Genomic DNA, 205031 nt, shown 5'->3' with positions numbered 1-205031 from the left:
CGCTCGACTTGCATGTATTAGGCACGCCGCCAGCGTTCGTCCTGAGCCAGGATCAAACTCTCCGATAAAGTTGTGCCAGCCCTAAGGCCAGCGGTTTATCTCAAGCTGATTAAGCTCAATCATTCGTTGCTGACGAGAATTTCTTCTCATTAATGTCTCAATTACTTGAGACGCTTCAATCACTCGTTGTTCAGTTTTCAAAGGACAATCTTGTGTATGTTACTTGTTTGTATCGACCAGTTTCTCTCGGCCGGAATTCCATAATAACATATCCGTTTTTTGAAGTCAACCTTTTTTTTGAAGATTAATTTCTCAGCTTCGCTTCCGGCCTTGTTTTTCAAGGGCTCGTCCGTGTCAGCTAAATTAATGTACCATGTCAGCAATAGCTTTGCAACAGGTTTTTTATTCCAGTTGCTATGCATGCACAGAACAATGCTATCAGCATATCCTTGCAGCGTTTTTTCTATACGTATGTAAACCATCCTTTTCGAGAAGTAAGTGCGCATATTCTCCGGACAGCAAACCAAAGCTAACTTTATCTATTTAATGATGTAGAGAGGAGGCAACCCCATGGAAAACAAAACGCACAGCGGAAACTACAAGGGAACAACACACATGAATGCAGAGAATCAGGACATGGAGTTTGCGAATGACACCCTGGAGCTGGCTGAAGATAAGCGCGCCATCCGAAATAAGGACAAGCTGAACACACAAGCACCGCATGCAAAAACGCGGGATTAAACGGTAAAAACAAAAGGCTCCTAAGGGAGCCCTTTTTAAATTGTGCGGGAAGGCCCGCTTCTTTCAATCATAGGAGTAAGACGAAGATCCGCATCTCTATACGCAAACTTCCGCCACTGTGAAGGGAGTTGTTTGATTTTACCCCACCGGTTGGACCAGTTCCTGATAAAAAATCTTTTCATCCTCGCTTCCCGCTTACAGGGGAAGAAGCGCCGTACGCTCCGATTCACGGAGACGCGAGATCATTTCCTGCCAAGTCGGCGGTTTATTTTCAAGCACGGAGTAGTATCGGGTCAGAAAATCGGCGATAAGGGAAGACGGCACGTATTCCGCATCCTCATCCGAAGGCATAAAGCACAGATCCAGTTCGCTTACGGCTTCTCCGTCGTTCTGCCAGGAAGGATGAACGTAAGGAAAGTCCAGACGGCGGTAGCCTAAATGAGACAGAACTTCGCGGCGGACGAAAGGATCCATCGGCTTAACGCCGCCAAAAGAATGATCTTCTACCCGGTAAGGATCGTAGATCTCGGCAAACATGCCGATCATGGGTTTCCCGCTTTGAGCGGCCAGATCCGCCAGGTCATGCTGACGTTTGCGGCTTAGGAATCTGCCGATGCCAAGGCCAGGCCGGCCGATAATGGTAAAGTCGGTCATCGCGATTCCCAGATTGGTGTAATAGCGGTACTCGGTCGCTCCTACAACTTCCCCTTCGTGAACGGCGACGAACACCCGGATGCCCGGATCTTCGAGCGGTTCTTTCCACAGGTCAAAATCAAGCACCTCTTCAGCGGGAAAAACGGTTTGCATGAGCTGGTGCATTTTCGCAAATAAAGGGTCGTTGATATCGGTAATACGTATGTATTCCATGGGCCTCATCCTCTCAAAGTGTTGTTGCTTAGACTGCCGGGCTATTCCCCGGAAAAAGGAACCGCCTTTTAGAGAAAGGGATTCCTCCACTCCATCAGCAGAGCGTGATTCAGGGACTCTTCGTCTTTCAGGTAATCCGGAAGCACGGCGACCGGCATTCGTCCGCACCGGAGCAGGAAGTTCAGCACCGGGTCGTGAAGCACTCCCGCTACAACCGCATCGACGTATTGATCGGCGGTCATTTTGCCGGCCTGGGCCCCGTAACCGGGCATTCTCCCCCCGCCCAAAAGACGGCGAAGCCCCAGATGGACGACCGTCTCGTACATGGAGAACATGAGCCACTTGCCCAGCCCCAGCTTTCTGTACGCCGGCATCACGCAAACATCCACAACATAGAGAGAATCCCCCTCGGGATCGTGGTTGCGGATATACCCTCCGTCCGTGATTTCTTCCCAGGTATGCTCCGGATGGAGGGGATCGAACCGGATGCGGAGCGCCGTCATGGAGCCGACGATTTTGCCTCCGACCTCCACGCAGAGAGCCCCCTCGGGAAATAACCGGACATGGCTGCTGAGCTGCTCTTCGTTCCACCACAGTTCCTCGGGAAACGGAGGCGGGAAGCTTAGGCGCTGCACGTCGATCAGAGCTTCGAAATCCGCTTCCGAGTAGCTTCTGATCAGGGCGGGAACCGGTTTCTCCCCGTCGAAAACGTACATTTTCTTCATATATTTGAGCGGTTCGGATTCTGGTGTCGTATTCATCTCGTTTCTGGCCCCGCTTCCGTTAAAATTGTAGGTACCGCTTCGACAATCCGCTGCCGGATTCAAACCATCCGTCTTTATGACCAATCGGTGTACAAATCGGTTCTGCGGTCGCGCCACGTGGTAACGGAGCCTTTCTCCCGGACTTCTTCCAACAGAGCCAAATCCAGATCGGCGGTAATGATCATGTCGTCGTTGATTTCTCCTTCGGCCAGTATGCCGCGCGGAGGAAAGGGCACGTCGTTAGGCGTAAGCACGGCGGCTTGTCCGAAGTTCCCTCTCATAAAGTCAACGGTTGGAAGCGATCCTATCGTTCCGGTCACGACCACATAGATCTGATTCTCGATGGTACGGGCATGGCAGGAGTAGCGTACGCGGTGGAAGCCGTGACGATCGTCTGTGCAGGAAGGGCAGAAAATAACGTCTGCGCCACGGGCTTTGGCCATACGGACGATTTCGGGGAACTCCATGTCGTAGCAGACGAGAATAGCAATGCGGCCCTTATCCGTATCGAATACTTGAAGAGCGTCGCCGGCTCCCATGTTCCACTCTTTCACTTCCGTCGGGGTGATATGCAGCTTCCTTTGCTCCCCTACCCTGCCATCGGGATAAAATAAAAACGCGGAGTTGTACAAGCGCCCGCCGTCTTCAATGATGTGAGTGCCTCCGATAAGATGCATGCCGGTGGACTTGGCGAGTCCCTTAAACAGCTCCATATATGAGTCGGTAAAGGAGGGCAGATCGTTGATCATCAGCGCTCCCTCCCCAGGATTGCGAATGGACAACAGTTGGGTGGTAAAAAGCTCCGGAAAGAGCACGAAGTCGGAATCGAATTCCTGCGCCGTTTTGACGTAATGCTCGACTTGATCCGCAAACTCCCGAAAGCTCGAGATGGTATGCAGATGATGCTGGACTGCGGAAACTCTGAATTTCAAAACGAACTCCTCCTTAGGCGGAAAAACTTAGCCGCAAACCCGTATGAACCGGATGGATTTGCCGATGATTTCATTATATGATGAATGATTATGGAACAAAAGTAGGAATCCCCCGTTCTAAAACAATTTAGCGGATACAATCAGACATAGCGCACGTTCGGATACCGCACCGCTATAAATCAGAACCGTCACAACAAAGAGTGTGGCGGTTTTTTAGCTGTTTCGCAAAGCGCGCCGATTTGGTTAGAAGAGCCGGAAAACGATATACTTATAGAGAAAAGTTAATGGACACGAACCCCGGTTATTCAGAGGCCGGGTCCAGAAAGTTCAACAAAATTTTTCAACTAAGGGGATAAAGTTAACGTTGACGTTAACGTTAAACAGGAGTAATCTTGATATTAGCGACTGGGAGTGGTAAACATGACACGGTTAAAAATTGATGATGTCGCCAAGGAGACGGGATTGACCAAACGTACGATCCGATATTATGAAGAGATCGGCCTTCTCGAGGCGCCTACGCGCAGCGAGGGAGGCGTAAGGCTGTACACCCAGGAAAACGTGGATCGTCTGAAGAAAGTGCTGCTGGCTCGCGAAGTGCTAGGCTTTTCTTTGCAGGAGCTGCAGCACTTCCTGGCAATCGATACGCTGCTGGCTTCCTACCGCGAAGGTTCCGACGGCTATGCCGTCGAGCTGAAGAAGCAGGAGGAACTCAAGCGAGTAGCGGGCGGACTCGCCGAACAGGTGGATATGCTTGATCTCAAGATTCATAAAATGGAGGCGTTCCGAAAAGATATGGAAGAGCTGCTCTCCAAGGTACGTGAAGCGATCGGCCAGCCTCAAACGGCGGCGTCCTCCGGCAAGACCCCGTCTTCCGGACAATAGCCGTGCTCGCGATACCCATTTCCCGGCCAGACTTGTGCGAGGGGTGCATTTTGGTATGGATCAGGGAATAAAAAAGCAAACACGCGCACGTTACGTCACGGTGTTTGCCACTTTTCTTGCTTTTATGGGAATCGGGGTCGTCGATCCGATTCTTCCGATTATAGCCGAGAAAATCGGCGCGAATCCCGCGCAGATCGAGCTGCTTTTTACCGCCTACATCCTCACCATGGCGATTATGATGATTCCGTCCGGGCTTGCGGCGACCCGCTTCGGCGACAAAAAAATGATGGTTGCCGGACTCGCCGTCGTGACCGTCTTCGCCTTTCTGTGCGGCGCATCCGGCGGCATTACCGAGCTAGCCTTGTTCCGGGCGGGCTGGGGCTTCGGGAATTCGATGTTCTTCGCCACGGCCATGACCCTGCTTATTGCCTTGACGCCCTCGGCCAATACGGCCGTCGGCATGTATGAAGCGGCGATCGGCCTCGGAATGGCGGGCGGACCGCTTGTCGGCGGACTGCTCGGCGGCATTTCTTGGCGGCTGCCGTTTATCGCCACGGGCTGTTTTGTGCTTATCGCGTTCCTGCTGGTACTGTTCATGATTCAGGAGCCGGAGAAAAAATCGGTCCGCAAAGCGGCCGGGCTCAAGGAGCTTCTGCACCTGGCGACCCACAAGCCGTTCCTGCGTGTCGCAGGGTCTTCGATGTTCTATTATTACGGCTTCTTCGTCGTGTTGGCTTATTCGCCGCTGATGCTTCATATGTCGGCCATCCAGCTCGGGCTTGTTTTCTTCGGCTGGGGCCTCATGCTGGCCTACGGTTCCGCGAAGCTGGCTCACAACCTGGAGGAGCGCTATAAACCTTCGCAAATCATTCCGTGGAGCTTGGGGGCGTTCTGCCTCATTCTGCTGCTGTTGTTCCTTGTTCACACCTTGTGGCTGCAAATTCTGCTGATTATCGTCATCGGCTTGTTCTGCGGATTGAACAATGCTTTGTTCACAAGCCACGTGATGGAGGTTTCTCCGTTCGAACGGAGCGTAACGTCCGGCGCCTACAATTTCGTACGCTGGTTGGGTGCGGCTATCGCTCCGGTATTGTCGGGCTACATCGCCCACCATCTGTCGGCCCAGCTGCCTTTCGCCGTCGCGGCCGGCCTGGCGCTCATCGCGGTCATCGCGATGTCCGTCTGGCGCAGCCGTCCGGCCAAGGCAGGCGCAGCCGGGCCGCAGGCCGGATAGACGCCCGCGGCGTACCGGCTCGGCCGGCGTATAAAAAAGCCTTTCGTTCTCCCCGCTGCGGGAGGACGAAAGGCTTTTTTGGCCTATTCGGCGGGCACGAAGCCGAGGCTGCCCAAGAAGCGGCCGAATGCCGTCTGACCGGCATCGGTCCGCTTGAATACGCCGGCATCTTCAAGCACCTGCTTGAATTTGCCGCCGATTTCCCTCTGCAGGAGTTCGTGCGCCTCCTGCAGAGAAAGGGCCGTGCCGCCGGCGGCGACAAGCTCGCCGATCCAGGCGGCATGTTTCTCCAGCGGATGGCCCGCTTCCAGGCCGTCCGCGCCGTTCCACGCGGAATCTCCGGTAAGGAACCCGGCGATTCCGCTGATCTCTTCCTGGAGACGGCCAGGAAGGACGGCCAGACCCATCACCTCGATCAAGCCGATGTTCTCCTTCTTGATGTGGTGAAGGTTGCGGTGCGGATGGAAGATGCCATCCGGGTGTTCTTCGTTCGTGCGGTTGTTGCGGAGCACGAGATCCAGTTCGTACTGCCCGGACGCGTTGAACCGGGCGATCGGCGTGACGGTGTTGTGAGGAACCCGTACACCGTCCGCTGTTTGCGTGAACGCCGCGATGTCCGCGGTCGGATCGCTGTAGGCACGCCATGAGGCGAGCAGCATATCCGCGGCGCGGAGGACGTCCTCGCGGCCGCTTCCTTCGAGCCGCAGGACCGACATCGGCCACCGGACGATGCCGACCGTGACGCCGGGGTGCGTGCCCGAGACGAACTTCCGCTCAACGGGAGCGAGCTCCATCGGGAATTTATGATTCCCGCCCTGAAAATGGTCGTGGCTCAAAATCGACCCTCCGACGATCGGCAGGTCCGCATTCGAGCCCACAAAATAATGTGGAATCTGTTCGATGAAATCAAACAGCCTGCGGAAAGTCCGCTCCGATATTTTCATCGGGACATGCTTTTCGTTCAAGACGATGCAGTGTTCGTTATAGTAGACGTATGGGGAATATTGAAAAAACCAGGCTTCCCCGTCAATCGTAAGCGGAAGTACGCGCAGGTTCTGCCTGGCCGGATGATCCAGCCTGCCCGCATAGCCGACATTGTCCACACACAGGAGACACTGGGGATATCCGCTTTGTTTGAGCGTCCGCAGAAGAGCGATCTCCTTCGGATCTTTCTCCGGTTTAGACAGATTGACGGTAATTTCGAGATTCCCGTATTCCGTCGGGGCCAGCCAATACCCGTTTTTGCGTATCCGGTCCATACGAATGTAATTGCTGTTTATGCAAAGCTCGTAAAACCAGTCCGCGGCCTTCCGCACTCCGTGTTCCCTTGTGATTTCCCCGAACTGCCGGGCGACCTCAGACGGTCTCGGCATCAGCAGTCCCATCAAACGGGCATCAAAAAGATCCCGGTAAGTGGTCGTATCTTCTTCAAGGCGTCCGCGGAAATAAGCGAAGTCCAGTAAAACTTCGAGCATTTCTCCAGGCTCCGCGGCCACCGTTTCGTCTACAGCGTTTCCGTCCGCGCCTTGATACGGCTCAGACAGACCCAGCGCATCCAAAAGCGCGTTCCTCGCCGCACATACATCCAAGGACTCGATCATTCCTTTCGCAAGGGCAAACGACACCAGGCGTTCAACGGCAAGCACCGCCTGATCAGCCTGATTCCGTGCTTGATCCCGTTCCAAGTCCATATTCATCTCTACGCTCACTCCTTACGCCCGGCAGGCAGGTAATCTCCAGATGTTATTTCTTGTCCGCATATCCCTCCGGATGCGCTTGGTGCCATGCCCAGGCACTGGCGATAATCGCTTGGAGATTGTCCCGTTTAGGCTTCCAGCCCAAATCTTGACGGGCTCGATCGGAAGAGGCGATAAGAACCGCGGGGTCTCCGGAACGGCGTGCTTCCAAAACGGCCGGAATCGGATGACCCGTCACCTCGCGGGCGATATCGATCACTTCTTTTACGGAGAATCCGTTGCCGCTTCCGAGATTGTACACGCCGCTCTCCCCGCCTTGGCGGAGCTTCTCTACGGCAAGCACGTGAGCGTCGGCCAGGTCGCTGACATGGATATAATCGCGGATACAAGTCCCGTCCGGTGTCGCATAGTCTTCTCCGAAGACGGAGATATGGCTTCGTTGTCCGAGCGCCACTTGAAGGATGAGCGGAACCAGATGCGTTTCGGGCTGGTGGTCTTCGCCGATCCGGCCGCTTTCATGGGCTCCCGCCGCGTTGAAATAGCGCAGCGAAACGGATTTGATCCCGTGAGCGCGATCGAACCATTTGATCATTTTCTCCATGGACAATTTCGTTTCCCCGTAGGCGTTCGTTGGCTCGGTCCGGTCGCTTTCCAGAATCGGCGTGTTTTCGGGCTCGCCGTATGTTGCCGCCGTCGAAGAGAACACGATTCGTTTCACGTCGAATTTTTTCATTTTTTCCAGCAGACAGAGAGTCCCGTACACGTTATTGTGGTAATATTTCGCCGGGTCCGTCATACTTTCTCCGACTAGCGAGTTTGCTGCGAAATGGATAACCGCATCGATCTCATTTTCCCGGAATACCGTGTCCAGAAACGCTTCGTCCCGCAGATCGCCTTCGTAAAACTTGCCGCCCAATACCGCATCGCGATGACCTTGCTGGAGATTGTCTACGATCACAACCTCTTCTCCTCTATCCAGCAGCTCCGCTACGGCGTGAGAACCGATGTATCCGGCCCCGCCTGTCACCATAATCGCCATTTTTTCCGCCTCCCGATAATTGTTTTCCGTTTCTATATGAAGATTTTATTCGTTGACTCAAAGGCCCGACAAATGCCTAGTCTTGTACTCTGTTCACGCCGTCTCCGATGCTGCAAACGTAGAAATCCGCTGTGAGTCCCGTTTGTTCTTTGTAGATTGACCCGACCTTCTCACGGAATGCCTCAATGCTGTCCTCATGCACGAGAGAGACGGTGCAGCCGCCGAATCCGGCTCCCGTCATCCGTGATCCGAGGACGCCCGGCACAGACAATGCGGCTTCTACCATCACATCGAGTTCCCGGCACGTAACTTCGTAAAGATCGCGCAAAGATTCGTGAGATCCTGTCATCAGCCGTCCGAAGGCTTCCAAGTCATTGGCCTTCAGCACATCTATGGATTTCAGCACGCGGTCGATTTCCTCCACGACATGCTGCGCTCTCCGCCGGACGGTGTCGTCCTTGATGACATCTTTGTTCGCCTCGAACTGCTCCAGACTGATTTGACCAAGAAGCGTCAAGTCCGGGAAGCGGGTCTGCAAGTCGCGAACAGCCTGCTCGCACTGGCTTCTGCGTTCGTTGTAGGCCGAATCTACGAGTCCGCGGCGCTTGTTCGTATTGCCGATCACAAGCTTGTAGCTTCCGCTCTGAAAAGGTACGAGTTCGTACGCCAGGGTATCGCACATGAGCAGAATCGCGTGATCCTTGCGTCCGTTCGCAACGGCAAACTGGTCCATAATGCCGCAGTTTACGCCCATGAACTCGTTTTCCGCTTTTTGAGCAAGCAGCGCCAGCTCCACCCGGTCTGCCGGATATCCCTCCGCTTCCAGTAATCCGTACCCCGTGACCACTTCAATAGAAGCCGAGGACGAAAGCCCCGCCCCGTTCGGAATTTCACCGTGATACAGCATATCGTAGCCGGACCGGGGGCCCTGGCCTCTCTGCTGAAGCTTGGCGACTACACCCTTCGGGTAGTTCATCCAGTCGTCTTCTTCCCGGTAAACGATATCGTCCAGGGAACAAGACCCTTTATGGACGAAATTAGTGGAAGCCATGCGAAGCAGGCCTTCCTTATTTTTGCGCAAAAGAAGGGTAGTGCCGAAAGTCAGGGCAGCCGGAAAGACATAGCCCCCGTTGTAATCGGTATGTTCGCCGATCAAATTAACACGGCCGGGAGCATGGAAAACTGTGATATCCTTCTCAGACCCTCCGTACAGTTCGATAAATTGTGTTTTAAGGAGATTAAGATCGGCCATCTCGGCACCGCCTTTAAGTAGAGTCATATTGTCCTTGAATTGTTAACGGTTTCTTGTTTCGTTCTTCTACCTCCAGTATAAGCGTGAACCACTTGAAGTCCTATGGAATGATGTAAGGACCCTATGGAAAAATGTGATGTCAGAAGCATATAGGAGATGGTAGGATGAAGGAAAAGCGAAAACTGTGCAGATTCCGGCGCAGGCAAGCTCCTTGTCAGTAGGAGTATAGGAAAAGAACTGCTTGTCCGGCGCCGTTTTTTCTTAACTCATTATCGCAAACAGGAGGAGGTAAAGTCCAATGAAGCGAGAACCCACTTACTATGTCGTGTCCAACCCGGAGCCGCCGGAAGATGCGGCTCTTCATGTACTCTTCTCCGGGGAAAGCCAGACCAACCCGCTCCACCGCCTGGGGCCTAAGGTGTACGATTATTTCCTCATCCATACGGTTATCTCCGGAAGAGGGCGGTTCACCGCAGCGGGCCGGGAGCTTCTCCTGGGCCCCGGCGACAGCTTCTGCATCGCGCCGGAGCAGCTCGTCGGCTATGAAGCCGACGAAGCCGATCCCTGGCGCTACTGCTGGCTCGCCGTCACCGGTGCGGAAGCGGCGGCCCACATGCGCAAGGCCGGCTTCACACCGGAGCAGCCGGTTATTCACACGGCGCATGCGGGCCGCCGTGTCCCGGCGCTTTTCCGGCGCCTACAGCGCGCGCTGAGGCACAAGAGCGGCACGGCTTCGCTTCGCGCGCTCGGCTATCTTCATCTGCTGCTGGCCGAATACGCCGACGCGGCACGGCCGCCCTTACCCGAACCGGGTAAGGCGCACTCCCGTTCCCGGACGGAGGTGACGGTGCAGCAGATGCTGCATTATTTGTCCGCGCAGTATGCCGAGGACATCTCGATCGAGTCTATGGCGGAAGCGCTCGGCTACAACCGGGCTTACCTGTCCCGGCTGTTCAGGGAGCATACCGGCCAGACGCCGGTGTCTTTCTTGTCCAAGCTCCGGGTCGATAAAGCCCGGCAGCTTCTGCGGGAACGGCTGGAGCTGACGATCGAGCAGATCGCTTTTTCCGTGGGATTCCGCGATCCGCTTTATTTCTCCAAGCAGTTTCGGAGATGGTACGGCCTGTCTCCAACGGACTACCGCAGCGATATGAAACGTATGTAGCGGCGCGAAATTGGGGTTGTTGCGGAAATTCCGTATTGGCCCCCGCTAGGTTCGGCTCTCCATCCGATCCCCTGTCTTAATTTTCTTGTGGTATAATTTACCTTAACTTTATCGGGGAGGAACCCATGACTTTTCCAGTGTATATTGACCTCGGCTTTATCCGGCTGCATCCTCATCTTGTTTTTGAAGCGCTTGCCTATTTTATCGGATTCCGTCTTTATCTCTATACCCGGAGCAAGGAAAAACTCCAAGCAAGTCAGGCTCTCTGGGTCCTCGTCGGTGCCACACTGGGGGCGGCTGCAGGATCGAAGATGCTTTACTGGCTGGAAGACCCCGCCATGACCCTGCAGCGCTGGAACGACATGACCTACCTAATGGAGGGTAAAACGATCGTCGGAGGGCTCCTCGGAGGACTGATCGGCGTGGAATGGACCAAGAAGAGAATCGGGCACACCCGTTCCACAGGCGATGATATGGCGCTGCCGCTTCTTACGGGGATGATGATCGGACGAATCGGCTGCTTTCTGACCGGTCTGGATGATCATACTTACGGAACCCCGACAGGCTGGGTAACCGGGGTCGACTTTGGCGATGGAATTCTCCGTCATCCGACTCAGCTTTACGAGATCGCATTCCTGCTTCTTCTCGGCATCGCGATCTTGGTGATGAAAAACCGTGCCAGGCTCGGATCGGTTCACCTGCCGGACGGCATGTCGTTCATTACATTCATGGGAGGCTATCTTCTTTTCCGCCTGCTGATCGACTTTATCAAACCGACTCCCCACCCGTATGCCGGACTGAACAACATTCAGCTCGCCTGCATAGCGGGCCTGATCTATTACGTCCTGCTTTTGCGGCGTAAGTTTTCTGCGAAACCTACCTTAATCGGGAAAGGAACCTGACCTCCATGCCTACCAAAAACCGTCCTTATTTGTTCTACGAACTCACCAACAGCATATGCTCCCAATGTCTCCGTAAAGTGGAGGCGAAGGTCATTATCGAGGATGAGAACGTTTATCTGCTTAAATACTGCGGCCGGCACGGCCGGGAAAAGGTTCTGATCTCCGATGATGCGGAGTATTACAAACGGTGCCGCGAATTTTTGAAGCCCGCTGAAATGCCCCAGCACTGGAACACGCCGATCAAGTACGGCTGCCCGTACGATTGCGGGCTGTGCCCGGACCATGAGCAGCACAGCTGCCTGACGCTCCTGGAAATTACGGACAAATGCAATCTCCAGTGTCCGATCTGCTATGCCGAATCTTCTCCGAAGCGGGAGACTTGGCGTTCTTTGGAGCAGATCGAAACCATGCTTAACGCTATCGTACGCAACGAAGAAGAACCGGATATCGTACAGATCAGCGGCGGGGAGCCGACGATCCATCCCCAATTTTTCGAGATTCTCGATCTGGCTAAAACCAAGCCCATTAAGCACCTTATGGTGAACACCAACGGGCTGAGAATCGCCCAGGACCGGGAGTTCGTGCGGAAGCTGTCCCGGTATATGCCGGGATTCGAGCTGTATCTCCAGTTTGACAGCTTTGAAGAAGAGGCCCTCCGCGAGCTGCGCGGGGCAGACTTGCGTGATGTGCGCCGGCGTGCGATCGAACATCTCAATGAATTTAATATCTCGACCACTCTCGTAGTTACTCTAAAAAAGGGACTCAACGACTCCGAGGTCGGCGAAATTATCCGTTACGGGCTGCAGCAGCGCGCGGTCCGGGGCGTAACGTTCCAGCCGGTACAAGTTGCCGGTCGTACCGAAGCGTTCGATCCGGCCAAAGACCGGCTGACACTCAGCGAAGTGCGCCGGATGATTATCGAGCAATCCGGTATTTTTCAGCCGGAAGATATCATACCGGTTCCCTGTCATCCAGACTGCCTCGCCATGGGATATGCTTTGAAGCTGGGAGGACAGGCGATACCGCTAACCGGGATGATCGACCCTCAAATTTTGCTGGAAGGCGGCCGCAATACGATCGTATTCGAGCAGGATCAGACGTTAAAGGATCAAGTCTTCGACCTATTCTCGACCGCTCATTCTCCCGAATCGTCGGCGCTTTCGTTGAAAAATCTGCTTTGCTGCCTGCCGTCCGTCGCCGTACCGGAGCATATCGGGTATGACAATGTGTTCCGCGTACTGATTATGCAGTTCCTGGACCCTTACAATTTCGATGTCCGTTCCGTAAAAAAATCATGTGTGCATATCGCTCATCCCGACGGAAGAATCATTCCCTTCGATACGTACAATTTATTTTACCGTGACGGCCGAGAAGCACTATTGGAAGAGCTGCGCGCGGAGACAGGGGGGCTCGCATGAGTGATTATAAAAACGATCAGACTGAGAACGGTACGCAGCCGGAGGCGGAAACTTCATCCGAAACCGGGAAGGAAAAAGGATCGGAACCAGCCTGGAATTCCGAACCTGTGGATCACGCAACGGAGACTGGTTCCGAACCAACCTCCCCTCCACCCTCTCATGAACATGGCGGGTCCGGCCGGTCCCGTCGTCCGTGGAAAGGGCTCGATGTCTGGAAAGGAATCGGCTGGGTGGCGCTTGGCCATCTCCTATGGCTCTTTGCCCTTCCGATGTACTTTGGGATCGGCATCGTACAGATGCTCTACGTTTTGCCGCTTCTCCTTATTTTCAGTAAACGGGCGGCCGTCGTTCAAGGGATTCTTATAGGAGCGGGAATCACGTTCCTTTTGAATGCCGCCTGTTTCGGCTATGTCATGTTTAGTTTGGGCTGATCTTCTGTCGGAAGCAAGGGATAGAGAAGCCGCCGGAATGGAGGCCGTTCGTTGAAAAAAAGTCCGTTGATTGCAGTCTTTCTTCTGGCTTTGGTCAGTTGGATCGGAAACCTGTGGGTTTATGAAAAAAATCAGCTGCCGGAGCCTATTTTTCTATCGCATTTTATTGATCTCCCTCTTAAAGAGGGGGCCAGCTTTAAACTCTCCTATCTGGAGAATCACAGAGGCCTTCACATTGTAAATGTGGAGGTTCCGGGGCTGCCCTATGCTTCCGTCAATTTTCTAAATAAAAACCGGTATACCTATCAAAATTATCAATCGGTTTTAATCTCTCTAGAACAGCAGATCCAGGAAACAGACACTTTGCATATTAAGCAGGTTCGCGCCTGGCTCAGTGACGGAAGTTCCCGTATGCTGGATATCGGTGACGTTACCCTCACACCACAGGCTAAAAATACCACCGATCGCTCCTTGTTCGAATTTTCAAGCGGCGGCACTTCCAATCAGAATGTCGGGTACGCTCTTGTGACGACCAAAGAAGACCTGATCCTGACAGGGGTTGAATCCCCCTACCCGAATGACAGTTCCCCCCGCATGAACTTGTATCTCGATGCGCTCTCTTTGGAACAGGAGCCCGGTTATCGTACCTCTCTTCAATCCGGAGATAGGATGGAGGCGGAAGGTCTTCCCGTCGAAGAGATTTCATTCCCAGTAGCCGTAAAAAAGGGAAACTACGTGCGTTTATCTTACCGATTCGAAGATACAGGTACAGATACACCCGAGCATAAAGCAGCCGAAAAATATAATCGGATCGAAGAAGCCGTTCGGGTCAAAGCCCAATCTTCCGACGGCTTTAAAGACGACATGGCCGGATCTATAAGGTATGAGTCCGATCTGAGCGCTTTAAACATCCGAAAGATCGTGCAAACCAGAAGGGAGCTGCCTTAATTGAGCCGCCTTTATTTTCGGATCTCTTGGGGATTGACCCTCGTTTTCCTCCATTTTCGTATTCAGTCCGTGGATCTGCTTCCCGATTTCATCGGATTTTGGATGGCCGCTTCCGCACTCGGCGAGCTTGGAAAGCAGGAGCAAGCATTCCGCGTTGCGCGCCGGTTCGCTATCGTGCTTATTTTTTCATCGCTGCCGAATGAAATCAACCTAGGAGGAGCCTTGGTCACAAGCCAGGAATTTTCTTTCCTCTGGTTCTCGCTTGGACTGGTCAACTCAGCGTTTTTGCTAGCCTTCATCTATTATCTTTGCACCGGTGTTATTTCCGCCGCTGTCCGCAGCAACCTTCCCGAACTGGCACAAAGCGCCCATATCCGAAGATCCGTTTTTTTAGCGGTTACAGGCGCCACACTTGTACTAAGTCCTCTGGCATTAAATATGCCGGAAGCTTGGCAATTTCTCCTGATTGTTCTAGGTATAGTCGGATTTTTGTCGGGGATCTCCATTATTCTGCTGCTGCGCAGGGCAGGCCAACTGTTGGGACCGCTGGAACCGGCCCCTGATAAACGAGAAAGTATAATTAGCGGCGAAGACAAAGATATGTAAACCGGGGACCTTCCCCATTAGCCCGCCAAGTTAACTGAACACAACTGCTCCTGCTGCTCTTATGCCACGGAAACTAAAAAAAGAGGCTGTCCCTTGGTCACTTTCGTGACTTTTGGGACAGCCTCTTTTGCTTCGTTGCTCCCGTTCAGCTTAACGCTTGCCCGGATCGTAGGGTTCGCCGAGGGCGGCAGGCGGATAAGCACGGCCGACCGCACCTGCAAGAACCAGAATGGTCAAGACATACGGGAGCATAAAGATGAACTCCTGCGGAATGCTTTGAGACCATTCGAACAACTGCACATAGTTCCGGATCGCTTGGGAAAGACCGAAGAAGACGGCTGCTCCAAGCGCTCCTACCGGATGCCATTTACCGAAGATCATGGCAGCCAAGGCGATATAACCCTGTCCGGAGATGGTGTTATGCGAGAAGTTGCTTGTCGTTGTCAGGGCGATCGTCGCTCCGCCCAGTCCGGCGAAAGCGCCGCTCAGCATAACGCCGATATACCGCATGCGGCGTACGTTGACACCAACGGTGTCAGCCGCGCTCGGATGTTCCCCGACGGAACGGAGACGCAGACCGAACGGCGTTTTGAACAGCACATAATACGATACGGCCACAAGAATCAGCGCGATATAGGTGGTCGGGTAGGCTGTGAAAATACCGTAACCGAGTACCGGGATTTGCGAGAGACCCGGAATCGCCCATTTGCTGAATACTTCCGTCAGCGTTTCCGTTTGTCCGGCACCCTCGAAGAGAAGCTTGACGAGGTAGACTGTTACGCCCGCCGCCAGGAAGTTGATGACCACACCGCTGATGACCTGGTCCGATTTGAACGTGATGGTCGCAACGGCATGAATAAGCGAGAACAAAACCCCGAATACGAGAGCCGCCAGAAGTCCGATCCATGGGGACATGCTTCCCATGCCGGCTTCCTGTGCGTAAAACGTACTGACCGCCGCGGCGAACGCGCCGGATACCATCAGACCTTCCAGTCCGATGTTGGTGACCCCGGAACGCTCCGAGAAAATACCGCCAAGGGCCGCAAAAATGAGCGCCGTGGAAAATACCAGCGTTGTATTGATCAGCTGACCCAAAATATCCAAACTCATCTAGACCACCTTCTCTTTCTTGCGCTTGAAATAGAGAGGGGCAATTACCCAGCGCACGATGCCTTGTGCGGCTACGAAGAAAATGATCGAACCGATAACGATCCGGATCAACTCCGGCGGCACATCGGCGCCAAAGCTCATTCCCGCGGATCCGTAAGTCAAGATACCGAACAGAGAAGCGGCAAGAAGTACGCCGAACGGATTCGTCAGCCCCAGCAGGGCAACCGCGATTCCGTCGAAACCGTAACCCGGCGACGCCGGCATAACGGTCTGGTAGTGGAACACGCCCAGCACCTCGAACACGCCGGCCAGACCGGCAAACATTCCGCTGATAAACATGGCTTTGATGATGTTCTTGTTCACATTCATCCCCGCATATTCAGCGGCATTCGTGTTGTGGCCTACGGCACGGAGCTCGTACCCCTGCTTCGTCTTCCACAAGAAGAAGTAGAAGAACACGGCGGCAAGGATGGCAAAAAGCGTTCCCCAGTGCAGACGGGCGTTATCAAACATAGCGGACAGCCAGCCTAAGCTGACCGAAGCCGTCGGCTCAATGTCAACGGAACGCTGCTGCCCTTTCAGGAGCAGGAAATGATTGACCGTGTAGTTCGCCAAATAAAGAGCGATCCAGTTGAGCATGATCGTGGTGATAACTTCGTTTACGCCCCGCTTTGCTTTCAGATAGCCCGCAATAGCTGCCCAAAGGCCGCCGAGAAGGGCGCCTACGATAATGGCAAGCGGTGCATGAATGATCGCCGGCAGTCCGCCCAGCTTAATGCCGACGAAGGAAGCGCCTGTCATCCCGACGATAAACTGGCCCTCTCCGCCGATGTTAAACAGACCCGCGCGGAAAGCGAAAGCGACCGCAAGACCCGTCAAAATGAGCGGGGTAATCTCGCGGATTGTCTCGCCGAAATCGTACATGTTTCCGAATACCCTGGAAAACAGTGAAGAATAAGCGGTAATGGGATTATATCCGCCTACCAGCATAACGATGGCCCCGAATACCAAGCCGAGCACGATCGCAGCAAGAGGAATGACAGCGGAATCCCGCATAAAAAACTTCATTACTTTATTCATGGGTCACACCTTCCCGCTTCATACTGCCGGCCATCATCAGGCCAAGTTCCTGATCGTTCGTTTCTTCCGGCAGAACCTCCCCGACTATTTCCCCTTCGTAAATGACCGCAATCCGGTCCGATACGTTCAAAATCTCATCCAGCTCGAAGGAGATAAGCAGTACCGCTTTACCTTGGTCGCGCTGGGCGATGAGCTGCTTATGCACAAATTCGATCGCACCTACATCGAGTCCGCGGGTCGGCTGCGCCGCGATAAGCAGATCCGGATTCCGATCGATCTCCCGGGCGATAATCGCTTTCTGCTGGTTCCCTCCGGAGAGAGAACGCGCTTTCGTGTGAATGCTCGGCGTACGAACGTCGAATGCTTCGATGAGCCGTTCCGCCTGTTTATCAATCGCTTCGTAGTTCAGGAAACCGCCGCGGTTGAAAGCGGGACGGTGGTACGTCTGGAGCACCATGTTCTCACTCATGGAAAAGTCAAGAACTAGTCCGTGTTTATGCCGGTCTTCGGGAATATGAGACACGCCCGCTTCCGAAATATGACGCGGTGACCGGTTGACGATTTCTTTGTCCAGCAGCTTGATCGAACCGCTGTCCACTTTGCGCAGTCCGGTTAGGGCTTCGATCAGCTCGCTCTGTCCGTTGCCGTCTACGCCGGCGATTCCGAGGATTTCCCCGGCTTTCACGTCGAAGGACAATCCGTTCAGAACCGGCAGCCCGTCGTGCGACTTCGCCTTAATGTCGCGCACCTGCAGAACAGGTCCTTTCGGCTGCGCCGGCTTCTTGTCGACTTTGAAGGAGACGCTGCGTCCTACCATTTTCTCGGCCAGTTCGCGGGTCGTTGTCTCGGACGTTTTGACGGTATCGATCACTTTGCCTCTGCGGATGATCGTAACCGTATCGGAAATTTGCATAATTTCCTTGAGCTTATGCGTAATGAGGATGATGGACTTGCCTTCGGCAACGAGACGTTTCATGATATCCATCAGCTCAGTGATTTCCTGGGGAGTCAGAACCGCTGTCGGTTCATCGAAAATAAGGATGTCAGCACCACGATAAAGCGTCTTCACGATTTCGACACGCTGCTGCATGCCGACGGAAATATCCTGTATTTTAGCATGGGGGTTTACTTGAAGGCCGTACTGCTCGGATAGCTTTTTGACCTGCTCGGCAGCGGATTTGTAATCAATGTTCATGCCTTTCTTCGGTTCCATCCCCAAGATGATGTTCTCGGTGACGGTAAACGGCTGAACCAGTTTAAAATGCTGATGCACCATCCCGATTCCCAGCTCGATCGCCTTATTGGGGCTGTCGATCAGAACCGGCTGGCCATTGACTTCGATACCGCCTTCATCCGGCTGGTACAAGCCGAAAACAATATTCATCAAGGTCGATTTACCCGCACCGTTCTCTCCAAGGAGGGCGTGAATCTCCCCTTTTTGCAGCTTAAGAGAGATGGAATCGTTTGCGACAATTCCGGGAAAACGCTTTGTGATTTGCTTCAACTCAACGACAGGGGTCGCTGCACTCATGAAATCACCCTTACTAAGGTTATTGGTAGAAGGTCTGGAAAGTAAGAACAAGGCCAGTTATGCAACCAGCCTTGTTGTATGCTTCATCATAAAAACGTACATAAACATGCGTCATGGTACATGGTGAAAAGGGTGCAGCCTAAACGAAATCTTATTGCTCAGGTACTTTGATTTCGCCTTTGATGATTTTCTCTTTATATTCGTCAGCAAGCTTCAGCACATCCGCAGGAACGTTCTTGCTCGAAGTCGAGGCAAGACCTACGCCGTTGTCTTTCAGACCAAGCGTTACAGGAGCGCCCGGCTTGAAGGAGCCGTCAACAACCATTTTGGAGTACTTCGTTACCGCTTCTTCAACGCCTTTAACCATGGAAGTCAGAGTCACTTGATCGCCGAACTCCAGGGATTGGTCTTTGTCTACGCCGATAACCCATACTTTTTTGCCTTGCTTGATGCGGTCGTTCGCTTCGTTGAAAACACCGTTTCCTGTTGCTCCGGAGGAGTGGAAAATGATGTCCGCGCCGTCGTTGTACATAGTGGCTGCTGCCGCTTTGCCAAGGTCAGGCTTATCGAATGCGCCCGTGTAGTTGATCAGGACTTTAGCGTCCGGATTTACAGCCGCAACACCCGCTTTGAATCCTGCTTCGAAACGTTTGATAACCGGAATGTCCATACCGCCGACAAAACCGATTTTGTTGGTTTTCGTCATTTTCGCCGCTACTACGCCGACCAGGAAGGAACCTTCGTTTTCGGCAAAAGTGATGGATTGAACGTTCGGAGCTTCCACCACGTTATCGATGATAGCGAAGTTAGCCGTAGGGTTTTGCTGAGCTACGGTTTTCATAGCGTCCGCGATAACGAAGCCGATACCCCAAGTCAGGTTGTATTTACCTTGTACAAACTGGTTCAGGTTCGGAACATAGTCGGAATCCGCTTTACTTTGCAGATATTTCGTGGAGATGCCTGTATCTTTCTTCAGCTTCTCCAGCGCTTCCCATGCGGATTGGTTAAAGGACTTGTCGTTTACGCCGCCAACGTCTGTTACCATGCCGATTTTCACATCGGACTTCTTCTCGCCGCCGGATGCATTGCCGCTAGGTGCTGCGCCTCCGTTGTCGGCTTTCTTGCCGCAGCCTGCGAGTACAAGCGTGAATGCCAGCATCATGACCAGCGACAGCTTGAAAAACTTCTTCATAAAAGTAAAACCCCCTGTTTGGTTTTTGTAAGCCTAATCCCTGCATCATAGTATTGGATACGAATTGTAAAAATATGTCGAGAGGACTAGGTTAATTATACCGCGTAACCGATTATACATCTTGGGTAATCCAAAATCCACAACTAAATATACTGCGGTTAATTAATTTTTTCTGTCACTGCGAAAACGCTGCCAAGCCAGGCGGCAAAAGAGTCCCGCACCCCATGGGGTACGGCTCTTTTATTGTTTAAATGAGCAAATTAAACAGGGTAGGATTGTTATTAATTTCGACATAATTAATATCTTTTTTGGATAATCTCGAGATGAGGCCTTCGTAATCGTCTTTGTTTTTCAGCTCGATGCCGACCAGGGCGGGCGCATTTTCCCGGTTCGTTTTTTTCATATACTCAAAACGCGTGATGTCGTCGGTCGGTCCCAGCACTTCTTCCAGAAACTCACGGAGCGCTCCGGCCCTTTGGGGAAAGTTGACCAGGAAGTAATGCTTGAGGCCTTCATAAATGAGAGACCTCTCCTTGATCTCCTGCATCCGGTCGATATCGTTGTTGCCTCCGCTGATCACACATACTACGTTTTTACCCACAATTTGGCTGCGGTAAGCATCCAGCGCCGCTACCGGGAGGGCTCCGGCCGGTTCGATGACAATGGCATTATTGTTGTACAGATCCAAAATCGTCGTGCATTCCTTGCCCTCCGGCACCAGCACGATGTCATCCAGCACGCGCTGGCAGATTTCGAACGTCATTTCGCCGACCTGTTTGACCGCCGCTCCGTCGACGAACTTATCCACCGTCTCCAGAGTCACGACCCGGCCCGCCTCCATAGAGCGCTGCATCCCTGCGGCTCCTTCCGGCTCCACGCCGATCACGGCGGTCTCCGGGGATACGGCCTTGACGTAAGCGCCGACTCCTGCCGCAAGTCCTCCGCCTCCGATGGAGGTGAAGATAAAATCAGGCGACACCGGCATTTGATTCAGCACTTCAAGGCCGACTGTCCCCTGACCGGCAATCGTCCGCACATCGTCGAACGGATGGATGAAGACTTTATTCTCCCGCTCGCAATAAATCCGGGCTTGAGTGGACGAATCGTCGAAGGTATCGCCGATCAGGACCACTTCCACGTAGGGACCTCCGAACATTTTGACCTGAGAGATTTTCTGGCGCGGAGTAGTGGTCGGCATAAAGATCTTGCCCTCGATCCCCAGGTGATTGCAGGAATAGGCGACTCCCTGGGCATGATTGCCTGCGCTGGCGCATACGACGCCCCGGCTCCGTTCCTCCTCCGTCAAACTTTGAATGACGTTGTAGGCACCCCGTATTTTAAAAGAACGGACGACCTGAAGGTCTTCCCTTTTCAAATAAATATTGCAGTCGTACTGCCTGGACAGAAGCTCGCTGCGCTGTAGCGGCGAAGGCTCAATAACCCGGCTTAGCGCATGGTTGGCGCGTATGATTTCTTCAACTGTGACAGTGCTCGGATTGCTCACGACAGGACTTCCTTTCCGATGTGGTAATGGTATTCCGATTATTGTAGCACAAGTCGGGCTTTTAGCGCTTGTCTCGGCCGAAAAATAAAGAAACCCGTTCCCCCGCTTAACAGGCCGGGAACAGGGTTTCTTTTTGCGGAAGGTGATGACTGACTGTGGAAGCGTAAGCCTGAGCGTCTGAGCAGCGTTAGTCCTCCAGTTCGGAAGCCGGGCGTCTGCGCCGGAATTTAGCCAGGAATTCGTACACAACAGGTACGATGATGAGCGTCAGCAGCGTCGAAGAGATCAGACCGCCGATCACGGTAACGGCTAGTCCCTTGGAGATCAGACCGCCGCTTTCGAATCCGAAAGCCAGCGGCAGAAGGGCGCCGACGGTAGCGAGAGCCGTCATCAGAATAGGCCGCAGCCGGGTAGCGGCCGCCTCGAGGAGCGCCTCGCGCGTTCTCATGCCGGCCTTTTCGTTATGAATCACCCTGTCCAGCAGGACAATGGCATTGGTGACAACAATGCCGATAAGCATGAGCGCCCCCATCATGGCCGACACGCTCAAGGTCTCCCCTGTCACAAGAAGGGCCACAATGGCGCCGATGATCGTGAAAGGCAGCGAAAACAGGATCGCAAACGGAGTCAGCGCTCCTCCGAAGAACATAACGAGCACCAGATACACAATCGCGACGGCTGCGATCATGGCGAGACCGAGCTGAGAGAAAGTCTCGTTGATCTGTTCCGTTACACCTCCGAAATCGACGCGTACGGACGAAGGGAGGCCGAGCTTGTCAATCTCGCTCTTCAGTCCTGTGGAGGCCGCGCCCACATCCTTGGACGTAATATCTGCCGACACCTCGGCGTACAGCTTCGTATCCCGGTGGGTAACCGCATTGGGCGACAGGCCCTCCTCTACTTTGGCCACGTTTTTAAGAGGGACCTCCACACCAAGCGGGGACGTGATCGTGCTGTTTTCGATCGCGGAAAGATCCGCGTACGTTTTTGGGTCGGCTTGCACGTAAACCTCGACCTCTTTGCCCTCGACCCCAACTTTGGCCAGAACGGGGCGCTCGCGATCCCGGCTGAAAGCCGCCGCAATCTGACCGGCCGTCAAACCGAGCTTGCTCAGCTTGGCCGGATCCGCGACAATCGTGTACTGGCCGTACGATTCAGACAGGCTGGAGGCTACCTTATCGAATTCCGGCCGATTCTTCATCAGAGCCTGAATTTTGTCCGCAGCGGTTCGAATCTCGTCGAGCTTCTCTCCGTACACGTAGAGACTCAGCTTGCTGCCCCCTACGCCGCCGCCCATATCCATCGGTTTCCAGTTTCCATGAACGGTGTCCGTCAATCCTTGGACCAGCCTCTTCTTCTCGGCCGTGAAATCGGCAAATTCGGGATCGTATTCCACATAAAAAAGCGCGGACTTGGACGGCCCGGGCGACATCGGATTCTGTCCGCCTACCGAGTACTGCAGATTACGGACACCGCTTCGCCCAAGCACATATTTCTCCGCTTCCAGCGCCTTCCGCTTCACATCGTCCAGCGTTTCGCCCGGGGAAGGCGTGTAGGTCACCATGGCGTATTTCTGCTCTTCTTCCGGAAGAAAACTGACGCCGACCCGCGTAGCCAGCAGCAAGCTTCCCGCCAGCAGGAGAATAGCCGTGCCGAAAGCGATGAGTTTATGATTCAACGTTGTATCCAGGACCTGTCTGTAAAAACGCCCCAGACGGCCGGTTTCGTCATGGCCGCGCCGGTTTTGGCCTTTATCCCGGGCGCGGCGTAACCGGACCGATTGGGCCGGGTCCATGCCAAGCGGAAGGGCACCGGACGCGCCGCCTTCCGCAAAGGCCGGAACCGGTGCCGGGCCCATACGTTCCAGCCTGCGGCGGAACATGGAATGCCCCAGCATCGGCACGATGGTGATCGCGACAAGCAGCGAGGCAAGCAGCGCGAATACCATCGTCAGGGCGAAGGGCAGGAACAACTGCCCGACGGGACCGCTCACGAAGCCAAGCGGGAGAAAGACCGCAATCGTCACGAGGGTCGATGAGAAGATAGGCATAAACATCTCCCGCGTCGCTTCGCGGATAAGGGCTTTGCCCCGCAGAGGCTCGGACGGGCTGGACATCCGCCGGTAGATGTTCTCGATGACGACTATCGAGTCGTCCACCACCCGGCCGATGGCGACCGTCATTGCTCCCAGCGTCATGATGTTCAGCGTGATGTCCATCTGCTGCAGCAGCAGGATGCCGATGAGCAGCGAAAGCGGAATCGAGACGATGGAAATCAGCGTCGTTCGCCAGTTGCGCAGGAACAGCATGATGATCAATACGGCGAATAAAGCGCCGAATACGGCTTTGCTCAGCATCGTGTTGACCGAATCCTCGATCGGCTTGCCCTGGTCGAGCATGATCACGGTCTCCACGCCGCTGTTCGCCTGCCGGAATTTGTCGGCCTCCTCCTTGACGGCGTTTACGACATCCACCGTGTTCGCGTCCGGCGCCTTCACGACCTGGATGCCGATGGACTCCTTGCCGTTCGTGCGGGAGATCGAGTCGGCCCGGTCGGCCAGCTCGATTGCCGCCAGCTCGGCAAGCTTCACGGTCGGCAGACCGGCCGCCCCCGCAGGCGCCGACACTGCGCCGCCCGCCCTGCCGGCGCCTGCGGCACTGCCCGGGGCCGCTGCCGTACCCGCACCGAGTGCTGCGCCCGCCCCCGCTCCGCCGCGGGCACCGGGTGCTCCTCCTGCGCCCCCGGCTGCCGGGCCTGCTGCGCCCGCCGCACCGGCTCCGCCGGGAACGAGCGGAATCTCCAGATTCCGCAGATCGTCCAGACTCTTCACGTTGCCGTCGACGACGAGGGTTTTCTCGGTCCGCCCGACTTCGTAGAGGCCCAGGGGGACTTGGACGGCCGATCCCTGAACGATCCCTTTGACCGTATCCTCGCTCAGCCCGTAAGTCTTGAGCTTGTCCCGGTCAAAGGTCAGACGGACTTCCTGCTGGTGCTGGCCCGAGATCTCCACGCTTGCCGCGCCCGGAACCCCTTCGAGCGCAGGAAGCAGATCACTTTCGATCTGCCGGGTCAGCTCGTCAAGCGATTGCTTGTCCCCCGCCACGCTCAGCGATACGACAGGAAATGCGTTTATATTGATTTTGGACACTTTCGTTTCCTGGGCTCCGCTGGGAAGCGCAAAATCGGCGACGGCTTCCTTCACTTCGGAAACGGCCTTGTCCATGTCCTTCTTGTACGAATATTCCATCACGATGGAAGATACGTTTTCCATGGATGTCGAGCTTACAACGTCTACACCGTCCAGGCTCCGGACCTTCTGCTCGAGAGGACCCGTGATCCGGTCGGCCACTTCTTCCGGCGCGGCGCCGGGATATACCGTTGTAACGGTAAGGACAGGCACTTCCAGATTCGGAAGCGTCTCCTGCTTCATGCTGAGACCGGCGTAAATGCCCGCGGCCGTAACAAGAATCGTAAGCAGCCAGATAACCAGCTTATTGTTCAGAGAATACCGGATAATCCCTCTCACTATTTTCACTCCTGTCTGTTCGTCTGAATGTATGCTGTAAAAACAGTGACTCCTCAAATAAGGGAATCTCCCTGAGCAACCGGCGCCCGATTCAATTCCGATCCGTTACGGAGGTCTCCTGCCTATTCTCCTTTTTTCCCAAAAAAAAGACTGCCGAACCCGGCAGTCTCTTAATTTTTTATGGAGTTGTGTGCAGCGGAATGGAAGTTAACGCTTCTGCAAATACCGGTAGAAGGCTGTTGCCGCCTGGGCGCGTGTCACTTCAAGTTTCGGACTGAACTTGCCCCCGTCCGCACTCATGATGCCCATTCCGGTCACAATGGCTGCGTTTCCGATGTTCTTAAGTTCGGAAGCGTCCGTAAAATTACGGTTAAAGACGTTATCGAACTCCGTCAGTTTCTTATAGTTCAGCGCACGGACGATCAGCGAAGCCATTTCCTCGCGGGTAATCGGCTGCTCCGGATTGAACTCGTCGGACGTCCGGTCGATCCATTTGCGGTCCAGAGCCGTTTCCACGTAAGAGAAATACGCGTTGCTTTTCTCCACGTCTTTGAACGAGTTTTTGCGGCCATCCATCGCTCCCGCCGGGTAATATCCGCCTCCGCTGTCTGCGATGACGAGCATCTTGATAAGCTCCCCGCGCTTGATGGACTGATTCGGATTGACCTTGCCGTCCTTCACTTCAAGGGCTTGATAATCGAGCATCAGTTGAAGCTCGTTTTGCGCCCAGTGGCCGGCGATATCGTCAACCTTCACCGGCTCCAGAGAGATCACCTCGCCGTTGTCTCTGCTGCGCCATTTACCGCTCTCCGCATCAAGGAAATAAGCGACGTTTTCGTATTTGTTCTCCAGCGTGTAAACCAGCTGGGCTTTTTGATTTTGGTTGTCCGTCGGATATTTACCGGAAGCTGCGAGAACATTGTAGCGCTCCATAGGGATTCCCGGAGGAATTTGACCTTCTAAGCCGACGCTCTGGTAAACCAGGCGAAGCTGGTATTGGGAAAGCAGCAGCTCTTTCGCTTTATCTTTATCAAGCACGGCCGGTTTCTTAGCCGGGAAAGCCAGCTTGCTTATATTCACGTAGCTGTTCTGGACATCGCCCGTACGTTTATCCACGCTTACATGAATATTGTCGTTCTCTACCCGGACCCCGTCAATGAACCGGGAGAACAGGAAGGTATACGTGTAATCCTGGTCGATCCCGACGAGTTTGCTGTCCGTTTTGGGGGCTTCCGTCGTTTCCAGCACTAGCTGATGCGTATAGGAAGGATTCGTTTTCTTTAAGAAGTCAACCGCCTTCCCTTTCGCTTCTTCGAAGGAAACTTTAACTTCCTCCGGCTTGATCGTACGGTTAGAGCTATAGTCATATTGGGAGAAGTTCGTCAGTTCACCGGTTTTGGCGTCGATAGCCAGAGATACGTACCCTCTGTTATCCTTCGCTCCGTCTTTACCCGGAAGCGCCCATTGGAAATTCCAGTTAGCGTCCGTCTGTTTCGTGGATTCGTTCTCGTATTCACTGTAGTTCGCTTCTTCAAGCTTGGCATCCGCCGGGATTTTCACCAGCTGCTGAGCCCGTTTAAGCGCCGATTCCTTCGTAGTCACCGCCGTTGCCGTACCGCTCTGAGGTTGTTCGGTCAGTGCCTTGACAGCGGCGGGAGCTTTACTCTCATACAGCGGTTTGCCAGTTTTGGCATCAATCTGAAGCGCCGCCATAGTGTATGAAATCGCCGGTTTGAGCTCCTTCGACTGGTAAGGAATGAGGTATTGAAGCACCGGTTCCGCTTGATTGCGGAACGCTTTGTCAGCCTGCTCCGGAGTGATGACGCCTTCCTTTTTATCGAAAGCCGCATCCTTATCCCAATACACGCGGTAATCGGAAAGACGGCCTTCGCTGTCTATGGCCACCGTGATATTGTTTTGAGGGAAAGGAACTCCGTCCACGACCCTTTCAAAAGTAAACCGATAGTCTTCGTATACATTCAGCGGGGTTTTGCGGGAAGCTTCGTGCAGGTCGTTGTATTTCACCTGCTTTTGCAGCTCCGGACTTAATTTTGCTATGTAATCGGATGCAATGGTTTTAGCTTGATCCAAGCTGGTTTTCGGCGGGTAAACGGGCTTGCTGTCGGGATTTTTGCTGCTGAAATTGTACCCGAGCAAAGCACCGGAATCCGCGTCCAGACTATAAGACAGATAAGAATAGTAGTCTTTCTTTTCTTTGTGGCTAAAATTCAGGTTCCAGGTTTTTGCAGGCTTGCCCCCGAATCCACGGGACATGCTTAAATTAGCCCCCTGCAAAGAGAAGCCTTCCGGCAGGGCAACGTATTTTTTAGCCAGCTCGACGGCCTGCTCTTTCGTTACCTTTACCTCTTCCTGGGAAATGTCGACCTGCTCTTTCCCTTGATCCGAAACCGGATTCGCAATAGTTGCGGACGCCCCCGTAACCGCCTTGCTCGCCATAACCGGCGTAACCGTGCCGAACAGCAGTGCGGAAGTGACCACTGCCGTACCTGCTTTCAGAATAATTTTCAAACGGACCTGCCTCCTTCGAATAGGTGGAATGGAACATACTGGATTCCATTTCTCACCATCTGAGACGGACAAATCCGGGCAAAGGTTGCGGAAAAATTCCCCATCTCTTAACCTGTTACTTTTTTGTCATTTCTATAAGGTTTAGAGGCGTTCAAAAGGATCCCTTCCACCCTCGTCACATTGATAGAATGCCGCCGTCCAAGCGCCTTATCCCCCTTACGGAAGAAAGATCCTCGGCGAGCTTAAGGCATGCGTAATCTTTCCGCTTGGCCTCCACCATCACATCGAGCCGGTCCAGCCCTTCCTCCTTGCATGCTTTCAAAAAAACAAGCAGCGGTCCCGCTTCCACATACTCGGCATGAGAGCGGAAGTCTTTGTCGTTCTTCGGCGAGGAAACATGAACTTTCATCGGACGGTCCTTCCATGTCTCCGCTATTTGCGGGAGCAGCTCGATACCCGGGCGAGAAGAGGGGTTGCACCAGTCGTGGTGAAGATCGAGCATCACGGGAACCCCGCTGCGCCGACATACGGACAGCGTTTCTTCGGCCGTATAGGTTTTATCGTCATTTTCAAAAGTCAGACGCTTCAAAATGGATTCCGGCACCCGCGGCAGGTTCGAGAGGAGACGTTCGGCCGAAGCATGCTTGTCCCCGTAGGCTCCGCCCACATGGATATTAATGATGCAATCGCTGCCCATCCCCATGCCGCCGAGAATGTCCGCATGATAGTCCAGGTCGCGTATCGCGGCATCCACCACCGCATCCGAACCGTTGAGCAGCGTAAATTGGTTGGGATGCATCGACAGTCGGATATCGTGGAGGCGGGCAAAAGCACCCAGCTCGGCAAGCTCCTCCCTGTACACCTCTTTAACCCCGATATGGACATCGGGATGGGTGGCGAGCGGGATCAGCGAAGAACTGAGCCGGTACAGGCGGATTCCGTGCGCCGCATTATAATAAAGAATTCTGCGCGTAGCTTCCAGATTGCGGCGCCCCACCTCGATCGCCTTTGCCAGCGATTCTTCATAAGGCCCTTCTTTGAACCGTTTATACGTAAACGTCGAGCTCGGTGTGTTGTGATAAATAGCCAGCGCCTGCGCTACATAGCCGATGCGAACTTCCAAGCTTGTCACCTCTTCTTCAGGTTTCCCGTGCCAGATTTTTTTACCCCAGGGCCTCCGGGTTGTATCTCTGAATGAAGAGGTTGTGCGAATTTGGCAGGCATACCCCTTCCGGCGGCGGCAGATATTATCCCCGTATGGTTGTCAGCCGGAATCTTTCCGGAACAGGACGCCTCAATAAACCACAAATCTACCGCACATTCTCAGGAGGGTTCTTTCATGTCCACGCTTCTCTATATTACGGCACATCCGCATGACGACCGGGCTTCTTACAGCATGGCCGTCGGCAAAGCGTTTCTCGATGCTTACCGCGAAAATCACCCCGGAGACCATATCGTGACACTGGACCTGTACAAAGCGTACATTCCGCAAATCGATACGGACGTCTTTAGCGGCTGGGGCAAGCTGCGCTCCGGCAGTTCGTTTGACCAGCTATCGGAAGAAGAAAAGAAAAAAGTGACCCGTTTCGGCGAGCTGACGGATCAGTTTGTGGCGGGCGACAAATATGTTTTCGTCACTCCGATGTGGAATTTCTCCTTCCCGCCCCTCATGAAAGCCTATATCGATACGATCTGCACGGCGGGTAAAACGTTCAAGTACACGGAAAACGGCCCGGTCGGCCTGCTTACCGGCAAAAAAGCGCTGCACGTCTACGCATGCGGCGGCGTTTATTCCCAAGGCCCCGGAGCCGGGTCGGACTTCGGAAGTCCGTATCTGAAAACGATCATGTCCTTCTTCGGAATATCGTCCTTTGAAACGCTTTATGTGGAAGGGATGGCCCAGTTCCCCGACCGCGCCGAGCAGATTAAACAAGACGCCATTAAACACGCACAGGAAAAAGCCCGGACGTTTTAGTCCGAAACGACTACGACTTGAAAAGCATGAGGGACATAAACCCTCTCCCTTCACACAGAAAAACCCCGTAAATCCTAAGATTTACGGGGTTTCTTCCGTGCATAACGCCACAGCGTTCGACAGGGACCGGGCTTAGTATTGGTCGCGTCTGATCAGGGAGATGTTATACGCGGACACCAGCAGACCGACGATTCTCGTGACATAACCGACGAGCGGAATGTAGCTGAGGAAGGCCAGCACGATGTTGACGACGGCCGGAAGCAGCGTCCGGTTGCTGTTGATCAGGCCGATGACGGCACTCACGAATACGAGAGGCACTACCCAGCCGCCGGACCATAGGAATCCGAACGGGATAAGGCCGACTACGTAGCCGATGATAATTCCGATTTCCACAATAAGTTGAATCACATTCAAAACGCGTTTCGTTTCCGAACTCACGATAAATCCCTCTTTTCGCAGGACGGCGGCGCGTGAATGAAAACGCCCCGTCTTATTTAATTTTACACATCGCAGGGTGTAACGCTCGACCCGGAAGACCTTCCGTAGACGCGGGAGCAGTCCGCGAATCTTACAAATCGTTTCAACCGGATTTTCCATACCCTTGTTTAATTTACGTACCGAGGCGTCTTCGCGTTTCATACGTCCGCCTTCTTTCTTCCTAATTATACCTTAAAATTTTTATAAAAAAAGACCCGGACTTCTCCGGGCTCAATAGAAAGTATAAAAAACGAAGGGAAACCCTCTACCAAAAGACCCATGGTAAGCCCCGCGGAGTCTCGAACAGTGCCGCGGCACCGTTCATACTCGTGAACCAAATAGCAGACCGGGTTTCCTCCAAGGCTTAGCGGCTTTTACGTAGAAGCCGCGATACCGGTTGCGACCCCGCCCGGCGCAACGCCCGCAGCGGAGCCTCCCTGCTGCAGACGGTACATCTGGGAGTACCGGCCGCCCAGCTCCAGCAGCTCCTCGTGATTCCCCCGCTCCACAATCTCGCCGCGGTGCAGGACCAGAATCAGATCCGCGCTGCGGATCGTAGACAGCCGGTGCGCGATGATGAAAGTGGTCCGGCCTTTCTTGACGACATCGAGCGCGGCCTGAATCACAGCTTCCGTCTCCGTATCGATGTTGGCGGTCGCTTCGTCTAGGATAAGAATCGCCGGATCGAAAGCAAGCGCACGCGCGAACGAGATCAGCTGCCTCTGGCCCGCGGAGAGCGTGCTTCCTTTTTCGAGCACGGGCTCGTCGAAGCCTCCCGGCAGGTTGGCGAATATGCGCTCGCCGCCGACATCCCGCAGCGCCGCATCCACCTTCTCCCGCGGAATCGTGCCGTCCCCGAGGCTGACGTTGCTGGCAATCGTTCCCGTGAAGAGGAACGGATCCTGCAGCACGATGCCCATATGCTGACGCAGAAGCTGCTTGGGCATGGCCGTGATATCCTGGCCGTCCACCCGAATCGTTCCTTTCTGCGGATCATAGAACCGGAACAATAGGTTCATAATGGAGCTTTTGCCTGAACCGGTATGGCCCACGAGCGCCACAGTCTGCCCCTGCTTCGCCTCGAAGGAAATGTTCTTGAGCACATAATCTTCCTTGTAAGCGAAGGACACCCGCTCGAAGCTGACATCGCCTTTGTACCGGGGCAGCCGGCCTTCGGCAACGTCTTCGCCCCGTTCATCCATCAGCTCGAACACGCGTCCCGCCGAAATGATCGATTGATCGAGCGTCGCAAGCTGATTCACCATCCCGGTGATCGGCTGGAAGAGCCGGTTCAAGTAGTCGATGAAGGCGTACAGCACCCCGAAGGAGATCACGGATTCGGCTCCCGTTCCCATCGAAGCGCCTCCGAAATGCCAGAGCAGCAGCGCGAAAGAGATGTTCCGCAGCACTCCGACCAGATTGTGGGAGGTGAGGGCGTTCAAGCTTTGCAGCTTCTGCTGGTGCTTGAGGTAATCCTCGTTGAGCGTTTCGAACTCCTCCATCGTTTCTTTCTGACGGCGAAACGCACGGATGATCGTCATCCCCTGGATGGCTTCATTGATCATCCCGTTAATGTCGCTTAAGCGCGAACGGATGATTTTGTTGTACCGCGAAGCGTACTTCCGGTAAATGATGACCCAGACGACCAGCAGCGGGACGATCAGAAGACAGATCGCGCCGAGCTTCACATCCAGAAGGAACAGGGCGATAAAAATCCCCGTGATATACACGAAGCCCGTGAAAAAGTTCGCCAGCACCGTCACGAATAAGTCGCGGACGGCCTCGGTGTCATTGGTCACCCTGGATACGACCTTTCCGGCCGGAAGATTGTCGAAATAATGGATGGGCAGCCGCTGAATTTGCCTATACACATCCAGCCGCAGCTTCTGAATAACACGGTTTGCGGAAACCTGTAGCATGTACCGCTCTCCGAAGGTGAAGACAGCCGCTACGGCCAGCAGCCCGAGATAAAGCAGGGCCAGCCGGATTAATTTGGTCAACTCCGGCCGATAGAACACGTAGAGCTCGCCTTTGGTCAGCGACTTCGCTTCGTATACGGCGCTCTCTCCGCCTCTCGTGACCGTCAGCTTGCCGTCCTGCCAGGACCGCTGGCCGTCAAAGGCGATCGGCCCGTTCACGAAGACGAATCGCGTGCCGACCTGAAGCAGCCTGGCCTCGTCACCGCGCGTTTCGCCTTCCGCGAAACGGTCTCCGCGTTTGTAAAGCTCGCCCCCGTAGGATACCGTGTCCCCGTTGTCCACGGTATTCCCGGCGCTGCCGGTTTCCCGCGGGACTTTGTACCAAGGCTGCTCGATCCCGAGGATATGCGTATCGATCATCCGCTTGGCGATAAAAGGACCGGACAGCTCTGCCGCTACCGCGACCGTAAGCATAAGTAGTGCAAGAATAAATAATTTTTTATGATGAAGTGCGTACTGCACCAAACGTTTGCCTGTGTGCAAGGCCGATCACCCCGCTTCCGTCAAATTGGATTCGACCTGCTGGCGCTCGTACTGTTCTTTGTACCAACCGCCCAGCGCCAGCAGCTCTTCATGGGTTCCCGCTTCGACAATCCGGCCCTCGTCGAGGACGAGAATTCGGTCCGCGTGCTCGATGGCGGACAGCCGATGCGTGGAGATGAGCGTCGTTTTGCCGGCACGCTCCCGCCGAATGTTCTCGATAATTCTCGCTTCGGTCCGCGCATCCACCGCTGACATCGCATCGTCGAGCAGCAGAATTTCGGGGTCTGCGATCAAGGCCCTCGCCAGCGAGACACGCTGCTTCTGTCCCCCGGACAAAGCTACGCCCTTCTCGCCGACAAGGGTGTCGAGCCCGTCTGCCAGCGTACCGATGTCCTGCGTGAAGGCGGCACGTTCGATCGCCTGCAGCACATCGTCCTCGCTTGCGTCGGACTTGCCGAACTTGATGTTCTCCCTTACGGTCTTGGAGAACAGAATCTGCTCCTGCGGCACATAGCCGATCCACGACTGCAGCTGCTCCAGCGGAATCTGCTGGATAGGCACGCCGTCGATGGTGATCGAGCCGCTGCCGGTCGGATACTGCCGCAGCAGCTGCTTCAGCAGCGTGGATTTCCCGCTGCCGGTCCGGCCGACCACGCCGAGGGTCTCGCCCTGACGCAGCGTGAAACTAATGTCCTCCAGATTGGGAGTACCCGAGGAGGGGTACTTGAACGCGGCTTCCCGGAAGCCGATGGTACCCGGCTTCGCATTCGCCGCCGGATGCGGGACGTCCTGCACATCGGGTCGGTACCCCAGCGTTTCGTTGACCCGGTCCAGAGAAGCGTTGCCCCGCTGCATGATGTTGATCAGCTCGCCGATCGCGAACATCGGCCAGATCAGCATCCCGAGATAGATGTTGAAGGACAGGAGCTGTCCAAGCGTAAGTTCGGTTTGAAACACGAGATACGCGCCGTAGCCCAGACCGATCAGATAACTCGCCCCGACAAGCAGCTTGATCGTCGGATCGAACAAGGCGTCGATTTTGGCAACCGCAATGTTCTTGTTGTACACATCCTCCGTCAGTTCGCGGAAGCGCTCCTGTTCGTTGGCTTCCTGAACATACGCCCGTAGAACCCGGACACCCGCCGTCGCTTCCAGCACCTGATCGTTCATCTGGCCGAACGCATCCTGGGCCGTCGTGTACCGTTCATGAATCGTTTTGCCGTAAAATTTCATGGCAAGCGCGATGAACGGAAGCGGCAGTAGGGCCGCAAACGTAAGCTTCCAGGAGATCGTGATACCCATCGTAAAAAGAATCACGAGCATAAACGCACTGGAATCCACCAGCGTCAAAATACCGAAGCCCGCCGTAGCGGAAACGGACCGAAGATCATTAGTGGCGCGGGCCATCAGATCGCCCGTGCGGTACTTTTCGAAAAAGGTCGGAGTCATCTTCAGCAGATGCCTCATAAATCTGGAACGCAGCACGCGTTCCACCAGAAAAGCGCCTCCGAACAACTGATACATCCAAACATAGGTCATCAAATAAATAATGGCCGTAATCCCCAGCGTCCATGAGATCATGGCGATCAGCCCGCCCGCCGTAATCGAACCCATATGGATCTCGTCAACCGCGTAACCGAGAATCTTCGGAGGAATAATCTCCACGATACCGGCGACGATCAGAAGCGTAATCGCTACCGTGTAGCGGATCCAGTGCTTTTTAAAAAACCAGCCGAGCTTCTGTAAAATACTGAACAAACAGGTCACCTTCTTTCTTGTTTCCGTATTCGTGTCTCTCTAGAAAAATGAGGGCGGTCTCCATGCGGGACCATGAAAAAAGGACGCACCGTTCGACTAACAAACGGTACGTCCTCAAAAGCGCGGCAAAGCCTGCGCCCATTAAACCGGCTGCGGGCAGCCATGATTACGGAAATGCGGGCGTCTGAACGCCGCTATCCCGATGTGCGGTTTAACGGGTGTACCGAATATTCAGCTGTTCCCTTGTTCACTGCATACGGATGTATTCCATGGACAGGCAACATTCTAAACATCGATACCACCCTTTCTTCTCCGGTCATTTTTCTGCGCTTTCGCGTCAACTTGGTGTGATTGTATCACCCGTTGGAAAGGAATGTCAACCCGAACAAGCCGGAGAAAATAGTTATAACCAAAATGGAGCAGTGCCGCCTCAACGACCTTTTTGCTCCGCTTATTCTTTTTGCAGATAGCGCTTATCTTTGAGAAATAGCCTCCAAAACAAATAAAACACGGGAACCAGAATCGCCGAACTCACGATATATCCGATGAAAAGCGAACGGAACATCGTCGGGTTCGTAATCCCTTCGTCGAACGTCAAGTGAGGATAAACCATGTAAGGCATGTGCGCGGAAAAATACGCATAACTCGCCAGCCCGTACTGGATGATGACCGTAATAATCGAAGCCCGCGGGTAGCCGCGGCGGCCGTCCGGCCTTCTTTTTAGCAGCAAAATATAAGCGGCGATGAAGGCTGCTACGGAAAGGCCGAACCAGAAGGCATACCGCTTAAACCCCTCCACGATCCACGGCGCATGCTCGGAAAAGGTGCTGACGGTGAGCATGGCCATCAGCAGGTTGATGGGCCCCCAGATAATCGCAAGCCTGCGGTAATCGCGGTACGTCTCCTCGTCCCCCGCCTCGCGGGAGTAGTCCGCCAGGAAGAGCGCGGACATGAACAACTCGGTCGACAGCCCGAAGCCGAGATGCGCGTACTCCGTCAAACTGGTGAACAGTTCGCCGAGGTGAAGGACCGGCACTCCGTTTTCAACGGTGACGAAGCCTCCCAGCGTGATCGGCAGCACGCTGACCAGAAGTCCCGGGATAAGGAGACCCGTAATCCCGGAAACGACCCGCAGCAGGCGGCCGTGCTTCGACACGGAGTAAGCGTAAACCATGAACGTGCTGCGAACGAGCAGCAGCAGGAGAACGAGCGAGACCGGCACGAGCAGGGCCGCGCCGAGCATATGGGTCGCCTTCGGGAAGAAACCCGCAAGAGCCACGACGAACAGGACGAGAAACACGTTCGTCACTTCCCAGGTCGGCGACAAATACCGGTTCGCGAGGGCTCCCGCCTTCGTATGGTGCTGACCGCTGAAGTACATCGACCAGAAACCGGCGCCGAAGTCGATGGAGCCGAGGATCGAGTACGTGAACAGGAATACCCAGAGTACGCTGACTGCCAAAGTTACGTCGCTCATGTACTCGCCCCCTCGGCTGCCTGGGCCTGGTCTCCGTTAGCGGCGGCAAGTCCGAGCGCTTCCGAGACAGGATGCCGCTTGAAGTAGACGTGCATGACGATCGACGTCACGACAAGCAGAAACACGTAGACCGACACGAACATGACGAACAGGGTCCCGATGCCCTGAGACTGCAGGGCGGCTTCGCTGGTCCGCTGCACGTGGTAAACCGTCCAGGGCTGCCGGCCCGTGCAGCTGAAGATCCAGCCGATCTCGATGCCCAGCATGGAGAGAGGCCCCGAAGCGACAAGGACGGCCAGTAGCCAGCTCGGGTAAGGCTTTTTGAACCAGATGCGGATGAGCAGGCCCAGAAAAGCCATGGCGAGCAGGAACATACCGATGAACACCATCAGGTTAAAGAGGGTGTGAATGTACAGCGGCGGCCAGTTCTCCCGCGGGAATCCGTTCAGGCCCCGGACGACGGTGTCGAAACGGTTGCCTGCAAGCAAGCTGAGAAAGCCCGGCAGCTCGATCGCTCCCTTGATGGACTGCGTCGCTTCGTCGACTTTGCCGAAAATGGCAAGCGGGGCGTGGGACTGCGTCTCGAACAACCCTTCGGCGGCGGCAAGCTTTTCGGGGATGTGATGATGCAGCATCTGGGCCGTCGCATGTCCGTTGACGGCCGTGAAAGCCGTCATGATGCCGCCGAAGATGAGCGCGAGAAACAGACCCTTGCGGTGGTAATCCGCTTCGCGTGGGGCTTTGCGTGCCTTGAGCAGCTTGTAAGCCGCCACGGACGCGACGGCGAAGGCGCCTGTCATATAGGCCGTGGACAGGACGTGCAGCGACGTCGACCAGAGGCTCGGGTTGAACACGGCCTCCCACGGGCGGATGTCGACGAAGTCTCCGTTGGCGTTGATGGAAAACCCTCTCGGCGTGTTCATAAACGCGTGTGCGTCCGTGATCATCACGGCCGAAGCGCTCGCCCCGATCGCGACGAAGATCACGCTGATGATCCGTACGACCGGAGGCAGCCGGTCGGCCGCGTACAAGTAGATCGACATAAAGAGGGCCTCGAAAAAAAAGGCCCACATTTCGATCTGAAACGGCAGCGCGATCACCTGCCCGACGATCCGCATGAAGCCCGGCCAGAGCAAAGAGAGCATCACGCCGACGATCGTTCCCGACGGAATCGCGACGCCCAGCAGAATGCCGGAAGCTTTCGTCCACCTTCTGGCTAGCACCACGTAGTCGCGGTCTTTTTTGACATGATACATGATTTCCGCAAACACGATCATCATCGGAAGCCCGACCCCGAGCGTCGCAAAAATAATATGAAACGCCATTGACGTGCCGAACAAGGCCCGCGCCATCACGACGGTATCCATAGATCCACACTCCTTTGTAGCCACCCGGCCCAATTCTTTCCTGTAATATGGGTCAAAAAGGAAGAAAGTATGCGTTTGCGGCACCTCGGAGTACGTCAGTTCCTGACTTAGCCTTTTGGATGGAGCAGTTATAACGGGAAAGAACTGTCCGAAAGCAGATGAAATCTACCTTTAGACAGCTCTTTTAATAGGGACACTATTTATTTTTGTTCATTCGGAAATGTGTAGAAATCTCCTGTTCTGCCGCTTTATCGACCATTGTTTTTAAAAGTCGGGCATCTTCTTTATGGTCGGTTTTCCATTGCTGTACATTAAAGGCTTATTGCTTCCGGATGAATCGACTTAAGAAGAGTCATCAAGTTGTCTGACAGCTCGCTGTAGCGCATCTCATCGAAAGGATAAACATACAGTTGTGAAGCCCGTATGGCGCTCAGGTTTTGCCACTCTTCACGCTCTTTAGGAGGAACATATTCAGGGGAACGGAAGTAATTTTGGTATAGAATCAGATCCGGATCAGCCTTGCGCAGCTGCTCTAGTTCAACGGGGATGCTATCCGGGTTTTGGTTTTCTATCCACGGTAAAATATTTTCTCCTCCGGCCAAGGAAAGCATATCGTCTTCCAACGTATTTTTTCCTACGCCTACACTGGTCACTTGATTATTCTTGAAAAAAGAGCGGTTGTACCCCCGTTCCCAGTAGACCTTTTTCAACGGCAGTCCCTGCCGGGCTTCCTTCACTTGCGCGATAGCTTTCCCCAGCTTGTCCGATGCTTGTTCCGCAGGCTCTCGCCTGTTCAGAATGATCCCCACTGTGAGCATATCCGAAGCAATCTGGTCGATCTCGGAATGCCCTGTTACCCAGATAGGAAATCCCAACGTCCGAAAGCTTTGTATGTTCATGCACATCTCTGAACCTGGATAAACTAGAACGGATGGGGCTGGATAGAGGAAAAAATCCGGTTTCGATTTTGCGATAATCCGTTCCCTTGCTCCCCACAAACTGCTTGCCGAATCTTCCGTTACTTCGACGATTTTGTCGCTTGCCCCAATGACTTTCATAAAGTCGTTAAGTTCAGCATTGTCTACGGCAACCCGTTGTGGTTCACTTGGGATGGTGATCTCTGCCCCGCAAGCATCCTTCAAAACCAGAGGATAAACTGTTTGCTTATCGGCAGCAGGCTTCGAAGCTATTGGATTGGGAGCGGTACTAAGCTGCGGATTAATGGATTGCTCAGGGGAACATCCGGTAGCCATCATTATACTTGACAGCGCAACCAAATTAGTCAGGAAACACCAGCACTTCTTGTTTGTTGTTTGAATAAGCACGGCCTCCTTCCTAATTCATAATAATTGCCCAGTAAAGACCTCCAAACTATCTCGATATAAAAATATAACTTTTTTCCATATACGTAAGTCTGAATAACTAAAATTACATAAAACCAAATGTATTAAGTTTTCTTCATCTTGACAATTTATCACCCAGTAAGCCGGGTATTTTTTCTTTGCCTAAAGCTACTATGTAGTTGTCTAAATTAACAACTATTTTTGTATCCTTTGCCTTATAGTAAGTCTTATTGATTTCTAAATAACCGGTGCTGGTGTATTTTAGATCATTTTCTAACCCCAATGAAAAGTTTTGCCCAACAGAATCAGGAATTTCTATGCGTTCATAATTAATGGATTGGATCTCACCTAGAACTTTTTCAATTGTTACTTTATCCGAAATGGTTAATTGGTTACCGTCCCCAAATATAACGTTAATCTCCTTAGGCATCTTGATCGACTCCGAAATATTTGCGTTTAACGGTTTTCCGTCACATCCCAATACTGCTATTAATAAAAATAACAACATTGATGATACCATTAAGGTTTTAATTGAAATCCCTCCTTGATATCTAGACAACATTTAAACCCAGCTCATTCTACCGGCCTCTCTTGGTACAAGAATTGTACCAGTAAGAGGATGTCATCGTGCAGCGTACTAGGGGAACCGAAGGAAGGCGGCAGCGATAAAATTCGATTTTCTCTGACGGCTTTTATATCTCTCCAACGATCCCTTGCAGTAACTGGTATGTAGTTCCTATTATTAAGTGCTTCATAACCGTATATCAGAATATAATGAGGATCGGCAGATTGAATAAAATCATCATTGATTCGGACCTGACCAGGTATAAATGGCTCCTCATTCACTGCGATATTGCTCCCGCCTGCTTCTGTCAGTAAACTCTGCTCTAGACTTTGAGGAACGATTGTTGAATACTTCGGAGCCCCATCGTCTCCTTCATTAACTTGGATCTCCCAAAATACCGTTTTAGGTCCGCTGGCGTTTAAAGTGTCCCGCGTTTTTTGTAAGGCTTGGGTGAGCCGGTTCGAGGCATTGTCCGCCATTTGACTTTGGTTCAGCATCTTGCCGATTTGTTTCATTTCTTGAATAACTTTAGGGATTGCGGTTTGATCGGCAGCGTATACTGGAACTCCATTACGTGCCAATTTACCCGTGATAGTGCATGATATTTCTGCATCGATTTCTCTTCTCCAATCGATTAAAACCAAATCCGTCTTTTCAGCCTTTATTTCGTTTAACATGGCTTCGATTGAAGGTCCGATTCCCCCCATAAAAGGTTTACTCTTATGACCTGCCCCGATGGTCTCCATAAAGTCGTTTTCCCAAGAATCAAGTACAGTCACCGTTTGGGGTTCGTGCGGAATAACAACATCGCGTCCACAGCTATCCGTAAGCTTTAATGGATAAAAGGTCTTGGACGTTGTTGTGCCCGGCAATGGGGATGAAAATGAACAACCGGAAACCAGCATCAGAGCCGAAACGATTACAAGCATGCTTAACCATCGTTCATATTTAATGGCCATTCTCCTTCCTGCATACCTTTTAAGAGCACAAGAAAAGAATACCGCAGCAGAAAAACAATACAATAATTTTCCTTTTATGTAAATGTATTTTCGTGCATAGAAAAAGCCCCATTCCCCTCAGTCTGGACTGAAGGGAAAGGAGCTGCCTGAACCTGGCGGGGCAAGAAAGCTTCAGGAACGCGTGCCGTTGTGCAGGTCTTCGATCTCCTGCCGCAGGCCGTTTTCTACTTCCTCGAATGCGGGCTGGTTAAAGCTCAGCGAAGCATTCTCCACAGCGCGCTCGGCACGCTGGATAGCCCGTTCCGCTTGCTCTTCAAGCTGGGCTGTCGGATGGGACAGCGCTTGGGAGACGGCGTTGTGGACCTTTTCCAGCGAATTTTGCGCCTGAGAAATCGGGTTTTGCGACTGCAGACTGGAATCGCGCTCGGTCATGATGGAAGCCTCCTTCATCTCGATAGGAATTTCAGACTTCTATAGGATGAGGCAACCCGGCCGTGTTTATGCTAACAGGCTGTTTGCGGACTAAGAAATGATTCCAACCGAGTACAAGAAAATAAGAACGATCAGCGGCGGAATCACGATGCGGAGCAGGAATACCCATACCCGCAGCAGTGTACCTTTGAGTCCGGCTTCTTCCATGGCGCGTTTGGAGGCGTACGCGATAAAGAGCGTAACGACCAGGCCGCCGATAGGAAGCAGAATGTTGGAGGTGACAAAGTCCAAGGAATCGAACACCGTTTTGCCGCCGATTTTAAAATCGCTCAGAACACCGCCGACCGACAAGGCCGAAGGCACCCCGACGATAAAACAAACCGCGGTCGTCCAGGACGTCGCCTTAAGCCGCGACCATTTCCAACGGTCCATCGCAAACGCGACCGGCACTTCCAGCAGCGACAGAATCGACGTGAAAGCGGCGATGGCCAGCAGGATGAAGAACAGGCCCCCGAAGGCCGCGCCCAGAGGCATCGAAGAGAACGCCGCAGGCAGCACGACGAAGACAAGTCCGGGCCCTTGAGCCGGCTCCAGGCCAAACGAGAACGTAGTCGGGAATACGATGAGGCCCGCGATAAGGGCATACAGCAGATTGCCGCCCGTAACCGCAACGGTCGCTTTGCCCAGAGACTGCTCTTTCTGCACATAGGAGCCGTACGTAATCATGACGCCCATCCCGATCGACATCGAGAAGAAAGCCTGTCCCAGGGCAACGAGCGTGGACTCGCCCGTCAGCTTGCTGAAATCCGGCTTCAGGAAAAATTCGATGCCTGCTCCGGCTCCCGGAAGCGTCAAGGCACGCGCCATCAGAATGAGCAGCACGACCGCAAGCGCGGGAATAAGCACCTTGTTGAATTTTTCGATACCGCCGGATACCCCTCTCGCAATTACCCAGCCGGAAATTCCCAGAATAAGAAACTGCCAGGCTATCGGGCTGTACCCGGAGGTAAAGGTTTGAAACTGAGCGGCGTAATCCGTTCCTTTGTACAAAGCCCCGGTAAAGGAGCTAAGCGCATAATGCAGCGTCCAGCCCGCAATAACGGAATAAAAAGACGTGATCATAAAGGAACCGAACACTCCGAGAAAACCGAAGAAGCTCCATCGCTTGGAACCTGACAAATTAAGAAAAGAGGTGGAGGCGTTCCCCCGTCCCGCGCGTCCTATCGCCATCTCGGCCAGTAAAACCGGCATGCCGACGATAACGAGACAGATAATGAACAGCAGCACAAAAGCCGCTCCTCCGTATATCCCCGTTATATAAGGAAATTTCCAAAGGTTGCCGAGACCGATCGCACTCCCGATCGCCGACATGATGAAACCGAGGGAAGAGAAGCGTTCCCCGCTATTTTCACCGGCTGCCGGGCCTGAAGCCCCCCCGCTTAAATTTTGTTTGCTCATGCTTTCACCTGCTTGTATAGTCTAGGTTCTTAACGGTCTGTATTTAAACAGAGGTTTATTCTATCGGAAAGGAGAGTGTGTGTCCAGTTATTATTGACCTATGTTCAATAAATCACTATAAGTTCTCTAGGACTACAGCGGCGCAACAAAAAACGGCCGCCCTCAAGGGGCCGCCGCGTTACGATCGATTCAATTAAACCGGCAAAGGCGTCGGTTCGGATACCGGGGAATCCGGAGACGAGGCCGATTTGGCGTTAACGAAGTTCACCATCTCCTCGCAGCCCGGCAGTCTCCGTCCTTTACCGAAAGGCACGCACGTAGGCGTTCCGAAAATAGGATCGCGGACGAGGCGGCAGTTCAGCCCGAACACGTGGCGCACCAGTTCCTCCGTTACGATTTCCTCCGGCTTGCCCGCGGCGTAGACCTTCTTGTCGCAAATAGCGACGATGTGGTGCGCATAACGGCAGGCCAGGTTGAGGTCGTGTAGAACCATGACGATCGTCGTATTCTCCTTCTCGTTGAGCTCCCACAGGAGATCGAGAATTTCGATCTGATGCGTCATGTCGAGATAGGTCGTCGGCTCATCGAGCAGGATCGTGTTGGTTCCCTGCGCGAGAGTCATGGCGATCCAGGCCCGCTGTCTCTGTCCGCCCGACAAAGAATCCACCTGACGTTCGGCCAGCGGAGCCATCCCCGTCGCTTCCAGCGCCTTGGTTACCGCTTCCTCGTCTTCCCGGGTCCACTGCTTCAGCCAGTTCTGATGCGGATAGCGTCCCTGCTTCACGAGTTCAAAGACGGTCATCCCTTCAGGAGCGGTAGGACCCTGCGGCAGAATCGCCATCTGACGGGCCACTTCCTTGGTGGACTGCTTCGCGATTTCCTGCCCGTTCAGCAGCACGGCACCGTTCTTGGGCTTCATCAGCCGGGCCATGGAGCGCAGCAGCGTCGATTTACCGCAGCCGTTGCAGCCGATCAACACGGTAATCTGACCTTTCGGAATCTCCAGATCGAGATCCTCGATAATATCCGTTTGATTGTAAGAAAGCGTCAGCGACTTGGTTTCGATCCCATACATACGCTCAATCTCCTTTGCCAAGAAAAAGTGGTGTTCATCCAGATGACGAGAGGCGGCTAATCGTTCCGGGCGGCGGGCGGCGCTGCATATCCTCCCGTGTGATAGGACTGTCCGCCACCATGGCAGATGACGGCAACCTTCTCTGGGCGCAGCACCTTACTATATATACCGGATCGCTCATTTACGTGTTCCGGGATTTGTACAACAGATAAATAAAATACGGGGCACCGACGCAGGCCGTAAAAATTCCGGCCGGATAATCGTGCGGCGGAAACGCCGTGCGGCCGATATAATCGGACACCAGCACGACCAGGGCGCCGAACAGCCCCGACGCCGGCAGCAAAGCGCCGTACGCGCTTCCGACAAGCCGCCGCGCCATATGCGGCGCGATCAGCCCGACGAAGGTGATGCCTCCGCCGAAGGCTACGGCCGAACCGGCTAAGGCGGTGCTGAGCAGAATCAGCACGACGCGCTGGCGGTTCACCCGGCTGCCCACGCTGGTGGCGACCGAATCGCCCAGCGCCTGCACGTTGAGGCTGCGAGCCATGTACGCGAGAATCGGAATCAGCACCGCCAGCCATAAGGCCAGCGCTCCGACATGGCTCCAATTCGAGCCGTACACGCTCCCCACCTTCCAGGTGACGGCCTGGGTAGTCAGTACCGGCGGGGCGAGCAGGATCAGCATCGTGTTCACCGCGGACAAAGAAGCCGCGATTCCGATGCCGATCAGCACGAGCCTGACCGGCGGCAGCCCGTTCTTCCAGGCCAGAGCCATGATGATCAGCGCCGTCAGCGAGGCGCCGACGAAGGCCGCAAGCGGCAGCCACTGGGCCTGGGAAAGGAACGTGCTGCTCGTGCCGGTCGTCATCACGATGAAGGCGACGACGAACACGCCTGCACCGTCGGTGATGCCGATGATGTCCGGGGACGCCAGCGGATTGCGGCTGACGCCCTGCAGGATCGCTCCGGCCATAGCCAGCGCCGCTCCTACCATGACCGCCACGAGGACCCGCGGCAGCCGGAACGTGTGAATGACGAGCGCATCCTGCGGCGTGCCCATTCCCAGCAGCGTGCGGAGCACCTGCAGCGGGCTGATTTTGATCTCTCCCGTGCCCGTCGAGACGAGCATGAGGAGACAGAGCAGAACCGCGAGAATCGCGGTGACGAGCAAGGCCCGTTTATCCAGTACGAATGAAATGGACGGCCATTTTAGACGAATATGTTTGTAGCGGCTCATGAGGAAGTCTTAAACCCCCTCCGCGCGATATAGACGAAAAACGGCGTTCCGATAAAGGCCGTCATCACACCGACGGGAACTTCCTGCGGCATGATGATAAAACGCGAAAGCGTGTCGGCGGCCACCAGCAGCAGCGCACCGCAGATTCCCGCGTACGGGATGACCCAGCGGTGATCGAAGCCGACGAGCGACCGGACGAGATGCGGCACGATAATGCCGACGAATCCGATCGGGCCCGCCACGGCGACGGAGCCTCCCGCCAGGAAGACAACGACGACGGCCGCGAGCAGCTTGATGTAGACCGTGCGCTGTCCCAGCCCGACGGCCACGTCCTCACCCATCATCAGGACGTTGATCTGGCTGGACAGCAGCAGGGCGACGAGCCAGGCTGCGCCCAGATAAGGCAGCACCGGGAGCAGAATGTCCAGCTTGCGTCCCTCGACCGATCCGGCCAGCCAGTACAGGACGTCCTGGATGCGCGTCTCGTTGGAGAGCAGCACGCCCTGCGTGAGCGAGTTGGCCAAGGCGGCAACCGCCGCGCCGGCAAGCGTCAGCTTCATGGGCGTGAGCCCTTCCCGGCCGACGGAGCCGAGCATGTACACGACCGCCGAAGCGATGGCCGCGCCCAGAAAGGCGATCCACGCCAGCGTGGACAGCGAGCTGACCGACAGCAGGGACATCGCGATCACGATGAGCAGGCCCGCTCCCGCATTAATGCCGAGAAGCCCCGGCGAAGCGAGCGGATTCTTCGTAAGCGCCTGCATGAGCACGCCCGCAATAGCGAGGCTCGAACCGACGGCGGCCGCGATCAGCGCCCTCGGCATCCGCGCTTCGCGGATGATCAGATGCTCGTTGGAGCCGTTGAAAGCACGGTAGGCATCCCAGGCGGTATGCCAGCTGGTGCCCGTATATCCGTAAACGATGCTGCATCCCATAGCGAGTATAAGCAGAGCGGCACCGGTCAGAAGTCCTATGGTTTTGAAAGTGTTCGTTCTTAGAGGCAAATCGGCAAACCCCTTTTGCGAGTACCGGGCATACCGGACAAACCCTATACGCCCTATCCCTAGTCTTCCTTTAGTGTAAGATACACCCGGCCCATTGTCAATGAAGTTGATAATCATTATCACAGACAAACGTGACAAAATACGGGACGTTTATACTTATTCTTATCTAAGAAAAAATACCCATCCTCCCGGGTTCGGGAGAATGGGTATGGCCTTGACGGAACCGCTATCGGATTTCCGATCCGAGCGCGCGGGCGGCCAGCGCCAGAGCGCCGCAGATTCCGGCGTTGTCGCCGAGCTGCGGGTATACGACGTAGTCGGCGATCCCCGCCATAACTTCCTCTTTCTGAACGTAGCCGTTCAGAAGCTCTTGAAGGCGGACGTGGATCAGCGGAAACAGCTGCTGCTGTTTCATCACGCCTCCGCCCATGATGATCTTCTCCGGCGACAGGATCAGAATGTAGCTCATGAGTGCCTGGGCCAGGTAATCGGCTTCGAGTTCCCAGGCTTTGTGGTCCGTGCCCAGCTCGGTTCCCTTCACTCCCCAGCGCGCCTCGATGGCGGGGCCTGCCGCCAGTCCTTCCAGGCAGTCTTTATGGTAAGGACATTTTCCCACATACGTGTCCTCGGCATTGCGCCGTACGAAAATGTGACCCATTTCCGGATGCGTGAGCCCGTGAACGAGCTTGCCGCCTACGACCGCTCCGGCACCGATGCCGGTTCCCACCGTGATATAAAGGCAGCTCTCCAGCCCTTTGGCCGCGCCCCAGGTCGCTTCCCCGAGCGCCGCCCCGTTCACGTCCGTATCGAACTCCATCGGTACGTCGAAATGCTTTTTCAATTCACCCAAAATGTTATAGTTGCCCCAATGAGGCTTGGGGGTCGTTGTAATATAGCCGTAAGTCGGGCTCTTCTTATTCGGATCTACCGGTCCGAACGAACCCACGCCGAGCGCTTCGATCCCTTTGCCCTCGAAGAAGGCGCGGACGCTGCCCATCGTTTCCTCCGGCGTGGTTGTCGGGAAGCTTGCCCGCTCCAACACCGTTCCGTCTTCATTGCCTATCGCACAGACAAATTTAGTTCCGCCTGCTTCAATTGCTCCTAATGTACGCATCTGCTGTGTCCTCTCCTCTTCCGGTTACGAAAACAGACGGGCAGGAGAACGCGTCTCCCGGCCGTCTGTCCTGTTAAGCCCATTGTAAGAGATGCTGAATGGACATGCAATCGTTCCAGTCACACAAATCCGACTATTTTCCGAAAACCATCGACCGGACGGCCTTGTTCAACCGCTCGGCATTCGCTTCGGTATGCACCGCGTCGTTCAGCCTTGTCGTAATCACGTAGACTTTCCCGTTTCTGGAAAGCACATACTCCGTTTCCTCGTAGCCGACTTTTTTCACCGAGTAATGAACGGTAAATTTGCGGGCTGTCGTACCCAGCAGGCTGACGTCCTCCGCTTTGACCTTGTAATCCGTATCGGCCTCGGCGCTTTTCTCGTGACCGTCGTTCAATTCCGCGGCTTTCTCCTGCCAATCGGTTCCTTCCTCCGCGTCTACGGCAAAGTATCCGCCGGTGAAGGTATAGAAGGAAGCGCCGCCTTTTTCGAACTGGGAATCGTCGTAATCTTCCGCATAGTCGCGAGTCCACGTTTCCGGTATTTTCACCGTATATCCGTAGTCCTCATCGACATAGCGGATTGTCCGGTTTTTGTCCAGAATCTCTTGTTCGTCCTGAATGAAGCCTACGCCGGCGTCCATTTTTTTCACATCCAGCCGGATGGAGGAAATAACGGTTCCGAGCAGCTTGTCGGTCTCGTCGGCCTTCAGTTCTTTCGGATAATGGATCGAAAACTTGTATTTGTAGCCTTCTTTCACCAGGTAAACCCGGTGGATACTTTCCCATTTATCGCCCATCGTAGCTGAGAACGTAACTTCCCGGGACTCCATACCGTCCAGCGTTCCTTGCTTGACTTCCGAAGTTTCCCTGTAAGATGGCGCGAAGGTTTCTTCAAAATCCGTTTTGTCCCGTTTCACCCAAGCATCGAGCGTATCCCCTGTCGTTTGGGAAGTCACTTCGATGGAGATTCCCTGGCTCATGGTATCGTTCGAATATTGGACATCTGTCCGGTAAGGCGACTCATTCCATTTATCGGGCAGGGCAAAGGTAAGCCCGTATTCGTTCGATACCTCGTCCCCGCCGCCGCTTTTCGTCTTGGCAATGTCCTTGAGCTTGGCATCCTGCCGGTCGAAAACGGTCCGGAAGCTGTCCAGCAGATCGCCGTAGCTGTTCGGCCCGGCTTTCGTGCCGTTCTCTTTGTCCTGGCTGTAGGTCAAAGCCAGCGTGTACAGCTTGTCATGGTCCTGATAAAGCCGGATTTGGTAGATCATGCCTCCCAGCTTACCGGTTACTTTGGCGTACGGCTGCGCGCCGCTCTTTACGTACTGCTTTTCCAGAATGGTGCCCATCTTTAGCTCCCCAGCCGTCTTGAGCAGCAGGGCCGGAGAAAGCTCGTCGCCCTGATCTTCGACGGAGACGGACAGCGTAAAGTCGCCTTTGGCGTCGGCAAACCGCACCACCGTGCCGTCCGCGCTCTGGAACTGCTTGATCAGCCCGCTCGGATATTTCATCGACCAGCTTTGGCTGCTGTCTCCGATTTTCGTCTTGCCCCGGTCCGTATTCAGTCCCGTATTGTCGGTGTTGTCTGTCTGACGGGCATCCTCGGACTTCTCTTCTCCCAGCGCGACCTCGCGGGTTACCGTCTTTCCTCCCGTCTGCACGGTCAGCTTTACGCTCTGTCCGGGCAAATACTGCTTTAATACCTCGTTGTACTGGACGGTCGTGTCCACCGCCTTGCCGCCGATAGACACCAGGGTATCCCCCTCTTCGATGCCTGCCTTCTCGGCCGGCGATCCCGGTTCCACGTGCGAAACCGTCAGGCCGTCATCGGAAGGAAGGCCGACGGCCGCTTCCCAGCTTTCTTCCAGTTTCAGCCCCAGAAACGGGCGCTTCACTTTGCCGTAAGCTTCAAAATGCTTAAGCACGTAATCCACGGTATCCACGGGAATGGCAAACCCGAGATTGTCGACTCCGTACTCCGAGTATTTGAGCGTATTGATGCCGACGACTTCGCCCTTCATGTTCACGAGAGCGCCCCCGCTGTTGCCCGGGTTGATGGCGGCATCCGTCTGGATGAGCCGGTATTGATCGTTCACCGAGCGATCGATGCCGCTCACGATCCCCACGGTAACGGAGTTCCGCAGCGCGAAGGAAACCGGCGTACCGATGGCGACGACGGTCTCGCCCACGCGGAGGCTTCTCGGATCGGCGAACGATGCCGTCTGAAGGCCGGTCGCTTCAATTTTGACCAGAGCCAGGTCGCTCTGTTCGTCGAGATTGGTCACCTTGCCGGTGTGGGACTTCCCGTCCGATGTCACGATGACCAGGTTGCTCATGCTTTTCACCACATGCGCGTTGGTCACGATGACCCCGTTCGATTTAATGATCACTCCCGTACCGTGCGCCAGATCATAGCGGTCTTTATCTGTGCCTTTATCGGCTTTGCCGCCGGTCGGCTTGCCGATGATGGCGACCACGGACGGCGATGTGCGCGCGATAATCTGAGGCAGCTCGTCCGAATCGGCCGCGGCCCGCACAGGCGTGCCGAATCCGAAGCCGGAAGCGGCTGCCAGCACAATTGCCAGCACAAATCCGAACAGCCGGAAGGTATTGCGGTTTAGCATTGGTTGACCCCATTCCCCATGAAAATTTTGGTAACCTATATATTCCGCTTCAAATCTAGCACATTCCTCCCAAGGTCGGCAATGGAATTTTTTCATGTCAAAGCATCTCGCACCGGGCGCTTGCCGGGCACCAACCGCCCAGCCGGCACATACAATACGCCAGCGACTATCCGAACTCCGTTTATGGGAGGAACCTTTATGAATACTTATGTCGTGCAGCCCGGCGACACGCTTTATCTGATCGCAAACCGCCACAACACAACGGTGGAAGCTCTGCTCCGCGCCAACAACTTGTCCGCCCCTTATGTCTATGTGGGGCAGACGCTCTATATTCCCGCGTAAACCGACTGGAACACGAATTCAACAAGCCGAACCGGGAACTGGGCTGATTCACCCGGGAAGTCAACCGGCTCGATCAACAGCTCGACCGCCTGGAACAGCGGGTTACCAGGCAGGAACGGTAGTCCCGCTGTTGCTACAGAAAACAAAAAAGGACCTTGGAGCGTATTCCTCTCCAAAGTCCTTTTTGCTATTACGGGGTGTGATGACCCATAAATTGATAACTTCCTTTGGGATACACATTCCATTCTCCGTACCTGGAGAACTGCTGCGATCCGGTAGAAACGCCGGATTTTCTGACCAGCGTTCCGCCGTCAGGCAGGAACTGCGCCGTCGAAGAAGGATCTCCAAGCACATCGACGACCTGGCCGTCTTTTTTCAGCACCAGGGCAACCGTGTTCAATTCCAGCGGATTGTAGAACCTGATCCCGTCATCGTTAAAATAGGTAGCCATCGTTTTATCAAAGAATGTGTAAAAAGTAGAATCAATAAAAATATACGGATTAATGAGAGGTTTACCCGGTCCTTGATCGAAAAGCGCATTGCTGAACACGTTCATTTTTCCGGTTTTCTTCATATATTGATGAACTTCGAGAGAATAACCGGTAGGCTTCTTGCTCGGGTCCATATCTCCGCTGTAAAAGAGTTCGATTGCGACCTCCCCGTTCCCCGCGTCCAAATATTCCGAGAAGAAAATTTGCGGAGCGCCCTGGGCTTCGGCAACGACCCGGAATACGGCCGCTTTGCCTTGAGCACCGATTACCCATAAGTAAGACGTTTCGTTAGCCAGCGCAACCGCTTTTCCGTTCAATACGGTAGGACCGCTGATGATAGCATCCGGCGTGCCTTTGTACAAGCGAAACGAGGTTTCACCGGGAAACAACTCGGCCAAATCGTAAGTGAGCGGGTCTTTTATGCCCTGTTTGGTTCGCACCGTAACGATCTCGTTATTGATGAGCTGAGCCGTGCGCACGTTAATCCGGAACTCGGCGGTCCCGCCCTTACCGTCGTCTGCCGTAACCGTCACCTGTCCGTCCGCACTTCCCGTGCCCGGGTTCAGCGTTAAGATACTGCCCGATACGGCAGCCGAAACGACGGCCGGAGAAAAGCCCGACACTGTGTACGACAGAGCATCTCCGTCCGCATCCGCGAAGTACGAAGCAAGATCGAACGTCCGCACATTCGTAACGCCCGGTGTAAGGAGCTGATCGGGGATGTTTTTCACCACCGTCGGCGCGCTGTTCAGATGCTGAACGACACGGATGGCGAATTGCGTGCTCTGATCCCCTTCGACCGGATGATAGACGCTTAGGGTAACCGTAGCCGTTCCTTCGCTTACCGGCGTCATGGTCAGTTTTCTGTCCGACAATAGAACCGTCGCAACAGAAGTGTCGTACGTATCGGCCGTTACCGTGGCAGCCGCATCAAAGCCCGCCAGAAGGGCGGTCAGATCCAGCAGTTTAGGCGCTCCGAGCTCCACCGTCTGATCCGGAATCGTACCCAGCGTATTCGGCATACGCACGTTGACGGTAAAGGTCACGGCAGCCTCGCCGCCCCGTCCGTCTTTGGCGGTAACCCGGAAAGCGGAGGTGCCGACCTGGAGGGCGTGCAGTTTCAGCTTCTGTCCGGCTACCTCCCAGGACGCCGTACCCGGAACCGATGACTGGACTTCATAGGTCAGAGGGTCCTGATCTCCATCCGCAAAAAACTGCGAGAGATCCAGTTCGCCGTCTGCTCTGCCCGCAACGAGATAAACATCGTCCGGATTCCGGACAGCCTCCGGCGCACGGTTAACAGTTACGGTGAAGGAGGCGCTCACCTCTCCGCCTTTGCCGTCCTTGGCCGTCAGTTTAATCACCGCCTGCCCGCCTTGGAGCGCCGTCAGCAGCAGGGAGTCACCCTGCCGGACCGCCGCAACGACGGAAGGATCGGATACGGTATATTCGTAAACAAGCGTATCCTGATCCGGATCGGCAAATACTTGCGCCAGGTCCAGAGCGGTATCCGTCTGGCCTACGGCAAGCAGTCTATCCGCAGGCTGCAGGCTCACAACGGGAGACTGGTTGAAAGAACCGACGTGAACGGTCAGATCCGCACTGCCTACTCCGCCTTTGCCGTCCTTCGCCCGCAGCTTGATCACGGCCGTTCCAGGCTGGTTGGCCTGGATCGTCAACAGGCCGGACTGGACGCTCCCGGTCGCAACCGACGGATCACCGGACTCGGCTTCGTAAATGAGCGTGTCCCCATCCCCATCCGTGAACAGCTGCGAGAGATCGAGAGGCGAATTCACGGCTCCCGGAGCCAGATGTACATCAGCCGGATTTTGCGATGCCGCCGGAGGCGTATTTACCGTGAGCTTAAATGTGACCGACGTCTCACCGCGAGATCCGTCATGCGCCACGATATCGTTCTGGGCCGTCACCGTTACGGACGTGTGCCCGGAGCGCAGAGGAGTCAGACTCAGCTCATCCCCGTTTACTGACACATCCGCGACGGACGTGTCTGACGAGGAAACGGAATAAGTCAAATTCCGCAGCGCCTTGTCGCTGAAATAATCACTCAGCTTCACAACGCCGGCCGCTCCGTTCAACTGGACAAGCTGATCGGGAACGGTCTGGGCGACAGGCAGCGCATACACGGTCACCTTGATAGAAGCGCTGATTTTATTGCCGTGCTGGTCGTCAATGGACACTTTAATCGTCGCGGTTCCGCTGGCGGCCGGTGTCAAAGTTGCCTTATAGCCGCTCATTGACACGCCCGCGACCCTGTTGCTGCTGGAAATGGCGGACATTTTCAGCGTGTCTCCATCGGGATCTGTAAAGAATGCCGCCAGGTCGATCGAGGCAGGCGTTCCCCTTTCCATAAAGATATAATCGGGGAAAGGAACAGTCTGAACCGGCGCACCATTGGATGAACCCGAAGAGGAGGAGCCGCCGGCGCCTCCCACAGGGGCGGAGCTCGTCGTAACGGCCGAAGGAGATACCCCCTGCCCGAGGGAAACCGACGTCACTTGCGCCGACGGCCCGATCGCCACTTGGGAAGCCGCATTAGAGACCTGCAGCTGTTCAATCGTTCCCGTGCCTTCAATGCTGACCGACCCGGAACCCGTCACGTTCAGCTGCCGGATCGAAGCGCTTCCTGTAATCTGCGCGTGCTGCGAACTCTGTACCGTAACTTGCCCAAGCGATCCGTGCAGGTCCACCTTGGCGGAACCGTCCGAAAGGGTAAGCTCCGGCACCCGGGCTTCCACGCCGACTTCCACTTGGGCCGAAGACCGGATATCCATCTGCTGGACGACGGTTTTACCTGAGGCCACGATCCGCACATTTTCTTTAAGAACAGTCACGCCGTTCAGCTCGGAATTTTCAAAAACGACCGTATTGTCGTCGCCTCCGGCTACTCTCGTCTGCCCTTTAACTTTGATACCTTCTGCATAAAAGTCGTTTTCCAGCCCCTTCGCAACGGTCAAATCGCCGTTGATTTGCAGACCGGTCACGGACAAATAATCATTGGACACGATCAGATCCCCGGGCAGGACAGCCCCGTTCCCATCCAGTACCAGATTGCGGGAAAACTCCTCTTCCCCGTCCCCGGCCGGACTTCCGGATGCGCGCAGTTCAAGTGAACGGATCGCGTCGATCTTGCGGCCGTTCGCATGAAATTTCAGCTTGGCTTTGGAAAGAACCGGCTTGTTCTTCTCCGTAAAAAGGGCCGCCGTCTCTTCTGACAGCTCATATACGACGCCGTTCAGTTTGATGTGGCGGGAATCTCTGATTTCCTGGAGAATCATGTCATGTTCGACGGAGAAAAAGGTAGCCAGCAACATTTCAGCCGCTTCGCCGCGGGAGACGGTGCCTGCCGGGAGAAAAGAGCCCCCGGCCAGCTTCATGGAACCTTGTTCCAGGCTGGCCCGGACGTAAGATTGCGCCCACGGAGCGGTCCGATCCCAGTCTCCGGGCAGAACTGACTCGCTGCCGCTTTCGGGAGAAAGTTCGGCGGCGCGCATCAGCATGGCCGCCATTTCCTGGCGGGTTACGGGAGCTTGAGGGCGGTAGTTCCCCTCTCCGTCGCCTTGGACGATACCCGCCTTGCGGATCGCCTCGATATACGGACTCCCCCAGCCGCTTGCGGAAACATCCTTAAAGGATGAAGACGATGCGCCAAGCGGAAGCTCGAGTGCATGTGTAAGGAGAACCGCCATCTCCACCCTAGTCAGCGGATCTTTCGGACGGAAAGCGTCCGCGGCTCCATCGAAAAGCCCCAATTCGACCGCACGTTGAATACTTTCCAGCGGGTTTCCGGTTATGCCCGAAAGATCGGCAAAGCCGGCTTTCTGGGTTGCGGGAGCGGCGCTTACGGCCGAACCTCCCGCCGTTCCGGCGGAAGCTGCCAAAGCGCCTGCCATCAAAACGGATAAAACCTGTGGAATCTTACGTTTCTTTCTCATCTTTCATCTCCGCTTCGGCTGAATTTTTACTAGTCGAACGTTCCGGTTCGGATAAAAACCGCTTTAAAATGATCGGCCTATTAAAGCGATAACGTTACGTGAGCTTGTCCGCCCCTTCCGAATGTCAAGAGTCACATTCTTTGCCGTGTTCTCGGATTCCTCCATTAAACGACAAAAAAAGCCAATTGTCTTTAAAATTCGACATGGCTTTTTCGTATAGACCGTAAATCAGAATAAATCCAGCTGCCTCGGGGCGAGTCCCTGCTCGTCCTCGATGCCGAGCAGTTCCATCATCTCTTTGGCGTTGGCGGCCGCGTCCCCGCCGGAGTTATTGTTGAAAATAACCGCGACTTCGCGGCTGCTCCGTTCCAGCACCTTGAGACGCTCCTTCCACTCCAGGAGCTCGGCCCGGCTGTAGCGGTACAGGTACCGCACGTCGCGCCAGCTCTTGCCCGGAGGCGCGCCGACCCAGCCGCCGTCGTTGCGGCCGTGGAACCGGACCAGCGTCAAGTCCGGATTGGCCGCGCGGAGCACGATCGGCACCGATCCGCTGCCGACCTGGGGCTCGTCGCAGACCGTGTGAATCCAGCCCTCCTGTTCCAGGAAGCCGAGCGTGCGTTCCCGCACTTCCGGGGCATACCAGCTGCGGTGCCGGAACTCCACCGCGAGCGGCAGCCCGTCCAGGAGGCTCTTCGCTTCACGGAGCGCGTCCACATTTTCGCGGATACAGTCAAACCAGGGCGGATACTGCATCAGCACCGCCGTCAGTTTGCCCGCCTCACGCATCGGCTCGATGGACTCCGCGAAAGCCCGGAACATCTGCTCCGTGCTTTCGAAAGGATTTTTCCCGCGTAGGTGTCCCGTCATACCCTGGTACGCCTTGACGACGAACCCGAAACCGGGCGGCGTTTCCTTCACCCACTTCATGGTATTGCGCAGGGGCTGGACGGCGTAAAAGGAGCTGTCCAGCTCCACAACCGGAAAATGCGAGGAATACACTTTCAGCTTATCTTTCTTGTCCGCAGGAGTTGTATAGAGATCGTCATGATCTCCCCAGCCTGCCAATCCGATTCGTATCATGCCAATCCCTCCTCTGACAGCTTCCTTTATGCGGCTGTAATCGACCGCTTTTTTCCATCTTAACACATATGTACGATTACCCGAATTCCAGCCGTTTGTCCCATCCGGCTCAGGGATTCCGACCCATTAATCCCCATAACGAGACTGCACAAAAAGCGCCGGAGAACAATTCCCCGGCGCTTTAGCATCAGTTGGACCGTTAACGAATCGGAGAAGGGCAGAATTCGTCTCTCACCGTACAGCAGTAAACGTGTTTAGGCACGGGCACACAGTGATGACGGTTGACGATTTCGATCGGATGAACGATTTCTACGATCTGCGGGTGATAAAAATCTCTGTATACTCTCGTAGGCGGATCGAACACCTGCTTCTCCGGACAAAGACAGTGATTATGGTGGTGGTGATGATGATGACTCATATTGAACCTCTCCTCTCGAATATATCTAATTCAGCATACGGAGGGAGAGACATTTATGCCTGTTCACTTGCCTATCGCGCGGAGACTTTTTTCCGCTCTTGTCCCAGGGGCGTGCCCGCAGGAACCGGAGGCCCTTATCGGTCAGATGACACGGCCCTCTATCGCGCAGCAAGCACGCGGCAGTACGCGCCCGAAGCTGCGTGAAGACTGCTTCCGGGGCAGGCGGCGTTATTGTCCGAAGAGCATACGCACCCCTTCGAGGGCAAGTCCGATAATAAATCCGCAGACGGCGCCGTTGACCCGAATCCACTGAAGGTCTTTGCCGACCTTGTTCTCGATGAACTCGATCAAGGTGGCATTGTCCATCTTGTCGATATTCTCGCGGACAAGCGCGCCGATTTTGGAATGGTTGCGCTCCACAAACTCGGTGATCTGCGCCTTCAGCCATTCCTCCAGCTTGCGCACGGTATCCTCATCGCCGCGCAGACGGCGGACGCCTTCTTCAAGCAGCGGCATGACGGTCTCGTCCAACAGCGGGCCTTCCTGCAGCTGCTCCAGGAGCCGGTCGCGCCAGCTTTCGATCAGAGCGGTAAGCCGCTCCTCCAGCCGGAGCCGGTCCGGCAGCTGCCGCGCCAGGTTACCGACGGCTTCGTGCAGCCGCTCGTTGTCTTTGAGGCCGGCCAGCTCCCGGCGGACGATGTCGAGCAGCCCTACGCGGTTGCGGTGGCCGGGAAGCCGCAGGGCGGCCAGGTTATCGAGCAGCGCATGCTGAAGCATGCCGCCAAGCTTGTCCCCGGACATAAATCCGAGGATTGCGTTCTTGGCGAAGGCCATCAGCCCGTTCATCTCGATTCCCTGGATAACCCCCTCGGCGATCTCCCCGAGGAGGCGGCGTGTCTCGGCCCGCACGGCCCAGCGCTCGGCACGGTCGATCAGGAAATCAATTGCCGGCTCTTCGTAGCCGTGCGACAGCACCTGATCGACCGCCAGCCCGACGGCCGCCGCCGGGTCCATTTTACCCGCCGCCTGCCGGATTTGCTGCGAGGCAAAAGCGGCGATCTGCTCGGCGGGCAGACGCTCCAGCGCGTAGCGGCAGGCGCTGCGCACCGCCTCGCGCGCACCTTCCGAGCGGAGCGCTTCCTCCGCTTTGGCGAGCATCGTCTCGACGAGGCGCATCTGGCCGATCCGCAGCGCGATGCTTTCCTTGCCCAGCAAGTTGTCTTCCACCGCGGAAACGACCGCCTTCGTCATCTGGGCGCGGTTGTTCGGCAGCAGGGCCGTGTGCGGGATCTTGATCCCCAGAGGGTGCCGGAAAAGAGCCGTGACCGCAAACCAGTCCGCGAGCCCCCCGACAAGGCCCGCTTCGAAGCCGCTCTGCAGAAAGGCTCCCGCGGTATGCGGAGCGAAAGGAAGCGTGGCCAGGAAGCCCGCTCCCATCACACCGAGCGAAACCGTCGCGATGTGTTTGGTCTCTTTAGGTTTTTTCTCTCTCGATTGAAGTTCCTGCATAGATGAATCCCTCCGACAGGGCATAACCGGCTGTGCAACGGGTGCTGCCGGTTTCCTGGTTTTTATCGTTAACAGCATTATCGCCGATTTTTCCTATGAACTCCAGAGGGTGCGTAATCCGCCAACCGGGATACCGAAACAGGGCTGCCTTTGTACGTATGTACGCAGACAGCCCCCTTTGTGGTTCCCTTATCGCTGCCCCGGCAGGCCCTAGACGTCCAAGGTCTCGCCCGGAGCGAGCCGGACGCCTTCCTGATACGCCTGCTTCAGCTTTTGAATCCATTCGCTTGCGTCCTGCTTGATCACGTCGAACGTGTTGTAATGGGTCGGAATGTACTTTTTGGCGCGCAGCCATGTGGCCGCAAGCACGGCTTCATCCGGTCCCATCGTAAAAACATCCCCGATCGGCAACGCCGCCACATCGATGTTGTACATTTCTCCGTACAGCTTCATATCTCCGAAAAGGGCCGTGTCGCCCGCGTGATAGAACGTTTTGCCGCCCATGGTCAGAAGAATGCCCGCGGGTTGTCCGCCGTCCACGAATTTGCCAGGCTCCACCTCAATACTGGAGGAATGGAAAGCCAGCGTAAATTTGACGGTGCCCCATTCGAATTTGGCGCTGCCGCCGATGTTCATGGCAAAGGTTTTGATTCCCTTGGATGCGAAATAAGAAGCAATTTCAAAATTCGCGATAATGACGCAGTCATTTTTGCGGGCAATTTCCTCGGCATCCGCGATGTGGTCACTATGGCCGTGTGTAAGCAGGATGGCGTTCACTTGAATTTCTCCCGGATCGGCTACAGCCAGTGCATTTCCGCTTAGAAAAGGGTCCAAGAGTACCCGGTATCCTTCGTTTTCTACCAAAAAACACGAGTGTCCGTGATAAGTAATTTGCATATGAGCGCCTCCTTCAAGTTTCAACTCGTTCATTACCCGGTTGGCGGGCTTCCGAAACATCCATTATTACCGGTAGGTGTATGTATAAAATGCGGCCTGCAAACAGACCTTTCAATGGAAGTGTGCCCAGCGGAACGCCGGTTCAAACAGGATCTTTCGGTTCCCTGTCTCTATTAAACCCCAAACTGGAAGGCGATTACAACTTTTGGGGTACGCAAAAAGCCCACTTGCACGGACAGACGGCGGTAATCGCTAAGCATCTGTCCGCTTCAAAGGGCTTCATCTAAATTGCGGGTTCATAGTCTATTGCCGATCTCTCAGCCAAGCAGACGCAGGACATAAACCTCCGCGATGCCGAGCAGCGAGAGCAGCACCGAGCCCAGCAGCACGGCTGCGGAAGCGCGGAGGCCGTGACGCCGGAACACGGCCAGGTTCACGTTCAAGCCGAGCCCGGCCATCGCCATCGCGATAAGCAGGTAGGCGCCTTGAACGGCGGCTGCCGCGGCGGGCTGCGGTACGATCCCCATCGTGTTCAGAGCGGCTGCCGCCAGGAAGCCCACGATGAACCACGGGACCGGCACGCCCGCCTTGCGGGGAGCGGCGTTCCCGGCCGCGCCGGAAGCCGCGGAGCCGGGGGCGCCTTCGTCTGCGCCCCGGCGTTCCCGCCGGGCCGCCCAGACGCCGAGCGCCAGAGCAACCGGCGCAAGAAGGGCTACGCGCGTAAGCTTCGCCAAGAGCGCGCTGTCTACCGCGGCGCTGCCCCCCGGCGCGGCGGCCGCGATCACGTGGGCGATCTCGTGCAGCGTCGCGCCCGAGAAGAAGCCGTACTCGGCGGACGAGAAGCCGAGCAGCGGGTACACCAGCGTGTAGGCCACGGTGAACAGCGTGCCGAGCAGCGCGATAACCGTGACGCCGACGGCCGTTTCGTCGTCGTCCGCCTTGATTTGCGGAGAGATGCCGGCGATAGCCGCCGCCCCGCAAATCCCGGTGCCGCAGGCGCTCAGCATCGCGAGGCGCGGGCCTACGTTCATCCGCCGGGCGATGGCGTATACGACAACGGTCGCGAAGAGGATGTTGCCCGCCGACGCGGCGAATACGGCCGGCCCCGCATGGACCACATCCAGCAGACTGAGGCGCATGCCGAGCAGGATGATGCCCGCGCGGAGCAGCTTCTTGCTGGCGAAAGCCAGCCCGGCCGGGGCGGATGCCGGGACGGGAGCGGCGGCCCGCCAGGCGATGCCGAGCAGCAGGGCGAGCACGAGCTGCCCGACGACATTCAGGCCCGGAATGAGGGCGAGCGCTTTGGCCGCGAGGGCCAGCGCAAGCGTCATTCCGAGGCCTGTGGCGAGGCGGGCGGGGCCGCTGCCGGGCCCGGTCCCCGGCTTTGCCGCTGCTGAGGCAGCGGCCGCGGGCCCCGCTGCGAAATCCGAGGCGGCAAACGTATCGGCACTCGGGCGCCTTCCCTCCGCTTGTGCCTCTTCCGGCGGTGTTTCTTCTTTCATAACAGGGAATCCTGTTCTATCTTGAGAAACGGTTCTTAACCGTTCGTTTATTGGAGAGCGGCTTTCATTCGATTCCGTCTTTTCTTTTCCCGTTTCATGTAAAGCCGGGGTTCCTAACCGCTGCGTATAACCTTTCATCTGTCGACCCCTCCAGTTCGTTTCCGGCTCGTGTTCACACGGCTGTCGAACGCGTTCTTTATTTTTACTATAAAAGGACGTGCAGGGGAACGGAAATACGAATACGCGATGCCAATCATTACAAAAACTTATGATACAATGAAGGCGACGGCCGGACGTTCTTTTTGGTTTTACAAAAGAGGCTTTTGAAGCGCCGAGCTTTTAGACACATGCAGCCGCTATCCGGCTGTCTGGCTGTCTTCTCACACTCAAACGTTGCGGAGGGATTTACGATGATCGTCGATCATTTGCGCGTGTTTGCCGCCGTGGCGGAGCAGCGCCACTTTTCCCGGGCCGCCGAGGCCCTGAATATTTCCCAGCCCGGCGTCAGCCAGCATATCCGGAATCTGGAGCAGGAGTTCGGCGCCAAGCTGATGATCCGCTCTCCCAAACAGGTCAAACTGACGGAAGCCGGGGACCTTCTTTATGCGAGAGCCAAAAGAATTCTGCGCCTCTACGAAGAAGCCCGTCAGGAAATCGACGCTTTGCAGCACGTCGTGACGGGATCGCTTAAAATCGGCGCCAGCTTTACGATAGGCGAATATATCCTTCCCCGCCTGCTGGCCGATTACGCCAAGCATTACCCGAAGGTGGATATCCAGTCCACGATCGCGAACACCGTCGAAGTGGTTCAAGGCGTGCGCCGCGATCATTTTCACATCGGGCTGATCGAGGGGATCGCAGACGCCCCGGACGTAGAGATCGAACCTTTCATGGAAGATGAAATGATTCTCATTGCTCCCCGCGATCATCCTCTGACCCGGGAACCGTTCAAGCTCCAGGCCTTGCAGAACCAGACGTGGGTCTGGCGGGAGCCCGGTTCGGGAACCCGCGCTTACAGCGATAGGCTGATCGCCGAATGGCAGTTGAACGTGAAGCGCTCCTTTATGTTCAGCAGCTCCCAGAGCGTGAAAGAAGCGGTGTCCGCCGGGCTCGGGATCGCTCTTTTGTCGAGATGGATCGTGCGCAAGGAGCTGGAATCGGGAGAAATCGTCCATCTGGGAGCCGGCGGCCGCCGTCTGACCCGGACGCTGACGATGGTGCGCAGGACCGCGGGTGAAAACTCCAAAGCACTGGAAGTATTCGTCCAGAAAGTTCGCGGAGCTCATGAGGCGATGCAGGTTCCGGGTCCCACCGCAACCTGACCGGTCACTGTTCCTTTTCTTTGCGCGGCACGACTGCGGACGGCTTCGGTCCCGTTCTTCTTCCCGTTCCAAAACTCCCCTGCTTCACATGCCTCTTCCCGGCGTTAAATAGTCGGTAGCCTGTAACAACCTGCCCCTAACCATACGGGAGTCTATAGACTTCCCGCACCGGCGGACAGACAGGCTCCGTTACGTCCATTACAAGTACGGGGAGAATGCGCATGGAGCCCTTAAAACAAACCGAACGAAAACCTTCACCCCCGGTCCGCACCTCGGGAAATACACGGAAGCCTACCCAAAAAAGCTGGCTCTCCTCTTATTGGCTGAAGGGCGGTATCCTGCTTCTCGTCTTTTTCATCTGGGCGGGCATCGTGGCCGCCGTTCATACGCACAAAGCTTTGCCTCCGGGCCTGTCGTTCGAAGGAAAAGCCTACCGGACGGAGAACGTGGACTTTCTATATGATCTTTCATATAAAAAAGACGGCGGCTATCATCAGGAACAGATGATTTTCGACCGGGTTAACCAAGCTATCGCGGAAGCGAAGGAATTTATCGTGGTCGACATGTTCCTGTACAGCGGGTACTACGACAACGACCAGTCCTTCCCGCCTCTGAGCGGACAACTGACGGAAAATCTCCTGGACGCCAAGCGGAGACATCCTGCCATGCCGATCACGATCGTTTCCGATGAGGTGAACACGACCTACGGCTCGCACCCGTCCCCGGAGCTTGAGCGGCTCAAGGCGGCCGGTATCGGGGTCGTACTCACGGATACGGATCCGTTAAGAGACTCCGTCCCGCTATACTCCGCCGTCTGGCGGATGGGGTTCCAGTGGTTCGGACAGTCGGGCAAAGGCTGGCTGCCCAATCCTCTGGCGGATTCCGCCCCCAAAGTGACGCTGCGCTCTTATTTGAAGCTTTTCAATGTCAAAGCGAATCATCGCAAAGTCGTCGCCACCGAAAATACGGCGCTGGTGCTGTCCGCCAACCCGCATGACGCCAGCTTCAACAACTCGAATATCGGGTTTCAGATAACCGGCAGCAAGGACTTCATCTCCGAAGTCGTCGGAACGGAGCAGGCCGCTTCCGTTATGTCCGGCGGACCCGCGCAACTTCAGCCGAAGGCGGCCGATACGCAGAAGGAACCCGCGCGTCCGGAAGCGGCGTCCGGAAACGGGACGCAAGAACCGGCGGCGCCCTCCCGGGATGCCGTGACCGTACGCCTGCTTACGGAAGGGAAAATTTATTCCCGCCTGCTTGACGGTATCTCGGCAGCGCCCAAGGGCAGCGAGATCCGCATGGGTATGTTCTATCTCGCCGACCGTAAGGTCATCGACGCTCTGCTGGATGCTTCCGCCCGGGGCGTATCCATCCAACTGCTGCTCGATCCGAACCAGAATGCGTTCGGGCACAGCAAGACCGGGATTCCGAACCGTCCGGTCGCCGCGGAGCTGAGGAAGAAGACGGATGGTAAAATCGCCGTTAAATGGTACAACACCGCACAGGAGCAGTTTCATACGAAGCTGATCGACATCCGTCATCCCGACGGCAGCGCCGTCATTAACGGAGGCTCCGCCAATTTCACACCCCGTAACCTGGATGATCTCAATCTGGAAACGAACGTGGAAATAACGGCCCCGGCAGGCAGCAAAATTACACAGGACCTTGACCGTTACTGGGACCGCCTGTGGAATAACCGGGATGCCGAGTACTCCCTGGAGTATCCGGCCTACGAGGATAAGCTGGTCGGCTTCAAGCGAATCGTCTATCATCTGCAGGACATGCTGGGATTTACGACTTATTGATTATTTAAAAATTGCTCTAACTCTCGAATGTTATTTTGTAATTATTCTCTTGTTAATGGTATAATTTTCTAATATGTTCCAAATGATTTGGGACATATTACGCACCTGGTGCAAGACATTATGAAGAAAACAGATACCGAGTTGGAGTGAATGAGTTGCTCAAAAAAAATAGCATAGCGATTTCCGTTGTTGTTCTCCTTCTGCTCATCGCCGCATCCGTATTTTATAGCGAGCATACTAATAAAAACCTGGGCTTGGAAAGCATTGTCGGCCATTCACTATCGGTCGTCCTCAACAATTACGATGAGGTAGCTTCGAGCAAAATCGAGAATTTTTCTCCCGATAACATAGCCGGCATAAAAATGAAACTAGTAAGTATCGAAGCCTACTCCGCTATAATAGATCAGGCGGTCGAATACGAGGCTTTAAAGCCGATAGCTGCAAATATGCTGTCACTAACTGAAAACATGGAAAAAAGCTATAAAGCGAATGACGGAAAACTTACTGACAGAAATAAAGAAGACTATAAAGTATTGGAAACGGAAATACGAAATTTAATCCCCCTTATCCGCAGCACTTATTACCAGCCTGGAACAGAAGGTAAGGCCTCTTTGAAAGTTACTGAACAGGGCATTGCTCCAATTAAAGACAGACTTAGTAAATATGCGGCAAGTGCATTAGAGTAAAAAAGGTTGAACAGGATTACATGCCCAACTTTCGATAGGTCATCTATCATTCTCCGAAGATTTCTGACAGAAGAACGCCATTCTTTTTCCACGGTGACTATGGTATAGTTGCAAGTGGATTTAGAAAGGTGGGACATCACGTGAATACATCTCCAATTCCGGTTTCCACCAAAAGCAGACCGCGCACTGCTTACTGGAAACCTTTTTTATTTATCGCCATTCTCATAGGCGGGTTGTTTTACGTCAAGTGGGAGCCGTACTTCCACAAAGCGCTTACCGCGGCGGCCAAGCACGACATCGGGAAGTCGATTCTCGCAGGCTCCGCCGAGCCTTCGCTGGCCGCGGCTTGGGACTATTCCGTGGTCTATTTCAAAGCCGTCTGGAAAGCCGCGATTCTCGGCATCGTCCTCGGCTCTCTGCTTCAGGTGCTGATCCCACAAGATTGGCTGAAGCGGGTGTTCGGCAAGCGCACTTTCGGCAGCACAGTAGCCGGCGGACTTAGCGCCATGCCCGGCATGATGTGCTCCTGCTGCGCTGCTCCGGTAGCGGTAGGCATGCGCAAGCAGTCAGGCTCCATCGGCTCCGCTCTCGCTTTCTGGATCGGCAACCCGGTACTGAACCCGGCGACGATCATTTTCATGGGCTTCGTGCTTGGCTGGAAATTCGCCGTTCTAAGAATCGCCGCTGGGATTGTGCTCGTGTTCGGCGTCTCGTACTGGGCGGAACGCCTCGTCACGAAAGACGATACAGCGACCGGCGAGTTTCCGCAGATGCCGGCTGCGCAGCACCATTCCGGGCCGGTCGTCGTCCGCTGGCTGAAAGCGCTCTGGACGATGTTCTGGACCGTGGTTCCCGTCTACTTCATCGCCGTGTTCATTCTCGGCGCCGCACGCGCCTGGCTGTTCCCGGCCCTCGATCCCGCGATCGGAAACAGCCTCGTCGCTTTGATCGGACTCGCTTTGGCCGGAACCCTGTTCGTCATCCCGACTGCCGCGGAAATTCCGATCGCCAAAACGATGATGGCCCTGGGCCTGGGCACGGGACCGGCTGCCGCGCTTATCATGACGCTGCCTGCCGTCAGCCTGCCGTCCCTCATTATGGTGCGCAAGGCGTTTCCTGCGCGGGTGCTCTGGTTCACAGCCAGTATGGTTGTCCTGACAGGAATCGTAACCGGCGTGGTCGGCATTTTCATCCTATAAAATCAAGTTCAGCGAGAGGGCCGATACCCCTCTCGTTTTTTTCGCAAATAAAAGACAGCGGTTACAAAGATCAGGGTGTGAGAGATTCCAAAACCGCTTCCGGCAGCGTTTCAGCCTTGAAATTCAGGCCTTTTCCGCAATTGACAAGGTTTGGGACATCCTGTAGTATTATCACGAAAAACTGCATATTTGTGGAAACAGGTATTTTAGAGCCACTCTAAAATTTAAAAGGGAAGAACGGTGAAATGCCGTCGCGGTCCCGCCACTGTAAGGGGAAACACTCTCAATCACATCCGGCACGAAGCCACTGGAACTAAGACGTTCCGGGAAGGCGCCGGTATGGACGCCCCGAGCCAGGAGACCTGCCTGTTTGGACAGCACTGATACGACCTACGAGGAATAGGGAGGTGTTTGAGATCGCAAACTTTTTTTGTTGCGTGCATAAGACATCGTGTTCCCGTGCGAAGGGAAAGATGTCTTTTTTTGTGTGCGGAGAAGAGGTCCAAAGCCGGGAATTACCGCATCGGAGTCATCGGATAGAGCTTGCGGAGCTGGCAGCCGGGCATCGGGTATAACGAATCACCGTCCGAAAGTACAGCAGGGGCATGCCCCCGTTCTGCCGCACTGGCCGCCGCTTACGGCGGACCACATTCATGAAGGAGGATTACCGATGAACATCCGTAAAACCCTGGCGTCTTTTCTGCTTATAGCCGGAATCGTCTGCTTCTTTCTGGTAAACGAGCCGGAGTCGGCTTACGCCATGCATATCATGGAGGGCTTTTTGCCGCCCTTCTGGGCCTTATTCTGGTGGGTGGTCTTCCTGCCATTCTTCATCCTGGGCGTCCGCGCTCTGATCCGAATTACTAAAGAAACGCCGGAGCTCAAGCTCATGCTCGGTCTGGCCGGGGCCTTTACATTCGTCCTGTCCGCCCTGAAAATACCCTCGGTTACGGGAAGCAGCTCCCACCCGACGGGTACCGGACTGGGAGCCATCCTGTTCGGACCGCTTCCCATGAGCGTCCTCGGCTCCGTCGTTCTTCTCTTTCAGGCCCTCCTCCTCGCCCACGGCGGGCTTACGACACTGGGTGCCAACGCATTCTCGATGGCCGTTGCGGGACCGTTTGTCGGCTATGCCGTGTACAAACTCATGATCAAATCGACGGGCAGGCAGAAGCTCTCCGTCTTTACGGGCGCCGCGCTCGCCGATCTGACCACCTATCTGGTCACCTCCGTGCAGTTGGCGGTGGCATTTCCCGCAGCCGACGGGGGTATGCTCGCCTCTTTTGCCAAATTTGCGGGCATTTTCGCCGTCACGCAGATTCCGCTTGCGATCAGCGAAGGACTGCTGACCGTGCTGGTTCTGGGCTGGCTGCAAGCCTATACGCCGCATGAAATTTCCGCTCTGCAGCGCAATCTGAAGGGAGCTGACCGTTCATGAAAACGTGGAAGAAGAATGTATGGATCCTGGTCGCGGTCGTCCTGCTTGCCGTGCTGCCGCTCATTTTCGTTAAAGGAGAGTTCGGAGGAGCGGACGGAGCCGCGGAGGAAGCGATTCAGGAAATCGCTCCGACTTACGAGCCTTGGTTCGCGTCGCTGATGGAGCCTCCCGCTGAAACCGAAAGCATGCTTTTCGCGCTGCAAGCCGCGCTTGGAGCCGGTTTTATCGGGTATGTGATCGGCTTGTATAAGGGAAAGGCCTCCAAACCGAAGCCTAAAGCATGATGCTCAAGCGGATTGACACCATTTCCTATGCCAATGCTTTCCGGGGACTGTCCCCCGTCTGGAAATGCGGATTTGCCGGCTGTCTCTTTATCCTGTCCTATGCCAGTGCTCCGCCCGTTCAATTGGCCGTTTTCGGATGGATAACGCTTTGGACCCTGCTTTACGCACGCGTCCCGGGGAAGCTTTACTGGCTCGTATACGGCGGCTCGCTGCTGTTTTTCGCGGCCAGCCTGCCTGCTCTCCTGCTGGAATTTGGAAGAAATGCGGGGACCGGGGTTCCCCTTTCTTCGGGGTGGATCATCGGAACGGCCGGTCCATGGACCGTTTATGTCACGGGTGAATCTTTGTCCCGCACAGCGGGGCTGTTTATGCGGGTCTCCGCCTGTCTCGCTTGTCTGCAGTTTGTGTTGTTCACGACGCCCTTGCTGGAAATTCTTCAGGTGATGAAAAAAATCCGCATGCCTCAGATCGTGATTGAGCTGACCCTGATTATGTACCGCTATATTTTTTTGCTCGCCGATACGGCTCACGCCATGCGGACCGCCCAGCGCTGCCGGGGCGGGCAGAACGGATTCGCAGGCGGACTGCGCGATACCGCTCTGCTGATCGTTCATCTGTTCGGCCGGACGATGCAGCGTTACCGTGGTCTGACCTACGGGCTGACCTCCCGCGGCTTCACGGAACGGATCGAACTTGCCCCCTATGAGGCGGCCCCTGTCCCGCCGCGCTACAAAGCCGAAGGCATGACCGGGATCTTTATGCTGACGGCAGCTCAGATTTGGCTGAAATGGAGGGGATTCGCATGAATCCGATCATGGAACTGGCGGACGTCGTCTACAGCTATCCCGGTACCGAAAAAAAGGCCCTGGCCGGACTCAGCCTCACGATTCCGGCGGGCCGGAAAATCGCGCTTTGCGGGCATAACGGCTCCGGCAAATCGACGTTTTTCCTGCATGCCGTCGGCATTCACCGGCCGCAATCGGGGACCGTGCGCTGGAAGGGCGCTCCTGTGTCCTACAAGCGCCAGGATCTGCAGGAGCTGCGCAGGCAGGTAGGACTCGTGTTCCAGGACCCCGAGCAGCAGCTCATTCTCGGTACGCCGTACGAGGACATCTCTTACGGCTTGCGGAACGCCGGCGTTTCCGAGCCCGAAATCCGCGTCCGGACCGGAGCGGTACTGGAGAGTATGGACCTGGAGCAGCTCGCCCATACCCCTATCCATCACCTGAGCCTCGGGCAGAAGAAGCGCGTCACCCTGGCCGGCGTTCTTGTGCTGGAGCCAAGCCTGCTGCTGCTCGACGAGCCGACGGCGTATCTCGATCGCGCGTCGGAGCGGCTTCTGCTGGATGAGCTGGCGGACATCGGGCAGAGCGGCGTCACCGTGGTCATGGCGACCCACGACATGGACCTGGCCTACACGTGGGCGGATGAAGTCCTGGTCATGGACCAGGGTGCCTGTCTGCTGCAAGGGACGCCCGATCGGGTTTTCGCGGAGACGGACACCGTCGAACGCATCGGTCTGGAGCTGCCCATGCTCCTCCGGCTGTGGCGCTCCCTCCCCCGCGCGCTGCGGGAAGGCATCGACCCTCCGAGGAGCGCCGATGCCTTCGGAGAGCTTCTCGCGGCCCGGCTTCAAGCTGCGGCTGCGCAGAGCTAGACGCTTGAATCCCATACAAAAAAAGCAGGTCAGGAATTTCTCCTGCACCTGCTTTTTGTATTTGTCCGCAAACCGGAAGCCGCGAGATGCGGCGTGTAAGGCCGACGCGGTCTTACGCGGGCCGCTTTTTTTACCGATCCGGATGTGCTTAAGCCTGCTTGATATCGAAAGAGCTTTTCAGCGATACGGTCAGATTGAAGACCAGATGATCTTTCGTGGACGCTTTAGGGTCCACATTGAAGTAACCGTGGCGGAAGAATTGGAACTTGTCGTTACCCTCGGCATCCTTCATGTTCTCCTCCACAAATCCGCTCAGGACCTCCAGAGAATTCGGATTGATCCGGTCGAGGAACGTGCTTCCTTCTTCCTTCTCTTCCTGCTCCGGCAGAACCAGCGGCTCGTAGAGCCGGAACTCGGCCGGTACGGCGCGGGTCGCTTCTACCCAGTGGATCGTTCCCTTCACTTTGCGGCCGGTAAACCCGCTTCCGCTCTTCGTCTCCGGATCGTAGGTGCAGCGCAGCTCGATCACATGGCCCGCCCCGTCCTTGACCACTTCTTCACACTTGATGAAGTAGGCGTGCTTCAAACGCACTTCATTGCCTGGAAATAAGCGGAAATATTTGCTCGGCGGATTTTCCATGAAATCGTCCTGCTCGATATAAATCTCCCGTGAAAACGGAATTTGGCGGACGCCCATCTCCGGGTTCTCCGAGTTGATTTCCGCATCCAGCATCTCCACCTGGCCTTCGGGATAATTCGTAATGACCACCTTGAGCGGTTTTAGAATCCCCATCGTCCGAGGGGCCTTCAATTTCAAATCTTCCCGGATAAAATGATCCAGGTATTTCACGTCGACTGTGCTGTCGCTCTTCGTCACGCCGATTTCGCGGCAGAAATTGCGGATCGATTCCGGCGTAAAGCCTCTGCGGCGCAGACCCGAAACCGTCGGCATGCGCGGATCGTCCCAGCCGTCCACAACCCCTTCGTCCACCATCTGCTTCAGGTAGCGTTTGCCCATGATCGTATCCGTCAGCTTCAGCTTGGCGAATTCGTATTGATGCGGCACATGTTCCGTTTCGCTTTCCTGGATGACCCAGTCGTACAACGGACGCTGATCCTCGAACTCCAGGGTACAGATGGAGTGGGTAACCGCTTCGTGGGCATCCTCCAGCGGATGCGCGAAAGCATACATCGGATAGATGCACCAGGCATCTCCCGTGCGGTGGTGGTGCGCGTGCGAAATGCGGTAAATGACCGGATCGCGCAGGTTAATGTTCGGCGAAGCCATGTTGATTTTCGCGCGGAGGACCATTTCCCCGTCCTTAAACTCGCCTTTGCGCATGCGCTCGAACAAATCCAGGCTTTCTTCCGCCGGACGGTCGCGGTACGGGCTCTCCTTGCCCGGTTCCGTAAGCGTTCCGCGGCCTTCGCGGATTTGTTCCGCGTTAAGCTGGCACACGTACGCTTTTCCTTTGCGGATCAGAAGCTGCGCTTTTTCATACATATAGTCGAAATAATCGGAAGCGAAAAAGAGGCCGTCCCATTCGAAGCCCAGCCACTGCACGTCTTCCTTGATCGCTCTGACGAATTCCTCGTCTTCCTTCGCCGGATTCGTATCGTCGAAACGCAGGTTCGTCTTGCCTTTAAATTCGTCCGCGAGCTCGAAATTCAAGCAGATCGACTTGGCGTGCCCGATGTGCAGATACCCGTTCGGTTCGGGCGGAAAACGCGTGACGACCGTATCTACACGGCCCTCGTTAAGATCTTCGATCACGATGTTTTTAATGAAATTGGTGTTGGTTGTATTTGTTGTGGCGCTTTTGTTCTCCATCCGGATCAACCTTTCTTTCTTATCGGAAATCGCTGCCGCAGTCCAATTCGGTATTTGTATTCCATCATACCCATAACAAACGGAGAGTTCAACCTGCAAAAGACGATCGGCGCCCCGAAAAGTCCCCAGCCTTTTCCTGTCCTTCGCCTGACCATATCTTAAATATCGTTTCCCCTTTAAAAATGCCGCCGGTGCCGCTCCGGCTTCCATAGTGTCCAAGAACCAAAAAACCGCCGCGGGCCAAAGCCCGGGACGGTTTTGAATCGAAGCTACAAGAGGAAATCGACAGCACATTCGGCATTCAGCGTTCAGCACGTGAAAATTCAGTACTCGCGCGCGCTCAGCTTGTAAATCACGCTTGCGGATTCCGCCCTCGTGGCGCCGTTCAACGGCTTGAAGGTGCCGTCTTCATAGCCGTCGATCAGACCGAGCCCGGCGGCCTTCCGCATAAACGGCACCGCCCAGGACCCCGCCGTACCTTCATCGGCGAAAGAAGCCGCCCTCGGCACGGGAAGCTCGTCCGGCGCTATGCCGCTGCCGTAAGCGAAGGCGCGAACCAGCATGGCTGCCATCTGCTCCCGCGTGATGGGATCGTCCGGCATGAAGCGGTCGTCCGTGACGCCGGAGACAAGCCCCGCGCTGTAAGAGCGGGCGATGACATCGGCGTACCAAGTGCCCTTCGCGACGTCACGGAACTGCTGCTTGCCGTCCGGAGCCGCCGGAAGCTGCAGCAGGCGGGCCAGCATCGCCGCGAACTGAGCCCGTGTCACGCCCGCCTGCGGAACGAAGCGGTTCGCTTCCATGCCGTCCACGATCTGCCGGGCGGCGAGAACTTCCACGGGCCGTTTCGCCCAGTGGGTGCTCATATCGGCGAACGTGCGGTCGACCGCGAAGACAGCCGCGTACGAGGAGCCCTCGACGGCAAACGTCATGCTGCCCTCGTTTTGGGCCCCCTTCACATACTCCCACTCAGAATCATCCTCGGAGTAAACGAAGGCGCCCATTTTCTCCGGATCGACCCCCAAATCAGATGCCGCAGCATGACTGAGAGTCACGGTTGCGGGTCTTTGGAGATTTCCGATCATCCGGCTTCCGGCCGTTATTTTAATCTCCAGGATGGAAGACATAGGCAACGCGCCTTCAGGATAAGCCGCCGTCAGACTCTCGGTGGCATGCGTCCGGCGGAGAGAAACAACCACTTCCTCGCTGCCGTCCACTTGAAGAGAACCCGCTTCCATCCTTAAGATTCCTTCACTCGTCGTAATGAGCAGCCCTTTGGACTGGCCGCTGCCGAAGAAGGATGCCGGAAGATGAACTTTCGCTCCGGCGGTGTTATTTTTCCCGGAAGAAACGGCCTGCACCCCGATCAGGGCCACATCCGGATTTTTAAGCAGCGGCTGCAAATTCTCGTCGGTAACCTTTACATCCAGCATGGCGTAGCCTTTCTCCTGGATTACGGTTGAGTCCGCTTTAACGTCGGCAACAGTTTCTTCCGATGGCTTTCCGGTGCCGTCCCCGCCTCCGGTATTCCCGCTGCTTGTCGCGATTTCATAGCGGTAAGTCTGGACGTCGCTGACGGCTCCGCCTGCGGCCGAGATAACTCTCAGAGTTTGTGTCCGGGAGATCTCGATAGGGCCGGTATAAGCGGCAGACTGTACGGTCGGCGCCGCTCCGGTCAACGTGTAGTACATTTTGGCGCCAGGGTCGGATGCGGTCAGCGTGACTTTCTGTGTACCCGTGTAGCTTCCGCTCCGGAGACTGGCCTGAGGAGCTTGCGGCTTCATCTGGAACGTAAGCTCGCCGCTTACCCAAAGCGGACTTTTCTCATCGTTGTAAGCAACCAATATGTATTTACCGGCTTTATCCGGCTTGTATGTAAGAGAAGCTTTTCCCTGACTGGCTTGAAACGTTAACGTTTTAACGAACTGAGGCTCCGTGCCGTTCGACGTGTAAGCGAACAAATCCGCCTTGCCGGCACCGCCCGCGTCCGCTGCGAGGGAGCCGTCTTTGTTAAGGAGACGGATGTCCGCCCGAAGTTCGCCCGTTCCGGTCAAATTCGTGCTGCCGTTAGCCGCTTGAATACTTATACGCGGTGTTTCCATGGCTTTCTTGACATCAATCAGCCCCGACCCGAATTCATCGTCAAAACCGGAAGGCCCCAGGTCCTTGGCGGTTTCGGAAATGATGCGGCCTACACGGTCCACCCTTTCGGAAGTGGTGAGATCATCCAGACCGGCATCCCCCGCGAGAATTAGAGCGGCAAGGCCGGACACCATCGGGGCCGCCATCGAAGTGCCGTTGCGTCCCGTGTAACCGTTGCCTTTGTTCGTGCTGTAGATATCCACGCCCGGTGCGACTACGCTCAGGCTGCTGCCGGAATTGGAGAAATCCGCAACGATAAATTCCGTTTGGGGATACCAGTCGACGGCGCCTACCGCAAGCACTCCCGGCAGCTTGGCCGGAAAGGCCACATCCTTCACGAACCGATGGGCCAACGGATCTTCGCTCCCTTTTACCTGATCCAGTTCGCCCGTATCGTTGCCCGTCCAGTGGTTACTATCGTTGCCTGCGGCGGAAACAACGATCACGCCTCTTTGCAGAGCATATTGCACCGCTTCTTCCATAACCCGGGAGGAGCTCGCCGACGTCAGGCTGAGATTTACCACATCCGCTCCGTGATCTACGGCCCAATAGATGCCTTCGGTTATCACGTCCGTTCTTCCGTAGCCTTCGCTGTCGAGAACCTTAACGGGCATAATTTTGGCTCCGCTGGCCACTCCGGCGATACCGACTCCGTTGTCTTTCAGTGCCGCCGCAATGCCCGCCACATTCGTACCGTGGCCGTTATCGTCCCGGGTGTCCGGCGTGTTACTGACGAAATTGTACCCTTCCACGAGACTCCCTTTCAGATCGTCATGGGAAGAGTCCACGCCCGTATCGACAACGGCGATTACAACACCGGGCAGTTTGGCGTCTACCGTACTCGTATCCGCGAGATCGGACTGGATCGCCCGGTACCACCACTGCTGCTCCACATAAGGATCGTTCGGCAAGGAAGCCGCTTTAGCGGGCGAATCCGCCGCACTTGCGGAGCCGGTCGTAGTCCGTACCGCCGATCCCTGCCCGGCGCCGCCATTCCTTACGGCAGCCTTCGTCTCGGCGGCCCATACGGGATAAACGGGTTCGACGAAATCCACGTCGGGGTCGTTTTCCAGTTCCTCAAGCACATCCGAAACCGGCTCGGACTTGGGAAATTCCATTGTGACCAGACCCTTCGATCCTACACGCTGCTTGTATTTCGAACTCGGTGGATCGGGAAGTTCCGCTTTCTTCTCGGGACCCATCAGTCCCTGCATAACCATCGTATCCGCTTTTTCTTTGTATTTGACGATAACCTGTCCGGGCAGCGCGTCTTTCACAGCCTGCGGCCTTTCATATCGGGGAGTCGAAACGCTTTTTTTCAAAGAAAGCGGGGACTCCGCTCCGAACGCCGGGACAGACAGACTCAAGACCAATAGGACGGCCAGCACCAGCAGACTTATTTTTCGCATACAAAAAAACCTCCAAACCTCACATCGCGATCCTTATTAGGCATTCGCTTCCGGCTCCCGAATTCCTGCCACATACCCACTTTTGTAAATAAACGGAATATTTAAAAAAAGGAAAATTTCCTTAAACTAGCTCAAAGTCATGGAATCTCTCTCCAGAAAGGTCATTGGGAAATATTCTCCCGAAGTTACATCCTTACCTGCACAAAAAGTTCTTCCGCCTCGTCCTCTGTCTTTGATAAACGGCAGGCACGTACCGTCCATCGTCATACGACGCCGCACCGCGCGCCGACAGCCCGCGAAGTGCGGATAACCGGTATGCCTCGTGTCTCGGTCGTCTCATCCGGACCTCGGGACGACGAACCGCAGCTAAGTTTCTGCAAGCTTCGGGTAATGGTTAAAAGCAGTTGTCGCCTGGCTTCGGCGGTTTCCCTTCCGCGCCTCCCTCATCTCCGTAAATATGCCGGAATGCCGACGGGATGCTTTCGATTACGTCGCTGGCCAGAACATCCGCAAGGGAGTGGTGTTCCTCCGTCAGCAGACTTGCAGCCAGGCCATGAATGTAAACGGCGTTGCTGACAGCCTGCAGAACGTCCTCGTGCTGCAGGAGAAACGCCGCCGCGATGCCTGTTAGCACGTCGCCGGAGCCGCCTTTGGCCAATGCGGCGCTGCCCGTCGTGTTGACGTGCTGCGTGCCATCGGGGGCCGCAACGATCGTATGCGGGCCCTTCAGGACGACATAGGCGCCCGTCTCGGCCGCAAAGCGGGCGGACACGCCGAACCTGTCGTCCTCTACCGCCGCGGCAGTGCTGCCCGTAAGCCGGGCCATTTCGCCCGGATGCGGCGTCAGCACCGTCGGCTTGCGGCGCTTCCGCAGCAGCGGCAGGAGCTCTGCGGCGTGGAACAAGGCGTCCGCATCAAGCAGGACGGGCACGTCCTGGCGCAGCACCTGTTCCACGACAGCCCGGCTGCCCGGCGTGCGTCCCAAGCCGGGCCCTGCGGCAATCGCGCCGAAGGCGGCGTCGCCCAGAGGCAGCTCGCCCCGGAAGTGACCGGCCTCCGACGGCGAAGGCAGGTACATCGCCTCCGGGTAATGGCCTGCCGCAATCGCGTGGATGCAGTCCGGCACCGCCGCCGTCACGAGCCCGGCTCCGCTTCGGAGCGCGGCGCGGGATGCGAGGACGACAGCTCCGGGCATCCGCAAGGACCCGCCGGCCACCAGCAGCCTGCCGTGCGTCCCCTTATGCGAGGACGCTTTCCGGCGCGGCAGTGTCCGCCGGACATCCGCCGGCGTCCACAGGGCGCGGCGGGGCAACCCTGCGGCTGCGGCCGGCGGGATGCCGATGTCGGCGACGAGCAGCTCGCCGCAGTAAGAAGCGGCCGGGTGCGTGAACGCCCCGAGCTTCGGATACTGGATCGTCACGGTGACATCCGCCCGGACGGCCGCTTCCACGGGGCCCCCGTTCGCGGGAACCCCGCTCGGAAGATCGATCGCGTAAACGGCCGCACGCTGCTCGTTGATCTTCCCGATCAAGCTCCGGTAGGGCTCGCGGAGAGTGCCGTTCACCCCGATGCCGAGAAGCGCATCGACAATCGCGTCCGCCCGCTCAAGCCGGCGTTCCAGCTCAGCCTCCGAACCTATGTAATCGCTGGCGGCATAGCCCGATTTTTCATAGACGGACAAAGCGGCCGCGGCGGTTCCCCTGATTTTGTCCCGCGGCGGAATCAGCCACAGAGACACCTGCCTTCCGTGCGCCTTCAGGACTCTGGCGATCACGATTCCGTCTCCGCCGTTGCTGCCCGCGCCGGAAAGCACAACAACCTTCGCCTCCGGCGGAATCCGCTCCAGCAGAAGAGATGCGGCCGCCCGCCCCGCGCTTTCCATCAGCGTGTCGGCACTTATTCCGATGAGGTTCACGGTTTGACGGTCGATTTCGTACATGTCTTCGCCTGATACGATTCGCATCGTTTGGACCTCCTTAAACGGTGGGTTCTGTCCGGATAAAAATCCGCTCCTACTCTCTTATTCTATTTAACCTTCTACTAACCAGTATAAAAGGCTGACGGGCAGAATTAAACTTTTGGGGAGAGTAACGAAATTCCGGCAAAAAAAAAGGGGTTACCTTCCCGTTACGGAAAGGTTTAAGCTAGAAAGAGAAAAATGAAATTCCGGCGTGCAGCCGGTTGAAATACGGGGGAGGAAGGCCGTTATGCACATTAAAGAAGCAGCCAAACGGCTGGGAATATCCGCCCGGGCTATCCGCTTTTACGAAGAAAAAGGGCTGATCGCACCGGGTAAGGAACTCTCCAGCGGATACCGTTCTTTTACCGAACAAGAAATCTGGAGGCTGCGGACGATCGTCGCCCTGCGCGAATCCGGCATGTCCGTCAGCGGTATTCAGGTCGCCCTTGAGCAAGTGGAACGTGGCGAGCACGATGAACTGCTCCATTATCTGGAGCTGCAGCGCTCTGTCCTGTACGCCCGTATGCTGGAGACCAGGCAGACGCTTCAAACGACCGACCACATGATCGGGCTTTTGCAGGGGAGCCGCGGGCTTCCCTTGGAGGACTTTTACCGGCTTGCGCAGGATTCCAGAGAGGTCCGGGAGCTCCGCAACTGGGAGGACCGCTGGAACTTCGACGAGCTGGCTTCTTCTCACGACGAGCGGGTATGGAGCGGCGATTCGGCCTATCCCGGTTACCGTGAAGCGCTTGAACGGACCGTGGAGGAGATAAATCCGGCACCCGGAGAAACGGGACTTGATCTGGGCACCGGGACCGGCAATCTCGCCGGTTTGTTTATGGAACGCGGAGCGGTTATGAACGGAGTCGATCAGTCCAAGGAGATGCTCCGTATCTGCCGGTCCAAATTTCCGGGCATGACGACCAAAATCGGCAACTTCCTGGCCGTTCCCTATACGGACGGGCAGTTCGATTTCGTGGTGACCAGCTTTGCGTTTCACCATTTGTCCGGTCGGCAGCAGAAATTGGCGCTGAACGAAATGGCACGGGTGCTAAAACCTCAGGGCCGCATCGCGATCACGGGTTTTATAAACCGGAATGCCGATGGAGGAGCCCCGGCTGATAAGCATCGTACGGATTCACTGGCTGGAGTGTTGGATTTTTTGGACTGGTTTGGTCCAAACGGGTTTGAAAGCAAGTGCCTTAAGCTTTCGCCCGAGCTTTATCTGGCTGCCGCCCGGCGCGGGTTTCCCTGACATAAGAGCTTCACCATGAAACGCTGTACGGTCCGGCATCCCGGCTTGTACCGGGCGAGATACCGATATCCTGTATCCGCATACTTGCCATGGCAATAAGCGGCCTTCGGTTTGTCGAAGCGGAAAAGGCACGGACCGTTTTTGCGGAACGGCCGAGAACGCATGATTTGCACCGCGGACCGGGCAGGACTGCTCGCATGAGAACGCCTGACGCCCGATGGATTTTCCCCGGATCAGGAACTCAAAATTCGCTTGACCTTGCCGCTGCGTTAACGCTTAGGGTGTGGAGGGAGAACCGATTTCACATTCTAATTCCCAAAACGGAGGTACTGACCGCATGCCCGACCATACCGATATTTACCGCAATCAGACTCATCTGTACGACCGGATGATCTCCAGACAACCCGATCTGGCGGAAAGGATTGACCGCATCCGCCCCCATGAAGGGCTTGACATCGTGGACCTCGGAGCGGGGACGGGCCGCCTGACGGCCGTTTTGGCGCCGAAGGCCGCATCGGTCACCGCCCTGGACGCCTCTTCAAGCATGCTGGAGGTCACCGCTTCCAAGCTCCGGCGGTCAGGGCTGACGAACTGGCGCTGCACGGCCGCCGACCACCGCAGCCTCCCTCTGGCGGACGACTCCGCCGACCTTCTCGTCTGCGGCTGGAGCCTCTGCTACCTCGCCGGCTCGGACGTCCCGGACTGGGAAGCTAATGTGGCTCAAGCCCTTGCCGAGATGAGACGGGTTCTGCGTCCCGGCGGAACTCTCATCCTGCTGGAAACGATGGGCACCGGCACGGAGGTTCCGGACCCTCCCGCGTTCCTGAAGCCATACTACGCGCTGTTAACGCAAAAATACGGCTTCGCCCACGAGACGTTCCGCCTGGATTACACCTTCGCATCGCTGAAGGAAGCCGAGGAAACGGCACGCTTCTTCTTCGGAGAAGATCTGGCGGCGAAGACAACGCTGAACAACTGGGTCACCTTGCCGGAATGCGCCGGGGTCTGGTGGCTGCATATGCCGGCGGGGGCATAACGGGAGCGTAAACCGGCGCGGCGTTCCGCATTTGAAGTGGCCTCCTTCCGTTTATTCCCCGAGAACCGGCGGTTGTCGGCGGTGCGCCCAGCGTGAGCGGCGTTGCCGGCGGCAGCCATCCCTGACCGATAACCCGGCAGCGGACGCACCAAAAAGCCCTGCAGACGATATTCCGTCTGCAGGGCTTGCTTCATTCACAGAAAACTAGCCAACTTAGAAAACGTACAAGCCTAGATCAGCCCTGAATCGTGCGATTCGTGCCCTAAAGCCGCAGCAGTTTATCCGAGCACGATGCTTTCCGGTTGAAGCGGCCCTATTACGGCCAACCGGGCCAACTCGGCCAGCTCAGCAGCTTCGGCCCGCATAAGCCCGGCTAGCTCTGAGCCCGTTCCGCCACCGCGCGGGCGATCCAGACGCCCGCCGCCCCCGCCTGGGCCAGTCCACGCGTTACGCCGGCGCCGTCCCCGCCGCAGTACAGGCCTGCGATTTCGGTTTCGAGCTGCTCGGTGAGCTTCGGACGGGCAGAGTAGAACTTCGCTTCCACGCCGTAAAATAGCGTATGCTCGGACGCGATGCCCGGCGTTACTTTTTCCAGCGCCTCCACCATCTCCACCAGGCTCTTCATCGTGTTGTAAGGGAGAACGAGCCCCAGATCGCCGGGAACGGCTTCCTTTAATGTAGGCTCAAGAAATCCCTCCTTGATCCGGCCTTCCGTAGAGCGGCGGCCGCGGATGATGTCGCCGTATTTCTGAACGATGACGCCGCCGTTTGAGAGATCGTTGGCACGTTTGCAAATCTCGCGGGCGTATTCGTTCGGTTTATCGAACGGCTCCGTAAACTGGTGCGAGACGAGCAGGGCGAAGTTCGTGTTCTGCGAACCGAGCGCCGGGTCTTTGTACGCATGACCGTTAGCCGCCATGACGCCGCTGTGATTTTCCACGACAACATGTCCCGAAGGATTGCTGCAGAAGGTGCGGACGCGTGTGCCGACCGACGTGTTGAAAATAAACTTGCCTTCGTACAGATGCTTGTTGATTTCCTGCATCACGACATCGGATGTTTCCACACGGACGCCGACGTCGACCTGATTGTTGTACATTTTCAGGCGGCGTTTGCGCAGAACGCTCGTCAGCCAAGCGGAACCGTCGCGGCCGGGCGCCACGATTACGGAATCGGCTTCGATCTCTTCCCCGCTGCTCAGCACAATCCCTCGGATCTTATGGCCGTCGGCCGTTTTGCTCGTCAGCAGGTCGGCTACTTCCGTTTTGAACCGCATGTCCACTTTCGTCTTCAGGTAGGTATTGATCGAACGGAGAATTTCAAGATTCTGCTCCGTCCCCAGATGGCGGACCTGCGCCCTTAAGAGCTTGAGTCCCGCCGCGTAAGCGCGGTTTTCAATGGAGGACACGACGTCCGTAAGCGGATCGGTCAGCGTCTGCTGGGCACCGTGCTTCAAGTTGATGTCATCTACATACCGGATGAGATCCAGCACGCGCGAAGGCGGCAGATAGTCCGTCAGCCAGCCTCCGAATTCCGTCGTGATGTTGAACTTGCCGTCGCTGTAAGCTCCGGCGCCGCCGAAACCGGCGGTAATTGAGCAGGCGGGCAGGCAGCCCGCAAATTCCTTGCGTCCCGCGGCAGGCGGACACAGCTTGATTTTCTCCTCCAGAATCGGACAACGGCGGCTGCCGATGTCATGCCCTTTATCTACAAGCAGCACTTTAAGGTGCGGCGATTTTAACGAAAATTCATAGGCAGCGAATATCCCGGCCGGTCCGGCCCCCACAATAATGACATCGTAACGGTTGCTCATGATCGTATCCCCCAGTCAGTTATGAAAGGTATCAGGCTTGAGCCGGGCACGCAAAAAAATCCCGGCCTTTGAATGGTACGGTAAAACCGTCCATTCGTAGCCAGGAATTTCCGGTTCCTTGTAGAGACCTCTGGCCCGTATTGCCAAAGATATACGAATAGGTAAAACATAAATTTAGTTGTTAACGGAGACGTTTGCCCCTTAAACAGGTTAACGAAAATCATGTTCGAAGTCAACCCGAATTCCATTAAATATTCGGTTTATTTTTTGTAAAAAAGGATTTTTCACAAAAACCGAGCAATTTAACCACCAAAACACGAACATTAAAAAGAAAGAGCGATATAACCCGCCGACAGCCACATCACAATCGCCGACACCTTGCCCAGAACCGCCGTAAACCGGGCGGACCCGCTTATCCGGCCCGTCAGCCAGCCCAGCGCGGCCAAACCGAAGAACCAAAGCCAGGAAACAAGGATACACGCCAGGGCGAACACCCATTTATGCGTCCCGCTGTACTGCAAGGAGCTCGTCCCGATGACACCAACCGTATCCAGGATGGCATGAGGATTCAGCAGGGAAACTGAAGCGGCGAATGCGATCTGTTTGCGTGCGGGATAGCGTGTTTCATCACCCGTTGCGGGTTGATCCGCGTCCTTGCGTGAAGCGCTCTTCCACGTTGTCCAGCCCATATAGGCCAAAAAAATGACGCCCGCACTCATGAGCACGGTTTTGATCCACCAGATTTTCAGAACGAGAACGGAGACGCCGAAAACCGCCAAACCGATCAGAAGCGTGTCGCAAAACGAAGCCGTCAGAACGGCCGGAAGCGCCCGGATATATTTTTTGTGCAAAGCTCCCTGATTGAAAATAAATACGTTCTGCACCCCGAGAGGCAAAATAAGCCCCATAGCCAGAATTAGTCCGTGCAGGGCGGCCGCAGCCGTTAACATCATGCCGGTTCCTCCATCTCTCTACTGTTAATCTCACTTGTCTTACTTCCTCATGATATAGAAAGATAACCGTTTGTCTCCATCCATTTGGATGGATCTCCGGCCAACCAAACGTTATACTGGAACAAGCGAGCCAGGATCGGCTAAATTCAGAGGACCGTTCAGAAAGCCGGACATCCTCCCAGAAAGCAGGAACCCTTCATGCAGGACAGCAGCTGGAAACCCGACAAGACATCCTCCATTCCCTTATCCGTTCAAATCAAACAGTATATTATAGGCAAAATCGAAAACGGCGAGTGGCCCGTAGGCACGAAAATCCCTCCCCAGCGGGCTATGGCGTCCGTCTTCGAGGTCAACCGCAGCACCGTCGTAGCCGCCGTTGACGAGCTGATCGCCGACGGAATCCTGGAGGGCCGCAGCGGAAGCGGCACACGGGTCGTCAACAATTCGTGGACGCTGCTCACGCCGCCGGCCGTTCCGGACTGGACCTCTTACGTGCAGTCGGGCGGCCATCGGCCCAACCGGACGATGATCCGGGAGATCAACCGGGCGGAATTCGCTCCAGGCATGATCAGGCTGGGAACGGGAGAGCTTTCTACCGTTCTTCATCCCCATGAAATGACGAGAAAAGTGCTCGAGAGGCTGCCGGATCGCATGACTTCGCTCGGCTACGAGGAGCCGAAGGGGCTGCTCCCTCTCCGGGAGAGGATTAGCGCTTATCTGAGCACAAGCGGCATCCATGCCTCACCTTCGTCCATTCTGATCGTCTCGGGAGCGCTGCAGGCGCTCCAGCTCATTTCCCTCGGCCTGGCGCAGCCCGGCTCCACTCTGCTGCTGGAGAAGCCGTCTTACTTGTTCTCGCTCCATATGTTCCAATCCGCCGGGGTCCGCCTATGCGGCCTTCCGATGGATGAGCGCGGAATCATGGCGGACCGCATCCCGGAGCTGGCCAAGCGCGCCAAGGGAGCCATGCTCTACACCATCCCGTCTTTTCATAACCCGACCGGCATCCTGATGCCGAAGGAGCGGAGAAAAGAGCTGCTGGAGGTGTGCGAGACAGCGCAGCTTCCCGTCATCGAGGATGACGTGTACCGCGAGCTGTGGCTCGACGAGCCCCCGCCTCCCCCGCTGAAAGCGATGGACAAGAACGGGCTTGTCCTGCACCTCGGAAGCCTCTCCAAGACATGGAGCCCCGGCCTGCGCATCGGCTGGGTGGTCGGACCCGAAGCCGTCATCGACCGGCTGGCCGACCTCAAGATGCAGACGGACTACGGCTCCAGCTCGCTGTCGCAGTGGGTGGCCGCCGAACTTCTCTCCGGCGGGTTATATCCGCGGCATCTGGAGACGGTCCGTACGGAGATGCGGAAACGCCGCGACCGGACCCTGGAGCTGCTGGACAGCGGGTTCAAGGATATCGCCTCCTGGAAAGTCCCGTCCGGCGGCTTTTACATCTGGCTGAAGCTTACCCGTTCTCTCTCCATGAAGGAATTGTTTGAGAAAGGGCTCCAGGCAGGTATCCTTCTGAATCCCGGAAGCCTGTACGATCCTCTCTCCGGGCCTTATCTCAGACTTTCGTATTCCTACGCTTCTCTCGAAGATCTGGAAAAGGGGCTGCTGAGGCTCTCCGCTCTGATCCGCAGACTTGCCCGCTGACCCCATGCCGGGATGCCGGACTTTGGAGCCGGTTTGCCGGACCGGACGTCTAAAAACCTTTTTCCCGCAATAGGTTAAGCAGGAGAAGACATCCGGAAAGGAAGAAGAGCATGGCCTCCTTATTTCAACTTCCCGTGCAGGTGGAAACCGAAACCGTCACATATCCGGGGGTGACGATTTATACGCCGAAACTTTCGGGCCTCCGGAGCCCTGCGGTTCAGAAAAAGCTAAACGCGGCATTCTCCGGCCTTACGGCTTTGCTCATTGACGAACAGAAGAAATACCAGACCGGCACTCTCCGGGAGATGGCGGGGCATTATGAGGTGAAGACGAACGAGAGAGGACTGCTCAGCCTGATTGCTACCAACTATGCCTATTCAGCCCCCATGGCCCACGGGTTTACCGTTGCGGAATCTCTTACATGCGATGTGAATTCCGGAAATTTTTTCACCCTTTCACAGCTTTTCAAACCCGGAAGCGGCTACGTGGAACTGCTTTCGCAGCACGTAAAGGTACAGCTTCAACGGCGGAAACTGCCCCTGCTGAACCCTCCGTTCAAATCCGTCTGGCCCGATCAAAACTTCTATCTGGCGGACAAAGCGTTGGTGCTGTATTTCGATCTTCTTGAAATCACTCCTTATTACGTCGGATTTCCCATGTTTCCGATCTCGGTATACGATCTGCTTCCCATTGCGGCAGAAGGAGGTCCCCTGGACATCCTTGCGGTAGACGTCAGCTGACAAGCCTCCCGCCGGTTATCGGACGAAGCGGCAGCCTCTCAAATAGAGCGCTGCTTTTTTGCGTTCCGGATTGCACTTAGAAAAAATCGCGGATCGTCCGGCGTGTACGACGGTCAGGAATTTTTTGAGATTTTAGCGTTCGGAAGGGTAATATAAAGAGCAGGACCCCCATACTTAGGAGGCAGATAAACAATGGAAACCAGCTTATACGAAAAACTGGGCGGAAAAGAAGCAATCGGAAAAGTCGTAGAGGAGTTTTACAAACGTATCATGGCGGATGAATCGGTCAATCATTTCTTCCGGGATACGGATATGGCGAAACAACTGCGTCATCAGACGGCTTTCATCAGCTATGCGCTCGGCGGTGCCCCTTACACGGGCAAATCGATGGCTGCGGCCCATACGGGACTTAATCTGCAACCGGAGCATTTCGACAGCATTGTCAATCATCTGCAGGCCTCTTTGCGGCACTTCGGAGTTACGGAGGACGATATCCGTCAAATCACGGAGAAAGTGGGAGCCCTGAAGGGAGATATCCTCTATAAATAAAACGGATACGAGCCGGGCATCTTCCCCGGAACTCCCGTCGATAACTCCCTTTTCCCCGCCTGCTGCGGTCTGGACGAAAGTTCCCTGAATCTTTGTCCTCTTTTCCCGCAGAGGCCGGATGTGCTACAATTTGCAAAACGTCTTCACGTGTTAGGATTACTCACATATAGAGAAGGCAGAAGGGGGGAAACGGATGGATATGCGCAAGTACCGTTTGGATGAACCCGCACTGGGTACATTCAGCGAGGAAAGGGACGAATACGAACGCGATTACGCCCGTCTTATTCAGTCTCCGGTGTTCCGCCGGCTGCAGGGTAAATCGCAGGTATTCGGTGCGGGGACGGGGGATTATTACCGGACGCGGCTTACCCATTCCATAGAGGTTTCGCAGATTGCCCGCGAGGTTGCCCGGCGTATGAGAAAACAATACGCGTTTTGCATCGGCGGGGAGCATCCCGGCTTGATGATTGACCCGGCCGTCGTGGAATGCGCATCGCTCGCGCACGATTTGGGACATCCTCCGTTCGGCCACAAAGGCGAGGAAGTGCTCAATCATCTTCTCGGGGAAGAGCACGGCCTTTCCTACGAAGGAAACGCGCAGAATTTCAGGATTCTGACGTTTCTGGAGAAGCGCGCCGGCAGTGACAGCGGCCTGGATTTGACGGCCGCCGTGCTTCTTGCCATCAACAAATACCCATACAGCCTGGAAGAGCCGGGACGGCTCAAAGGCGTGTACGGGATGGAGTGGGAGGGCATCCGGCAGCTCCGGGACATGTGGAACATGCCGGAAGGCTGTCCGACGCTGGAAGCCCAGCTCATGGATTTATGCGATGACATTGCGTACTCCACGCACGACATCGAGGACGGCATCCGCGCCGGCAAAATCCAGATGAACCGCTCCTTCTTCGAAGACGACCGGCTGATCGGACACCTCGTTCAGGAAATCGTGAACGATCAGGGCAACCTCGAGGTCGGCTGGGAGCAGGTGGACATCACCGCAATGGTGAAGCAGGTGCTTGCCTCTTACCTCGAGCAGTGGGAGCTCATCTACGCCCAGTGCGACCGGGAAGCCTCGCGCACGCGCAGAGAGATGAAAGCCCGCTGGGTCAGCTCTTTCGCCGGCAAAGTCGGCATCATCGACGACCCGGATAAAGGCTGGAAGCGCGTCACGTTCGTGCGCGAAGGCCGCCAGGACCTTGATCTTCTCCGCACGATGGAGATTATCAAGAAGCTCGCCTGGGTCACGCTCGTCAAGGACTTCCGCGTCCAGCGGCTTCAAAAGCGCAGCGAAATCATCATCCGCCGGCTGTGGGACAGCTTTAAAGTACCGGACCACGGCCAGCTCATTATTCCGCCCGACTGGATCGAGAACTACGAGCGGCATCGCTCCGTATGGTCTTGGCCCCGGCTGGTCGCCGATTATATCTCCGGCATGACCGACGCGTACGCGGAGAAAGTCGCCGCCGAGCTTTACGCGAGCAAGTCCGGCTCGATCTACGAGATGGACTAAGGCGGGATGCCCGTTTTTTTAGAAGAAAGCCTGTATATTTATGCGGTCCAAGACGGCAGAACTCTAAGCGGCTGCGGCTCCGGCTTGCCGAAGTAGTAGCCCTGAAACCATTCATAACCGAGATCCCGGAGACATTCCAGATCGTCGCGGTCTTCGATTCCTTCCGCGAGCGCTCGGGAATTGAGCTCCTGGGTCATTCTTGCCACAGCGCGTGCCACGCGCTGTTTTCCTTTATCCTTGCTGACGCCCCGGCAAAATTCAAGTGCCAGTTTCACGACGTCGGGCTCCAGCTCGGAAAGGACCTGCAAGCTGTTAAAACCCGTTCCGACATCATCCAGTGCATAGCGGAAGCCATGTTTTTTGTAAAAAGCCAAGATGCTTCTCAGGTGGTCCATATTGTTGATTTCTTCGCTCTCCACCACTTCGAAAATAATCGATTCGGGGTTTACGCCCGTTCTCTCCACCATCTCAACCGTCGATTGAAGACAATGAACGGGATTATAGATGGACGTCGGGAGGAAGTTGATGAAAATCAGTCCGTCATCCAGACCCCCGGCGTTCCGGACAGCTTCCAAGCGGCATGTGCGGTCCAGCGCGAACAGGCGGTCTCTCGCTTTAGCGGCCTGAAACAGCTGAACCGGCGGAATCAGACCGCCGTCCCGCCCGGTTCCCCGCGACAGCAGCTCGTACCCGATAATGGAGCTTTCCACGCCGTCAAAAGAAACGATCGGCTGGTAAAACGTCCGGATAGAGCGGTTCGTAATGACTTCGTCAATCCAATTGGCATCTCGTTCTTCCTTGAAAAATTGAACGGGCTTGAGCTTGTCCAGCCACTGCAAGGGATCATGCTTGTCCGCCCGCACGGCCCGGATATTGGCATATTCCAGATGCGCGGTCACATAATCGAGCATGGCGTTGAACAGAGATTCGTGCATCCAGTACAGCCGTGAATCGATTTTATCCCACTGATCCGCCGGGTATTCCGGCAAATAGGCATCCAGAAACGCGGAAGTTTCGCTCCCGCCAAAGTAGACCGTGTAGCCGCGCTCCCCAACGAAGCATTTCGAACAAAAGTTTTGCATGAAAAGCGCTCCCTATGTCACATAATGGATGGATTTACGTCTATCTTACTTAATAAAGGTTCTAATTTACAACCTTTAAGGATAAAATTTCATTTTAACGGGGAATCGGGGCTTGAAAACGGTTTTTACTTCCTAATTCCCCTGAAATCTCCTTAAACTATTTTCGCCGAATTCCCACTCCGGCGTTTTCAGACCGCCTCCTTCTTTAAGCGTGTACCACGGGCTTTGTGCGGGGTTTGCGGGATTGACCAAAATTTGCGTCTCCTGGGCGGGCGTGTAGCTTTGCGCCAGCATAAATAAGGTCTCCCCCGTCGACTTATTCACCGCTGTATCCACGACAATGACCGCATGTCCCGGAGACCCTCCGATAATGAACACATCTCCCGGCTTCACTTCGCTTTTTTTGACCGGTATCAGCTCTTTTTCCAACGATAACGTTCCCGCATAGGCGAAAACCACATCCATAAATTTGCGGAAACCCTCCTGGCTGTTATCGGGCCCACCGTTTTTTACCCACGATGCCTCATTTCCATTCATCTTAATTCGATATCCGTTCATCCATTTTGAATAGTCGGCTTTAAACCCGTTCACAAAGTTAAAATGAATCTCCCCGTACTGCTTCCGGTCGAATAAGTATTGGGCCCGCAGCAGCATGACCGCATCGGCGCACTGATGAAGATCGCGGCTGCCGATCAGGATATCGACCACAGCCTCGTAGACACCGGGCTTGTTTTTCTCGCGCCCGTCGAAAAGATGAACGACCGAGCCGTCCGGCTTCAGCTTCAGTCCGCGTAAAAACGCCGCAAAGCTTCCCGGCTCGGCCGGCGTGCGTTCGAATCCCTTCGGCGCTTTGAACCGCTCCTGTAAAGTAACGCCTTCCGGCGTCACAATGGCGGCGTTCTTTGCGGCAGTCCGTCCGGCTGCGGATTTCTCGCTCCCAGCCTCTTTCCCCGCCTGCTTGGCAGTCGGCTCGGAGGAACCGGCCGACTCGCACGCGGACAGCCCCAAGGACAGAACCAGCAGGCTCATCAGCGTACTTTGCTTCCATTTATCGCTATATAAGAAGGACATGTTCGCGGTCTCCTTTGAACTTTTTCTACATTATAATGCATTCTAGAATTTATTTACAAAAAATGAAATCTAGGGTATTCACAATAAGTTGAAAGAGATTGCTCAGGCATACCGGATTTGACTCTCCACTTTGACGCCGGGACGACTTAAGCCGTCCTTTGTATCCTGCTCACACGTCACCGGTCCGCTTCTTTACGGGATACCTCAACCTCTGCCCGAAGCTCTCCCGCAAAATATTTTCCTCCTCCCGCCGCTCTGTGTTCTCTTCTATTCCGCTGAACCTTTACATAAGATTTGAAAAATAACTTGAAAATTGACGCTTGACGTTTTGAAGCTCCGGTAGTACGATACATATCATTAATCCCGACTAAACTTATGAGCATTAAGGGGGAACAGGCTTCATGAATAACAACTTGATCAAAGCTTTCGAGACCAACTGGATTTCCCTGGTTGTTTCTCTCGTTATTATCGGCTTTCTTTATTTCTTGGCCAAAAAACGCGTCAGCTTCGGCTACCGCGTCCTGATCGGTCTTGGTATCGGTCTTATCGTAGGGTTCATCTTCAACACCTACAAACTCGACGCGAAAAGCGTCAGCACGATCGGTACGATCTACGTCAATCTCATCAAAATGATGGTCATTCCGCTCGTAGTCGTGCTCGTCATCAACAGCATCGCCGGTCTTTCCAACCTTGGGCAGCTCCGCAAAATCGGACTGAAAACGATCGCGCTGTTCCTGACGACCACCGGTATCGCAGCCTTGATCGGACTGCTCGTCGCGCTCGTGTTCAATCCGGGCTCCGGCATTCCGCAAGGCACGCTTAAAGATTTCAAACCGAAAGAAATCCCGACGTTCTCCCAGGTTATCCTGGATCTCGTTCCGTCGAATCCTTTCAATGAAATGGCGACCGGCAAAGTCGTTCCGGTTCTGATCTTCGCGATCTTCGTGGCTGTCGCCATCGTTCATATCGGCTCCAAGAAACCTGAAGCCGTCAAGCCCGTGAAGGAACTGATCGCTTCGCTGGCTCAAGTGCTTCACCAGGTGATCAAGTACGTCATCCGCCTGACTCCATACGGCGTATATGCGCTGATCGCGGCTATGGCCGCCAAGTACGGCGTGGATACCCTGAAGCCGCTGATCATGCTTATTCTGGCCACGTACACGGCGCTTCTGCTTCACTTCATCATTACGTTCGGCGGTCTGGTTACGTTCGTAGCCAAGGTCAACCCGTTCAAGTTCTTCCGCAAGGCTTACCCGACGATCGCCGTTGCTTTCACGACCCGCAGCAGCTACGCGACACTCCCGGTTAACCTGGAAGTCCTGACGAAAAAACTGCGCGTATCTCCGCGTATCGCCAGCTTCGTGGCTCCGCTCGGCGCAACGATCAACATGAACGGCTGCGGCGGCGTATGGCCCGCTGTCGTTGCGATCTTCGTCGCAGGCGTCTATCACATTCCGCTGAGCGTGTCCGATTACATTCTGATCGTGCTCGTCAGCATGATCTCCTCCGTCGGCGTTGCCGGCGTGCCCGGACCGGCCGCTATCTCGACTACGGTCGTCCTGACCGCTCTCGGTCTGCCGCTTGAAGGTCTCGGCCTGACTCTCGCGATCGACGCGATCGTCGACATGGGCCGTACGGCTATCAACGCGACGGGTACTACGGTGTCCACGCTGATCGTGGCCAACTCCGAAGGCGAATTCGACCGCGCGTCTTTTGACCGCGACGAAGAGGATGAGTTGGAATTGAACCCGGCTTAAGCGGGACGTTAATAAAGGGCAGACTCCGGTCTGCTCTTTTTTTATTTGGCCCTATCGCATGAAATCGAGAGAGGACGGAGGACCGCCCCTACCCGGTTCTTTTCCCCCTGTGTTCTTTTTCGCTGACTGCAAAACCGGTACGGTGTTGTTAACATCGTGATTCCCTGTTTAAATATACAAAAGAGAGGGCCTCAGGCCGATAATGGGTATGTCTGGGAGGCAGCTAAGCAATACTAACATCAACTCTGTATGGAGACAGGAGACACAGATACGCTTATGAGAAAAATTGGGTCCATTTACGCCCGTGACATCCGAAACATCGCGACCAATTGGGTGGCCGCCGTCATCATTTTGGGACTTGTATTTCTGCCCTCGCTTTACGCGTGGTTTAATATCGAAGCTTCCTGGGATCCCTACGGTCAGACCGGGGGCATTGCCATCGCGGTCGCCAATAACGACGAGGGAGCCACGCTGCGCGGCAAACAGCTGAATCTGGGGAACGAAATCGTGGCCTCGCTCAAAAAGAACGAAAAGATCGGCTGGACCTTCGTCGACGAGAAAGAAGCGATGAAAGGCGTCAACCACGGGGAGTATTACGCCAGTATTATTATTCCCGCCGATTTTTCAGCCAAAATCGCTACCGTGCTGACCGATGATCCGCAAAAAGCGGACATTCTCTACTACGTGAACGAGAAAATCAACGCCGTCTCGCCGAAAATCACGTCCAAAGGGGCCACGGGCGTCATTGACGAGGTCAGCCGCAACTTTATCAAAGTGGCAAACGGAACGATTTTTCAGATCTTCAATGAGATCGGTGTCGAGCTCGAAAACGAACTGCCGACGATCGAGAAAGTGAAAACGCTCGTTTTCAAGCTGGAAACGGTATTCCCCGAGCTTAATCAGGCTGTCGGCGTCGCACTGGACGATGTGCATAAGTCGAATGACATTGTAAAAAAAGCGCAGGATAACCTGCCGATCGTTACCCAGCTTGCCAAAGACGGAGAGGCATTCACCAACAAGCTGGGCGACTTCCTCGGCAAAGGCTCGGAGGCCGTCGAAGCGCTCGGTCCGAACATCAAGCAGGACCTCCTGCTGCTTCAGCAGACGGCGACGGCCACGCAGGAGCTGACCGGCATCCTGAAGGACGCCAACTTCGACCCCGCCGTCGCCAAGGCCGCGATCGACCGGGTCTCGCAGCGTCTCACGGTTGCGGTTGATGTGACGGACCGGATGATCGGCTTGTTCGAACAGTTGAACAAGTACACGGGCGGCAAAGTGATGCCGTTTGTGATCGACCGGTTGAAATCCGTGAAGGATCGATTCCAGCAGCAGCTGACCACGGTCGGCAAGATCAGGGACGCGATCGACAAAGGCGAGAAACCCGCCCAGGAGCTGGTCGATAACCTGAACCGCCTCTCGAAGGAAACGGCCGGCTTCATCGGCGACATTCTGGGCCGGTACGACAGCGAAATTCAGCCTCAGATTCTCCAAGGGATCGCCAAGGCGAAGAAGACGGCCCAGAACGCTCACACCGTACTGAGCGAAGCGGTCAAAAGCATCCCCGATCTGCAGAAAATTCTCGGGGATGCGGCGAAGGGTCTTGCCGTCGGGGACAAGGAGCTCAAAGAGATCCAGGCCCGTTTGCCAGAGGTAGAGACGAGAATTAAGGATCTGGCCGATAAAATCCGCGCCTTCGAGAAGGAAGGCAACCTGACGGAACTGATCGACCTTCTGAAAAACAACTTCGAGAAGGAAAGCGAGTTCTTCTCGGAGCCGGTACAGCTCAAAGAAAACAAGCTGTTCCCGATTCCGAATTACGGTTCGGCCATGTCGCCTTTCTTCACGACGCTTTCCCTGTGGGTAGGCGCTCTGCTTCTCGTCTCGCTGCTGACGGTAGAAGTGCATGAGCCGGGCTATAAGAGCTACCAGGTGTTTTTCGGCCGCTATTTGACGTTCGGCACGCTGGCCGTTATGCAGTCGCTGATGGTCACGCTGGGCGACATGTTCATCCTGAAAACCTATGTCGTCGACAAACTGTGGTTTGTCCTGTTCGGAATGGTGCTCAGCGCGGTCTTTATGCTCATTGTGTACACGCTCGTCTCCGTATTCGGCAATGTCGGCAAAGCGATGGCCATCGTGCTTCTCGTGCTGCAGCTGGCAGGTTCCGGAGGTACGTTCCCGATTCAGGTGACCCCTCCGTTCTTCCAGGCGATCCATCCGTATCTGCCGTTCACGTACGGGATCAGCATGATGCGGGAAGCCGTCGGCGGCATCCTGTGGGACATTATCATGGAAGACTTGATCATGATGGCGGTTTACATCGGGATTACCCTGGTGATCGGATTGGCGCTTAAAAAAGTCATCAACAAATCCAGCGCCAAATTCATAAGCCGCGCCAAAGAAAGCAAGCTTATTCATTAGAAGCGGGACCTGCCTTCGGGCAGGTCTTTTTTCTGTGAAATTTAGAATGGGGACAGTTGATTTCCAAGGATTCTGTCCATTGACCCTTTCTGCAAATAGCCGTACACTAATCATTAGTCGACTAACTAATAAAGGAAGGAACAGAAGCCATCATGGATATTTACCAATCGGATTCCGTCCTGCAGATCTTGTCTCGGGTATTCAAGCTTCATCGCCGTCACCTGCACGAGCTGCTGCAGAATTACGAGGTTTACCCGGGGCAGCCGCCTCTGCTCATCCGCTTGTCCGAGAGAGACGGCCAAAGCCAGCACGAACTTGCCGCTCAAATGCGCGTAAAGCCCGCCACGCTTACCGTCATGATTACCCGGATGGAGAAAACCGGACTTCTCCGGCGCGGAGCCGACAGCAAGGACCAGCGGGTATCACGTGTGTATCTGACCGATAAAGGGCATCAGGCAACGACCGCCGTGAAACAAGCCCTCCGCGAAATCGAGGAAACGTGCCTGAAGGGGTTTCTGACGGAAGAGAAGCTTCTTTTCCGCCGTCTTTTGCTCCAAATGTATGAAAACTTGAAAGATATCGAGGAACAAACCGATTAGCCAGCAAATTAAAAGGAGGTGACCGCTCTGTTAGCTTTGAGCCGATATTTAAAACCTTACTGGAAAGCGGCCGTTCTCGCTCCGCTTCTGATGCTTCTTGAAGTATATATGGACCTGCTTCAGCCCAAGCTGATGGCCGACATCGTAAATCAAGGCGTAGCGGCCGGGGATCTCGCCACGATAAGAAACACGGGGCTGCTTATGCTCGGCGTGGCGCTGATCGGACTGATCGGCGGGGCCGGATGCACCGTATACTCCAGCATCGCTTCGCAAAATTTCGGCGCCGATCTGCGGGACGATCTTTTCCGGAAAACCCAGACATTCTCTTTCCGGAATCTGGACAAGTTCAAATCGGGGTCGCTCATTACGCGGCTGACCGGAGACATCGTGCAGGTCCAGACCCTCGTTCAAATGACCTTGCGTGTCCTCGTCAGAGCGCCTTTTCTCGCCATAGGCGGCGTCATTATGTCGTTTATGCTGAATCCGCGGCTTGCTTTAATTCTGGCTGCGGCCATTCCCGTTCTTTTTCTCGTGCTGTACTTGCTCATCCGCGTGTCCCAGCCCCTCTTCTTGAAGGTTCAGGAGAAGCTCGACCGGGTGAATACGGTCCTTCAGGAAAACCTGAGCGGAATCCGTGTGGTGAAAGCTTTCGTACGTTCCGATTTCGAGCGCAAACGCTTCGGCGAAGCAAACCGGGATTTCACGGATATCGCCCTGAAGGCGGCGCGGACGATCGCTTTGAACGCCCCTATCATGACGTTCATCATGAACGTCAGTTTGGTAGCCGTACTCTGGTATGGCGGCGCCCAGACTTGGAATCTTTCTTTTCCCGTGGGAGACCTGATCGCTTTTCTTAACTATGTAACCCAGGTTCTCACTTCCCTGCTTACCGTAGGCATGATGATGATGTTTGTTACAAGAGCGAGAGCTTCCGCCGGGCGCATTAATGAAGTTCTCGAAGCAGAGCCGGAGATCGCGGACAAGCCGGGCGCTTCCGCCGATGCCATCCGGGCGGGTCGTGTCGTCTTCGACCGCGTCTCTTTCGCTTACGACGAAGACGGCCGGGACCTGGCCCTTAGGGACATCAGCTTCACGGTCGAACCCGGTCAAACGCTGGCCATTCTGGGAGCGACGGGTTCCGGCAAGACTTCCCTCGTCCATCTCATTCCGCGGTTGTACGATCCCGCGGCCGGACGTGTCCTTATTGACGGAACGGACGTGAAGGACATCGCTCTGGCGCATCTGCGCAGCCGCGTAGGAATGGTCCTCCAGCAGGCCATCCTGTTCAGCGGCACCATCCGCGAGAACATTTCCTACGGCAGGCCGGACGCCACGCAGGAGGAAATCGAAGCGGCAGCCCGCGCGGCCGAGATTCATGCGTTTATCGCCGGTCTGCCGGAAGGCTACGACACCCTGCTCGGCCAGAGAGGCGTCAATCTCTCCGGGGGCCAGAAGCAGCGCATCTCGATCGCCCGCGCCCTGCTGGTCCGGCCGGCGGTCCTCATCCTCGACGATTCCACGAGCGCGGTGGACCTGGCGACCGAAGCCCGCATCCAGCAGGCGTTGAAAGAGCGGATGGCGAGCAGCACGTGCCTGCTTATCGCACAGCGCATCTCGTCGGTCGTCCACGCCGATCAGATTCTCGTGCTGGAAGACGGCCGGATCGCCGCTAGGGGCACACACGCCGAGCTGCTGGCCGCCAGTCCCGTTTACCGGGATATTTACAAATCCCAACAGGGAAGGGAGGAAGTCATCCATGGCGCATAAACCTCAAGACAACGGTTCCTCCGCGCCGGAGCCCCCGATGGGCCTAGGCGTAGGCGGTCCTGCCGGCCGGGGTCCGGTTCCCGGGGGCCCGCGCATGACGCAGAAAGTACGCGCCAAGAACACGGGCGCCACGCTCGGCAGACTGAGCCGGTATCTCGGACGCCAGCGCAAGGGACTGGCCGCGGTCGTCCTGCTGACCGTGCTCAGTGCCGGCGCCGGGCTGATCGCCCCTTATCTGCTCGGACGGGCCGTCGATGACTACATTATGCCGCGGGATTACGGCGGCCTTCTGAAAGTCTGCCTTCTTCTGCTCGGCATTTATCTGTTCAGCTCCTTAATGACCTGGTTTCAGACGTACGTTATGGCCGCCGTCTCTCAGCGCACGGTGCAGAACCTGCGCCATGACATCTTCGCTCATCTGCAGAAGCTGCCGCTGAATTTCTTCGACAGCCGGACGCACGGAGAGCTGATGAGCCGCACGACCAACGATATCGAGAACGTTTCGAACACGTTAAATCAAAGTGTCATTCAGCTCATGACCAGCGTGATTACGATTGTAGGCTCGCTTGTGCTTATGCTGTCCATGAACATCTGGCTCACGCTGGTCACGCTTCTTTCCGTGCCGGTGACCATTTATTTAACCGGGCAGATCTCCCGCCGGACCCGCACTCATTTCAAGGGCCAGCAGAAAAGCCTGGGCGAGCTGAACGGATTTATCCAGGAAACGATATCGGGCCAGAAAGTGGTTCAAGTGCTGCGCCGGGAACGCCAGACAGCCGCCCGTTTCAAAGAGATCAACGCCGAGCTGCGGGAAGCCGGAACGAAGGCGCAGATCTATTCGGGCATGGTAGGCCCCTTCAACAACGTGGTCAACAACTTCAGCTTCGCTCTTATCGCCGCAATCGGCGGATGGCTCGTAATCAGCGGCTGGACGACTCTCGGGGTCATTGTCAGCTTCTTGAATTATTCCAAGCAGTTCACGCGCCCGATCAACGATCTGGCGAATCAGTACAATCTGATCCAGTCCGGGATTGCCGGCGCCGAGCGGGTATTTGAAGTGCTCGATGCAAAGACGGAGTACCCGGACGCCCCGCAACAGGCAAAGGGCAGCTCCGCTGACGGCCGTCCTTGGAATGTGACCGGTGAAGTTGTTTTCGAAGATGTCTCCTTCTCTTACAAGCCGGGTTCCCCGATTCTTTCGGATATCTCCTTTACCGCGAAGCCGGGGGATACCATCGCTCTTGTCGGACCGACCGGAGCCGGCAAAACGACCATCGTCAACCTCCTCACCCGGTTCTATGAGATTGACGAAGGGGAGATCCGGATCGACGGAACCGATATCCGGGAGCTCGACAAGGACAGCCTCCGCGGCCAGCTCGGCATCGTTCTCCAGGACGCCTATCTGTTCTCGGACACGCTCCGCGAGAACATCCGGTACGGGCGGCTGGACGCCACCGACGAGGAAGTGGAGGCTGCGGCCAGACTGGCGAACGCCGACGGCTTCATCCGTAAGCTTCCTCAAGGCTACGGCACGCTGATGTCTTCCGAAGGCGGCAATCTCAGCCACGGCCAGCGGCAGTTGATCACGATTGCCCGCGCCATTCTCGCCGATCCGGCCGTCCTCGTTCTGGACGAAGCTACCAGCAACGTCGATACCCGGACGGAGATGCATATCCAGGAGGCGATGAGCCTGCTGATGAAAGGGCGGACCAGCTTCGTCATTGCGCACCGTCTCAGTACGATACGCGACGCCGATCTTATCCTCGTCCTTAACGGAGGAAAAATTCTAGAACGCGGTACGCACGAAGAGCTTTTGGCCGCCGGAGGGTTCTATTACGAGCTGTACAGCAGCCAGTTCCGTGACACGGTGTAAGTGCAGGGCACGACAAGAAACCTCCGGCCTCACTTATGAAAGTGGGGCCGGAGGTTTTTTCATAGAGCCAAGTCAACAAAAAAAGCCCCCACAGCCGCGATCATCCTCGTCCCCTCGGGGAGTACCGGAATGATGCGGCCGTAGAGGCCGGTCTATACTTTCGTGCAGCAATCGAACTCTTTACGCAAGTCCTTAATCGGCACCCGGATGCTTTCAGTCATTTATCGGTCACGGTCTGACGTGCCGTTAATCGTCTATACGCATCACTTCGAGCTTCAGGTACCGGTTCTTCTCCCGCTCCAGCACCGTAAATTTCACGTTGTCAAAGGTTAGGGATTCTCCTTCGGAGAGATCGTCGCGATGACCGTACAGCCATCCGCCGATGGTATCCCATCTTTCGGTTTCAAGCTCCACCAGCAGTCGGTCGTTTACGATAGGAACGGACACTTTACCGTCCAATACGAGGTGCCCTTCGCCTTTGACCAGAATCTCCGGCTCTTCCTTCATATCGAATTCGTCACGGATTTCACCGACGATTTCTTCCAGAATGTCCTCGATGGTAACCATACCCGAAGTGCCGCCGTACTCATCGATAAGAATCGCGATATGCGTGCCTTCCTTCTGCATCCTTTTCAGGAGCGCATTGACGGGAATGACCTCGGAAACCGCCATGACCGGCTGAATCAGCGTGGTGACGTCAAGCTCCTCGTCATCCTCATAAGCCAGGAAGAATTTCTTCGTGTTCACAATCCCGATCACGTTATCCTTGCTCTCTTCGACCACGGGAAAACGGGTATACTGCTGTTCTTTGATAATCGCCAGGTTCTCTTCCCGGCTCTTATTCGCGTACAGACAGATCATATCGGTGCGGGGCACCATAATATCTTTGGCGAGCATATTGTCAAAAGCAAAGATCCGGCTGACATAGCCGTACTCGGCCTGGTTAATTTTACCGCTTTCAAAACTTTCGTTAATAATAATCTGAAGCTCTTCTTCCGAGTGCGCTTCTTCATGTTCCGTTGCCGGCTTAATGCCGAATAGCTTGACAAGCTGGTTGGCGGAACCGTTCAGCACCCAGATAAAAGGATACATGACTTTGTTAAACCAGATGATCGGACGTGCGGTAAGCAACGCCACAGCCTCTGTTTTGCGGATAGCGATCGTTTTCGGAGCCAATTCGCCGATTACGACGTGAAGGAAGGTGATAATAATGAATGCGATAAGAAACGAAAGCAGTCCGGTTAACGATTCGTGCAAGTGTAAGGATTCGAAAACGGGATGCAAAATTTTCTCGACCGTCGGTTCACCCAACCAGCCTAAACCCAGAGACGTAATGGTAATGCCGAGCTGACACGCGGACAAGTATCCGTCCAGATTGGCAAGCACCTGCTTCACGGCCCTCGCGTTGCTTTTGCCTTCGGCGATCAATTGATCCACCCGGCTGCCCCGGAGCCGTACGACGGCGAATTCCACTGCCACGAAAAACGCGGAGAGTCCAATCAATAAGGCAATCATAAAAAGGTTTAACAGATAACTGTCACTTTCCATTTCGGTAATCTACTCCCTTAAACTAAAGATAACCATTCCTTACGTGGACTCTAGCCTTATGGTTTCATTTCTCGGTTCTAAAAAAACAACTTTTTTTGCGCCAATATATTGAAGACCGGAAACTGGACAAGACCTTCTGGAAAGTTATAGGATGAATAGGAATGACTTCAAAATAGAACGTTATTTCGAATAAAGGATTGGTTTAAAGATGAAAAAACAAGTTCTTATGCTCACTTCTACGCTCCTTCTGCTCGCGGGCTGCAATAGTGTGGGCGCGGGAGAGAAAATTGAAACCGCGGGAACTCCGGTTTCTACGGCCGTAACGCCCTCGTCCGGGACGGGCAAAACGTCTGCAACCGTTACGCCTTCATCAGGTACGGCAGGTACGACTGCCCCCGTCTCAACGCCCCTGGAGCTTCCATCCGTCACCCCGGTGTCTTCCATTCCGGCGAAGCCTCCGACTCAAGAGGAAAAGGGCAAGTCCGGAACACTTGCGGACGCAAGCGGGTCTATTGGCGGTGACGGTATGACGGCCTTCAATTTTAATGCCGGGGACGGTTTTCAGTTTTATCTGGAGAACAAAGGCACCCAACGCCTGTTTTATCGCGTCAACTATCCAAACGGACAAAAACAGGTAGAGAAGACGATTCTTCAACCCGGAGAGTCCCATTCGTTTGCTTATCAAAAAAGCAGTCCGGACCTGCCGGTACACGGGGTCTATACGGTGTACATGTACAACGATGACGGATCAATCATTGACTACGCGCTGGTCGTACGTATCTTAAATCTATAAAAAGAACCTCCAAACCGCTTGAATAAAGCGAATTCGGAGGTTCTTTACTATTTCTATATATTTAATGCAGGCTGCTCGAAGCCGAGTCGGCGCTGTAAGAAGCGCCTTCTCCTCGCTCTTTGCGGCCCATAAACGTTGAGATCCGCCGCTGCATCCATTTTTACAGTAACCAGCGATTTCGCACCTAGTCCCGCGTCATTTATACCCCTGCAAATGCTTGCTGAAGATATCAATCAGCTCCGGCGTTTCATCCAGTTTATATTTGCGGGCCGGCTGCTTATCTTGATCGAAATCCATATGGCTCCACCAAATCGCTGCTTTTATCTTGGGGTACTTCCCTATTTCCTCGAACATCCGTTTCACCCAGTCCGCTTTATCACCGCCGACCGAGCTTGAAGCAAATTCGGTAATCATCAGCGGCTGGTCGAACCACTGGCTGTATTGGTCGTATAAAGGCGCATATAATTCGTTGAAAGTGCTCCACTGTTCCCCCTCGTAGAACGTGCCCGTATTGTAAGCGGTAAGACCGACAACGTCTACGTAGGCATCTCCCGGATAATAAAGCAAGGGATGATTCCACTGGAAGCCTGGCTTTGACAAGTTGTTGGGGTTCCATATCCACAGCACATTGTCCACGCTGTTTTTCTCGAAGATGTCGTGCAGGTATCTCCAAACTGCAGTATAAATTTCAGGGTCCTTGGAATTATGGTAAGCGGAATAAGGAACCCAGTCCCCGTTCATTTCATTATTCAACCGGAACAGCAGTGGATGGCCGAACGCTTTGATATCCTGTGCGTATTTCGTAAAGTAATCGTCATACTTGCCGTTCAAAATGTCGTACATCACGCTGCGATTATCTTGGCCGTATTCCAACGTTTGAAGCGTCAACTCTACCAGGCGATTATCATCTCGCGCATTCTGCATAGCGTCTGCCGGAAACCCGGTAGACAGCGATTTGTATAGGGTCAACAAACTGAACGTATAATCCAGCTTCTGCTCCAGCGAATGAAGCTTGTCCATTGTTGCCGGAGCAGTCGGCTCAAAAATACCCCATTTCAACTTGTCACCCGTAAACAATTGACGATAAGCTTCTGCAGTCTCCTTATTCGTTTTTAATGCCTCTTTTTTTGTCACTTTGCCGATTTCCAGCAATCCCTTAGGTTGAATGAGGCGGAATGATTCTACGATATCCATGTCATTATCGATTGGTTGCGAAGATTTGATGAGAATGGTGTAGACTTCCTTGTCGTTTTTGACAATTTCCGCACTGGCATAGTAAGGCTTATCGTTTTCCACATGCTTCAGCTTATCGCGGTCCCATTTCAGCAAATGGACGGATAAACCGGAAATCGTCTTTGTTTCATTTTTTGTAACACGATGATCCTTGGTATTCTCGATAAACCGGTTGCCATACCCTATATACGTTTCCGCATTAGAAACGGTATCGTTGAAGTTATCGTAATACACATCGATCTGGGTGTTCTCATCGAAAAAGCGTGTCCTGACGGCAGCCAAAGCACGATCGATTTTCATCTGCTTCGGGTATTTTATTTCAAATCCGTAAGGCGAATGGGTATAAACAGCCATATGATCGGGTACGGTAACAAACCGAATAATAAGGAAACCGATCCACATAACAAAAAGAACTTTTAAAATAACGATCGTTTTTTTAAACTTCATAATTGTTTCACCGCTCCCAGAAACGAATTCCAGTCCTTCTTTTCGACTCGGCACCTCGAAAAATAGTGTTTGATTATAGAATGACTAATCAGAATACGTCTGGCGGCTCTGCCTCCTTGTGCCCTTCGCTCTGCCCCTTCAATTGACGCAGCTGTTCTTCGTACAGCGACAAGGTTTGCGCAAGCGTAATTGTCCGATCCGTTAATGCCGAAACGACCAGCGTAACATGCAGTAAGATGGACATGATGGCCAAAATAGCCAGCACATAAAGAAGAGAAGGCGCGTAAGACACCTGCAATATTCCGGCAATCCGGTCCAAGCCCTTCGGAAACAGAGAGACGAGCATCATCAAGCCGCTTAATCCAAGCCACAGAAGCGAATATTGCTCTCTCAGCCTCTTTTTACGAATCAGACCGAGAATGACAAGAGAAAAAGCCAGACTCAGCGCAAAACAAATATAAAATATCGATGCGGTCATGCCGGTCCCTCCGCTCTCGACCCGCGGGATTGCAGCAGCAAAATGGCTAGCGTGACCTTGATCATGTAGTACACCGATTTCAGCGCCGTTATGCTCGATTGCCCACACAACCGGGGACGCATGCTGACCGGGCATTCAACGAAGCGGAGCCCGTGCTTGTGCAGCAGAATGATTGCCTCCACCTCGGGATAATCTGTCGGATAATGATCTGCGAACAATGCGATCGCCCGGCGGCCGCAAAGGCGGAAACCTGATGTTGTATCGGTTGCCTTACGGCCGGTAAGCCGCGAAACGAGTATGGAGAGGAAACGAATACCGATCAGTCTCGTCCGCGTGGACTGGTAACCCTGCTTATCGAGAAAGCGGGAGCCTACGGCCATATCCGCTCCGCTTTTCGATAAAGCTTGCATCAGCTTGTACAACTCTGCCGGATCGTGCTGGCCGTCCCCGTCAATTTGCACGGCCATATTATAGCCGCCGCTTAGCGCATAACGGTATCCCGTTTGTACAGCCCCTCCGATACCAAGGTTATACGGCAAATTCAACACGGCGACGCCGGTTTGCCGAGCCCGCTCCAGCGTATCGTCCTTGGAGCCGTCGTTGACTACGACGATGTCCGCATGCGGGACGTGTGTCCGGATATTATTGATGACTTGTACGATTTGTCCGGCTTCGTTGTAAGCCGGCACGATAATCAGCATATTATTGTCAGACTGGGAATGCTGCATCGTTATCCCCCCTTGTTTTTCCTGTAAAGCGCCTGCGCCATTTGTCATAGCTCCAACACACAACGTTGATGACGACAATACAATCGACGATTATGATGAGCGGCATTGACATCACGTTGTAGCGGTATTCCGGCACGAAAGCCAGCCGGATCAGCGTCATCGTGACAACGATGACGACGAGCAGAGTCGCCGTCTGCTTCCTGCGGCAGGCTAGTGCCAGCGCAGCTGCCAATCCGAAGAAGACCAACCAGCGGTGAAAGTCATTGGGATTAACCGCGCTCGGCAGTATATTATCGTAGGGATGATGGCCACCGCCCAAATACGCACTGCCATATATGTGCTCTAGCTTACCGATCGTATACCACTTGATATAGACTTCGGGTTGCGTCGAGAAGCCCTTCTTCAATCGTTCGACAGCTACCTCCATCTCCGTTTTGCCGCTCGGATCGACTAGGTTGTCGTCATAATTTTTATCCGGATATGTGCCCGCCTTGAACGGGTTGGCTTGAGTCGCGGTAACGACCAGCTCATTAAGCGTGACGACATTACGGACCCACCACGGCATAAGGACAAGCGCAAGCCCTGCCGCCGAACAGGCAAATAGCTTTAACAAACGTTTCGTATCCCGCTTCCACAACCAGTAGAACAAATAGTTCGCAAGAAGCAATGGCATAAATTCCGGCCGGACGAGAACGGTCAGTCCCAGCAGCAGCCCAGTAACGAAGGCAAGTCGCCTAGACGGCGCCCGGAACATCCGTATTTGCGCATATATGAAGGCAAGCATAAAGAAAATGCCGAGCACTTCCGTCAACACCGCTCCGTTCGCCCAAACGAGAGGCGGATATACCGCTGCGATGAATGCGGCCAGTAGTCCCGCGATGTCATTCGACAGCTCTTTCGTCATTCGGAAAATAAGCCAAAGCGAAGCCAAACTGAATAGCATCTGTACGTAACGGACCCAAGGCAGCGGGTCATGAACTTGGTAATCGACAAGCTTGTAAACCGCCGCCAAAAAAAGCGGGTAGCCCGGCGCTATTTTCGCATTCGGCTTGGTATCGCCATACGCATAAATCCCGTCCTCCAGCAATTGTCTCGTCATCGTATCGTAATTGACCGCATCGGGGGACATTCCATGCTCGACGGACCGCAGAAAATCGACCCGCAGCCACCCCCCCACGATCAAAATAACAAGCAGCGCCACTCCGGCCACTATTTTTCGCCGCATTTCTTCATCACCCTCCGATTCATTCTTGCAGTATACAAGAGCGAAATTAACAACCGATAAGGAGCCACTTGCGAACCGCTTAAACTATTCTTAATAAAATTTAAGAGCTTTCCCCGCCCATTCGACCCCCTAAAGAAGCGCAAAAAAAAAGCCCGTCAGTAACGGCCTTTGTCTTCTATATGATCTATTTCGTTGGCAGCTATAAGGGCAACCCTGCTTCGAACACCGCTTGCCCGCGACTCTCCGTCTGTAAAAAAAAACCGGACCGCTCGAATAAAGCGATCCGGAGGTATTTTGCACTCCTTGGGTTAATGCAGGCTGCTCGAAGCCGAGTCGGCGCCGTAAGAAGAGTCTTCTCCGCGTTCTTTGCGGCCCATAAACGGCCACCAGTTGGCCGGTCCGAACATCCGCACCATGACCGGGATAAACAGCGGCAGCATGATAAGCGCGTACAGGAACAGTCCGCACAGTACAATCGTGGCGATCTGCAGCAGGGACATGACGCCCGAAGGCAGCATGGCCGCAAAGGTTCCGCCCAGGATGAGGGCGGCGGACATAATGACCGTCCCCATGTTTTTCATCGCTTCCAGAATCGCCTGCTGCGGAGACAGATGACGGTATTCTTTGAACCGGTCCATGAGGAAAATGCTGTAGTCGATTCCGAGCGCCATCAGCATCACGAAACCGAAGAACGGAACGGCCCAGGAAATCCCGGAGTATCCGAGCATCCGCACGAAAATCACTTCCGTAATCGCCATGGACGTGTAGTACGTCAGCAGGAGCGAAAGAATCAGATAGATCGGAATGACAATCGAACGGAACAGGACGATCAAGATAAGCGCGATCCCGATCAGCATGAGCATCGCGGTACGCGAGTAGTCCGCTGCGGAGATGTTTTTCAAGTCGTTGTTCATGCTTGTCACACCGTCTACGGCATAAGCCGCATTCTGGAGCGGAGTTCCTTTAACGGCGCGTTCCACTGCCGCCGTAAGCTCTCCGGACTGCTCCAGCGTCTTGACTTCGTACGGGTTGCCTTCGAAGATGACTTCGAACTTCGCGATCTTGCGGTCCTTGGACATGTACGCATCAAGCGAAGGCTGGAACTCCGCTCCGGAGATGACGTCCTGCGGCATAAACCAGCCGCTGATCTGCTTGTTCGGCGCGGCCGACAGCTCCTTCAGGTAGTCCTGAGCGGATTTCAGGCCGCCGGATACTTGCGACAAGCCGTTTACGCTCTTGTCGAGGCCGCCCGTCAGCTCGCCGAGCTGGCCGTTCAGTTGGGCGAAGCCCTGCTGAAGCTCTTTCTGCCCGCTGTTCAGCTTGTCGAAGCCCTTGGTCAGCTCGGGCAGCTTCGCGACGATCTGGCCTTGGCCGTCGGCCGCCTGATCAATGCCCGCCTGCAGCTTGGCGATGCCGTCGGAGAGCTGAGCCAGCCCCTGCGCGAGTGCAGCCTGCCCGGCTGCGGCCTTCTCGAAGCCCGCGTTGGCCTGCTGAAGGCCCTGGTTGGCACCGGCAAGCTGCTGGTTCAGCTGCTTCAGCCCTTCGCCGAGCTGCGCCGCGCCCGTCTGAAGCTGGGTCACCACGCCCTGCGTCTTGAGGAAGTCGGGGTCCGACTTCAGCTCGGGGTACTTCTGCGCGAGGCCACCCAGCCCCTTGCCGACATCGCCGAGCCCTTGGGCCAGGCCGGAGGCCTGCGAGGCGACGTCGCCGTAAGCTTGGGTCAGCTGGCCGAGGCCGCCGCCGACCTGCTTGTAGCCGGCAAGCAGGTCATTGCTCGCCGCGGCGAGCTGATCCGCGCTTGCCTTGGCCTGCGCGAGGCCCGAGCGGAGCTCTCCCGCACCGGCGGAACCGCTGCGCAGGCCCGCCTCCAGGCGCTCCAGCCCGTCGCCGAGCTGCACGACGCCCGTCTTGAGGGCGTTCGTGCCGTCCACGAGCTGCTTCGCGCCGTTAGCGGCCTCGTTGAGCTTAGGCGCATTGGCGCTCAGCGCACCGCTCGCTTCGGAGAGGCCTTTGCCGATCTCTCCGAGGCCGTCGCCGCTTTTGCCGATGCCGCCCTCAAGCTTGTCGACCTGGTTCGATACCTGCAGATCGTCAAGCGGCTCTCCCGTCGGACGGGTTACGCTGCGGACGTTCTTCACGCCGTCGACCTTCGCCAGCTCGCGCGTGATCTGCTCGACCGCCGCCAGCCCTTCCGAGTTATTGAGCGGCTTGTCGGTTTTCACGACGACGGTCGAAGGAAGCGTATCTCCGGGGCCGAAGCTGGAGGAGATCAGGTTAAACGCTTTGACCGAATCGTATTTCTCCCCGATTTCATCCAGGGAGTTAAACGAGGTCGACCCCTTGTACGCCACCAGGAAAGGAACGATAATGACCGCGAGGATCACTAGGGACCACAGCGGTTTTTTTAACGAAAAAGAACCTACGGCGCCCCACAGGCGGCTCGGTTTATGCTCCAGGGAGCCTCTGGCCGGCCAGAAAATCACTTTGCCCAGAACAGCCATAAAGAACGGCACGAGCGTGACCAGCGCAAGCAGCATCACGGCTACGCCGACCGCAACCGCAACCGCCGACCGGTAAAGGACGAAGGTCGAGAGACCGATGGAAGCGAATCCGACCAGAACCGCGAGACCCGAGAAAAATACGGTCCGTCCCGCTGTCCGGTACGTGGCGAGAATCGCCTCCGTTTTATCTCCGGAATGGGCAAGCTCTTCCTTGAAGCGGGAAATGAGCAGAATGCAGTAATCGGTCCCGATCCCGAATAAAACGGCGACGAGGAATATCTGCGTAAAGTTCGACAGCGGGAAATCCGCATATTTCACGAGAAAAGCCACAACGGATTGCGAGACCAGATAGCTGAAGCCCACCGTCAAAAGCGGAATAAACGGCGCTACGGCCGAGCGGAATACGATGAAGAGAATGGCCAGGATGAAAATAACGGTGATATACTCCGTTTTCTTCAGCCCCTCCTGGGAGCTTGCCATTACGTCTTCCTGGATCAGCCAGTTTCCGGTGTAATAGTGCTCCACCTTAACGTCGGAAACCGTTCCGTACAGCGCGTCGCGGACTTCTTTGGCTTCCCGGCCGTCTTTGGCCGTGTTCACCAGCACGAGTACGGTTTTGCCGTCCTCGGACACCATCTGCTTTTCCAGTTCCTTGTTGTCAAAATGCGTCATCACGCTGCTGACGCCCGCGGAATCCTTGGCGTTCTTGAGCTTGTCGACCCCGCGCTTGATCTCGTCAAGCTGGGCCTGCGTCAGTTTCTCGGTTCCGTGAAAAACGAGAACCGAGGACCGTTCTCCCTCCGCCTCCGGAGAGCCTTTCTTCATTTCCTCGATCAGTTTGGCCGCCTTCGTGGAGGAATACCCTTCCGGTACGGTAATCTGCCCTTTCTCCCGGACCAGCGATTCCATGTTCGGCGCCGTCAGCATCAGACCCGCCGCTACGGCGATCCACAGCACCAATACGAGCCATCTGAGCTTTAATACGGTTCTCATCCCTTGTGTCTGCTCCCCTCATCCGGCTGCTGGACCAAAACGTCCGCCAGTTTCTCAAAGGTCTCTATAAACGTTATTGCTTCCTGCCCGTCAAAATGTTTAATCACGCCGGCCAATAATTCCTGAATGCGAAGCCGCATGTCGTTCACGGCCGCGGTTCCCTTGTCCGTCAGCGCCAAATAAGTCACTCTGCGATCCTTGTCGTCCGGCAGCCGGGCAATAAGTTCCTTGTCGACAAGACGGGTGATAATCGCCGTAATGGAGCTCTTTCCGACGCAAAAAATTTCCGCCAGCTCAGAAGAGGTACATTGGCCCCGGCGCTGCAAATAACGGAGGGTGGCGTACTGCTCCTGCGTCAGCTCTTCCGGCATCCGGTCCTTAATCATGGCGTTGAGCCGCCGGTTCACCGTAAAAATCGTGCTTTCGTAACGGTCGATAATCTGTGACAATAAGTTTTCGTCCATAATAACCCCTTTCGATGTTCCAGCTGTGCCTTCTATATAGTTCTATTATCATATAGTTCTACTATACAATTATTCAATGAGAGAACTATAACAAATATTGCCTGGGCCGTCAACAAAGCCCGGTGAAGGAATACTGCGGTTATCTTCATTGGGGCAGCCAAATACCAAAAAGACTCCTCGTCCCGGAAGACCGCTGTCTGTCCGACAGGCTCTTCCGGCAAGGAGTCTCTTGCCTACCTTATTTCATCCTTCAATCTCGTCTGCCGTTATCAGCGGACAAGCTCGGGAGTTTTTTCGTCAATCGGCACAGTCGCGTCATGCAGATCCCGCTCCAGCTCTGCGGTATAAGCGGCGCGCTGCTCTTCCGTCCAGTTGAACCGGGATGCCATGTAATGGATCACCGGATCTTTCCAGGCTCTCACCCACTTGATGTTGAAGAACACCGCGCCCGTCCGGCGGACGAAGAAATCCGAAGGCTTCACGGTCATTTCCTGCTCGATGGAATACACGAGCGCACCGAACAGCGCGGCCGGCATCCGGAACGTCTCCGCTTCCGCCCGCTTCGTATCGATCAGACGATACACTTTGTCGATGTTGGAGCCGTAGCGCTGGGCAAGCAGACGGGCTTCCATCACCGTCAGCCCGATCTTCTGCCCTTCCGCGACCTTCTGCTCCACGAACTGCGGGTAGCGGACGGACCCGCCTACGTCGCCGCCCGCAATGGGAAGCGTTCTCGTCCGGCATTCCGACACCTGAATGCCGCCCTCTTCCTGAAGCTGGCGGACGACCAGGTCCACGACCGTCTCGGCCATTTTCCGGTACCCGGTCAATTTGCCCCCCGCAATGGAGATCAAGCCGGAGTCCGAAACGAAGATTTCGTCCTTGCGCGAGATCTCCGAAGGGTCCTTGCCCTCCTGGTGAATGAGCGGACGGAGACCGGCCCAGCTGGACTCGACGTCCCCCTCGGTCAGCCGGAGGCTCGGGAACATCTCGTTGGCCGCACGGATGATATACGTCCGGTCTTCCGTGGTCATGACCGGATGAGCGATATCCTCCTTATAGTTCGTATCGGTCGTGCCGATGTAGGTTTTGCCGTCTCTCGGAATGGCGAACAGCATTCGGCCGTCCGGCGTATCGAAGTAAATCGCCTGCCGCAGCGGGAACCGCTCCCCGTCGAAGACAAGGTGGACGCCTTTCGTCAGACGAAGCGTCTTTCCTTTCTTCGAGCCGTCGCGCTCGCGGAGAGTGTCCACCCACGGTCCGGCCGCATTGACGATCCGCTTCGCCCGGATCAAGTGCGTTTCACCGGACAACTGGTCGGCCACGCGGACGCCGGTCACCCGGCCGTTCTCGTACTCGAAAGCCTCCACTTTCGCATAGGACACGGCCTGCACGCCGAACTCGACGGCTTTCTTCATCACTTCGATCGTCAGACGCGCATCGTCCGTACGATATTCGACGTAGTAGCCGCCGCCTTTCAGATGCTTCTCCTTGAGCAGCGGCTCTTTATCCAGCGTTTCCTGCGGGCTCAGCATGCTGCGGCGCTCGCTCTTCTTCACGCCGGCCAGGAAATCGTATACCCGCAGGCCGATGGACGTTGAGAAAGCCCCGAACGTTCCGCCCTGATAGAAGGGCAGCAGCATCCATTCGGGCGTCGTTACATGCGGGCCGTTCTCGTATACGATAGCCCTCTCCTTGCCGACTTCCGCCACAACCTTGACTTCCAGCTGCTTCAGGTAACGCAGCCCTCCGTGGACAAGCTTGGTCGAGCGGCTCGACGTACCCTGCGCGAAGTCCTGCATATCGACCAGCGCCGTTTTCAGTCCCCGGGACTGGGCATCGAGTGCAATCCCCGCGCCCGTAATGCCTCCGCCGATCACGAGCACGTCAAATATCCGGTCTTCCATTCTCCATAGGTTTTCTTTTCTTGTATCTCCCGAAAAAGCTGTCTCCATGTTGCTCTCCCCTCTGAGATAAACAAAAAAACCACAAACATGCCGGCTACGTCCCTAGGACGTAACGGCTGTCGTGGTTTCTCCTGATCTCCAACCAAATGTATGAACTTATGTGATCATTTTACCATATTCCATCCGAACTTGAAAGCAATACGGCCAAAACGGGCTCACGCCTGATAGTGTTTCCAAAGCGAGCTGTCCGAGGTTGTCACGGCCGTGGCGCCCGCCTCCAGCGCGTTCTCGACATCGCTTACGGTCCGGATCAAGCCACCTGCAACAATTGGGATGCCGGTAGCTTCGCCGACCTCCTTGATGATGTGGGGCATGACTCCCGGGAGGACCTCGATGTAATCCGGCTTCGTCCTCTCCAGAAGCGTGTAGCTTTTGCGAAGGGCGCTGGAATCGAGGAGAAAGAGCCGCTGGATCGCCAGCAGTCCGTTCTCCTTCGTCTTCATGATGACGCTCGCACGCGTCGAAATCAGCCCGGTGGGCTTGATGTATTGGCAGAGGTACTCCGTCGCGTACTCGTCGTTCTTCAGCCCCTCCACAAGATCCACATGCAGAAGCGGCTTTTTGCCGTGGGATTTCGCCAGGTCCACAAGGCTTTTCAGCATGCCGATATGGCAGTCGAGCAGCACGATGTACTGGAACGGAGATGTCAGCAGCTTCTCCAGATCCTTGATTTTGCGAACAGCGGGCAGAACCCTCTGGTTGTTAAACGACATGGGCTTAACTCCTTTACTGCGGACTTACGAGCTGATCGTTTCGACCTCAACGGCCACCACGTCCGTGATGTGCTTGATCTTGGAATAAATGACCGTGGTCCGGTGCCTCTCCGGCGCGGAGACGACCAGCTGGATTTGCCTCAGTTCGTCCTTCAAGTCCTTGATCTTGATGTGCTTCACTTTCAGGAACTCCTGGTGAAGCTCGTCGATGACGTAGGAAAGGTCGGCACTGGGGCTTACAATGATAAGAATGGCCAGGTTCCGCTCGCTCAGCTTGCGGGGCCCGAACCATTTGAAGAAGAGCGGAATCAGGTTGATCGCCATAATGATCAGCACGACCGCCGTAGCCGCTTCCTTGTAAAAGCCCGCGCCCGCGGCGATTCCGAGCGCCGAAGCCGCCCATACCATCGCCGCGGTAGTCAGGCCGGAGATGATCTCGTTGCTGCGCCGCAGAATAACTCCGGCGCCGATAAAACCGACGCCGCTGATGATCTGCGCGGCCAGACGCATCGGGTCCATATTCGTCGTCCCGGGAATGGCATACTTATGGACGGATTCGATGGACACGATGGTAATCAGACAGCTGGCAACCGAGATGACCATGCTCGTTTTGAGACCGAGCGGTTTATGCTTGAGCTGGCGGTCGATCCCGATAAAGGCTCCGAGGATGAGCGCCATAAAAAGCTTTTGAAGAAAAATGTAACTCATGCTGTACTCACTCCGCCGCTCCGCCTTGGAGCAAATCTTTCAGTCGGCCGGGATAATCGGTGATGATCCCAGACACCCCTTTGCCGGTCAATTCCTTTAAATCTTGGATTTCGTTCGCCGTGTACGGATACACTTGCAGTCCGTTCTCCGCTGCCTTCACGACATCTTCCGCATCAATCGCCTTGTAATGGGGATGCAGGGAATAGACTTCCACATCGAAGCTGCGCGCGTATGCGGTCGGGTCCAGCAGGTTATTGGCATACAGCAGACCGATTTTCGCCTTGGGCTCGATCAGCTTTAGGCGTCTGAGGCATTTGTGATCGAAAGAGGAAGTCACCACGTTGTCGATCCGCCCGCGTTCATTCAGAAAATCCGCCAGCTTCTGTTCCATGCCGTTACCGGGCGCCTTGATTTCGACATTGATCATGATCGAGTCGGGCACCAGATCGAAAACTTCCCCCAGTGTAGGCACTTTCTCCCCTTTGTAGGCTTCCGAGTACCAGGAGCCGGCATCGGCTTCTTTGATCTCGGCCAGCGTTTTCTCCGCGACAGCTCCCTGTCTGTCCGTGGTCCGGTCCAGCGTATGGTCATGGATCACGATCAATTCACCGTCGACGGACAGATGGACGTCAAGCTCAATACCCTCGCAGCCCTGCTCGAGTCCCAGCTTGAAAGCGCCGAGCGTATTCTCGGGTGCCATTCCTCTGGCCCCGCGATGCGCGATAATCATCGGTTTGTTTGCTGTCATGGTAATTCCCTACTCCCTCCGAAGCGTCGTTGTAATGGAATCTGTGGACGTAATCCGCCGTCTTCCTAAGTGTACTTCTCTTTCCGGGATAAAATATCCTCTCGCGGACAATTCCATACGGCTTTACCAAATCGTTACATTACCCATTGCGGCGAATAGAAAAAACACATAAGCCACCTGTCGCCAGACAAGCAACTTATGTGAGTCTCCTAGTCTCCGTCACATAGTATTAACTTGTACCCTATCATAGTTCGGTCCGGTTCATCTGTCAACGGATTTCCGGCCTATTTTTAACAAAGAAATGGAAATTTACCCAGCTCTATCCCGTCTATTATTTGACGGTTTTGTTGTACTTCTCGATCTTCGACGTGATATCCTTCGCGGCCGCATCTAAAGCGTCCTTCGGAGACTTCTTGTTGTTCAGCACTTCCTCGATCGCCCCTTCGACAATCTGTCTGGCTTCCGGGAATACGCCCATGACGGCGCCCTGAGTAGCCGTGTTCAGCTTCGTTTGGTGCAGTTGGTCGACAGCAGTCTGGAACTGCGGGAAGTTTTTCATGTTGTCTTTGACGCTCTGCTCGTCATACGCCTTCTTCGTGATCGGGAAGTAGCCGGTGTTGATGTGCCAGTACGCCTGCTCTTTAGGCGAAGTCAGGAACTTGATGAAGTCCCAGGTCGCTTTCTGCTCGTCGTCCGCACGGTCATTCATGATCCACAGGCTCGCTCCGCCTACAACGACGCCTCCGTCTTTGGCGTTGGCCGGTTTCGGCAGGAAGCCGGTTCCGACTTCGAACTTGCCTTTGGAGCTGTCCACAAGACCCTTCAGGGCTGCCGTGGAATCGAGAATCATGCCGACTTGGCCGGCGGAGAAAGCTTTCTTGGAGTCGTCCGTCTTACGGCCCAAGTTGTTCATCGCTTTGCTGTCCACCATGTTCTTCCACCAAGTGAGCGTCTGGACGCCCGCTTCGGAATTGACGAGCGATTGGGTCGCCAGCTCTTTGCGGCCGTTGCCGTTGTTGATGTATTCCGCACCTTGATTGGCGAAAAACTGCTCCATAAACCAGCCGTAAATCGCGAAGTTACCGCCGGTCGCCTTGCCCGTTTTCGAAATGGCTTCGGCCGCTTTCTGAAACTCTTCATACGTGGCCGGCGGTTTTTCCGGGTCGAGTCCGGCCGCTTTAAACAAGTCCTTATTATAGTAGAGAACCGGATTGGACGTGTTGAACGGCATAGAGAACAGTTTGTCGTTAAACGTGTAGTAGCCGGTAATGTTCGGCTCCAGCTGCGTCAGATCGTATTTGTCCGCATCTATGAAATTTTGCATAGGGGTAACCATCTTGGAGTCGATCATGAAGCGGCTTCCGATTTCGTACATTTGGACGACGGAAGGGCCTTCTTTCGTACCCATCGAAGCTTTCAGCTTACTGAGCAGGTCGTCATAGGAGCCCTGGAATACCGCTTCCACTTTAATTTTGTCTTGGGAAGCGTTGTAATCGGCCACGAGCTGGTCGACGACTTTCGTGTTGGCTCCGCCCATGGCGTGCCAGAAAACGACTTTCTTCGGTCCGCCGGCGGAACCGCTGTCCGCGCCTCCTTTGTCGCCCGTACCGGCGGTATCCGATCCGCCGCAGCCGGCGGAGACGAGCATAACAGCCGTCAATAAAGAAGCAGCCATCCCTTTTTTATTCATAGCTATTTCTTCCCCCTAGTTAAACAAGATTAGTTTGGTTTATTTATGAATCATCCGCCACCGGAAAACCGGCGGCAGATCAGACATCGGAGTAAATTTCCGTCAGCCTTTGACCGCACCTGCCGTAATCCCTCTTACGAGCTGCTTGACGCCCAGCGCGAGCAGCAGGAAGGACGGAAGCAGGACGATAGTGATTCCCGCGAGAATCATGTTCCACGACATGACTTCCGCATGCTGGAGCATGGCGACGCCGATCTGGACGGTCCGCATGGACACCTTGTTCGTGATGAGCAAAGGCCAGAGATAGCTGTTCCAGTGCGTCAGGAACTCATAGACGGCAAGCGTGGATAAGGCCGGCTTGGAGAGCGGCAGCACGATGGAGAAGAAGTTCCGCCAGTGTCCGCATCCGTCGATCTTCGCCGCATCGAACAATTCGTGCGGCAGCTGGAGGAAAAACTGGCGAAGCAGGAACACGCCGAAGGCCGCCGCCATAAAAGGCACGATCAGGCCCGGGTAACTGTCCATCCATCCCCATGACTTGATCGTCAGGTAGTTCGGAATGATGGTGACTTCCCACGGGATCATCATGGTCGCCAGGAAAACCATGAACAGGGCATTTTTCCCCGTGAAATTCAGAAAAGAGAACGCGTAGGCCGCCATGGCGGACGTAATGACCTGGCTAACCATAATCGCCGACGACACGATAAAGCTGTTCAGAATGAACTGAAAGACCGGGACGTTGTCGATTGCGGCTTTAAAATTCCCCCAGTAGAGCTGGCTCGGCACAAGCGCCGGCGGGAATTTGGAAACCTCCTGCTCCGTCATGAACGAAGAGAAGACCGTAAACAGAAGCGGGTACAGGACCACCAGGGCCAGCACGATAAGAAGCAGGTAGAGCAGCGTATTGTTCAGTCTCCGTGCGATCATTGATAATGCACCTTCTTTTCCAGAACCGTAAACTGCAGAACGGTCAATATCAGAATGATAAAGAAGAGAATGAGCGCCTCGGCGCTGCCCGTTCCGAAACGGAAATTGACGAAGGCTTCCTGGTAGATGGAGTAAACGACCACATTCGTCGAATCCATCGGGCCGCCTTTAGTCAGAATGTTGATTTGTCCGAACGCCTGGAACGCTCCGATCACCGATACGATTAGAGCGAAGAACAGCGTCGGGGACAACAGCGGCAGAACGATCTGGAGGAAGGTGCGCACCGGACCGGAGCCGTCGATTTTGGCGCTCTCGTAAATTTCTTCCGGCACCCCCTGCATACCGCTGGACAGGACGATAAAGAGGAAGCCCATGTTCATCCAGACAGTCATGAGGGAAACGGAGATCAGCGCCCAAGAGGGATCGGTCAGCCACGGAATGGCTTGGATGTGAACCAGGCTCAGGAAGTAATTGAGCATGCCGGCCGTAGGATGAAACAGCAGCAGCCAGATGATCGAGCCCGTACCTACCGAAATGACGAGGGGCAGGGAAAACACGAACTGGAAGATCTTCATCCCTTTCAGCTTATTGTGTGTAAAGGCCGCCAGGAGCAAAGCCCAGATGATACTAGTCGGCACGGTATATAAAATAAAGAGCAGCGTCACTTTCAAGTCCGAATAAAACTGGCCCGACTGAAACAAATCGACGAAGTTATCAAACCATACGAATTCGGCTACACGCCCCCTCGGATCGGTGAGCGTCATACTCAGGTAAACCGATCTCAGCATCGGGTAGAACAAAAAGGTGGCGAAAATAATCAGGGACGGCGCCAGAAAGAAATACGCAAGCGCGTTTTCCCGCCATCTTTTCTTTTTTGATAAAACGCTTTCATGACTTGGCAAGCGGCATACCCCTCTCTCTCAATCGTGCTTTATACCCTACCCGTCCGGAGGTTCATCTGCAGCTTGAACCCGGATCCGGCTTCACCGGAGGAAGTCCTTTTTAGGGAGAACATATCCGGTAAAACGGCGGATAGCCGTTATAATTCGACAGAAAAAAGATTCACATAAATTGCAAGGCCGCCTGGACCTTGCAACTTACGTGAATCTCCACATCTCCGTCACAAATTATTAACTTATTTCATATCATAAGCGGTAAAACCGGCTATGTCAACGCTTACAGACCATTTTTTTACTCAAAAAAAACGGAATCATCCTGTAGATAGATGACTCCGTTACGGTTTATTTCATTTTTAGCTGTTTTTGGAGGTTTCGGCCTCCGTCGCAATCTGCCAACGGACGCCGTAAGCATCCTCGATTCTGCCGAACATCGTGCCCCAGAACATCCGCTGCAGAGGCATCAGAACTTTGCCGCCCTCCGAAAGTGCGCCGAAGACCTGCTCCGCTTCGGTATCCGTGCCGAATTCAAGCGTAAGGTCCAGCCCGCTCCCCCTCTCTACCCCATCGCTGTCCGCCATATAAAACGTTAACCCGCACGCTTTCAGCACCAGATGCATCACCCGGTCGCGATCTTGCCCGTATTGGGCAGGCGCATCGCCGAAAGTTTGAATGCTCACAATTTCACCCCGCAGGGCCCGTGCATAAAACGCCCCCTGCTCCCTCGCATTTTCACTGTACAAATACGGTCGTAAAACAGCCATCGGAATTTCTCCTTCGCGTTTTATTCAAGCCTAAATTTTACTGTTTCAACTTTCCTAGAAAAGGGTATGGCAATTCAGGAGTCTATACGCTGGAATATTTCCCCTTTGAAACTGCCTAAAATCCTTTCTCGTAATAAAACTTTTACATACTTCATTCCATCCCTGCAATCGAGGAGGTTTGTATTTGTGCCAACGGACGAAAATCTTTCAGATCCATCTTGGATTCATGAACGCTGCGGCAGGAGGATGGAGCCTTTTTACTGGATTCTTACTTTCGAGGCTCTTGCTCTGCTTTTGCTGTTGGGTCTTGCCCTCGCTATAGGTCCGGTTTACCTGGCCGTCACTTTCCGCCATTTCTGGTCCTACCTCTCGCTCCTTCTTATTATCCCGGGTCTTTGGCTCATCCGGTTTTCCATTCTCACGTTAAAGGCTTATATCTGGAAAAACCGCCACCTGGACCGCTACAGCCTGTACGAGGATGAGATCCGTTACCTGCATTATGAACAGGCGGAAAAAGAAGAAGGCACCGTCCGCCTGGATGAAGTGGACCTGGTGTACATCGCGTACTACGTCGCTCAATACCATTACGCTTACAAAAAGACGAAATGGTTCGAAAGCCAGTCCGTCTTCGACTTGCTTCCCATGCTGTACGTCCGTTACCGGAGGGACGCGCAGGAGCGGATCCTGAAAATCCCTTTCTATGAATGGCCGGATTTGAAAAAGTGGCTGAAGCACTTCAAACAGCGGGGCTCCATCGAAATTTGGGCGACGGATCTTCTGCTGGAGCAGAAGACAGAAGCCGAGCAGCTCTCGGCGCTGCGGGAGCCTCTCGATACCGCTCCTTTCGACATCGAAAGAAAGGGCTTCAAGAAACGGCTCGACAACCTGCTGTACGGGCTCGGCCGCAAGCGCAGCGAGCGGGAACGCGCGGAGCAGGGTACCGCGGAGGGAAGCTCCGGCGGCGCCAGAACCATGCGGGCCGGAAGCGGCGCGCCTCAGCCTCAGTGGCGGTTTGGGGAGGGAGGAGCGGCCGTCAGAGAGAACGGCTCCGGTCAAAGGACGCGCCAGACAAGCTCGAGAAAGCCTCGCATGTCTACCGTGGTGATTTTCGCGCTGCTCTTCGCTTCCCTGTACGTGCTGACCGGTTTCGCAGTCGACGGCCGGGTATCCCCGGACAACATGTGGCTCTGCATCGGCTGTTTCCTCGCCGCGGGAGCCGCCTATTTCGTCATGGCGGACCGCTTGACCTTCTGGCACGCCGTCCGGTTTACGCTCACCGCTTTTATCGGGTGGGTGCTCACCGGAGCTTGCATGCCTCTGACGGACACCGGAGCGGGAGGAGAGTTTTACACCACGGCCATCGGCGCGACCATTTTGCTGCCTCTGACAGTATGGCTTCCCTTCGGGATGGTCTGGTGGATCCGCAGACAATTCGGTCTGAACGAAGGAGAGGAGGTCACGCTATGAGCCTGTATGCCGATATGTTTATTTCGAAGTGGCATCTGATTACGCTCGGTCTTATTCTCATCGCCTGGATTGCCCTTATCGCGGGCGGTTACGACAAGCGGACGATCCTCCGCAGCGGAGGCGGAGCCGTGCTTCTTTTGTACATCGTTTCGACCATTCCGATCGCCACCATCACCCACGGGGCCCATAAAATCGACGAGTCGATGCGTTCGGAGCTCGACCGGCATTACCAGGAGCGGATGAGCAAGTCCGAGGTCCGGGAAGATATCGACCGTCTGGCCGTTGCCGCGGGCGCTTTCTCCGATGACGACTCCTACGATATCCGGGTATATGTCGGAAATTACAGCTCCTCGTACACATTCCAGGGCAGCCTGACCTTCACTACCTATGATGCCCAAGGTCAAGTCGTTCATGAAAAATCGTATGACAACGTCATAATCGCACCCGGCGAGAAAAAAAAGCTCGACAACTACTACACGTCGAACACATTCGTTACCTACCGGTATACCTTTACCGCCCGGTAGACGGCCAACCCTACCCGTCCGAACGGCCGCATAATATTTGGGCACGGGGGCTTGCTGCCCGCTCCGCTCTATTCCCTGACGCAAGGATAAGCAGCGGCAAAAGAAAAACAAAGCATGGCCGGGTTTTTAAGATCCGGGCATGCTTTGTTTAGTTGGACGCGGCTCCCGATTCCTCGAGCCACTGCCCGTCCGCCGGAACGTCGGTGCGTTCCGACAGCCCCTCCTGCTCCAGGCGCGCGAGAAGAGCCTCGCGCGTCAGGAGGCAGTGATTGATCGCCTCCATATGCACGGCGATCACCCGCGTTTGCGGCGCGTTGCGGCAAACGGCAACCACATCGTCGGCCGTCATCGTGATCGGATCGCCGGCCTTGAAAACGGCACCGCCTGCGTTCACGACCGTTACCGCAGGCTGATGCCTCTCCAGCGCCTCCGCCACTTCGGCGCAGTAGATCGTATCGCCGGCGATATAAACCGCCGGCTCTCCTTCTGCGCGGAGTACGAAGCCCGACACCGGCCCCATCGCTGCGCCGATGTCGCCGGTTCCGTGCCGGCCGGATGTGCGCGCGATGCGGAGACCGCGCCAGGCCGTCTCCTCTTCTACGGCGGATACGTCCGTGAAGCCCTGCTCCGCAAGCGGCTCTGCGTCCCCCGGCTGGCACAGGACGGGCGTTCCCTTGGGCAGCCTTCCGGCGGCCTCCGCATCCCAGTGATCGGGGTGCAGATGCGTGATCAGCACCAGGTCCGGCTCCAGCAGGTCTTCCGCGGGTACCGGAAGCGGTACGAGCGGGTTGCGCCGGTCGTTGGCCGTGTTCGGGATCGGCGGGTTGGCCCCGGCTCCGCTCAGCATCGGATCCACGAGAATGCGCCGGCCTCCGTATTCGAGCCACAGCGTTGCGTTACGTATCAAACGGATTTTCATAGAATCGCCTCCCTAAGTGCCAATATCTTTTTAAAAAAGGATTTGATACAATTTTATAAAAAGAGAAGCGGCTCCGGGAAGGACCCCATGAAAGATCTGAGGTTGTCTCTTTTTCACCATGAAAGTATTTCGGAAGGCGGATGGACATGTTCAGCATTGATGATACGGATCACAAGATTTTGCAGTGCCTTCTGGAGGATGCGACCCGCTCGAATAAAGAGATCGGCCTCAAAGTTCATTTGACCGGCCAGGCGGTAGGAGCAAGAATCCGGAAGCTGGAGGATTGGGGCATTATCGAGGGGCGGACCCTCAAGTGGAACCCGGAAAAGCTTGGCCTTACGGTGCACGCGATGGTCACGGTATTTCTGAAATCCCAAAACGCCCACGGTGATCTGCAAACGTTCGTCTCCGGCGACCCCCGCGTTCTGGAAGCCCATCGCGTCAGCGGAGAGGGCTGTTACTGGCTGCGTGTACAGGTCGGAGGCAATGAGGATCTCAATGCCTTCCTCGACGATTTACTCAAGTACGGCAATTATAAAGTCAGTTTATCCATCGGCAAAGTCAAATAAGGTCCCCATCATTTCCCGGAATAAAACAAAGAAGCTGTCCACAACATAAAGTTGTGAACAGCTTCTCTCGTTTAGCTGAAATTACAGCTTAACAACGTTCTCAGCTTGTGGTCCGCGGTTGCCTTGAACTACGTTGAACTCAACGCGTTGGCCTTCGTCCAGGGACTTGAAGCCTTCGCCTTGGATTGCGGAGAAGTGTACGAATACATCGTTGCCGCCTTCAACTTCGATAAAACCAAAGCCTTTTTCAGCGTTGAACCATTTAACTGTACCAGTTTGCATGTGTGGTACCTCCTAGAAATTAAATTAACATGTTCTTTTTACTCTTGAAGCAAATAAAAATTCACATATTATAAAAGGCTCCATCTCACAAATGATAACCCTTTATAATAAGTGAATTCCAGGTTTCAAATACTCGATTGATTTCATTTTACCATAGGCAATTTCCAAGTGCAAGTTATTTTCCAATTCTTTTAGGAAAACAATTTTTGCGGTAACTTTTGCAAACCTGATTAAAGAAAAAGCAATGCGGTTAATACTAAGCAACCAGGCATCACAAACTAAAACATAAACATTTAGGAGGTAATCTAGATGAGTTTCTTATGGTCCTTAATTATCGGTGGTATCATCGGTTGGTTAGCCGGCATGATTATCGGTAAAGATATTCCCGGCGGCATTATCGGCAACATTATCGCAGGTTTCTTGGGCGCATGGCTCGGCGGTCTTCTGCTTGGCAACTGGGGTCCCGAAGTCGGAGGATTCTACTTCTTCCCTGCTTTGATCGGTGGTATCGTACTGGTATTCATCGTCAGCCTGATCCTGCGTTCTATGGGAAGCAAACGGGTATAACCCCCGCGCTAACCTGAAATATAGGATAAAAAAGACTACGCGAAACAATCGCGTGGTCTTTTTTTGCGCTTTTACCACGCTATGTTGCAGTTTCACAGCGCATTTCCAGTCATTTGCAACTTTTGAAACTATTTGTCCGTTTTAATACAGAGAAAAATTCCAGATTAATCCATGAGGAGAGTGGCTGTCATGAAAAAATATATCATCGGTTTTGCCGTTGGAGCGATTGTATCCGCATCGACGGCAGCTTACGCAGGCAACACGATGCAAGCTGTACTTTTCCCCGCAAAATATCAGGTAAACGGCGAGTCGAAAACGTTGCCCGACGACTATAAAACATTAAACGTGGACGGACACGCTTATGTGCCGATCCGCTTCGCGGCGGAAAGCCTTGGCGCCGTAGTGGCTTATGAAGGCAAAACAAACACCATTTCCATCGATAACGGGTTTAACGTGACCGCTATGGACAGCACCATCCGCGCCGGCCATCTGAAAGTGTCCGACGCCGCCAGCAGCACCGTGGAAGGTCAGCTTTACATAGGCCAGGATCACTGGGACCGCATAGCGCAAGCGCGGAACAGTATTGAGCCAGGCTCGGAGATCGACGTGGAGGGAACTATCTTGTTTTTTGATGCTCAAGGAAAACATATGGGCCAAGCCCCGCTAGAGACCAAGTTTACGGCTGAAGGCGATCAAATCAAACCCTTCAAAGCGGTTGCCGACCACAACGTAAGCGGCTATGCCTTCGCTTCTCTTCAAGCCGGGCCCGTGCCGCATCCGCTGCCTGTTCCTCCGGATCTGTCCATCACCGACGGGACCGGAACTCTTGGAATCGGAACGCTGAAGCTGATTAAACAGAACGATTTCACGAAAGTGAGCGGCTGGGTTAGCGTGAAGAAACCGGGTACGCTCCGCTTCGATGCGACCCTCCAATTTTATGATGCGGAAGGCCGGGAGCTCGGCACCACCACTGTAAAAGGCACGATCGTCGGAAGCACCGGGGAAAGCCTATCGGCAACCACGTTCGAAACGGCCGGCAAAGGCGATCTCACCGGCTATAAATCCGTAAAGGTAAAGCTGAATTCCGTCGACCCTGTCCAATAAGTCTTGGCTTCGCGTTTCGAGGCTTATGACTTAAGCCGTCAGTTTGCCGCTATAATTGAATTCAGTCCCCTTTAGTAGCCAGTGCCGGGCAACCTGCGCACTAATCGTTACTTGGAGGGGATTTTTTTCGCGGCATTATCCGGTTGTCCGGGTAAAGAGAGACATACCCTAGTCTGTCCAAAAATGAAGGAGGCTGTTTCCCATGGCTAAAAAATTCGACTATTCGATGGATTACGAGCATCTGGACCTCCGCAAAAAACCGGAACTGTACACCGTAGGCCGCGGAGAACAAGGCGTCCTGCTCGTCGAGCCCTATAAGAGCGAGATTTTGCCGCACTGGCGGTTTAAAACGCCGGAAATCGCGAAGGAATCTTCGGAGAAAATTTATGACCTTTTTATGGATTATAAAAAATCGGGTGATTTTATCGGAATGGACATGGCGAGAAAATTTCTCCAGATGGGCTATACGCGCGCCAGGCGTTACACGAACCACAAGGGAGGCCGGAAATATTCCAAAGAAGACGGCTCGATCCTGCCCTACCAGAACGATCCCGTAAAAGCGGAGTCCGCCGCCATATTTAAAGCTCAATGGGAAATCGCGAAGACGGACAAAGACTATATCCGCATGAAAAAAGAACACCAGGATAAATACGAGAAGGAGAAAAAAAAACAGTCTCCGGATTAATGAGTTTTTTCTTTTTCCTGACTGGGGATCGTAAAATGCCGCCACTCCGGCGGGAGGAGAGACTGGTAACGCCTTTGCAGAAAGCGGTCGTCGATCAGGACCAGCGTCCCATAGTCGTTCTCCGTCCGTATCAGACGGCCGCCGGCCTGCATGACTTTATTCATGCCCGGGAACACATACGCGTAATCGAAGCCGCTGCGGCCGTCCCGGTCAAAATGCTCTTTGATGATATTCCGCTCCGGCCCTACCTGGGGGAGCCCTACACCCACCACGACCACGCCCGTAAGCCGGTCCCCTCTCAGGTCGATGCCTTCGGAGAAAATCCCGCCCATGACGGCAAAGCCGATCAGCGTGCGGGAAGAGTCCGCCCGGAACGAGGCGAGAAAGGATTCCCGCTCCTCCTCCGGCATCGACGGCTGCTGGACCAGGATGCGCAGCATGCGGCTGCCGTGGTCCCCGCTCTCTGTTTCAATGCCGGAGCAGCCAGAACCGCCAGAACTGCCGGAGCCCGCTTCCTCCGCCGGGATAGACCCGCCGCCGCTCTCATCCCAAGCCGGCAGCCGGTCTTGAAGCAAGACTTCCTCCGCTTCGAAAGCAGTACCTGACGCCGCTTCCGTACCGCCCGCTTCTCCGTCAACCTCAGCGCCGTATTGCGATCCTCCCTCCTGTTCCAGGAAAAGAGCGGCCACCTCCCGCATGTATTCGTAAGAAGGAAAGAAGACGAGATAATTGCCCGGTTTCTCGCGGACGAGCTTCCCCAAAAGCCGCGAGATCGGCAGCTTGGTCTTATCCCGGTCCTTGTAGCGGGTGGAAAGCGGCTCGATCCATACATCGAGCTGCTCCTGCCGGAACGGCCACGGAATCGCCACCGTGTAATCATCCTCTCCGCCGCCCAGCATATCCATATAGTAGGAAAAAGGCGTCAGCGTGGCGGAGAAAAACACATGCGCCCGATACCCTTTCCCCATCTGCGCCAGCAGCGCGGAGGGGTCCAGGCAGAGCAGCTTGAGCCGCACGTCGCTGCGCTGCACCTCGGCGAGGGTCACATACCGCTCGTCGTAGTACTTCGCCGTGCGCAGAAAGCTCTGCACCGCGAAGTAGGTGCCGAGCAGAAGCTCCTGCGCCTCGCCGCCCTGCCCGGGAGTGGAGAGCTCCCGCTCCGCCTGCTGCGCGAACGCTTCCAGCAGGACCGGCAGCTCTTCCGCCACTTCCCGGAGCACGAAGCTGCCGCCGCTGCCCTGTTCCTTACGGAAGGCGATGAAATAGTCGTTCACGGCCTTGGCCGCGGCTTCCACGGCGGAGTTCCGCTCCTTGAAATCCCTTTTCAGCTGCAGAAAAGGGGCTTTCGTCAATTCCGCGGAAAACATCTCTCTGCCGCGGTCCACAAGATTGTGCGCCTCGTCGATCAGAAGCGCCGTCTGCTTTTTCACTTCCTCCGGAAGCCGCTTGAGATATACTTTAGGGTCGAAAATATAATTGTAGTCGCAGATAACCGCGTCGGCCGCATAAGCCGCATCAAGCGAAAACTCGAACGGACACACTTTGTGCTTGCGCGCGTACGTCTCGATGACACTCCGGTTCATCAGCTTTTCATGGGACAGCATGTCCAGGACAGCCCCATTCACCCGGTCATAATACCCGTCGGCAAACTCGCATATTTCCTTCCTGCAATCCACCTCATCACGGAAACAAATCTTGTCTTTCGCCGTCAGCGTGACGGTACGCATATGAAGCCCCCGCTCGATCATGAGGGAAAAAGCTTCCTCCGCGGCCGTACGCGTCAGCGTCTTCGCCGTCAGATAGAAAATCCGCTGGAGCAGTCCTTCACCCACCGCCTTAACGGACGGAAAAAGGGTCGAAATGGTTTTGCCCGTGCCGGTAGGCGCATTCGCGAACAGCTTGTGGCCGTCTTTGATCGTTTTGTAGACCGACCCGGCGAACTGCCGCTGGCCTTCCCGGTACGCCGGGTACGGAAACGGCAGCTCTCTGATGCTGGCGTCCCGCTTCCGGCGGTTTTGCAGCTGCATCGCCGCATAAGGAGCATAGAGACGCACGGCTTCGAGCACGGAGGCCTCCATTTCGTTATAGGAATATTCCCGGACGTACCGCTGCTGTTCCTCCGTCCCGACCTGGACATACGTCAGTTGGACTTTCATGCGTTCCCTTCCGTGCTGCCGCGCATACATATAGGCGTAACAGACGGCCTGGGCCCAGTGAACGGGATGGCGGTTTTCCTCCACGAGCCGGGGATCGCCCGTCGAAGATTTGATCTCATCAATCGTAACCTCACCGCCGTCATCATCGAAAAGCAGCCCGTCGCAGCGGCCCTCGAGCACAAATGCCATCCCGTCCAAGAGAATTTCCGTTTGCAGGAAAACCTCCTTCTGATCGCTGTCCCCGTAAGTTTTCTGCACCTTCTGATGGGCCTTGGTTCCTTCGGTTAATGCCGTGGCGGTCCGGAACCCGGATTCGATGCTCCCGCTCCGGTACGCATATTCCACCAGGGTACGGACTGAAATTCTCACTTCACCGTTCATTTTCCTCACCGCCCTTTTTTATAAATACCCGTTCCGCGAACGTTCGTTCTATCTGCCGATTATATCATCCTCGGGATTATTTCCCAACCATAAGCAATCGGGAGGAGCTGAGCGACCAACAACATTGCCGGCTTCAAGACCTTTAGACAAGCCACCAATTCTTTTCGCAAAAAAAGACTCCTCCGCAGACCGGAAAAGTCTTTATGATAGAAATCAAACGAAAAACAGACCGGGTTTATCCCTGCTCTTCCCCGGCGGCGAGCGGGTTCTGCTTTTTCCGGTAATAGTCCAGGACGCCCGCGATCAGGAAAAGAACAACGCCGATGTTAATCGCGATATCGGCCAGATTCAGAATGCCCCCGCCGGGACGGAATTCAAGAAAATCCGTCACTTTGCCGAACCAGAAACGGTCGATGGCATTTCCCGCAGCGCCTCCCGTCAGAAATCCCATGCTCGCATCCATCAGCGGGCCATGAATTTCCCCTTTACGGCGATAGTAAAGCACGATGGCGATGAACACAACCGCCAGAACGGCGAATACGCGCGCATATCCCTGAAACCTGCTTCCGGCCATCCCGCTGTTCTCATAATGCGTAAGCGCCATACTCCCCCAGAACGGCACGGATTCCCCGACCGCCATCGTGGCGCGAATTAAAGCTTTCACAAACTGGTCGGCAGCTGCAACCAAGGCGGCAGTGAAATAAAACAGCATAACAGCTCTCTCCTTCCGATTGGCAAGCTTTCGATCCTTAACGGCATAAATTGTTCCACAAGGAACATTTTCGCTATCTCCCGGATCGTTTTCAGGCCATATGCCCGGGCATCGTTTTTAGATGGCGCCTTCTATATTTTTGAACTGATTGTAGAACATCCGGTAGTACACGCCCTGCTGTCCGATCAGCGAATCGTGTGCGCCTTTTTCCACAATTTCTCCGTGGTCGATGACCATAATGGTATCCGCATCCCGGATTGTGTTCAGCCTGTGCGCGATAATAAAGCTGGTCCGGTCCTGCATAACCTTGAGCAGCGCATCCTGGATGTGAAGTTCCGTGCGCGTATCGATGCTGCTTGTCGCTTCGTCCAGGATGAGGATAGAAGGCTGTGCCAGAATAACCCGTGAAATCGCAAGAAGCTGCCGCTGGCCCTGGCTTAAATTCCCGCCGTTCTCCGAAAGGAGGGTTTCGTATTTCGCGGGAAGCCGGTTAATGAACACGTCCGCGTTAGCCATGGCGGCAGCGGCTTCGACCTCGGCATCCGTGGCATCCGGTCTGCCGTATTTGATATTTTCCTTGATCGTTCCCGAGAAAAGGTACGTATCTTGGAGCACGATACCGAACGTCCTCCGCAGGCTGTCCCGCGTATACTCGCGGATATCCCTCCCGTCGATCAGGATGCGGCCCCCGGTAACATCGTAAAACCTTGTCAAAAGGTTGACGATAGTCGTCTTGCCCGCCCCCGTCGGACCGACAAGCGCCGTGGAGCTGCCTTGGGCGGAGTCGAAACTTACGTTGTTCAGAATGGGCACATCCGGGCGGTAGCCGAAGCTTACCTGTTCAAAAACGACGTGTCCCTTCGGATGGAGAAGCTCGACGGCCCCCTCGGAATCAGAAGGCTCCTCTTTCTCGTCGATGACCTCGAACACCCGCTCCGCCCCCGCCACACCCGACTGGAGAATATTGAAAATGTTGGCCAGGTCGTTCAAAGGACGGACAAATTGCCGCGAATAGCTTAAAAAACTCGCGATAACCCCGACGGTAATATCCCCGCGCACGGCGAGAATCCCCCCGACCAAAGCTACGGCGGCAAAGCCGATATTATTAATGACGTTAAGCAGAGGCATCAGGAATCCGGAACGGATTTGCGCCTTGAGCCCCACCTCGCACAGCTCCGCATTGACCCGCTCGAACTCCGCAATCGCCTTTTCTTCGTGATTGAACGCTTTGACGACCTGGAGACCGGAAATGGTCTCTTCGATATGTCCGTTCAGTTTGCCGAGCTGGATCTGCTGGTTTTTGAACAGGACGCTCGTTTTCTTCGTAATGGTCCGGGTCAGCACGAACAGGATCGGTACGGTGACCAGGCTGGCCAGCGTCAGCGTCGGACTGAGCGCTAGCATCATCGCCAGAGAGCCGACAATCGCGATGACGCCGCTCATAAGCTGAGTGGTGGACTGCGAAATCGTGCTGCTCACATTGTCGATATCGTTGGACAGGCGGCTCATCATTTCCCCGTGAGGCCGGGTATCGAAGTAAGCGACCGGAAGCTTCTGAAGCTTGGCGAAAAGAGCTCCCCGCAGCCGCATCACAATCCGCTGCGATACGCCTGCCATAAGCCAGCTCTGGAGGAAGGTGAACACCGCGTCGATGAGGTACGCCAGCAAGAGGACCAGCACCATCGTCTTCAGGATGCCGAAATCGACGCCTTGTTCCGGATGAGACATCGCATCCACGGAGACCCCGATCAGATAAGGACCCACCAGAGTGAGAGCCGCTCCGATCAGAATCAGGGCGAAAATGACCGTCAGCAGCTTCCGTTCGCTGCCGAAATAAGCCCACAGCCTGCGCAAAGTCCCCTTGAAATTCTTCGGCTTCACGACCGGTCCGCGGCCGCGCATTCCCCCGTGCCCACGCCCTCCTCTGGGCGAGACCGTCACGGGGCTGCCGGTAAGGTTCTGGCCGCCCGGCCGTTCTTGGGAAGCTGTCATATCAACCGACCTCCTTTCCCATTTGCGACTGGAAGATTTCCCGGTAGACCCGGCAGCTTCCGAGCAGCTCGTCATGCGTGCCGGAGCCTACAATCTCGCCTCGGTCCAGCACGACGATTTTGTCCGCGTCCATGACGGACGTGATCCGCTGAGCGATCAGCAGGCAGGTGAGCCCCTCGGCGTATTTCTTCAGCGCGTCCTTGATCCGCGCTTCCGTGGCGGCATCGACGGCGCTGGTGCAGTCGTCGAGGATAAGAATCTCCGGCTTTCTCACGATCGCGCGAGCAATCGAAAGCCGCTGTTTCTGGCCGCCGGAGAAGTTCACGCCTCCCTGCCCGAGCCTGGTCTCATAGCCCTCGGGCGAAGCGGCTATGAACTCGTGGGCCTCGGCCATCCGGGCCGCATGCTCCATCTCCTCCGGCGAGGCGTCTTCTTTGCCCCAGCGGAGATTGTCGGCCACCGTGCCGGTGAACAGCACGGTTTTCTGGGGCACGACGGCAATCTTCTCTCGCAGGCGGCTCGGCTCCAGTTCTCTGACGTCGGTACCGTTTACCTTGACGGTTCCGGACACCGCGTCATAGAACCGGGGAATGAGGCTGACGAGCGTGCTTTTGCCGGAGCCCGTGGAGCCGATGATGCCGACGGTTTGTCCCGGCTCGCAGGAGAAGGTGACCCGCCTCAGCACCGGCTCGCCGGATGCTCCCTCGTACGAGAACGTGACGTTCTCGAACTCGACGCTGCCTCCGGCAGGCCGAGCGGACGGAGGCGCTGCGACCGGGTTCGGGCCGACGGCAGCAAAGCCTCCCGGACGGGCCGGATCAGCCACGGAGCGAGGCTGCGCCCACGTATGCGCGTCGGTCCGGACTCCGGTCAGCGTGCCGGATGCCGGCTTATCTGCGGAGCTTCCCAAGCTTCCGTTGGCTGCGGATGCAGCTGTGGCCGGAGTTTGCGCAGCCATCGTAGTTTCCTCCGCGAAAATTTCAGCGATCCGGCCCGCGGAAGCCCGCGCACGCACAAACATGTTGAACACCATGGAAATCAGCATGAGCGAGAACAAAATCTGCGTCATGTAATTGACGAAAGCGATAATGTGCCCGGCCTGCATCTGGCCCTGGTCTACACGAAGACCGCCTAACCATAGGACAGCCACAATCCCGAAATTAACGGTCAGCGTAATCCCCGGGTTAAAGGCCGACATAACCCTCATGGCTGTAACCGACCGGGAACGGTACTCTTCGTTCGCTCGGCCGAACTTACCGACTTCGTAATCGAACCGGTTGAAGGCTTTGACGACCCTGACACCGGACAAATATTCCCGTATAATCCCATTAACCCTGTCGAGCGCCTGCTGCACCTTGATAAAGTAAGGAAAGCCCACCTTCATATTGATCGCGATCAGGATGCCGACCACGGGAACGACGACAGCCAGAATAACGGAGAGCGGCGGATTCAGACGGGCCGCCATAATCAAGCTTCCGATGCAGAGCAGCGGCGCTTTGACGAATACGCGCATCAAGCCGTTCACGAACATTTGAACCTGCGTAACGTCGTTCGTTAACCGGGTGACCAGTGAAGCCCGGTCGAACCGGTCGATATTTTCAAAAGACAGGGACTGGATTTTGCGGAATAAATCCGACCTCAGCTCGGCCCCGAACTTCTGCGAGACATGACTTGAGACCACATTGCGGACCGATGCCGAAATGGCCCCCAGCGCGGTTACCAGCAGCATAATGCCGCCCATCCGCCACACGTAATCCATCTGTTTGCCCGCTACGCCCACATCGATGATTTTGGACATCAGCGTCGGCAGCGTGAGATCGCATAAGGCTTCCAATGTCAGAAAAGCGACCGCGGCGCTGAAGGGCTTCCAGTACTTGCTTATATATTTTCGCGAAATGGGCATTCTGTCTCACCTGTCCGTCCTCGTAAACGATAAGTAAACCACTAGGGAATAGTTCTATTATCCACCATACTCCCCTCCTTTTCAAAATTCACGAGCTTCTCTTTTTTACGTATTCCCGGCAAAAGCAAAAAACCGCCGGTGCACAGTGCACGGGCGGTTCTGACATCTATTTAAGATTCGGATACGACAGTAAAACGCTCATTTTCATGCTTCGGCTGTTCAATCTCATCCAAAACGGCGGCTGCATAATCTTCGTAACTCACATAGCTTTGGCCTTTGGAGTTAACGAGCAGGTTATCCTTGCCCGTACGGTACTGCCCGGTTCTTTTGCCGAGCGCGAAGATGGCGGACGGGCTGACGAATGTCCATTTGATTCCTTCGGTATTTTGCAGAATCTCCAGGTTTTTGCCTTGATTTGATGCCGTTGCAAAATAGGCGGACGGGAAATCCGGCGTTTCCAGCACGCGCGTCGTTTTCGCTTCGTCCACGAACAGGCTGCCCGCTCCCCCGACGACGATCAATTTCGTCTCCGGCGCGCCTTTCAGAGCTTCGATCAGCACGTTGCCCGCATCTACATGGAGATGCTCCTGGCCCGGGGCCGCTCCGAAAGCGTTAACGACGATATCGAATGCTTTCAGATCGGACGCGGTCAGGTCGAACACGTCCTTTTCCAGAAGGGCTGCGCCTTCCGCATTTACTTTAGCCGCGTCTCTCACAATTGCGGTAACCTCATGCCCTCTTTCCTGGGCTTCCTTCAAAATACGGCTGCCGGCTTTGCCGCTTGCGCCGATAATAGCTATTTTCATAACGGATTCCTCCCGATCATGATTTCGTAGTAAATGTCTTTCCTTGATGTAACTATTATAGTTACAGGTTGTCGATTTTGTCAACCGGGCTTTAACAGCCTGTTTATGAAGAATCGACAAGGGCGGGGGATATTATACTTCTCGTTCAAGTCAATTTATGCCCGCAACAAAGGTGATCTTATATATGAACTGCACATTCAACCAACTTTTTTCTTTCCAAAAATTATGCTATACTATGTATAACACTGCGTTTAACGTAAGATACATTTAATGTATGAAGTTTCTTCTTGCTATCTATACTAAAAAAGAGCCTTCACCGTTGGCGCGGTGAAAACTCTTTAGGACCCGAAAGGCTGTGGAACACCACGGCGCGCAAGCACAACTAAATGTAATGCAAGCGAAAACCACCGTTTAGGCTCCGAACCTACTTAGCGGTGGTTTTTTCGCTTGTTCCGGAATTTACGACGCGCCCAGCGATAGAGCTTACGGATACCGAGCACAAGGCTCAGTAACGTTACGGTCCAGCGCAGTACGTCATAAAACGCCACAAGTGCGACCATGGGCCTCACCCCCTTTCGGGAAGCTGCGCCGTGGTCTGAAAATCCACCACTATTCAAAGTCCATAAAACCGATTATAGCATGTCCTTTCCAGATTGCTCCATTGAACTTTTGTTTCCGAATGCTGCATCTTTAAGGAGAAAGACACCGGAAGCAGTCTTACGTTCCATCATCACAAACACTTCGTCCCTACCCTCAAAAAAGTTAAAATCCGGTTACAGTTTGGCTACAGATGGGTAATGTTACCTCTCTGTAACCCACCTTGATCCAAGGGGTGCCTATAATAAAACCGGACAACCTAGGAGGGATACTTAGTATGAAAAAATCATTTAAACTTCTGACTCTTGGCCTGGCAGGCTCCTGTCTGCTGGCGGCCTCAACCGGAACTTCTTACGCGAATAGCGCGGTACAGGCTCCTGCAGCCACTTCTGTTGCGGCGGAACCCGTATCCGCACAAGCTTCCGTTAAAAACGGAGCTGTACAGGTGACAACCAAAGAAATAAAGGAAGATTCCCCCGAACTGAGCGTCAATCTTCAGCTTCCCGTTATACAGGGAATGAAAGATACGCAATACCAAGACGAACTTAACGATATTATTTACCGGCATGCCATGAAAGATGTGGAGGCAGTGCGCACGCAGGCTCAACGTGATTTGGCTGCCGCCAACGGTTCCGCAAGCGAGCTGGCAATGCCTTATTCGGTCGATTTGATAGCTGAAGTAAGCGCATCGGGCGGCCAGGAAGACGCGAACCGTCTGTCTCTGCGGGTAGCAACTTCCGTTTATACGGGGGGTGCTCACGGGATGCCGCGTGTGGATACCTATAACGTCCTGAATGCGGAAGAAGCTCAGAAGATTGAGCTGAAAGACTTATTCGGGGACAATTATAAAGCGATTATCGACAAACAGATCAGTCAGGAAATCGCCAAGCATCCGGATGATTTCTTCGAAGACGCGTTCTCCGGCATTACCGATACGCAGTCCTTCCAGATTAGGGACGGTAAAGCGGTAATCGTGTTCTCGCCGTACGATATTGCCCCTTATGCCGCAGGCATCCAGGAGTTCTCCATCCCTATCGCTCAAGGAGGCAGTTCTTCCGCACCCTCGAGTCTCGTAGTGGGCGGTGAAGTGCTGTCGGCGAAGCAGGGCTCGCTCTACACCACAGCGGAAGGCACCACCATGGTTCCCCTCCGCGTTACGGCCGAGAAGCTGGGCTTCCAGCTTAAGTGGAACCAGGAGCAATGGGCTGCCGAACTGTCCAAAGGTGCGGTGTGGACAAGTGTCTACAAGAATAAGGATGCGTATACCATCAACAAAATGGCGCCGATCTCCCTTGGCGAAGCGGCTGTCATCAAAGAAGACGGCAACATGTACGTGCCCGCATCTTTCTTCTCCAAGATACTGAAGGCTGACGTAACCGTAACCGGCGATCAGCTCGCGATTAAATAAAACAGGCCTTCGCAGCGGCTGGGCCCCGCCCCTCATATAACCCGTTTAAAGAAGCGTTTCCGCTCTTTAAACGGGCTTTTTTTGCGGCACCGGATAAGTCTTCTTCCCTCAAAAACATGAAAAAAGCCCCGCCACTCTCCCAAAGGAGAATGCCGGGACTTAGGTTCAGACCGGTTGATTCCGGAAAAATTCCGGACCGCTCTTAGTAAGCCAGTGCAAACAGGCCATGAATGTGAGACAGGTAACGGATGTTACTTGCTTCTTTCATGAGCGTTGCAGGCAGGCCTTTCAGGCGGGTTTGGTTGCCGCCGATCGAACCGATTCCGTCTTTGCGGCCCAGACTTCCGAGTGTACCGGAGAATACAGGCGTGAAGACGTCCATCGGAGCGCCTTCCAGTGCCGCGAAGAGGTTGTAACCGACCACTTCGCCCATCTGCCATGCCAGCTGTGCGGTTGGCGGGTAAGGACGCTCGGCACCGGCCGGGAATACGACCGCGCAGTCGCCTGCAAGGAATACGTCCGGGTGGGACGTGGATTGCATGAACTCGTTAACCGTCGCGCGGCCGCGGTTCACTTCGATGCCGGAGTTAGCGACAACCGGAGTGCCTTGTACGCCGCCCGTCCAGACGAGCGTGCTGGTTTCGATTGTGCTTCCGTCTTTCAGGGAAACGACGGATTCCTGCATTTCGGTGATCGCAACGCCCGTCAGGAACGTTACGCCGCGTTTTTGCAGGCTTGTCGTAGCGCGCTCGATCAGTTCCGGATGGAAACCCATCAGGATGGAAGGAGCCGCCTCTACGCAGTACAGGGAGACGTCGTTGAAATCGACGCCTTTGCTGCGGCACAGGCCAGGCAGCATATCGGCGAGTTCGCCCACAAGCTCGATACCGGTCAGACCGCCGCCGCCGACTACGAATGTCGCGTCCGCTTTGTTCTTGGTCTGGCTGTAAGCTTCGATCCGTGCTTCCACGTGCTCGCGGATGCGGTTGGCGTCGTTAACGGATTTCAGCGTGAAGCTGTGCTCCTGGAGGCCAGGAATGCCGAAGAACGCCGTTTCGCTGCCCAGGGCAACGACGAGCTTGTCGTAATCGAACGATTTGCCGTTCGACAGGATGACGCGCTTGCTGTCCGCGGAAATGGTTTCGACCGTGCCGATTTCCAGGTTGATGTCTTTACCGCGCAGGAGCTTCTCCAGAGGCAGGGCAACTGCTTTCTCGTGCAGATTACCTACAGCCAGGCGGTGCAGCTCGGTAATGATTTGATGCGTAGGAAAACGGTTAACAACCGTAATCGTAGCTTCTTCCGCAGTCAAGTGTTGACGGGCTGTCAGTGCGCTGAGCAAGCCGCCGTAACCGCCACCTAAGATCAAAATATGCTTGGACATACTCATCCTCCATTCTTGTTTCAGCTTACCTTATGATTTAACGCTGTTGCTGCCGTTCGGCTTGAACATCCAAGAATGCCTGTACGAAACGGAATGTCTTTTGTACTTGCGGGTCTTTCAGCATTTTGAGAAGTCCGAACAGTCCGATCGTGGAATGTTCCGCTTGAGCGCGGTCGCTTGCTTCGATTGCAGCCGCAGCTACGCCTTTGGCTTTCTCGGTGATCGGCTTAACAAACTCGTTCATACCGCCTTTGAGGTCGTCGATCAGAACTTGGTCGCTCGCAACGCTTTGAGCCAAATCGTAAGCTTTGGTAAGAATCGTAACCATTTCCGCCAATTTCGGCAGATTCTCCACGAGAACGGTTAAAGACTCCTGAACCTCTGGCTTCATCAACTGATCAAGGACATCCTGGGTTTCCCTTTTTTCAGTAGTGCTTGGGGTTTGATTGGATGTTTCTGACATAAGCTAACGTCCTCCTTTGCTTTGAAATAGAAGCCCGTTTATTTTTCGATCCCTGCCTAGCCATCGAGACGTCTTCTGTCTTCGCATAAGTTTCCCTATTCGTGATAAATGAACCACGCGGCCTGATAAGATTGTAACATTTTTCACATAAAAGGAAGAAGGTTTTTCTTGGCTGCGAGTCCATCACTTGCAAGATCGGGAAAAATGTCGAACAGGTCGAAACGGAACCCTATGTACTCCTATTATACCTCCGTCTTGCTGACAAGAGAAAAACAATTTTTTAGACATGTGAATAATTTGTGACAAAAATCACTTCTTTTCGCACCCCTGCTCCTTAAGCAGGTATACATGCTTGTTTATTCCAATAACTCCTCGGATTTTATTGCCAGAAGAGTCAAGTCTTCGAGAAAAAATTTCATCAAAACCGGCCTTCGCCGGACCGCGAGAGGGTGGTAGGTAAAAGCTGCGGGCAGGCCCAGTACCGTATGCCAGCCGCCCCTTAATCCTTTGACATCCTTCTCCTCGTCCGCAAACAAGGTTTGGACGACCGTGTTCCCGAATCCGAACAAAATTCGCGGGTTTTTGGCTCCGAGCTGGGCCTTCAAATGAGGAAAACATGCGGCTCTTGCCGCAGGCTTGTCATAGGCTCTGACCGGCCGGCACTTGAGCAGGTACGTGACATACACGGACTTGATGTCTAGACCGGCTTCATGCAGGCCAAGCTGAAGCGTCTCCCTCGTTCCGCAGAGGAACGGGTCGCCTTCCCGGTTCTCCCGGGCGCCCGGATTGTCCAGGATCAGCACAATGTTTGCATCCGGGTTCCCTTCTCCCCAGACGACCCGCTGCCGCTGATCGGCCAGCTCGCACAAGCTGCAGTCGGCCGCATGGGGCGGAGCTTTTTCTTCCGGCAGAATGGAGGGGCTAAAAATCGTCATGGGCGCGCACCGACCTTTCACTCGGTTTTGGAGGTAGTATGACCCTGCCGCTCTTTCTTTACTTGCTTTTTCATGAGTTATATCCGGCGAAAAGAAAAAGTCCGCCCTTCTGAAAAGACGGAAGCCCTGCTCACAAGAAAAAACCACCCGCATGTACTCAACGGATGGTCTCGGTTGCGGCACCAAAGGCGGCAATCTTTTCTTGCCCGGGCTAGGTCTTCGGCCTTTTAAAAAGCTGGTTCATCACCTCGGAAAAAATAAGTCCGGCGGCAATCGAACCCGAAATCATAAACGCTTTGGCGGCGAGCTGAACGGCAAGATTATAGTCATTTTCCACGAAAGAACGCATCGCATCATAGGCCATGCCTCCCGGAACGAGGGGGATGATCCCCGCCACGCTGAAAACGATAATGGGAGTCTTGTAGAGACGGGCGAAAACCCGGGATATCACCGTCACGAAGAACGCCGCGGCCAAGGTGGCCACAATGGCATTGGTATCGCTCCGCACAAGAGCGACGTATACGAGCCAGCCCATCATCCCGACGAAACCGCACTGGATCAAGGTGTTCCTTGGAACGTTAAAAATAATGCCGAAGGCGGCGGAGGCGATATAACTCGTCACGAGCTGCGCAATCATTGAGGATTCCTCCGTTAATAAAATGAAAAGACGACCGCGATGCCGGCACCGATGGCAAACGCCGTCAAGAACGCCTCCGCGCCCTTGGACAAACCGGACACGAGATGGCCCGCCATCAAGTCCCTCACGGCGTTCGTGATCAGCAGCCCCGGAACTAGCGGCATGACGGAGCCGATGATGATTTTGTCCAGCTCCTGTCCGAGCCCTGTCCATATAAACAGAGAGGCCAGCATGCCGATAATGAAGGAAGCCAGAAACTCGGCTACAAATTTGATCAGCACATACCGGTGAAAGATAAGGAACCCGATAAAGCCCAGACCGCCTGTGACGACGGCCGGAAGAAAATCGGGCCATCCCCCGTTGAACATGATCGTAAAACAGCCGCTGGATACGGCTGCCGCCGCAATCTGAAGGGCCACGGGGTAGGCCAGATTAGCCCTATCCACCTTGAGAAGCAGCCTATGCGCTTCCTGGAGGTCAAGCTCTCCGTTGCTTATTTTGCGGGAGAGTCCGTTGACCAGGGTGACCTTATGCAAGTCGGTGGATCGCGTGGATATCCGGACCAGCTTGGTCGGATCGCTGCCGTCCACGGAGAAGATAATGCCGGTCGGGGTCACGAAGCTGTGGGTATGATGAAGGCCGTAAGAGGCCGCAATGCGGGTCATCGTATCTTCCACCCGATACGTCTCCCCTCCGTTCTGGAGCATAATCTTTCCCGCCAGCAGGCATACATCTACGATTTTATAAGTCTGACCGGGACTGGACGCCTGTTCCATCGCGCACCTCTTCCTGTGGATGTAGATAAGATGCCGGCCTGCCCTGCCGCCGCTCTCAATCCAGCAGCTCCATCAGCCGGGTAAACTCGCCTTCGCTCAGGTCTCTCCATTTTCCTTTGGGAAGTCCGTCCAGCTTGATATTCATGATGCGCACCCGCTGCAGCCGGTGCACCTGATACCCGAACGCCTGGCACATACGCCGGATTTGCCGGTTCAGCCCCTGCGTCAGAATGATGCGGAAGGTATGGTCATTGATGCGGGTTACCTTACACGGTTTCGTCTTCGTGCCCAGAATGCGGACGCCCGTGGACATGCCCTGCACAAAGGAGTTCGTGATCGGCTGATTCACGGTGACGATATATTCTTTCTCGTGGTTATTTTCCGCACGCAAAATTTTATTGACGATATCCCCGTCATTGGTCATGAGGATAAGACCTTCCGAGTCTTTATCGAGCCGGCCGATCGGGAAGATTCTCTCCGGATGCCGGACGAAATCGACGATATTGCCCGGGATGTGACGCTCCGTCGTGCATGTGATGCCAACCGGTTTATTCAAAGCTATATAGACGGACTTCTTCTTGGTCCCCAGCGGCTTGCCGTCGATTCTCACATCGTCTCCCGGCTCGGCCGTACTGCCCAGCTCCGCCGGAGCCCCGTTAATGGTCACTCGTCCGGCTTGAACGAGCTCATCCGCTTTACGTCGGGAACAAATACCCGTTTCACTAATGAATTTATTGATCCGCATGAAGCTGTTATCCCCTTCTTTTGCCTGTTAGGTTGTGAGTCCCTACCGATTTATATGCCTGTATTGTACCATAATCGGATGCAATTCGCGTCTCCACTCCGTCACAAAAACGGCCCCTCCACGTATTGATGGCACCGCACCGAATCGGAGGATGAGAAAGAGACGCGTTCCGGGGCTGGGGAGAAGCTCACGGCAGCGGGACAGCACGGTGTTTCAAGGAATAACGAGCTGCTGCACTAAGGCACTTGGAAACCGGCAAAAAGCAGCAGCAGGGCTGCAATCAAAGCTCCGGCGATCAGGAAGATGCTCCCCGTTACGGCAACTTTCAGAAAGCCCCGCTCCTCTCTCAGCATGCCGGCATAACCCAACACAAGGCTTGCGCCGAGCGAACCGATAGCGGTATAAAAAAGCAGGCGAATGCCCGCCGACTCGGAGCCGGCCGGGTTTTCCGAGATCAGGTAGCTCCCGACGAGCAGCAGAACGCCCAGACTGCTTAACAGCGTAGAGCCCGTTCCGAACTTTTTCTTCGATTCCATGGCAGCCTCCGCAATCATTGGATTTCTTTCTTATATTCCATTCATACGAAGCGGATCAAAGAAGTTTCCGGATTCGGGTTGAAAAACGGGAAAACGCCCGGCTCATTTAAGAAGATCCGGGCGTTTTGTGTCTGCCGAATAAGGCCCCGTGTCCCTACGACTGTTCTTCCCCCACGAGAAAAGTCAGTTTTTTCCCCAGAACGGAAATACTCGCCGGGGTATGCACATAAATTTCCCCGTCCATGTCGGCCTGCATAGGCTGATCCGTGGTTAGCTTTAAGGAAGTCGTGCGGATGAACTCGAAGCTGCTCTTCTCGGAATCCCATTCCCCGAAATTTTTGATCTTGAACAGTTCCTTAAGCAGCGGCAGCCCGGCTTCGCGGATAATCGCCACATCCAGGACGCCGTCGTAAAGGGCATCCGCCGCCAGGGGCAGCGGCCTCGTACCGAGAAACCGGCCGTTGGCGACGAATAGCATCACCGCTTCTCCGTCTGCCCGCCCGCTGTCGTGTTTCAGGGTAAAGCGGAACGGATCTGCGGACGCCGCCGTCTGGAGCGTGCTGATAAAATAACTCAGCTTGCCGATCGTCCCTTTCAGCTGCGGATTGATATTGACCGAGGCGTCGGTAATGAGGCCGATACCGAAGAAGTTCGAGAAATACCGGTCGTTCGCCCGGCCAATATCTACCGGCCGCGTGCGGCCTTGCATAAGGGTCTCCGCGGCCCGCTCCAGCTCCTGGGGAATATAGAGCGCCCGCGAGAAATCATTGCATGTCCCGCCGGGAAGAATACCGACAACGGGCGGATCGGCAAGCGGCGCCAGTCCGTTCACGCATTCATGGACGGTCCCGTCGCCCCCCAGCACAAGGAGGAGGTCCGTCTCCTCCCCGCGCTCCCGGCAGATCCGCTCCGCATCTCCCGGCTCCTTCGTCTGCACCAGCGTGAGCTCTTCGATGCCCGCCGCAAGCGGGCCGATCACCGCCCCCAGCCTGCTGCCCGCTTCCGCCTGGCCGGCGCTGCCGTTGTGGATCAGAATCGCTTTTCCGAACATGCCCACCGCCTCCTCCGTTTACGCCAATTTTCCTTCTCTAGCCTGTACTTACCCCGATCCAGAAATCCGGACCACTTTTTCCATAAAAAGGGGAACGAGTTCGAAATTCCGTCTGCTCCTATCCCACTATCCGGCCCGCGATAAAATATGGACCCAAAGGACAAAAGCGAACGCAGAAGCAAGCCGACATCTCTTTAATCGAGTAGCACCTTACAAAGTTTTTCCGAAAAATTTTGCCACGTGCACCCGCCCTTTCCTTAACGAAAAAAAGAGAAGGCACCTTTCAGGCACCTTCTCTCCTTCTATCTTCTATCCAGAAATTAGGGAAAAACCATGCAATCCCATCAAATTTCTTTTCTTTGAAAATAGCTCAAACCTGACAGGAAGAAAACCACAAAACCTCCAAGAATAACGTAAATCAGTGTCTCGAAGGAAACATGAAGTCCTCCCAAGCTGGTGTCGCTCGCCGGGAGCATCGCCAGGAACGGCTGCGCCCACGGATAGAACGGGCCGTACGTTTCGGAATTGGCCACCAGAATGTTCGGCAGCGTGAAAATAACGTTGAGCGCAAGCGGGGCGGCGAAGCTCACCCAGGCTACGGAGACCCAGAGCTGCAAAGCCGCCAGCGGCAGAGTAGCGAGCCATCCGCCCAAGACAGGCCACAGCAGCTGGCTCCAAGGGATGCTTGCGCCAAGCCCCTTGATGCAGCCCGCTCCGATCAGGCCGCCGAGGAACAGCAACTGAGTGACGGCGAGCAGCCCGGTGACCAGCAACAACTTGGCCATGAACAGGTGGGAGCGTGAAACCGGCAGCGCCAGCACCTGCTTCCAGCCCCCGCCCATGTGCTCGTAGCGGCACACGAAAGCCGCGAATACGCCGGTCAGCAGCGGGAGGAACAGCATCGCATGAATGAGGGCCATCGTGCTCAGCAGAAGCGTCCATGCGATCAAGGGTTCATTCGCCGGCACCGACAGGGCCAGACCGGTCACAAAAGCGAGCAGCGGGGAGATGAAAATCAGCAGCCAGATGTTCGTTTTGCGCAGCTTCAGCCATTCGGCACCCAGTATTTTAAAGAAAGCGGCCATCTCAGTTCACATCCTGTCTTGTAAAGTGAGTCAGCCCGATCAGGAACACGACGATGCCCGTCGCGATCCCAAGCCATACGTTCAGCTCGGGCCGTCCGGCTTCGTTCACGAGCAGCGGCCATTTCCATAGGAACCAGTCCGGCAGCCGGATGGAAAAGAGGCTCAGCACGGTTCCCAAAATACCGGCCGTTAGCGGAATGGCCTGATTTCGGACCGCTACGGACAACCACAACTGAATGGACAGGATCGGGATTCCGGCGAGAAGCGGGAACAGGCTGATGCGAAGCACGTGCATAACGGGAACGTTCATCCCGAAGCCGAGCAAGAAGCCGAGAAGTACGGATCCCGCCGCCAGCAGGAGGCACGACACAAGCAGCAGGATGAGTACGAGCAGCAGCTTCGACGTGAAGACGCTGAAGCGAGAAACCGGCAGGGCCAGCAGCTGCTTCCAGGAATTCCTCTGATGCTCGTAGCCCGCGATCATCGACGTCAGCAGCGTCATGCCGAGCAGCAGGGCCGGGGCCGCGAGAAACTGGATGTTCGAGAGCAGCCCGTACCAGAGATCGTTGGCGTACTGCTTAGTCAGATAGTCGTAACGCAGACCGAAGTTGACGGCCTGGAGACCGACCACGCCCACGGGACCCAGCAGCACGAGGAACCAGGCAAGCGTCCGGCGGATTTTCAGGAAATCCGCCGCCAGTACTCTGCCGATCATAAGCTCTCTCCCTCCCCTACCAGGTCCAGGAAGAAATCTTCCAGCGATTTCTTCTTCTCTTCCACCCGGTAGACGGAGTGTCCCGCCTGGACCAGGCCGGCCACAACCTGCGCGATCTTCTCGTCGGGAGCTTCCTCGAGAAGAAGCGAAGACTCGTCGGCCACCGCGAAGCATCCGGCCGAGGCGGCGGTACGCAGCGCCTGCTGCGGCGCGTCTACGGCAATGCGGATCTGGCCGCCTGCCCGTTTGCGCAGACTCTCGATCGTGTCTTCGAAGATCATCGAGCCGCCGCTGATAATGCCGACGCGGCTGGCCATCTGATCCACCTCGCTCAGCAGGTGGCTCGATACAAGAACGGTCACGCCGTACTGCTGCGGCATGCTTTTGATCAGCTCCCGGATCTCGAGGATGCCGGACGGGTCGAGCCCGTTCGTAGGCTCGTCGAGCACGAGCAGCTCCGGGCTGCCCAGCAGCGCGGCGGCGATGCCCAGACGCTGCTTCATGCCGAGCGAGTAGCCCTTCACCGGGCGTTTCGCTTCCTTCGTCAGGCGGACAATCGCCAGCACTTCGTCGATCCGCTGTTTCGGCACGTCGAGAATGCGGCGGATGGCCTCCAGATTTTCGTAAGCGGTCAGATGGCCGTAGTAGGAAGGGTACTCTACCAGGGAGCCGACCTTGCGCAGGATCGCCAGCTTTTCCTTGCGCAGATCTTTGCCGAACAGCTGCACCGTCCCCTTCGTCGGGCGGATCAAGCCGAGCAGCATCCGTATGGTCGTCGTTTTGCCGGCGCCGTTGGGCCCGAGAAAGCCGTAAATATCCCCTTTGCGGATTTGGAGATTCACGTTGTCCACGGCAGATCTCAGTTTGTATTGTTTGGACAACCCGAAGGTTTGAATAATCATTTCGTTCATGGAAAAATCACCTCGCCCCTTATGTTAAAGAGCGAAGGTTAATCCCAGGGTGCGGCTTGTTTAAAATTCGTTTAAAATCACCTGACGCGGGGGAACAGATAGATCGCCGTTCCTTCCCGCGAGCTGACGACATCCCAGTCCAAATGCATTTCTTTCACCATCAACGCGACAATCGTGAGGCCGATTCCGGCCCCCTTCTCCGCCGACGGCGCCTTCATGCCAGGACCCTTGTCCTCAATCACAAGAGCGGTCCCGCCTTCCCGTTCCTCGGTACGGAGGCCGATATATCCGCCGGACTTGGCGTGACGGAGTACATTCTGGAACAGATTGTCCAGAATCCGGTTCATCCACTGGGGGTCCGCTTTCCAGTATACGGGATGCTCCGGCACACCGACGTCCATGACCATGCCTTCCTCCTCGAATACGGGGTACCAGGCGGCGGCGGACGCCCGGGCAAGCCGGGCAACGTCGATTTCGGTCCGCTGGAGCGGATACTTTCCTGCGGAAAGCAGCGTATACGACAGCAGGTTGTCGATGAGGCGGTTGAGGTCGTCGGATTTCGTCTCGATCAGAGCCAGCGAAGACTTGCCTGACGCGGAAATCGGCTCCTTCTGCAGCGAGTAAGCATGGCTGCGAATGATCGTCAGCGGCGTGCGCAGATCGTGGGACAGGTTCGCGATGAGCTGCTTTCGTAGACCTTCCTCCTTCCGCTCCCGCTGGCGGCTCGTCGTCAGCTCCTCGATCATCCGGTTGAAGGCCAGCTCCAGCTGTCCGATTTCGTCCTTCTTGCTGACGGCTATCGGATGGGGGATGTCCCGGCCATCCGGCAGCCCCATCGCCTCCTCCAGATGAACAAGACGCTTGCGGATGCGGTAGAAAAACAGCCACGACATGAACAGGAACAAGCAGAAAGCCAGCAAAACAATGCCGATGACATACCGGTCGCTGTAAATAGGCCGTTCCTCCTTCATCAGCACCCGCGGAATCTGCATCACCATAAACCCCTGAGACGCGTCTTCCCCCACGAAAGCGACCGTTGTAAAAGGATCGCCGTTATAGCTCTTTTTCATAAAAGCGATCGTATCGGCCGCTTCCCACACGGCTGGGAGGTCCGACCGTTCAGGCAGGGTTAAGCGCGTTTTTCCGCTGCCGTCGACCCAGACGAGATCCGCCTTCGGATACTTCTCCTTCAGTTCCCGCATCCGCTTGTCGATTCCCTCATCCCCGGCGCCCTGCAGCTTCTTGGCCTCCCCGTGCCAGAACTTCTCGATGTCATTGCCTCTCGAGTAGGGATTGGTTTTCCTGTTCTCTTCCTCGGTTTTGAACGAATGCGGCAAATAATACAGAACAGCGGCCATCGGAAAAATAACCGGCCAAATCAGCATCGCGAACACGACGATGCACAAATACTTGACCAGCAGCGAGTGGCGCCACTTCATGCTCTCACCCGGTAACCGATGCCGCGGATCGTCTCCACGATTTCGGGTTGGCTGGGGTCGCGCTCGATCTTTTCGCGGAGATAGCGGATATGAACCATCAGCGTTTTATCCCCATCCATGTAAGGGTCTCCCCAGACCCCTTCGTACAACTGCTCTTTTGTAAGAATCTGATTCGGATGACGCAGGAAATACATAAAAATTTGAAATTGTTTCCCCGTCAAAATAATTTCTTCCCCGGTCCGCGTGTCCACGATCCGGTTCTCCTCCATATTTACCTGCAAATGATGCAGCGTGAGCTCCGCCTGTGCCAGTTTACCCGTACGCCTCAGCAGCACTTCCACACGGGCCGCCAGCTCATCCGGATGGAACGGCTTCGTCACGTAGTCGTCCGCGAACTGCAGACCCTGCAATTTATCGTCGATGGAGGTTCGTGCGGAGAGCATTAGAACGGGCGTTTCCGGGTAAATCTTCTTCATTCGCTGCCCGATCGAAAAGCCATCCAGACCAGGGAGCATCACGTCCAGGATAACCAGGTCGCTTTTCTCCCAGAACTCCGCCGCCTTCTCTCCCGATTTTAGCCAGTTCACTTCATAGCCCCGCTCGATCAAGTGGCTGTTGACCCATTTGCCGATTTCGGGATCATCCTCAATGTACAAAATTTGTTTAACGGCCATACTTCTAACTCCTTCCGGTCTCGCTACCGTTACTTTACAAAGACATCCGCCGGATTGTCAAAAGGGAACCGTTACTTCAAACCGTGTTTTAACGTATAACATGCTTATAAATCCGGGAGGGACCGACAGACAGGAAAATGCCGCACTCCCGCCTGGCGATCGTTGTTCTGCCTGTCTTTTTTGTGATCAACAGCCATTAAACCAGCCGGTAAAGGAGGCCTGCCATGAGGGTGGCCAAGCGTTTCAAACACCTGTATACCTATCTTCATAAATGCTTCGGCAAAAGCCTCCGGTCTATACGCGGCTTGATTAGTATGCAAAAAAAAGAAGGAGGATACGGGTCCCTCCTTCTTTTCGTTCAGTACCGCAGCCGCTCCGCGCTTACCGGTCCGCGCGGCATCCTACCACTTGGACGATCCCGAGGAGCGTCCTCCGGAAGAGCCGCCGCCCCAGCCCGAGCCGCCCGAGGAACGACCTCCGCCTCCGCCCCAGCCGGAACTCCCGGAGGAGCCGCCGCCCCCGGGCCCGCCAGGGCCTCTGCGGCGAAGCTGCTCCTCGTACATCCGGCGCTGATAGTCCCGGTCCATCTGCTCCAACAGCTGCTGGCCGGACGAAATGCGCTGCATCGCTTCCGCGAAGAGTCCCCGGGCGATAAGCCGCCGGCTTTCCTCCATCAGCGTGTCGTAGCCGGAGGAATAGGGCGACAAGCTCATGCTGCCGCCGTACCGGGCATGCCGGCTCCGGTACTCTCCTTCGAGCTGCCTGATTGTGCGCAGCGTCTCTTCTTTCTCCCGCAGCAGCTGCTGCACGCGCTCCGCGGCCTGCCCCGCCTGGACGGACAGCCCCCGCTGGCGCTCTTCCAGCAGGTCGACGTCGAGCACCGGTGCCTGCGCCAACTGCTCCAGCTCGGCCAGCCTACTTTCGCCGTCGCCGATCATAGCGGACAGCTCCGGTGACTCCACCTGCAGCTCCCCGAAAGCGGAAGCCGCCTGCCGCAGCCGTCCGCGTTCCTCGTCCAGCGCATGCCGGACGGTCCGTACCCGCGCGTCCAAGCTGTCGTGATAACCGAGAATCCGCGCGCGAAGCTCGCGGATTTCGGTCATCAGCGCTTGGGCCTCCGTACCGGCCTCCCGGGCCGAGCGGTACTTCTGGACGTCCGGGGCGAGTCCGGACCGGATCTCCGTCAGCCGCCGGCCAAGCTCTTCGCGCGCCCGCGTCATGCGGGTGTAATCGGCCTGCTGCTCCCGCCGGTGCACTTCCGCGTAATCGCGGGCGATTTTAAGGGACTCCTCCGGGTAAGCCCGGTCGAATGAGCCGAGGTCCCCCGTCAGCTCCTCGATCTCATGGGCCGTCTTCCGCGCCGACTCCCGGTCGGCGATCATCGCCTCAACCAGGCTGCGGGCGGCCCCCATGTTCTCCTCTATGGCGGCCGCGCTCCGGCCGCCCTCTTCGGTATCGCCTGCTTCCAGCAGCGTACCGAGACGGGCAGTCTCCTCCCTTGCCTGCTTAAGCAGAGCATACGGGTCGCCATCGGTGAGCAGCAAGCCTTCCTGCCGCGTTCTTTCCCTGAGTTCTTGTTCCGATGCTTGGATCGCCGGTAAAAATCCGGGTTCCCGTTCCTCCAGCGCTTCGAAGTCCTTAACCGACTTCCGGATAAAATCCAGTTCCTTCAGAGCGGCTTCGACCGACGATGCGGCCTGCATAAAATCGAACTCGTCCAGCTCGTCGGCCTTGGCATAAGCCGCCTTGGCTTGTTCCGCATGCTTTCTCAGCACGGTCAGCGGATAACCCGTCCGGCGGGCAAGCGCTTCGACGGCTTCCTCCGCTTCGGCGATGCAGCTCTTTGCCCGGTCCACGGATTTTCTGACTTCCGTGGATTGCTTTTCGATCTCCGCGAGCCGCGTCCCGTACGGTCCTACCTTTCCGGCAAATTCCTGTACGGCTTGGAACAGCTTCCTGGTCTCGGCCTCCGCCTTGGCGTTAATGAGGAAAGGTAACTTCAGCTCCGCCAGGCGTCCGGCCAGCTCTTCGGATTCTCCCTGCAGCCGCACTACCGCATTCTCCAGCTCGGCAGCCTTTTCTTTTGTTTCCCCTTGCAAAAATTGTTTCTCCAGGTCCTGAAAAACTTCGGAAAACAGCATTCCGTTCAGCACCGGCCGCGTTTCGTCGAGCAGTTGTTTCGCTTCCGCCAGCCGTTTCCGAGCCGCGGATCTTCTTTTGTACTGCCAGAAAGCCCAAAATCCCGCGCCAATTACGGCCAATCCCAGCACAACGGGGAGAATCGAGGCCATACCGCCGCCACGAGCGTTACTTGCGCCGTTATCGCCGACGTTCCCGGATGAAGCTCCCGCTCCGGCAAGCGAGTTCACGTAACCGCTGACCGCCAGAATACCCTCTCCAATCTTGCCTTCTCCGGCAGCAGGCACAAACTTAAGGTCGACAATCCCCTTCGCATCCTTTGCCTTGCTTCGCGAAACGGCCGCAGCCAGCTGCTCGTTCTCATAAACGAGATGGACAAAATTCGGCTGAGTCGTGATGACCAGCATCAGCTGATTCCGGTTCAGTCCCCATTGATCGTAGGCTTCATTCGCCAGGCGTTCTCCTTCGCTTTCGGTTAAGCCTTTGGCGGTAAGCACAAACACTTCGTAATCTTTATTCTTTAGCCCGCTTTCCACCTGACGGGCCTGGGTTTGCGTAAGCAAACCGACGGGATCGGTAACGATTCCGTTATTCCGGGGCACCGCCGCGGCAAATACAGCCGTGCAGGTAAGAAATATCAGGAGTAGGGCCAGCCCTATCACACGGATTGTCTTCATTTTGTTCCCCTTTCGCTCCAATGATCTTTTACATGGTCTTTACCCGAAAATACCGACTGTGCTTTCTTTCCGTTTAAACGCTCCTGACGTTAACCTCTCCTTTATTCCCGGGGAAAAAGCTCTCTGGCCGTTTGAATAAATAAATGTACCGCCAGCGATGCTTCTTTCAAAGAAGGCACGGCTACGGATATATCCCGGCAGACGCGAGGCTCCAGGTCTAGCGTAACGAGCCCCGGAGGCAGGGCGGATAAGGACAAGCGGGACAAGATAGCGAGTCCCAGCCCTTCCCGGATCATATTCAGCACCGTCGCTACATTGGACGCCGCAAAAGCCAGCCGGAGATCCGCACCCGACTTCTGAAACAAATCGATAATCGGGGCTTCGTATCCTCCTCTGCACAAAATCATCGGTTCTCCGCTCAAATCGGACATCGTAAGAGAACTTCGGCCCCCCAGCACGTGGTTCTCCGGAAGAACAGCCACCATCTTGTCTCTAAAAAGAGGAACGATCTCCAGATCCGCATCAGGAAAAATAACGAGACCGACGTCGATAAACCGTGTCGACAGCCACTCCTTCACTTCGGCAATCGTGCCCTCATGAAGCACCAGCTGGAGATTCGGATATTTTTGCTTGAACGTGCTCATGATTTTGGGTAAAAAATGAGCCGCGGCGGTAGGAAAAGCGCCGATGCGGACGGTTCCGACCTCCAGCCCTTTCTCCGCGGCAATCTCCTGCTCAATGTTCTCGACGCGCTGCAAAATTTCGCGCATTTGGATGAGCACCCTTTTGCCGATATGGGTCAGGGTAATGCCGTTCTTCCGGTCCCGGATCATCAAATGGATGCCGAGATCGGCCTCAAGACTGGAGATGGCATGGCTCACGGCAGGCTGTGTCATGTTAAGCTCCAAGCCCGCTTTAGTGAAACTTCCCGTCTCCGCTATTTTCACAAAAACCTGAAATTGAGTAATGGTCATAACCTTTCGCTTATGCTCCTCATAAAAATTATTCATTTTATTTATCTTATAGCCCATCGTATCATAAGGAAGCAGTTCTAACCAAGGAGTGATTCAGATGGAACGTTCTTCCCGTAAACGAACGGCTTTCCTGCTCGCGTTTCTGGTCTTGATGTGGGGGATCAACTGGCCCCTGACCAAACACGCGCTCATTTATACACCGCCCCTGCTATTCGCGGGCATTCGCACATTGATCGGCGGCTTCCTGCTGCTGCTTGTCGCCATTCCGAGATATAAGAAGCTCAACTTCAAGCAAACGTGGCACATTTATTTGATTTCCGCCTTATTGAACATCATTTTGTTCTATGGATTGCAGACCGTCGGGCTCGGTTACCTGCCTTCGGGGCTGTTCTCCGCTATCGTTTTCTTCCAGCCGGTGCTGCTCGGAATTCTTTCCTGGCTGTGGCTGGGCGAATCCATGTACGGGCTTAAACTGTTCGGTCTGCTCCTCGGTTTCGCCGGGGTGGCGACCATTACTTCGGCCGGACTGAACGGGCATATCTCCTTTACCGGCATTCTCCTGGCGCTCGGATCCGCGGTGAGCTGGGCTTTCGGTACTGTTTTCATGAAAAAAACAGGCGACCGCGTCGACTCCATCTGGATGGTCACGCTTCAGCTGCTGATGGGCGGAGTCGTCCTGACAGGCACCGGCCTCTCCACAGAAAGCGTCTTGGACATCGCTTGGACCGGTCCCTTTATTTTCAGCCTGCTCTTCATTTCGGTATTCGTCATTGCGCTGGGATGGCTCGCTTTCTTCACGCTGGTCGGTTCGGGTGAAGCGAGTAAAGTCGCTTCGTTCACCTTCCTGATCCCGCTGATCTCGATCACGGCCAGCGCTATCTTCATGAACGAAGCGATTACGATCAACCTGCTGGCAGGACTGGTCCTCATCGTGGTCAGCATCGTGCTGGTGAACGTGCCTCCCCGGTCTTTCCGCGCCGCCAAGGCAAAAAAATCCAAAGATATCCCCCCTTGCGCGAGTCTGGCGCAGGCACGGGATTATAAATAACGGTTCGGGAACAAGAAAAACCGGCGGAGGGCTGAGCCTTCCGCCGGTTCTTTTTTTATACGCCTATCCGTTCATTCCGCATCCTTGCGAGCCGCGATTACTTCACGGGGATTACTTGGATCAATGCATCGAGAAGAGCGCCCGATTTGTCCATGCTGTATTCCCAGAACATCGCACCGCCCAATCCCTGATCCTGTACAAACTGGGCTTTCGCCGTTATGGATTCAGGATCGTCGTAGGAAAGCCATGTGCTGCCGTTAAAGAGGTACGGTGCCTTGGCAGCATCGTCCCAGTAACGGACATAGCCGTTAGCCGCGTTGTATTTCTCCAAAATTTCGTTATACGTCGGAGTATTGCCGCTGCCTGTTGCAGCCTGTCCCAGACCGTTGTTGGCAGCTGACTGCACATCGGTCCAGAGATGGCTGTAGAAAGCGATACCGACGACGATTTTGTTAGCCGGCACTTTCGCGTCTTTAAATCGTTTAACTACGGTTTCCATGCTGAGTCCCGGTCCGTAAACGTTCGTGTGATGCTCTGTCTTCTGAACCCATCCGCCCGAGTAATCATAGGTCATGATATTAAAATTATCCAGATACTTGGAAATTTCCTCAGCTTCGAGAGCCTTCAAGTGACTTGGTCCTGCACCTGCCGCCATGGACAATTCATAATACTTGTTGTCGGCAAGCCCCAACTGATTCAGTTTGTCCCGGAGCATCTGCAGGAACAGGGTATAGTTATGCTTATCTTCCGGTCTTGCTTTCATTAAACCGTCCGCGCTGATCGTCGGATATTCCCAGTCGATATCCACGCCGTCCAGCTTGTACTTCTTGATGTAGTCGATAATGCTGTTCGAGAAGGTGTCGCGTGCTTCGTTAGTCAGAACCGCATCGGAGAAGCCGTCCGCTCCCCAGCCGCCTACGGCAAAAAGCACTTTAAGGTTCGGATTTTGTGCTTTCAGGCTGTGAATGTATTGGTAGTTCTGGTCGTCCTTTTGCTCCGGACGCGTGATGATTTTGTTGTCTTTTACCAGCGTAAAGGAGTAGTTCAGGTGCGTCAGTTTGTTCGCATAAACCGAATTCGTGACGGACCAGTCTTCCCAGCCGGCGATATAAGCGATGACTTTCTTTCTAGGGTCTACTTTGAACTTCACGGTCGTAGAAGCCGTTTTACCGCTTTTGCCGTGAACAGCCGTGACAACCAGGGTATAATCGCCGGCTTCCGTAATGCCGGTTCCTTTGATGTATTCCTCTCCATTCAACGTAGCGACACCCACCGTACCCGGTGCATCCGTCCAGTTAGGCAGTACGCCTGTCGTGTAGGTTTCCCCACCTGTGACGTTGGCGATTTGCGGTTTCGCAGGCACGGAAGTGGTATCAGGCGTGTACGGGTTGCCTTTCAGACCGTTAACGAGGGCATCCAGCAGGGCGCCCGTTTCGTCCTGGCTGTACTCCCAGAACATAGCGCCGCCGAGCTTCTCTTTCAGCGTATAGGCCGCTTTCTCGGCCATGGACTCAGGATCGTCGAACGAGATGAAGATTCCTGTCTGAGCGTTATACAGATATGGAGCTTTAGCGTTCTGATCCCAATAGCGGGTATATCCGTTGGCTTCGCTGTAAGTCGCGAGAGTTACGCTGTAGGTCGGAGTTGCGCCGGTGCCTACGGCTTTTTGTCCGAGTCCGTTGTTGGCGGAAGATTCCACGTTCGTCCACAAGTGGCTGTAGAACGCGGCGCCGATGACGATTTTGTTTGCAGGTACACCGTTCTTCTTGTAAAGCTGCACGGATTGGTCAACACTGTTGTCGCCGGTTCCGTAAAGATTGGTGTGGTGCTCCGTTTTCGGAACCCATCCGCCCGACAAATCATAGGTCATCAGGTTCATATTATCCAGCAGCGGAGTAATTTTATCGATTTCAACGCCCTTCAGATAACCGCTTCCCGCACCGACCGCGATGGTCAGCTCGTAATAGCGGTTGGTCTCAAGACCCAGCGCGTTTAGCTTGTCGCGCATTAATTGCAGCAGGGAAGTAAAGTTCTGTTTATCCTCCGGCCGTGCCTTCATTATGCCGTCGGCGCTTTGCGTCGGATACTCCCAGTCCAGATCAACGCCGTCCAGGTTGTATTTCTTCACATAGTCGATGATGCTGTCGGTAAATGTTTGGCGGGAAGCTTCTGTTAATGCCGCGTCCGAGAAACCGTCCGCCCCCCATCCCCCTACGGAGATAAGCGTTTTAAGATCGGCATTCTGAGCTTTCAGACTGTGCAGATACGCGTAATTCGCATCATCGTTCTGCACTTCGATCGGCACGATCTTGTTGTCTTTGACATGCGTAAACGCATAGTTGATGTGAGTCAGTTTGGATGCGTCCACCGGTTTCGCTTCGGACCAGTTTTTCCAGCCGCCCACATAAGCGATCACTTTCGTTTGCGGTTCGACTTTGAACTTCACGGTCGTGGAAGCCGTTTTGCCGCTTTTGCCGTGAGCTGCGGTAACGACGAGCGTGTACTCGCCCGCTTCCGTAATGCCGGTTCCCTTGGTGTAGGCGGCTCCGTTCAGCGTAGCGCCGCTTGCGGTACCCGCCGCATCCTTCCAGTTGGGCAGTACGCCCGTCTTGTAGGTCTGCCCTTCGCTTACGCCTGTAACAGCAGGCGCCGCCGGAACCGTTGTCGTATCAGGGTTCAGTGTCTTTCCTTGAACACCCTTCACCAGTGCGTCCAGCAAAGCTCCCGTCTGATCTTGGCTGTATTCCCAGAACATCGCTCCGCCGAGTTTCTGGTTCAGCACATAGCCCCCTTTTTCGTGGAGGGATTGCGGGTCGTCATAGGAAAGGAATACTTTCGTTTGTTCGTTGTACAAGTAAGGTGCGTTGGCCTCACTATCCCAATAGCGCTTGTAGCCGCTAGCTTCGTTATAATTCGAGATGATTTCATTATAGGTCGGTGTTGCGCCGTTACCAACCGCCTTTTGACCCACGATCTTACCGCCTGCCGCTTCTACATCCGTCCACAGGTGACTGTAGAAGGCTCCACCGATGACGATTTTGCTTGCAGGAACTTTATTGGCCAGATACAGCTTAACGGATGAATCTACGCTCAAATCACCGGCATACAAATTCGTATGGTGAGCGGTTTTGGTATCCCATCCGCCGTGGAAATCATAGGTCATCAAATTAATATTGTCGAGCAGCGGGGTAATCTTCTCGATTTCAACCCCGTCGAGGTATTTTTTCGTAGCGCCGACAGCAATCGTCAGCTCATAATATTTGCCGTCCTGGCTTCCCAGAGTATTCAGCTTCTCACGAATCGTTTGCAGCATCAGCGTGAAATTCTGCTTATCCTCCGGCCGCGCCTTCATAACGCCGTCAGCGCTTTGTGTCGGATACTCCCAATCCAGGTCGACCCCGTCCAGCTTGTACTTCTTGATGTACTCGATGATGCTGTCCGCAAATGTGTTGCGCGCGCTTTCCGTCAATGCCGCATCCGAGAAACCGTCCGCTCCCCAGCCACCGACGGAAGGAAGAATTTTCAGCTTCGGATTGTCTTTTTTCAAGCTTTGCAGGTAGGCATAGTTGGCATCGTCGTTCTGCGCCGGCAGGGAGACGATTTTATTGTCTTTCACATGCGTGAACGCATAGTTGATGTGCGTCAACTTGGCCGCGTCGATCGGGTTGGAGGCCGACCAGTTTTTCCAGCCGGGCACATACGCGATGACTTTCTTGGCAGTTTCCGTGGAACCGCCGCCGGAGCTGCCGCCGGAACCGCCCCAGCCGCCGCCGATCGGCAATCCGATTGTGATGGAGCCTTTCTGCGGGCCATCCACTTTGACGGGAGCTTTCTCGAAGGAGGAGCCTTTGCCGCCTTCGTTAACCGTCGCGTTTTCAACGGAGCCGTAGCCGGTAATTTTGGCCAGGGCATTCAGCACGAGAGACACAATGCTGGCATCATTGTTAACGGCCAGTGTCGTGTCACTTCCGTCCACGATCACTTTGCCGATGGAGCCTTTGGAAATTTCGATTTTGATGCCGGAAGCCAGCACGTGAAGGGAGTTAAATGATCCGATCAGCTGTACCGAAGAACCGGCAGACAGTGCTTTCACGAAAATCACGTCGATAAAACCGGCTCCCGTCAGAGAACTTTCTTCCAATTTAACGGAAGATTGGACATACGTCTCTTGAACGGAGGTGTTTCCTTGGGCCACGAGACGGACCGCACCGGTTTCCTTATCGACAACAACCTTGATCAGAACCGTATCTACGAGGTGGATGGAATTTTCTCCGCCGCCGTTGACCGTAACGGTTCCCGCTACTTTCACGTTCTTCAAGGTGACATCCCCGTTTCCGATGCCTTTGCCCAAAAGGAGATTGCCTTGGATGACGGTGTTTTGCAGGGTAACGCCCGAAACATTCACGGCAACGTCGCCGTTAACCGTTTCGGTTCCCGATGCAGGTCCGAACGTGCCGGCCTTGTCATAGGAAACGCTTTGTAGCGATGGCGCGCGGCCCAGCAGAACGACCGTCTCTGCACGGGTCAGCTTGCCTGCGGGACGGAAGGTGCCGTCTTCGTAGCCTTCGATGACTCCCTTGGCTACCATGGCGCTTACCGCGCCTTTGCTCCAATCGGCAATCGACGCCGCGTCTTTGATGTTCTTCAGCGCATCTTCGGAAACCTCACCCAGCTTGAGCAGCTTCGAAAGCATGACCGCGGACTCCTGTCTGCTCACCGGCTGGTCCGGACGAATGCTTCCGTCGCTGTAGCCGTCCACATACCCGGCTGCCACCGCTTTGCTGATTTGTTCATACTGCCACTGCTCCGCCGTAACGTCCGTGAATTGGATCGAAGCGGAAGCCGTAAATTTATAGTAGCGGTTAATAAGCGCCATAAGCTCTGCGCGCGTAATGGCATTATCCGGCTGAAGAGAACCGTCCGAGTAGCCCTGAATCAGTCCTTTATCATGCCATTCGCCAAGCTCTTTCTCTGCCCAATGCCCCTTGATATCGGCCGGTTGGGCGCTTGCTTGTCCCGAAACAACAGTCAGATAAGTTGAAAAGGCCATGCTTGTACATAAAAGTAAAACAAGCCATCTCCAAACAAAAGATTGCTTAAGCGCTTTCATAGTACACCCCAATTTCATCAAATTTATACAATGCCATTCCAAAGAGGAATCCTTCTCACCTCCAGTGCGTTCTCTTCGCAGGCACTGCTTCTAAATTCAGCCGCTTGGCTTGAACTTAAAACAAACTCATGAAGCCCTGTAAAACTCATCAGAAAACTTGGTAAACGGTTACATAAAGCCGATGAAAAACAAATGCGTGCTTCTGCACGGAGACATGGATAGCTCTAACGACGTGAAATGAGTGCTTCATGAACCAAGAATTATGAATGACGACAAGCCGAAAGCGGGGGAAAACTGAGGGTAAATTGTGGAAGTTATTATGTAAGTTACTAATAATTATAATGGTTTTACAAAAGGTTAACAGGGATGTTTTTGTCCACTGGAAGGGGATAATTCTCTATCTCGCTATTAATTTCACTGATTTTTTATACATATTAACGATAATAAAAAAGCCTTTTATAAAGCAAAAAACCGCCGGGGGAAAAAATCCCCCGGCGGCTCTTCCGGATAGCTTAACGCAAGGATGCGAACGCCGTCCGATTACTTCGTAATGCCGTTGTAGATCACTTGCGCCGCTTCCGCGCGTGTCGCTTTCGCACGCGGTGCGAATACGCCGTCGGCATGGCCGGTCATCAGACCTTTCTCAGCAGCTGTTTCCACAGCCGTTTTGGCCCAAGCGCTGATTTCCCCGCCATCGGTAAAGATAGCTTTAGGCGTACCTGTCGTGCCTTGAAGCTGCGCGTACATGCGGGTAATCATAACCGCCATCTCTTCACGCGTAATCTTCTGCTCCGGCGCGAAGGTATCTGCGGAGTTGCCTTCCACGATGCCCTTCTCGGAGGCAGCCGCTACGGCTTCCGCATACCAGCTTCCGGCCGGAACGTCCTTGAACGCGGACGGCTTGGAAGAAACGAGCTTCATCTGCTTCACGATCATGTTCACGAACTGGGCGCGGGTTACATCCTGCTCCGGTTCGAAACGGTTGTCGGCTACACCGTCAACGATTTGCTTGCCGGAAAGCTCCTGGATGACTTTATAAGCCCAGTGCGTCTGCGGAACGTCCGCGAACGACTTCAGATTCACGATACGGCCGTCGAGAGACGCCGTGATTTTGCCGCCTTTGAACGTTTTCGTAATGTAATTGTAGAACACATCGAGATCGATCAGGCCGGCTTGAGAGTTTTTGCCCTCAACCAGTACTTTATAATTGTCTCCGCCCGCAGCCATGAAGTTATTCACGGTTACGGTGTACTCGGCGGCATCCTCAATCGGAGTGCCGTCCGCCTTCGTCAGCTTCACGATGCGCTCGGCTGCCGGTTTGCTAAAGTCGGCCGTGTACTTCAGACCGGAAATTTGCAATGTTTTGGTATCTGCGGAACCGTCCGATTTCTTGCCCCATTGCTGCTGCAGAAGCGTTTTGATCTGCGAGCCTGTCAGCGTCATTTTAACGAGCGTGTTGCCGAACGGCTGAATTTTCGCGAGATCGGAGAACTTGATGTCTCCTTTAGGCAGATCGGCGCGAATACCGCCCGGGTTCATGAATGCGAAATCCGTGTTCATGCCGTCACGCATAGCGTCCGCAATCAGGTTGCCCAGCGGAGCTTCTTCGTTGTAGGCGTTGTTTCTGGAAATCACAGAGTCCGTCGTACCGACAGGCTGCTTCAGAACCGGATATTTGTCCAGGTATTTGTTGATCAGAGCGACCGTATCCGCGTCAGGCGTTACGCCTTCCTGTTTCACGTCTACGATTTCCGCCGTTTTCTTCACGATATCGCCGGTAGCCGGATCGATCTCGAGGTCAACGTCGGCAAAAGCCGTGCCGTAGGAATAGGCTTGAACGATCAGCTTGTTGTTGACGACCGTATTGACTTTGGCATGGTTGTCACCGGCGAAAATAACGTCGACTTCATCGTCGATCGCGTTAGCCAGATCAACCGCTTCGCCGGAAGCCACGTTGTCTTTCACGCTGGCCGGATCGTGCGCCAGAACGACGATCGCTTTTACGCCTTTGGTTTTCAGCTCTTGTACGGCTTTGTTGACGACAGGAGCCTGCTCAACGAACTTAACGCCTTTCAGGCCGTCCGGAGATACTTTGGACGGAGTGGAGTTGGTCGCCACGCCGATAAATCCGATTTTCTGGCCGCCCACTTCTTTGATCACATAAGAAGGCAGAATGTTCTCGCCCGTTTTCTCGTCCACCACGTTGGCGTTCACGTACGGGAAGTTCAATTTATCAAAGGTCACGTCTTTGTTCTTCGTATCGGTACCGCCGTTGATTTGAGCGAGCATAGCGCCTACGCCCTGGTCAAACTCGTGGTTGCCCAGCGTACCCACGTCGAATTTCAGCATGTTCATGAATTCCAGGGTCGGCTTGTCGCGCTCCATCGAGGAAACCGGTGCGGTCGCGCCTACGGAATCACCTGCATGAACAAGCAGTGTGTTCGGGTTCGTTTTCTTTCTTTCTTTCAAGTAAGTCGCCAGGTAAGGGGCGCTGCCCACTTTGCCGGACGCGGTTTCCGTCGTCGTATCGAGCTGACCGTGGAAATCGTTGATGCCCAGCAGTTGGACTTTTACGTTCTTGTTGTCCGGCTGAGGCTGGCCTTTTCCGCTCAGATCGATGGAGTAAACGCTGAAGCCTTTGTCCGTCGTTACGCCCGTGCTCTTGATATGCGGGTTCTCCGGCAGGTACGTAACCGCGCTCGGGGAGCTGGTGAACGTGACTTTCACGTTTCCTGCAACCGGTGCGATAGACCAATTCTTGTCAGCGGCCGGGTTGATCGTCTTCTGCTCGGAAATGTAATCCATCAGAGCCTGACGGTTCTCGTCGGCGGAATCCACGATCAGCTCCGCGTTTTTGAGGCCGGGGAAGTTGCCGCCGCCGCTTGCGCGGTAGTTGTTCGTGACGACGATGAACTCCTGGTTCGGATCGATCGGCTTGCCGTTGAACTGGAGATTTACAATCCGGCTGGAGGATGCGTCGTTAACGGCTCCGTCCACTTTGTACTTCGCCGGTTTGGTTACGTCCACCTGGTAAGTCACTCCGTCGATCACGTCGAAGTTGAACACCTGGAAGGAGGAGTTCAGCAGCTGCTGCTCGTCCGTTTTGGCCGGGTCGATCTGGTTGAACATGCCCGCGGACATTTCCAGCCATTCTTTCACGCCGGAGCCTTTGACTTTGACTGCTTTCAGCGTGTTGTCGTACAGATAGAGATCGCTCGCGCTCTTGATCGCGATAGGACCTTTGGCGATATCCGTATACTCCGACGGGCCGTTGCGTCCGGCTTTGAACGGAGCGCCTACGGAGAGAATCGGAAGATCTTTATACTGCGGCAGGGTCGTCGAAATGTACTTGCTCACATATTCTTTCTGAGCGTTCGTTACGATTTGGACCGAAGGGTCGTCCTGCACCAGCGCGAAATAGCTGTGGATCGGAGCGGTCGTTTCGCCGATCGGCTGGTTCGCGTATTTTTTCGTGCCTTCGTGCTCGGCCGCAACCGCTTGTACGATAGCCGGGTCCGTTTCCACGAGCGCTTTTTTCGCCGTGCTGTCGTAAATATAACGGGTCGAGGACTGAGAATTGGAAACCTTCCACTTGCCGCCCTCCTGCACGAGCTTCAAGTCGATCAGACCGAGGTTCGAGCCGCCATAGCCGGATTGCACGGCCGCAACGCCGTTGATCGTGCCTTTCGCGTTATCTACGCCGGCAACCGGGTTTCCGTTCGCGTCTTTAAAGAGCGCGTCAAGTTTCTTCACGTCAGGTGTAGGGAACACCTTATGGGAGTGCGAGAACGTAATCGCATCGATGCCGGGCACCTTGCTGAGAGGCAGAACCGCGTTCTCGGCGAGCTGGTCGTTCGCCGCGGCCGTACCGTCAAAACCGGAGTGCGCCATCGCGATGACGATATCCGCGCCTTTGGCTCTCATCTCAGGCACGAATTTCTTGGCCGTCGCGACGATGTCTTTGGCCACGACTTTACCGGCAAGGTTCACTTTGTCCCACTCCATGATTTGCGGAGTTACGAGTCCGATGACGCCGATTTTGATTTTCTGGTCGTTGCCGTTCTCGTCTTTGAACGTCTTGTCCATAATCAGATAAGGCGTAAATTTGTTGACATCGTTGTCCGGGTTGTTGTCTTTATCGTCTATGTACACGTTCGCGTTAATGTATGGGAATTTGGCCCCTTTGATCGATTTATCGAGAAAATCAAGGCCATAGTTGAATTCATGATTGCCGAAGGTAGCCGCATCGTAATCCAGGAGATTCATAGCTTTATAGACAGGATGGATGGCGCCGGGGTCTTTGAGCTGATTAATCTGGGCCATGTACGTACCGAGCGGAGTCCCTTGGATCAAGTCTCCGTTGTCGACCAGGAAAGTATTGGGGTTTTCTTTGCGCGCTTCTTTGATCAGCGTGGCGGTTTTGGCCAAACCTACGCTTGCCGCCGCCGCGTCTTTGTAATAATCGTAGTCTACAAGATTTGTATGCAAATCCGTCGTTTCCATAATACGAAGATTAACGGTTGGAGAAGCGGATGTTTGCGCTTGCACAATGCCTCCTAAAGACTGGGATGAAATGATGCCGAATGCTAGGGAAGCGGTCGCGAGCTGCTTCATTCTTTTGTACTTCCTGGATCCCATTACGATGAATTCCACCTTCCTCTAAATAGTTACTTACCGATTTTAGCAGGTTCGGAATTAACCGTGTGTAAAATATTTAATAAATTTATTGAAAACGCTTAAAATGATTCTTAAGTCCTGTATTTAACCGACGGTCAATCCGGTCAGCAGCCTATTTAAAAACGCGCGGGTTTAGACAGGACGTCCACTTGGGTAACCATTCCTTAGACCAAATGAGATGAGCGCCCCTTTGCTACAAAAGGCCCATAGTCGATTAGGAGGAAGAGGAATGACAAGGAATCATACGATGATGCAGTTTTTCGAATGGCATGTCCCCGCGGACGGCTCCCACTGGAAACGGCTTAAGGAGCTGGCTCCCGAGCTGAAAAAGAAAGGGTTCGACGCCGTCTGGATTCCCCCGGTTACCAAGGGACAGTCCGACCAGGATACGGGCTACGGCGTGTACGATCTGTACGATCTGGGCGAATTCGACCAGAAAGGGACGGTCCGGACCAAGTACGGAACGAAAGAAGAACTGCTGGAAGCCGTCAAAACGTGTCAGGACAATGAGATTTGCGTATACGTGGATCTTGTGATGAATCATAAAGCGGGCGCAGACGAGAAAGAGCTGTTCAAGGTGGTCCAAGTGAACGACCAGAACCGCAATGAGGTGATTTCCGAGCCGTTCGATATCGAAGGCTGGACGAAATTCACTTTTCCGGGACGCGGCGACAAATATTCGGCTTTCAAATGGGATTTCGGACATTTTAACGGCACCGATTACGATGCCAAGGAAGATAAAACCGGCATTTTCCGCATCCTTGGGGAGAATAAGAGCTGGAACGACAACGTGGACGACGAATTCGGCAACTACGACTATCTCATGTTCGCCAACATCGACTACAGCCATCCCGGTGTGAGAAAAGAGATGATCACCTGGGGCAAATGGCTCGTCGACACTTTGCAGTGCGACGGCTATCGGCTGGATGCCATCAAGCATATCAACCACGATTTCATCCGGCAATTCGCAAGCGAAATGATCAAGGAACGCGGGGAAAACTTCTACATCGTGGGAGAGTTCTGGAACCCCGAAGTAGCGGCCTGCCGCGAGTTTCTCGATAACGTCGATTACAAAATCGATCTGTTCGACGTGGCCCTGCACTACAAGCTCCATGCCGCCTCGCAGGCCGGCAAAGATTTTGACCTCACGACCGTGTTCGAGGACACGCTCGTTCAAACCCATCCGCTGCACGCCGTCACCTTCGTGGACAATCACGATTCCCAGCCGAACGAATCGCTGGAATCGTGGATCGAAGACTGGTTCAAGCAGAGCGCGTATGCTCTTATTCTGCTCCGTAAAGACGGTTACCCGTGCGTCTTCTACGGAGATTATTTCGGCATAGGCGGAGAGGCTCCCGCGGAAGGCAAGGCGGCGGTGATCGATCCGCTGCTCTATGCCCGCCAGCATAAAGCCTACGGCGAGCAGGAAGACTACTTCGATCATCCGAATACGATCGGCTGGGTCCGCCGCGGCGATGCCGAAATCGAGCGCTCCGGCTGCGCGGTCGTCATCTCCAACGGCGACGAGGGCGAGAAGCGCATGTTCGTCGGCGAAGAACGGGCCGGCCAGGTGTGGCTCGATATGACCGGCACGCGGGAAGACGAAATCACCATCGGCGAGGACGGTTTTGCCGGCTTCCCGGTGAACGGGGGGAGCGTGTCCGTCTGGGCGCAGCCGGACGAGAGCTGACGCGGCGCGCGGGCACCTGGCGACGGGTACCCGACACCGGGCGACGGGCAACCGAGCGACGGACACCCGGCGAAATAAGTTTATATGTTAAAGGACATAACGGATTAGTCATCTAATCCGTTATGTCCTTTGTTGTTCAGCTCACGCATCCGACTCAAAATTCGTCGTATTCAGCTTAGTTTAGTTAATTTTCAGCAGCTTTACTTTTTTTGTGAGGAGCTGCTTAGGCGGCGGCCTGCCCATTCTGGTTCGCTCTATCTCCCGCTAATTCGACATGTTTCCCGTGAAACATTTTACCGTCGATTCCTCCAGAGCTGCCTTTAAACGGTCAGGGTCATGGCGCTGAACGCCCTCGACGATGCTGCCGCTATGCGCAGTCCTTCTGCTGAGCTGGAAAAAGCCCGGGTCCCTCGGCAAGAGGGACCCGGGCTTTCGTGCATCCTTCGCCCGGGCCGACACGCGCTGTAAATACGGATGCGCTCCGTCACACGGCACTACACCCCTCCCGAGGTCTGTGCGGCATGCTGAAGCCGGGCGCGCTAAGGCCGGCCTCCCGGCCCCGCGGCCTTAAGCCCCGGAGCCGGACTGCCGCTGCCGTTTTCGCCGAGTTCGTCCGCTTCCACGAGGTGCTTGAGCACGGAGAGCCGGTTCTCCCAGAACCGCTCGTAGTACGCCAGCCACCGCTTCAGCTCCAGCAGAGGCTCCGGCTGAAGCCGGTACCGTTTCTCGCGGCCGACTTTCCGCTCCTGGACAAGGCCCGCATCGGCCAGAATGCGCAGATGCTTCGAAACGGCCGTCCGGCTCATCGGAAAGTGGCCGCTGATCGCATTGACGGGCATCTCCTGCCCGGCAAGCAGATTCAGGACCTTGCGGCGGGTCGGGTCCGCAATGGCCTGAAAGACGTCCTGCTTCGGTTCGGCTGAGCCCATATCAGGCCTCGACTTGCTTGCGGAGCGCCTCGACCAGACCTACCCAGCCGCCGGACATCCGCTCGCGAACCTCCGCATGAGACTGTCCGAATTCGGTTACCTTCTCCGGGTCCCATCCCGCGTGAATCAAGGTGAATTCGGTTTTGCCGTCCAGGTCGGCCAGCTCGAACGTCAGCGTCCAGTCTTTGCCCCAACGGAAGGAAAGCCGGTTCGGCGGATCCAACTCGGTCACCTTGCAGAGAGATTTCCCGAAGGGTCCCGCTTCAAGGTGGAATTCATATCCGAGCTCGGGCTGAAAATCATTGGGCATAAACCATGCGGCAATTCCTTCGGATGTCGCCACGGCGTTCCATACCTTCTGGATCGGAGCGTTGAAAAGCTGAGTCTGGCGGATATCCGGCAGAGTATTCGGCGTGTTAGTCATCTATAGTTCCTCCTATATGCAAGTGTTTATTTTTTGGGTTTTACCAAATCCGAACGGCGAAAACGCAAAGCCGACCATTTGTCGTCGACGGCCACATTGCTGACGGGTCGGTATTCCGTGTTATTTTGTACCCTCGCAGCTAAAGTATCCCGGTTAATGTCCGTCTTGACTTTGGAGCTCTGCTTAGGGTACGTGATCCAGAAAACGGCGTCCTCGCGGAGCATGGGGATCACCTTCGGTACCCATTCGTCAACCTCCTGCCCGTGATTCACAAACAGCTGGAGAAATGCAGCCTTGTCTTCCTCCCGGCCGGCAGCCTCCGTTTCGATGCCGAGACGATACCCTTCGGGCGCATTCAGGACGAGGGCCGGTCCTTCTTTATAACGAAGTTTTTTGAGCAATTCTTCTGACATGGATGGATTCCCTCCGTTAATTTTAGGAAACGTTTTGGTTGCCTATTTGATTATAGGAAACCAAATGGTTTCATGTCAAGGCAAAGAAAAACACCGGCTGGTGCGCCGGCGTTTCCGTTTTATCGGATCGCGATATAAACCTGGACGACACAGTTCTCGGGGTCAAACCCGCGTCCGTCGTACACCTCGAAGTCCCCCGTGTAAGTCCGCTGCTCCGCGGCGTTTTGGAAATACGCCCAGATTTCGTGCCACAGCTGCGGCACCACGTCTTTCACCGGGCCTTTGCGCGTCTCGAAAATCATGTAGCGGGCTGCGGGAACATCCGCAAACTGAAGACCGGAAGATGCGCCGTCTGTCAATTCTTCACTGATTTCGTGTCCAAGCAGCGCCGTATATTCTCCCGACGCGTCGCTTTCGTAATCCGTGTACAATCCGTAAATCAGATGAGGGTTCTCTATGCCCGGTCTGGATGCAATATCGCTGCCGAAAAACTGCTGCCAGAGCTGCGGCAGCTTTCCTTCCGGCCCCGCCTCCGCGGCGTTCGTGGTTCGGACACTCACGCCCGCCAGTCGGAAGGATGGTTTGTTTGCAAATACGGACTTCAAATTCATAGGTTCATTCTCCTCTTTTTCCTGTTTAAGAGAAGTGTAATCGGGAAAAGTGGACACCTGTATGTCCTAGTTCTCGTAGCGAAGCAAAATTTTGCGGGCCCGCTCCCGGATTTCGTCGGCCAGGCTGGGCGGATGCTCGATCTTCAAACTGTCTCCGAAGCTCAGCAGCATCCCGTAAAACCACTCGTCCAGCGCAAAAACCCCTTGGACGCACAGGCCTCCGTCCGGCAGCAGGCTCACCAGACTCGGCGGAAAAGCGTCTCCCACGCGGTGACGGACCTCCGGACGAAAGTGCAGCGTCATCTCCACTTCCTTGTGAGCGAGCCACTGCCGATTCCAGCCGTACCCCTCCAAAGGAGGAACTTCACGAGGCTCCGAAGCTTGGGAAAGGACGTTCAAATCCGCGATCCGGGAGAGCCGGAAGACGCGGAACTCCTTTCTCATCATGCAGTACGCGTGCAGGTACCAGATGGAACCCTTCAGAATTAGAGCGGCGGGTTCAATGATTCTTTCGGTCTCGGTCCCGTTCGTGTTCACATAGACGATAGCCGCCCGCCTGCTTTCCTCAATCGCCCGCTTCAAGCGAGAGACTTTGTTTTTCGCCGCCGTCCCCTGTCCCCACGGATGAAAATCGAAAACAATCTCGTCCTTGCGCCGCTCCCAGTCCGCAGTGTCCGTCCGCAAAAGCAGTCCCTGCACCTTTTCCGCCAGATTAGCGTAAGTCTGATCGTCGAGAGCCGTGCTTACGCCTTTGACGGCCGCAAGCAGGGACGAAATTTCTTTGAGAGAGACGAGCTGCCTGGCCAGCGTGTACGGCTCCATAATTTCAAATCCGCCGGATACGCCCTGGTGGGCGACAACCGGAATTCCAGCCCGGCTGAGCGTCTCCATATCGCGGTAGATCGTTTTCGTCGTCACTTCAAACCGCTCGGCCAGCTCCTTGGCGCTTATCCGCCCCCGGTTGAGCATCAGCACCGTCATCGCAAGCAGTCGGTCTATCTTCACTAAGGTCATCCTTTCCGGAATCGCGCCGTACTCTGTTCCCCTCCAATTGTTGTACGTGTAAGAGAGTTATACAATCATTGTATTCTACAACGCCGGGAAGGAAAAGACGCTGCGCTTGCGTGTAAGGCGCTGTTCTCCTCAGCCGTAAAATAAGGCGCCCGGCCAGAACTCCTCCTCGGCCCCCGTCTCCCTCCCAGACAAGCCAAAAAGCCGCTGCGCTTCCCGATGGAAACGTAAAGGCCTTCCGTTTTGAAGTTTAGCCGCTTCCGAAACAGGCCCGCTTCGCTCCGCCTATTCCAGATTGGCGTGACGCCCGAACATCGTCTCGGACGTATACCCTTTCTTCTCCATCAGCCGGAGAATAATCGCATCGCAGAACAGCAGCAGCGTCTGCTCGAAAAGGGAACCCATCGGCTGAATCGTCGGATACGGGTTGTCCGACTTGTCTTTCGGCGAGCCCGGGAGCTTAACCGCGATATCCGACAACCGGCCGAGAGCCGATTCTGGAAAAATCGTGATGGCGGCGACGGAAGCGCCCAGACTTTTCGCTTTCTCCGCCATCGAGACGAGGCTCTTCGTCTCCCCGGAACCCGAGCCGACGATGAACACATCGTCCTTGGTCAGATTCGGCGTGACGGTTTCGCCGACGACGTATGCGTCGAAACCGAGGTGCATCATCCGCATGGCAAAAGCTTTCATCATCAATCCGGAACGGCCCGCTCCGGCTGCGAAAATTTTGCCGGCATTCAGAATGGCATCCGCCAGTTCCTCCGCTTCGCGGCTCACGACAGCTTCGGCTGTGCGATGCAGCTCCTCCCGAATCTCCGCCAGATATTGAGTCGTCTGCATAGGAGATTACTCCTGCTTGATCAGCTTCCGCATTTCGGCCGCGGCCGCTTTACGGTCGTCTTGTCCGGTAATGCCCCCGCCTACGATAACGAGATCCGGCTGCGCCTTAATCACTTCCGGCAGTGTGCTGAGCTTGATGCCGCCGGCGATTGCCGTTTTTGCCCGCTTAACGGCCCGTTTGATCGTTTGAAGATCTTCGAACGAGTTTTTGCCGACAGCCTGCAAATCATACCCGGTATGAACGCAGATGTAATCGACACCGAACGCATCGACTTCTTTTGCGCGCTCTTCCAGGTTTTTCACACTGATCATATCGACCAGAACTTTTTTATTCTGCTTTCTTGCCTCTTCAACGGCCCCTTTGATGCTCATATCTTCCGCCGCGCCCAGAATCGTAATGATGTCGGCGCCCGCTTCGGATGCTTTCATGACCTCATAGCCCGCCGCGTCCATGATTTTGAGATCGGCAAGAACTTTCAGATTAGGGAAAGCCCGCTTCATTTCCTTGACGGCTCTTAAGCCTTCGTTGATGATGACCGGCGTTCCGATCTCAACGATATCGATGTAAGGCTCCAATTCTTTAACCAGCTCAATCCCTTCCGGGATGTTTACGAGATCCAGCGCCAATTGCAATTCCATTTATGTTTCCTCCTGGGATGTCAGTTAGCAGTTGTTGATTGCCATGCGTTTTATTCTAGATCCTCAGAAGTTGAAAAGAAAGTACGCACTATTAGGGAACGTAGTCACCAAAAGGATACTAAGCAAGGCAAAACCCGCAATGATCGTTTCCGCAAACGCAAAAAAGCCCCTCCGAAGAGGAGCCGTCAATAGTCAGAAGGCTGATCCGCCGTATAAATCGTTCGAAACCGTTGAAAAAGCGGATTTCGGGCGCTCGTTCCAGCCCGGCACCAGCGGCACAAGCCGAATAAATCAAGGCTCGGCCGCTTCTGTATGCCGCGGCTCTGACGAGGCTGCGTGCATCTTCTTCTGATGATTCGCGCCCCACTCCGACATCACGTTCAATACTTGCTTGATGGTCAGCCCGTAGGGTGTGAGTGAATACTCCACTTTGGGGGGAACCTGATTGTACACCTTGCGGTGAATAATTTCGTCCTGTTCAAGCTCACGCAGCTGCTGGGTAAGCATTTTCTGGGTAATGTCCGGCATTTCCCGCTTTAACTCCCCGAAACGGTGTGTGCCTTCCGTCAAATGGCAAAGAATGACCGGCTTCCATTTGCCCCCGACTACCTTCAGCGTTAATTCCACAGACTGTTTAAAAAGCTGATCTCCCATTGGCCTGGCTCCTTTAGTATCCTTAAAGCACCTATATCACTAAAAAGTAGGTACTTGCATTGGGTTATATGCTCTTTCATAATAACAGGTACAGTCGGTTTATTCTTTAACAATTTCGTTTTCTTCATCCCGATCCCGTTCCCGAGGCTCCGATCCGGAAACCGGGCGGCAGAAATGGATGGCTTTCGCAAAACCACATCGACGTTAACCCCTACCTTTGACAAAAGACGGGGGTTCCTTCTGCGGCCCGATAAGATCACTCATTCCGACAACATTTAAACAGGAGGCTGATTCCGATGGCTGACACCAATCAACCGGCAGCAAGCATTACCCGTATCCCGCTCTCCATTCTGGATCTGGCTCCGGTCGTCCTCGGGGCGACACCGGCGGATTCGTTAAAAAATACACTCGATCTTGCCCGGCACGCCGAACAGTGGGGGTATCACCGCTACTGGCTGGCCGAGCACCACAATATGCCGGGCATCGCAAGCTCGGCGACCTCGATCGTGATCGGCCACGTCGCCGGCGGCACGAAAAAAATCCGCGTCGGTTCGGGCGGCATCATGCTGCCTAACCACGCTCCTCTGATCATCGCCGAGCAGTTCGGCACGCTGGAGTCGCTCTATCCGGGCCGCATCGACATGGGCCTCGGACGGGCGCCCGGCTCCGACCAGCTGACGGCCCGGGCTCTGCGCCGCGGTCCGGAGAGCGACGGCCAGCACTTCCCGCAGCAGCTCGAAGAGCTGCGGGGCTATTTGAACCCCGGGCACGGCGCTTCCCCGGGCCGTGTAAGAGCCGTGCCCGGCGAAGGGCTGAACATCCCGATCTGGCTGCTCGGTTCCAGCGGCTTCAGCGCGCAGCTGGCCGGCCAGCTCGGTCTTCCGTTCGCCTTCGCCAGCCACTTCGCGCCGGATTACCTGGTCGCGGCGCTGGAGCTGTACCGCAGCTCCTTCCGCCCGTCCGAGGCGCTGAAGGAGCCTTATGTCATGATCGGCGTCAACGTCTTCGCCGCCGATACCGAGGCGGAAGCGCGCAGGCTGGCGACCTCCCACGAGCAGCAGTTCCTGAAGCTCATCCGCGGACAGACCGGCCTGCTCAACCCGCCGGTGGACAACATGGATGAGCTGTGGAGCCCGCACGAGAAAGCCATCGTCCGCAAGCAGCTCAGCATCACGGCCGCCGGAACGAAAGAAACCGTGCGGGAGAGACTCGATTACCTGCTGTCGGAGACGCAGGCGGACGAGCTTATCGTCACCTCGCAGATATACGATCACGGGGCGCGTCTGCGCTCCTATGAGCTTCTGGCCGAGGCGGCCCGGGTACGATAAGCGGTCAGCCCCCTCTTTGTGCGCCGCATAAGCGCCGACTAAAGCACCCGGTTGGCTTTTTTCGGAGCGCCTGCCCAATAAAACCCGCCGCTTGCGGCGTTACGCATCTGCCCTCACCCAAACCGCTGTGCCCTTTCCGGGCCGGCGGTTTTTTCACGTGGAACAAGTATAATCCGCTTGTCTCTCTCATAATAATTAACATTTGTTTCCTTTTAACCAAAAAAGGGTAAAAATTCAGATGGCCTGTACACCAACCTATTCATTCTTATGAGGGAGGCTTTTTTTATGGCGGTTAAAGAACAGCTGTTCATTCATGAAATTACCGGTTTTAGAACGAAGGACGAGTTCTGGAATCCCTACCCCTGGTACAAAAAGATGCGTGAAGAATCGCCGGTATTTTACGACGAGCGGCAGGATACGTGGAATGTGTTTCTCTATGATCACGCCAAGCAGGTTTTGAGCGACTACAAACTTTTTCCCAGCAAAAGAGACCGGAGCCTGATTCCGGTTCCCCTTAGCGACAATAAGGTGAATCTGATTTTTTCCGATCCGCCGGACCACCGCAGACGCAGAGGGCTTCTCTCCAAAGCCTTTACTCCGCACAGTCTCGAAGACTGGAAACCGCGGGTTCAGAACATCGTGAACGAGCTTGTGACCAACATAGCGAATAAGAAATCGGTCGATCTTGTTCAAGAACTGGCTGTTCCTCTGCCCGTTACGGTTATCGCCGACCTGCTGGGAGTGCCTTCGAAAGATTGGCAGCAGATTAAAAACTGGTCGGACATTTTGTTCATGCCCCACGATTTTCAGCATATCGAGGAGTTGCAGGCCGCCAAAGCCCGTGCCAGCAAAGAGTTCGTCGAATATCTGCTCCCCATTGTCGCGCAAAAACGCGCGCAGCTCCAAGACGATATCATCTCGGATATGATTCTTGCGGAATACGAAGGGGCCTTTTTCACGGACGCCGAGGTCGCCCAAACCGCGATGGGCCTGCTCGGTGCCGGGAACGAGACCACGACCACGCTGCTGACGAACATGTTCTACAGCTTGGTCAAAGACCAGCCCGGCGCGTACGGGGAGCTGCGCAAGGACCGCGGTCTGTTGCCGCAGGCGGTTGAAGAGACCCTGCGCTACCGGTTCCCGGCTGCGCTGGACCGGAGAATCGGGGAGGACACGGACGTGTTCGGTCCGAAGATGAAGAAGGACCAGTTGATCATCGCCTGGGTTTCGTCCGCCAACCGGGACGAGAACCGGTTTACCGACGGCGAGTCGTTCAACGTGCGGCGCAAGGACATCAAGCACCTTACGTTCGGCAGCGGCCATCATTTCTGCCTGGGGGCTCCGCTCGCAAGGATGGAAGCGGTACAAGCGCTGGAGACATTCGTGGAACGGTTCTCGGATTACTCGATACCGGACGACTTCCGGCCGCAGGATCATTTGCCTCGGAACAACCATAATCTGAATTCGCTGCCCGTCGTTGTCGAGGAGTAAGCGACCGGTGTTCGCTCTTATTGCTCTCGCCCTTAACTTCTGGTAAAATATGCTTATCTTATAAAGAACGGAGGGTTATGTGTGGGAACAGTTAATTTCGATCGACTTTACGCAGCTAACTAAATAGCGCTTAAAGGCCCTGCCCTGTGCAGGGTGATCGGGATTGGTCTGCCTGCTTCATAACCCAATTAGCCATAGGCTAAAGAGGGCGGGACTTCTCCGCCCTCTTTTTCTATGCCCTCCGCCGAAGGCAAGTCCGTTACGGCTTGCCTTCGGCACCCCCTTGATGCTCTGGTAACGAAACGGCTTATCTGTGCTTCGGTAACGAAACGGCTTATCCGCCGCATATTTCGTGCCCTCGCATCATTCGTCGCCGGACGCTTTCACCGCAGGACCCGCTTCTGCACCCCGCGGTTTTTACCGGGTGGAGCAGGGGGCGGCCTGCCGCGTGACAAGCTACCCTGTGGCGAGGGGGGAATTGACGCATACACGTATGGACATGCGGGGCACTCGCGTTCCTTTCCGATCACCCGAACACAGGCAGCGCCTGTGTTTTTATTTTTTAACATGAATCGGAGGGTGTAACCATGAGTGAACGAATGATACGCGTTAAAGATATTGAATTGTGCACGGACAGTTTCGGCAACCCCGCACATCCGGCCGTCCTGCTTATTATGGGCGCAACGGCATCCATGCTATGGTGGGAAGAAGACTTCTGCAGGCTGCTCGCCGAGAAAGGCTTCTTCGTGATCCGCTACGATAACCGCGACACCGGGCGTTCCGTAAGCTATGAACCCGGCCGGCCCGGTTATACGTTCGAGGACATGGCTGACGATGCGATCGCCGTTCTGGACGCCTACGGAGTGAAGAAAGCCCATTTCACGGGAATGTCCATGGGAGGCATGCTCGTCCAGATCATTGCCCTCAGGCATCCCGATCGCGTGCAGGGCATCACGCTGGTGAGTACGATGTATTTCGGACCCGGATGGGAAGAGTTGCCCCAGATGGAAGCGAAAGTGGAAGCTTTCTTCAATTCCATGGGAGAGATGGACTGGTCCGATCCGCAAACGCTCCTTCGGAACGCCGTTGACAAATGGCGCATTCTTGCCGAGTCCAAGCATCCGTTTGACGAGGAAAGAGTAACCGCCCTGGCCGAAAGGGACATCGAGAGAGCCCTTAACTACTCGAGTTCTTTCAACCACAGCTATGTGACAGGCGGGGAATCCTATCTGGGCCGGTACGGCGAGATTCAGACGCCTGCCCTTGTGATACACGGGACGAAAGATCCCATCATCCCTTACGAACACGGGGAGGCGCTGCGCGACTCGATTCCGGGTGCGGAGCTGTTAACGCTTGAAGGCATCGGCCACGAGCTGCCGCGGGCCGAATGGCCGGCCATTATCGGCGGTATCGCCAAGTATGCCGCTTTGTAGCCTGTAACGCCAAAAAAGCCTTCGGAGCCGCTTCTCCAAGCGGTTCCGAAGGCTTTCTTTTGTAATCCGGCCGCCCGGACTCCGGAAGGCAGCCCCCCCACCGGCATCTCGGCTCCGTACCACCGGCAAGCGCATCGCGTCTCTCCCGGGGAATCCGCCTTTACGGCTTCACGTCGATCGGCAGGTCCTGATTCACAGTCACTTCCACGTTGGAGCGGACAAGCGAGATCCGGTAGCTGTCTTTTTTCTCCGCCAGCAGGTACACGTTCAAATAAGGCCCTTGTCCGTTGTCCTCCAATTTTCCATAGCCCGGAATGCCCAAGCCTTCTCGGATAGACTCCTCCTGCCGCATAAACTCGTGATACTCTTCCACCGTTTTCTCCGGCAAGCTCTCTCCTATAAAGCTAACTTCCTTTTCCAGCTTCTTGTCCAGCGTGCCTTTTCTTACTTTAAGCTGCAGGTAGCCTTCTTTATGGTATTCCGCGCTCTCTATGACGACATCCCGATCCTTAAAACGGACCGTTTTGGGAAATTTCTCGTTCATGGAAAGCGTAAACGTCGCTTCGGGCTTGTGTTCCGTCACTGTGACTTTGCCGATGTGCAGAACCAATTGCCGCACGTCCTTGTCGAAGAAAACCGAGGTTGAGAAAGGAAGCTGCAGGTATCCGTCCTTCAATACAAGGCCCGAACCGGAGGGATCGTACGGGTACACTCTGCCCTTATCGTCTTTGAGGTAGGGCGCCCCCTCCTCATCTTCCCTCGGGAAATCATACCCCCAGCCTTCACGGCCTTTAAGAATCACATTCATGGTCGTCGGCTGAATGGTGAGTTTATCCACCTTCAGCTCTTTCCAGTCCCTATCTTCAACCGCTGCGGCTATGTCCGGCCGGAACACTTTGTTGTGCAAAATTTTACCGGAATCAAAGGGAACTCCGATTTTTCCGATTTCGTCTATATCTCTTTTACGGAGCGCCGGGTCGGACGTATGTTTTTGCACAGAAAATCGAAGCTCGCTGCCGTAATCAAGAAGCCCTCCTGCCGAATCCTCTCCCGGAGCAAGCTGGAACTTGTACGTCTCCTGCAGAACCGGCTTGTTTCCTTCAGTCGTAATGGAGGTGGATGTCCTCGAACCTCCGGCAGGTAAATCGCGGGGAGTTACCCAAATGTCCTCGTTCCGTCCCTCGTCGGTTACGTCAAACTCATCGGTTCGGACGAACACTTTGTAGATCAGCTCTTCCTCCGTCAAATAAATATCGCCGATCGTAATCGTCGTGCCTCCGAACTGCTTCGTCACGGGTTCGATAGGCGAATAGTTGTTGTCGATCGCGTTCTGGACGCCGTCCTTCTTCCGCACATCCGTCAGCCAGTCGACCGCGATCTGGAAACCGGGCACTCCTTTGACAAAGGAAGCGAATGCGGGGGACATTCTCACGCCGAAGGAGAAAACCAGCACCAGCACCGCAGCCGCGGCGCTTCCCGCAGCGACACGCCGGTATCTGCGGGGTCTCACGGAAGGAGCCTGCCCGGCGGCGGGCGTGTGCACCAGCTCCCCGGCATCGAATTTGTCCGGCAGCTCGCCCGCAAACTGATAGAGCGATTCGGGCACGGCGATATCATCAAACGACTTGTCCAAAGCCTGCTTCAAACCATGATCGCTCTTCATATCATTATCTCCTTTGTTTGCGGTCTCGTAAGATGGAGGTCCCGGCTGAGTTTCAAACGGGCATGATAAAGTCTGGATTTTACCGTTCCCGCCTTCAATCCAAGCATTTCGGCGATTTCATCGATACTCAGCTCCTGAAAGTAATACAGCACGATGACCATCCGCTGCTGGAGCTTTAGAGCCAAAACCGCTTCGATCACCCGCTGCGAGTTTTCCTTGCGGAGTAAGTTCTCCAGAGGGGATGAACCCTGATCGGGGATAATCAGATCGTCAATGTCCAGGCTTTGCCTGTAATTGTGTTCTTTTCGTGCGACATCGATCGAGCGATTGGCTACCACCCGGCTGAACCATCCTTGGAACCGCCGGATTTCTCTGCCGCTCATAATCGTCGAATACGCCTCTATCAATGTATTTTGTACGGCCTCTTCCGCCAGTTGTTTAGAGCCCAGAATGGCTAAAGCGGACCGGTATGACTTTGCGATCAGGGGGTTGACCAGGGCACGGAATGCGTCTTTGTCTCCCTGCCGGATGGCTTCCAGCTGCTGCTGTTCGGTTTCCAGTTCCATGCTGACACTCCTTCCACACACTCTCTATCTATTGGCGTAAGAAGTCCGGCGGCGGTTCAAAAAATACTAAAAAACTTTTTTGAGCATGCTCCACAAGGCATCTGCCGTTACATAGGGCTCTCCGGCGTTTATTCGGCGGACAATCTCGCCGCCCGGTTGGTTGATGCCGTCTTCAATCGAAAAAAAGAGTTCAATCCCCGCCCGCCGGCCCTCTACCGCGACAGCGTCCGTGTAAGCCCCGTAAGGGAAGGCGAGCAGACGGCGGTGTTTGCCCGTTTCGTCATCCAGTCTCTTTTCCAGAAAAGCGATGTCGCTTCGAATCCGTTTCCGGTATTCTCCGTCAATCTCGCTGCGCCTCTTTTGTTCCAAAAACATCCGAGCGGTTAACGCCGGGGTCATCATGTCGGTTTCATCCTCCGGAATTTTCCGGTGAAGATTGTAGGTGTGGTTATAGATGCCCATGCCCGCTTCTTTCAGCTCGCGGATCTGATTCCAATTCAAATGCGGGTCGGCGTCCGGATTGAACAGGTCCGAGGAAATGCCCACGATAAAATTGGAGGCGGACACGCCGTGTTTTTTCAAAATCGGCAGGGCCTCGGTATAAAAAGATTCGTACCCGTCGTCGAAGGTCAGAACAACGGCATTGGGCGGCAGTTTCCCGCCTTCCCGCATAAACTGTACAAACTGTTCCATCGGAACGATATGAAATCCGCGGTCCTTCAGCATCTCCAGATGCCCCTCAAACTGCCGGGGAGTTACGGTTGAAGGCAGATCTTTCCGGCTTCCGGCCGTTTTCCGGATGTCGTGGTAAAGCAGAACGATGGCTTTATTCTCGTAATAAACCGGACCCGCCGCATTCTCTCGTCCATTCCGGTCCCATCCGACCGTAAAAATCAGAAGAATCCCGAATAAAATGCCGCAGGCCGCCAAAATTATGTTTTTCATTCCTATGCTAACCTCTCATACTCCGTATTAAGCGCGCTGCTTTATAGTCGTAAGCGAACGGCTCCGGGTTCAAATCGGATGAATGCAGCACAAAAAAATCCCTTCTGACGACACGCATGCAACCTTCCGGTCAACATCCTGTCTAAAGAAGGGACTTATCGGATCTATTCGATTACCGCCGGCTCGGCCGCTTGTCCACGGCTTGGCGGTTTCTTCTGGTACCATTATAGCAGGTTTGGCGGATAGGAAGGGTTTTTATGTCATTTTTTCTCCCACTCGGCGAGAGAATGATTCAGCTTTTCCAACGTTTCTTCCAGCCGGGACAGCTCCGCTTCGGGCCAGCCCCCCAAAATTTCCGAATACGCCCCGATGCGCGCTTTACGGACATTTCCGAATACTTCCCTGCCGCGGGGAGTAATTTCAATCAGGCTTGTCCGGCCGTTCATGGCTGGCAACCTTCACCACGCGGCTCTGCGGTCGGTATCCCTGCACTTTATGCGCAATCTGGCGGGAGCCTTGGCCGCTCCGTTCGTGGGCTGGTTTCTGTACCGCCACAGCGCCATCCACTACGAAACATTCCGCAGCCAAATAAGCGTGACGAATCCGGCCCTGAACGCCAAAATGTCTGAGCTGGCAGGCCATCTCATGGCCAGTGGTCTTACTGCCTCGGAAGCGAAAAAATCGGCGGCTTCCACACTTCTAGTAGAGGTGAAAAAATCGGCGCTTCTCGGCGCTTATCAAAATTTGTTCACAATTTTACTCGTGCTCGGCATCGTCATGCTGCTAGCCTCCTTCGGTAAGGCCCTGACCGGAAAAGGGCGCTCGCTTGTCCAAAAAGAACAGGCCCCGAAAGCTCAGTCCGCGCAGGATCCGGTCCCTGTTTTGGCCCTTCCGCAGCCCTCCGCGGAGCCTATCGGACGCTAAAATCGTACATTAACCATCCGGTGGTCAATTAAAATTCGGTTTTTGCTATCGACCTTTTTTATCGCCCTATAAAGCATTTTTTATGGAAATATGGTTGCTCTCCCAGTAAAAACATGTAATAGTATTAGAAAATTAAATCTACAAGGTTGGTGAAGTGAATGGGAGTAACGCTTGGAGGCAAGGCCGTAAACGAAGTCGCAGCAAGAACGTATATTGAAGAAGTTTATCAGACTGTTTTACAGCGTAATTCGAATCAATATGAATTCCAGCAAGCCGTTAAGGAAATCGTGGAATCGCTTGTTCCCGTTTTTGCTAAAAACCCGCATTACATGAAAGCCGGCATTCTCGAAAGGCTGGTCGAGCCCGAGAGGCTCGTTTCGTTCCGTGTTCCCTGGGTGGACGATCAAGGCAATGTTAGGGTAAATCGCGGTTTCCGCGTTCAGTTCAACAGCGCCATCGGGCCTTACAAAGGCGGACTCCGGTTCCATCCTTCCGTAAACGAAAGCATCATCAAATTTCTCGGCTTCGAGCAAATTTTCAAAAATTCCCTGACCGGTCTGCCGATCGGCGGCGGCAAAGGCGGATCGGATTTCGATCCCAAAGGCAAATCCGACGGGGAAGTTATGCGCTTCACGCAAAGCTTCATGACGGAACTTTGTAAATATATCGGACAGGATACGGACGTTCCAGCCGGAGATATCGGTGTCGGAGCCCGCGAAATCGGGTACATGTTCGGACAATACAAACGTATCCGCGGCGGCTTCGAAGCGGGCGTTCTGACCGGCAAAGGCGTCGTTTACGGCGGCAGCTTGGCCCGTCCGGAAGCGACCGGCTACGGTACCGTCTACTTCGTGCACGAGATGCTGCAGGCCAAAGGCCTGAGCTTCGAGGGAAGCACCGTCGTCGTATCCGGCTCCGGCAACGTGGCGATTTACGCCATGCAGAAAGCCCAGCAATTCGGCGCGAAAGTGGTGGCATGCAGCGATTCCGGCGGCTATATCTATGATCCGAACGGAATCAATGTGGAGACGGTCCGCCAACTGAAAGAAGTCGAAAGAAAACGGATCAGCGAGTATACCCTTCTCCACCCCGGCTCCTTCTATCATGAAGGCTGCGACAAGATCTGGACGATTCCTTGCGATATCGCCCTTCCATGCGCGACGCAGAACGAGATCGACATCACGTCCGCCAAGACTCTTATCGCCAACGGGGTAAAAGCTATCGGGGAAGGCGCGAATATGCCGACGACGCTTGACGCCATCGACGCGTTCCTGCAGGCAGGCGTTCTCTTCGGCCCGGCCAAAGCGGCCAACGCCGGAGGCGTGGCGGTTTCCGCGCTGGAAATGTCGCAGAACAGCATGCGCCAATCCTGGACGTTCGAAGAGGTGGATGAGAAGCTCCACCAGATTATGAAGAACATTTACCAGGCTTCGATTCAAGCGGCCGCCGAGTACGACCACGCGGACAACCTTGTCGTGGGCGCGAATATCGCGGGCTTCAAGAAAGTGGCCGACGCCATGATCGCCCAAGGCATCATTTAATCTTCCTTATGCCCGGACATATACACGAAAAGCCTCACCGCCTTCAAAGGCCGGTTGAGGCTTTTTTTCGTAACCAAACAATCTTGACTGCCCATCGTGCTAGCGCCTTGCGGCCCCAAACCGACAGGGATGCAGGAAGCTATTGATTCAACAGCCACACTCGGCGCGCCGGAATCGGCCGTCAGAAAGGCTGCAGAGGCCTCTGGTGGCCCGATACCCCCTGCAAAGCCTTCCCGGATGTTTCGCCTGTTTCAGCGGCCCTGACGGGCTCCTGCGGGCTCCGTTCATTGTCGTCATGCCCGACCCTCTTATCGGATAAGATCGGTCGGACCCAAACGGCTCTCAGTTTAGCCTCTTCCCGCCCGTCCGTGCTCGTTGCGGTACGATTTTTTCTCTGCCTTCCTTCCCAAACTGGATAGCCTCTTTCATGAGCTGAAATTTTTTAAAATTTCTTCCGTTCATGTCGAAACGGAGAGGACGGTGTTGTTTTTTGTCGAAATACGAAAATCAAATGTAAAACTGAAGTTCTAAAGATTACACTTCATGTAATGTCCATACATGAGTCTGTTGGAAGGAGCGATGCGAAAAACAGATTGGATCCGATACTGCCAAGCCAACCTTACGAGGAACAGCTACCACAATGAAGAAGCCGACGCAACAATGAATGCGCTTACAGTCTTATCGAGGTATCTCCAGAAAATTTGGCTCAATTTCAATTTATGAGCAGCAGCGAAATGTTGTAAGTTCCGGTTTTTTTCCGGAAGCGCCTTCGCGCAAATTTATTTCAGACTATACAGGGAAATTTAAAAGGGTATCGTTAAGGGAGGCTCATCTATGAAGGGTTTAAACCGGCTGCGCAGCGTGCAGGGAAAATTGTTTATCATTATAGCCGCGGCTCTGCTGCTGCCCGCATCTCTACTCGGTTATCTCACCTACAAACAGACCGAATTCGTCAACTACACGGCAGTAACCGGGAAAAAAGAAGAGCTGGAAAAACTGTCTCCCCGCTTCTCCAAAATGTTCTCCGAAGCGGAGAAGCTTGTACTGGAGGCAGCCGCCAAGCCCGAAATGCAGCTTGATAAATACGCCTTCCCTGAACCCAAGCGGACGGACTACCAGAATATGCAGAAAGTGAACGATGTCCGTCAAAACGATTTTTACGTGAACTTTTTCCCTACCCTGCTCGATCAGAGCTATTATTTGAGCATGTTCTACTCGACGGCCAAAGGCCAGTCCTACGTCTACCCCAAGGTTCCCCTTGAAGTGGATCTTACCAATTTCGACACGAGGGAGCGCGGCTGGTATAAAGCGGCCATCGCCAACCCCGATAAGGTAAACTGGACCGAACCTTACCTGGACGCCGTGAACACCAGCATCTCGACCATGACGCTGTCCAAAGCCGTCAAGGATGCAAGCGGCAACGTCATCGGCGTCATCGGGCTTGATTTCGGCTTGAACGCCATGGCCGGCGTGATGCGCGACAATATCAAGATCCAGACCATCTGGATTCTCGGCATCACCTTTGTTCTCGGCATGGCGGGCCTCTATCTGTTCGTACGCCAGTTTGCCGCCCGGATTAAGGCGCTGCGCAGCGGGATGCACAAACTGGAGGCCGGCGATTTCACGCATAAGGTGAAGCTGAAGGGACAAGACGAGATCGCCGATCTCGCCAGAAGCTTCAACGACATGGCCCTTTCCCTGGCCGGGCTGATCCGGCAGGTATCGGTTTCGGCGCACACCGTGACAGAGGTTGCCGGTGAAGTGTTCCAGCAGACGAAGTCGTTCTCTGGCTCTTCGCTGGAGGTCACCCGGTCCGTCGAGGAAATCGCCACCGGAGCGGGCGAGCAGGCGGCCGTAGCCGAGCAGAACAGCCAGATGGTGAACGACATCGACTCGCTGATGCTCCGGCTCCGGGAAGATACCGGAGAGACGATAGCCATTGCGCAGGATACGGAAGAACTGAGTGCGGCAGGTCTCCGGCAGCTCGATTCTCTGCAGGATCTTGCGGCGGAAGGAACACGGAAGAACGAGCATACCTACGCCATCGTTCACGCGCTTAAAACGAAGTCCGAGGAAATCGGCCATATCATCCGGATTATGCGGGAGATCGCTTCGCAAACCAACCTGCTGGCGCTGAATGCCTCCATCGAGGCTGCCCGGGCCGGCGAACACGGCTCAGGCTTTGCGGTCGTCGCCCACGAGGTGAAGAAGCTGGCCCAGCAGTCGGAGCAGTCCGCCGACATTATCAACTCCATCGTCCTGGACATTCAGCAGGAAATCGGCGGCACGCTTTCTTCTTTCTCGGAGTATAACGAGCTGATGAGCCGGCAGAATCAGTCCCTGGAATATACGAAGGTTGCTTTTGCCGGCATCTCGGACGCGGTCGAAAGAACCACTTCCCGGATTCAAGTGATGTCCCGGAGCATTGATAAGATTACGGAGATAAAGGACGGCATGCTGAATTCCATCTCCAACCTCTCCGCGATCAGCCAGCAGACTGCGGCCGGAACCGAGGAGGTTGCCGCCACGATGGAAGAGCAGCGGACGGCCGTCGTCGCCCTGACCGACATGTCCGATCAGCTTAAAGCGACGGCCGCGCATCTGATCGGCGAGACCAAGAGATTCAAGCTGGAGCAGGACAGCTAGCCGGGGCTCCCCCGCTTTACGTAGCCGCCCCGCCCGGTAAAGCCCATTCATCCGTCCGGCAAGCCCGCTTGCTTCCGGATTAGGGCGGCTGAACCCGTAACAGATCACCCCTGTGCCGAAGCGCAACCGCTTCGTACAGGGGTGATCTGTTTTTGCCAAAGGTCTTTCAATAGTAAGTAACCTCGCTCCGGGTCCCGAGCGGAAGCATTTCATAGAGGTAACGCTGAACCCTCTCCTTGACCTCGTCGGTGACGGGAATCGAAGCCCGGGCCACAAAATGGACGGTGCCCGTGACGGAATCGTATCGGCTGAACGTAAAGCGGATGCTCCTCATGAACAAATCGTTCAGCGCCGACGCAATGCGGTACTGGTTGGATTCCCGGGCCACCGCCGCTTTCCAGATCGTCTCCGGCAGCTCCTGGATGCGGGCCTGGGGAATACTGTCCGTCTTGAGCTGGTCGTAAGGTTTTACTTTAAAACAAACATGAGGAAGCAAATAACTCGAAGCGAATTCCTTCAGATTGGCCATGTCTTCGGCGGTCAGAAGCAGTTCTTCGTTCCACGCGTAGATGACCGCCGTATTTTTACCGTCTGTATGAACACGGACATATCTTAAATGAGGATAGCGCTGCTGAATCAACTGCTCGGCTAATAATCGGGTTCCCACTAGCCTCACCTCGGCGAAAATAGTTTGTAAGTCCGCTCTGCGAACGGTTGCAAGACTTTCCGGTGCTTCTGCTCCGGTTATACAGTATATGCAGCGCGGGCTCTCCGTGTTCAAACAAATACCGCCCCCCATGACGGGGGACGGTATTTGTTACGGGGTTCTTACTGAACCTCGATGGTAAGCAAGGCCGGAACCTCGCGAGTCAGGTTGAGCAGTTCCTCCACCCGGTACGTTTCGGGCAGCCTTACGGTGATCTCCAGAACTATTTCGTCCGTTTCCTTCGTTGCATTGTCCATCGTGAAGCTGAGAACTTTGATGCCCCTGCCCCGGATGGCCGCCAGCATGTTCTCCAAAGCATCCGGCTCGTTGGCCAGACGCATGAACAAGTGCTCGCTTTTCGGAGCCGCAAGCCAGTTGAACCGGCCGTGCAGCACTTTTTGCGCAGCCAGGATCAGCAGCGTGACGCCGATTCCGAGCCCGTACATGCCGGAACCGACGGCCATCCCCACACCGGCCGTAGCCCAGATGCCGGCAGCGGTCGTAAGCCCCTTCACCGTCTGCTTCTGCATGAAGATCATGCCGGCACCCAGGAAGCCGACTCCGCTGACCACCTGCGCAGCCACACGGGAAGGGTCTAACCCGAGATTGGGCCAGTCCAGTTGGTCCTGGAAGCCGTATTTGGAAATCGTCATCATAAGCGCCGCACCCACGGCCACCACAAAATGAGTACGGATCCCCGCTTCCTTGGAGCGGCTTTTCCGCTCGTAGCCGATAAGCGCTCCGCATATTCCGGCGACAAGCACCCTCAACAAGTAATCGAATTGAACCATATTCTCACTCCCCGCCGCGTCTTTCAACTATGAAGACCGCCTTGGCCTTGCGTTAACTATTACCCGATTGCGGCCGTTTGATCACCAGCTTATGCAGGATCTTTCAATCGTAACCCTTTTCCTTGACGATATCCAGCTTTGTCCAGTTTACGCAAGTTTCCAGAATCAGAGACATCAGGATCCCCATCACCAGACCGTTGCCCGCAAGCGGACGGATATAAACGGGCAGCGCCGAGAATACAACGGAGGGCGTGTTCATGATGCTGACACCGAGCAGAATAGGCAGGGCCAGCCGGTAAATGGTTTTGGAATTAAATCTCGTTCCCTCCACCGAACGGACGGCAGTACCGAACATCTGCAGATAAGCGACGAAAAGAACAGCGCTCCCCACACTGACCGGCAGACCGGAAAACCATCCTCCGAGAGGCGGGATAAGCCCCAGCACGAGAAAAAGTCCTCCGCCGATAGCGAGAGCCTGGCGGTGCAGGATTTTCATGCTCTCCAGCAGCCCCATCGAAGAGGCGAAGGTGCCGAACGGAATCAGGCCGAATACGGGCGCCAGCAGGGTCATCAGCCCCGTGATCAGGAACGAGCGGCGGTACTGGCTCTCCGTGGCGGCTTCGCCGTACAGCTTTTCGGCGGCCTTCAAAGACGTTACCGTGTTGGACATGTTGATGAAACCGACGACGAAAGAAGCCGCCATGATCCCGACATCCACCCGGAGGCTTCCCCATGGAAAAAGTCCCTTTACGGCCGCTGCGTGGTCCGGCATACTGGCGGGAGCCGGGAAAGCGAGCCCGTAAGCGGCCCAGCCCAGCAGGATGCCGAAAAGCATGGCAAAGTTGCTCACCCATCCGCGCCCCTTCAAATAAACGACCGCGACAAATAGCGCGATCAGCACCGACAGAAGGGCTGCCGCCGGACTCATCCGCCCGTCCTCCCCTATCCCGAGCATGCCTGTGAAGAAGTTGGCCATAAGCTGGGCGGACAGGAGAAACAGAGAGACGCTGATAACGACCGGGTTAAACAGCCTGCGCAGAATACGCGCAAAACCGAGCAGTCCGAGGACGGCCATCATCAGGCCGGATAAAAGGTACCCGGCGGCAAGTCCTCCGCCGACCGCCTTCATGTCCGCGCCGCTTGCGGCGGCCGATGCGGCGATGCTGAGCGTGAAGCCCCACCAGACGCCGGCAGGACCGTCCATCAGGGCAAACCGATGGCCCCAGTACGCCTGGAGCATGCAGGCGGCGCCGGTCAGCACGAAGGACACCTGCAAAGAGAAAGCGATTTGGCCCGGCGCCAGCTGGAAGACATGCCCCAGCGTGAGCGGTACCACGATCGTATTGGTCAGGATGAAAAACATCCATTGAAGGCCCGCCAGACCGATCTTAGGCGTGATTGTCGCACGCATGATCAGGCCTGGCTTTCTTTCCAGATCGTGTAGGGATGATCCGGACAATCCGGCTCCACGCGGACAAGCTGGACAACCCTTTTCTCGGGAGCAAGCGCCAACTGGTCGTAAACGAATTTCGTACTCATTCCGATTCGGGAAGCTTCCTCTTCCGTATACGCGTAATAAACGGCCTTGAATTTGGCCCAGTAGACGGCGGACAGGCACATCGGGCAGGGCTCGCCGCTGGCATACAGCTCACAGTCGGATAAATCCGACTGCCGGAGCACACGGCTCGCTTCACGTATGGCCTGGATTTCGGCATGTGCGGTAGGATCGTGCGTCTCCAGCACATCGTTCACGCCTTCGGCGATAATCCGGCCGTCTTTTACAATAACGGCCCCGAACGGCTTGCCCTTTTTTTCACGGGTATTCGTGCATGCAAGCTCTACGGCCCGCTTTATAAAAACATCGGTAGAATCCATCGGATAGTTCCCTCTTTCCATAACTCGGATTTATACAGCATTTCCATGGTATCATGATGGGAAGTATATAAATAATATCAATAAAATTTGTTTCCTATATGATTTTCGTATGGAAAAAGGAGACGATCGGGTTGGATCTGAAACAACTTCATTATTTCAAAGCCATCGCGGAAGAAGGACAGATTACGGCCGCCGCCAAAAAACTTCATATCGCCCAGCCTCCGCTCAGCCAGCAGCTGAAAGCGATGGAAGAAACGCTCGGCGCCGCTTTATTCCGCAGAGAAGGCCGGAAAATGCTGCTCACCGAAGAAGGCCGGACCCTGTACAAACACGCGGTCAAAATCATCGCTTCCATGGAAGAAGCGCAGGAAGAGATTCATGCCGTACGGAGCGGCTGGTCGGGCAAGCTCTGCATCGGGGTCAATACGCTGTCCGACGATCTGCTCCCCCGTATACTGGGCGAATTCAGGCAGAACTATCCCCAGTTTACGTTCAAAATTCATCAGAACGAATCGTCGATCCTCTGCCGGCTGCTCAAAGAACAGACCATCGACTTGGCCATTGTCCGCATGCCGCTCCCCCTGCCGCTGCAGGATTTTACCGTGTATTATGTGCGTTCGGAGCGTTACTGCTTCGTAACGGCGGCTGGCGACATGCAGGCGCAGAGCCCCGTCACGTTCGAGCAGATCCGCGAGTATCCGCTGATTATTCCGAGTACGGAGGGCCTGGGGCTTCATCATATGATCCACGAAGAATTCGCGAAAAGACGGCTCGAACCCGACATCGTGTGCGAATGTTCCGATATGTCCACCCTGCTCCAGCTCGTCTCTTCGGGACTCGGAGCCGGAATCGTGCCGGAAACCGTGCCGAGGCTGCATCCAGGCCCGCTCCTTCGATATATTCCCATCGAAGGCGACATCCTTCCGGCGCAATCGGCCTTGATCGGACTGAGGGACGGGTGGCTTTCGCGGGCGTCCCGGTCGTTTATCGACGCTTACCGGAACTGGTAACCTATGCGCGTCCGAACTTCTCCTCCAGCCGCCGCTTCATAGCTTCCCGATGTTCGGCGAACTGCTTATGGCGGTGACCGTTCGCCCCGGAAGGATGCGGAAACCCGCGCAGAATGCCGCACTCCCCAAGGAACCCTTCCTCTTCCATCTGCATCAGCAGGCCTTCTACCGTCTTACCGAGCGGAATAATCAGCGCTCCGGGCTGCCGCTCCAACTCTTCCTTCGTGAAAGCGAAAGCCATTTCCCGCAAAAATTCATTGGACAGAAGAGGCGGCTGCGCGCCCGTGTAGTTTTTTCCTTGTACGAAAACGGGGTACCGCAGCAGAGAAGTCGTATGCAGCACGGAACCGATGCCTTGCGTGAACAAATCCCCGCTCGAAGCCAATCCCAGATAACGGTGCAGCTCAAGCTCGTCCAGCATCGAAATCAGGTTGCGCCGCATGCTTCCCGAGAACCTTGCCGCTTCCTTCGCCTTTCTGACGATCTCGTCGTCCGGCAGTCCTTGAAGAAGACCGGCCCTTGCCGTTTCGAAGGCCGTTTTCATTTGGGTCCAGCCCGGCGTAATCCCCACGATCACGACTTGGGCGGATGGACGGATAAATTCGTTGTGAGGTGCGTAATACATGGCCAGCCTGCCGCTTCTTTTCATCAGAAAATCGCCTGTGAGAAGGTCTTCTTTGGTGAGCGGGCGATCCGCCGGCAGTGAAAGAATAGCAGGCTTGTATGTATGGAACTCGCTTGTCGGCAGCATGTTAGGCTGACCTCCTTTCTATTGGGGTGATCCGGGGTGTTGCGGGGTGTTGCGGGGTGGTCTGGGGTGGTCTGGGCTGTTGCGCGATCCACCCTTTTACGGTAAATCGGACTGCTGCGCTATTCCGGTTTTACCCACGGTTTTCTACGGGTATTGCCGGGCTGTTCCATGGAGAACCTGCTCCTCTGTTAGAGATAGGTTCGAGCCGCTTGTTTCGGATATGCAAGGCAACGCTTCTGCCTGCTCCGGACGCTTGGCGCTTTTCCGCCCGCCCGTATCAATAAAAGGCCGGAACCGCATAAAGCACGGATTCCAGCCTTCAGCCTTTTACTTGTGTTATTCCTTCTCGGACAAAAATTTAAGAACAAGCGAATAAGTGCCGTTTTGTCCCGGAGCGGAGAGTCCCGGTGTATCCTCAATCTCCGACGCCTTGTCCGCCCCCTCTCCCGCAGACGGCGCCTCCAGCATGAGCCAGTTCGAAGCCAGCGAGCTGCGCAGCAGCTCCGCTTCGTCCGCCGTCAGCGAGAGTCCGTCAATCCGGCCTACGGACGCGGTGAAATCCGTTTCGGCTTCCCGGCCGAGCCGTTCTTTGAGCCACGACTGGAGTCCGCCGATGGTATTGAATTTCATCCGGTAGCCGTTTCGGATCCCTTCGGCAATCTGTTCGCCGTGCGTCTCTCCGTAAACGAAAAAATCTTCGTAATTGGAGTCATCGCCGGACACTTCCTGCAAAGGCTTTACATCTCCGGACGCCGCACTGGCCAGCAGCACCTCGTCGGAAAGGCCTAACCGGCGCACACGCTCCAGTAATACAGCCGTTTTTTGCGAAAATCTTGCCTGCTTCTCCATATGAAACACCTCTATTCGTAAGCTGTCGCTGTTTCTGCCTGCCGCATCTTGGTCTATTCTTTCCTCAGTTTATAGAAAATTCCGCTACTCATGCAAGTGGCAGGCCGTATAGTGCCCGGGGGCGATCTCCCGCAGTTCCGGCTCCTGCACCGCGCAGCGGCCTATCGCAAACGGACAGCGGGAACGGAATTTGCATCCCGTTATCGACTCCAGCGGACTCGGCAGATCCCCCTGCAGAATACGGCCGCCTGCCGGCGCGGCCTTCGGATCGGGAACCGGTATCGCGGAGAGCAGCGCCTCCGTATAAGGATGCGCCGGGCTCGTATACAGTTCCTCGCTCGGAGCGACCTCCACCAGCTTGCCCAGGTACATCACGCCGATGCGGGTGGAAATATGCCGCACCATCGATAAATCATGGGCGATGAACAAATAGGTCAGCCCGAGCTCATCCTGAAGCTCTTCCAGCATATTGACCACTTGTGCCTGCACCGACACGTCAAGCGCCGAAATCGGCTCATCGCACAGCACAAATTCCGGGCTGGCCGCCAGCGACCTGGCAATGCTGATCCGCTGACGCTGACCTCCGCTGAATTCGTGAGGGTAGCGGTCCGCATGCTCGCTCTTCAGGCCGACCTTGGCCAGCAGCTCAAGCACACGCTCACGCCGCTCCGCGCGTGAAAAGGCGCTGTGGATCTCCAGCGGCTCGGAGATGAGCTGGAGGACGTTCATCCCCGGATTCAGCGAGGAATACGGGTCCTGGAAAATGGCCTGCATCCGTTTCCGATAAGGCTTTAGCTCCTTCTCGGCCATCGCGGCCATATCGCGGCCGTCGTAGCGGATCTCGCCGGAAGTGACGTCGTGCAGCCGGATGATGCAGCGGCCTGTCGTGGACTTGCCGCAGCCGGATTCTCCGACAAGACCGAATGTTTCGCCGCGGTGAATGCGGAAGCTGACGTCGTCGACCGCTCTCAGCTCCCGGATGGTACGCCCGAACAAAGATCGGGATGCCGGAAAATATTTCTTGAGCCCCCGGACGTCGATCAGCACGTCCCGGCCTTGGTCCGGGGAACCGGCTGCATCGCCCGATTCCCCGCCGTCAGTACCGGGGGCCACCGAGGCAGCCGCATGGTTCCCGTCCGTGGCTCTGCGGCCGTCTCCTGCGCCTGGGGTACCGGGAGCTTCACCCCTCACGGCTGCTCCGGCTGCGCCCGGGTCCACGCCCTTCAACGCAGCATGGCTCGCATCAGGGGCCGTTGTATCGCGCTCTTGGCTCACGAGTCTTCCTCCTTTCGCTTCGTGTCGGCCGCCTGCGGCACGTTCCCGCTATCGCGGCTGCCGGGCACCCCCGCCAACCAGCACAGCGAGCGGTGTCCCGGCTGCGCTTCGTAATACGGCGGGAGCCGCAGGCACTTCTCCATCGCATGGGGACAGCGCTCCATGAACGGACAGCCCGGGGGCGGATCGAGCAAATTCGGCGGCGTGCCTTCGATTGGCACGAGCTTTTCCCGGGAATCGCCGCCCGTCTTGGGGATGGACCGCAGCAAACCCTGCGTGTACGGATGCTGCGGAGTCTCGAAGATAGCTTCCACAGGCCCCTCTTCCATCACGAGCCCGCCATACATGACAACGACCCGGGTACAGACCTGCGCGACCACGCCCAAATCGTGCGTAATGAGCAGAACGGACGTCCCTGTCGTATCGCACAGGCTCTTCATTAAATCCAGAATCTGAGCCTGGATGGTGACGTCCAGCGCAGTGGTCGGCTCATCGGCGATCAGCAGCTCGGGCGTGCAGGAAATCGCCATCGCGATCATCACACGCTGCCGCATTCCCCCGCTGAATTCGTGCGGGTACTGGTCGATTCTCTTTTCCGGCGACGGAATACCGACCTCCCGGAGCAGTTCTATCGCCCGCAGGCGGGCCGCCTTGCGGCCGAGCTTCCGATGGCGGCGGATCACTTCGGTGAGCTGCGTCCCGACTTTGACAACGGGATTGAGCGAGGTCATCGGGTCTTGGAAAATCATCGCCACCCGGTTGCCGCGCAGCCTCCTCAGCTCTTCTTCCGGCAGCCGCAGCGTATCCGTCCCCTGAAGCATCACCTCGCCGCCGACGATCTTGCCCGGGGGTTGAATCAGGCGGATCAGGGACTTGGCCGCCACGCTTTTGCCGCTTCCCGATTCCCCTACAATGCCGACCATCTCGCCTTTCTCTACCGTAAAGCTCACGCCCCGGACCGACTGCACTTCGCCTTCCCGGGTGAAGAACGAGGTTTTTAAATCACGAACCGATAATAAGGAAGCCATTCATCTCCACTCCGTTGCTGAAAAATTAGCGCCGGTTCACCTTCGGTTCAAACGCCGAACGGAACACATCACCCAGGTAATTGAAGCTAAGAACTGTCGTCAGAATGAATAAGCCGGGAAACAAGGCCAGGTAGAAGTTTTCACCCAAATAACCCTTGGCGTTGTTTAGCATGCTGCCCCAGGAGGCATAAGGCGGTCGTACGCCGAGCCCGAGAAAGCTCAAAGCGGATTCCATCATAATCGTACCTGCTATCGAAATCGTGGCGGCCACGATAATTGTCGGGACAATGCTCGGAATAATATGCCGGGCGATTATCCGGAAGGTGCTCTGCCCGGACACACGGGCATACAGCACATATTCCCTTTCCTTGACGGAAATGGTCTCCGCGCGCACAATCCGGGAGATGTACATCCAACTGAGCAGGCCGATAATCAGAATGATGGTCAGAATACTCGGCTTTAAATAGGCGTTCAGAATAAGCATCAGGAAAAAGGACGGAATAGACAACAGAATATCGACCCCGCGCATAATAAAACTGTCCGTTTTGCCGCCGAAATACCCGCTGACCGTACCTACGGCCGTCCCGATAACGACGGACAAGATCATCGACAAGAAGCCTACGCTGAGCGAAACCCGGCCGCCGTACAAAGCCCGCGCGAAATAATCGCGGCCGTTGTCATCCGTCCCGAACCAATGCTCGGCGCTCGGGGGCTGCAAACGCTCCGTCAGATGAATGGCATTGGGGTCGTACGGAACGGCGAAAGCGAATATCGCCGCCAGCGCGTACAGCCCGAGCAGGATCAGCGCCGCGAGGCCCGACTTCTGCCGGAGCAGCTGCGCCTTGAGCAGGCGCCATCTCATGGAGTTCATTCGTCCTCACCTCATCGTTTTTATTCGGGGATCTGCCAGGCCGTACAGCACGTCGGCCAGCAAATTACCGAAAATGAGCAGGAAAGACGACATCATCGTCATGCCCATAATGAGCGGATAATCCAGACCGAAGACCGCGTTGATGCCGAGCGAGCCCATGCCGGGCCATGAGAAAATACTTTCCACAATAAAAGCACCGGTGATAATCTCCGCAAAGGACAAGCCGAACAGCGTGATCACGGGCAGCAGCACATTCCTCAGAATATGGCGGAAAAGTACCGTACGTCTGGTCGAGCCGTAGGCGTACTGGATCTGGACGTAATCCTCCTCCAACTGGCTGATCGTACTCGACCGGATATAGCGCATAAACACGGAGACATGCGTGATGCACAGGACCAGACAAGGCATGATGCCGTGTTTGATGACATCCCAGGCGGAATGGACACCGATCGTCCGCATCCCCATACTCGGAAGCCAGTGCAGTTGAACGGTGAAGACGTAGATCAGAATCAGCGCAAACCATAAGCCCGGCAAAGAAATGCCGATGTACGACAGAAGGCTGAGCACACGGTCCGCCAGCTTGTTTTTATACACGGCCGAGATGAGTCCCAGCACAACGGCGATAAGCAGCGAGAGCAGGAATGCGGAGCCCATCAGCCCGATTGTTGCGGGAAGGCGTTCCACAATCAGGGTCAGCACGGGCCTGTGATTGTTCAGCGAATACCCGAAATTGCCCGCCAGCACATTTTTGAGCCATAACCCGTACTGGATGTACAGGGGCTGATCCAGCCCCATGTTCTGCCGGATCCGTTCCACGTCCTCCGGGCTCATATTCGGCGTTACAAAAGAAAGAACGGGATCTCCCGGAGCCAGCCGGATCAGCGCAAACGAGACGATCGAAATAAAGAGCAGGATAGGTATCAACTGCAGGATGCGGTGCAGCACGTATTTTCCCAAAAGAAATTCCTCCGTCAATGACGCCTGGTTGTCTTTGGTTCCGTCCGGACTACCGGCTTCATTTCATGTAGATTTTCGAGTAATCGTCAAACAGCACAACCTGTTTCGGCACAGCCTCTTCGAGACCCCCGAATCTCGCGTCTACCGCCACGATCGACTTGCCGTAAGCGATCGGATACGTCGTGACTTCCTCGGCGGAAATCTCCTGGATCGACTGGTAGAGCTTCGCGCGTTTGGCGGAATCCGTCTCCACGGCCGCTTTCGTCCACAGCGCGTCGAACTCGCTGTTTTTGTAATGCGAATAATTGTACGATCCGCTGCTGAGATAGAGCGGTTTGTAGGCATCGGGTTCGAAGCCCATACTATAGCCGCCGAAGGACATATCGTATTCCTTGTTGTCTTTGTTCAGGGCTTTCTTGCCCAGCGCCGCTCCGTCCAGGGGAATCAGCTCCACGGTCACGCCGATGGCTTTCAGCTTCTGCTGCAAGTAAAGCGACATGTTCTCCTCCGCCTTGCTGCCGTTGAAGTACGCGAAGCGGATTTTCAGCCCTTCGGCCCCGGCCGCTTTAAGCAGTTCCTTCGCTTTTTCAGGGTTATAGTCGTACCCCTTCAGATCTTTCTGCTGGTACAAAGTATCCGGCGAAAAAATGGAAGAAGCCGGCTCCGCAAACTCTTGGGACGAAAAACCCGTCGTAATCAGTTCCTTCTTATCGAGGCCGTGCACGATAGCCTGGCGGACTTCCTTCTTATTCATCATCTCGATGTTCGTGTTGAACACCATCGTCGTGACTCCGCCCGAAGGGAACGTGATGACGTTCGCCTGCCCGGTGCCCTTCACTTTGTTGTAGTCCTGGGGCTCGATCAGCATCATATTGATTTCCCCGTTTTGGAGGGCAAGTACTGCCGCGCTGCTGTCCTTGGCCACGCGGTAAGTGATGCTGTCCAGCTTCGCTTTCCCGGCAAAATAAGAGTCGGACCGTTCCAGCGTCACATATTCTCCCGGACGGTACTCCTTGAATTTGAACGGCCCCGAGCCGATCGGCCGGTTGTTCTTGGAGCTTTTCTCCAGATCGCTTTCTCCCGCGAAAATATGCTTTGGAACGGGGATCAGCTGTACCAGCGCGCCCTCGAATGCCGCGGTTGTCTGCGGAAGCGTGAATTCCACGGTCAGGTCGTCGATTTTCTTCGCCTGGATAGGCTTGCCGTCCAGCACGAACAGACTGCGGAAATAGCTGTGCTGCTTCTCGTCCAGCACCTGCTCGAAAGAGAACACGACGTCATCGGCCGTCAGCTTCTGCCCGTCATGCCATGTCAGGCCGTCGCGCAGCTTCAGCACGTATGACTTGAGGTCCGCGGACGGCGTCAGGCTCTCCGCCAGCACGAACGTTTTCTTGCCGTCATTGATGCTGAAAAGCGGCGCAAACAGCGACTTGCCGATCGTAAGGGACATGCGGTCTCCGGCGTACAGCGGATTGAATGTTTTCGGATCGTCCTTGATCGCCACGATAAGGCTGCCGCCTGTTTTCGGAGCGGACGACCCCTCCGCCCCTTCCGGGCTTCCCGTTCCGCTGCACGCGCTTGCCGATAGAACAATGACGGACATGAGGACAGCAGCTAAACTTTTGGACCATTTCATAAAAACCCCTCCTGATAAAAAATGAAATCCCTGCGAACCTTTTGTTTACATCTAAACCCATCTGTTTAGTCGGATAAATGATAGAGGAACACACACCTAGGTTACTCCAGCAGGTCCCCATCGCCTTCGATGTCTTCCTTGGTCTTCCTTGGTCTTCCTTGGTCTTCCTTGGTCTTCCTTGGTCTTCCTTGGTCTTCCTTGGTCTTCCTTGGCCTTCATGGCGCTTACCGAGCCGCTACCCAATCCGCAGCCGACGCCGCATCTTTGATGTCCACCAGGACATCTTCGGTAGCTTAGGAGAATGCCTGCCATCCGGCTGTGCGTTTCTGCATGAGCAGCCGCGGCTGCCTGACTGGCTAGGCGCTAGTAAGCTTGCATCTCGTTTCTCCGGCATCTCATTTCATCTTTTCTTTCAAAACGTTATCCAGCAGCCGTTCCAGCAGTGAAAGTCCCCGGACAATAGCTTCAAGCTCCTCCAGCGACGAGTTTTTAACGAAAAGCTCCTGAAACTCCTGCACGTTGGCGAGAATATCCTTCATCTTGTCCTCCGCTTCCGGGGACAACTGAATCTTCACCACACGCTGATCTTCCTTCGTCCTGAAGCGCTCGACCAGGTTCATATTCTCCAACCGCGAACAAATGGCTGAAACGTTGCTGTCGACCATATTGAGCGCCGACCCGATATCACTGACCCGCATGGCCCCTTCCTTATCGAGAAGAAGCAAAATGTTGATCGACGGAGCCGTAAGGTTATGCGGAGAATAGTGCTGGTTGACGATTTTGGCGTGTTTCGTATCAATCACCCGCAGCAGCTCGCCCACCTTGACGCAATAATCCGTAAGTTTCATGGCATTCCTTTCCTGCATTTATTTATTACGATAAATATTATAACGATAAGTATATGACGTCAATGCTTTTTCTTCCGGAATCGGGAAATATCTTTTGAAAATAATTCGTCTCGGCCGGAACGGCAAAAAGTCGCCCTTTCCCAAGGACGCGGGTCATACGTTTTCTTTGTGCCGCCGCCCAAACGCCCCGGACTTTTTTTAGTTTGCGGCCCATACGAAGCGCGAAAAGCCTCTGGTATAGTTAATCGCATGAGGGCGGGCTTCTTGCCTGCATTCCGGGAGATTGTGGTACGATCAAGCCATGATCTATCTGCGAGGTGAGCCGATGACGACGTCTTTTACGGTTAAAAATTTGCTCGATATGCCGCTCTTCCGGGGAGCCGAGGTTTTGGCGGGGGCACAAGGGCTGTCTAACGAAATTTTTTATGTAGACTGCATGGAGACGCCGGATCTCACAGGCTGGCTGCGGCCCAATGAGCTTATCCTGACCACGGGCTACTCCTTCCGGTTCGAGCCGTCCATGCTGTGCAGGCTTCTCGACGAGATGCACCGGGTCGGAGGCTCTGCCGTCGGCATCAAAACGAAGCGGTATTTGCAGGAAGTGCATCCCGAAGCGATCGAGCTGAGCAACCGCTACGGCATTCCGCTGTTCGATATTCCGCTGGACGTGCCTTTCATGGACATGACGCGCTCCATTATGGACCAGATTTTGCAGCGGCAGGCTTATCTGCTTAAAGAAGTCCACGAAGTAAACCAGCAGTTCACCGGTATGGTCCTGAACCGCAAATTTTCGGAGCTTGTGATTCTTATCGGGAAGCTGCTGCGCTGTGAAGTGGCCATTCTCAACCGGGAAGGCGACGTGGAGAGCTGCACGGCGGACTATAATGCGGCAGCCGGTGTGGAGAACCGTCCTGTTTTTACGGGGAACCGGATATTCGGAACGCTGTCTCTTACGCGGAAGTTGGAAGACGGTGACCATTTCGAGAAAATGTGCCTGGATCATGCCGTGATGGCTCTCGCCATCGAATTTACGATCCGGCAGGCCCAGCAGCTTCACCGGTCGCGGGAGCAGGAGCTTTTTGTGGCGGAGCTTCTCTCGGGCGGAGTTTCCCGCCAGGAAGACCTGCTCCGGTACAGGGCTAAGCATCTGGGCATCCCTTACGACGGCTTCGTTTACGTCATGGCGCTCCGGGCCTCCTGTCCCGCGGATACGGATTCCGAGACGGTTAAGACCCTCCACTCCCGCCTGGCCGAAGAAGTGAACCGCGACAGCGGCGGGCAAAGACGGCTGGCCGTCGAGATCAACGACCGCCTGCTCCTTATCTGCGCGGCAGACCGGCCGGAGACCGGGAAGCAGTTGGAAACCGCCCGCAAGTATAAGGCGGAGCTGGAGGCCAGGGCTTCCCGGATCGTCGGAGCGGACGCAGCCGCCATAATCGTCCGGTGCGGCATCGGCACTGTCCGCGGCCAATACGCGGACCTGCACGCGAGCTGCCTGGAAGCCCGGCAGGCGCTGGCTTTCGGAGAGCAGGCGGCGGATCAGCCGGAAGTGCTCCATTTCCATGACAGGCTGGTAGAGCATCTGCTCATGGACATCGCCGGTCACCCGCTTCTGGAACAGCTTCACGGAGAGCTGATCCAGCCGCTGCTGGATTACGACGGCGAAGCCGGGACGGAGCTGCTGCCGACGCTCGAAGCTTACCTGAAGTCGGGCAGCACGAAACAGGTGGCCGAAGAACTGTTCATCCACCGCAATTCCGTCTTGTACCGGCTGGAGAGAATCCAGGAGCTGCTGCGGACGGATATCCATGATCCGGACATCCGGTTCCGGTTGGATCTGGCGATCCGCTACGGACAATCCCGGAAAATCAAACGCGTTTGCCCTCAGCTTTAACTACGAAACGAGGAGATGGATGCGATGTCAACGTTACAAGACCGGCGTGTCGTGATTATCGGAGGAAGCTCCGGAATCGGGCTGGCGACAGCCCGGCTGGCTGCCGGACAGGGAGCGGAAGTGATTATCGCGGGACGTTCCGCGGAAAAGCTGAAACAGGCTGAAGAAGCGCTCAAGCTTCCGGCGTGCGGTGTGTCGCCGCATGAGGATATCCACCCGGCCGGGCGTGTGCGCACCTTCAAGCTGAACAACCGAAACGAAGACGAGCTGCAATCGTTCTTCGACCGGGTCGGAGCTTTCGATCATCTGTTCACCCCGGGCGCTTCTTATGTGCGGGGACCGATCACCTCGGACGCGGAGACCGCGCACAGCTGCTTCGAGGGAAAATTCTGGCCGCAGTATAACGCCGTCAAATATGCGGTGCCTTATCTGTCCCGCAGCGGCTCCGTCGTGCTGATGTCAGGGGCTTTCAGCCAGCGCCCGCTTGGCGACGGGGCTTCCTATGCAGCTTGCAACGGAGCCATCGAAAGCCTCGGCAAAGCGCTTGCGGTCGAGCTGGCTCCCGTGCGCGTCAACGTGGTCTCGCCGGGCACAATTGTGACCGATTTCAATTGGGAGGGCGCCTCTCGGGAGAAGCGGGAGGAGTCGTACAACGCGTACAACGACATGTGCCTGCTGGGCCGGACCGGAAACGCGGACGAAGTGGCGCACACGGTCGTGTACTTGATGACGAACGGTTACACGACCGGAAGCACTCTTTTCCCGGACGGCGGTTACATCTTACGCTGATGCCCTGAACAACGGGTATGGGCGGCCGCCCATGCCTTGCTTCTGCCCATACGCCAAAAAGCCGCCGGCGCCGGAGTTTCCTCCGAGGCTGACGGCTGTTCTTATTGAGGGCAGGCCGGAACGCTTTAGGAAGCCGATGCGGCCAGCTCCCCGTGTCCTCGGTAATGAACGTTCGGCTGGTTTGCCGCCCCCGGTTCATCGCCCTCGAATTTGAATTTCTGAATCTCATCCTGCAGCTCCTTCGCCATGTGGCTGAGCGCGTCGGAAGACGCGGAGATCTCCTCCATGGAGGCGAGCTGCTCCTCACAGACAGCCGCTACGCTCTGAGAATGGCCGGAAATATCCGCAGACAAGCCGGCGAGCTGTTCTTCCGCCTTAAGCAGCTGCTCCATAACGGCCGACAGCTCTTCGGTTGCGGCCGAGACTTCCTGCACCTGGCCGGTTACGGCCCCGATCGCTTGGTAGATGCCGTTGAACGCTTCCCCGGTGCGGTTCATAACGCGCGTTCCGGCCTCCACCTCCGCGGAACCTCGGTTCATGGCGGTCACCGATTGGGCAACCGTCTGCACCATCCGCTGAATCCCCTTCGCGATTTGCTCCGAAGCTTCCCCCGTTTGCTCCGCCAGCTTCTTTACTTCTCCCGCCACCACGGCGAACCCTTTGCCATGCTCCCCCGCCCTTGCGGCTTCGATGCTCGCATTAAGCGACAAGAGGTTCGTCTGGCGGGCGATATCCTGGATGAAGGCCGTGATCTTCTCAATGTTTCTGGACTGCTCGCCCAGGTCATGAATAACCTCGGCGGATTGTTCTATCGTGGTCCGGATCTGCCGCATCTGGTCCACGGTTTCCCCGAGCAGCTTTCTACCCTCTTCCGCCTGAAGCGCCGCTTGTTCCGATGACTCCACCGTGATCGAAGCGGACTCCGCAATGCGCTGGATACTTTGAGCGCTCTCCTCAATCGCCTGCTTGTTTTCACGCAGCTGGTTCACCTGCCGGTCGGCCGTCCCGGAAATATCCTGCATCGATTCGGCCACCTGTTGCGCGCCCGTGACCGCCTGTTCGGAGCCGTCCGACAGCTCCTTGGAAGCGGCGGCCACTTCAACGGCATTCCGGTTGATTTTGGCGAGCAGCGTCCTCAGATTCGCTTTCATTTCATTAAAAGCCCCCGCCATTTGGCCGATTTCGTCTTTCTGCCTCAGCCGCACATCGTCGCCCGTCAAATCGCCCTCCGCGATCCGCTTGGCCGCCTGGGCCACCAGCGTTACAGGGCGTGCGATCATCCGAGTAATCACATAGGCGAGCACGATTCCCGCGACAAGCGCCGTAAGAAGCGTGACCCGCAGAAGCATCTTGACGTCACTTACCTTGTGCGAAATCTCCTGAACGGACTGGTTCAACTGCGACTGCTGAAAGTCCTCCAGCTCCGCAGCCGTATCCGCCAGCTGGCGGGCCATGGGCACGCACTTTTCTTCTACCAGCCGGGTGTAATTCCGGATATCCTCCACTTTTTTGTAGGCCGCTATTTCGTCCACGATACCCGCATACTGTTCTTCCAGACTGCTTAACCGGGCGGCCAATTCTTTGGACTTGTCCTGGTGTATATTAGCCTGCAGCTTGCTCATTTCCGCTTTGAACGTCTGTCTGTCCTGCTCATAGCTTTTAAAATGTTCTTCATTGCCCGTCAGGAGGTAACCCCGCACGTTTTTGGTTTCTTCGGCCGCGGTTGTTCCCAAGTCCTTGATAAGCAGAATTTTCTCTACCCGGTCGTTAATGAGACTCTGATAAACCTTGTTTACCGAGGTAAGCTGGTAGAGCCCGATAGCCCCGACCGTGAGAGTGAGCAGCAATACCGCTGCAAAGCTGAGCGCAAGCTTCTGTTTAAACTTCATAAGGTTCCTCTTTTTTATGTAGTATTTAGGTCTTAATTCCTATTAAACCTTAATTTCAGGATTTAAAACATGATGTTTTCGACTTTTTTCGATAAAGTTTTCGTAAAATTTAAGTCTTCTGACTTAGTTTCATGTTTAAGACCCGTTCATCATTTATTCATTTGACAAGCTGGCCCACCAAGCGTAGAATTACAAAAATAAATTACTCTAATTAGAGTACTTTAGATAGAATATATTTCTCTAGGAGTGAAATCACGTGAACGGATTTTTAAATTTTATGAAAAGCAAAGCCGTGATCGGCGGGTTAACAATGATCCTGTTTTACCAGGTCGCGTTTATCGCCATTTTTATGTCCGGATACAGCGCGATTCCCAAAAATATCGACGAACTTAAGGTCGCGATCGTCAACGAAGATACGCAGGCCGGCAAGGAAATCGCCGCCAGCTTGCAGAAAGAGCTGCCTTTCCGCGTCACGACGGGCGCTTCTCTGGAGCAGGCCCGGGAGGAGCTAAACGACCGTGACGTTCATATGGTTATCCATATCCCCGCGAACTTTACGGAGAAGCTATCCCAGCAGAACCAGAAAGCTCCCATAGATTTTATGATCAACCAGTCCAACCCGGCGACGGTTACCAGTACGATGCAGTCGGTCGTTGCGCAAATTACCGGCAGCCTGAACGAGCAGTTCGCCGTCCAAAGCGCCCAGGGCATTTTGCAAAACTTGAATATGCCCGAAGAGCAGGCCAAGCAGCTCGCGGCCGAGATCCCGGCGAAGCTTGCGCCGAACACGATCAATATCAATAAAGTGCCTGCGGGGATGCATAACCAGATGGCGCCTTTCTTCCTGGCCATGGTCAGTTATGTGGGAGCCATGATTTTTTCCATGATGGTTACGGGCGCAACCCGGGCCTATACCCCTATCCTCGGCCGCGCCAAGGCTTTCTGGTACGCGCAGGGAGTAAACGCGCTTGTCGCCTTCTTCTCTCCGCTGATCGGCCTGACGATTTACTTCCTGATTCAAGGCGGTTACGAGGCCAGCGTCTTCCTTCAAGTATGGCTCGTTCATGCGCTGGAGCTGTTCGCGGCGATCGAATTTATGTCTATTTTCTGCTACCTGCTCAAAGACGCCGCGATATTCGCGAACCTGACGCTTATGCTGTTCCAGACCATCAGCAGCGGCGCCGTCATGACGCAGGATATGATGCCGGCTCTGTTCAGATGGATAAGCCACATCTCCATCATGTACTACACCGTCCAAACCGATTTCAGCCTGCTTTTCGGCGGAGGCAAGATCGGGGAAAACCTCCTCGGACTCGCCGGTATGGCCATAGCGTCGCTTGTGGTCGGACAGTTGGCCTATCTGTTCGTTTCTACCGGATTTAAGAAAAAAGCGCTGGCGGATGCTTCTTGAGCTCTCTTCGTGTAAAATAAGAAAAGTCTGCGGGCCCGATGGCCCCCGGCTTTTCACCATGATAGTTCAAAGGGGAGACTTTCCGATGTCACTGCAGATTTTTATTCTGGGAATCTTATGCGAAGGCAACCACCACCCTTACGATATAAAGAAAATGTTCAAAAAGAACAACATGGAAGACGTCCATAAGATCAGCGACGGAACCCTCTACTACAATTTTGATGTCCTGTTAAAAAAGGGATGCATCGAAAAGCGGGAAGTCATCCGCGACGATAACCGCCCGGAGAAAACGACCTACGGAATCACCCCGAAAGGCCGCGAGTTTCTGGAACAGGAAATCTACGCGAGCTTCCGGAATTTCACCGGAGTCGAATCGCTCTACTCGCCTACCCTGTTTCTGAAGCATGCCGACAAAAACAAGCTCGTTTTTCTGATCGAGGAAGTCATGGACAAGCTGAGGAACAGAACCGAGCAGCAGAATCAGGAATGGGATACCTTCAAGGATAAAACGCCGCCGAGCGTTCATCTCATTCAGGAGTATGTCCAGAGCCGGATGAAGCTGGAGTCGGAGTGGCTGGAGAAGCTGCTTGCCTTCGTTAAAGACGGAAGCGAATAACGGGTTCCCCTCATGGAACGGATAAAGTCACAAATCGGATCAGGCGCAAAAGAAACTTTTGCCCTGATTTTTTGTTTTTTACGGAATTTTTTATAAAGCGGGATTCCCCTATTGTTCCGGAGGTTGTAGTAGAATGAAGAATAGATAAAATTGACTACTCAGAGTAAGGGGCTAGAAGAAGTATGCAGGGGACCGTCAAAAAAATTTTTACTCATTACTGGAGTCCTTATATCGCCATGGGTTTGGCCGGCGTCTTAAGCGCTCTATACTTCGGCATTACAAAAACCGTCTGGGCGGTAACCGGGGAATTCACCCGTCTGGGCGGGCACATTCTCCAGCTCTTCGGCGTGGATGTGTCGGATTGGGCTTATTTCAAGCTGGTCGGCATGAATGGGACTACACTGACCCGTACCGACGGATGGATCGTCTGGGGGATGTTTATCGGCGCCCTCGTTATGATTCTGCTCAGCAACAATTTTAAAATCCGCATCCCGAAGCAAAAACGCCGGCTTGTGCAGGGCTTCGCCGGAGGGATTATCGCCGGGTTCGGCGCAAGGCTGGCCCTCGGATGCAACCTGGCCGCCTTCTTCACGGGCGTGCCGCAGTTCTCGCTGCACTCCTGGATCTTCATCGCGGCTACCGCGATCGGCACTTATCTCGGCGTGAAGGTCGTGAACACGGCCTGGTGGAAAGGCAAGCCCGTGCTGAGCAAGGGCAATACGGCCGCAGCCCCGTCAGCCGCGAAGAAACGGATCGTGCAGCCTTACGTGGGGGCTGCGATTGCCCTCGCTTACGCGGCGCTTATCGTTTATTTCTTCGCCGCGGGCAAAACCATGCTCGGCGCCGCCGCGATTTTCGGCGCAGCCTTCGGCATTCTGATCGAGCGCGGGCAGATCTGCTTCACCTCGGCGTTCCGGGATCTTTGGATCAGCGGCCGGGCCACCATGACCAAGGCCATTACCGCAGGCATGGCGATCAGCTCTGTGGCTACACTGATCATCATCCTCGTGTACGGGCTGGAGCCTATCACCAAAATTGCCGCACCCAGCACGCTTGTGGGCGGAATTTTGTTCGGCCTCGGCATCGTGCTTGCGGGAGGCTGCGAAACCGGTATGATGTACCGGCTGATGGAAGGCCAGGTCGTCTTTCTGCCGGTCTTTATCGGCAACATTATCGGAGCGACCGCACTGGCTTACGCTTGGGATCATCTCGGCGTCTTCAACCTGCTCGCGAAGAGCGGCTCGAAGATTAACCTGATCCCGCTGATGGGCCCTTACGGCGCCCTGTTCGCTACGCTTGCGCTGCTTGCGGCCGGATTTGCCGTGGCCGCTTATTGGCAGAAAAACTACCGGTTCGGAACCGGATTCAAGAAAGGGGACACCACACATGTCCGTTGATTACACACTCGATATCCGGGGCGAATCCTGCCCTTACCCCGTCATTTATACGCTGGAAACCCTTCGCGATATGAAAAAAGGGCAGCTACTGCAAGTGATTGCAGACTGCCCGGCCGCCTTCCGCAACGTACCGGAAGAAGTGGTGAAGCACGGCTACACGATGGCTCAGGAACCGGTCAGAGACGGACAGGAATTTACGCTGTATATTCGGGCGTAGAGAAGGTCTTTACCAAAGGAAAAAGCTATGATGAACCTTCCCTAACGGACGGCTGTAAACCATAAAAGCTCAAAAACCTCCGGAACCGCAGCTTGCGAGATGGAGGTTTTTCTTTATCCGTCTGCACTACGCCTTGCGCTTCAGAATACTTTAATGCCCTATTTTTCGTAATTTGCATTCGCTTATTTCATAAGACTAATCCCTGCAATTTGTGTTAAAATGAAATGGGATAAAAAGGTTTATTTTGATAATTTTAAATTTTTTCATACTCAAATGAGGGAAAAATATTGACTACTAAAAAGAGGACCTTCGGAGCGTTGTCAACCATCATTAGTCTTGTAGGAGCATTGATGCTTATTATTAGTTACTCAGTTTCAACTAATCCTACTTCCACTGAAGTGACTATAATTAAAACATTATTTTTTTCAGCACTAGGTTCTTTAATTATTAGCATTATTTTAGGCTTTATAGGAATTTTAACAGGTGAGAGTGGATTCTTAAAATTCACTGGGATCTTACTTGTTTTTCTTATCGTTGCAGGATTAATAGTGGTTTTTTTTACTATGACTTTTTTAGGATTTAGAGAAGCCTAAGTCATTTCATGTCCGCTGTCGTATGACCAATTCCACGTACACTGACATCTCTGAACGCTTGCTTTTTCCCGTTTAACGAAAAAGAGGAGGACACCAGGTCCCCCGCCATCCGCCACTTAATCTTTATTTCATGCAGCTTGTTGGTAAGCTCAGCTTCCATCTCGCTGCGCGACCGCAAGATCCTCGGTCACTCTCCGTCCGCCTCGCTTACTTTTACAAGCATTTTCCCCAGATTGGTTCCTTTAAAAAGCTCCAGGAACGCTTTAGGAACGTTGTCGAAGCCTTCCACAATCGTTTCTTCGTACTTCAACTTCCCTTCGGACAGCCATTTGCCCAAATCGGCCCCGGCTTCATGAAAACGGGAAGCATAATCGCTCAGAACGAAGCCCTGGATCAGAGAGCGGGTCTTGATCAGTTGAGGCTGAATCCGGGGACCCAGGTCGCCGTCCGTGCTGTTATAGGAGGAAATGGCGCCGCAAAGCGGGATGCGCGCATGGTCGTTCAGTTGTTTCATCACGGCGTCCGAAATTCGTCCGCCCACATTGTCGTAGTAAACGTCAACTCCGTCCGGACAAGCTTTCGCGATCGCTTCATCCAGATCATCCGCCGTTTTATAGTTAATCGCGGCATCAAAGCCGAGCTCTTTCTCCAGGTAGGCGGTTTTCTCGTCCGACCCCGCGATACCGACGACGCGCGTTCCCTTCAGCTTCGCGATCTGTCCGACCATCATGCCCACCGCTCCGGCCGCGCCGGACACGACGACGGTCTCGCCTTCTTTCGGCTTGCCGATATCCAGCAGACCGAAGTAGGCCGTCATTCCCGTTAGTCCGAGTACGCTCAAATAAGCGGACAGCGGGGCCAGGTTTTCGTCCACTTTGCGGACGGAGGAAGCATCTACCGTGTTGTAAAGCTGCCATTCGAGCATCCCCAGCACTTTGTCCCCTGTTTCAAATTGCTCCGAACGGGACGATACGACCTCTCCGACAATCCCGCCGCTGATCGGCTCGTTCAGCTTGTATGGCGGCACGTAAGATTTGGATTCGTTCATCCTGCCTCTCATATACGGGTCAACGGACAAGTACAGCGAACGCACGACCACCTGGCCTTCGGCAGGATCGGATACGGGAACTTCCCTGAATTCGAAATGATCTACGGTCGGCATACCCTCAGGACGCGAACGGAGTAAGATCTGTTTGTTCATCGGCACATGAATTCACTCATTTCTCGTTGGTTTTATTGAACAATGGTTAATAAAAAATAAAGCTACCGGACAAACTAGCTGCATCAAAGCGGGCGTGATCTGTTTTTTACCCTATTTTGATAGTTTTAAAACTATAAAACTATTGGCCTGAAAAACACAGGCTTCCCGACAAGTTTACAAACTGTCCAAGAAACCCGGCAAAAATCGATGAAACACGTCTCTACGCAGTTCGCTCGTTTTATTCTGGCCGCTGCGGCTCACTTTTATGAGGCCGGCTTCATACAAAATCTTTAGAAGGTATGATATGTTCGATTTGTCCATGCCTATGGACTCGCCAATTTCCCCGCACGTATTGCTGCGGTCATGACGATGAAGGTACCGGATCATCTCGATTCGCTTCACTTCGGCCAGCGCCTTAAAAATCTTGACCCGCTGCTCGTCTTCCACAGTTAATTGTTGGATAGTCATTGAACTATTTTAAAATCTCTCCTACGTTATGTCAACTTACTGGCGACTCTTCTTCCTTGGCAAAGCTTTTCTCGTTCAAAAAACTGTCTTCCAGAACGGCTGACTTGTCCCCGTATACTTTAACGATGTGGTTCTCGCCCCAGGCGCATAAAGAATCGAGGATAGTTTTCAACCCCCACCCGTATTCACTAAGCTCGTAATCCACGCGAGGCGGAATTTCCTGGTGGATCGTTCTTTTGATAACTCCGTCTTCCTCCAGCTCCCGCAGCTGCTGGGTGAGCATTTTTTGCGTAATCGCCGGCATAAGACGCTTCAGCTCGCTGGTGCGCCTTTTTCCGTGCGTCAGGTGGCATAGAATCACACACTTCCATTTTCCCCCGATAATCTCCAAAGTCGCCTCAACCGGTATGTTGTATTTCTTCTTTGTTGTCATGTTTCAGCCTCCATTTTATAGGTTTCCCCAAAGATACTACATTACTCCCAAGTACCTATGATACTTAAAAGTACGTTCTTTTCATGCAGGTCTCTATCCCCCATAATAGCATTCACCGGCCGGTATGCACCACACCGATCGTCCAAATAACAGACTTCCAGTTATACCCGGAATTCTGAACCGATAGGAGAGAGAACCATGACTGCCGATTCACCAAAAAGCACACTTGCTCTACTGGCACTGGCCATTAGCGCATTTGCTATAGGCACCACCGAGTTTATCAGCGTAGGGCTGCTGCCTCTGATTGCGGAGGACTTGCAGACCTCCTTGACGACAGCGGGACTTACAGTTTCCATGTATGCGCTCGGAATCACGCTCGGCGCCCCGATCCTGACGTCCCTGACCTCCACGATGACGCGGAAAACGCTGCTCCTGTGGATTATGGTCGTCTTCATCATCGGCAACAGCCTGGCGGCCGGAGCGACGACCATAGGCGTCCTGCTTGCCGCCCGCATTGTTTCTTCGCTGGCCCACGGGGTCTTCATGTCCATCGGCTCGACCATCGCGGCCGATCTCGTGCCCGAACACCGCCGCGCCAGCGCGATCTCCATTATGTTCACGGGACTGACCGTGGCGACCATTACCGGCGTGCCGATCGGTACCTTCATCGGCCAGCAGTGGGGATGGCGGCTCGCTTTTGCGGCCATCGTCGTTGTGGGCGTCGTCGCCTTCATCGCGAACAGCGTGCTCATCCCTTCCACCCTGCCGAAGGGAGTCCGCACCACGTTCCGCGATCAGCTCAAGCTCGTGACGAACGGCAGACTGCTCCTGATGTTCGTCATTACGGCGCTGGGCTACGGCGGCACCTTCGTCGTGTTCACGTTCCTGTCTCCGCTGCTGCATACGGTCACGGGGTTCGGAGAGAATACCGTCACGCTGCTCCTCCTCGTTTACGGGGTAGCCATTGCCGTGGGCAACGTGATCGGCGGCAAAGCCGCGAACCGCAAGCCTCTGCCCGCTCTGCTGGTCATGTTCCTTCTCCAGGCGGTCGTCCTGTTCACGCTTGCTTTGACGGCTCCTTACAAGGCAGCCGGACTGATTACCGTCATACTGATGGGGTTGTTCGCCTTTATGAACGTGGCCGGGCTCCAAGTCTTCGTCCTGACGCTCGCCAAACGCTATGTTCCCGCAGCGGTTGATGTCGCATCCGCGATCAATATCGCGGCGTTCAATGCCGGGATCGCCATCGGCGCTTACCTGGGCGGTATCGTCACCGAACACATGGGCTTGATCCATACCACCTGGGTGGGCGGCATCATGGTGATGGCCGCAGTTCTTCTGACCGGCTGGAGCCTGCTTCTTGAAGGCAGGAATGCCGCCCAAGCTAAAGCGGCAAGTTAACCGACGGTAAGAATCATTTTTCCTCGGGAGCCTGGTTCCATACACAAAAACCGGTACGCTGAGCCATTCAGCATACCGGTTTTTTTTCATGCAACTAAAAGCGCCTAAACGTCATATTCCAGCTGTTTCTTAGCCTGAACGATAAAGTCGATCGGTGATTGGATCGTCTCCGCCTGGTACTGGATCGCCCCCATTTTCAAACTGAGGTCGACCTTGTATTTCTGGGCAAATTCCCGGGTGTTGAACTCTTCCAGACTCTGCTTGATCCGTTCCATCACGACTTTGACCCCGTCACGGTCAGTGAACAGCAGCAGCCCCCATGTGGCGTCTTCCTTGTCCAGCAAGTACAGGGCATCGTTGGTACGGATGCTGGCTTGGCTGATCTTGGAGACGTCGATAATGGCTTCCGCAAGCTGTTCCTCGCCGATGAGCGGGCGAATCTCGTTCCAATACTTCACCTTGATGACGAGCAGCGTCAACGGAATGTTATACCGGGTCGATATTCCCGCGAACACATTCGCATCCTTCCGGAACGCGATGCTGTTCTTGAGGTCCGTCCGTTCGTCCAGCGTCGCCAGCCGGGCCTTCTGCTTCTGCAGATCGTCGTTCTCGGCCTGGAGCTGCCTCGTCGCCGTCGTGAAGAGCCAGATGACCACCGTCAGGACCGGCGTCATGATCAGCCAGAAGTAAGTCGATACGCCAATGGTCTCTCCGCGGGTTACGGTCTCGTACAGAATGTAGGTCCCGTACCCGAAAATGAACACGATGTTCAGGATGAGCCCGGCTGTAACCGTGGTGAAGTAAGTGACTACCACAAAGAAGAAAGCGAGATTGAGGAAAATCAGATTTTCCACGTACTTGTTCGGGTCCCCGGCAGTGAAAGCGACGCAGACGTTGCACAACACCAGCAGCACCAGGAAAGCGATATCGGATAGAAGCGAACTACGATTAACTTTCATCGCGGCCACCTCTCTTCTTCAAGTGTTTGCGGATCAACAGGATCAGCGAGAGAATCGCAAGTGCGGCGACCAGCACGAAAGCGACCAGGAAGCCAAGAACGTCGCCGCGCTGCAGCACGTCCTTCACCAGGGATTGGTCTCCCTCGCCCGTTTCTTTCTTAAACCGGTAGGCGCTGACGCTGCCGTCCTTATCGGTGAAGACGCCGTCGCCGTATACTTTCCACTTGGCGTCCTCATTAGCGATCAGCTTGGAAGCCAGGTAATAGTTTTCGGCACGGGCTCCCGTAACGGCCAGAAAGCCGTTGCCCGCCTGGAAAGGCGAGGCCAGAAGCTGGAGCGTGCCCAGCCGTTTTCCGTACTCGGTTTCAATGCTTATTTTTTCGTTGGACAGAAGGCCTTCGCCCTTGGGATCGTACTTGAAGTATAAATTCTTATTGTTTTCCTGAATGAGCTTGTTGTCGATGAACGTACCGATGGCGATAATGTTGGAATCTTTCAGCTCGTCCGAGCCCGCCGTATCTTTATAAAAACGGACGTCCCCGGTGTTGCCGCTGGCATATTGGCCCAGCAGGTTGAACACATTCGAGACGGAACGGTACGTGTAGTCATCCTTCGCTTCGGGAAGCACGACCGCTACGCGGTTGTACACGCCGTCACGCAGGAACGGATACGGATAGTTGTTGAACAGCATATCCGTCCGGTCCTTCGTTTTGAAATTGATCATGGAGTCCTTCGTAAGGAAGGCCCATGGCGTCTGATTACCGTTCTGCGTACAGGCGGCACTGATCATCTGCAGGTCAAAAGCGACCGTCACGGAGAAATTGCCGGATACCGCGGCGTTGGACGGAATCGCGAAAACGGCCTTGTCTCCGTTAGCCATTTCCTTCGTCAGCTTCTTGCTGCCGATCGGAATGTTGTTAATGGAAACCGTCACCAGAGAACGGTTGAAGTCGAGATTCTGGGCATACCGGAAATCGAGAGTGATCTGACCGGCATCCGCGATGGACCGGTTGGTCGGCAGGGATACGAAATAGGACTTCTCCCGGTGACCCGGCCCTCTCACTTCGTCGCCCGTCTCGGTAAACGTCACCTGGGTGCTGTAAGCAACGGGAGGCGTCGTTACATCGGTGCTCTCCTCCACGATTTTCAGGTCGCTGTCCGTCTGTTCCATCAGGGACGGATTGGCGACGAAACGGCCGGCCTGAACGAGCAGCTTCGGATTCTGGGAGGTCACGACTAGCGTCGGCTGCGTGTCCTTGTTCACCAGCTGGATGACGGCCTTCGTGCTGTAATCCTGCTTGCTCAGCAGCCCCTTGATTCCTTCCGGAAGCCGGTCATACAGCCCGACGAGGACAACCGCCTGCTTGTTCCCCAGCACATCGGCCCGGTAAGGCAGCAGCGGAATATCCTTATCCGCGTTTTTCTTGGCCTTGACGAAGCCGGAGAGCGCGTATACGGCCGCCTCCAGTTCGGCGGAGTCGCCGTTATCCGGTACCGTCAGGACGCTCTGTCCGGCGCCGACCGTATCCAGTCCCGCGAAACGGTGACTGAAATCGTTGATGGCCGCTTTCAACTCGGCGTTCGTGTAGGCCACATCGATGCTCGATGTCGTAAACAGGCTGAGCCAGTGGTCGGGTGCATCGTCCGGCGCGCATATCTCGTTATCGACCGTACGGATGTAGCCGGTTATCTCCAGCATGTTGCTGCCCTTCTTGAGCCATTCCTTAGGCACGGATACCGACAACCGCTGGCGCCCATTATCGGCGGCCACGGGGCGGAAGGAATGAAACGCATGACCGTTTACGGATAAAGTGACACTGGATATCAGTTCTTTAGCAAGCTGCGTGGCCTGATAATCCAGATTGATTTTGACCGTGTCCACGTTCCAGTAGTCCATCAGCTCGAAATACTTCTGTTTGGAGCTTACGGCACCCGACAAGGATGATTCGCTTTCGGTGAACGCGGTCTGATAAGTGCGTGCTTCCCCGTTCGCGGGAGCAGCAGCGGCGACCTGGCCGAACTGCACCGCGAATATCGATAAGAGGCAGATGAACACCAGCCATTTTTTCATAGTCATCATGAAATTCTCCTGTACTCGATTTTTCGTTGATCTTCCTAAGCGCCTTAATAGCGTTCGGTTTTATACCATTTTACTTCCCGGCCGAAAAGTTGATCCTTGAAATAGTTATAAAGGCCGTAAGCGGCGACCGCCATCCACATCTGGCAATAGGATACGTACATGAGCATGATGATCCAGATATTGGAGAGGTTCATCTCACCTTTTTCGGTGGTTAGCGTGACATAAGTGCCTACTACAAAGAGCGTGACCGCCAGCAGCCATAAAAACGTACTGAAGCTTGCGATGGTCGTATGTACATAACCCAGCGCATTGAGCACAAGCAGAACATCGGAGGTCACGAGCGCCGTCACCAGGAGGAAATAAATCGACAGCAGATAGAGAATATCGAACCGGATCCTCTTCGCTTCAGGGTGAAAGAGCAGCTTGCAGTTCTTCACGATCACGTAAATGTTGCCCTTGGCCCAGCGGGTCCGCTGTTTGAACCACACCTTGACGGTCTGCGGCTCCTGTTCCCACGTGACGGCCTTCGGCTGGAACTTGATCCGGTAGCCCATCATGTAGATCCGGAAGCTGATCTCGGTATCCTCGGCGATCGCCTTCACATCCCAGCCCCCGATGCTCTCCACGATATGCCGCCGCATAATGAAGTTGGTGCCGGGTATGGTGCACAGCTTGAACAGCTTCCACCTGCCGGCTTGTGCCATCCACTGGAACGACAGCGTCTCGATGTTAATGAAGCGCGTAAGCAGATTCACATCCCGGTTGCGGGTGCGGAACTTGCCGATGACGGCCCCCAGGGAAGCGTCGTTCGTGATTTCCGCCACCAGGTACCGCAGCGCTTTTCTTTCCGGCGTGTTGTCGGCGTCATAGATGGCGATCAGCTCGCCCTTGCTCTGCGCGAATCCCAGGTTGAGCGCATTGGATTTTCCCTTGCCCCCCGTTACGGAATCGGTATTGATAATGATGAGGTTGCGTCCGGGGTTCCTCGTCTGAATGCCCGCCAGCAGCTCCGCGCTGTTGTCCGAGGAATTATCGTTGATCACGATAACTTCATATCGGTCGTGCGGGTAATCGAACGCCAGCAGCGCTTCCACCGTCTGGCTGATCACCTTGCCTTCGTTGTGAGCCGGAACCATGATCGTGACGAAAGGCTCTTCCCCCGCCGGAATGTCCGGCACAGGCTCTCTCTCGGTTTGTACGTAATAGAAGTAGCCCGCGATAATGAGCAGAACATTGACAAGAAGAAGAGACCAGATGCACAAGACCGCTATCAACATCAGGTAGTCTGAGATAGTCATGGAGAGCTCCTTATTTCAAATATTTTTTGCGGTACAGACGATATCCGACCACGATCAAACCTCCGAAGACAACCAGGGACACCATAATAATGATGATAAAAATGCGGTTCTGAACGCTGAATGCCCCTGCCAAGCTCTGCTGCTGTTTCTTCTCGTATTCATAATCGGCACTGATTTTTTGGGGCGTGTATTCCGTATTGACCGGACTGCCGTTGATCGTAACGGTACCGCGGGACGAAGCGACGACGAGATCTCCCGCCTTCACCTCATGACTTCCGGATTTATAATCCGCGAACGGAATCCCGGAGGACCCCAGCGTTCCGACAGCCGCTTCCATCTCTTCTTTGCTCCCGAAAAAGTCATAAACGACGGCGGTATCCATCGGGAAAGCAGGGACCGACCGGTCCGCGGCGCCGAACTGCCGGAGGAAGCTCATCGGCATACTGTACGGAGCGGACGCGAAAGGCTTCGACGTATCGGACGGAT

170 protein-coding genes, 1 rRNA gene and 2 riboswitches (1 of these 173 running past the window's edge) are annotated in these 205031 nt (G+C 55.1%); of the genes, 56 read left to right on the top strand and 115 right to left on the bottom strand.

The features are described 5' to 3' along the window. Positions 1-68, bottom strand: a 16S ribosomal RNA gene (locus tag KVT34_RS21325); the annotation flags it as partial. Between the two features lie 502 nt (positions 69-570). Between KVT34_RS21325 and KVT34_RS21320 the strand changes: the two genes are divergently transcribed. Next, entirely contained in the window at positions 571-741 is a 171-nt protein-coding gene (locus tag KVT34_RS21320; RefSeq protein WP_217560865.1) for a hypothetical protein, read from the top strand. A gap of 195 nt (positions 742-936) precedes the next feature. Here the strand turns inward: KVT34_RS21320 and KVT34_RS21315 are convergent, their stop codons facing one another. The 3 genes from KVT34_RS21315 to KVT34_RS21305 all read right to left on the bottom strand — a co-directional run bounded on the left by KVT34_RS21315 (position 937) and on the right by KVT34_RS21305 (position 3304). Then, entirely contained in the window at positions 937-1608 is a 672-nt protein-coding gene (locus KVT34_RS21315; protein WP_217560863.1) for a GNAT family N-acetyltransferase, read from the bottom strand. Positions 1609-1676: 68 nt separating this feature from the next. Further along, the gene (locus KVT34_RS21310) at positions 1677-2369 is read right to left on the bottom strand and encodes a GNAT family N-acetyltransferase (protein ID WP_217560861.1); all 693 of its coding nucleotides are present in this window, start codon (positions 2367-2369) and stop codon (positions 1677-1679) included. Between the two features lie 77 nt (positions 2370-2446). Then, a complete protein-coding gene (locus KVT34_RS21305) occupies positions 2447-3304 on the bottom strand; it encodes a carbon-nitrogen hydrolase family protein (RefSeq protein WP_217560859.1) in 858 nt (285 codons plus the stop codon). 420 nt (positions 3305-3724) lie between these two features. Between KVT34_RS21305 and KVT34_RS21300 the strand changes: the two genes are divergently transcribed. After that, on the top strand, positions 3725-4186 hold the full coding sequence (locus KVT34_RS21300; protein WP_217560856.1) for a MerR family transcriptional regulator: 462 nt from the start codon (positions 3725-3727) through the stop codon (positions 4184-4186). Between the two features lie 55 nt (positions 4187-4241). Then, a complete protein-coding gene (locus KVT34_RS21295; protein ID WP_042231220.1) occupies positions 4242-5420 on the top strand; it encodes an MFS transporter in 1179 nt (392 codons plus the stop codon). An 83-nt stretch (positions 5421-5503) separates the two neighbouring features. Here KVT34_RS21295 and KVT34_RS21290 read toward each other — a convergent pair whose 3' ends face one another. The 3 genes from KVT34_RS21290 to KVT34_RS21280 form a co-directional block, all read right to left on the bottom strand. After that, positions 5504-7117, bottom strand: a complete 1614-nt coding sequence (locus KVT34_RS21290; RefSeq protein ID WP_217560854.1) for a UDP-glucose--hexose-1-phosphate uridylyltransferase — start codon at positions 7115-7117, stop codon at positions 5504-5506. Positions 7118-7163: 46 nt separating this feature from the next. Then, complete coding sequence (galE, locus tag KVT34_RS21285) at positions 7164-8156, bottom strand: UDP-glucose 4-epimerase GalE (protein ID WP_217560852.1); 993 nt, start codon at positions 8154-8156, stop codon at positions 7164-7166. A gap of 76 nt (positions 8157-8232) precedes the next feature. Next, entirely contained in the window at positions 8233-9408 is a 1176-nt protein-coding gene (locus KVT34_RS21280) for a galactokinase (RefSeq protein ID WP_217560850.1), read from the bottom strand. Between the two features lie 298 nt (positions 9409-9706). Here KVT34_RS21280 and KVT34_RS21275 point away from each other — a divergent pair, with 298 nt between their 5' ends. The 6 genes from KVT34_RS21275 to KVT34_RS21250 all read left to right on the top strand — a co-directional run bounded on the left by KVT34_RS21275 (position 9707) and on the right by KVT34_RS21250 (position 14878). Further along, complete coding sequence (locus KVT34_RS21275) at positions 9707-10573, top strand: AraC family transcriptional regulator (RefSeq protein ID WP_217560848.1); 867 nt, start codon at positions 9707-9709, stop codon at positions 10571-10573. 125 nt (positions 10574-10698) lie between these two features. Further along, a complete protein-coding gene (locus KVT34_RS21270; protein ID WP_217560846.1) occupies positions 10699-11475 on the top strand; it encodes a prolipoprotein diacylglyceryl transferase in 777 nt (258 codons plus the stop codon). A 5-nt stretch (positions 11476-11480) separates the two neighbouring features. After that, complete coding sequence (locus KVT34_RS21265) at positions 11481-12893, top strand: radical SAM protein (RefSeq protein ID WP_217560845.1); 1413 nt, start codon at positions 11481-11483, stop codon at positions 12891-12893. Further along, complete coding sequence (locus KVT34_RS21260) at positions 12890-13324, top strand: hypothetical protein (RefSeq protein WP_217560843.1); 435 nt, start codon at positions 12890-12892, stop codon at positions 13322-13324. Before KVT34_RS21265 ends, KVT34_RS21260 begins: the two co-directional genes overlap by 4 nt. A 51-nt stretch (positions 13325-13375) precedes the next feature. Next, positions 13376-14272: a hypothetical protein gene (locus KVT34_RS21255; RefSeq protein WP_217560842.1), complete on the top strand. Its 897-nt coding sequence runs from the start codon at positions 13376-13378 to the stop codon at positions 14270-14272. Between the two features lie 102 nt (positions 14273-14374). Next, positions 14375-14878, top strand: a complete 504-nt coding sequence (locus KVT34_RS21250) for a hypothetical protein (RefSeq protein WP_254635040.1) — start codon at positions 14375-14377, stop codon at positions 14876-14878. 150 nt (positions 14879-15028) lie between these two features. Here KVT34_RS21250 and KVT34_RS21245 read toward each other — a convergent pair whose 3' ends face one another. The 8 genes from KVT34_RS21245 to uvsE form a co-directional block, all read right to left on the bottom strand. Further along, a complete protein-coding gene (locus tag KVT34_RS21245) occupies positions 15029-15988 on the bottom strand; it encodes an ABC transporter permease (protein WP_009675785.1) in 960 nt (319 codons plus the stop codon). Further along, the gene (locus KVT34_RS21240) at positions 15989-17068 is read right to left on the bottom strand and encodes an ABC transporter permease (RefSeq protein WP_217560840.1); all 1080 of its coding nucleotides are present in this window, start codon (positions 17066-17068) and stop codon (positions 15989-15991) included. Beyond that, a complete protein-coding gene (locus KVT34_RS21235; RefSeq protein WP_042231232.1) occupies positions 17061-18599 on the bottom strand; it encodes an ABC transporter ATP-binding protein in 1539 nt (512 codons plus the stop codon). The genes KVT34_RS21240 and KVT34_RS21235 overlap by 8 nt, the downstream gene beginning before the upstream one ends. 151 nt (positions 18600-18750) lie before the next feature. Further along, positions 18751-19791: a BMP family lipoprotein gene (locus KVT34_RS21230; protein WP_217560839.1), complete on the bottom strand. Its 1041-nt coding sequence runs from the start codon at positions 19789-19791 to the stop codon at positions 18751-18753. 247 nt (positions 19792-20038) lie between these two features. Further along, positions 20039-21295, bottom strand: a complete 1257-nt coding sequence (gene ilvA, locus KVT34_RS21225) for a threonine ammonia-lyase IlvA (RefSeq protein WP_217560838.1) — start codon at positions 21293-21295, stop codon at positions 20039-20041. A gap of 187 nt (positions 21296-21482) precedes the next feature. Continuing rightward, on the bottom strand, positions 21483-24821 hold the full coding sequence (locus KVT34_RS21220) for an efflux RND transporter permease subunit (protein ID WP_217560837.1): 3339 nt from the start codon (positions 24819-24821) through the stop codon (positions 21483-21485). A 207-nt stretch (positions 24822-25028) separates the two neighbouring features. Further along, complete coding sequence (locus tag KVT34_RS21215; protein WP_217560835.1) at positions 25029-27350, bottom strand: S-layer homology domain-containing protein; 2322 nt, start codon at positions 27348-27350, stop codon at positions 25029-25031. A gap of 175 nt (positions 27351-27525) precedes the next feature. Further along, a complete protein-coding gene (uvsE, locus tag KVT34_RS21210; RefSeq protein WP_309244117.1) occupies positions 27526-28482 on the bottom strand; it encodes a UV DNA damage repair endonuclease UvsE in 957 nt (318 codons plus the stop codon). Between the two features lie 207 nt (positions 28483-28689). On the opposite strand from uvsE, the gene KVT34_RS21205 reads away from it, so the two are divergent. Then, positions 28690-29325, top strand: a complete 636-nt coding sequence (locus tag KVT34_RS21205; RefSeq protein WP_217560833.1) for an FMN-dependent NADH-azoreductase — start codon at positions 28690-28692, stop codon at positions 29323-29325. 132 nt (positions 29326-29457) lie between these two features. Here the strand turns inward: KVT34_RS21205 and KVT34_RS31955 are convergent, their stop codons facing one another. The 3 genes from KVT34_RS31955 to KVT34_RS21190 all read right to left on the bottom strand — a co-directional run bounded on the left by KVT34_RS31955 (position 29458) and on the right by KVT34_RS21190 (position 34022). After that, positions 29458-29964 carry a hypothetical protein gene (locus KVT34_RS31955; protein ID WP_254635038.1) on the bottom strand — a complete coding sequence of 169 codons (507 nt, stop codon included), beginning with the start codon at positions 29962-29964 and terminating at the stop codon, positions 29458-29460. A gap of 212 nt (positions 29965-30176) precedes the next feature. Beyond that, on the bottom strand, positions 30177-32264 hold the full coding sequence (locus tag KVT34_RS21195; protein WP_217560832.1) for an ABC transporter ATP-binding protein: 2088 nt from the start codon (positions 32262-32264) through the stop codon (positions 30177-30179). A gap of 6 nt (positions 32265-32270) precedes the next feature. Further along, positions 32271-34022 (bottom strand): ABC transporter ATP-binding protein, encoded by a 1752-nt coding sequence (locus KVT34_RS21190; RefSeq protein WP_217560831.1) that lies wholly within the window; start codon positions 34020-34022, stop codon positions 32271-32273. Between the two features lie 62 nt (positions 34023-34084). Here KVT34_RS21190 and KVT34_RS32455 point away from each other — a divergent pair, with 62 nt between their 5' ends. Beyond that, a complete protein-coding gene (locus tag KVT34_RS32455; RefSeq protein WP_302695515.1) occupies positions 34085-34210 on the top strand; it encodes a hypothetical protein in 126 nt (41 codons plus the stop codon). A gap of 263 nt (positions 34211-34473) precedes the next feature. Here the strand turns inward: KVT34_RS32455 and KVT34_RS21185 are convergent, their stop codons facing one another. The 12 genes from KVT34_RS21185 to KVT34_RS21130 form a co-directional block, all read right to left on the bottom strand. Further along, positions 34474-35499, bottom strand: coding sequence for a cytochrome d ubiquinol oxidase subunit II (locus KVT34_RS21185; RefSeq protein WP_217560830.1), 1026 nt, complete (start codon positions 35497-35499; stop codon positions 34474-34476). Next, entirely contained in the window at positions 35496-36866 is a 1371-nt protein-coding gene (locus KVT34_RS21180) for a cytochrome ubiquinol oxidase subunit I (protein ID WP_217560828.1), read from the bottom strand. Before KVT34_RS21180 ends, KVT34_RS21185 begins: the two co-directional genes overlap by 4 nt. 311 nt (positions 36867-37177) lie before the next feature. Beyond that, positions 37178-38191, bottom strand: coding sequence for an ABC transporter substrate-binding protein (locus KVT34_RS32635; protein WP_309244116.1), 1014 nt, complete (start codon positions 38189-38191; stop codon positions 37178-37180). A gap of 133 nt (positions 38192-38324) precedes the next feature. Continuing rightward, positions 38325-38639, bottom strand: coding sequence for a hypothetical protein (locus tag KVT34_RS21170; protein ID WP_217560827.1), 315 nt, complete (start codon positions 38637-38639; stop codon positions 38325-38327). A gap of 143 nt (positions 38640-38782) precedes the next feature. Then, on the bottom strand, positions 38783-39733 hold the full coding sequence (locus KVT34_RS21165; RefSeq protein ID WP_217560826.1) for an ABC transporter substrate-binding protein: 951 nt from the start codon (positions 39731-39733) through the stop codon (positions 38783-38785). 171 nt (positions 39734-39904) lie between these two features. After that, positions 39905-40165, bottom strand: a complete 261-nt coding sequence (locus KVT34_RS21160; protein WP_217560825.1) for a hypothetical protein — start codon at positions 40163-40165, stop codon at positions 39905-39907. Between the two features lie 90 nt (positions 40166-40255). Continuing rightward, positions 40256-41623 carry a sodium-dependent transporter gene (locus tag KVT34_RS21155; RefSeq protein WP_217560824.1) on the bottom strand — a complete coding sequence of 456 codons (1368 nt, stop codon included), beginning with the start codon at positions 41621-41623 and terminating at the stop codon, positions 40256-40258. A 193-nt stretch (positions 41624-41816) separates the two neighbouring features. Further along, the gene (locus KVT34_RS21150) at positions 41817-42698 is read right to left on the bottom strand and encodes an ABC transporter ATP-binding protein (protein ID WP_217560823.1); all 882 of its coding nucleotides are present in this window, start codon (positions 42696-42698) and stop codon (positions 41817-41819) included. Positions 42699-42879: 181 nt separating this feature from the next. Then, a complete protein-coding gene (locus tag KVT34_RS21145) occupies positions 42880-43935 on the bottom strand; it encodes a FecCD family ABC transporter permease (RefSeq protein WP_217560822.1) in 1056 nt (351 codons plus the stop codon). Beyond that, a complete protein-coding gene (locus KVT34_RS21140) occupies positions 43932-44939 on the bottom strand; it encodes a FecCD family ABC transporter permease (RefSeq protein ID WP_217560820.1) in 1008 nt (335 codons plus the stop codon). Before KVT34_RS21140 ends, KVT34_RS21145 begins: the two co-directional genes overlap by 4 nt. Positions 44940-45165: 226 nt before the next feature. Beyond that, positions 45166-46053 carry an ROK family protein gene (locus KVT34_RS21135; RefSeq protein WP_042231257.1) on the bottom strand — a complete coding sequence of 296 codons (888 nt, stop codon included), beginning with the start codon at positions 46051-46053 and terminating at the stop codon, positions 45166-45168. 133 nt (positions 46054-46186) lie between these two features. Then, positions 46187-48679 (bottom strand): S1C family serine protease, encoded by a 2493-nt coding sequence (locus tag KVT34_RS21130; protein WP_217560819.1) that lies wholly within the window; start codon positions 48677-48679, stop codon positions 46187-46189. A 198-nt stretch (positions 48680-48877) separates the two neighbouring features. Here KVT34_RS21130 and KVT34_RS31945 point away from each other — a divergent pair, with 198 nt between their 5' ends. Then, positions 48878-49021, top strand: a complete 144-nt coding sequence (locus KVT34_RS31945; RefSeq protein ID WP_254635037.1) for a LysM peptidoglycan-binding domain-containing protein — start codon at positions 48878-48880, stop codon at positions 49019-49021. A 190-nt stretch (positions 49022-49211) separates the two neighbouring features. On the opposite strand, the gene KVT34_RS21120 is transcribed toward KVT34_RS31945, so the two are convergent. The 6 genes from KVT34_RS21120 to KVT34_RS21095 form a co-directional block, all read right to left on the bottom strand. Then, the gene (locus KVT34_RS21120) at positions 49212-53465 is read right to left on the bottom strand and encodes an S-layer homology domain-containing protein (protein ID WP_217560818.1); all 4254 of its coding nucleotides are present in this window, start codon (positions 53463-53465) and stop codon (positions 49212-49214) included. Between the two features lie 228 nt (positions 53466-53693). Continuing rightward, positions 53694-54545: a DUF72 domain-containing protein gene (locus KVT34_RS21115; RefSeq protein ID WP_217560817.1), complete on the bottom strand. Its 852-nt coding sequence runs from the start codon at positions 54543-54545 to the stop codon at positions 53694-53696. Between the two features lie 199 nt (positions 54546-54744). Next, positions 54745-54963: a hypothetical protein gene (locus KVT34_RS21110; RefSeq protein WP_084706632.1), complete on the bottom strand. Its 219-nt coding sequence runs from the start codon at positions 54961-54963 to the stop codon at positions 54745-54747. A gap of 228 nt (positions 54964-55191) precedes the next feature. Further along, positions 55192-56472 (bottom strand): DUF445 domain-containing protein, encoded by a 1281-nt coding sequence (locus tag KVT34_RS21105; protein ID WP_217560816.1) that lies wholly within the window; start codon positions 56470-56472, stop codon positions 55192-55194. 210 nt (positions 56473-56682) lie between these two features. Then, positions 56683-57369, bottom strand: coding sequence for a metal-dependent hydrolase (locus tag KVT34_RS21100; RefSeq protein WP_217560815.1), 687 nt, complete (start codon positions 57367-57369; stop codon positions 56683-56685). 317 nt (positions 57370-57686) lie between these two features. Further along, entirely contained in the window at positions 57687-58700 is a 1014-nt protein-coding gene (locus tag KVT34_RS21095) for a YeiH family protein (RefSeq protein WP_483311450.1), read from the bottom strand. 581 nt (positions 58701-59281) lie between these two features. Between KVT34_RS21095 and KVT34_RS21090 the strand changes: the two genes are divergently transcribed. From KVT34_RS21090 to KVT34_RS21055, 8 genes are all read left to right on the top strand, one after another. Continuing rightward, a complete protein-coding gene (locus KVT34_RS21090) occupies positions 59282-60193 on the top strand; it encodes a LysR family transcriptional regulator (protein ID WP_217560812.1) in 912 nt (303 codons plus the stop codon). 221 nt (positions 60194-60414) lie between these two features. Continuing rightward, entirely contained in the window at positions 60415-61998 is a 1584-nt protein-coding gene (locus tag KVT34_RS21085) for a phospholipase D family protein (RefSeq protein ID WP_217560811.1), read from the top strand. Positions 61999-62153: 155 nt separating this feature from the next. After that, positions 62154-62684, top strand: coding sequence for a hypothetical protein (locus tag KVT34_RS21080; protein ID WP_217560810.1), 531 nt, complete (start codon positions 62154-62156; stop codon positions 62682-62684). 140 nt (positions 62685-62824) lie between these two features. Further along, on the top strand, positions 62825-63883 hold the full coding sequence (locus KVT34_RS32630; protein ID WP_217560809.1) for a permease: 1059 nt from the start codon (positions 62825-62827) through the stop codon (positions 63881-63883). Positions 63884-64065: 182 nt separating this feature from the next. Further along, positions 64066-64267: riboswitch (cobalamin riboswitch) on the top strand. Positions 64268-64553: 286 nt separating this feature from the next. Continuing rightward, the gene (locus tag KVT34_RS21070) at positions 64554-65321 is read left to right on the top strand and encodes an energy-coupling factor ABC transporter permease (RefSeq protein WP_042231271.1); all 768 of its coding nucleotides are present in this window, start codon (positions 64554-64556) and stop codon (positions 65319-65321) included. Beyond that, positions 65318-65605 (top strand): energy-coupling factor ABC transporter substrate-binding protein, encoded by a 288-nt coding sequence (locus tag KVT34_RS21065; RefSeq protein ID WP_217560808.1) that lies wholly within the window; start codon positions 65318-65320, stop codon positions 65603-65605. Before KVT34_RS21070 ends, KVT34_RS21065 begins: the two co-directional genes overlap by 4 nt. Then, on the top strand, positions 65602-66411 hold the full coding sequence (gene cbiQ, locus KVT34_RS21060) for a cobalt ECF transporter T component CbiQ (protein ID WP_217560807.1): 810 nt from the start codon (positions 65602-65604) through the stop codon (positions 66409-66411). The genes KVT34_RS21065 and cbiQ overlap by 4 nt, the downstream gene beginning before the upstream one ends. Continuing rightward, positions 66408-67262 carry an energy-coupling factor ABC transporter ATP-binding protein gene (locus KVT34_RS21055; protein ID WP_217560806.1) on the top strand — a complete coding sequence of 285 codons (855 nt, stop codon included), beginning with the start codon at positions 66408-66410 and terminating at the stop codon, positions 67260-67262. Before cbiQ ends, KVT34_RS21055 begins: the two co-directional genes overlap by 4 nt. Positions 67263-67410: 148 nt before the next feature. On the opposite strand, the gene KVT34_RS21050 is transcribed toward KVT34_RS21055, so the two are convergent. The 3 genes from KVT34_RS21050 to KVT34_RS21040 form a co-directional block, all read right to left on the bottom strand. Next, the gene (locus tag KVT34_RS21050) at positions 67411-69093 is read right to left on the bottom strand and encodes a glutamine--tRNA ligase/YqeY domain fusion protein (RefSeq protein WP_217560805.1); all 1683 of its coding nucleotides are present in this window, start codon (positions 69091-69093) and stop codon (positions 67411-67413) included. Between the two features lie 323 nt (positions 69094-69416). Further along, positions 69417-72644 carry a S8 family serine peptidase gene (locus KVT34_RS21045; protein WP_217560804.1) on the bottom strand — a complete coding sequence of 1076 codons (3228 nt, stop codon included), beginning with the start codon at positions 72642-72644 and terminating at the stop codon, positions 69417-69419. A gap of 394 nt (positions 72645-73038) precedes the next feature. Continuing rightward, positions 73039-74607 (bottom strand): NAD(P)H-hydrate dehydratase, encoded by a 1569-nt coding sequence (locus tag KVT34_RS21040; RefSeq protein ID WP_217560803.1) that lies wholly within the window; start codon positions 74605-74607, stop codon positions 73039-73041. A 244-nt stretch (positions 74608-74851) separates the two neighbouring features. On the opposite strand from KVT34_RS21040, the gene KVT34_RS21035 reads away from it, so the two are divergent. Continuing rightward, the gene (locus KVT34_RS21035; protein ID WP_217560802.1) at positions 74852-75859 is read left to right on the top strand and encodes a methyltransferase domain-containing protein; all 1008 of its coding nucleotides are present in this window, start codon (positions 74852-74854) and stop codon (positions 75857-75859) included. A gap of 337 nt (positions 75860-76196) precedes the next feature. Continuing rightward, a complete protein-coding gene (locus KVT34_RS21030; RefSeq protein WP_217560801.1) occupies positions 76197-76895 on the top strand; it encodes a class I SAM-dependent methyltransferase in 699 nt (232 codons plus the stop codon). A 373-nt stretch (positions 76896-77268) separates the two neighbouring features. On the opposite strand, the gene KVT34_RS21025 is transcribed toward KVT34_RS21030, so the two are convergent. Both KVT34_RS21025 and KVT34_RS21020 read right to left on the bottom strand, forming a co-directional pair. After that, positions 77269-78708: an NAD(P)/FAD-dependent oxidoreductase gene (locus KVT34_RS21025; protein ID WP_217560800.1), complete on the bottom strand. Its 1440-nt coding sequence runs from the start codon at positions 78706-78708 to the stop codon at positions 77269-77271. Positions 78709-78785: 77 nt separating this feature from the next. Further along, positions 78786-78885, bottom strand: a riboswitch (purine riboswitch). A gap of 146 nt (positions 78886-79031) precedes the next feature. Beyond that, positions 79032-79661 (bottom strand): LysE/ArgO family amino acid transporter, encoded by a 630-nt coding sequence (locus KVT34_RS21020; RefSeq protein WP_217560799.1) that lies wholly within the window; start codon positions 79659-79661, stop codon positions 79032-79034. Positions 79662-79859: 198 nt separating this feature from the next. Between KVT34_RS21020 and KVT34_RS21015 the strand changes: the two genes are divergently transcribed. From KVT34_RS21015 to KVT34_RS21000, 4 genes are all read left to right on the top strand, one after another. Further along, on the top strand, positions 79860-81311 hold the full coding sequence (locus tag KVT34_RS21015; protein ID WP_217560797.1) for an aminotransferase-like domain-containing protein: 1452 nt from the start codon (positions 79860-79862) through the stop codon (positions 81309-81311). A 110-nt stretch (positions 81312-81421) separates the two neighbouring features. Continuing rightward, a complete protein-coding gene (locus KVT34_RS21010; protein ID WP_217560796.1) occupies positions 81422-82051 on the top strand; it encodes a DUF3298 and DUF4163 domain-containing protein in 630 nt (209 codons plus the stop codon). A 192-nt stretch (positions 82052-82243) separates the two neighbouring features. Beyond that, entirely contained in the window at positions 82244-82600 is a 357-nt protein-coding gene (locus KVT34_RS21005) for a group I truncated hemoglobin (RefSeq protein ID WP_217560795.1), read from the top strand. Between the two features lie 193 nt (positions 82601-82793). Next, on the top strand, positions 82794-84110 hold the full coding sequence (locus tag KVT34_RS21000; protein ID WP_217560794.1) for a deoxyguanosinetriphosphate triphosphohydrolase family protein: 1317 nt from the start codon (positions 82794-82796) through the stop codon (positions 84108-84110). A 38-nt stretch (positions 84111-84148) separates the two neighbouring features. On the opposite strand, the gene KVT34_RS20995 is transcribed toward KVT34_RS21000, so the two are convergent. Then, positions 84149-85192: an EAL domain-containing protein gene (locus tag KVT34_RS20995; RefSeq protein WP_217560793.1), complete on the bottom strand. Its 1044-nt coding sequence runs from the start codon at positions 85190-85192 to the stop codon at positions 84149-84151. Between the two features lie 132 nt (positions 85193-85324). Continuing rightward, a complete protein-coding gene (locus tag KVT34_RS20990) occupies positions 85325-86263 on the bottom strand; it encodes a DUF4846 domain-containing protein (RefSeq protein ID WP_217560792.1) in 939 nt (312 codons plus the stop codon). A 401-nt stretch (positions 86264-86664) separates the two neighbouring features. On the opposite strand from KVT34_RS20990, the gene KVT34_RS20985 reads away from it, so the two are divergent. The 5 genes from KVT34_RS20985 (at position 86665) to KVT34_RS20965 (ending at position 94680) form a co-directional block, all read left to right on the top strand. Then, positions 86665-88020, top strand: a complete 1356-nt coding sequence (locus KVT34_RS20985) for a dicarboxylate/amino acid:cation symporter (protein WP_217560791.1) — start codon at positions 86665-86667, stop codon at positions 88018-88020. A gap of 276 nt (positions 88021-88296) precedes the next feature. Then, a complete protein-coding gene (locus KVT34_RS20980; protein ID WP_217560789.1) occupies positions 88297-90441 on the top strand; it encodes a YhgE/Pip domain-containing protein in 2145 nt (714 codons plus the stop codon). Between the two features lie 152 nt (positions 90442-90593). After that, entirely contained in the window at positions 90594-91040 is a 447-nt protein-coding gene (locus KVT34_RS20975) for a MarR family winged helix-turn-helix transcriptional regulator (RefSeq protein ID WP_217560788.1), read from the top strand. Between the two features lie 90 nt (positions 91041-91130). Continuing rightward, the gene (locus tag KVT34_RS20970; protein WP_483311449.1) at positions 91131-92807 is read left to right on the top strand and encodes an ABC transporter ATP-binding protein; all 1677 of its coding nucleotides are present in this window, start codon (positions 91131-91133) and stop codon (positions 92805-92807) included. Next, entirely contained in the window at positions 92797-94680 is a 1884-nt protein-coding gene (locus tag KVT34_RS20965; RefSeq protein ID WP_217560787.1) for an ABC transporter ATP-binding protein, read from the top strand. The genes KVT34_RS20970 and KVT34_RS20965 overlap by 11 nt, the downstream gene beginning before the upstream one ends. A 246-nt stretch (positions 94681-94926) precedes the next feature. Here KVT34_RS20965 and KVT34_RS20960 read toward each other — a convergent pair whose 3' ends face one another. Further along, positions 94927-96228: a hemolysin family protein gene (locus tag KVT34_RS20960; protein ID WP_217560786.1), complete on the bottom strand. Its 1302-nt coding sequence runs from the start codon at positions 96226-96228 to the stop codon at positions 94927-94929. Positions 96229-96436: 208 nt separating this feature from the next. On the opposite strand from KVT34_RS20960, the gene KVT34_RS20955 reads away from it, so the two are divergent. After that, positions 96437-97021: a hypothetical protein gene (locus tag KVT34_RS20955; protein ID WP_217560785.1), complete on the top strand. Its 585-nt coding sequence runs from the start codon at positions 96437-96439 to the stop codon at positions 97019-97021. Positions 97022-97216: 195 nt separating this feature from the next. Here the strand turns inward: KVT34_RS20955 and KVT34_RS20950 are convergent, their stop codons facing one another. The 14 genes from KVT34_RS20950 to KVT34_RS20885 form a co-directional block, all read right to left on the bottom strand. After that, on the bottom strand, positions 97217-98701 hold the full coding sequence (locus KVT34_RS20950; protein ID WP_217560784.1) for a glycoside hydrolase family 26 protein: 1485 nt from the start codon (positions 98699-98701) through the stop codon (positions 97217-97219). 88 nt (positions 98702-98789) lie between these two features. Then, complete coding sequence (locus KVT34_RS20945) at positions 98790-99179, bottom strand: DUF2304 domain-containing protein (protein ID WP_217560783.1); 390 nt, start codon at positions 99177-99179, stop codon at positions 98790-98792. Then, a complete protein-coding gene (locus KVT34_RS20940) occupies positions 99176-99907 on the bottom strand; it encodes a glycosyltransferase family 2 protein (RefSeq protein WP_217560782.1) in 732 nt (243 codons plus the stop codon). Before KVT34_RS20940 ends, KVT34_RS20945 begins: the two co-directional genes overlap by 4 nt. Next, positions 99888-101132 (bottom strand): ArnT family glycosyltransferase, encoded by a 1245-nt coding sequence (locus KVT34_RS20935; protein WP_217560780.1) that lies wholly within the window; start codon positions 101130-101132, stop codon positions 99888-99890. Before KVT34_RS20935 ends, KVT34_RS20940 begins: the two co-directional genes overlap by 20 nt. A gap of 308 nt (positions 101133-101440) precedes the next feature. Next, positions 101441-104626: an MMPL family transporter gene (locus KVT34_RS20930; protein ID WP_217560779.1), complete on the bottom strand. Its 3186-nt coding sequence runs from the start codon at positions 104624-104626 to the stop codon at positions 101441-101443. Beyond that, positions 104623-105090, bottom strand: a complete 468-nt coding sequence (locus tag KVT34_RS20925) for a MarR family winged helix-turn-helix transcriptional regulator (protein WP_217560778.1) — start codon at positions 105088-105090, stop codon at positions 104623-104625. The genes KVT34_RS20930 and KVT34_RS20925 overlap by 4 nt, the downstream gene beginning before the upstream one ends. Before the next feature lie 269 nt (positions 105091-105359). Further along, positions 105360-107045: a glycerol-3-phosphate dehydrogenase/oxidase gene (locus tag KVT34_RS20920; protein WP_483311448.1), complete on the bottom strand. Its 1686-nt coding sequence runs from the start codon at positions 107043-107045 to the stop codon at positions 105360-105362. Positions 107046-107212: 167 nt separating this feature from the next. Beyond that, positions 107213-107770 (bottom strand): glycerol-3-phosphate responsive antiterminator, encoded by a 558-nt coding sequence (locus tag KVT34_RS20915; RefSeq protein WP_009675896.1) that lies wholly within the window; start codon positions 107768-107770, stop codon positions 107213-107215. 24 nt (positions 107771-107794) lie between these two features. After that, complete coding sequence (locus tag KVT34_RS20910) at positions 107795-108478, bottom strand: MgtC/SapB family protein (RefSeq protein ID WP_217560777.1); 684 nt, start codon at positions 108476-108478, stop codon at positions 107795-107797. A gap of 7 nt (positions 108479-108485) precedes the next feature. After that, on the bottom strand, positions 108486-109226 hold the full coding sequence (locus KVT34_RS20905) for a glycerophosphodiester phosphodiesterase (protein WP_217560776.1): 741 nt from the start codon (positions 109224-109226) through the stop codon (positions 108486-108488). 331 nt (positions 109227-109557) lie between these two features. After that, positions 109558-110916, bottom strand: a complete 1359-nt coding sequence (locus KVT34_RS20900; protein ID WP_217560775.1) for an ABC transporter substrate-binding protein — start codon at positions 110914-110916, stop codon at positions 109558-109560. Positions 110917-111018: 102 nt separating this feature from the next. Further along, complete coding sequence (locus tag KVT34_RS20895) at positions 111019-111843, bottom strand: carbohydrate ABC transporter permease (protein ID WP_042231327.1); 825 nt, start codon at positions 111841-111843, stop codon at positions 111019-111021. After that, entirely contained in the window at positions 111840-112745 is a 906-nt protein-coding gene (locus KVT34_RS20890) for a carbohydrate ABC transporter permease (RefSeq protein WP_217560774.1), read from the bottom strand. The genes KVT34_RS20895 and KVT34_RS20890 overlap by 4 nt, the downstream gene beginning before the upstream one ends. A gap of 350 nt (positions 112746-113095) precedes the next feature. Beyond that, positions 113096-113503 carry a VOC family protein gene (locus tag KVT34_RS20885; RefSeq protein ID WP_217560773.1) on the bottom strand — a complete coding sequence of 136 codons (408 nt, stop codon included), beginning with the start codon at positions 113501-113503 and terminating at the stop codon, positions 113096-113098. A 186-nt stretch (positions 113504-113689) separates the two neighbouring features. On the opposite strand from KVT34_RS20885, the gene KVT34_RS20880 reads away from it, so the two are divergent. Further along, positions 113690-114970, top strand: a complete 1281-nt coding sequence (locus tag KVT34_RS20880) for a hypothetical protein (RefSeq protein WP_217560772.1) — start codon at positions 113690-113692, stop codon at positions 114968-114970. Then, entirely contained in the window at positions 114967-115494 is a 528-nt protein-coding gene (locus KVT34_RS31935) for a hypothetical protein (RefSeq protein ID WP_254635036.1), read from the top strand. Before KVT34_RS20880 ends, KVT34_RS31935 begins: the two co-directional genes overlap by 4 nt. 148 nt (positions 115495-115642) lie before the next feature. Here the strand turns inward: KVT34_RS31935 and KVT34_RS20870 are convergent, their stop codons facing one another. Further along, a complete protein-coding gene (locus KVT34_RS20870) occupies positions 115643-116413 on the bottom strand; it encodes an MBL fold metallo-hydrolase (RefSeq protein ID WP_217560771.1) in 771 nt (256 codons plus the stop codon). Positions 116414-116559: 146 nt separating this feature from the next. Here KVT34_RS20870 and KVT34_RS20865 point away from each other — a divergent pair, with 146 nt between their 5' ends. Beyond that, positions 116560-116982: an Lrp/AsnC family transcriptional regulator gene (locus KVT34_RS20865; protein ID WP_483311447.1), complete on the top strand. Its 423-nt coding sequence runs from the start codon at positions 116560-116562 to the stop codon at positions 116980-116982. Positions 116983-117063: 81 nt separating this feature from the next. Here KVT34_RS20865 and KVT34_RS20860 read toward each other — a convergent pair whose 3' ends face one another. Continuing rightward, positions 117064-117264 (bottom strand): cold-shock protein, encoded by a 201-nt coding sequence (locus KVT34_RS20860; protein ID WP_016423690.1) that lies wholly within the window; start codon positions 117262-117264, stop codon positions 117064-117066. 309 nt (positions 117265-117573) lie between these two features. Between KVT34_RS20860 and KVT34_RS20855 the strand changes: the two genes are divergently transcribed. From KVT34_RS20855 to KVT34_RS20845, 3 genes are all read left to right on the top strand, one after another. Then, the gene (locus tag KVT34_RS20855; protein ID WP_042231347.1) at positions 117574-117831 is read left to right on the top strand and encodes a GlsB/YeaQ/YmgE family stress response membrane protein; all 258 of its coding nucleotides are present in this window, start codon (positions 117574-117576) and stop codon (positions 117829-117831) included. A gap of 189 nt (positions 117832-118020) precedes the next feature. Next, positions 118021-118935 (top strand): stalk domain-containing protein, encoded by a 915-nt coding sequence (locus tag KVT34_RS20850; protein ID WP_217560769.1) that lies wholly within the window; start codon positions 118021-118023, stop codon positions 118933-118935. Between the two features lie 202 nt (positions 118936-119137). After that, positions 119138-119620, top strand: coding sequence for a DUF4385 domain-containing protein (locus KVT34_RS20845; RefSeq protein ID WP_217560768.1), 483 nt, complete (start codon positions 119138-119140; stop codon positions 119618-119620). Here the strand turns inward: KVT34_RS20845 and KVT34_RS20840 are convergent. The 6 genes from KVT34_RS20840 to KVT34_RS32450 form a co-directional block, all read right to left on the bottom strand. Next, the gene (locus tag KVT34_RS20840; RefSeq protein WP_217560766.1) at positions 119617-122157 is read right to left on the bottom strand and encodes an ATP-dependent DNA helicase; all 2541 of its coding nucleotides are present in this window, start codon (positions 122155-122157) and stop codon (positions 119617-119619) included. The genes KVT34_RS20845 and KVT34_RS20840 overlap by 4 nt on opposite strands. A gap of 235 nt (positions 122158-122392) precedes the next feature. After that, entirely contained in the window at positions 122393-122869 is a 477-nt protein-coding gene (lspA, locus tag KVT34_RS20835; protein ID WP_217560765.1) for a signal peptidase II, read from the bottom strand. Between the two features lie 117 nt (positions 122870-122986). Continuing rightward, positions 122987-124861 (bottom strand): ABC transporter ATP-binding protein, encoded by a 1875-nt coding sequence (locus tag KVT34_RS20830; RefSeq protein WP_217560764.1) that lies wholly within the window; start codon positions 124859-124861, stop codon positions 122987-122989. 1 nt (position 124862) lies between these two features. Beyond that, positions 124863-126764, bottom strand: coding sequence for an ABC transporter ATP-binding protein (locus tag KVT34_RS20825; protein WP_217560763.1), 1902 nt, complete (start codon positions 126762-126764; stop codon positions 124863-124865). Positions 126765-126934: 170 nt separating this feature from the next. Next, the gene (locus tag KVT34_RS20820) at positions 126935-127570 is read right to left on the bottom strand and encodes an NAD(P)-dependent oxidoreductase (RefSeq protein ID WP_217560762.1); all 636 of its coding nucleotides are present in this window, start codon (positions 127568-127570) and stop codon (positions 126935-126937) included. A 428-nt stretch (positions 127571-127998) separates the two neighbouring features. Beyond that, positions 127999-128130, bottom strand: coding sequence for a hypothetical protein (locus KVT34_RS32450; RefSeq protein WP_255246850.1), 132 nt, complete (start codon positions 128128-128130; stop codon positions 127999-128001). Positions 128131-128444: 314 nt separating this feature from the next. Between KVT34_RS32450 and KVT34_RS20815 the strand changes: the two genes are divergently transcribed. Further along, positions 128445-129575: a stalk domain-containing protein gene (locus KVT34_RS20815; protein ID WP_217560761.1), complete on the top strand. Its 1131-nt coding sequence runs from the start codon at positions 128445-128447 to the stop codon at positions 129573-129575. 202 nt (positions 129576-129777) lie between these two features. Here the strand turns inward: KVT34_RS20815 and KVT34_RS20810 are convergent, their stop codons facing one another. The 15 genes from KVT34_RS20810 to KVT34_RS20740 all read right to left on the bottom strand — a co-directional run bounded on the left by KVT34_RS20810 (position 129778) and on the right by KVT34_RS20740 (position 144716). After that, positions 129778-130959 (bottom strand): NAD(P)/FAD-dependent oxidoreductase, encoded by a 1182-nt coding sequence (locus KVT34_RS20810; RefSeq protein WP_217560760.1) that lies wholly within the window; start codon positions 130957-130959, stop codon positions 129778-129780. 37 nt (positions 130960-130996) lie between these two features. Continuing rightward, complete coding sequence (locus tag KVT34_RS20805) at positions 130997-131422, bottom strand: DUF1641 domain-containing protein (RefSeq protein ID WP_042231363.1); 426 nt, start codon at positions 131420-131422, stop codon at positions 130997-130999. Positions 131423-131778: 356 nt separating this feature from the next. Then, positions 131779-132357, bottom strand: coding sequence for a uracil-DNA glycosylase (locus KVT34_RS20800; protein ID WP_217560759.1), 579 nt, complete (start codon positions 132355-132357; stop codon positions 131779-131781). A gap of 211 nt (positions 132358-132568) precedes the next feature. Next, a complete protein-coding gene (locus KVT34_RS20795; RefSeq protein WP_217560757.1) occupies positions 132569-132994 on the bottom strand; it encodes a threonine/serine exporter family protein in 426 nt (141 codons plus the stop codon). Positions 132995-133008: 14 nt separating this feature from the next. After that, positions 133009-133770, bottom strand: a complete 762-nt coding sequence (locus tag KVT34_RS20790) for a threonine/serine exporter family protein (protein ID WP_217560756.1) — start codon at positions 133768-133770, stop codon at positions 133009-133011. Positions 133771-133825: 55 nt separating this feature from the next. Further along, on the bottom strand, positions 133826-134515 hold the full coding sequence (gene rluF, locus KVT34_RS20785; RefSeq protein WP_217560755.1) for a 23S rRNA pseudouridine(2604) synthase RluF: 690 nt from the start codon (positions 134513-134515) through the stop codon (positions 133826-133828). 236 nt (positions 134516-134751) lie between these two features. Beyond that, the gene (locus tag KVT34_RS20780; protein WP_254635035.1) at positions 134752-135051 is read right to left on the bottom strand and encodes a hypothetical protein; all 300 of its coding nucleotides are present in this window, start codon (positions 135049-135051) and stop codon (positions 134752-134754) included. Positions 135052-135205: 154 nt separating this feature from the next. Further along, positions 135206-136102: a diacylglycerol/lipid kinase family protein gene (locus tag KVT34_RS20775; RefSeq protein ID WP_217560753.1), complete on the bottom strand. Its 897-nt coding sequence runs from the start codon at positions 136100-136102 to the stop codon at positions 135206-135208. Positions 136103-136446: 344 nt separating this feature from the next. Continuing rightward, positions 136447-137187 carry an ABC transporter permease gene (locus KVT34_RS20770; protein WP_217560752.1) on the bottom strand — a complete coding sequence of 247 codons (741 nt, stop codon included), beginning with the start codon at positions 137185-137187 and terminating at the stop codon, positions 136447-136449. 1 nt (position 137188) lies between these two features. Then, positions 137189-137902 (bottom strand): ABC transporter permease, encoded by a 714-nt coding sequence (locus tag KVT34_RS20765; RefSeq protein WP_042231370.1) that lies wholly within the window; start codon positions 137900-137902, stop codon positions 137189-137191. Next, positions 137899-138813 (bottom strand): ABC transporter ATP-binding protein, encoded by a 915-nt coding sequence (locus KVT34_RS20760; protein ID WP_217560751.1) that lies wholly within the window; start codon positions 138811-138813, stop codon positions 137899-137901. The genes KVT34_RS20765 and KVT34_RS20760 overlap by 4 nt, the downstream gene beginning before the upstream one ends. A gap of 77 nt (positions 138814-138890) precedes the next feature. Further along, a complete protein-coding gene (locus KVT34_RS20755) occupies positions 138891-140252 on the bottom strand; it encodes a sensor histidine kinase (RefSeq protein ID WP_217560750.1) in 1362 nt (453 codons plus the stop codon). Further along, positions 140249-140926, bottom strand: a complete 678-nt coding sequence (locus tag KVT34_RS20750; protein WP_217560748.1) for a response regulator transcription factor — start codon at positions 140924-140926, stop codon at positions 140249-140251. The genes KVT34_RS20755 and KVT34_RS20750 overlap by 4 nt, the downstream gene beginning before the upstream one ends. Before the next feature lie 401 nt (positions 140927-141327). Then, positions 141328-143742: a TPM domain-containing protein gene (locus KVT34_RS20745; protein WP_217560746.1), complete on the bottom strand. Its 2415-nt coding sequence runs from the start codon at positions 143740-143742 to the stop codon at positions 141328-141330. Positions 143743-143843: 101 nt separating this feature from the next. Further along, positions 143844-144716 (bottom strand): LysR family transcriptional regulator, encoded by an 873-nt coding sequence (locus KVT34_RS20740; protein WP_217560745.1) that lies wholly within the window; start codon positions 144714-144716, stop codon positions 143844-143846. A gap of 97 nt (positions 144717-144813) precedes the next feature. On the opposite strand from KVT34_RS20740, the gene KVT34_RS20735 reads away from it, so the two are divergent. Next, positions 144814-145764 carry a DMT family transporter gene (locus tag KVT34_RS20735; protein ID WP_217560744.1) on the top strand — a complete coding sequence of 317 codons (951 nt, stop codon included), beginning with the start codon at positions 144814-144816 and terminating at the stop codon, positions 145762-145764. A 97-nt stretch (positions 145765-145861) separates the two neighbouring features. Here the strand turns inward: KVT34_RS20735 and KVT34_RS20730 are convergent, their stop codons facing one another. Then, positions 145862-150874, bottom strand: a complete 5013-nt coding sequence (locus tag KVT34_RS20730) for a glycosyl hydrolase family 18 protein (RefSeq protein ID WP_217560743.1) — start codon at positions 150872-150874, stop codon at positions 145862-145864. A gap of 540 nt (positions 150875-151414) precedes the next feature. Then, complete coding sequence (locus tag KVT34_RS20725; RefSeq protein ID WP_254635034.1) at positions 151415-155488, bottom strand: bifunctional 2',3'-cyclic-nucleotide 2'-phosphodiesterase/3'-nucleotidase; 4074 nt, start codon at positions 155486-155488, stop codon at positions 151415-151417. Positions 155489-155780: 292 nt separating this feature from the next. Here KVT34_RS20725 and KVT34_RS20720 point away from each other — a divergent pair, with 292 nt between their 5' ends. Further along, positions 155781-157241, top strand: a complete 1461-nt coding sequence (locus KVT34_RS20720) for an alpha-amylase (protein ID WP_217560741.1) — start codon at positions 155781-155783, stop codon at positions 157239-157241. A 539-nt stretch (positions 157242-157780) separates the two neighbouring features. Here the strand turns inward: KVT34_RS20720 and KVT34_RS20715 are convergent. The 8 genes from KVT34_RS20715 to KVT34_RS20680 form a co-directional block, all read right to left on the bottom strand. After that, positions 157781-158170: an ArsR/SmtB family transcription factor gene (locus tag KVT34_RS20715; protein ID WP_217560740.1), complete on the bottom strand. Its 390-nt coding sequence runs from the start codon at positions 158168-158170 to the stop codon at positions 157781-157783. Between the two features lies 1 nt (position 158171). After that, positions 158172-158594 carry an SRPBCC family protein gene (locus KVT34_RS20710; protein ID WP_217560739.1) on the bottom strand — a complete coding sequence of 141 codons (423 nt, stop codon included), beginning with the start codon at positions 158592-158594 and terminating at the stop codon, positions 158172-158174. Between the two features lie 26 nt (positions 158595-158620). Further along, positions 158621-159007, bottom strand: coding sequence for a hypothetical protein (locus KVT34_RS20705; protein ID WP_217560737.1), 387 nt, complete (start codon positions 159005-159007; stop codon positions 158621-158623). 119 nt (positions 159008-159126) lie between these two features. Beyond that, on the bottom strand, positions 159127-159618 hold the full coding sequence (locus tag KVT34_RS20700) for a GyrI-like domain-containing protein (RefSeq protein ID WP_217560736.1): 492 nt from the start codon (positions 159616-159618) through the stop codon (positions 159127-159129). 66 nt (positions 159619-159684) lie between these two features. After that, on the bottom strand, positions 159685-160623 hold the full coding sequence (locus KVT34_RS20695; protein WP_217560735.1) for a helix-turn-helix transcriptional regulator: 939 nt from the start codon (positions 160621-160623) through the stop codon (positions 159685-159687). Between the two features lie 291 nt (positions 160624-160914). Next, on the bottom strand, positions 160915-161472 hold the full coding sequence (gene hxlB / locus KVT34_RS20690; RefSeq protein WP_217560734.1) for a 6-phospho-3-hexuloisomerase: 558 nt from the start codon (positions 161470-161472) through the stop codon (positions 160915-160917). A gap of 6 nt (positions 161473-161478) precedes the next feature. After that, positions 161479-162111 (bottom strand): 3-hexulose-6-phosphate synthase, encoded by a 633-nt coding sequence (hxlA, locus tag KVT34_RS20685; protein WP_217560733.1) that lies wholly within the window; start codon positions 162109-162111, stop codon positions 161479-161481. A 291-nt stretch (positions 162112-162402) separates the two neighbouring features. Beyond that, positions 162403-162765: a winged helix-turn-helix transcriptional regulator gene (locus KVT34_RS20680; protein WP_217560732.1), complete on the bottom strand. Its 363-nt coding sequence runs from the start codon at positions 162763-162765 to the stop codon at positions 162403-162405. 296 nt (positions 162766-163061) lie between these two features. Here KVT34_RS20680 and KVT34_RS20675 point away from each other — a divergent pair, with 296 nt between their 5' ends. From KVT34_RS20675 to KVT34_RS20665, 3 genes are all read left to right on the top strand, one after another. After that, positions 163062-164093 (top strand): LLM class flavin-dependent oxidoreductase, encoded by a 1032-nt coding sequence (locus KVT34_RS20675; protein ID WP_217560731.1) that lies wholly within the window; start codon positions 163062-163064, stop codon positions 164091-164093. Positions 164094-164378: 285 nt separating this feature from the next. Then, positions 164379-165584, top strand: coding sequence for a cytochrome P450 (locus KVT34_RS20670; protein WP_217560730.1), 1206 nt, complete (start codon positions 164379-164381; stop codon positions 165582-165584). A 587-nt stretch (positions 165585-166171) separates the two neighbouring features. Then, complete coding sequence (locus tag KVT34_RS20665) at positions 166172-167017, top strand: alpha/beta fold hydrolase (protein ID WP_217560728.1); 846 nt, start codon at positions 166172-166174, stop codon at positions 167015-167017. Positions 167018-167177: 160 nt separating this feature from the next. On the opposite strand, the gene KVT34_RS20660 is transcribed toward KVT34_RS20665, so the two are convergent. The 4 genes from KVT34_RS20660 to KVT34_RS20645 form a co-directional block, all read right to left on the bottom strand. Then, complete coding sequence (locus tag KVT34_RS20660) at positions 167178-168680, bottom strand: DUF4179 domain-containing protein (RefSeq protein WP_217560727.1); 1503 nt, start codon at positions 168678-168680, stop codon at positions 167178-167180. Next, on the bottom strand, positions 168677-169246 hold the full coding sequence (locus tag KVT34_RS20655) for an RNA polymerase sigma factor (protein ID WP_217560726.1): 570 nt from the start codon (positions 169244-169246) through the stop codon (positions 168677-168679). The genes KVT34_RS20660 and KVT34_RS20655 overlap by 4 nt, the downstream gene beginning before the upstream one ends. A gap of 66 nt (positions 169247-169312) precedes the next feature. Continuing rightward, positions 169313-170191 (bottom strand): polysaccharide deacetylase family protein, encoded by an 879-nt coding sequence (locus KVT34_RS20650; RefSeq protein WP_217560725.1) that lies wholly within the window; start codon positions 170189-170191, stop codon positions 169313-169315. 260 nt (positions 170192-170451) lie between these two features. Then, positions 170452-170637, bottom strand: a complete 186-nt coding sequence (locus KVT34_RS20645; RefSeq protein ID WP_217560724.1) for a hypothetical protein — start codon at positions 170635-170637, stop codon at positions 170452-170454. Between KVT34_RS20645 and KVT34_RS20640 the strand changes: the two genes are divergently transcribed. The 3 genes from KVT34_RS20640 (at position 170636) to KVT34_RS20630 (ending at position 175302) form a co-directional block, all read left to right on the top strand. Continuing rightward, complete coding sequence (locus KVT34_RS20640; protein ID WP_217560723.1) at positions 170636-171115, top strand: hypothetical protein; 480 nt, start codon at positions 170636-170638, stop codon at positions 171113-171115. The genes KVT34_RS20645 and KVT34_RS20640 overlap by 2 nt on opposite strands. A 158-nt stretch (positions 171116-171273) precedes the next feature. After that, positions 171274-172656 carry an NADP-specific glutamate dehydrogenase gene (gene gdhA, locus KVT34_RS20635; RefSeq protein WP_217560721.1) on the top strand — a complete coding sequence of 461 codons (1383 nt, stop codon included), beginning with the start codon at positions 171274-171276 and terminating at the stop codon, positions 172654-172656. Between the two features lie 834 nt (positions 172657-173490). Beyond that, entirely contained in the window at positions 173491-175302 is a 1812-nt protein-coding gene (locus tag KVT34_RS20630) for a methyl-accepting chemotaxis protein (RefSeq protein ID WP_217560719.1), read from the top strand. A gap of 166 nt (positions 175303-175468) precedes the next feature. Here the strand turns inward: KVT34_RS20630 and KVT34_RS20625 are convergent, their stop codons facing one another. The 4 genes from KVT34_RS20625 to KVT34_RS20610 form a co-directional block, all read right to left on the bottom strand. Continuing rightward, positions 175469-175969, bottom strand: coding sequence for a hypothetical protein (locus KVT34_RS20625; protein ID WP_217560718.1), 501 nt, complete (start codon positions 175967-175969; stop codon positions 175469-175471). A gap of 161 nt (positions 175970-176130) precedes the next feature. Further along, positions 176131-176799: an MgtC/SapB family protein gene (locus KVT34_RS20620; RefSeq protein ID WP_042231409.1), complete on the bottom strand. Its 669-nt coding sequence runs from the start codon at positions 176797-176799 to the stop codon at positions 176131-176133. Between the two features lie 103 nt (positions 176800-176902). Beyond that, positions 176903-178210, bottom strand: a complete 1308-nt coding sequence (locus KVT34_RS20615; RefSeq protein WP_217560717.1) for a uracil/xanthine transporter — start codon at positions 178208-178210, stop codon at positions 176903-176905. A gap of 2 nt (positions 178211-178212) precedes the next feature. After that, positions 178213-178674 (bottom strand): nucleoside deaminase, encoded by a 462-nt coding sequence (locus tag KVT34_RS20610; RefSeq protein WP_217560716.1) that lies wholly within the window; start codon positions 178672-178674, stop codon positions 178213-178215. Between the two features lie 131 nt (positions 178675-178805). Between KVT34_RS20610 and KVT34_RS20605 the strand changes: the two genes are divergently transcribed. Then, positions 178806-179684 carry a LysR family transcriptional regulator gene (locus tag KVT34_RS20605; protein ID WP_217560715.1) on the top strand — a complete coding sequence of 293 codons (879 nt, stop codon included), beginning with the start codon at positions 178806-178808 and terminating at the stop codon, positions 179682-179684. A gap of 1 nt (position 179685) precedes the next feature. Here KVT34_RS20605 and KVT34_RS20600 read toward each other — a convergent pair whose 3' ends face one another. The 8 genes from KVT34_RS20600 to KVT34_RS20560 all read right to left on the bottom strand — a co-directional run bounded on the left by KVT34_RS20600 (position 179686) and on the right by KVT34_RS20560 (position 187899). Then, positions 179686-180435, bottom strand: coding sequence for a uracil-DNA glycosylase family protein (locus KVT34_RS20600; protein ID WP_217560714.1), 750 nt, complete (start codon positions 180433-180435; stop codon positions 179686-179688). A 336-nt stretch (positions 180436-180771) separates the two neighbouring features. Next, entirely contained in the window at positions 180772-181284 is a 513-nt protein-coding gene (locus KVT34_RS20595) for a hypothetical protein (RefSeq protein ID WP_217560713.1), read from the bottom strand. An 84-nt stretch (positions 181285-181368) separates the two neighbouring features. After that, positions 181369-182559 (bottom strand): ABC transporter ATP-binding protein, encoded by a 1191-nt coding sequence (locus tag KVT34_RS20590; protein ID WP_309244115.1) that lies wholly within the window; start codon positions 182557-182559, stop codon positions 181369-181371. Then, the gene (locus KVT34_RS20580; protein WP_217560712.1) at positions 182556-183587 is read right to left on the bottom strand and encodes an ABC transporter ATP-binding protein; all 1032 of its coding nucleotides are present in this window, start codon (positions 183585-183587) and stop codon (positions 182556-182558) included. Before KVT34_RS20580 ends, KVT34_RS20590 begins: the two co-directional genes overlap by 4 nt. Positions 183588-183612: 25 nt before the next feature. After that, on the bottom strand, positions 183613-184458 hold the full coding sequence (locus KVT34_RS20575; RefSeq protein WP_217560710.1) for an ABC transporter permease: 846 nt from the start codon (positions 184456-184458) through the stop codon (positions 183613-183615). 6 nt (positions 184459-184464) lie between these two features. After that, a complete protein-coding gene (locus KVT34_RS20570) occupies positions 184465-185415 on the bottom strand; it encodes an ABC transporter permease (RefSeq protein WP_217560708.1) in 951 nt (316 codons plus the stop codon). A gap of 58 nt (positions 185416-185473) precedes the next feature. Then, entirely contained in the window at positions 185474-187051 is a 1578-nt protein-coding gene (locus tag KVT34_RS20565; protein ID WP_217560707.1) for an ABC transporter substrate-binding protein, read from the bottom strand. A gap of 395 nt (positions 187052-187446) precedes the next feature. Further along, the gene (locus tag KVT34_RS20560) at positions 187447-187899 is read right to left on the bottom strand and encodes a MarR family winged helix-turn-helix transcriptional regulator (protein WP_217560706.1); all 453 of its coding nucleotides are present in this window, start codon (positions 187897-187899) and stop codon (positions 187447-187449) included. Between the two features lie 325 nt (positions 187900-188224). Between KVT34_RS20560 and KVT34_RS20555 the strand changes: the two genes are divergently transcribed. Together KVT34_RS20555 and KVT34_RS20550 are read left to right on the top strand one after the other, a co-directional pair. Beyond that, positions 188225-189793, top strand: a complete 1569-nt coding sequence (locus tag KVT34_RS20555; protein ID WP_217560705.1) for a PucR family transcriptional regulator — start codon at positions 188225-188227, stop codon at positions 189791-189793. Between the two features lie 15 nt (positions 189794-189808). Continuing rightward, entirely contained in the window at positions 189809-190582 is a 774-nt protein-coding gene (locus KVT34_RS20550) for an SDR family oxidoreductase (RefSeq protein ID WP_217560704.1), read from the top strand. Between the two features lie 125 nt (positions 190583-190707). Here KVT34_RS20550 and KVT34_RS20545 read toward each other — a convergent pair whose 3' ends face one another. After that, positions 190708-192471 (bottom strand): methyl-accepting chemotaxis protein, encoded by a 1764-nt coding sequence (locus KVT34_RS20545; protein WP_217560703.1) that lies wholly within the window; start codon positions 192469-192471, stop codon positions 190708-190710. 256 nt (positions 192472-192727) lie between these two features. Here KVT34_RS20545 and KVT34_RS20540 point away from each other — a divergent pair, with 256 nt between their 5' ends. From KVT34_RS20540 to KVT34_RS20520, 5 genes are all read left to right on the top strand, one after another. Then, complete coding sequence (locus tag KVT34_RS20540; protein ID WP_217560702.1) at positions 192728-193882, top strand: YhgE/Pip domain-containing protein; 1155 nt, start codon at positions 192728-192730, stop codon at positions 193880-193882. A gap of 85 nt (positions 193883-193967) precedes the next feature. Continuing rightward, complete coding sequence (locus KVT34_RS20535) at positions 193968-194498, top strand: PadR family transcriptional regulator (protein ID WP_217560700.1); 531 nt, start codon at positions 193968-193970, stop codon at positions 194496-194498. A gap of 182 nt (positions 194499-194680) precedes the next feature. Beyond that, a complete protein-coding gene (gene yedE, locus KVT34_RS20530) occupies positions 194681-195895 on the top strand; it encodes a selenium metabolism membrane protein YedE/FdhT (RefSeq protein ID WP_217560699.1) in 1215 nt (404 codons plus the stop codon). Then, positions 195885-196112 carry a sulfurtransferase-like selenium metabolism protein YedF gene (gene yedF, locus KVT34_RS20525; protein ID WP_009675875.1) on the top strand — a complete coding sequence of 76 codons (228 nt, stop codon included), beginning with the start codon at positions 195885-195887 and terminating at the stop codon, positions 196110-196112. The genes yedE and yedF overlap by 11 nt, the downstream gene beginning before the upstream one ends. A 317-nt stretch (positions 196113-196429) precedes the next feature. Continuing rightward, positions 196430-196705 (top strand): hypothetical protein, encoded by a 276-nt coding sequence (locus tag KVT34_RS20520; protein WP_254635032.1) that lies wholly within the window; start codon positions 196430-196432, stop codon positions 196703-196705. A 187-nt stretch (positions 196706-196892) separates the two neighbouring features. Here the strand turns inward: KVT34_RS20520 and KVT34_RS20515 are convergent, their stop codons facing one another. The 3 genes from KVT34_RS20515 to KVT34_RS20505 all read right to left on the bottom strand — a co-directional run bounded on the left by KVT34_RS20515 (position 196893) and on the right by KVT34_RS20505 (position 198807). Continuing rightward, positions 196893-197906 carry an NADP-dependent oxidoreductase gene (locus KVT34_RS20515; protein WP_217560879.1) on the bottom strand — a complete coding sequence of 338 codons (1014 nt, stop codon included), beginning with the start codon at positions 197904-197906 and terminating at the stop codon, positions 196893-196895. Positions 197907-198080: 174 nt separating this feature from the next. Continuing rightward, entirely contained in the window at positions 198081-198374 is a 294-nt protein-coding gene (locus KVT34_RS20510) for an ArsR/SmtB family transcription factor (RefSeq protein ID WP_217560698.1), read from the bottom strand. Between the two features lie 31 nt (positions 198375-198405). After that, positions 198406-198807, bottom strand: a complete 402-nt coding sequence (locus tag KVT34_RS20505; RefSeq protein ID WP_217560697.1) for a winged helix-turn-helix transcriptional regulator — start codon at positions 198805-198807, stop codon at positions 198406-198408. Between the two features lie 198 nt (positions 198808-199005). On the opposite strand from KVT34_RS20505, the gene KVT34_RS20500 reads away from it, so the two are divergent. Further along, positions 199006-200208 carry an MFS transporter gene (locus tag KVT34_RS20500; RefSeq protein WP_217560696.1) on the top strand — a complete coding sequence of 401 codons (1203 nt, stop codon included), beginning with the start codon at positions 199006-199008 and terminating at the stop codon, positions 200206-200208. Between the two features lie 104 nt (positions 200209-200312). Here the strand turns inward: KVT34_RS20500 and KVT34_RS20495 are convergent, their stop codons facing one another. The 4 genes in view from KVT34_RS20495 to KVT34_RS20480 are tightly spaced (at most 44 nt apart) and all read right to left on the bottom strand, a layout consistent with a single transcriptional unit that may run on beyond the window. Next, positions 200313-201167, bottom strand: coding sequence for a diguanylate cyclase domain-containing protein (locus KVT34_RS20495; RefSeq protein WP_217560695.1), 855 nt, complete (start codon positions 201165-201167; stop codon positions 200313-200315). Further along, a complete protein-coding gene (locus KVT34_RS20490) occupies positions 201157-203247 on the bottom strand; it encodes a cellulose biosynthesis cyclic di-GMP-binding regulatory protein BcsB (RefSeq protein WP_217560694.1) in 2091 nt (696 codons plus the stop codon). Before KVT34_RS20490 ends, KVT34_RS20495 begins: the two co-directional genes overlap by 11 nt. 44 nt (positions 203248-203291) lie before the next feature. Further along, the gene (locus KVT34_RS20485) at positions 203292-204545 is read right to left on the bottom strand and encodes a glycosyltransferase family 2 protein (protein ID WP_217560692.1); all 1254 of its coding nucleotides are present in this window, start codon (positions 204543-204545) and stop codon (positions 203292-203294) included. Positions 204546-204555: 10 nt separating this feature from the next. After that, positions 204556-205031, bottom strand: partial view of a hypothetical protein gene (locus KVT34_RS20480; RefSeq protein ID WP_217560691.1) — the final stretch only. Its footprint extends 1075 nt past the window's final position; the window shows 476 of its 1551 coding nt (coding positions 1076-1551); the start codon falls outside the window, past its right edge; its stop codon occupies positions 204556-204558.

The organism is Paenibacillus sp. GbtcB18, from assembly GCF_019091125.1.
GTDB lineage: Bacteria > Bacillota > Bacilli > Paenibacillales > NBRC-103111 > Paenibacillus_F > Paenibacillus_F chitinolyticus.
The sequence above is the reverse complement of the archived record's forward strand: the minus strand, read 5'-3'. Positions and strand labels throughout refer to the sequence as shown.

Bases quoted from the DNA above. Each gene is read 5' to 3' on its own strand.
- KVT34_RS20860 (WP_016423690.1), bottom strand. From the start codon at position 117,264: ATGCAAACTGGTACAGTTAAATGGTTCAACGCTGAAAAAGGCTTTGGT.
- KVT34_RS20800 (WP_217560759.1), bottom strand. From the start codon at position 132,357: ATGACGATTTTTAGCCCCTCCATTCTGCCGGAAGAAAAAGCTCCGCCC.
- KVT34_RS20895 (WP_042231327.1), bottom strand. From the start codon at position 111,843: ATGATCGCACGGAGACTGAACAATACGCTGCTCTACCTGCTTCTTATC.
- KVT34_RS20630 (WP_217560719.1), top strand. From the start codon at position 173,491: ATGAAGGGTTTAAACCGGCTGCGCAGCGTGCAGGGAAAATTGTTTATC.
- KVT34_RS21310 (WP_217560861.1), bottom strand. From the start codon at position 2,369: ATGAATACGACACCAGAATCCGAACCGCTCAAATATATGAAGAAAATG.
- KVT34_RS20950 (WP_217560784.1), bottom strand. From the start codon at position 98,701: ATGAAGTTTAAAAAAACGATCGTTATTTTAAAAGTTCTTTTTGTTATG.
- KVT34_RS21250 (WP_254635040.1), top strand. From the start codon at position 14,375: ATGGCCGCTTCCGCACTCGGCGAGCTTGGAAAGCAGGAGCAAGCATTC.
- yedF (WP_009675875.1), top strand. From the start codon at position 195,885: ATGTCCGTTGATTACACACTCGATATCCGGGGCGAATCCTGCCCTTAC.
- cbiQ (WP_217560807.1), top strand. From the start codon at position 65,602: ATGATGCTCAAGCGGATTGACACCATTTCCTATGCCAATGCTTTCCGG.
- KVT34_RS21095 (WP_483311450.1), bottom strand. From the start codon at position 58,700: ATGACGCTTGCGCTGGCCCTCGCGGCCAAAGCGCTCGCCCTCATTCCG.
- KVT34_RS20765 (WP_042231370.1), bottom strand. From the start codon at position 137,902: ATGATCGGCAGAGTACTGGCGGCGGATTTCCTGAAAATCCGCCGGACG.
- KVT34_RS21235 (WP_042231232.1), bottom strand. From the start codon at position 18,599: ATGAGTGCAGCGACCCCTGTCGTTGAGTTGAAGCAAATCACAAAGCGT.
- KVT34_RS21025 (WP_217560800.1), bottom strand. From the start codon at position 78,708: ATGAGCAACCGTTACGATGTCATTATTGTGGGGGCCGGACCGGCCGGG.
- KVT34_RS21055 (WP_217560806.1), top strand. From the start codon at position 66,408: ATGAATCCGATCATGGAACTGGCGGACGTCGTCTACAGCTATCCCGGT.
- KVT34_RS20870 (WP_217560771.1), bottom strand. From the start codon at position 116,413: ATGAAAATCCGTTTGATACGTAACGCAACGCTGTGGCTCGAATACGGA.
- KVT34_RS21120 (WP_217560818.1), bottom strand. From the start codon at position 53,465: ATGAGAAAGAAACGTAAGATTCCACAGGTTTTATCCGTTTTGATGGCA.
- KVT34_RS20515 (WP_217560879.1), bottom strand. From the start codon at position 197,906: ATGAACAAACAGATCTTACTCCGTTCGCGTCCTGAGGGTATGCCGACC.
- KVT34_RS20935 (WP_217560780.1), bottom strand. From the start codon at position 101,132: ATGCGGCGAAAAATAGTGGCCGGAGTGGCGCTGCTTGTTATTTTGATC.
- KVT34_RS20990 (WP_217560792.1), bottom strand. From the start codon at position 86,263: ATGTCCTTCTTATATAGCGATAAATGGAAGCAAAGTACGCTGATGAGC.
- KVT34_RS20815 (WP_217560761.1), top strand. From the start codon at position 128,445: ATGAAAAAATCATTTAAACTTCTGACTCTTGGCCTGGCAGGCTCCTGT.
- KVT34_RS20845 (WP_217560768.1), top strand. From the start codon at position 119,138: ATGGCTAAAAAATTCGACTATTCGATGGATTACGAGCATCTGGACCTC.
- KVT34_RS20660 (WP_217560727.1), bottom strand. From the start codon at position 168,680: ATGAAGAGCGATCATGGTTTGAAGCAGGCTTTGGACAAGTCGTTTGAT.
- galE (WP_217560852.1), bottom strand. From the start codon at position 8,156: ATGGCGATTATGGTGACAGGCGGGGCCGGATACATCGGTTCTCACGCC.
- KVT34_RS21300 (WP_217560856.1), top strand. From the start codon at position 3,725: ATGACACGGTTAAAAATTGATGATGTCGCCAAGGAGACGGGATTGACC.
- KVT34_RS20970 (WP_483311449.1), top strand. From the start codon at position 91,131: ATGCTTCTTGAAGTATATATGGACCTGCTTCAGCCCAAGCTGATGGCC.
- KVT34_RS20780 (WP_254635035.1), bottom strand. From the start codon at position 135,051: ATGGAATCGAAGAAAAAGTTCGGAACGGGCTCTACGCTGTTAAGCAGT.
- KVT34_RS21260 (WP_217560843.1), top strand. From the start codon at position 12,890: ATGAGTGATTATAAAAACGATCAGACTGAGAACGGTACGCAGCCGGAG.
- hxlA (WP_217560733.1), bottom strand. From the start codon at position 162,111: ATGGAATTGCAATTGGCGCTGGATCTCGTAAACATCCCGGAAGGGATT.
- KVT34_RS21115 (WP_217560817.1), bottom strand. From the start codon at position 54,545: ATGATACGAATCGGATTGGCAGGCTGGGGAGATCATGACGATCTCTAT.
- KVT34_RS20490 (WP_217560694.1), bottom strand. From the start codon at position 203,247: ATGATGACTATGAAAAAATGGCTGGTGTTCATCTGCCTCTTATCGATA.
- KVT34_RS20930 (WP_217560779.1), bottom strand. From the start codon at position 104,626: ATGAGAACCGTATTAAAGCTCAGATGGCTCGTATTGGTGCTGTGGATC.
- KVT34_RS20940 (WP_217560782.1), bottom strand. From the start codon at position 99,907: ATGCAGCATTCCCAGTCTGACAATAATATGCTGATTATCGTGCCGGCT.
- KVT34_RS21040 (WP_217560803.1), bottom strand. From the start codon at position 74,607: ATGCGAATCGTATCAGGCGAAGACATGTACGAAATCGACCGTCAAACC.
- KVT34_RS21050 (WP_217560805.1), bottom strand. From the start codon at position 69,093: ATGGAGAACAAAAGCGCCACAACAAATACAACCAACACCAATTTCATT.
- yedE (WP_217560699.1), top strand. From the start codon at position 194,681: ATGCAGGGGACCGTCAAAAAAATTTTTACTCATTACTGGAGTCCTTAT.
- KVT34_RS20735 (WP_217560744.1), top strand. From the start codon at position 144,814: ATGGAACGTTCTTCCCGTAAACGAACGGCTTTCCTGCTCGCGTTTCTG.
- KVT34_RS21035 (WP_217560802.1), top strand. From the start codon at position 74,852: ATGCACATTAAAGAAGCAGCCAAACGGCTGGGAATATCCGCCCGGGCT.
- KVT34_RS21240 (WP_217560840.1), bottom strand. From the start codon at position 17,068: ATGAATAAAGTAATGAAGTTTTTTATGCGGGATTCCGCTGTCATTCCT.
- KVT34_RS21010 (WP_217560796.1), top strand. From the start codon at position 81,422: ATGGCCTCCTTATTTCAACTTCCCGTGCAGGTGGAAACCGAAACCGTC.
- KVT34_RS21135 (WP_042231257.1), bottom strand. From the start codon at position 46,053: ATGCGTACATTAGGAGCAATTGAAGCAGGCGGAACTAAATTTGTCTGT.
- gdhA (WP_217560721.1), top strand. From the start codon at position 171,274: ATGGGAGTAACGCTTGGAGGCAAGGCCGTAAACGAAGTCGCAGCAAGA.
- KVT34_RS21185 (WP_217560830.1), bottom strand. From the start codon at position 35,499: ATGAGCGACGTAACTTTGGCAGTCAGCGTACTCTGGGTATTCCTGTTC.
- KVT34_RS20980 (WP_217560789.1), top strand. From the start codon at position 88,297: ATGAGAAAAATTGGGTCCATTTACGCCCGTGACATCCGAAACATCGCG.
- KVT34_RS21295 (WP_042231220.1), top strand. From the start codon at position 4,242: ATGGATCAGGGAATAAAAAAGCAAACACGCGCACGTTACGTCACGGTG.
- KVT34_RS21270 (WP_217560846.1), top strand. From the start codon at position 10,699: ATGACTTTTCCAGTGTATATTGACCTCGGCTTTATCCGGCTGCATCCT.
- KVT34_RS20600 (WP_217560714.1), bottom strand. From the start codon at position 180,435: ATGCTGCCGACAAGCGAGTTCCATACATACAAGCCTGCTATTCTTTCA.
- KVT34_RS21065 (WP_217560808.1), top strand. From the start codon at position 65,318: ATGAAAACGTGGAAGAAGAATGTATGGATCCTGGTCGCGGTCGTCCTG.
- KVT34_RS20750 (WP_217560748.1), bottom strand. From the start codon at position 140,926: ATGGCCGTTAAACAAATTTTGTACATTGAGGATGATCCCGAAATCGGC.
- KVT34_RS21155 (WP_217560824.1), bottom strand. From the start codon at position 41,623: ATGAGCAAACAAAATTTAAGCGGGGGGGCTTCAGGCCCGGCAGCCGGT.
- KVT34_RS21045 (WP_217560804.1), bottom strand. From the start codon at position 72,644: ATGCGAAAAATAAGTCTGCTGGTGCTGGCCGTCCTATTGGTCTTGAGT.
- KVT34_RS20710 (WP_217560739.1), bottom strand. From the start codon at position 158,594: ATGACTAACACGCCGAATACTCTGCCGGATATCCGCCAGACTCAGCTT.
- KVT34_RS21290 (WP_217560854.1), bottom strand. From the start codon at position 7,117: ATGAATATGGACTTGGAACGGGATCAAGCACGGAATCAGGCTGATCAG.
- KVT34_RS20830 (WP_217560764.1), bottom strand. From the start codon at position 124,861: ATGACAGCTTCCCAAGAACGGCCGGGCGGCCAGAACCTTACCGGCAGC.
- KVT34_RS21145 (WP_217560822.1), bottom strand. From the start codon at position 43,935: ATGAGCCGCTACAAACATATTCGTCTAAAATGGCCGTCCATTTCATTC.
- KVT34_RS20595 (WP_217560713.1), bottom strand. From the start codon at position 181,284: ATGGAGAAGCAGGCAAGATTTTCGCAAAAAACGGCTGTATTACTGGAG.
- KVT34_RS20675 (WP_217560731.1), top strand. From the start codon at position 163,062: ATGGCTGACACCAATCAACCGGCAGCAAGCATTACCCGTATCCCGCTC.
- KVT34_RS21090 (WP_217560812.1), top strand. From the start codon at position 59,282: ATGATCGTCGATCATTTGCGCGTGTTTGCCGCCGTGGCGGAGCAGCGC.
- KVT34_RS20580 (WP_217560712.1), bottom strand. From the start codon at position 183,587: ATGGCTTCCTTATTATCGGTTCGTGATTTAAAAACCTCGTTCTTCACC.
- KVT34_RS21275 (WP_217560848.1), top strand. From the start codon at position 9,707: ATGAAGCGAGAACCCACTTACTATGTCGTGTCCAACCCGGAGCCGCCG.
- KVT34_RS20650 (WP_217560725.1), bottom strand. From the start codon at position 170,191: ATGAAAAACATAATTTTGGCGGCCTGCGGCATTTTATTCGGGATTCTT.
- KVT34_RS20965 (WP_217560787.1), top strand. From the start codon at position 92,797: ATGGCGCATAAACCTCAAGACAACGGTTCCTCCGCGCCGGAGCCCCCG.
- KVT34_RS21110 (WP_084706632.1), bottom strand. From the start codon at position 54,963: ATGAGTCATCATCATCACCACCACCATAATCACTGTCTTTGTCCGGAG.
- KVT34_RS21070 (WP_042231271.1), top strand. From the start codon at position 64,554: ATGAACATCCGTAAAACCCTGGCGTCTTTTCTGCTTATAGCCGGAATC.
- KVT34_RS20550 (WP_217560704.1), top strand. From the start codon at position 189,809: ATGGATGCGATGTCAACGTTACAAGACCGGCGTGTCGTGATTATCGGA.
- KVT34_RS31945 (WP_254635037.1), top strand. From the start codon at position 48,878: ATGAATACTTATGTCGTGCAGCCCGGCGACACGCTTTATCTGATCGCA.
- KVT34_RS21180 (WP_217560828.1), bottom strand. From the start codon at position 36,866: ATGGATACCGTCGTGATGGCGCGGGCCTTGTTCGGCACGTCAATGGCG.
- KVT34_RS20995 (WP_217560793.1), bottom strand. From the start codon at position 85,192: ATGCAAAACTTTTGTTCGAAATGCTTCGTTGGGGAGCGCGGCTACACG.
- KVT34_RS21315 (WP_217560863.1), bottom strand. From the start codon at position 1,608: ATGGAATACATACGTATTACCGATATCAACGACCCTTTATTTGCGAAA.
- KVT34_RS20700 (WP_217560736.1), bottom strand. From the start codon at position 159,618: ATGAATTTGAAGTCCGTATTTGCAAACAAACCATCCTTCCGACTGGCG.
- KVT34_RS32455 (WP_302695515.1), top strand. From the start codon at position 34,085: ATGCGGGACCATGAAAAAAGGACGCACCGTTCGACTAACAAACGGTAC.
- KVT34_RS20975 (WP_217560788.1), top strand. From the start codon at position 90,594: ATGGATATTTACCAATCGGATTCCGTCCTGCAGATCTTGTCTCGGGTA.
- KVT34_RS20855 (WP_042231347.1), top strand. From the start codon at position 117,574: ATGAGTTTCTTATGGTCCTTAATTATCGGTGGTATCATCGGTTGGTTA.
- KVT34_RS20790 (WP_217560756.1), bottom strand. From the start codon at position 133,770: ATGGAACAGGCGTCCAGTCCCGGTCAGACTTATAAAATCGTAGATGTA.
- KVT34_RS20960 (WP_217560786.1), bottom strand. From the start codon at position 96,228: ATGGAAAGTGACAGTTATCTGTTAAACCTTTTTATGATTGCCTTATTG.
- KVT34_RS20985 (WP_217560791.1), top strand. From the start codon at position 86,665: ATGAATAACAACTTGATCAAAGCTTTCGAGACCAACTGGATTTCCCTG.
- KVT34_RS20665 (WP_217560728.1), top strand. From the start codon at position 166,172: ATGAGTGAACGAATGATACGCGTTAAAGATATTGAATTGTGCACGGAC.
- KVT34_RS20730 (WP_217560743.1), bottom strand. From the start codon at position 150,874: ATGAAAGCGCTTAAGCAATCTTTTGTTTGGAGATGGCTTGTTTTACTT.
- KVT34_RS20925 (WP_217560778.1), bottom strand. From the start codon at position 105,090: ATGGACGAAAACTTATTGTCACAGATTATCGACCGTTACGAAAGCACG.
- KVT34_RS20645 (WP_217560724.1), bottom strand. From the start codon at position 170,637: ATGAACGGCCGGACAAGCCTGATTGAAATTACTCCCCGCGGCAGGGAA.
- lspA (WP_217560765.1), bottom strand. From the start codon at position 122,869: ATGCTGTTTTATTTCACTGCCGCCTTGGTTGCAGCTGCCGACCAGTTT.
- KVT34_RS20715 (WP_217560740.1), bottom strand. From the start codon at position 158,170: ATGGGCTCAGCCGAACCGAAGCAGGACGTCTTTCAGGCCATTGCGGAC.
- KVT34_RS20640 (WP_217560723.1), top strand. From the start codon at position 170,636: ATGGCTGGCAACCTTCACCACGCGGCTCTGCGGTCGGTATCCCTGCAC.
- KVT34_RS21000 (WP_217560794.1), top strand. From the start codon at position 82,794: ATGGATATGCGCAAGTACCGTTTGGATGAACCCGCACTGGGTACATTC.
- KVT34_RS20955 (WP_217560785.1), top strand. From the start codon at position 96,437: ATGAAAAAACAAGTTCTTATGCTCACTTCTACGCTCCTTCTGCTCGCG.
- KVT34_RS20755 (WP_217560750.1), bottom strand. From the start codon at position 140,252: ATGAAGTGGCGCCACTCGCTGCTGGTCAAGTATTTGTGCATCGTCGTG.
- KVT34_RS20610 (WP_217560716.1), bottom strand. From the start codon at position 178,674: ATGGATTCTACCGATGTTTTTATAAAGCGGGCCGTAGAGCTTGCATGC.
- KVT34_RS20805 (WP_042231363.1), bottom strand. From the start codon at position 131,422: ATGTCAGAAACATCCAATCAAACCCCAAGCACTACTGAAAAAAGGGAA.
- KVT34_RS21085 (WP_217560811.1), top strand. From the start codon at position 60,415: ATGGAGCCCTTAAAACAAACCGAACGAAAACCTTCACCCCCGGTCCGC.
- KVT34_RS20565 (WP_217560707.1), bottom strand. From the start codon at position 187,051: ATGAAATGGTCCAAAAGTTTAGCTGCTGTCCTCATGTCCGTCATTGTT.
- KVT34_RS21245 (WP_009675785.1), bottom strand. From the start codon at position 15,988: ATGAGTTTGGATATTTTGGGTCAGCTGATCAATACAACGCTGGTATTT.
- KVT34_RS20775 (WP_217560753.1), bottom strand. From the start codon at position 136,102: ATGTTCGGAAAAGCGATTCTGATCCACAACGGCAGCGCCGGCCAGGCG.
- KVT34_RS20850 (WP_217560769.1), top strand. From the start codon at position 118,021: ATGAAAAAATATATCATCGGTTTTGCCGTTGGAGCGATTGTATCCGCA.
- KVT34_RS20910 (WP_217560777.1), bottom strand. From the start codon at position 108,478: ATGAGTTACATTTTTCTTCAAAAGCTTTTTATGGCGCTCATCCTCGGA.
- KVT34_RS21150 (WP_217560823.1), bottom strand. From the start codon at position 42,698: ATGTATGGGATCGAAACCAAGTCGCTGACGCTTTCTTACAATCAAACG.
- KVT34_RS20760 (WP_217560751.1), bottom strand. From the start codon at position 138,813: ATGAACGAAATGATTATTCAAACCTTCGGGTTGTCCAAACAATACAAA.
- KVT34_RS20545 (WP_217560703.1), bottom strand. From the start codon at position 192,471: ATGAAGTTTAAACAGAAGCTTGCGCTCAGCTTTGCAGCGGTATTGCTG.
- KVT34_RS21205 (WP_217560833.1), top strand. From the start codon at position 28,690: ATGTCCACGCTTCTCTATATTACGGCACATCCGCATGACGACCGGGCT.
- KVT34_RS20825 (WP_217560763.1), bottom strand. From the start codon at position 126,764: ATGCCCATTTCGCGAAAATATATAAGCAAGTACTGGAAGCCCTTCAGC.
- KVT34_RS20680 (WP_217560732.1), bottom strand. From the start codon at position 162,765: ATGGGAGATCAGCTTTTTAAACAGTCTGTGGAATTAACGCTGAAGGTA.
- KVT34_RS20905 (WP_217560776.1), bottom strand. From the start codon at position 109,226: ATGACAGCAAACAAACCGATGATTATCGCGCATCGCGGGGCCAGAGGA.
- KVT34_RS20915 (WP_009675896.1), bottom strand. From the start codon at position 107,770: ATGTCGTTTAACAACCAGAGGGTTCTGCCCGCTGTTCGCAAAATCAAG.
- KVT34_RS20885 (WP_217560773.1), bottom strand. From the start codon at position 113,503: ATGGCTGTTTTACGACCGTATTTGTACAGTGAAAATGCGAGGGAGCAG.
- KVT34_RS31955 (WP_254635038.1), bottom strand. From the start codon at position 29,964: ATGAAACGCGAAGACGCCTCGGTACGTAAATTAAACAAGGGTATGGAA.
- KVT34_RS21020 (WP_217560799.1), bottom strand. From the start codon at position 79,661: ATGATGTTAACGGCTGCGGCCGCCCTGCACGGACTAATTCTGGCTATG.
- KVT34_RS21280 (WP_217560850.1), bottom strand. From the start codon at position 9,408: ATGGCCGATCTTAATCTCCTTAAAACACAATTTATCGAACTGTACGGA.
- KVT34_RS20560 (WP_217560706.1), bottom strand. From the start codon at position 187,899: ATGAAACTTACGGATTATTGCGTCAAGGTGGGCGAGCTGCTGCGGGTG.
- KVT34_RS21230 (WP_217560839.1), bottom strand. From the start codon at position 19,791: ATGAAGAAGTTTTTCAAGCTGTCGCTGGTCATGATGCTGGCATTCACG.
- KVT34_RS20920 (WP_483311448.1), bottom strand. From the start codon at position 107,045: ATGGAGACAGCTTTTTCGGGAGATACAAGAAAAGAAAACCTATGGAGA.
- KVT34_RS20505 (WP_217560697.1), bottom strand. From the start codon at position 198,807: ATGACAACAAAGAAGAAATACAACATACCGGTTGAGGCGACTTTGGAG.
- KVT34_RS32450 (WP_255246850.1), bottom strand. From the start codon at position 128,130: ATGGTCGCACTTGTGGCGTTTTATGACGTACTGCGCTGGACCGTAACG.
- KVT34_RS20795 (WP_217560757.1), bottom strand. From the start codon at position 132,994: ATGATTGCGCAGCTCGTGACGAGTTATATCGCCTCCGCCGCCTTCGGC.
- KVT34_RS20615 (WP_217560717.1), bottom strand. From the start codon at position 178,210: ATGCGTGCGACAATCACGCCTAAGATCGGTCTGGCGGGCCTTCAATGG.
- KVT34_RS20555 (WP_217560705.1), top strand. From the start codon at position 188,225: ATGACGACGTCTTTTACGGTTAAAAATTTGCTCGATATGCCGCTCTTC.
- KVT34_RS20820 (WP_217560762.1), bottom strand. From the start codon at position 127,570: ATGAAAATAGCTATTATCGGCGCAAGCGGCAAAGCCGGCAGCCGTATT.
- KVT34_RS20945 (WP_217560783.1), bottom strand. From the start codon at position 99,179: ATGACCGCATCGATATTTTATATTTGTTTTGCGCTGAGTCTGGCTTTT.
- rluF (WP_217560755.1), bottom strand. From the start codon at position 134,515: ATGCGGATCAATAAATTCATTAGTGAAACGGGTATTTGTTCCCGACGT.
- KVT34_RS21100 (WP_217560815.1), bottom strand. From the start codon at position 57,369: ATGCAAATTACTTATCACGGACACTCGTGTTTTTTGGTAGAAAACGAA.
- KVT34_RS20705 (WP_217560737.1), bottom strand. From the start codon at position 159,007: ATGTCAGAAGAATTGCTCAAAAAACTTCGTTATAAAGAAGGACCGGCC.
- KVT34_RS21105 (WP_217560816.1), bottom strand. From the start codon at position 56,472: ATGCAGGAACTTCAATCGAGAGAGAAAAAACCTAAAGAGACCAAACAC.
- KVT34_RS20865 (WP_483311447.1), top strand. From the start codon at position 116,560: ATGTTCAGCATTGATGATACGGATCACAAGATTTTGCAGTGCCTTCTG.
- KVT34_RS21005 (WP_217560795.1), top strand. From the start codon at position 82,244: ATGGAAACCAGCTTATACGAAAAACTGGGCGGAAAAGAAGCAATCGGA.
- KVT34_RS20740 (WP_217560745.1), bottom strand. From the start codon at position 144,716: ATGACCATTACTCAATTTCAGGTTTTTGTGAAAATAGCGGAGACGGGA.
- KVT34_RS20670 (WP_217560730.1), top strand. From the start codon at position 164,379: ATGGCGGTTAAAGAACAGCTGTTCATTCATGAAATTACCGGTTTTAGA.
- KVT34_RS20500 (WP_217560696.1), top strand. From the start codon at position 199,006: ATGACTGCCGATTCACCAAAAAGCACACTTGCTCTACTGGCACTGGCC.
- KVT34_RS21015 (WP_217560797.1), top strand. From the start codon at position 79,860: ATGCAGGACAGCAGCTGGAAACCCGACAAGACATCCTCCATTCCCTTA.
- KVT34_RS21170 (WP_217560827.1), bottom strand. From the start codon at position 38,639: ATGCCTAAGGAGATTAACGTTATATTTGGGGACGGTAACCAATTAACC.
- KVT34_RS20620 (WP_042231409.1), bottom strand. From the start codon at position 176,799: ATGGTTCAATTCGATTACTTGTTGAGGGTGCTTGTCGCCGGAATATGC.
- KVT34_RS21265 (WP_217560845.1), top strand. From the start codon at position 11,481: ATGCCTACCAAAAACCGTCCTTATTTGTTCTACGAACTCACCAACAGC.
- KVT34_RS20535 (WP_217560700.1), top strand. From the start codon at position 193,968: ATGTCACTGCAGATTTTTATTCTGGGAATCTTATGCGAAGGCAACCAC.
- KVT34_RS21130 (WP_217560819.1), bottom strand. From the start codon at position 48,679: ATGCTAAACCGCAATACCTTCCGGCTGTTCGGATTTGTGCTGGCAATT.
- KVT34_RS20575 (WP_217560710.1), bottom strand. From the start codon at position 184,458: ATGAACTCCATGAGATGGCGCCTGCTCAAGGCGCAGCTGCTCCGGCAG.
- KVT34_RS20745 (WP_217560746.1), bottom strand. From the start codon at position 143,742: ATGAAGACAATCCGTGTGATAGGGCTGGCCCTACTCCTGATATTTCTT.
- KVT34_RS21160 (WP_217560825.1), bottom strand. From the start codon at position 40,165: ATGACCGAGCGCGATTCCAGTCTGCAGTCGCAAAACCCGATTTCTCAG.
- KVT34_RS21320 (WP_217560865.1), top strand. From the start codon at position 571: ATGGAAAACAAAACGCACAGCGGAAACTACAAGGGAACAACACACATG.
- KVT34_RS21030 (WP_217560801.1), top strand. From the start codon at position 76,197: ATGCCCGACCATACCGATATTTACCGCAATCAGACTCATCTGTACGAC.
- KVT34_RS20485 (WP_217560692.1), bottom strand. From the start codon at position 204,545: ATGACTATCTCAGACTACCTGATGTTGATAGCGGTCTTGTGCATCTGG.
- KVT34_RS20510 (WP_217560698.1), bottom strand. From the start codon at position 198,374: ATGACTATCCAACAATTAACTGTGGAAGACGAGCAGCGGGTCAAGATT.
- KVT34_RS20810 (WP_217560760.1), bottom strand. From the start codon at position 130,959: ATGTCCAAGCATATTTTGATCTTAGGTGGCGGTTACGGCGGCTTGCTC.
- KVT34_RS20725 (WP_254635034.1), bottom strand. From the start codon at position 155,488: ATGAAGCAGCTCGCGACCGCTTCCCTAGCATTCGGCATCATTTCATCC.
- KVT34_RS20655 (WP_217560726.1), bottom strand. From the start codon at position 169,246: ATGGAACTGGAAACCGAACAGCAGCAGCTGGAAGCCATCCGGCAGGGA.
- KVT34_RS21165 (WP_217560826.1), bottom strand. From the start codon at position 39,733: ATGGCCATTAAATATGAACGATGGTTAAGCATGCTTGTAATCGTTTCG.
- KVT34_RS31935 (WP_254635036.1), top strand. From the start codon at position 114,967: ATGAGCCTGTATGCCGATATGTTTATTTCGAAGTGGCATCTGATTACG.
- KVT34_RS20770 (WP_217560752.1), bottom strand. From the start codon at position 137,187: ATGGCCGCTTTCTTTAAAATACTGGGTGCCGAATGGCTGAAGCTGCGC.
- KVT34_RS20495 (WP_217560695.1), bottom strand. From the start codon at position 201,167: ATGAAAGTTAATCGTAGTTCGCTTCTATCCGATATCGCTTTCCTGGTG.
- hxlB (WP_217560734.1), bottom strand. From the start codon at position 161,472: ATGCAGACGACTCAATATCTGGCGGAGATTCGGGAGGAGCTGCATCGC.
- KVT34_RS20900 (WP_217560775.1), bottom strand. From the start codon at position 110,916: ATGAATAAAAAAGGGATGGCTGCTTCTTTATTGACGGCTGTTATGCTC.
- KVT34_RS20720 (WP_217560741.1), top strand. From the start codon at position 155,781: ATGACAAGGAATCATACGATGATGCAGTTTTTCGAATGGCATGTCCCC.
- KVT34_RS20840 (WP_217560766.1), bottom strand. From the start codon at position 122,157: ATGAACGGTGAAGTGAGAATTTCAGTCCGTACCCTGGTGGAATATGCG.